Origin of the sequence: Myroides odoratimimus, from assembly GCF_038039805.1 — a bacterium.
In the GTDB taxonomy this organism is placed as follows: Bacteria; Bacteroidota; Bacteroidia; order Flavobacteriales; family Flavobacteriaceae; genus Flavobacterium; species Flavobacterium odoratimimum_B.
This window is the reverse complement of record NZ_JBBPHK010000003.1, coordinates 1-230,686: the sequence shown is the minus strand read 5'-3', so window position 1 is coordinate 230,686 and position 230,686 is coordinate 1. Positions and strand designations below refer to the sequence as shown.

Here is a 230,686-nt window from a genome sequence, read left to right as displayed (position 1 = left end):
TATCGAACAACAAAAAAGTATTGTTACAACAGGTGAACCTAATAAGATTATTCACGTATTAGAAGGTGACCAAAAGTTAGAGCATAATCTAATGCAAGCTTCATCTGTAGAGTCTTTCGGTTATTCTTCTCCAGATGAGCCATTATCTAAGGTTACTACTATAATATCTTCTCCAGAAGAAGCAGTAGAAGAAACAGAAAAAATTACTGTACATCAGTTAGGTGATTTTGAAGATGAAGACCTTGATGAAGGTATCTCTGTAGAGGCAATTAATGAGGATGACGTTCAAGTAAATCAAGTGACAGCAGAAGCTACTGAAAAAGCTAGTGATGCTAATGGATTAGACGTCTTTTTTGAAATCGTAACACCTTCTGAGGAAGTAAAAAAAAATACTAATATTTCAGAAGAGCAAAATTTAGCAAAAACAAAAGATATAAGAGATATAAATGTTGTTGATCCTGAGTTTGTTATTGTAAATGTAGCAAAAAGACCAGAAACACAAGTGTCTCAACAGCCACAAGCAAATGCTCCTATAGTGTATCATTTAGAAGATGATGTGGTAGAAGCAAAAAGCAATATTGCTTATGGTAATGAAGCTAAATCAGTTCAAAATATGACCGCTCCTAAAGAAGAAATCATCATGTTCTCTTTAGAAGATTACACTGATAAAGAAAGTGAGTTAGCATCTGCAAAGCCGGTTAATAAACATCAAGATGCAATAGAGGATGAATTCAGGTTCTCTATTAAGTCTGAAGAATCAACTCCTGCTGTAGAAGCGTCTAATACTGTCGTAGAAGAAGAGCTAGATGAAGTAAATCCTATAGAGATGAGTATAGAGGAATTTACTCTTAAGAGTCGTGCTGCTGAACGTAGAAAAAAGATGAAAGAGTTTAACTATAAGTTTAATAATACGAATAGTCAGTTAACAGAACTAGAGCGTGAGCCAGCTTATAAAAGAAGTGGAGTAGACTTACACGAGTCTGATGAGACAACTAATAAGTCACGCATTACTTTCGGATTAGATAGTAATAACGATGGACAGTTAAGATCTAATAACTCATATTTACACGATAATGTAGACTAAGTTATTATTTAACTAAAGATATAGAGCCCGAAGAACGTTGTTTTTCGGGCTTTTTTATATATTTGCAAAAAATAAAAATATTTGATATGAGTTTACAATCAAAGATAATGGACGCTATAAAAAGTGCGATGAAAGCGAAAGATACAGTAGCTTTAGAAGCATTAAGAGCAGTAAAGTCTGAGTTATTATTAGCTCAAACTCAATCAGGAGCACAAGCAGACCTTACTGAGGAAGAAGAAATTAAAATTCTTCAAAAGTTAGTGAAGCAGAGAAAAGACAGTGCTAATATTTTTTCAGAGCAAGGTAGAAATGATTTAGCTGAGCCAGAAATAGCACAAGCTACAATCATAGAACAATTCTTGCCAGAGCAATTATCAGAAGAAGAAGTTCAAAAAATAATAGGTGAGATAATTACTAATGGTGGTTTCAGTGGCATGTCTTCAATGGGACAAGTAATGGGAATCGCTACTAAAGAATTAGCTGGTAAAGCTGATGGTAAGACCATCTCATCTGCAGTAAAATCTCTATTGTCTAAATAGTAGATTTAATGTCCGTGTAGTTCAACTGGATAGAATATCAGATTTCGGCTCTGAGGGTTGGGGGTTCGAACCCTCCCGCGGACGCAAAATATATACGCTATTGTCTATAATTAGATAATAGCGTTTTTTGTTTTTTTATACTTTACTGTTTTCTATTGTGATGGCCTATGTAGAAAACTATCCCTTAGTTAGAGAAAAGTTTCCTGACAAGTATGTTTTATACTCTGACTATCTCTTTAGTGCATTTATGCTATCAGATATTGACCGTAGTTTGATAGTATAGTGATCGCATAGTTTTCCCCCTTTTTTATGCGATCACTATGCGATCACTATCCGACCACTATGCGATCACTATCCGACCACTATGCGATGACAACTGTTTCTGTCTTAAAATAGCGATACAGTTATTGATTATAATCCTGCTTTTAAATGTACACTTCTGTCTGTTGAATGGAGGTGAGTATTCTTTTTTGTGTTAGGTAGATATTATGCTACCAAGATGTTTTCCTTTTGTTAGAAGTGGAAAATAGTTATAAATACTATGAGAGGTTGCAGTTGGTGTTGTGTTAGAAGAATAAGAAAAATGTGTTTTCGTAAAAAATAAAAGAAAAAACATGGAATCTGATAAATATCATATTTTTAGATATAGTGTTGGGTTACATTTGTCCTAACAAAATAAGTTATGATATGAGACAGAATGTACCAATTTCTAGTATTATGGCTTCAAAACTAGTCAAATTAAATCTAACAGATTCATTGACAAAGGCTGAAAAGTTATTTAAGGAGAACAAGATTAGACACCTTCCTGTGTTATCTGGAGGAAAGTTGGTAGGGATTCTTAGTTATACTGACTTAGTAAGAATTAGTTTGGCTGAGACAGTAGGGGATAATGATGATATTATCGATACTACTATATATAATATGTTCTCTATAGAACAAGTAATGGTTAAGGACGTTGTGACTATACAAGCAGATTGTAGTATAAAGGAAGCAGCCGAAATAATTATCGAAAGAGGATTTAGATCATTGCCTGTTATGGAAGGAGATATATTAATAGGCATGCTTACGAGTACTGACTTGATTAAGTATTTGATAAAGCAATACGAATAAGATATAAAAAGAATTGCTATAAAAAAGATTATTATATTTTGTAGTTTGTGAGTTTGGCTACGAAATTACATATTGTTGTTTGAAAAAAGCATTAGAGGTGAGTTCTAATGCTTTTTTGCTTTTATACCTATTTGTAATTTTTTTGTAATACTTCTATTGATAGAATGAAGTGATTGTTATATTTGTTTTTCTATAAAACCATAAGTAAGATGAATAATTTATATCAAGAGCTTTTAGTGGCAGCTAAGGCAATATTAGAATCTAGTGTATTAGATAGAACAGAGAAACTACAGCAAGTGTGTATTCTTTTAAATGAGAAAATAGCTTACTATGATTGGGTGGGATTCTATTTTGCAGTGCCAGAAGAGAGAGTACTTCATTTAGGTCCTTACAGCGGGCCTGAGACAGACCATACAGTGATTCCTTTCGGTAAAGGGATTTGTGGGCAAGTGGCTGTTAGTAATGAGACTTTTTTAGTAGAAGATGTGACTGCTCAAGATAATTATATTGCATGCAGTATTACTGTTAAGTCTGAGATCGTAGTTCCGTTATTTGTTGATGGAGTTAATATCGGACAGATAGATATTGATTCTAATACGATTAATGCATTTACAGCTGAGGATCAATCGTTTTTAGAATTACTGAATGTAGAAATAGCTAAATTATTTATTTAGCTTCTATTGTAGATAAAGCTTGCGTTTTGTTTGGATTATACTGTTATTAATTGAAGTCTTGGTAATCAATGCACTAGAGGGTAGATAAGAACCTAAAAAAAAGTGTATTATTTATAGTTGTATTTTGAAAAATAAAATTACCTTTGCAAACGTAAATACGGATACACCGTATTTCATGCATAAAAATCATTAAAAATAATATTGGCATGTATTTATCAAAAGAGAAAAAAGCTGAGATCTTCGCACAACACGGTGGAGCTGCAGCTAACACTGGATCTGCTGAAGGACAAATCGCTTTGTTCACATACAGAATCACGCATTTAACTGAGCACTTGAAAAAAAATCGTAAAGATTATAATACAGAGCGTTCATTAGTTCTTTTAGTAGGTAAAAGAAGAAGACTTCTTGACTACTTAAAGAATACAGAAATTAACAGATATCGTGAGATTATCAAAGTATTGGGTATTAGAAAATAATCAATATAGAGAAGAGGTGCCTTTGTGCGCCTCTTTTTCTTTTTAGCCTTTTTGCAGAAAAAGTCTGGTTTTTCATTGGGTTTCATACAACTACACAACAACACACACAACACAACACACAATTATTAATGTCTCTCTTCGGAGAGACAGAAACCCTAAAGTATTAATTTATTATGATTCCTAAGGTAACTAAAGAGATTATCGATTTAGGAGATGGCCGTAGCATCTCGATCGAAACTGGGAAATTAGCGAAACAAGCAGATGGTTCTGTAGTTGTTCGTATGGGAGACTGTATGCTTTTAGCTACAGCTGTATCAGCGAGAACTGCTAACCCTGGTGTAGACTTCCTTCCTTTAACTGTAGATTACAGAGAAAAATTTTCTGCTGCTGGACGTTTTCCAGGAGGCTTTTTTAAACGTGAGGCTCGTCCGAGTGACCAAGAGGTGTTAACAATGCGTTTAGTAGACCGTTGTTTACGTCCATTGTTCCCAGATGACTATCACGCAGAAACACAAGTTATGATTCAATTAATGTCTCATGACGAAAATGTAATGCCTGATGCATTAGCTGGATTAGCTGCTTCTGCAGCATTAGCAGTGTCAGATATTCCATTTTATAATTCTATTTCTGAGGTAAGAGTTGCTCGCGTTGATGGGCAGTTCATCATCAATCCATCTAGAGAACAACTAGACGCATCTGATCTTGATATGATGATCGGTGCATCTAAAGACTCTGTATGTATGGTGGAGGGTGAGATGAAAGAAATCTCAGAACAAGAGATGATTGATGCAATTAAGTTTGCTCATGAAGCGATTAAAGTTCAAATCGAAGCTCAAGAGAAAATGCGTGCTGCATTAGGACTTACTTACCGTGAGTACGAACCAGAAGCAACTGATGCAGAGGTGGAGAAAATCGTACATGATGCAGCGTATGCTAAATTGTATGACATAGCTTCTCACGCTAGTGCTAAAGCTGAGCGTGGAGAGAAATTCGCTGAGGTGTATGAAGAAGTTAAAGCTTTATTCTCTGAGGAAGATTTAGAAGAGAAAGCTGAACTTATCAGTACATACTTTAAGAAAACTCAAAAAGAGGCCGTACGTAACCTTATTTTAGATCAAAACATTCGTCTTGATGGTCGTAAGACTACTGAGATTCGTCCTATCTGGAGTGAAGTAGATTACTTACCTTCAGTGCATGGATCTTCTATCTTTACACGTGGTGAAACGCAAGCGTTAGCTACTGTAACACTAGGTACATCAAGAGATGCGAATATTATCGACTTACCAAGTGAGCAAGGTGAAGAGAAGTTCTACTTACATTATAACTTCCCTCCATTCTCTACAGGTGAGGCAAAACCATTAAGAGGTACTTCTCGTAGAGAGGTAGGTCATGGTAACTTAGCACAACGTGCTTTGAAAAACATGATCCCTGCAGACTGTCCTTATACTATTCGTTTAGTATCTGAGGTATTAGAGTCTAATGGTTCTTCTTCTATGGCTACTGTATGTGCTGGTACTCTAGCATTAATGGATGCAGGTATTCAAATTGAAAAACCAGTTTCAGGTATTGCAATGGGACTTATCTCTGATGCAAAAACTGGACGTTGGGCTGTATTGTCTGATATCTTAGGTGATGAGGATCACTTAGGAGATATGGACTTTAAAGTTACTGGTACTAAAGATGGTATCACTGCATGTCAAATGGATATTAAGATCGAAGGATTAGCTTATGATATCATGGAGCAAGCGTTAAAACAAGCTCTTGATGGTCGTATGCATATCTTAGGATTATTACAAGAGACTATCGCTGTACCTAATCCTACTGTTAAACCTAAAGCTCCTAAGATTGTTACTGTTACAATTCCTAAAGACTTTATTGGTGCAGTTATCGGACCAGGTGGTAAAAACATCCAAGCGCTTCAAGCAGAAACTGGTACTACTATCGTTATTAACGAAGAAGGTGATTATGGTATCATCGAAGTATTAGGTACTGATCAAGCAGGTATGGATAGAGCATTAGCTGCTATTAGCAATACTACTTTCTCTCCAGTAGAAGGTGAGACTTACCATGTGAAAGTGGTTAAGATGCTTGACTTCGGTGCAGTAGTAGAATTTGTACCAGGTAAAGAAACTTTACTTCACGTATCTGAATTAGATTGGAAACGTATTGAGAATGTATCTGATGTTCTTAAAATGGGAGATGAATTAGATGTTAAGTATTTAGGTATAGACCCTAAAACTAAAAAAGCTAAAGTATCTCGTAAAGCTTTAATGCCACGTCCTCCTAGAGAAGAGAAAAAAGACGCGGCTCCAAAACAAGAAAATAAATAAGAGTAATTCTTTTTATTATATAAAGGACATCTAGTAATAGGTGTCCTTTTTTTGTGTTCATTTTTATGAGATAGCTAGTTTGTGGGGGACTATTTTGGATATATGTTAGTATATCTTGTTTCTTCTTTTCATATCTACATTGTAAACTGTTGATTATTGTCATTGTGATAGTTGTGTTTTTTCGGTTAATAATGGTGTTTTTTGGTTAAGTCATTAATTTGTATTATATTAGCAATTAACGTTAATAGGGGGTGGCATGCTTATATATTTCTAGCATGTGTATTCAACTCCTATCCAAATTCAAGTTTGATATACTTGACCTTATTTTCAGCATATAATTATGCTGCCTAATGTACATCGCTTATTAGGTGTATCTATTATAGAATACGAACATGTGGTATTCTATCTCGGCTGAGCAATCAGTGATAATCATTTTATTAATTTCTTCACTTTATAGTGAGGACAAATTCGTTATGTAGTTATGTTAAATTTAAAAGTTGGAATTATTGGTGCTGGTCCGAGTGGATTAGCCATGTTACGTGCGTTCGAGTCAGAACAAAAAAAAGGTAACCCTATTCCAGAGATTAAATGTTATGAAAAGCAAGATAATTGGGGAGGAATGTGGAACTATACTTGGCGTACAGGTGTAGGAAAATATGGAGAGCCAATACACGGGAGTATGTATAAATACTTATGGTCTAATGGACCTAAAGAGTGTTTAGAGTTCTCTGATTATACTTTTATGGAGCACTTTAAACAACCTATATCTTCATACCCACCGAGAGAGGTGTTATTCGATTATATCCAAGGGCGTATTAAGCAGAGTAATGCAAGAGATTTTATCAAGTTTAATACCGTGGCTAGATGGGTAGATTACCTGGAAGACAAGAAGCAGTTTAGAGTCATATTTGATGACTTAGTAAAGAATGAAACCTTTGAGGAATATTTCGATTACTTAGTAGTGGGAACTGGACACTTCTCAACACCAAATATGCCTTATTTTAAAGGAATAGATAGCTTCCCTGGAACAGTGATGCATGCGCACGATTTTAGAGGAGCAGATCAGTTTATAGATAAAGATATTTTATTGATAGGAAGTAGTTATTCTGCTGAGGATATCGGTGTACAGTGTTTTAAACACGGTAGTAGATCAGTTACTATTTCGTATAGAACCAATCCTATAGGGGCTAAATGGCCTAAAGGGATTGAGGAGAAACCAATTGTGACACATTTCGAGGATAATGTGGCTCACTTTAAAGATGGTTCTAAGAAAGAATATGACGCAGTAATTCTGTGTACTGGATACCAACATAAGTTTCCGTTTCTACCAGATAATTTAAGGTTAAAGACAAAGAATAATTTGTATCCAGATAATCTGTATAAAGGAGTGGTGTTCAATGAGAATGAGCGACTAATCTTTTTAGGGATGCAAGATCAGTATTATACGTTCAATATGTTCGATACGCAAGCTTGGTTTGCTAGAGATTATATGTTAGGACGTATTACTTTACCTAACAAAGAAGCAAGGGATAAGGATATCGCTAAATGGGTAGAGCGTGAAAAAAAATCTGTAACAGGAGAAGAGCATGTAGACTTCCAGACTGATTATATCAAAGAATTGATAGAGATGACAGATTATCCTACATTTGATCTAGATAGAGTGGCAGAGATGTTTAAAAGTTGGTTAAATGATAAAGAGACTAATATTCTAAATTATAGAGATAAAGTATATACTTCTGTGATGACAGGTGTTACAGCAGAAGAGCATCATACACCATGGATGAAGGAGTTAGATGATAGCTTAGAAAGGTATCTAGATGAGGTAGAGGTAGATGAGTTAGAATTAAGTAAAGAGAATTACTACTAAGATAAAAGAGTTATAATTTTTATAAAATAAAGTTAGCGCTACAGGATTTTGATTTTGTGGCGCTTTTTTTGTGTAGATAAAGTGAGGTTAAAAAATATTTTTAAAAATGTTGTAACCTTTTAGTAAAAGTATACGTATAACTAATGTGTGAAGAGCACATCATAGCAAAAATAAGGATAGAAATAATATGAGACAACTTAAAATTACCAAGCAGGTAACGAATCGTGAGACCGCTTCTCTAGATAAGTACTTGCAAGAAATTGGTAAAGTAGATTTAATTACTGCGGATGAGGAAGTAGAGTTAGCGCAACGAATCAAAGCAGGGGATCAAAGAGCACTTGAGAAATTAACGAAAGCAAACTTACGTTTCGTAGTATCGGTGGCAAAGCAATATCAAAATCAAGGATTGACATTACCCGATTTAATTAATGAAGGAAACTTAGGTCTGATCAAAGCTGCACAGCGTTTTGATGAGACACGAGGATTTAAATTCATTTCTTATGCAGTATGGTGGATTCGTCAGTCGATTTTATCAGCTTTAGCAGAACAATCTCGTATCGTACGTTTACCATTGAACAAGATCGGTTCTATTAATAAAATTAATAAGATGTATGCTTTATTAGAGCAATCTAATGAACGTCCACCTTCAGCAGAAGAAATCGCTGTTGAACTTGATATGACTGTAAATGATGTAAAAGAGAGTATGAAAAACTCTGGTCGTCATTTATCAATGGATGCTCCGTTAGTAGAAGGAGAAGATTCTAACTTATACGATGTATTGCGTTCAGGCGAGTCTCCTAATCCAGATAGAGAGCTTATTCATGAGTCTCTTAGAACTGAAATCGAGAGAGCATTAGAAACTTTGACTCCTAGAGAAGCTGACGTTGTACGTTTATACTTCGGTTTAGGTGATCAACATCCTATGACATTAGAAGAAATAGGAGAAACATTCGATCTTACAAGAGAGCGTGTTAGACAGATTAAAGAGAAAGCTATTCGTAGATTAAAACATACGTCTAGAAGTAAAATCTTAAAAACTTATTTAGGATAATATAGATTAGAAGCGTTACTATTTAGGTAACGCTTTTTTTTATACCTTAGGTTAGTGTATATTTGTATTGTGAGAAAGTTTTTATTTATAATCATATCTTTATTAGTATTTAGACCAGTAGTGCCTTTGGTAGACTATCTGGTAGACTATGATTATATTGCTACTTTTTTATGTGTGAATCAAGACAAGCCTGAGATGCATTGTAATGGACAGTGTTATCTAATGCAAGAATTAGCTAAAATCGCTAAGGAAGAACAAAAGAAAGATGCTGTTAAGCAGGTATATAATATTGCTTTTGTTTTGATGTATGTTGATTATAAATCTGAACTACCTACACCTAATTTTGATATAAAAGGTGTTCATAAAGTTTACGATAGATATAATAATTTATATTCCTCATTATTTAGTCGTCAGGATTTACGTCCTCCCCTCGTTTAATTATTATTTATAATGTGATTATTTGATCAACTATTTTATAATAGTGTGGTCAATGAGCTTATGTATAATATTAATTAAAGATTCTTATGTCTACTAAGATTATAAAATCCTTTTCTATCAATTATTTTACACAGGATCAGTCTTCATTTTTTATTAAATCAATAAGTGCCTTAGGCAATGCTTATCCTTTATTAAAAGATAGTTTTAGGGCTAACTTTTACATGATTGTCTTTGTGTATAGTGGGAACTATTCTATTAAGATTAATGGAGTTGATTATGATGATTATCAGTCAAGCGTTTACTTTATAAAACCAGGAGATATTGTACAGATGCAATTCAATGGTGAGTGTACTGGTATATTCATAGGTTTTGAAGATTCTTTCTTTTCTCAGCGCTATCATGAGAACATATTGCGTTATTTTGATTTCTTTCAATTGGATAGCGCTTCTCAGCAAATAGTGAGTGAAAGTGTACGTGCTAAGGTAGTGTTGTTGGTGGATATGATGTTGGGAGAGTACAGTACTGATAGAGTATATCGAATGAAGGTTCTGCGTTCTTATTTAAATATATTGTTATGTGAGTTGCAGAGTGTGGATGAAGATGATCAGCATCTTGCGATAGAGTACAATAAGGCTAGTTATAACGATCGTATTCTTGCTTTTATGGATTTAGTCGAAGTTCACTTTAAAGAGGCTAAAACGCCTTCTTTTTACGCTGAGAAGCTCTGTGTGACTCCTAATTACCTCAATAAACTTTGCAAACAGGAACGAGGCATAACAGCAGGACAACTAGTTCGTCAGCGCATTGTGGTAGAAGCAAAGAGACTGTTACAGTTTAGCACATTTAATGTCAATGAGATTGCACAAGAATTGTGCTTTGATAGCACATCTTACTTTGTTACATTCTTTAAAAAACAAGAAGGGATTACACCAGATCATTATCGCAAGTCATTTTCTTGAATAAAATGTAATGACTAGTTAGAGAACATAGATATATATTTTAAGGAGAGCGACTGACTCTTAAATATAGGTATAAAAAAACGAGACTATTAAGTCTCGTTTTTTTATTTCTTAGTGTTGGTACACTACATATTTTGTATCACCTTCAGTTTCTACTTTAGTAAGATTGTGAGAAGCAAGTCCTTTCATTGCTTTATCCCATTTTTTACCACTTAAAGCAGCTTGTTCTTTTAAAGAACCTAATTCTACTTTATTGTCATTGTTTTCTAATATCTGAATAATGATTTTCTCTTCATCTGATAACTCTACTGAAGGAGCTGTTTTTTCTGGTCTCATTTGAGGGAAGAATAATACTTCTTGAATAGATGGATTGTTTGTTAAGAACATAATTAAACGATCCATACCGATACCTAATCCTGATGTAGGAGGCATACCATACTCTAAAGCACGTAAGAAGTCTTGGTCGATAAACATCGCTTCATCATCTCCACGATCAGCTAAAGCCATTTGAGCTTCGAAGCGCTCTCTTTGGTCGATAGGGTCATTCAGCTCAGAGTAAGCATTAGCAATCTCTTTACCACATACCATTAATTCGAAACGCTCTGTCAATTCTGGATTATCTCTATGAGCTTTAGTCAATGGAGACATTTCTTTTGGATAGTCAGTAATGTATGTTGGTTGAATGTAGTTTCCTTCACATTTCTCTCCAAAGATTTCGTCGATAAGCTTTCCTTTACCCATTGTTTCATCTACTGGGATACCCATGCCTAAAGCAGCTTGACGTATCTCATCTTCTGATTTACCAGTGATATCAAATCCTGTAAACTCTTTAATAGAGTCTGCCATCGTGATACGTTTGTAAGGAGCTTTAAAGTCGATTTCGTGTTCTCCGAAAGTAGCTTTAGTCGTTCCGTTAACAGCGATAGCACAGAACTCTAATAAGCGCTCTGTAAACTCCATCATCCAGTTGTAGTCTTTATAAGCTACATAGATTTCCATAGCTGTAAACTCTGGGTTGTGTGTTCTGTCCATTCCTTCGTTACGGAAGTTTTTAGAGAACTCATACACTCCGTCAAAACCACCAACGATAAGACGTTTTAAGTACAATTCATTAGCAATTCTCAAGTATAATGGAATGTCTAATGCATTGTGGTGAGTGATGAATGGACGAGCAGAAGCTCCACCAGGGATAGACTGTAATACAGGAGTCTCTACTTCCATATAACCAGCTTCATTAAAGAACTGACGCATAGCGTTGAATAACTTCGTACGTTTAATGAAGATATCTTTATTTAATGGGTTTACCACTAAATCAACATAACGCATTCTATAACGCAATTCTGGATCTGTAAAAGCGTCAAACGTATTTCCTTCTGCATCCGTTTTTGGTAATGGAAGTGGGCGTAAAGATTTACTTAATAGTTGTAATCCTTGTACACGTACTGTTTTTTCTCCTACTTGTGTAGTGAATAACTCTCCTTCGATACCAATGAAGTCACCTAAGTCAATAAGTTTTTTGTAAATCTCATTGTAAAGAGTTTTGTCCTCTCCTGGGCATAACTCATCACGATTGATATATAACTGAATCTTCCCTTCGCTATCTTGAATAGTTGCAAAAGAAGCTTTTCCTTGTATTCTTGAAGACATTAATCTACCAGCCACGATAACCTTCTTACCTTCTTCAAAATCGTTCTTTATTTCCTTAGATGTATGGTCTACTGGAAATAGATTAGCAGGATAGGGATTCACACCAAGCTCTTGTAACTTGCTCAGCTTTTCTCTTCTGATGATTTCTTGTTCTGAAAGTTGCATAATAACTGTAAATTAATTTAAAAGGCAAATATAGTTAATCTTTGAAAATGCGACAATTAGTATTCGCTATAAAACGACTTAATTTGCAATACTTTGTAATAAAACAAGGTAGGTCTCATCATTTTAACTTCATTAACGAGGGAGTTGACTAAAAAATGCCGAAATTTGTATCAAACAAAATTATTTAGTCATGAGTTTAGGAAGAGTATTATTATCTATTTTTTTGCCACCTTTAGCAGTTTTAGACAAAGGATGTGGATCTATTTTGATTGTAACACTTTTGACTATTGCAGGTTGGGTACCAGGAGTTATTGCGGCATTAGTCATACTTAATAATCCTAAATACAATAAATAACAGACAACACAATGAATAAAAAAGTAAAGCTTATAGATTTAGGCGAGAAAGATTATAAAGAAACGTGGGATTACCAAGAAGAAGTATTTCAATCTATTTTAGATGTCAAAATTAGAAATAGAAGAGAAGAACGTTCAGATGATACAGATAATTATTTATTATTCGTAGAGCATCCACATGTTTATACATTAGGAAAAAGTGGTGATGTACACAATATGCTTTTAAACGATGAACAGTTAAAAGCAAAAGGAGCTACATTCTATAAAATTAATAGAGGAGGAGATATTACTTATCACGGGCCTGGTCAGGTAGTAGGATATCCTATCTTAGACTTGGAGAACTTTTTTACCGATATTCATAAATATCTACGTCTATTAGAAGAGACTATTATTTTAGTTTTAAAAGATTATGGTATAGAGTCTAGTAGGAGTGAGGGCGAGACAGGAGTGTGGTTAGGAGTAGGGACACCTTTCGCGCGTAAGATATGTGCGATGGGCGTAAGAGCTTCTCGCTGGGTGACGATGCATGGTTTCGCTTTAAATGTTAATTCAGATTTAGGTTATTTTGACAATATTATTCCATGTGGTATTCGAGGTAAAGGAGTTACTTCTCTGAATGTTGAATTAGGTGTGGAGCAGGTAGATGAAGATGAGGTAAGAGCTAAAATCATCAAGTATTTCTCAGAATTATTCGAAGTAGAAATTATTAAACAATAAGCAATATACATCCCAAGAGCCTTCGCTGTTGGGATTTTTTTTATCTTTGTACAAACAACACAATTATATGAAAAATACGATTATAGCACCTTCAGTATTAGCGGCAGACTTTGCTAATCTTCAGAGAGATATTGAAATGGTGAATAACAGTCAAGCAGATTGGTTTCACATAGATATTATGGATGGAGTATTTGTACCAAATATCTCTTTTGGGATGCCAGTTTTAGCTGCTATTAATAAGCATGCTAAGAAGACGTTGGACGTTCACTTAATGATAGTAGACCCTGATCGTTATATTAAGACATTTAAGGAGCTAGGAGCAGATATTTTAACTGTGCATTATGAAGCATGTACACACCTACACCGCACAGTACAAGCTATCAAAGCTGAAGGGATGAAAGCTGGTGTAGCTCTTAATCCACATACACCAGTAAGTGTATTAGAAGATATCATACAAGACTTAGATTTAGTACTTGTCATGAGTGTTAATCCTGGCTTTGGAGGACAGAGCTTTATAGAGAATACGTATGAGAAAGTGCGTAAACTAAAGGCAATGATAGATGCTAAGGGAGCAACTGTAATGATAGAAATAGATGGAGGAGTGAACAATAAAAATGCAAAGGCTCTAGTAGATGCTGGAGTAGATGCATTAGTAGCAGGTAACTTTGTGTTCAGTGCTGCAGATCCTATTGCAACTATTGCAGATTTAAAAGAAATTACTTCTAAGTAAGAAGTTTAAATAAGTGATAAAAGAAGGCTTAGTGTATTCAGTACACTAAGCCTTATTTTTTGTTATTATTGGTAAGATAAAAAATAAGAGGCTGTCTTTTGGACAACCTCTTATATAATATTGAAATAAGATAAGGTATTACATCATACCTGGCATACCACCACCCATAGGCATAGCAGCAGCGCTGTCATCTTTAATATCTACTAATGCACACTCAGTGATTAAGATCATACCAGCTACAGAAGCAGCGTTTTCTAAAGCTACTCTAGTTACTTTCTTAGGATCGATTACACCAGCGTTAAGCATATCTACATACTCATTTGTTTTAGCATTGTATCCGAAGTTTTCTTTTCCTTCTAATACTTTAGAAACAACTACAGAACCCTCTAATCCAGCATTCTCCACAATAGTTCTCAATGGAGCTTCTACAGCTTTTGCAATGATAGCGATACCTGTTTCTTCGTCAGCATTCTCAGCATTGATATTAACAAGAGTGTTTTTAGCTCTTAGTAAAGCAACACCTCCACCAGCTACGATACCTTCTTCTACAGCAGCTCTAGTAGCGTGAAGAGCGTCATCTACGCGATCTTTCTTCTCTTTCATCTCTACTTCAGATGGAGCACCTACGTATAATACAGCTACACCACCAGCTAACTTAGCTAAGCGCTCTTGTAACTTCTCTCTGTCATAGTCAGAAGTAGTAGTTTCCATTTGAGCTTTGATTTGGTTGATTCTGTTTTTGATCATATCAGCTTCACCGTCACCACTCACGATAGTAGTATTGTCTTTATCGATGTTAACTCTCTTACAAGTACCTAACATTTCTAAAGTAGTATTTTCTAATGTATATCCTTGCTCTTCAGAGATAACTACACCACCTGTTAAGATAGCGATATCTTCTAACATAGCTTTTCTTCTATCTCCGAATCCAGGAGCTTTAACAGCAGCGATTTTTAATGCTCCTCTTAACTTGTTTACTACTAATGTAGATAACGCTTCTCCATCTACATCTTCAGCGATTATTAATAGAGGTTTTCCTGATTGAGCGATTGGTTCTAATACTGGTAAAAGTTCTTTAAGAGAAGATACTTTCTTGTCGTATAATAAGATATATGGAGTATCTAAATCTACTTCCATTTTTTCTGAGTTTGTAACGAAGTATGGAGATAAGTATCCTCTGTCAAACTGCATTCCTTCTACTACATCTACATAAGTCTCAGTACCTTTAGCTTCTTCTACAGTGATAACACCTTCTTTACCTACCTTTTCGAATGCTTGAGCGATTAACTCACCGATGAAGTCATCGTTATTAGCAGAGATAGACGCTACTTGTTTGATCTTATCCATAGAACCACCTACTTCTTGAGATTGTTTTCTCAAGTCTTCTACGATGATTTCTACCGCTTTATCTATACCGCGTTTTAAGTCCATAGGGTTTGCACCAGCAGCTACGTTCTTAAGACCTTCTTTTACGATAGCTTGAGCTAATACAGTAGCAGTAGTTGTACCGTCACCAGCTAAGTCATTCGTTTTAGAAGCAACCTCTTTCACCATCTGAGCACCCATGTTCTCTAATGTGTTCTCTAACTCAACTTCTTTAGCTACAGACACACCATCTTTAGTTACTGTAGGTGCACCAAATGATTTACCGATGATTACGTTTCTTCCTTTTGGTCCTAATGTTACTTTTACTGCATTTGCTAAAGCGTCCACTCCGCGTTTTAAACCTTCGCGTGCTTCGATGTCGAATTTAATATCTTTTGCCATTTTATTCTTTTGGATTTAGTTGTTAATGATTCAATTTTAAACGATTGCTAAGATGTCGTCTTCTCTCATGATTAGGTAGTCTGTACCTTCTAATTTTAGATCAGTACCAGCATATTTACCGTATAGTACAGTATCTCCTACCTTTACTGTCATTTCATGATCTTTAGTCCCATTTCCTACAGCTACTACAGTACCTCTTTGTGGTTTTTCTTTAGCTGTATCAGGGATGAATAATCCTGAAGCAGTTTTAGTTTCAGCTGGTAATGGTTCGATAAGAACTCTGTCTGCAAGTGGTTTAATATTTACTGCCATAGTTTTATAGTTTATGAAATTGAATTATTATTTTTAATTATTATAGATAATCAAAAGGCATAAAGTGTGCCAAAGCTAAAAAGTGACATTATAGGCAAAAAAAAATGCCAGCTTGACAGCTGGCATCTTGTGTATTGTTTGAAGCTAAAATTATTCAGCTTGATTTTGAGTCTCTTGAGTTGGAGTAGTCTCTTCTGTTGTCACAGGAGCTTCTTGCTTAGCAGGAGCCTCTGGTGTCAGATTTTGAGTAGGTACTACTGCGTTAGGGTCTAATAATTTAGAATCTCCAGCAGCTCCACCACTGAAACTAGTAGATGATAACAGGATTAAGATGATTAATGCTGCACCTAATGTCCAAGTACTTTTATCTAAGAAATCATTTGTATTTTTCACTCCTCCAGCTACAGTAGATCCACCGAAAGATGAGTCTAATCCTCCACCTTTAGGATTCTGTACCATAATTACTACGATTAGTAAAAAACATACAATTGCGATTAAGATTAAAAATATTGTAAATGTGTTCATGGTGTTAACTATTATGTTGTTGTAACGCTTTTATATCTAATATTTGGTTTGCAAAGAAACTACTTTTTTCTGGATATTTCAAAATTAATATTTCATAAGCTTGTATTGCTTTCTGATATTTCTTTTGTTCTAAGTATATTTTTGCCAACGTTTCTGTCATTAAACTACTGTTCTCTTGCACTGAAGTGTCAATGTTTGCAGGGGTTACGGTAGGTTTTTTAGTAGGAACTATCTTTGGATTGGTTTCTATAAATTTATCTATTAATTCTATTTTTTTTTGTTTTTCGATATCTGATTTTTGTTCTAAATCTGTTAAAATAGAATCATTTTCTCTGTCTATCGGCTTTATTCTAGATAATTGTAACCACTCTTGGAAAGACAATTTCTCGTTTTCTGAGAAGTTTAATGGCTTTCCTATTTCTAATTTCTCTTCTAGTTTTTCTATTTCTTGCTGTACAGTCTCTTTTTCTTCTAGTGTAGTTTCGATAGCATCCTCTGTGATAGCCTCTTTAGTCTCAGTAGAGATTTCTATAGGTGCTTCTTTTACAGGGCCTTGTGCTTCGTCCTTATCATCTATCTCATGGAAGGTGATAGACTGTAATAGGCTTTTAATAGCGGTAGAGGTTAGCTTAGGCTCTGGAGCTTCTTGTATTGTTTCTTCTTCTGTAGATACTTCGGTCTCCTCCGCAGCTGTAGACTCTGTCATATCTATGACGATAGGAGTATAGGTAACGAACTCTGGAGAAACAATAAAATCAAAAAGAATATCCCTGTCTAATGTATGCGCTGCAGTCCTCTTTAACTCTAGGTTATACTCTGTACTGTTTTGTACATATAAGCTCTTCAGATAAAGACTTCTCACAGACTGAAAGTATGGATACTTCTCTATGAGTTGTTTTAACTGAGGACTGTCACTCTCTTGAATTTGCTGAGGTTGACGGAGCAATATGTCTAATTCGTTTAGAGTCAAGATATTTATTTTTATATAATTACCACTTAGCTAATGATTCATTGAACACATCCTGTGTGATACGCTCATAGATAGTCTCGATAGCTGTGTTAAGACTAGCTCCTGCTAGCTGTACGTTTGCATCATAGTCATAGTAGAATGAGAATCTCTTTTCGAAGTCGTCATCAGGTTTCTTCTTGTTGAAGAAGCGCACATTCACAGACACATATAGTCTGTTCTGAGCTGCTCTCTGATCAGCTGTAGCTGTCATCGGGCTGATACGATATTCTACGATTTCTCCCTCATATACTAAGTCCGCATCAGCATTAGTAAGACTTAAGCTAGTTTGGTTCTGGATAAGATCTTGTAAGGACATTGTGAAGGTACGCTCTATACCAGGCTCTACTAAAGGAGCATTGTTCTGGAATGAGTTTACCTGAAATGAGCTAGCATCTATCTTACCAGTCCCCGTAAAGTTATAATATTTACAGCTAGTAAAAAATAAAGATATGAATATTAGTGCAAATAATTGTTTGATTCTCATGTCTATAAGTCGTATTGTTTTATTTTTCTATACAATGTTCTCTCCGAGATGTTTAGTTCTTTGGCAGCAGCCTTTCTCTTGCCATTATGTCTCTCTAGTGCCAGTTTGATTAGCTTTATCTCTTGATTTGCTAAGTTTAGAGGTTCATCATCTACGGTCTCTGCTTCTAGGTAGTTAGACGTATCTTCATCGTCATCTACAGTCTCGTGAAAACCTAGATTAGCACTAGGAGATACCGGAGTCTCCATAGCGATGATGTCTAGATTAGTACTAGGAGGAGCCATCAGTTCTGGTAGTTCAGCCTTCTTGGTACCATAGATTTTTTGGATAAGAGATTTGTTGGTTTCGGATACTGTCCCTTTATCGTGTTGCAGTAGCTCTAGTGTCAGCTTCTTTAGATCAGTGAGGTCACTCTTCATGTCGAATAAGACCTTGTACAATATTTCTCGTTCATTGCTGAAGTCAGACTCTGCCTTAGGGCCATTCACGATAGAAGGTAACTGTCTGTCGTGGTTAGGTAAATAACCCTGAAGTACAGGTAGTGAAATATCTCTATTGGTCTCTAATACCGATATCTGCTCTGCCACGTTTCTTAACTGACGGATATTACCATTCCAGCTATAGCGCATAAGGTATGCAGCTGCAGCAGGCTCTAGCTTTATCGGAGGCATCTTATACTTATGTGAGAAGTCAGAAGCAAACTTTCTGAAAAGTAGGTGGATATCTTCACCTCTCTCGCGTAGAGGAGGTAAGGTGATCTCTACTGTACTCAGTCTGTAGTATAGGTCTTCTCTAAACTTGCCTTTATGGATAGCATCCATCATATTGACATTAGTCGCTGCGATGATGCGTATATCTGTTTTTTGGACTTTAGAAGAACCTACTTTTATAAATTCTCCATTCTCTAACACACGCAATAGTCTTACCTGAGTAGTCAGAGGTAGTTCTCCCACTTCATCTAAGAAGATTGTACCACCATTTGCCTCTTCGAAGTAACCTTCACGAGTGCCTATAGCACCCGTAAAAGCTCCTTTTTCGTGTCCGAATAATTCACTGTCTATCGTCCCTTCAGGGATAGCACCACAGTTCACCGCGATGAACTTACCGTGCTTTCGATGAGACATAGAATGTATAATCTTAGGAATACTTTCTTTACCCACACCACTCTCTCCAGTGACTAAGACTGAGATATCAGTAGGAGCTACTTGTATAGCTTTTTCCAATGCACGGTTTAGTTTGACATCGTTACCGATAATTTCGAAGCGTTGTTTTATGACTTGAAGGTTTTCCATTCTTATATTTTAAATATTGCTATTTATTATCCTTGCATAGGAGAGTATCCTACCGCCTTACCGATTAATGTAGCAGAAGTACAGTCAGCGATCTCTACCATCACGAAGTCTCCTACGTTATAGTGCTCCTTAGGGAATACTACTGTAGTGTTCTGAGAGTTACGCCCAGACCACTCGTCTTCATTACGCTTAGACGTTTTTTCGATAAGTACTTCTACCGTTTGACCTACGAAGCGTTTTGTACGCTCAAGGCTGATTTTGTTTTGTACAGCGATGATCTCTGTAAGACGACGTTTTTTAACCTCTTCTGGTACATCATCCTCTAATTTACGAGCAGCTAATGTACCAGGTCTCTCAGAGTAGGCGAACATAAACCCGAAGTCATATCTCACGTGTTCCATTAGTGATAATGTATCCTGGTGATCCTCTTCAGTCTCTGTAGGGAATCCTGTGATCATATCTTGTGATAACGAGATATCAGGTATCAGTGCATAGATCTTATCTACTAGCTCGATGTATTCTTCTCTAGTGTGCTGACGGTTCATCTCCTGTAAGATACGTGTACTTCCAGACTGTACTGGTAGGTGGATATACTTACAGATGTTCTCGTGTCTAGCGATAGCCTCTATCACCTCGATATGCATATCTTGAGGGTTAGAAGTAGAGAAACGGAAACGCATCTTAGGGAATGTAGTAGCACACTGATCTAATAGCTGAGCGAAATCTACAGCTGTCGCTTTCTGCATATCGCTAGCTTTATCGAAGTCTTTTTTAAGACCTCCACCATACCATAGGTAGCTATCTACGTTCTGACCTAGTAACGTGATTTCTTTAAACCCTCTTTGTTGTAAGTCTGTGATTTCTTCTATGATACTCTGTGGATCACGGCTACGCTCACGACCTCTAGTGAATGGTACCACGCAGAATGTACACATATTATCACATCCTCTAGTGATAGATACGAATGCTGTCACCCCATTACTCTGTAGACGCACTGGAGAGATATCACCATAAGTCTCATCTTTAGATAAGATCACGTTGATTGCATCTCTACCTTCTTCTACGTCTTTAAGTAAGTTAGGAAGATCTTTATAAGCATCAGGACCTACTACCATGTCCACGATTTTTTCTTCTTCTAAGAATTTTGCTTTAAGACGCTCAGCCATACACCCTAGAACACCTACCTTCATACCAGGGTTCTTTCTTTTTACTTGGTTGTATTGGTCTAAACGTTTGCGAACAGTTTGTTCTGCTTTATCTCTGATCGAACAAGTGTTTACTAACACTAAGTCCGCTTCTTCTAAGTTGTCTGTTGTATTATACCCTTCGTTAGATAGGATAGATGCTACAATCTCACTGTCAGAGAAATTCATTTGACAACCGTAGCTTTCGATGAATAGCTTCTTCTTGTTGTCTTGTTTTTGTTCTAAATGTAAGCTTGTACCTTGTTTATTTTCGTCAATTACCTTTTCCATAAGATACTTTAAGGATGTTTTACTTTAAGGGACAAAGATACTTTTTTTTGTCTAACTGACAAGATGACAGTGTTAGTTTTAAGGTTTTTTTGTAATCCATTTTATTTAGTACCATAGCACATCTTTTTTGCTCATAATCTTTGAGTTGTAATCCTAAGCCGTTGAGCTGATTATTACAGAATGGATACTAATGAACAGATTTGGCGTTTATGGCTCTATAATCCCTTTTTGACCTCGTTTGCACTTTTGTTTTGGTTTTATTTTGTTGATATTCAGTGTTTAATTGTGTTTTGGTTTATTTTCGTTCGGAAGTTGTTCGGAGATATTCAGTGTTTACTAGAAGTAATGCTCTATTTTGCGAATGATGATAGAGATGTACTCGAAGGAAAGTGTAACTAATCTATTAACCTGAATTTATTTAACTTCGTAATAAATAGAGATAAAGATGAAGCATAAAGAAATAGAAATACCACATGGTAACCCTTTTGAGAATTGTAAATTAAATCGTAAAGCACATGCTGATGTTTTGACAAAGGTTATAGAAAACTATAGTGAAGGTTTCGTTTTGTCAATTAATAATAAATGGGGAGCTGGCAAAACCACTTTTATTAAGATGTGGCAACAAGATTTAGATAATCGAGGTTTTAAAACAATATATTTTAATGCTTGGGAAAATGATTTTGTGGATAATTCGTTGTCTGCTTTACTAGGTGAGTTAAATGGGCTTGTTACTAATGATGGAAATCAAAAGTTTAAAGATTTGCTATCTGTAGGAGCTAAATTAACTAAGAATATAGCACCAGCTTTAGTAAAAGGTTTAGCAGGTAAAATTATTGGAGATGAAGGTGTGAAAGAAGTTATTAAGGGTGTATCGGATACTTTTGTTGATGTGTTTGAAGAAGAAGTAAAAGCTTATGTTAACAAGAAAGAAACAATAAAAGATTTTAGACAAAAATTAAAAGAATTTGTGGCTTCTATAGAAACAGATAAAATATTGGTTTTTATCATTGACGAATTAGATCGCTGTCGTCCTAATTATGCTGTTTCTATACTGGAGCAAATGAAGCACTTTTTCTGTGTTCCTAATATAGTTTTTGTCCTTTCTATTGACAAAGAACAGTTAAAACATGCTATTTGTGGTGTATATGGTTCTGATAAAATAGATACTCAAGAATATTTAAAGAGATTTATAGATTTAGAATATAGTATTCCTGAACCAAAAACAAGTTCTTTTATTCGATATCTAAGTGAATATTATGATATTCCAGAATGTAATGAGGATGGTAATAATAGTTTTCAAGAATTGTGTGTCTTGCTATTTAGAAGTAAGCCATTGCGTTTTCAAGAGAAAGTGTTTAGTTATTTTTCTGTTGTACAAAAAGCGTTTAAAGTATCTAAAAAAGATATTTCATATTTAATGTTGTTGATTTTTATTAGAGAAGAAAGAAGTATGTTTTATCAACAAATGAAAAATGCTAGTTTACATCTTAAAGAAGTACAGCAAGAATTGTTTAATATGTTAGATAGCAATGTGGTTGTTTTAGGGAATAGAGATTCTAATTATAAGGCTGTTGCTGTTGTTTTTGAAGCTTTTTTTCTTGAAAATTACAGATTCTATAAAGATTATAAAACTAAAGAGGGGCTTGAAGAATTATTTGCAAGTGATTATAAGAGATCTTTGTTGTTTGATTCAAAGTGGGATAATACTTCCTTGATTGGTTGTTTGCAGAGTTTAACATATAATCGTACGAATGGCTTAAAGTTTTATTTTGATAAAATTGATTTAGTAGAGAACTTTGATGTTAATTGATAGTGAGACTATGTTTATATACTGTTTTAAGTGTACAAATACTTAATGTTGTTTCGGTTTATTTTCGTTCGGAAGCTGTTCAGAGATAGTCAGTGTTTACTTGGGATGAGAGGTGTTTTCTAAAAGCGTACCCTATCTCTACCCGAACCATCTACTATCAAAATAAAATGAACCATTAGCTAGATTTCGATAGTGATGTAGTGAATAGTGCAATACACTAGTCCAATAAATGAACCAGTGATAGGGTCCACTACTTGTCCCAAAAGTGGGACACTATAGGTGGTCAGGACTTGTCCCACTTTCGGGACAAGTCCTGGACTAGTAGTGGGACACATATATAAAACTATAAACATTAAACAAAAACATATAAATAAAAAGTGATTTTTAAAAAATGGAAATTGTTTGGTTGTTAAACAGAACATTTACTATTGACTTTTTTACTTCTAAAGGTTTAGAAAACTTTAAGCATTGTGCGAAATAAAAGGGGTATAAAAGTATTGATAGAGGTAAAAATTAAAAAATTTAGATAATTGTTATTAAATTGTGTAATTTCTTGATTTTGTTTGTAAAAAAAATCAATATATCGGTTTATTACTAGAATGTTGGTTTATTTTACGAATAACTAGGTAATTATTACAATTTTTATATGCTGGCATATTAGTTAAAAGAAGCATTAATAAGTAGTGGCACGGATATATTCAAAAAAATCATATATTTTTGCTTCACAAAATAATGAAGTATGGCAAAGAATTTAGTGATTGTTGAGTCACCTGCAAAGGCAAAAACCATTGAAAAATTTTTAGGACAGGATTATCAGGTAGAGTCTAGCTATGGACATATAGCGGATCTGCCTTCTAAAGAAATAGGAGTAGATGTAGAGAATAACTTTAAGCCTAAATATGAAGTATCGAGTGATAAGAAGGCGGTAGTTAAGAAGTTAAAGGATCTTGCGAAGAAAGCTGAAATGGTTTGGTTAGCATCCGATGAGGACCGCGAGGGAGAGGCTATTGCATGGCACTTAGCGGAAGAACTAAATTTAAAGAGTGAAAACACAAAGCGTATTGTATTCCACGAGATTACAAAAAATGCTATTTTAAAAGCGATAGATAACCCACGTCAGATAGACTATAATCTAGTGAATGCACAGCAGGCACGTCGTGTACTAGATAGATTAGTAGGGTATGAGCTGTCTCCTGTACTGTGGAAGAAAGTAAAAGGAGGATTATCTGCTGGACGTGTACAGTCTGTGGCTGTGCGTCTTATCGTAGAGAGAGAAAGAGAGATTAATGACTTTAAGGTAGAGTCATCTTACCATATATCAGCAGAGTTTAAGACTGCTGAAGGAAAAACATTAAAAGCTAAACTGCCTAAGAACTTTGCAACTGAGAAAGAAGCAAGAGACTTTTTAGCAGTTAATATCGGAGCGGCATACAGAGTAGCAGATTTAGAGACTAAACCTGCTAAGAAATCACCTGCAGCTCCATTTACCACTTCTACACTACAACAAGAAGCGGCTAGAAAGCTTCACTACTCAGTAGGTCAGACGATGATGTTAGCACAGCGCTTATACGAGAGCGGACTGATCACGTATATGAGAACGGATAGTGTGAACTTATCTAAAGAGGCGATGAGTGCAGCAGCAGCTGAAATCTCGAAGTCTTACGGAGCAGAATATTCTAAACCACGTACTTATACGACTAAGAGCAAGGGAGCCCAAGAGGCACACGAGGCTATCCGTCCGACGAATATGGCGCTACACAGTGCTCCTGTAGATAGAGATCAGGCTCGTCTATATGATCTAATCTGGAAGCGTACTTTGGCATCTCAGATGAGTGATGCTCAGTTAGAGAGAACGAATGTGCGTATAGAAGCAAATAAGTTTAAAGAGTTATTTGTGGCTACGGGTGAGGTATTGCTTTTTGAAGGATTCTTAAAAGTGTACTTAGAAGGGCATGATGATGAGGATGAAGAAGTAGAAGGAATCTTACCAGCATTAAGAATTGGAGAAGGATTAGAACAAAATGCGTTAGTAGCTACTCAACGCTTTACTAAGCCTGCTGCTAGATATACAGAAGCGTCATTAGTGAAGAAACTAGAGGAGCTAGGTATCGGTCGTCCGTCTACTTATGCACCTACTATCTCTACTATTATCGCTAGAACGTATGTGGAAAAAGGGGAGACTGAAGGTAAAGAGCGCAACTATAAGATGATGATGCTTAGAGGTGCTGAGCTAAAAGAGAAGGTGCTTACAGAGAAGACTGGATCTGATAAAGGGAAGCTAGTACCTACAGATATCGGTATGATCGTGAATGACTTTTTAGTGAAGAACTTTAAGACGATCTTAGATTATAACTTCACTGCTAAGGTAGAAGAGGACTTCGATGAGATCGCAGCTGGTAATGAGGATTGGGCTAAGATGATGAGAGAGTTCTACGACCACTTCCACCCAACAGTGAAAGATGTAGAAGAGAATGCAGAGCGCGAGTCTGGAGAACGTATATTAGGTATTGATCCTAAGAGTGGACGTACAGTATTAGTTCGTTTAGCTAAGTTTGGCCCTGTGGCGCAGATCGGTAATCCTGAGGATGAAGAGAAGCAATATGCTAGCCTTACTGCTGAACAGAACATCGGTACGATTACATTAGAAGAAGCATTAGCATTATTCCTATTACCAAAGGTATTAGGAGAATATAAAGGAGAAGAAGTAGAAGTGAACAACGGTAGATTTGGGCCTTATGTAAGAGTAGGTAAGACATTTATCTCTCTGCCTAAAGGAGAAGAGCCTGCTGATGTGACGCTAGATAGAGCATTAGAATTAATCAAAGAGAAAGAGCAAGCAGATGCTCCTATCGCTACATACCAAGGATTGCCTGTACAGAAAGGGGTGGGACGCTTCGGACCATACTTAAAGTGGAATGGCATTTTTATCAATGTGAATAAGAAGTATAACTTCGACAATCTATCTCAAGCGGATATCAACGAACTAATCGAAGATAAGATCCAGAAAGAGAAGGATAAAGTAATTCACGATTGGGCAGAAGAAGGTATCCGAGTAGAGAAAGCAAGATGGGGTCGTTCTGTAATCTTAAAAGGAAAAACGAAGATAGAGCTAGGTAAGGATGTGGATGCGGCAGCGTTATCTCTAGATGAGGTAAAGGCAATGATCGAAGCAATGGCTCCTGCTAAAAAGACAGCTGCTAAGAAAACGACAGCCAAAAAAGCAACTACTACAGCTAAGAAAACAGCAACTAAGAAGACGACTAAAAAATAAGAAAGAATGATCTACGAACTGCTAAGACCGATAAATAACGAATTAATCACTTATATAGATGGTTTACAGAGTCAGTGTATAGGGAAGAAAGTAACGTTCTTCTCTGGAGGTTCTTTTGAGAATGAAGGTCGGTATAATATCGCTATTATCGGAATAGGAGATAATCGAGGTAATGGTGCAGGTGTAAGTATAGTAGATATCACTAAAATAAGAAAGGCTTGGTATTCGTTATATCCAGGTAACTGGGGAGTGAATATTATAGACTTAGGTGATGTAGTGGCTGGAGAGAGACTAGAGGATACATACTATTTAGTGAAGGCTCTAGTAGCAGACTTAGTAAAGCAAGGAGTAATTCCTGTATTCGTAGGGGGATCTCAGGATATGACCTATGCGATGTATAGAGCGTATGATGTATTAGAGCAGTCAGTGAATCTTGTATCTATAGATGCTAAGTTAGACTTATCTAAGACAGAGGGTGATGTAGCGAACAGTTATCTGACGCGTATTATATTAGAAGAACCTACGAATCTGTTTAACTTTTCTAATATCGGATATCAGACTTACTTCAATGCTCAGGAAGAAATAGACTTAATCGCTAGTTTATATTTCGAGGCGTATAGAGTAGGAGAGATATCTGGTAATATAAAATTAGCTGAGCCAGTACTTAGAGATGCAGATATCGTAAGTGTAGATATGACTTCTGTTAAATCTGCTGATTCGGGTAATTTTGACTTCTTTAATCCGAATGGATTTGATGGAAGAGAAATATGTGCCTTAGCTAGATATAGTGGATTGAGTGATAGAGTTTCATCTTTTGGAATATTTAATTATAATAATAATAAAAATGAAACGTTATTAATAGCACAAATGCTTTGGTATTTTGTGGAAGGTGTTAATTACAGATCGAATGAATACCCCTTTGTTAGCAAGGCTAGTTATATGAAGTATATCGTGCCGATAGAGGGATATGACGATTTAATATTCTATAAGAGTGATGTCTCTGAACGCTGGTGGATAGAGGCTTCTATAGAAACGATGGATGCCGAGAGAAAAGTATTGTTGCCATGTAGTTATGAAGATTATGAGTCGGCTATTAGTCAAGTTATACCTGAAAGATGGTGGCGAACAATAAAAAAAAGTGTAGTATGAAAATTAATTTAACAAAAATAAATAATTAAGTTAAATTAATTTTTAGCTTTGTTTTGTGAAATAAAAAGAAAAAAAATTACTTGTAAGTATTTATAGTAGTACATAAAAACCTAAAATTATATGAAGAAGATCATTACGTTAGGAGCAGTTTTAGCTTTGATGACCAGTTGTGGAACTGGAGATCGAGGTGAATTGATGCATGGAGAGGCTGGGAAAAGATGGAGCAGTGAGAAACCACAAGGTATGTCGCTTATCCCAGGAGGTACTTTTACCATGGGTCAAGCCAATGAGGATTTCTTAGGAGCCCAAGATGCGCCAACAAAAACAGTTACTATCGGTTCATTTTATATGGATGAAACTGAAATTTCGAATAACCAATACCGTAAATTCGTAGAATGGGTAAAGGATTCAGTTGTTCGAACTAAATTAGCTATTGCAGCTGATGAAATGGGTGTGGCTAAAGAATCTGGAGGTATCGGTGCGTATGCATTCGTAGATGCTGAAGAGGATTTAGAAAGAATGACTCCATACCAACGATATATGTATGAGAACTATTACAGCCTTCAGGTGAGTGATGATATCTACTCTGGTCGTCGTTTAAATAAAAAAGTTCCTTTAGTGAAAGATACTAAGAAGTATCCAGACGCTAATTACGTGGAAGTAATGGATTCGTTATATATCCCAGCTAGTGAGACATATAATGGAATGACTACTTTCGATAACTCTAAGTTGAAATTTAAATATTCTTATGTAGATGTAGATGCAGCTACTAGAGATAGATCAACAGAGAACAGAGGAAAGAGAAATAGACACTTAAAAACAGAGACACTATTAATCTATCCTGATACAACACGTTGGATTAAAGAATTCCAATATTCTTACAACGAACCAATGCACAACGATTACTTCTGGCACGAAGCTTTCGGTGATTATCCTGTAGTAGGGGTAAACTGGCACCAAGCTAAAGCATTCGCTGCATGGAGATCAATGTATAAAAACATTTATCTGAAAGATAATAAGATGACTCTTGAGATCAACGAATTCCGTTTGCCAATGGAAAGTGAGTGGGAGTACGCTGCTAGAGGTGGTCTAGAAGGAGCTATGTATCCTTGGGGTGGACCTTATGCAACGGATGAGAAAGGATGCTTTATGGCAAACTTTAAACCAACTCGTTTTGACTATGCAGCAGATGGAGCTCTTTATACAGCTAATGTTCGTTCTTACCCTCCTAATGGATATAACTTATACAATATGGCAGGTAACGTAGCAGAGTGGACTAGTTCTACTTATGATGCATCAAGTTACGATCACATGTCAGCTTTAAAGCCTAGAAATAGACCTAGTGAAAGCCCACTAAAAGTAGTAAGAGGTGGTTCTTGGAGAGACCCAGCATATTTCTTACAAGTTGCTACTCGTGATTCTGAGTACGCAGATTCAGCAAGAAGTTACATTGGATTTAGAACAGTACAGTCTGTATCAGGTTCTTTATCACGTGTTAACCAATCAAAAATGGCTCGTTAATAATCAAATAAAAAAATAAAAGAAGAAGAAGGCTATGGCATTATCTAAAAAATTGATGAACTTCTGTTATGGAATGGGAGCTTCAGTAGTAATCATCGGTGCATTATTTAAAATTACGCACATGGAATTTGGACCTTTGAATGGTAACAATATGTTGACTATTGGTCTATTAGTAGAGGCGTTTATTTTTGCAATCTCTGCATTCGAGCCAGTTGATGAGGAATTAGATTGGGCAAAGGTATATCCAGAATTAAAAGATGGGAAAGCTAGAGAAGTAAAAGTGGCTAAGCAAGCTGTTGTAGAGCCTCAAGATACAGAAGGTATGCTTTCTAAAAAATTAGATCAAATGTTGAAAGACGCAAAAATTGACGGAGAGTTAATGAGTAGCTTAGGAAACAGTATTCGCAACTTCGAAGCTGCTTCTAGAGAGATGGGACCTTCTGTGAATTCTGTTGCTTCAACACAAAAATATGCGCAAGAAATGACATTAGCTGCTCAGCAGTTAGAGTCTCTAAATAAAGCTTATAAAGTACAATTAGAAAGCGCAACAGCGAATGCTGAAATCAATAAAGCAGTAGCTGAAAACAATGCTCAATTAAAAGAGCAAATGCAAGCATTAACAAACAATTTAGCGTCATTAAACAACGTTTATGGTGGAATGCTTTCTGCTATGGGTGGTGGAAGAAATGCTAATTAGTTTATAATTTTAAAATTATTATAAGGTAATGGCTAAACAAAAACTGACCCCAAGACAAAAGATGATTAACCTGATGTACCTGGTGTTTATCGCGATGATGGCACTTCAGGTATCTACAGAGGTTTTATCAGCTTTTGGTGTAGTGAACGAGAAGTTCGAGGCAGCTAATGAAGGTGCAAAAGCAAATAATGAAGGTTTGCTAGGGGCTTTAGAGAAGAAAGCTGAGGAGAACCCAGCTCAATTCGCTGACCCTGCTAAAAAAGCAAAGCAAGTAGAGAAAATTACGCAAGAGTTCTATGACTTTGTGGGTAAATATAAAACTCTAATTACTAGTGAATTTGAAGGAGAACGCACAGAGAATGGTAAGCTACCTGCTGAGCGTATGAATAAATCTGATATTATCAATGATGCTTGGTTCACAGGTGATAAATATTCAGCAGAAGGACAGGCTTTTATTGATGGTATTAATAAGTACAAAAAAGCACTTCTTGATATTTTAGAAAAAGACGCTAAGTTCCAACCAATCGTATTAGATATAAATAACAAATTTAATCTAAGCGATGTGAAAGATAGCCAAGGAAAAGATAGAGCTTATTTAAATTATAACTTCTATGGATTCCCAGCTATTGCTTCTTTGACTAAGTTGTCAACAATGCAAAACGATGCGAAGATTGTAGAAGCAGAGATTTATAACAGCTTAATGGGTAATACACTTAGTAAAGCTGCATCTATGAAGAACTATCAGGCTATCGTAGTAGCTGACAAGTCTACTCTTTTTGCTGGTGAAACTTATAAAGGTAGAGTAGTATTAGGTCGTTATGACAAATCAACTGTTCCTACTAAAGTAGTTGTTAATGGTCAAAACATTGATTTGTCTAAATCATTAGTTGATGGACAAGTTAACTTAGGTTTTACTGTTGGTAACGTAGGAGAACACCAAATCGGAGGTAAGTTTACTTTCGTAGAGGACGGTCAGCCAGTAGAGATTGATATTAAGGGAAGTTATGTAGTAGTACCTAAACCAAACTCAGCTAATATATCTGCTGATAAAATGAACGTGGTTTATCGTGGTGTTTCTAACCCTATGACAATTTCGTTTGCTGGTATTGCGAATGATAAAGTACAAGCTTCTGCTCCAGGACTTACAAGTCAAGGAGGTGGTAAATATACATTAAGACCACAAGCAGGAAGAGAAGTAGTTATCAATGTAACAGGAACTTTGCCTGATGGACAAAAAGTATCTGATAGAAAAGTTTTCCGTATTAAAGATATTCCTTCTCCAAGAGGGACAGTACGTGGGGAGTTCAATGCTAAAGGACCTAAGTCTAACTTAGAGATTGTAACTATCGGTGCTAAATTAGAAGACTTTGACTTTGATTTAAATCTTACAGTTACTAGTTTTGTATTGCAAATACCTGGACAACCTAGTATTGTTGTTCCTGGAAATAGAATGAATGAAAGAGCGAAAGCGGCTATCCGTAGAGCTCAGTTAGGTGATGTGGTTGTAATTTCGGATATTAAGGTGCGTTTAGAAGGTGCAGGAGACTATGCTTTGAAAAAAACATCACCATGTACGTTTGAGATTATGTAATTTCACTTAAATTTATAAGAAGAAAATTTTGAAGAATATGAACTGGAAGAATTTTTCACTATATATAGTGTTTACGCTGTTTTCAATAGCATCATTCGCACAGACGAATCTATTGAATGCAAAATCTGCTGCTGATATTGGTATTATGCCAATCTCGGAGATTCTAATCAAAGCAGAAGGACCAATACCTTACGGACACGTTCGTGAGAAAGATATCTTATTTGGTATTAAAGTATGGGAGAATATTTCGTTAGCTGAGAAAGCAAATGAGATGTATCTATATCCTATTGATGAATATTCATCTGAAGGAAAAAAACCTTTGTTCCAAGTTTTAATTGATGGTATTAAATCTGGAGAGATTACTGAAGTTTATGATAATAGTGATTTCAAAAACCAACGTACTTTAAAAGATATTCAAGACTCTTTCGTTAGAATAGATACTACAGATGCTGGTATTGAGTATTACAATGCTGGAGAAGCTATTCCTGAGGAATATATTCAGAAAGTAGAGTTAAGACCTTCTGATGTTAAAGAATATCACATCATGGGTATGTGGTATTTCGATAGAAATGAGGGACAGTTAAAATATAGATTATTAGGTATCGCTCCTGTAGTTGCGGACTTGTATACTAAAGGATCAGCTAATGAAAACTATGTGGAGTTATTCTGGATATTCTTTGCTGATGCTCGTAATACATTGTTCCAAAACTATGCATTCAATGCTAAGAACCCACTTAATCCGATCAACTTCGATCACTTGTTAAATTCAAGAAGATTTAGTGCTACTATTTATAAAGCAGATAACCAATATGGTAATCGTAAAATTGATGATTATATCAAGAGTAATGATTTAAAACGTTTATTTGAGGCAGAAAGAATTAAAGAATTGATTCGAAACCTTGAAGATGATATGTGGAATTACTAATTTTGTAGTTTCTAATTTATTAAGCTCTTATCTATTAGAATAGATAAGAGCTTTTTTAATGGTTTTAAGTATGGTAGATTATATTGTAGTAGGTACTGGTTTGGCAGGAATCTGTTTTACAGAAAAACTAGCTAAGGAAGGTAAGACCTTTGTAGTGATAGACAATGAGAAGCGCTCTTCTTCACTAATGGCAGGAGGTATGTATAACCCTGTTGTATTAAAGCGTTTCACTGATGTATGGAAGGTTGGAGAACAATTAGAGATAGCTTTGCCTTTTTATACTGAATTAGAAAAGAAATTAGGGGAGAAGTTTATCTTTGCTATGCCTTTGTACAGAAGATTATTATCTGTTGAAGAACAGAATAATTGGTTCCATGCGGCTGATAAACCAAATTTAGAGAAGTATCTATCACCTAAGTTAGTTCGTGATGAAATTAATGGAGTGAAGTCTCCTTTTGGTTTTGGAGAGGTGAACTATACAGGATATGTTGAAACTAAAACCTTGATTAAAGCTTATAGAGCTTATTTGAACGAAATCAATAGCTATAGACAAGAGGACTTTGATTACGATAGTTTGAGCTATACAGATGAGCGAATCACTTATAAGGATATAGTGGCTAAGCATATTGTTTTTGCAGAAGGCTTTGGGATGTTACAGAACCCTTTCTTTAAAGATCTGCCTTTAGACGGTACTAAAGGAGAGGTTCTTTTAGTAAGGATACCTAATCTTAATGTTGATGTTATATTGAAAGCAAATGTGTTTTTAATCCCTGTAGGTAATGATTTATATAAAGTAGGCGCTACTTATGATTGGCAAGATAAAACAGATAATACTACAGCAGAGGGCTTAAGTGAGTTATTAGAAGGATTAAGAGATGTTGTTGATTTAGACTTTGAGGTAGTAGCTCATAATGCTGGTGTACGTCCTACTGTAAAAGATCGTCGTCCCTTGTTAGGAAGAAGTAGAGAGTCTGCGAGAATTCATGTGTTGAATGGATTGGGAACTAGAGGGGTGTTATTAGGACCTTTCTTGGCAGATAAATTATATAATAATATAGAAAATGCTATGGAGCTAGAGGAGAATATCTCTATTCATAGATATAAGAAGTTTAAATTTTAGTAGAATCTAAGTATGTTAAATATACACAATCTATCAGTTTCATTTTCGGGTGAATATTTATTTGAGAACGTTACGTTTCGTATAGGTGCAGGAGACCGTGTAGGTCTAGTTGGAAAAAATGGAGCTGGTAAATCGACTATGTTGAAATTATTATCTGGAGATTTAGAACCAGATACAGGAAGCCTTGCTATGGAGAAAGATCTTCGAATTGGCTTCTTGAGACAGGATATTGATTTTATACCTGGTCGTACAGTGTTAGATGAGGCTTATCAAGCTTTTGAAGAAATTAAGAAAGTAGAAGCTGATTTAGATAAAGTAAATAAGGAGCTAGCAGAACGTACAGATTATGAATCTGAAAGTTATAGTGAGCTGATTGAAAAACTGAGTGATTTAACTCATCGTTTTGAAATCATAGGTGGGTATAACTATGTTGGTAATACAGAGCGTGTATTATTAGGTTTAGGTTTTAAGCGTGAGGAGTTTAATAATCAGACTGACACTTTCTCTGGAGGATGGCGTATGCGTATTGAATTAGCTAAGTTGTTATTACAAGATAATGATGTGCTTCTTCTGGATGAGCCTACGAACCACTTGGATATTGAGAGTATCATTTGGTTAGAACAGTTCTTAAAGTCTTATGCTGGTGCTGTAGTGATTATTTCGCACGATAAGATGTTCTTAGACAACGTGACTAATCGTACGATAGAAATATCATTAGGAAAGATATATGACTTTAATAAGCCTTATTCACAATACTTAGTATTGCGTGAAGAACTTCGAGAGATGCAATTAGCTGCTCAGAAGAACCAAGCGAAGAAGATAGAAGAGACGGAGAAACTTATCGAAAAGTTTAGATATAAAGCGACTAAGGCCTCTATGGCGCAATCGCTTATTAAGAAATTGGATAAAGTGGAGCGTATCGAAGTAGATGAAGATGATAATGCTGTAATGAATATCTCTTTTCCTGTTAGTATTGATCCTGGTAAAGTTGTTTTAGAGATTGATAAAGTGACGAAGCGTTTCGGTGATAAAGTGATCTTTAAAGATATTGATCTTTTAATTGAACGTGGAACTAAGGTAGCTTTCGTTGGACAAAATGGTCAAGGTAAATCTACATTGATTAAAGCAATTATCAATGAGTTTGAATACGAAGGTAATATTAAGTTGGGACACAATGTTCAAATCGGTTATTTCGCACAGAACCAAGCAGATTATTTAGACGGAGAGAAGACTATCTTAGATACGATGTTAGACGCTGCTACAGATGGTAATCGCGTGAAAGTGCGTGATATGCTAGGGTCTTTCTTATTTAGAGGTGATGATGTAGAGAAAAAAGTAAAAGTACTTTCAGGAGGTGAGCGAAATAGACTTGCTTTGTGTAAAATGTTACTTTTACCTATTAATGTCTTGCTGATGGATGAGCCGACGAACCACTTAGATATTAAATCTAAGAACGTACTGAAGAAGGCATTAGAGAACTTTAAAGGAACTTTAGTATTAGTGTCTCACGACCGTGACTTCTTACAAGGACTAACACAGTTCGTTTATGAGTTTAAAGATCAGAAGATAAAAGAATACCTAGGGGATATCAATTATTTCTTAGAGGAGAGAAACGCACAAAATATGCGTGAAATCGAAAAGAAAACAGTTGTAGAAGATACTAAAAAAGCTGTAGTAGAAGAGAAGAAAGCACCTGCGTTGTCTTATGAAGAGCAAAAGAAGCAGAAGTCTTTACAAAATAGATTGAGCAAAATCGAGAGCGAAATATCAGAGTTAGAGAAGAAGATCGCTAAGGATGATGAGCGATTAGCTGTAGACTATGAAAAGTTAATGGCTGACGCAAATTTCTTTAGTGAGTATGAGAAGAAGAAGAAAAAGATTGATGGTTTGATGATTGAGTGGGAAGAAATCCACGAACAATTACAATAGATAATAAAAAAGGGATTACATTAAGTAATCCCTTTTTTTATAAAATAGGCGTAATAAAGTTATATTATTTCAAGAAAAAACCACTTCAAGTGATTGAAGTGGCTTTTACTTAGTAGCGGGAACAGGACTCGAACCTGTGACCTTCGGGTTATGAGCCCGACGAGCTGCCTACTGCTCTATCCCGCGCTATTGTGGTACAAATGTACGACCAATATTTGGGTTGACAAAATCAGACAATTGAGTAAAACTGTGTTTATCTATTATAATGTTAAATGTTTTTTACTCTTAGGAGTCTTTTTTACTTAATTATTGTTGATAATATATTTTATAGAAGTAATATTACTAGAAGGTTATATTCTTTTTAAGAAACTTGTTTGATAGGTATGTAACTGTTAATTAAAAAAGAGACGGTTCATTTATTTTGTGAATATTTTAGTATTTTTGACTGTGTTAGTCAGGGTAATAATAGTACTTATTCTGTTTCTGAGACTTATTATGAATTTATACTTCCCTATTATATGAAGAATATTGAGAAAACATTTCAGATTATTAGCTACCTACAATACCCTTTTCTATTAATAGCTTTATTCTATAGCTTTAAACCGATCTATGATAGAATAGCTTTAGGTAATATGGATACTTATTTATCGTGTATGAATAGTGCGTTGATGTTTATAGGAATTGGAGTCAGCTTTTCGGCATTGCAGGATTCGACCAAGACACAGAATAATTTCTCTAAACGTATATGGCAGGACAAGAAGAAAGGTGTAATAGCCTTGTATATTATAACGCTTATGTCTGTGCTTTCTTTTATTGGAGGTGGAGTAGGATACTATTTTGCTGTTTCTAGTGTTTTAGAAGAGATAGCAGTTGGTTTACTTGTATTAGGTATTGGTTTGCTTGGATTGCTAAGTGTTGCTATAAATATGTATAAGTACCAACAAAGTATTATAAAATAAAAAAGCCACTTCGTTAGAAGTGGCTTTTACTTAGTAGCGGGAACAGGACTCGAACCTGTGACCTTCGGGTTATGAGCCCGACGAGCTGCCTACTGCTCTATCCCGCGTTATTGTGGTGCAAATATAGAACGAATATTTGGAACTCACAAATGAGTTCCTAAAATAATTCGCTCTATTTTACTTTTATTTTGATTGTAAGCCTTGTGTGTACTTAGAATGAGCTAATTCTAAAGCCTCAATGTTATTGTTGCATAGGTGTTTAAGCAGATGATTCAATTTTTCTTCTGACCAATCATAAATTTTTAATTCCAGTAACTTTTTTATTGTTTCTTCTGAGAAGCGCTGTTTTATTGGCTTTGCAGGGTTACCAGCTACGATAGTATACGGTTCGACATCCTTTATAACGACAGCACCCGAAGCGATAATAGCCCCTTCTCCTATGGTAATGCCTGGCATTATCATAGATCGCATACCTAACCATGCGCCATCACCTATCGTAGTGTCTCCTTTTGCTTGATATGCTTCTTGTATCACATCTAGATAAGGGTATAAACTAAACCAATCTGTGCGATGCGTATTATTCCCTCCCATTAAGATAACGACTTCCGCTGCTATACAGACATGGGATCCTATGTATAACTGATCTATATGCCATAGTGGTTCCCAAGTTTGTAGACTGTATTCGTCTCCATATAGGTAACGTACTACACTATCTTCAAAGCTACCTGTCCAGGCATTGCTGTAATAACTTGTTGTTCCCTTGATATGTATGTTAGGATTTTTTACTGTCTCGTGTAGGTATTCTACTTTAGACCAATGTTTTTTGTTCTCTTCTATCATTTGTTCTCTTCTATTTTAAGTATATAACCTCAGATAGGCTAATTGTTTATCTATATTTTAAAAGCTAAATATATATAAAGTGTTGTTATAAATTTTATTTAATTTTTCCTATGTCATTGATATAAGCTACCTTTGCTACCGAAAAAATTAAATAATATGACGCATAAAGCTGGTTACGTTAACATTATTGGTAATCCAAATGTAGGTAAATCAACACTAATGAATGCTTTAGTAGGTGAGAGATTGTCTATCATCACTTCTAAGGCACAGACTACTAGACATAGAATATTAGGGATCGTAAATGGAGATGATTATCAGATCGTTTTCTCAGATACGCCTGGTATTATCAAGCCTGCATACGAATTACAAGAATCAATGATGGACTTCGTTAAATCTGCTTTTGAGGATGCGGACGTATTGATTTATATGGTAGAGATAGGCGAGAGAGAATTAAAAGACGAAGCATTTTTCGCTAGAATTAACAACTCTAAAGTACCTGTAATGTTGCTTCTTAATAAGATAGACAAATCTAATCAAGAACAATTAGAAGAACAAGTAACCCTATGGAGTGAGAAGGTTCCTAATGCTGAGATATTCCCTATATCTGCTTTAGAGAAGTTTAATACGCAGGCTGTATATGATCGTATCATCGAGCTATTGCCAGTATCTCCACCGTATTTCCCTAAAGATGCCCTAACAGATAAGTCAGAGCGTTTCTTCGTGAACGAGATTATTCGTGAGAAGATTTTGCTTAACTATGATAAGGAAGTGCCTTATGCTGTAGAGGTAGAGACAGAGGAGTTTAAAGAAGAAGAGAATATCATTCGTATCAAGGCTGTAATTATGGTAGAGCGCGATAGTCAGAAGGGGATTATCATCGGACATAAAGGGGCTGCTTTAAAGAAAGTAGGGATAACTGCTAGAGAAGAAATGGAACAATTCTTTATGAAGAAAGTTCACTTAGAACTATTCGTAAAGGTGAATAAAGATTGGAGATCGAGTGACTATCAATTGCGTCGTTTCGGATATAATCAAAAGAAATAAGGAATAATAAAATAATCATTAAAATATCGCATTGAAATACTAACTTTGCGACATATTTAAAATATTTATGAGTAGTATAGTAGCCATAGTTGGTAGACCAAACGTAGGAAAGTCAACTTTTTTTAATCGATTGATTCAAAGGAGAGATGCCATCGTAGATTCGGTTAGTGGAGTGACACGTGATAGAAACTACGGCAAGTCAGAGTGGAATGGAAGAGAGTTCTCAGTGATTGACACTGGAGGATATATAAAAGGATCTGACGACGTATTTGAAGGAGAGATTAGACGTCAAGTTTCTTTAGCTATTGAAGAGTGTGACGTAGTAATATTTGTAGTAGATGTAGAAGAAGGTATTACACCTATGGATGCTGAAGTAGCTCGTCTATTGCGCAAAGAAACTAAACCTGTCTTTGTCGCTGTGAATAAAGTGGACAGTGCTAAGCGTATGGATGACACATTCGAGTTCTATAACCTTGGTTTAGGGGAGATATATCCTATCGCGGGGATGAGTGGAAGTGGTACTGGAGATCTATTAGATGCTGTAGTAGCTGCATTGCCAGAAGAAGAAGTAAGAGAGACAGAAGAAGAAGAGTTACCACGTTTTTGTGTTGTAGGTCGTCCTAATGCTGGTAAGTCTAGCTTTATCAATGCACTTATTGGTGAAGATCGTTATATTGTTACAGATATTGCTGGTACTACACGTGATGCTATTGATACGCGCTTTACACAGTTTGGCTTTGACTTTAACTTAGTAGATACGGCGGGTATCCGTAGAAAGTCAAAAGTAAAAGAAGATTTAGAGTTTTACTCAGTGATGAGATCTGTGAGAGCTATTGAGCACAGTGATGTATGTATCCTTATGGTAGATGCTACACGTGGGTTCGAAGGACAAGATCAGAATATATTCTGGTTAGCAGAGAAGAATAGAAAAGGAATCGTTATCCTTGTAAACAAATGGGATTTAGTAGAGAAAGATACTATGACTACTAAACAGTTTGAAGATAGAATCCGTGAGGAGATCGCGCCATTTACAGATGTGCCTATTGTCTTTACATCTACAGTGACTAAACAGCGTTTATTAAAAGCGTTAGAGACTGCTGTGGAAGTGTATGAAAATAGAAAAGCGAGAATTTCGACTTCTAAATTTAATGAAGCGATGTTGCCTATCGTAGAGAATACGCCACCTCCTGCAATTAAAGGAAAATATATCAAGATAAAATACTGTATGCAATTGCCTACAGCTACACCTCAATTCGTATTTTTTGCTAACTTGCCACAATATATCAAAGACCCTTACAAACGATATATTGAGAATAAGTTAAGAGAAATGTACAACTTCAGTGGTGTGCCTATCGATATTTATTTCCGTCAGAAATAGTAAGTAATATATTCTATATATAACAGCGGTCTTTGTGTAATAACATTGACCGCTTTTTTTATGAGAAACTTATTGACGTTACTACTATTAATCTCCTGTGTGAATATGTATTCACAGAGTACTGTGAATATTACTGGGACTGTAGTAGATAGTTTAAAACAGCCGATAGAAGCGGTGACGGTATATCTATCGAAAGAGAAAGATTCGACACTAGTGGAGTACACCATGACGGATGTCAAAGGTAACTTTAAGCTAGCCTTCAGTAAGCTATCTGAGCCTTCAGTGCTCAAGCTTTCTATGGTAGGGTACCAAGATTATGCTAAGAAGTTTGAAAATGGGGTACAAGATAATGTTGACCTTAAGACACTTATTCTTAAAGAATATGGCAATCAGCTAGACGAAGTATTGATTGTAGCCGATGCTCCGCCTATTCGTATGAAGAAAGATACCTTAGAGTTTAATGCTGCTTCGTTTAAGGTAAGACCTGATGCTAATCTTGAAGAGCTTTTAAAGAATCTACCAGGGGTGCAGCTAGATGAGAATAAAAAGATCACGGTCAATGGTAAGCCTGTCAATGAAATCTTAGTCAATGGCAAACCTTTCTTTAACGAAGATGGAGCAATAGCACTAGAGAACTTACCTGCTGAGATTATCCAAAAAGTACAGGTAACTGAAAAAAAGACTAAGAAAGAAAAATTCACAGGTGAACGCAGTAGAACAGATGATGCGAGTATCAATATCACAATAGACGAAGATAAGAATAAAGGGCACTTTGGGCGAGTATCAGGAGGATATGGTACTGATGAGCACTATGAAGCAGGAATGTTCTTAAACACCTTTAATAAGCGTAGAAAGATTAGTCTGATAGGATCTGCTAATAATATCAATGCTGTCGGATTCTCTATGGACAAGGTATTTGATAATATGCGTACGGGGCGCTCTAGAGGCGGGCTTACAGAATCGCGTATGTTGGGGCTAAACTTTGTAGAAGATGTATCTGATAAGCTGAAGGTTAATGGTAGTTACGATTATAATTTTGCAGAGACAGAACAAGCTAATAAGTCGTCTAGTACTAAGCTTTTGCCTTCAGGGCAGTTTAGCACAGATTCTAATTCTTCTTCCCTAGGAGGGAATGAAGGGCATAGGGGGAATGTATCTGTAGACTATATGGGAGAGAAAGACGCTTTCTATTTTAGCCCTCATTTTAGTACAGATCACACCTATTCGACTAGTGAGAGCAATCAAGTATCTTATGATGAGCATGGAGAAAAACTGAATAGTAGCAATGCTCACTCATCATCTAGAGGAAACTCAGATAGTTTTAGTTCATCTGCACAGTATACACGCAAGTTTAAAAAAGAGGGACAATATCTAAGTATAGGTTTTAATAATAGTAATAGGAGTGCTACAAATAATGCATTGAGCGAATCTCTGACGCAGTTTTTTCAATCAGAGACAGAAGACGATTGGCGTAGACAGTACAGAAAGAATTATACGACTACGGATAGTTATGGTATATCTGTAGAATTCACACAGCCGATTACAGATTCATTAAGAGTATCTATAGGTGTGGACTGGAGTAGAAATCAGAGCATTAACGATCTGCAAGTGTTTAACTATAATGAGACAGAGCAGGGGTATACTGATGTCAATGTACTAGAGACAAATAGATATACGGATATTGGGAATAAGGTGTCTCCTTATGTAAACTTTGCGTTGAATAAGAATAAGTACAATATTAATATTTCGACGAGGACTCAGATCGTTAAGAATACAGCTACTGCTCTTTATAATGCGAAGTGGTATAGTCTAGATAAACACTACATCGACCCGAATATTAATGCTATGATTAATTATAGACTGACGAAGGATAAGAGTCTATTCGGTATCTATCGATATAATGTCAATTATCAAAGTGCAAGCCAATTACTAGATATCACAGATATCTCTAACCCATTAACGACTACGATCGGTAACCCGGATCTGAAGCCTACTGGGCAGCATAACGTTAATCTTAGCTACCGTTCGTATAACTTTCAGACTCGTGCTGGATATAGTATTTCGGCTAATGCAGGAATATTTGATAATAGTATAGTAGGATCTGTAATCTATGATGAGGATAAGAAGGCTATCTCTACGTATAAGAATATACAAGGGAACTACCAATGGGGAGTTACAGCTGACTGGTTTAAGAATAGTAAGTGGGGTGAGCATGCGCTGAGATACGGTATTATGTTTAGATATAATCAGACCATTAGCAATGGGTACATAGACGGAGAGACTTATACGGCTAGAGGGAATACGATGGGGCCACGTGTGTATCTAACCTATGATTACGGAGAATGGGTGTCTATAAAACCATCGTATAACTATAATTATAATACAACGAGTTATACTAATTTTTCAGTGGATAAGGCTTCTAACTTTACACATAGATTTAATATACAGACTACAACGTATTGGCCGAAGAAGGTTACATTTGGTAACGACTTTGCTTATAATTATAATTCACAGATTGCTAAAGGATTTAAGAAGGATTTCTATATGTGGAATATTAGTCTAGCGTATGATTTCTATAAAGACAAATTCAGTGCTAAGGTGAAAGTGTATGATGTATTAAATCAGAATACAAGTAGTACACGTACTATAGACCCAATGCAGATAGTGGATTCTGAGAGTTTAGTACTGAAGCGATATGTGATGTTCTCATTGACTTATAAGCTTAATGAGTTCGCAGGAACTAAAAAAGGAGGGAATAGAGGAAGAGGAGGAGTTTCTAGACCGATGCGTGTGATGAGGTATTAAAAAAAGGACTTAAGTAAAATACAAGAAAATATAGTAAAGGCAAGTCGAGTATAGCTAGAATAGGAGTTATACTCGACTTGCCTTTTTGACTTGTGCGGTTTGAGTCCGTAGTGAGTCCGTTATGTATCCGTACTGACTCCGTAGTATCAAGAGAAATAACGGAGTCAGTATGGAGGTGTAAAATAGTTGTGTTGTAAAGACAGCGAGCGAGAGTGCATAAAAAAAGCAGGCAATGTAGAAGCGACTAGCACTTACTATATTACCTGCTTATATGTTTAGAATGACGTATGTCTACCAGCTACCGCTAGATCCTCCTCCGGAGAACCCACCGCCGCCAAAGCCTCCACCGAAGCCTCCGCCACCGCCTCCACTTCCGAAACCACCACCGCCACCGAAGCTTCCGCCGCCTCCGCCTCCACGGCCAAGACTGCTTAATACAAGGATGTCTAGTAAGCTACTTCCAAAGTCACGTGAGCGATGATTACCCCCGCCTCTTCCATTGTTATCTTTCTTACCGAATACGATAGTCAGTACGATGATCAGTATAATGATTCCTAAACACGCTAGACCACCGATGCTATTATCACCATCTGTTCTAACGGTCTTGTCTGCCTTATATGTACCAGTCAATAGCTGGAAGATGGCATCTGTCCCTTTGTCTAATCCTGCGTAATAATCATTGCGCTTAAACTCTGGGATAATGATATTACGGATAATCTCTCCTCCTTGTCCGGCTGTGATAAGGTGTTCTACTCCATAACCAGGGTAGATACCGATCTGACGTTCTTTTGCCGCCATAAGGATTACGATACCATTGTCTTTCCCTTTCTGTCCGATGCCCCATTCTTGTCCCCATTTAGGTCCTAGTATACCAATGTTTTCTCCTTTTAGAGATGGAATGGTAATTAGTACTATCTGAGTAGAAGTAGAATCACTATAAGCAATGAGTTTGCGCTCTAGCTGCTTCATTTGATTCGCTTCTAATATGGTAGCATAGTCGTATACAGAAGTTTGGAAAGAGGGTTTCTTAGGGACGTCTAATTGAGCATAAGTTACCTGTGATAATAATAGAATTATAATCAAGGTTATGAAATGATATGCTTTTAGTAATAGCTTGATCATTGATTTATGCTTTTGAAATTTCGTTTGATAATTCGTTTTTATTTTCTTCAAGTGAAGGGAAGTGTACTTTTAGTTGACTTCCTGCTTTTAGGATCCCATAGACTAATCCTTCTTTGAACAGACCTTGTCTGAAGTGATTAATCACTAGTTCTTTGGTTCCTTCCCAGAAGTTATCTGATCTAACTTTATGATCTATTCCCTGATCACCCAGTATCACGAATGCTTTAGAGTTAATACAGATGTAAAACAGCACACCATTTCTAGCAGCTGTCTTATCTATGCCTAATTCAAAGAAGACCTCCTGAGCTCTTTCAAAAGGATCTTTTTTAGAAGTCGTTTCGATATGTACTCTAATCTCTCCAGAAGTATTCTTTTCTGCTTGAGTTATAGCAAGAACAATTTCTTCTTCATCCGTTTTGGTTAAAAACTCTCTTAGTCTATCCATTTTATAGTTTTTTAGAATTTTACTTCAGGTGCTTTCTCTGCTCCAGCTTCTGCTTGGAAGTAAGGTCTTTCTTTATAATCGCTTAAGAAGAACTTATTAGGCATCTTAAGTACATAACTGTTATATACAGCTACAGCGTCATTAAAACGAGTACGTTGAGTTAATATTTGGTTCTCTGTACTAGCTAGTTCATCTTGTAGTTTTAAGAAGTTTTGATTTGTTTTTAAATCAGGGTATTTCTCTACAGTTACTAATAATCTTCCTAATGCACTAGATACACCAGATTGAGCTTGTTGGAACTCTTGAAACTTTTCAGGAGTCATATTACTTGGATCTATGTTTACAGAAGTTGCTTTTGCACGCGCATTTACTACAGCTTCTAATGTTGATTTTTCGAAGTCAGCAGCCCCTTTTACTGTGTTTACTAAGTTTCCGATAAGGTCGTTTCTACGTTGGTAAGCCCCTTGCACATCAGCCCAAGATTTATCTGTAGCCTGTTTGTGTACTAGAGCCGAGTTGTTGTAGTTCATAGATAACATAAAGTATCCTCCGATTAATACTACAAGTACGATGATAATTGGTAAAGCTTTTTTCATTTTGATTTTTTTGTTATTTAGAGTTCATTTTTAATATTCAGTAGCGCTGTTTTGATTCCTTCGAGTTTCTGTATGATTTCGAAGTTATCCATAATGTCTTTTGCATTCTTCTTCATGTGTTCTTTAGCACCGTCTAGTGTGAATCCTCTTTCTTTCACTAAGTGATAGATGAGTTGAAGATTTTGCACATCCTGAGGTGTGAACATTCGATTTCCCTTTGCATTCTTTCTAGGTTTGATAATGTCAAATTCTTTCTCCCAGAATCGCAATAACGAAGCATTTACATCAAATGCCTTGGCAAGTTCGCCAATGCTATAGTATCGTTTATCAGGTAAGTTTAATTCCATTAGTCAAGTGATTGGTTTTCTTGGTTAGCTTCTTGTGATAGAAGTTCAAATTCTTTAGCAGAGATTTCTCCGTAGTAGTAATTCAGTGGATTGACTACGTTCCCTTGGTAGTGTACCTCATAGTGTAAGTGAGGACCAGAGCTACGCCCAGTACTACCTACATATCCTATGATATCTCCACGTTTAACAGACTGTCCAGCGCGTGCTTGATACTTGCTTAAGTGAGCGTACCTAGTTAGGTATCCATATCCGTGATCTATTTCGATTAGGTTACCATACCCAGATAGTTCATTGTTAGCACGGATTACTTTACCGTCTCCAGTAGCGTATATCGGAGTACCTACCTCTGCAGAGAAGTCCATACCGGCGTGGAACTTCTTGATTTTAGTAAAGGGATCACTACGATATCCGTATCCAGATGCCATTCTCTTTAGATCTTCATTCTTCACTGGCTGTATCGCAGGGATAGAGGATAAGAATTCTTCTTTCTTCTTGGCTAGTGCGATGATGTCATCTAAGGATTGGGACTGTATGGCTACTTGTTTCAGTAGTTGATCCATCTTCACATTCGTTTCTGTCAACAGCTTTTCGTTGTTAAGCCCTACGAATGATCTATATCTATTAATACCTCCTAGGCCAGACTTGCGTTGTTCATCAGGGATAGGCGCGGTATTAAAGTAAGCTCTATAAATATCGTTATCTCGCACCTCTAGTTCGTCTAGTACCTCTGTGATCAGGTCAAGCTTCTTGTTTAGAAGAGTATAGTTAGTTTTGAATTCTGCTATTTCTCTAGCTTGTTTCTTTTCTTTAGGAGTTTGTAGGATATCACTATTAATTAAAAAGATTAATCCAAGCACTCCAAAAATAGCTGCTGTTAGTAAAAACAAGAGTATATTACCTATCTGTCTAAACTTTTTAGGGCGTATTTTAAGGAACGCTAATTTTTCAGGGTCGTAATAATATTTTACCTTAGCCATATTTTTAAAAAAACACTATTTTTGCACTATCTTTTTTGTATCTTATAAGAAGTGCTGTCATTGGTTAGCTAACAAATTTAAAAAATGTTTTCGTTATAATGATAGTTTAAGTGCCAAAGAGAATAAAATAAAAGCTAGTTATTCGTTAATTTATAATATGTTTAACAACTAACCGAATAACTTAATAATAAGAATATAAAAGAATAAATTAGTTTCCAAAGGATATGAAATCACAAGAAATTCGTCAGAAGTTTTTAAACTTTTTTGAAGAAAGAGGTCACATGGTAGTGCCTTCTGCTCCGATCGTTCTGAAAGACGATCCAACTTTAATGTTTAATAACTCTGGGATGGCCCAGTTTAAAGAGTATTTCTTAGGAAACGCCAAGCCTAAAAGTAACCGTATCACTGATACACAGAAGTGTCTTCGCGTGTCTGGTAAGCACAATGACTTAGAAGAGGTAGGTATCGATACATACCACCACACGATGTTCGAGATGCTAGGGAACTGGAGTTTCGGAGATTACTTTAAGAAGGAAGCTATCAATTGGGCTTGGGAATTATTGACTGAAGTTTATAACATCCCTAAAGATATTTTATACGTTACTGTATTTGAAGGTAGCGAAGAGGAGAACGTTCCTTTTGACCAAGAAGCTTATGATATCTGGAGTACCCTAATCGGCAAGGATCGTATCCTGATGGGGAATAAGAAAGATAACTTCTGGGAAATGGGAGATCAAGGACCTTGTGGACCATGTACTGAGATACACGTAGATATCCGTAGTGCTGAGGAGAAGGCAAAGATAGCGGGTAGAGAATTAGTGAATGGAGATCATCCACAGGTAGTAGAAATCTGGAATAACGTATTTATGGAGTTTAACCGTAAAGCGGATGGTTCGCTAGAGAAGTTACCTGCTCAGCACGTAGATACAGGTATGGGGTTTGAGCGTCTATGTATGGTGCTTCAAGGAGTACAGTCTAACTATGACACAGATGTATTCTCTCCACTTATCGCTAAAGTATCTGAGCTAACAGGTGGTAAATACACAATGAAAGCAAAAGATGATGAGGAAGAGAAGATTAATATCGCTATCCGCGTTATCGTTGACCACGTAAGAGCAGTTGCCTTTGCTATTGCAGATGGGCAGTTGCCTTCTAACAATGGAGCAGGGTATGTGATCCGTCGTATCTTACGTCGTGCTATTCGCTATGCATTTACGTTCTTAGATAAGAAAGAACCATTCATCTATGAGTTAGTAGAGGTGTTAAGTACACAGATGGGAGCATTCTTCCCAGAAATCACTAGTCAAAAAGAATTAGTGAAAAACGTGATTAAAGAAGAAGAAACTTCTTTCTTAAGAACGTTAGAGCAAGGGTTACATTTATTAGACAATGTAATCAAACAAACAGAAGGTAAAGTAGTATCAGGAGTGAAGGCTTTTGAACTATACGATACTTTTGGTTTCCCTATTGACTTGACAGCGCTTATCCTTAGAGAGAAAGGGTATGAACTAGACGAAGCTGGTTTTGACGCAGCAATGTTAGAACAAAAAACACGTTCTCGTGCGGCTTCAGAAGTATCTACTGATGACTGGACTGTATTAGTGTCAGGAAATGTAGAGCAGTTCGTAGGATATGATCAGTTAGAGAATGAAGTGAAGATCACTCGTTATAGAAAGATTGATAGTAAGAAAGATGGTAAGTTATTCCAAATCGTGTTAGATTCTACTCCATTCTATCCAGAAGGAGGAGGACAGGTAGGAGATACTGGAGTATTAGTATCTGCTAATGACACGATCCAAGTAATCGACACGAAAAAAGAGAATAACTTAATATTACATATCGTAAGAGAGCTTCCTGCTAATGTAGAAGGAACTCTAGTAGCGAAGGTAGATGTAGATGCTCGTAAGCAATCTATGGCTAACCACTCTGCTACTCACTTACTACACCAAGCATTGCGCACTATCTTAGGTACTCACGTAGAACAAAAAGGTTCGTTAGTAGCTCCTACGCACTTGCGCTTTGACTTCTCTCACTTCTCTAAAGTGACAGAAGAAGAGTTAGCACAAGTAGAGGCATTTGTGAATGATAGAATTCACGATCACTTGCCATTAGTAGAGCGCAGAAGTATCCCTATGGCTCAGGCTATCGCTGAGGGTGCTATGGCATTATTCGGTGAAAAATATGGTGATGAGGTACGTGCTATTAAGTTTGGAGAGAGTATGGAGCTATGTGGAGGTACTCACGTAGGGAATACAAGTGATATCTGGCAGTTCAAGATCGTAAGTGAAGGAGCTGTAGCTGCTGGTATTCGTCGTATTGAGGCGATTACGAATAAAGCTGCTCGTCAGTTCTACGCAGAGCAAGAAGATACATTAAAAGAGCTTAAAGCAGTATTGAAGAATCCACAAGATACCTTAAAAGCAGTAGTATCTCTTCAAGATGAGAATGCTAAACTTAAGAAACAAGTAGAGCAATTATTAAAAGAGAAAGCAAAGAACCTAAAAGGAGACTTAAAAGGTCAAATCCAAGAGGTAAACGGTATCTCTTTCTTAGCTGTAGAAGTGGACTTAGATGCTGCTGGAGCAAAGGACCTTGCGTATGAGTTAGGTAATGAGTTCTCTAATCTATATATACTGCTTGGTAGTGTAGCGAATGATAAGCCAATGCTGACTTGTTATGTATCTAAAGACATAGTAGAGAGCAAAGGCCTTAATGCAGGTACTATCGTACGTGAGTTAGGTAAACACATCCAAGGTGGTGGTGGTGGACAAGCGTTCTTCGCTACAGCAGGAGGTAAGAATCCAGCTGGTATGGCAGACGCTATCGCTCACGCAAAAGATTATTTGAAATAGTATTATATTTGTAATTATAATAGAAAAAAAAGATTCTCATATGAGAATCTTTTTTTTGTTCAAGAGTTCATCAGATTATGAAGTTTAGTACAGTAGTGCCTACTAAGGTAGCAAAAGATAGAATTAAATACGAGCATAAGATCTTATCTATGGGATCTTGTTTTGCTGTGAATATAAGTGATAAGCTAAAAGAGTATCAGTTCCAAAGTGTGGTGAATCCATTCGGTATTCTGTTTCACCCTATCGCGATAGAGCGCATATTAGAGTATGCGGTGAAAGGGCATGAATTTACAAGTGCAGATGTGTTCTGTCATAACGAGGTGTGGAGTAGCTTTATCGCACATTCTGATTTGAATGAATTAGAAGAAGAAGATATCGTGACGAAGCTGAATGTAAAGTTGTTTGACTTACAGGTAGCTTTAAAAGAGAGCTCGTTTATGTATATCACTTTAGGAACAGCTTGGGTATATGAGCATATCGAGAGTGGAATGGTTGTTGCCAATTGTCATAAGGTAGCGCAGAGTAATTTCAAAAAGAGATTATTAAGTACTGAAGAAGTGAAGGTTAGCTTGTCTAAAATTATTACATTAGTACAAGCTATTAATCCGGATATACAGATTGTTTTTACAGTGTCTCCAGTGAGACATTTTAAAGATGGTATCGTAGAGAATCAGAGAAGTAAGTCAGTATTATTTACTGCCTTACACGATGTGTTAGATCAGCAAAGTGGAGATAAAATTAGTTACTTCCCTTCTTATGAGATTGTAATGGATGAGCTAAGAGATTATCGTTTTTATAAAGCTGATATGTTACATCCAAATGAGTTTGCGATAGACTATATCTGGGAGCGCTTTGTGACGACTTGGGTTCATCCTGATATGTATCCGATTATGCATAAAGTAGATGAGGTGCAAAAAGGACTGAACCATAGACCCTTTAACCCTACTGCAGAGCAACACTTAGCTTTCTTAGATACATTGGTAGCCAAGATAGATTACTTATTAGAGAAATATCCATTTATGAACTTTAGATAGTTATGAGAAAGTTATTGCGCGTACTCTTCGGTATATTTATAGTGCTCTTCTTTATGTTTGCAGGAGTTGTTTTGTATAACAGCTTTGTGAAGGGGGATAAAGATGATATGCAATACAATACAGCTCTAATCCAAGAGCAGTTAAAAAACGTGAGTAAATTAGTGGTGACAGAAGCTACTTTCTCACAAGTAATGACGTATAAGGATCAGCAGAAATACTTTTTAAATATGCTTTCTTTTGATAAAAAGGCTGTGGTTATTATTAATGCAAAGGCTACAGTGTCTTATGATTTGAGTCAACTGCAATATCAGATCGATGAGAAGAATAAGGTAGTGCAATTAATATATATACCAGAAGCAGAAGTAAATATCTATCCTGACTATAAAATACTAGATGTAGAACAGAGTACTTTCAACCCTTTTAAAGGAGATGACTACAATAAGATTAATGCAAAAGTGAAGAAAGACTTAGAAGATAAAATAGAAAAGTCCACTTTAAAATCGAATGCGGAGAATCGACTTATAAGTGAACTTTCTAAAATATTAATAGTTACCAATACTCTAGGTTGGAAACTAGAGTATCAAGGTAACGTTATTCAAAGTGATAAAGACTTGGTATTAGATATGGCTTTATAAGCTTTTTAGAATAATATCTATACCGTCTTTGATTAAATGAGCTACTTCAGGTCTGTTTGTTTGAACAGATTTAAGGTGGCTCATTGCTTTTTCAGCTAATACTGTATTTGAAGCTTTGTTAGCTAATTCCAGTATTTCTACTGTAAGTAACCAATCAGAAGGGTATTCATTGGTTAGAACATCTAGTACGTTGTTTAAATCAGTTGTTTTATTCTCTTCTCTCATGGCTCTAACTTCTTGGTAGAAGTTTTCAAGCTTTATTTTACTCTCGTCTCTTTTTGCTTTTATTGTTTGGCTAGAAGGAACATGATTGATTAGATCAAAACTGTGGTAGTCAGCAGGCCCTGAGAAAGCAGAGATCACATGAGCACCAACAGCCATATCATAAGTCCCCCATTCTGGTTGGAATAGTACTTCATCATTGTGCTTCACTGTACAGTCACTAAAACTAATCAGAATAATCTTACCATGTATATTGCGAATACCCGTGATATTAGTTCCAGATACAGTGATCCCTCCTTCGAACTCTAGAGTTACTGGCTTGCCTTCATATAAGTTATAAGCTTTTAGATCTCTAGGGCTCATATCTTCTATAGCAAGGTTGATTCCCTTTAAACGACCTAATGCAGTACCAAAACCATGTGGATGAGTCTCTGTGCCGTGCCCTACTAATTCTTTCTCTCTATAGGCTAAAGCTGTTTTGCCTGTTGTCTGTACATAAGCAGGTTTGCCTTCGTGTTCGATTACACGTGTAAATACACCTGATATCTGTAGACCTGTATTCAGTTCTATCGTACCTAAGGCTTTAGAGTCTATTAGTTTGTTTATTCCCATTAAGCCTCCTTTTCTTAAAGCCATCTTATTTGCAAACTCTTCTAATACTTCACTTAGATAAGCAAAGTCAGGAGTTACATATAACTGAGGTTGAGGCTTAGTGATATCAAAGCCTTGGTATGCAGCTTCTATGCTGTAAGGAAGTTTTTTTACATTATCAGTCATACACCATGCACTCTCTCCGATAGAAGATAGTAAGCCTGCTCCGTATATCTTAGGGTTATCCGTAGTACCGATTAATCCGTACTCTACTGTCCACCAGTGAAGATTACGGATAAGTGCCATTTCAGAAGGTTCTTCTGTTATACCTTGTAAATAATCTACCTGCTCTTCTGCCTTTTTGATTTCTTCAGGTTCTACACCCTCAGCCTCTTTTAAGATAGACAGTAAGCGGATAGCTTCATATATCTCATAGTCTCTGCCAGAAGAAATAGCCTTACAGCCTATCTCTCCGAAGCGTCTCAGATACTCAGCATACTCAGGGTTAGCGATAATAGGAGCATGTCCTGCCCCTTCGTGTATAATGTCTGGTGCAGGTGTGTATTCTATATTCTCTAATTGTCTAATATCTGATGCAATAACAAGTACTTTATACGCCTGAAACTCCATAAAGGCATTCGGTGGTATAAAGCCATCTACTGCTACAGCAGCCCAACCTATTTCTTTTAGTATTCTATTCATCCCATACATACTAGGGATGCTTTCTATAGAAATACCTGTTTTAGCTAGACCGTCAAGATATGATTCGTGAGCAACTTTAGATAGATAATCAACATTTTTACGCATAACGTATCGCCACACAGCTTGATTAATAGGTGTATAATCCTGATAACTCTGTGGTTTGATAAATTGTTTTAAATGCTGTGGCAATCTTTCGATCAAGTCGTTACTTTCATATTCTTGTGTTTTCATAAATGAAATTTGTTATTGTTTGTCGTAAATATAATAAAAACAATGGACGATAGGCACTCAGAATACCTTATTGTTGTGTTTTTAATCGAATCATTAAGAGAATTCTTTAGAAAAGTATAAAAGAATAGAGGCTCTCCTGTAAGGGAAAGCCTCTGTGTATATCATCTATAGGAAGAATTATTTCTTCTCTAGCGTAGGAGGGAACTTAGATAATATCTTTTCGATAAACTCATGTATTCTCTCTTCTTTTTTCTCTGGAGTAGGTGCATTGTCTAGGTATCCTGTTCCTATTCCTTGCCAGATTAAGGCTTTTTTCTTTGTGTCTAGAACGTCTATATAAAGTGTCCCCTCTATAGAAGTAGACACTGTCGTATTATTAGGTCCCCAATATGGTCCCCATCCCCAACCGTAGTATCCGTAAGGAGAATAGAAGTTGTTATGGGTAGTCACATTGACTTGTTTTGACGCTTTAGTGAAAATATTAATAACAAAATCAGGATTGCTACTAGCTTTTGTAAAACCTTTTGCTGTAAGATTACTATCAATAGCAGTTAGAATTCTCTTCTTGTCTAAGTCATTAATCGTTGCTTGATCAATACCTTCTTTAAAGAAAGCATACGTTTTGTATTGTTCGAAGTCCACAGCTTTATCATAATCTGCTGTTACTTTAACGCTACTACATGATGCTATAAATAACATCAATAGAGCTAGTGGTAATAATTTAATAGCTTTCATGAGTGAAATTGTTTTAATTGTTATTTCAATAAGTTTTCATCTACTATATTTGGAATAGTTACTTTTAGAAGTGGTTCTACTTCCATCGCTCTTTTTATTGCAAAAATAGCTTCGTCATTTCTAGCCCAGCTTCTTCTAGCGATTCCATTATTAACATCCCAGAATAGCATTGATTCTAATCTTTTTTGTGCTTCAATAGTACCATCAAGTAACATACCAAAACCACCATTGATTACTTCTCCCCATCCTACACCACCACCATTGTGGATAGATACCCAAGTAGCTCCTCTGAAGCTGTCTCCGATAACGTTATGGATAGCCATATCGGCTGTGAATTTAGAGCCATCATAGATATTAGACGTTTCTCTGTATGGTGAGTCTGTACCTGATACATCATGGTGATCTCTTCCTAATACTACAGGGCCTATCTTACCTGCTTTAATAGCGTCGTTAAATGCTCTGGCGATATTAATTCGTCCTTCTGCATCCGCATATAAGATACGAGCTTGTGACCCTACTACTAGTTTATTCTCTTGTGCACCTTTTATCCAACGGATATTATCAGCCATCTGTTGTTGTATTTCTACAGGCGAGTTTTTAATCATCTCTTCTAATACCTCACAAGCGATCTCATCTGTTTTGGCTAGATCTTTTGGATTTCCAGATGTACATACCCATCTAAATGGTCCAAATCCGTAGTCAAAACACATTGGCCCCATAATATCCTGTACATAACTAGGGTATTTAAAGTCGATATTATTAGCTGCCATAACATCAGCTCCTGCTCTAGAAGCTTCTAATAAGAAAGCATTCCCATAGTCAAAGAAATAAGTTCCTTTAGCTGTGTGTTTATTAATAGCGGCAGCTTGTCGTCTTAGAGACTCTTGTACTAGTTCTTTAAACTTAGCTGGGTTATTAGCCATTAAGTCATTTGCTTCTTCAAAAGCAACGCCTACTGGGTAGTATCCTCCTGCCCAAGGGTTGTGAAGAGAGGTCTGATCAGAACCTAAGTCTATGTATAAATCTTGTTTGTCAAATTCTTCCCATATATCCACTACGTTACCTTGGTATGCGATAGATACGATTTCTTTATCCTCTTGTGCTTTTTTAACGCGAACGACTAGGGCGTTGATATCAGTTATTACTTCATCTACCCATCCTTGAGAATGTCTAGTATGTACTGCTTTAGGGTTTACCTCTGCACATACCGTAATACATCCTGCAATATTTCCAGCTTTTGGTTGAGCACCACTCATTCCTCCTAATCCTGAAGTCACAAACAGCTTACCTGCTAATCCTTCTCCGTTTTTAGCTATTTTTCTACCGCCGTTTAGCACTGTGATTGTTGTCCCATGTACGATACCTTGAGGACCTATATACATATAGCTACCTGCAGTCATCTGACCGTACTGTGTCACACCTAACGCATTGAACTTTTCCCAATCATCCGGTTTCGAGTAGTTAGGGATCATCATACCATTAGTCACTACTACACGAGGTGCGTTTTTATGAGAAGGGAATAGTCCCATAGGATGACCAGAATACATTACTAATGTCTGCTCGTCAGTCATCTCTCCTAAATACTTCATCGTCAGTAAGTATTGAGCCCAGTTAGAGAACACAGCTCCATTACCTCCGTAAGTAATTAACTCATGTGGATGTTGAGCTACAGCATAGTCAAGGTTGTTTTGGATCATTAGCATGATTGCCTTCGCTTGTAGACATTGTCCAGGATATTCATCTATCGGTCTAGCATACATCTTGTAGTCCGGGCGTAGACGGTACATATAGATTCTTCCGTACTTTTCAAGTTCTTCTTTGAACTCAGGGATAAGTGTGCTGTGGTTCTCACTTGGGAAATAGCGTAGCGCATTCTTAAGGGCTAATACTTTCTCATCATCAGATAAGATTTCTTTTCTCTTAGGAGCGTGGTTGATAGATAAATCATACTCTTTCTTAGGAGGTAACACAGTCGGTATCCCTTGTAAAATATGTTCTTGAAAAGTCATTTTTATAATTTTTTGTTTGTTATTAATTTTTATTTAAATACTAGTGAATTAGCCAAATCATTAACTATTTTTGCTACGTTGACGCTTTATTACACTAGCTGTAGTAAAACTGATGGGAAGATAGTAATAAACTTGGATAAAATTAATATCTCGATTATTAAAAAGTTCTAAAAAAAGAGAGTGGTAATTGTTTGTAAATATTTAGTTCCTAAAGGATATCAGGGAATAACATTGTTTCCCTTTATTATTTTAAGATCAGCAGAATCTAAAGGAGATTGTTATTTACTAAATCATGAACGCATCCATCTAAGGCAACAAATAGAACTGTTGATTGTGTTATTTTATCTTTGGTATGTTTTAGATTTTGTGTGGCGTTATTTTCAAACTAAGGATGTGAAAAAGGCATATCGTAAGAACCTGTTTGAGAGAGAAGCGTATCAATATGAACACAATCTTGACTATTTAAAAACGAGAAGACTTTATTCATTCTTAAGAAATAATACTAATGTTTGAGAGCGAGAATGTATATAATGAACAATTAAAAGTAGAATTGCCTAGAGGGATTACTATTTTTGTCAAGAGAGAAGATTTATTACATGAAGAAGTATCAGGTAATAAGTTTAGAAAATTAAAGTACAATATTTTAAAGGCGCAAGAGTTAGGATATAGTAAGCTTTTGACATTCGGTGGGGCATATTCTAACCATATAGCCGCTACTGCCGCGGCAGGACGTATCTGTGGAGTAGAGACGATAGGTATCATTAGAGGTGAAGAGCTAGAAAATAACTACGCAGGCAATCCAACACTAACGAAGGCAGTAGAGGATGGAATGACGCTTGGTTTTATGACGCGCACAGAGTATAGAAGTAAAGGAGAGGTAGAGATCATCGATAGACTAAAAACTAGGTATGGAGATTTTTATTTAGTACCAGAAGGAGGAACGAATGCAGAGGCAATAAAGGGAACAGAAGAAATATTAAAAGAAGGTGATGAGGCCTTTGATTATATCTGTACAGCTGTAGGAACAGGAGGGACGATAGCGGGTATTATTAATAGTTCTCATCAGAATCAAACTATATTAGGCTTTCCTGCCCTTAAAGGGAGCTTTTTATATGAGGATATTCGTAAGTTTGCTACTAATGACAATTGGGACTTAGTCTTAGACTATCACTTCGGAGGATATGCTAAGTACAATGAGGAATTGCTGTCATTTCTAAGAGAACTCTATAGACTGACAGGTGTTTTGTTTGATCCTATTTATAATGGTAAGATGATATATGGGGTGTTAGAAGAGATTAAGAAAGGAAGATTTAAGGATAATAGTAAAATACTTGTAATACACACTGGTGGCTTGCAAGGTTGGAATGAAAAGATAAATATTTAGCAATAGTAATGTATGTATAGAAGAATCATTTTTTTTATTTGTATGGTCTTTCTTGTTGGGTGTGCTAGCAAGAAAACTCCAATGCCTAAGAGTAAGGCTCTAACTACGAAGAGATATCCTGCTCCTACTGGAAAAAAAGTAAAAGAAAAAGAACTCGTGTCTAAGTCTGAGTATAGAGATAAACTTCAGAAAAATGAAGTGGATAGAAAAAAAGAAGAGAAGAAGAGAAGCTCTAGTGAGGTCTTAGAAGCTACCTCTAGACTAAGTGTGACGACTGATATGATACGCGACTATATACTTACATATAAAGATGTTGCAAAAGATAATATGACGACATACGGGATCCCTGCTAGTATTAAATTAGCTCAAGGGGTGTTAGAATCTGGCTCAGGACAAGGGACACTGAGTAGAAATGCGAATAACCACTTCGGTATTAAGTGTCATCAAGGATGGGACGGTGAGTCTGTACGCCATACAGATGATGCACCAGACGAATGCTTTAGAAAATATAGCAATCCTAACGAATCTTATACAGACCACTCTCTGTTCTTAACGAATAGAGGGCGTTATAGCAGTCTGTTTTTATTAGAAAAGGATGATTATGAAGGATGGGCAGTAGGACTAAAGAGTGCGGGGTATGCTACTGACCCTAGATATGCTGAGAAGTTGATCAGTCTTATCGAACGATATGAACTGTATAAATACGATGCTGAGGTGCTAAATAAGACTGTGACAGGGCCTAGACCTAGAACAATAGCTACAACGACTGATAAACCTAGTGCAGTAACAGAAACTAAATCTACATCGAAGTCTTCTCAGTCTAGTGCTAAAAGTAAAGGGACGGTACATGTAGTGAAAAAAGGTGATACATTATACTCTATCTCTAAGAGATATAATACGACTGTAGCACAAGTACAGAAAATGAATAAATTAACAGGAACAAACCTTTCAATAGGTCAAACTTTAAAAATAAAATAATATGTTATACCAAAGAAGTAGTAAGCTTTTTGCAGAAGCTGAGAAAGTGATACCAGGAGGAGTTAACTCTCCAGTACGTGCTTTTAAATCTGTCGGAGGAACTCCTATCTTCGTTAAAGAGGCTAAAGGAGCATATTTATACGATGAGGATGGTAATAAACTTATAGATTATATTAACTCTTGGGGACCTATGATCTTAGGACATGCTTATGAGCCAGTAGTTAATGCTGTAGTCGAAAAAGCAAAACTAGGGACTTCTTTTGGGATGCCTACAGAGATAGAGACACAGATAGCTGAGCTAGCTGTATCTATGGTACCTAATATTGATAAAATTCGCTTTGTGAATTCTGGTACAGAAGCCTGTATGAGTGCTATTAGATTAGCTAGAGGGTATACAGATAGAGAGAAGATTATCAAATTTAAAGGTTGTTATCACGGGCACTCAGATTCATTCTTGATTTCTGCAGGAAGTGGAGCTGTTACTTTTGGTTCACCTAACAGTCCTGGTGTAACTGCAGGTACAGCAAAAGATACTTTATTAGCAGATTATAATAATCTGAGTAATGTAGAGTCTATCCTAGAAGCAAACAAAGGAGAAGTAGCTGCGATCATCATCGAGCCTGTAGCGGGGAATATGGGATGTGTACCTCCTGCAAAAGGATTCTTAGAGGGATTAAGAGCGTTATGTGATAAGCATGGTACATTATTAATCTTTGATGAGGTGATGACAGGCTTCCGTCTAGCGAAAGGTGGAGCGCAAGAATTATTTGGTGTGAATGCCGACATCGTTACTTTTGGTAAAGTGATTGGTGGAGGATTGCCAGTAGGAGCTTTTGCTTCTCGTAACGAGATTATGAATTACCTTGCACCAGTAGGACCTGTATACCAAGCAGGAACACTATCTGGTAATCCATTAGCGATGGCAGCTGGTCTTACGATGTTACAAGAAATTAATAAAGATGCTGATCTATTTAAACGCCTTGAAGAAAAGACAGCATATTTAGAAAAAGGAATGCGCAAGGTGTTAACAGATAATAAAGTAGCTTATACGATTAACCGTGTGGGATCTATGATCTCTGTATTCTTTGACGAAAGAGAAGTAGTTGATTTCGAAACAGCAGGATATGGTAATAACGATACGTTTAAGAAATTCTTCCATGGATTATTAGCTGAAGGGGTATATATCGCTCCATCATCTTATGAAACTTGGTTTATTACTGACGCATTGACTTATGAAGATTTAGATTACACGATTAATGCAGTAAATAAAATTTTCTCTTAAGCGAATTATTGCAATTTCAAAATACAGATCAATAACCTATTCTTTCCATAGAATAGGTTATTTTTTTATCTGCTATTTTGGGAGTTATCGCATAGTGGTCGCATAGTGATGGGATAGTGGTCGCATATTTTTGCCTGTTTTTAATGCGATCACTATGCGATAAGTGTCTTATCATTATGTTATGATAGGTATCTATGAGGACTAAATGAGATATTGTGTAGACTGTAGTGAGATGTTGTTAATAAAAAAGCACACCGAAGTGTGCTTGTAATCTATAGTGTTTAAGCTATTATAAGTCTAGTTTTAATTGATCAGGTAGAAGTTTAAAAGACATTCTATGGTACTTGCAAGGGCCATATTTTGCAATAGCTTCTCTGTGTTCTTTAGTAGGGTATCCTTTGTTTTTCTTCCAATTGTACATTGGGAATTCCTCGTGGATTTGATCCATATAATCATCTCGATACGTCTTCGCTAATATTGACGCTGCCGCTAAGCTTAGGTATTTCATATCTCCTTTGACAATACACTGATGAGGTAAATCTGGGATAGGAGTGAACTTATTTCCATCTATAATGAGAAACTCTGGTTTAGGGTTTAAGTCAAGTACAGAAAGAGTCATAGCCTTAATAGAAGCGTGTAAGATGTTTAGTTCTTCGATTGCGTCTTCGTGAAGATGAGTCACTTTATAAGTTAATGCCTGATCTTCTATGATATCTCGGAGTTTGTATCGTATCTTAGAGGTGATTTTTTTAGAATCGTTTATTTCTTCATTGATAAAGTCTAGTGGGAGTATTACAGCTGCAGCCGTTACAGGGCCAGCGATGCATCCTCTACCAGCTTCGTCAGTACCAGCTTCTAAGCTAAACTCGGAGAAATTTTTTAGTAACATCTAAAGTCTCGTTTTTAATTACTGCAAATGTAAATAATATTAGCTGGATAGTTAGAGAGAATCTTATGATAAATTTTATAGTTCTTAGTTCAATGTTTTGTTAAAAAACGATGAGTTTTTTAGTGATTTATTTTTGGTGATAAGGCGTATTTAGTGGTATTGGAAGATTTAAGTGTTAAAAAAAATAAGTCAGTTTTGTTTTTTTTAGCATTGAGTTAAAAAAACAATTGTTTTGATGTTTAGGTATTGTTGTTTTATTTGATTGTATGTATTTTTTAATTGTTAATATTTTAAATATTAATTAATGTATTGTGAATGTAATTGGTTAGTATTGTTAATAATGGGTATTCTAGTTAGGTTATCTAATTACTTTTTTAGATTTGTGAACTAACTAATTCAATTTAATAATGATTTCTAAGTTAAGATGGACTTTAGCTCTGGCAGCAGGGCTAGCTGTGCAAACTTCTTTTGCACAAGAAAAGACTCTATCTGGAGTAGTATCAGAAGGAGGACTTCCATTACCAGGTGTAAGCGTGGTAATCAAGGGGACTAACGAGGGTACTCAAACAGATCTAGATGGAAACTACTCTCTTAAGGTAAAACCTGGAGATGTATTGGTATATTCTTTCATCGGAATGAACGATAAAGAATATAAAGTGTCTACAGCTTCTAAGTATGACGTAGTTATGGCTGCAGAAGAAGAGATGCTTGATGAGGTTGTTGTGACTGCTTATGGTACGCAAAGTAAAACATCTATTGCTGGTTCTGTAGCAGTAGTTGATAGCAAACAAGTTAGAGATGTTGCAACAGCTGACGTTACACAAGGTTTAGTAGGTAAGGTTGCAGGGGTTCAGATTTCTAATAACAGTGGGGCGCCTGGTGACGGGGCTACTATTCGTTTTAGAGGGGTAGGATCTATTTCTGCGAGTTCAGAACCATTAATCGTATTAGATGGAGTTCCATTTAATGGTTCTTTAACTTCTATAAATAATGCTGATATTGAATCTATTTCGTTCTTAAAAGATGCTTCTGCGGCAGCTTTGTATGGAAATAGAGGGGCAAATGGAGTTATTATCGTAACAACTAAGAAAGGACAGTCTGGACAAACTAAAGTATCTATTGATACTAAAGTTGGTATAGCTAGTGCTAATTTCCAAGATTATGATAAGATGACTAATCCTGCTAAGTATTATGAGTCTTACTATGGTGCTTTAAGAAATAGTTATATGAATCCTAAAGATTCTAAATTAACTATGAATTTCGCCGATGCTTCTAATGCTGCAAGTAATGATTTAATAGGTAGCTTAGGGTATAATATTTATAATGTTCCTAATAATCAGTTAATAGATCCTACGACAGGACGTATTAATCCTAATGCTCAGTTGATGTATCACGAGCTTTATGATGATTACTTATTCAGAGACGGGCTATTCACTCAAAATAATATTAGTGTTTCTGGAGGTACTGATAATACTACATTCTTATTGTCATTAGGTCATGATAGAAATGAAGGTATCGTTGCTACAAATAACTATGAGAAAACTACAGGAAGATTAAATGTTAATACTCGTATCAACGAAACTTTCAAGTTAGGAGCAAGTGTTAACTATGCTCATATCGAAAATAAGAATCCATTAGGAGGAGATTATATTAGAGGTAATAATACGGCTTTTGCAAACCCATTCTTCTGGTCGTCAAAAATTGCTCCTATTTATCCAGTACATGCTTATGATGCTAATGGAAACATTATGAGAGATGTAGATGGAGGTGCTATTTATGATGATGGTTCAGGTAAATTCGCACCTAATATTAGACCATTTGGAGCTAACTCTAACCCTTATGCACAAGGATTAAATGATTACAGAAAAACTGTTTCTGATCAGTTATTTGCTTCTACTTATTTAGATGTTAAATTAGCTGCAGGATTATCATTTAAATATGTAATTTCTGCTGATTATCAAAATGACGTTTTACGTTATACTATGAATCCTACTTATGGATCAGGTGTTGGTGTAAAAGGACGTGTTAATCAACAAGATAATAAAATGTTCGCAGTGACTAACCAACAGTTATTAAACTATAACAAATGGTTTGGACAACATTCTGTTGACATCTTATTAGGTCACGAGACTATGCATCGTACTAAGGATAACTTATATGTACAACGTACTAATATGATGTTCCCTGATAGCCCATTTATTAACCATGGAGGTGTTATTAAAGCAGCTGATGGAGGACAAGATAAATATGTATTAGAAGGATATTTCGCTAAGCTTAACTACGGATATAATAATAAATATTTCGTGAATGCTAGTATTAGACGTGATGCTTCTTCATACTTCCATCCAGATAATAAATGGGGAACTTTCTTTGGTGTAGGTGCGGCTTATGCAATATCTTCTGAAGATTTTATGAAAGATATTACTTGGATCGATAACTTAAAACTTAAGGCTAGTTACGGAGAGCAAGGTAATGATAACTTAATGAGAGTTAACCCTTATCAAGACCAGTGGGCACTTTTCCCTAGTGGAGATGGAGATGCGCCAAGTTCTGTAGAGTTAATTAACAAAGGAAATAAAGATATCACTTGGGAGAAAAACAAAAACTTTAACGTAGGTTTTGAAGGATCTTTCTTTAATGGTATTTTTAGTATAGATGCTGAATTCTTTGAAAGAAAAGTTGATGATATGTTGTTCTTTGTTCCACAGTCGTCTACAACAGGAGTGTTAACTCAACCTTATAATGCTGGTAACATGAAAAATACTGGTTTTGAGGTAGGAGTTAATGTAGCAATTATTAGAACAGAAGATTTTAAATTAAACTTCAACGCTAATGCTACACATTATAAAAACAAAATTACTTCATTACCTGACGGACAGAAAGATATCGTATCTGGACAATTTATCCGTAGAGAAGGTGGTTCTATCTATAACTATTATTTAAAAGAGTATGTAGGTGTGAATCAAGAAAATGGTAATGCTCAGTTTATCGCAATTGATGATGAAACAGGAGAGCGTACTATTACAGAGAACTGGAATGAAGCGACATACCAAGACTTAAATAAATCTGCTTTACCATCTGTATATGGTGGATTTGGTTTAAATGCTGAGTATAAAGGATTTGATTTAGGTGCTAACTTTGCTTACCAATTAGGTGGATATGGTTATGATACTAAGTATACTGGTTTCTTTGGTGTTAAGCCAGGATACAATCTTCATAATGACTTTAGCAAAACATGGGATCCTGTTACAAAACAAGGAAGTTTACCTAGAGTAGATGTATCAGATTGGAAAAATGCTTATAGTGGTTCAACTTTAGCATTAATCAAATCAGATTATTTAAGTTTACAAAATGTTACTTTAGGATATACTTTCACTAAAGAAGTAACTTCAAAATTAGGTGTAGATCGTTTACGTATTTATGGAGTGGTTGATAACGTAGCTTTATGGTCAAAACGTCAAGGTTATGACCCACGTGTTAACTTAACAGGTCTTTCAGGGACTGGTTATCCATTGTATAGAACATTTGCATTTGGAGTTAATTTAAACTTTTAATTCGTAGGTAAAAATGAAAAAAATTATATATAGCTCTTTAGTTTTAGGAGCAATTTTAATGACTTCTTGTTCTAAGGAGTTTACTGAAACTCAACAAGGGAATTATTTCTCTACTGAGCAAATAGAAGGGATGTTAGCCAAACCTGAGTCTGCTACAGTTATTGTAAATGCTTTAGAGCGTGGTGAAGAAAGATCACGTGCTATGTCTGGATTTGCAGAAGTGGGAAGCCACGAAGATTTCGGACAAAAAGCTGTAGATATTTATATGGATGCTATGAGTAATGACATGGTATTCCCTAGAAATGATTGGTTTGCTTACGCTTATACTTATCAGGATCGTGTAGAGACAGGTAATACTGCTACGATTTATAATTATTATACAAAGTCTATTGCACTAAGTGATAATGCTATTCAAATGTTGATGAAAGGAGATAAGAACTATGCATCAACACCTATATATGCACGTTTATTGGCAGTTAGAGCTTATTCATATTTATACCTTACTCAGTTATATAGCCATGATGGAAAAAGTGTTCCTTATAGCTATGTAGATAATACAGGTGAGCGTCATAGAACTGAAGGTAGAATCCCAGAAACAGTAATGTTAGAGAATATTGAGAAGGATTTGGTTAGCGCGTACGGTATTTTTGATAAAAGTACTGATTATGTACGTCGTGATAAATCTTATATCGATAAAAACGTAGTTTCAGGAATATTATCTCGTTTTTACTTATATACTAAGAAATGGGATAAAGCAGCTGAATTTGCTCAAAAAGCTATGGGTGAAGTAGCTGTTAATAGTTTCGATGTTGTAAATGCGGGAACATTTAGTGAGTTGAATAACGCTGATGTGATGTGGGGATATCCTATCGATAATATGAATTCAGGTTTCTTCGCTTCTTATTTCTCTCATATGGATGTGTTTAATCAAGGATATGGTAGAGCAGCAGCTACACCAAAATCTATTGATAGACGTTTATACGATGGAATGAGCAACTCAGATGTTCGTAAAGTACAATGGTTTGCTGATGGTAAAAAAGAATATGAAGGAGGTAATTGGAAAGGTAAGAGAGTGCTGAAGAAATATAACAATACAAAGTTTGTTGATAAAACTAACTTTGTAGGGGATTATATCTATATGAGAAAAACAGAGATGTTCTTCAATTATATGGAAGCTTTAGCTAATAGTAAACAAGATGCTCTTGCTCAACAATTACTTGAAGATTACATGAAAACTCGTGATGCAAAATACGATTTTGCAAATAGAGATAAATCTGGAAAAGATTTTGGTCTTTCTCGTGAGACATTAATCGATGAAATTCGTTTTCAAAAACGTGTTGAGTTCTGGGGAGAAGGTTTCGGATTACTTGATATGAAACGTTGGGGACTTGAATTAAAACGTGTTTATGGTGAAGCAGGTAAAGATGATGAAGGAAATGCAACTGAAGGAACTTTATCTAACCATAAATATAATTCAGGATTATTTGATTTACCAGTAGGTTCAAATAGTTTTATATTGCAATTCCCATTAAATGAGATTAACGTTTATAAAGGCGCTTTAGAGCAAAACCCTTATAAATAGTTGTGATAAATAAAAAAAGGTTGTTGAAAAACAACCTTTTTTTATTCGATAAATTGAATTATTTTGCAGCAGTTAAAACCAAATATTATGAAAAAAGTAAAAATAGCTTTGTTTGCTGTGATTATGGGAGCTATAGGCGTATCGTGTAGCTCTAGTGATAATGAGCCTTACAAACCAGACCCAAATAAAGGAGACTTCGTTAAAGTCGCTCGTATGACAGTAAGCAATGATGATAATGAAAATATAGTAGAAGTTAGATATGATATTGAGTACAATAGTTTCTTGAAATTAAGAAAGATATCTGAGTATAAGAACTATAATGAATTAGAGATACCTTCTAAACCATTGTTAAAGTATGAATTTGATTATTTGAAGAATAATGCTTTAAATTCAATCGTTATAACAACAGATGAAGGAGTTGAGTATGATAAATTAATAGCTTCTTATAAAAATGATTATTTGAATGATTTGACAGGTAAGAAGAGTTCTTTTGTGTATGAATATTCAAGCGGTAATGTAGTTAAGGCATCAAGTAGTGATAAAGTTTATACTTATGACTATGATAACCGTGGTAATCTGACTTCAGTATCGGACCATACAGGTGAATTATTTACCTATACTTATGGTGCAGGATATAATCCATTTGTACACAGTGAGTATAATTTGACATTTGACTATTTTCCCGGTGGTGATCTAATCCGTTTTGTTCAAAGTTCTAAGAACAATATAGAGACAGCTACTAATAAAAAGACAGGAGAGATATATACATTTAAAACGACTGCCTCTCATGAATTTGGGTATCCTACTAATATAGAAGTTAAAGGAAAAGATACTTCTAAATTGTTTAAGTTTGATTATGTTATAATTAGAGAGCCAGAGAAATAATCTAATGTAGTATCCAAAATAAAAAAACCTATAAGAATTTCTTATAGGTTTTTTTATGAAAAAAATTAAGATATAATTATTCGTATTTTATAATGAATTTATAAGTTTGAAATATTTATAAGTTTATTTTTTTGTTAATTATATAAGTTATGTTTTTATTTTTTGTGTTTTAGTTATCTATTGTTTTTTATTATAAATATGTTTTATTACTATTTCTTAAAGTTGTTATAAAATAATTCAAATATTTTGTTAGATTTGTTTCACTAACTAATCAATGTTATTAATGAAGAAATCTAGACTTAATTGGTTTTATGCTAGTTTGCTATTACTTTCGGTAAGCGCAGGTTATGCACAAGACAAGAAACTTACGGGAGTTGTAAGTGAGGGAGGATTACCACTTCCAGGAGTGACAGTAATGATCAAAGGATCAGATAAAGGTACTCAAACAGACTTAAATGGTAATTATAGTTTAAATGTACAAAAAGGAGATGTTTTAGTATTCTCTTTTGTTGGGATGAATGATGTGACTCACAAGGTGGGTGATGCTCCTGTTTATAATGTCTCTATGACAGGGGATTCTAGTAATGAATTAGATGCTATTGTGGTAACTGCTTATGGTACACAAAGTAAAGCGTCAGTAGCAGGATCTATTGCTACAGTAGAATCTAAATCAATAGAAGCAGTTGTTTCAACGAATGTGACTCAAGGCTTAGTAGGGAAGGTTGCAGGAGTTCAGATATTTAATAGTTCGGGAGCTCCAGGACAATCATCAGTTATACGTTTTAGAGGTATAGGTAGTATAAATGGAAGTTCGGCACCTTTGATTGTTTTAGATGGAGTACCTTTTAATGGAACAATGAATTCTATTAATAATGCCGATATTGAAAGTGTTTCTTTTTTAAAGGATGCTTCAGCTGCAGCTTTGTATGGTAATCGTGGAGCAAACGGAGTACTTATTATTACAACGAAGAAAGGTAAAGAAGGAGGGGTTAAAGTTACTGTTGATTCTAAGTTTGGTATAGCTAATAAAAATTATCGTGAGTATGATAGAATTACTGATCCTGGAATGTACTATGAGGCTTATCATCAAGCTTTGGCAGGGAGTTACTATCGTGCTGGTCAAAGCTCTAATAGAACTTGGGAGGAGTCGTTACAGTTGGCATCAAATAATTTAATTGGAAACAATGGGTCTTTAACTACTCTAGGTAATGGATTAGGGCATAATATTTATAATGTTGCTAATAATGAAGTTGTGCTGGCTAATGGAAAATTGAATCCTAATGCAAGTGTAAGATATCATGAAAATTATGAGGATTTTATTTTTAGAAATGGTTTTGTGAGCAATAATAATATTAGTTTAGCAGGGGGAAGTGAGAATTTGAAGTATTATATGTCAGTTGGACATGAAAGTAATGATGGTATTGTAAAGACTCAAACTTTTGAAAAAACGACAGTAAGGTTAAATTTAGATTCTAAGTTGAATAAGATATTCTCAATGGGAGGGAATTTAAGTTACGCAAATATTGTTCAGAAGGATCCTATGGGAGGAGGTTATGCTACTGGTGCAAACTCAAGTTATGTTAACCCTTTCTTTTGGAACAATACGATTGCTCCTATTTATCCAGTGCACGCTTATGGATTAGATGGGAAAATCATGAAAGATGATTTAGGCAATAATCTATTTGATGACGGTTCTGGGACAATATCTCCTTACTTAAGACCATTTGGAGGAAATTCAAATGCGTATGCTGAGGGGATTAATAATGTGCGTAAAAATCAGATTCATCAATTGTTTGGGACAGTTTTTTTGAATGCGGAATTATTTGATGGCTTCTCTTTTAAATATGTGCTTTCAGGAGATATGTATAGTTCTCTTCTGCGTCAAACACAGAATCCACTTTATGGTAGTGGTACTGGAGTTAAAGGTAGAATTTATCAAACTGATGATATGATGTTTGCAGTGACTCATCAACAATTATTAAATTATAGTAAAGGATTCGGTAATCACTCTATAGATGTTTTATTAGGACATGAAACTATGTCTCGTTCTAAAGATGATTTGTATGTTCAACGTACTAATATGGTCTTTCCAGATAGCCCTTATATAAATCATGCATCTGCTATTAATTCTGCAGAAGGAGGAGGAAATGATTATAAATTAGAAGGGTATTTTGCTAGATTAAATTATGGTTATGCAAATAAATATTTTGTTAATACAAGTATAAGACGTGATGCTTCTTCGTATTTTCATCCAGATCATAAATGGGGGACTTTCTTTGGAGTTGGTGGAGCATGGGTAATTAGTAGAGAGGGTTTCTTGGAAAATGTATCATGGTTAGACAATTTAAAATTAAAAGCTAGTTATGGTGAACAGGGGAATGATAATTTAGGAATTATTAATCCTTATCAAGATAAATGGATCGTTGCTCCAACCTTTGATGCTGATGCGGCTGTTATTATTAATCAAACTTTTCAAGGTACAAAAGATATTTCTTGGGAGAAAAATAAAAACTTTAATATTGGATTTGAAGGATCAATTTTAAACGGGCGTTTAAATGTTGAGTTCGAATACTTTCAGCGCCGAGTTAATGATATGTTATTTTTAGTTCCTATGCCTGTTGTTTCTGGAGTTGCTTCTAAACCATTGAATGCAGGAGATATGAAGAATACTGGTTTTGAATTATCTTTAAATGGAGATATTATTCGTCAAGATGATTTTAGATTAGGATTTAATTTTAATGCAACTCATTATAAAAACAGAATTACTAGGTTACCAGAAGGTCAAGATAGAATTGTTGATGGACAGTTTATTCGTGAAGTAGGTGGGTCTGTATATGATTTTTATTTAAAAGAATACGTTGGAGTTAATAAAGAGAACGGTAATGCTCAATTCGTAAGAATTGATCCAGAGACAGGAGTACGTTCTATTGTAGAGGATAGTAATTTAGCTACTAATCAACGAATTGATAAAAGCTCTCTTCCAAAGGTTTATGGAGGATTTGGCTTAGACGTTGAATATAAAGGTTTTGATTTGAGTGCTAATTTTGCGTATCAATTAGGAGGATATGGATTAGATTCTAAGTATTATGGATTCTTTGATGTTAGACCAGGGCAAAATATGCATAAGGATTATTCGAATGCTTGGTCGCCAACCAATACTAATGGAAGTACTCCTATGTTGTATATTCAAGATGCTCAAGGAGCATATTCAAGGTCAACTGCACAATTAGTCAAAACGGATTATTTGTCTCTTCAAAATGTAACTTTGGGCTATAACTTTACTCCTTCAGTAACTAAAAAAATAGGTTTAGATAAATTAAGAGTTTACTCTATTGTCGACAACCCTTTGTTATTTAGTAAAAGAAAAGGTTATGATCCTCGTTTGCATTTGACAGGTACTTCAGGTACAGGGTATAGTTTATATACTACGGTAATGTTTGGGGTTAACTTACAATTTTAATAGTAAAAATTATGAGAAAAATATATTATAGTATATTCCTTTTAGGAATTATGTTTACTGCAAGCTGTTCTAAGGATTTTGCGGAAGCAGAACAAAGAGATGCAATTTCTGATACTAAAATTAGTAAACTTGCTGCATTTCCAGAGTCAGCAATGAACCTGATAGAAAGCTTGGAAGCTGGTAATTATGCAAATACAGCAAAATCTGCGATAGGAGGTACTACTACGCATGAAGATTTTGGTATTAAATCAATAGATATTGCACTTGATGCAATGGGAGAAGATTTAGTATTTGCTGCGATGTCTCATTTTGGTTTTCACTATCAACATTTGTTTCGTTATGAGGATTATAGAGGATCGGGAATGTTGTATAATAACTATGCAAAATTAGCTCATAATGCTAATTTAGTTATGCAGTTTGTGTATAAATCAAAACCAACTTCATACAAGACGGATTATGCTTATGGAAGAGCTTTGGCTTTGAGAGCCTATGCTAATTTTAATCTTTTAAGATATTTTGGATATAATGGCTTAAGCCATGGTTATGAATATCTAGATGAGAGCACTGGAAATCTTGTTATATTTTATGAACGTGCCCCTATTGATGATATGAAGGCATTCATAGAAAAAGATCTAACAGAAAGTTTAGATATATTAAGCAATTATAGTTCAGTGTCAAAAGAAATATTATCAAAACAAGCAGTTGCAGGAATTGCTAGTAGATATTATTTGTATACCAATGATTGGGCTAAGGCACAAGCTTTTTCTCTTCAGGCTTTGAATAATTCTTTAAGTGCTGTTAATTTTAAAGATTTGAATGATGGTTTCTCGAATATACAGAATCCAGATGTTCTTTGGGGATTTGATATTAGTGCAGCTAATGCTACTGGTTATGCCTCTTTCTTTTCACATATGGATAGTTTTAATAGAGGTTATGGAGGTACAATTGGTGCTTATAAGATGATTGATAATAGTCTTTACATCCAGATTGATGATAAAGATTTACGTAAACAATGGTTCAATAATCAAAAGGACACTCTAGTTAGTCCAAGTGTTGGGGATGTAATTTTGCCTGGTGGTAAGGGAAGAATCCCATTACTAGCTAATTTAAAATTCTATGATAAGTCTACTAGTTTTACTGGAGATTATATTTATATGCGTAAGTCTGAGATGCTTTTGAACTTTGCTGAAGCCGCATTTGAGGGCGGGGCAACTGATAAGGCTATAGAGGCGTTAGAAATACTTATGGAATCTAGACAAAAAGATTATAAAGCCTCTAGTTTAAGTGGAAATGATTTAAGAGATGAAATACGTAAACAGCGTAGAATAGAATTATGGGGAGAAGGGTTTAATTTTTCTGATTTGAAAAGATGGAATATGGGTATTGATAGAAAGAAAAAGAATAGTAGCCATGTTTATGTTCCTGGAGCAGATGTTAAATTTGAAGCAGGAAGTGAAATGTTGCTTTTCCAATTTCCGATAGGAGAAATAAATGCTAACTCAAAATTGAGACCACAGAATCCATAAGACTTTTAAATATTAAGCCCATCCAAATTTTGGATGGGCTTTTTTATTTGAATTCTATTACAAATACTTTATAGTTCTTTGTTTATGTTAATTTATTGTTAACTACTGTGTTTAGATTTGTCATACTAACTAATCAATGTTTTTATGAAGAAATTTAGACTTAATTGGTTTTATGCTAGTTTACTATTACTTTCAGTAAGTGTAGGGCACGCACAAAACAAGACACTTACAGGGAAAGTGAGTGATGGAGGAACGCCTCTTCCAGGTGTTTCGGTTACTATAAAAGGAACAAGTCAGGGGGCTCAAACAGATTTAAATGGTAATTATTCTTTAAATGTTAAAGCAGGAGATGTACTTGTGTTCAGTTTTATCGGTATGAAGGATGTTACTTATAAGGTAGGGGGAGCATCTACTTATGATGTAGAATTATTGTCAGATGAACATATTTTAGATGAAGTTATTGTTGTAGGGTATGGGACTTCAACTAAAGAATCTTTTTCTGGTTCAGCATCGCAAATTAGTGCAAAGAGTATAGAAAGTAAAAGTGTTTCTAATGCGCTTGTAGCACTGTCAGGTGAAGCAGCTGGTGTTCGAATTATAAATGCTACTGGACAACCAGGTTCGGAACCTACTATTCGTATTCGTGGATTTGGCTCGATTAATGGTAATAGGAGTCCTTTAATTATACTAGATGGAGTGCCTTATAACTCAAATTTCTCCTCTATAAACCCTGCTGACATTGGTTCTTTGACTGTTTTGAAAGATGCGACAGCAACAGCTATTTATGGATCTCGTGGTGCAAATGGAGTTATTATTGTCAATACAAAGAATGGAAAAGGTGTAAAGTCTTATATAGAAGTAGAAGCTAAGACGGGAGTTAACTGGCGAGCTTTACCAGAATATGATATTATTACTTCTCCAGAACTTTATATGGAGTATTCATTTGAAGCGTTGAAAAATTTCGGAAAAATTAGAGGAAAGTTTACAGATGAGCAAGCACTTCTTTGGGCAGGTAAGAATCTTTTTAATCCACAATATGGTATTTCTTCTCATTACAATATGTGGAATGTAAAAGACGGTACAGAATTAATAGACCCTAGTACTGGTCAAGTTTATGCTGGAGTAAGTAGAAAGTACAATCCTGAGAATTGGAAGGATTATGCTTTTAGAAGTGGAAAACGTACAGAGGTGAACCTCAATATGGGAGGATCTAGCGATAAGTCTTCTTATTATTCTTCCATAGGTTACTTAAGTGATGAGGGATATTCTATTAAATCTGACTTCGAACGTCTAACAGCAAGACTTAATCTACAGCATAAACCTAAAGATTGGTTGGATGCGAAAATGAATATTGGTTATTCACATTCAGAAAGTAATAATAGTGGACAGAGTAGTGATTCAGGCAGTCTGTTTTGGTTTACTCAGAATATCCCATCTATTTATCCTCTTTATTTAAGAGATGCAGATGGAGGTTTTTTAAAAGACGTATATGGAGGTTATGAGTATGATTACGGTAGAGGTAGAGGATTTGGTTCTCAAACTAACGCTATAGCTGACGCTACTTATGGAAAAAATAAAGGAATGCGAGATGAAATAAATGCTAATGCTTCATTTAATGTTAAGTTATATGATGGATTAACGTTTGAAACTACTGTAGGAGGACAGTATTATAATAATACCAGAGATATTTTGGGTAGTATGTTTTATGGACCATCAGTGCCAAGCAAAGGGTCTATCTACAAAAGTAAAAGTGAAGTGTTTACTTATAATTGGCTTAAGTTATTTCGCTATAAAAAAGCTTTTGGAGGGCATGGTATTGAAGCGCTCGTTGCGCACGAAAATAGTTCTTATGAATATCGTTTGAACTCAATGGGTAAGAAAGATTTAGGAAACCCACATGGAACAGAGATGAATAATGGTAGTGTAACATTACCAACTAGCGGTTATAAAGATGTTTATACCATAGAAAGTTTTTTTGGACAATTAAATTATGATTTTGCTAATAAATATTTCTTAACAGGATCTGTTAGAAGAGATGGTTCATCAAGGTTTAAAAATGAAAAATGGGGAACATTTAGTTCATTGGGAGCCTCGTGGGTTATGTCGCGTGAAAATTTCATGAATGATCAAAAGCTATTTAGTAATTTAAAATGGAAGATTAGTTATGGTGTAATGGGAGATCAGAGTGTAGGGACATATTATGCAGGTGAAAACTATTGGGATATAGGGACTTATGGTGGAGATCTTGCTATATATGAAGGAAGGATTGGTAATGCTGAGTTGACGTGGGAAAAAGCTAAAATGTTCCAAGTCGGTACAGAATTTAGTTTAAAACAGTTTTTAGATGTTAGTATAGACTATTATATTAAGAATACAGATGATTTAATTTTTAATAGGGGAATAGGACCTTCTGTTGGGTTCCAATCCATAACTGTTAATGATGGGAGACTTAGAAATCAGGGACTTGAGTTTAATCTTGTGGGGCATATCTTAAAATCAAAAGATGCTTATATAGATTTGTCTATTAATGGAGAGTACCTTAGAAATAAGTTGAAAAGAATGCCTAATGACCCTTCTACTGGTGAAGAGAAGACAATTGATGTATCTGGGGTTTATGGTAGGTCTTCAGGACATTCTCTAGCAGATTTTTATATAAGGGAATGGGCTGGGGTTAATTCGGAAACAGGTCAAGCTCAATGGTATACTTATACTTACATAGGGGAAGATGGCCAGAAGCGACATGTGGAGTCATTAGTAGATTTTTTAGCAAAAAATCCTGAGATGGGAGGAAAATTGACAAAAGAAACAACAACAAGTTATGCAGAAGGTACTCTGAATTATGTAGGCAAATCTGCTATTCCAAAGTTAAGAGGAGGTATTAATTTAAATGCTGGTTACAAAGGTTGGGAATTAGGTATTCAAATGCTTTATAGCCTTGGAGGATATGCTTACGATAGCGCCTATGCAGGACTTATGGGGAATAGTAAAATAGGTAGTAATAACTGGCATAAAGATATTGGAAACCGTTGGCAAAAACCTGGAGATTTAACTGATGTGCCTAGGTTGTCAAGTAATGCTGATACTAATGTTAATGGAGTGTCAACTAGATTTTTGACTAAAAGTGATTTTTTGAGTATTAATAATGTTCGCTTAGGTTATCGATTGCCGTCAGCTTATGTAAAACAACTAGGTTTAGCAGAGTTAAGTTTTTATGTATCTGGTGATAATTTGTTATTGTTTACAAAACGAAAAGGATTTAACCCAACAGGATCAGAGTTTGGACAATCATCAACCTACCAGTATTCCCCTCTATCTACTATTACTGGTGGCGTAAAAGTGAAGTTTTAATTTAATAAATATTGACATGAAAAAAGGATTTATTATAATAATAGGATTGATATTATGTGGTTGTTCAAATGATTTTTTAGAAACACAGCCAACTAGTTCTCTGTCTAAGTCGGATATTGATGAAATTTCTAAGATTACGCCCCATCTAGGAGAGGCTACATTGAATGGTTTATATGCATATAACTTGAAAGCGGGATCTGGCGGTAGTGCAGGACATGATGATTTTGGACAAAAGGGATTCGATATTTATACAGATATGTTATCTGGTGATATGAATTTAAATGAATTAAAGTATGGCTGGTATAGAAGTATTAGTAACCATGATGGTACTATGAATTTTACATCAATAGAAAATTATAAAGGATGGCGTTTCTTTTATTATATGATTAGAGGAGCTAATAGTATAATATCTGGTTTTGAAGGAAAAGAACTAAACGGTTCACAAATGAAGGTATTGGCTGAGGCTAAGGCTTTGCGCGCATATATGTATTATAATTTAATGATGATGTATACTCAAGGTTATGATGCAGATGAGAAAATCTTACCTATTTATACCTCTCCTATTGCTAAGAATGCTCCTGCAAAGAAAACTAAAGAAGTTTTTGAATTAATGATTACAGATTTAACTGAGGCAATAGGGCTTTATGAGAAGTCGGGTAATATAGGTAAAGGAGCTAATGTTAACTATTTTGTAACAAAAGGGTTCTTGTCTTATGTTTATGCAGCTAAAGGTACTCAAGATGCATTAGCAGAAGCAGCGAAATTGACAGAGGATATTATCACTCAAGGTGCGTATCCAGTAGCGACAAAAGATGTTCTATTAGGTGGTTTTAATAAAGCTGCAAAGAATCCTAATTGGATGTGGTATGCTCAGATTACTTTAGAAAATAAGCTAAATTTAGCATCTTGGTATGGACAAGTAGATGTTTTCACGTATGGTTATCCTTCTGCAGGAGATACTAAGGGTTTAACCCCAGAGTTTTATGCAAAAATACCATCAAATGATATTAGAAAAGAACAGTTTGTAGTTGGTGTTGTAGTTGATGATCGTGGAGGTAGATATGATTTTGGTAGTTATGCTATTATACCAGTAAATAAGTTTTATGCTGCAGGACCAAAAGTTGTTGATGGAGCGCGTCAAGTGGAATCTGATTATGTGTTTATGAGAATTGAAGAAATGTATTTATTAAATGCGGAAGTAAATGCACGCATTGGCAATGAAGGGCAAGCTAAGAATATGTTAAAGCAATTACTAAGTCTTCGAATACCAGACAGTTCATATATTGATGCTCTTAATGGTAGAGTGTTGCTTGATGAGATAATTTTTCAAACTAGATTAGAGCTTTGGGGAGAAGGTAAGGCGTATGCTACTATAAAGAGAAATAAAAGAGTGTTTACTTATGGATCTAACCATTTAAATTTTCCTAACAGTATCTATGAATACAACGATCCACGTTTAACTTTTAAGGTTCCCCAGATGGAATTATTAAATAATACTGTTTATTACGACTAATAAACAATAGAAATGTATAAGAGATGAGTAACAGTTTTCTGTTACTCATTTTTTATTAACAAAATGTAAGGGTGTTTAATAAGTTTCGTTCTTATTTTTGATTTTTATTTATTATTTGGAGTGTTTTTTTGATAAAAAATATAAGTTTGAATGATTTAATAATGTAGGGTGTAATTTTTTTATTTAAAAATAATTAAAGAAAACTTAACATGTTTAAAATCTTTTGTTAGATTTGTGATACTAACTAATCAATAATTAAAATGAAATCAAAGTTTAAATGGATCTTAGTAGGGTCTCTTGCTTTTTTGGTGCAAGTAGGTTTTGCTCAGGAAAAGACTTTTAATGGGATTGTAAGCGAAGGTGGGCTTCCTCTTCCTGGTGTTTCCGTTACGATTTCTGGTACTTCAGAAGGTACTCAGACTGACCTTGACGGAAAGTATTCATTAAAAGTTAAAAAGGGAGATGTCATTATTTTCTCTTTTGTAGGAATGAAAGACATTAAACACACTGTAGGTGGTGAAGCTGTTTACAATGTGACTATGGCGAGCGATGAAGAAATGCTTGACGAAGTGGTAGTAACAGCTTTAGGTATTAAGCGTGACAAGAAAAAGTTAGGTTATTCTTCACAAGAAGTTAAGGGAGATAATTTATCTGGATCAGGTCAGACAAATGCTGTTAATGCACTTTCAGGAAATGTTGCTGGTCTTCAAGTAACATCACCTTCTTCTATGGGTGGTTCTGCGCGTATCGTATTGCGTGGAGTGAAGTCTGTTACGGGGAATAATCAACCGTTAATTGTTGTGGATGGAGTGCCATTGGATAATAGTAACTTTGCTGATAGCAATATGCAACGTGGAGCTGGAGGTCGTGATTACGGAGATACTTCTGCTGACATTAATCCAGATGATATTGAATCTGTAACAGTATTAAAAGGAGGGCCTGCTTCTGCACTTTATGGTAATAGAGGAGGTAATGGTGTAATTATCTATACTACTAAGTCTGCTAAAAATGGACGTACTGATATCGAGTTTAATACTGGATTGAGTTTTGAGAGCATTAATATTATGCCGAAACTTCAGACCTTGTATGGAGGGGGGTCTGCTAGTAAATTACCTACTGCTGTTATAGGTGGTAAAACGTATAACATTGCGGAGTATAAAGTAGATGAAAGTTGGGGACCTAAATTTGATGGTACACCATATTTACCATGGTATGCGTTCGATCCTGAGTTTGCTGATGATTATATGAAAGAAGTGCCTTGGCAAAAAGCCAAAAATGACGTTAAATCATTCTTCGATACTGGAATTACACATAGTCAATCTGTTTCTGTTGGAAAATCGTTTAAAGAGAGTAATGTAAGGATGTCTTTTAGTAACAATGTTACAGAAGGAGTAGTTCCAAACTCTAAATTGCAACGTAACAATTTTTCGGTTAATGCTTCTACGCAGTTGACAGATAAATTAAAGGCAGAGACTAACTTTAATTACGTTTATACAAAAGGATTTAATCGCCCTGAGGTAGGATATGGTGATAATTCTGTTGCACAAAAGTTCTTCCAATGGGGACAACGTCAAGTTGATTTTAAGAAATTAAAAGATTATAAACTTGCTAATGGAGATCAACGTTCTTGGAATAGAAATGCTTGGGATGATGGTACTCCTGCTTATTCTGATAATCCTTATTGGGTTGTTAATGAAAATACATCTCAAGATGTTCGTAATAGAATGTATGGGAACGTGAAGTTAACATATAATATTACAGATAAAATTTATGCTGTAGGTACTGTATATGGTGATCGTTATAGTTTTACAGTGGAGGAGCGTGTTGCTAAAGGATCCCAAGCTACGTCTAAGTATAGTATTATGAAACGTGATGTGTCAGAGTACAATTACGAAGGGCGTGTGCATTATGATGATCACTTTGGAGATTTTGGACTTAACGCTTTTGTAGGTGTTAATAGAAGTGAAAAGCGCAGAGACTATGTTTATGGTACTACTGTTGGTGGGTTAGACTTACCTAATCTTTATAACTTAAGTAATAGTGTTTCTGATGCGAAAGCAAGTAATGAGAAATTTCATTCAAGAACGAATAGTATTTTTGGGTCTGTTAGTTTGAATTATAAGGAATTTTTATTCTTAGAGGGAACTATGCGTACGGATTGGTTTTCAACTGTTAAAAAATCAGTTACGTATCCTTCTGTAACAGGAACATTTATTTTCTCACAATTATTGCCAGAAGTTGACTGGTTATCATTTGGTAAAGTTCGTTTAGGATGGGCGCAAGTTGGAAATGATACAGAAGCTTATAGAACAGCAGATTATTATAATTTAGATGGACCATTTAACGGAAGTCCTACTTATTCATTAAGTGCAACTGCAAATAATCCTGATTTAAAACCAGAGATGATGACTACTAAAGAAATTGGATTAGAAGCTGGTTTCTTAAATAATAGAGTAGGGTTTGAGGTTTCATATTATCAAATTGACACAAAGGATTTGATTACTCGTGTTCAGTATGATGCAGCTAGTGGATTTGCTTATCAATGGCAGAATGCTGGAGATATGAAAAACAAAGGTATTGAAGCTACAGTGAATTTAGCGCCTGTACGTACTGATGACTTCTCATGGGATATTACTTGGAACTTCTCTAAGAATAAAAATGAGTTGACTCGTTTAGCGGATGGTGTTAAATCTGTAGAAATCACACGTGCTCCATTCCAAGTTTCATTACAAGGACAAGTGGGAGAAACTTATGGTCAAATTTATGGAACTGATTTTGTCTATGATGATCATGGAAATAAAGTTGTAGGTGCAGATGGTCTGTATCAAAAAACAGGTATTCAGGCATTAGGTTCTTATTTACCAGACTATAATATGGGACTTAGAAATAGTTTTAAGTATAAAAACTTTAGCTTAGGCGTGTTAATCGATATGCAAAAAGGAGGTAAATACTTCTCTACTTCACATATGTTTGGTATGTATACTGGTATGTTAGACAAGTCTGCAGAAAATGGTGTACGTGAAAATGGAATTATTCTTGATGGGGTTAAAGAAGATGGGACTAAAAATGATAAAGTAGTTTCTGGGCAGAAGTGGGCACAAAGCCACTATGGCGGTGTTGATGCACAAAACGTTTTTAACTCTGATTATATAAAATTACGCGAGATTTCTTTAGGATATGATTTGCCTACTAAATGGATAGGACCTTTCAAAGGGATTACTATCTCAGCTTATGGGCGTAACTTGTTTACATGGAACTTAGACTGGAAAGGAATGGATCCAGAAATGGCTTCTTACGGAAGTGGAAATATTCAAGCTATTGAAGGGGCTTCATTGCCTTCTACAAGAACTTATGGTATGAATGTTAAATTTAAATTCTAGAAACTCACATGAAAAAATATATGTATAAGATATCTCTTTTAGCTTGCGTTATAGCTTTTGTGAGCTGTGATAAAGACTTAGAAGATATCAATGTTAACCCTAATAAACCTTTGGAGGTACCAACGGGAGGGTTGTTTAATAAAGCGAATAAAGATTTAATGACTAATACACGAGGGGTATTCCCTTCAGGGCGTATGTCGTTACCTTGGGTTCAGTATTCAGCTCAAAGAAATTATACTGATGAGGATTTATATTTATTCCGTACAGGAGTGAATAATAGTTTATACACGGATATTTTTTTAGCAGCAAAAAACTATAAAGAAATAATAGATATTGTTACTAATGAGAATAATCAGATAAAAGTTCAAACTTATGGACATCCTGGAAATATGCTATCTGCGGCTCGTATAATGATCGTATATGCTCAGTTACAAGCTTTAGAGACGTATGGTGATATACCTTATTATTCATATGGTAGTGATGATCCTGATTTTGAAGCAATGACTGTGGGTACTGCAAATGCAAAACCAACACCTAAATTTGCTCCTCAGGAGAAAATTTATAAAGATATGTTGAAGGAATTGAAGGAAGCAGCAGAAAATATAGAATTGGATGCAAAGATTTTTAATGCTGGAGATTTTCTTTTTCAAAGTCCTCTTAAGATGCAAAGATTTGCAAATTCACTTAGATTGAAAATTGCAAATCGTGTTAAAAGTGTTATTCCTGAAGCTCAGGCACATATTGATGATGCTGTTAAGGGAGGTGTTATGCAGTCTAATGACGATACAGTTGGATTAAAATTTCAGAATGATAAAGTTAATCCAGCACCTTTTTATAGAGGAGCTTTTATAGATAATCGTAATGACTTCGCTCCTACAAATACGTTTGTGGAGCTATTAAAAGGAGAGGAAAAAATGACAGGTAAAAAGAATCCTTTTAAAGGTATTGTGGATCCGCGTTTATTTAAAATGGTGGCTCCTAAGACACAATATCTTCCTGTGAAGCAAGATGATGGTTCAGTAAAAATGGAAGAGGTTACTGTGCGTTTTAGAGCAACTGATGATATTCCTAGTATTGAAGGAATGAACTATATAGATCGCCCTGTTGAATTTTATGTTGGATTGCCTATAGGGATTGAAGGTGCTTTTACTGGCTCACAGATAGGAAGTGTATCTCAATTTGGTGGTGCTATTTATAAAGCCGATAAGGTAGAGGTGCTAATGGAGTATTCAGAAGTAGAGTTTATTCTATCAGAAGTAAATAAATGGAATGATACTAATTATAAAAATGGAATTAGAGCATCTATGCTTAGTTGGGGAATCGATCAGACAGAGATTGATAAGTATCTGAAAAGTGTGCCAGCGGCAAATGAAGAGAACGTTATGACACAAAAGTATATTGCTCTTTATATGCAGCCTTATGAAGCATGGTCAGAATACAGAAGAACTAAATTCCCTAAAACATTCCTTTTACCTGGTGAAACAAGAGATCTTGTTGCACCTGGACCAAATGGAGAAACTCAGTATACATTTGTGCCAAAAGTAGATCTGAAAGATTTACCTGAAAGAATTACATATCCTTCTGATATGGAACTTGTAAATAAGGCAAATAAAGATGCTGCAGCTGCTCGTATGGGTGGTGACAAAATGGATACAAAACTTATCTGGGCTAAGAAATAATTAGCTTATTAAGTATAAAATAGAAAGCCATCTTCGGATGGCTTTTTTTATTTAATTCAAAAATAAATTTACCTTTGTCCAAATTATATTTTTATGAGAAAGTACCTAGGTGTTTTTCTATTGTTTTTTTGTTGTATGACTATCCATGCACAGTTTCAAACTTTAGATATGCAAGGAAGTTATAGACCTGATGGAGACCAAGATAAAAAAGAGAAGAAAGAAATAGGAAGCCTTAGACAGAAGGTAAAGAAAGACTCTGTGGCACCTATCAGTGACTATAAGATAATCTCGATTAAGAATGATACGATAGCTGTTGATACAGCTCTATCTGTAAAGAAGCACTATGAGTTTAATTACCTAAGAAAGGATCCTTTTGGGTTACTACAGTTTGCTAATGAAGGCCAGACCTATAACGTATTAAAATATAATTATAAAGCAAATCATGTTTTACCAGGTTTTGGTTTCGAAGCAAAACAATTTGCATACTTAAACGTAGAAGATATTAAGTATTATTCTGCACCTACACCTTATACTGATTTATACTATAGATCTGTAATGAAACAAGGACAAAATCTAGATGCTTTTATTACCTTAAATACAAGTAAGAACTTAAATTTCTTTGTAGGATATAAAGGATTGCGTTCTCTTGGGAAATACATTAATCAACTGTCTTCAACAGGAAATTTTAGAATAGGATCTAGTTATCAATCAGAAAATAAAAAATATTTGATGAGAGCTCACTTTACAGCTCAAGACATCATGAACAAAGAAAATGGAGGAATACGTGACTTAGATCTTTTCGAAAGTAGTGTTAAGCCATATAATAAACGTGAACGTCTTAATGTGTATTATCGAGATGTTGAAACGATGTTGAAAGGAAAGCGTTTATACTTAAATCATCAATATCAATTAAATAATTCTTTTAAGAATGGTATTCTACTGACTCATGAGTTTACCTATGAAGATAAGTTTTTTGAGTATCAACAAGCTGATATTAATAATCAATTTACTGATAAGACACACTTTGGAGAAGCATTTAATAGTAGTATAAATAATAAAACTAGATATTACAATGTATTTAATAGAGTAGGAGCAGCGTATCAATCAGATGTGGCAGGACGCTTTGAAGGATTTGTTGATTTCTATAAATATAGATACCATTATAAGAGCATAGCACATATTGGCGGTGGTCTAATACCTGATCAGTTAGAGAAGAATATAACAATGTTAGGTGGTAGATATATTTATCATAAAGAGAATTGGAAAGCAAATGTTTTAGCGAGCACATCTTTAGGTAATGACGAAACAAGGAATTTTGAAGCTAATTTAGATTATAAGTACTCAGAAGACATTGCATTTCAATTAGGCTATCAAAATCTAAATAGAATGGGGAATTTAAGCTATTATTTATATCAAAGTGATTATGTTAATTACAATTGGTATAATGAGTTTAAGAACGAAAAGATTAATCAATTCGACGCTTCTGTGACTACACCATGGGTAAAGCTGTCAGGGACATATTCAGTATTAAAAGATAAATTATATTTTTCAAACGACGCTACTGAGTTTGATAAGTTTGGCATACCACAGCAAGTATTAGTTACACCTAAACAATATGGAGGTACAATAAACTATCTATCTATTCAAGCTGAGAAAGACTTTAGATTTGGTAAGTTTGGATTAGATAATACATTCTTGTATCAGAAGGTTGATCAAAAAGATAATATCTTAAATGTACCAGAGTTTGTGACACGCAATACTTTATATTTCACAGATGCATTCTTTGATAAGGCTTTAAAGTTTCAGACAGGTATCACCTTGAGTTATTTTACGAAGTACTATGGAAATGACTATAATCCATTGATAGGAGACTTCTTTGTACAAGATAAAGTAGAAATAGGGAATTATCCAGTATTCGATTTCTTTATTAATATGAAGATTAGAACAGCTAGAATATATTTAATGTTAGAGCACTTTAACTCTAGTATGACAGGATACAAGTATTATTCAGCACCTAATAACCCATATAAGGATTTTACCTTTAGATTTGGGATAACTTGGAACTTCTTTACATAAGAATTTATAAATAAAAAAAGCGCAGTTTTACTCTTTGTAAAACTGCGCTTTTTTTATTCTCCAAAGAGAACACCTGATACATTCCAATAACTAAAGCTATTACCTTCTCTTCTTCCTTGCGGTATTTTGACTTCTAATGTATGTGTACCTTTCTTTATATCTCCTAAAGGAACCCAAATAGGTGGTGTGACAGTGCCCGGACACCAGTTAGAACGACTGAGGTCAGATGAAGATAATCCAGTCTCAAAATTACCAGAAGCTGGATTGTATTCTCTATAAGAGCCACAGTCTTGCCTCCATGGGAAGTAGTCTAACACTTTAGTAGAATCTAAGGTAATTGTATTTAGTTTAGGGTTAAATTCATCTCCATTCTCCCATCCACCATGTCCCGTAGTGATATACCTTAATCTAGCATTTTTGATATCAGTAGTTGTCGTAAAGGTTATTTTTAAACCTGTTGGAGATGCAAACATAATCGGATAGTTCTGACCTGCCATTTCCATTAGATTAGTAGTGTTAAAGATAGGCATCATCGTTGTCGTTTTATTAGCATTGCTCAGTCCGTCAGGATGGATAGTAATATCAGCACTTATCTTATGGCCACCTTTATCATAATTGCCTATATATACCCCTACATACCATTCACTATTACTTAGTAGAGGTTGAAACTCAGAAATCTCTTGTCTATAATACACCTTCTCTTGCCATTTATAATCAAGTACATCTATATGATTAAAGCCTTTGACACCAAATGGAGTGAAGAAGCGCATTAACTCTATAGGAGGAGTATAGTTTTGAGTAGCGATAACACCTTGAAATTTCTCTGTAGAATCTTGATTTTGATAGATCGGGAGTACCTCTATACCTTGTTCTAAAGCATCCATAAAAGAAATTTCGTGATAATGAGGTATTAAGAACACACTACCTGTTCTATCATATGCATCACCATTAGACTGTTCTGTTAAGTTGACAAATATCTGATCAGTCGGTTTTATAGCAGGTATTTTTACTTTCGTAACAATCACTGTTCCTTTAGCGAAGCGCATTAGATTTGGCTTATTAATAACAGAGTCAGAGAAATTGACCAAATCATCTTCGAATAGCTTAATTGTAGTAAACCTGCTTTTCCATAGTTCAGCTTTATAAGTTTTAGTATCTACCTCATGACTATCCTCTAGCTGTATATAGTCTTTTATATTCAGCTTTAAATCTTTGTTTATTTTATTAGCTATTGTTTTGTAAGTACCATTGCGATCTATTTCTAACACTAGACCGAGATTAGCACCTAATGACATAGGACTTCCTTTAATCTTTAGGTCATTAGTATACCATAAGGTGATTTTATTAGAATTAATTGTTATAGTCGCTTTATTACATTTATAGCCTTGTATTGTTTTGGTCTCTTTATGATGTGTGAAGGATTGGTCGGTGTTTGGAAGTACCATCTTTATTTTATTCTTCTTAGTTAGATGAGCCACACTGTATTGAATATTGTTTTTATAGTCGATATAAGTCTGTTCATAAGGATATTTCTCTAGTCCTACGTCGAGTTGTTTTTTCTTAGCTATAAAAGCATTATCCTCATTTGCTATCAGAATTATGGGGTCTTCTACATTGATTATTTTATTGTTGGAGTAAGTATAGTATTCTATAAGTGTATTTTGGTTAGGTTTTTGTGCGTATATAATACTAGAAGACAAGGTCATAGTAATGCTGATGATGTAGAATAGTATTCTCATAAGATTGGTTGGTGTGATTATAGTTTTTATAAAAATAGAGAAAACGAATTGAATATAACTAATATGCGAATATATTTATGAAAGAAGCTTTCCTACATTATGTTTGGGCAAATCAATTGTTCAATTCTAAAGACCTATATACTACATCTAACGAATCTCTCAGTATACTTTCTACGGGGACTTTTACTGGTCTAGATGGACCTGACTTTTTTAATGCAAGAATATGCATTGGAGATCAGGAATGGGCGGGTAATATTGAGATACATATTAAGGCTTCTGATTGGTATGCACATCATCATGAGCGAGATCAGCGTTATGATAGTGTGATATTACATGTGGTATGGGAGTATGACATTCCAGTTTTTAGATTGGATGGTAGTGAGATAACTGTTTTCGTTTTGAAGAACTATGTAGATCAACAAGTAGTAGAGAAATGTACTCAACTCTTTTTGCGTAAAAATCACCTAAACTGTGAAGATAGCATAGGAACAGTTGATCCATGTATCTGGACATTTTGGAAAGAGAAGTTGTTTCTAGAGCGGTTGATAGAAAAAACCATACCAATGGAACAATTGCTTTCAGAAACAAATAATCATTGGGAACATGTACTCTTTTGTTTTCTAGCTAAGAGCTTTGGCTTAAACGCGAATGGCGAAGCATTCTATGATGCAGTAAGACATTTACCGATACAATCTATTTATAAACAATCCCATTCCTTGTTGCAGATAGAAGCTCTATTATTTGGAGTAACTGGTCTGTTAGAAGAAGAACAAGAACTAGAGGATGACTATATAAAAGAGATAAAAAGAGAGTGGGCTTTCTTAAAGAGTAAGTATAATATCGTTGTATCTACCACATCATCTATAAGATTCTTTCAGCTTAGACCACCTAATTTCCCTACCATTAGGTTAGCACAGTTGAGTAGTTGGTTATATCATCATCAGATTCCTGTTGTAAAGATGTTGACAACAACAGATTTAAATTACTTCTATAAATTATTTGACATAAAAGTAAGTTCGTATTGGGAGACGCATTATGTATTTAATAAAGTAAGTAAGAAGCAAGCTAAGAAACTGACTAAAGACTTTATTGATTTAGTAATTATCAATGTCATCTTACCTATGCAGATTATTTATCAGAAGTCCGTATCACATGAAGATTTTGATATTAGTGATATTATAGCACTAGCCGAAAGCGTAAGAGCAGAGAAGAACAGTATCGTAAGCTTATTCTCTAATTATAATGTAACAGCGATTAATGCTGTAGATAGCCAAGCTCTAGTTCATCTAAAGAAGAAATACTGTGATAGTAATCGATGTATAGAGTGTGCTATAGGGAAAGAATTTCTCAAAAAAAGCTAATCATACACCATAGTTCACTTTGCTGTGATGGATATTGTTTATCTTTGTATAGTTAATATGATATAAGTATGGTTACTAGTTTAAGACACTATTTTGAGAAAAGAGGATTCAGAGTATCTAGCCGTCTAGGAGACAGACTAGGGATGCGCGCTACTAGTGTACGTCTGTTCTTTATTTATTTATCATTCTTTACCTTAGGATTAGCTTTTGCTTTATACCTTACTTTAGCTTTTTTAGCTCGTATTAAAGACTTAATCTATACAAAGAGAACATCAGTATTCGACCTATAAATCTCTTTGAATACTATATGTGAGTTGGCTAGTAATCTTGTAATTTTCCTGTAAAAAGAGGAGATGCTATCTAATTACAAAAAAAGATTTTACTACTACACGAAGTCACAGAAGCGAGGCCTTTTCTTTTTAGTACTCTTTGTGATTGCCATTCAGTTGTATATCTATTACCCTAGGTCATCTGATCAGCATATAGTTGATCAGTATTCCACCCTTTTTAACGATGAGTATCAGAAGCAGATTAGTTTATTAGATAGTATTAATACTATTGCCATAGCTAAGCGAGATACGATTTACCCTTTTAACCCCAACTTTATTACAGATTATCGTGGCTTTGTTTTAGGTATGTCTACAGCAGAGATAGATCGGTTATTGTCATTTCGAAAGGAGAATAAGTATGTCAATTCTGCTAAAGAATTTCAACAAGTTACTCAAGTATCTGACGAATGGCTAAAGACCTATAGTGCTTATTTTAAGTTCCCAGATTGGGTGAATACCCCTAAGGTGAAGCGAGAATATGTTGATTATAGCAAGCCTAAAGTAGAAGTTCCCATAGTAGCAATATGTATAAATAGTGCAACTTTAGATGACTTACAGAAAGTCAGAGGAATAGGGCCGTATTATGCCGATAAGATTATGAAAGAAAGGGAGAAGTACGGTGGTTTTGTGTCTATACAGCAGTTGAAGTTTGTTTATGGACTTTCAGAAGAAGTTGTAAATGAATTATATAGGCATTTTAAAGTGATGAATGCACCAACTGTCACAACATTAAATATCAATGAAGCATCTATAAATCAATTGAAAGAATTACCCTATATGAATTACTATATCGCAAGAGAAGTAGTTAAGCATAGGAGTATGAATGGAGATTTTGTTAATAAAGAAGGATTACTACAAATTGAGAAATTCCCTATTGACAAAATTGATATAATTAGTTTATATTTGAGATTTACGAATTAAAACTATCAACCATGAATTTTGAATACAATGAAACTCAAGCAATGATTGCTCAATCTATAAGAGACTTTGCAGAACAACATATTCGTCCACATATTATGGAATGGGACGAAGCTCAAATCTTTCCTGTAGATTTATTTAAAAAACTAGGAGAGATGGGATATATGGGAGTTTTAGTTCCTGAAGAGTACGGAGGATCTGGACTAGGCTACCACGAATATATCACTATCGTAGAAGAAATTTCTAAAGTAGACTCATCTATTGGTTTATCAGTAGCAGCACATAATTCACTATGTACTAATCATATTTTATCATTTGCGAATGAAGAGCAAAAGAAAAGATGGTTACCTAAGCTAGCGACAGCGGAGTGGATCGGTGCATGGGGATTGACAGAGCACAACACTGGATCTGATGCAGGAGGTATGAGTACTACAGCTGTGAAAGATGGTGATCACTGGATCTTAAATGGAGCGAAGAACTTTATCACTCACGCTATCTCTGGTAACGTTGCAGTTGTTATCGTTCGTACAGGAGAGAAAGGTGATTCTCACGGGATGACAGCCTTCGTAGTAGAGAAAGGTACACCAGGATTCTCTAGTGGTAAGAAAGAAAATAAATTAGGAATGCGTGCATCTGAGACTGCAGAACTTATCTTTGATAACTGTCGCGTACCTGATGCTAACCGTTTAGGAGAAGTAGGAGAAGGGTTTATTCAGGCGATGAAAGTATTAGATGGAGGGCGTATCTCTATTGGTGCATTATCATTAGGTATTGCTAAAGGAGCTTATGAAGCAGCATTAAAATACTCAAAAGAGAGAGTTCAATTCGGAAAACCAATTAGCCAATTCCAAGCTATCGGTTTTAAATTAGCGGATATGGCTACAGAGATTGAATGTTCTGAGTTATTATTACACAAAGCAGCTTTCTTAAAAAACAATAACAAACCGATGACTAAGATCGGAGCTATGGCGAAGATGTATGCGTCTGAAGTATGTGTGAAAGTATCTACAGAAGCGATCCAGATCCACGGAGGATATGGATATACTAAGGACTTCCCAGTAGAGAAGTTCTTCCGTGATTCGAAGTTGTGTACGATCGGAGAAGGAACTACAGAGATTCAAAAATTAGTTATCTCTCGTAATATTTTAAAAGACTAATCAGATTAGATGATATAGAAGAAAGGGAAGCTACTGAGCTTCCCTTTTTTGTTGTCGTTCATGAAAGGCTGTCGCCATAAGACTTAAGGCGCCATCCCCCACTATATTACACGCAGTACCAAAACTGTCTTGTAGTGCGAATATGGTTAATACTAATGCTATCCCAGTATCATCGAAGCCTAGCATAGAGGTTATTAATCCTAAGGATGCCATTAGTGCTCCTCCAGGTACACCAGGTGCTCCTAAGGCAAATATACCTAGTAAAAGCACAAAGAGAATCAATGTGCTAACATCAGGTAAATGCCCATAAAGGACTAAGGATACGGTCATCACAAAGAAGGTCTCTGTAACCATAGCACCACATAAATGTACATTCGAGAAGAACGGAATAGTGAAGTTCGTAATCTCTGGCTTTAGTACCTTGCTCTTATGTGCTGATTGTAGTGCTACACCTAAGCTAGCCGCTGAAGACATCGTTCCTAACGCTGTTAGATAGGTCGGTCCATAATGTCTGAGTACTTCCCATGGGTTCTTTTTAGCATACAGACCTGCGATCGTGTATAAGATGGTGATCCATACGATATGAGCTAAGATCACGATGATAATCACGATTAAGAAGATAGGTAATTGTGACTGTATGCTACCTACATAACTAAGCAAAGCAAAATTACAGGCAATGTATAAGGGTAATAGGGGAACTAGTACTCTATTGACTAAGAGTAACACGATCTCTCTAAAGTGATCGAAGGCTACTTCTAATGGTTTAGACTGTGTCCATAGAATACCTAAACCTATCATGAGTGCAAGTACTAAGGAAGTCATCACATCGAATATAGGTGGAATGTCTAGTTTAAAGAGCATCTCAGGTAATGCTCTTCCCGTAGCAGCAGTAGAGGGTATATCTAGCCAAGGTAATATAGTGTATCCTAATGAACCACTGAATAGCCCTGCTCCGACACTCGATACATAGGCTATAGCTAGGGAGAACCCTATAATCACAGAGGACTTCTGATCTAGTTTAGCAATAGACGATACGATAAATCCTAAGATGATTAAAGGAACTAAAAATAAGATGAGTTGTCCTAAAATATGTTTCGTAGATAAGATGACTTGAAGTAGAATATCATTTAGATAAGGCCCTACTAATAGACCGATGATTACTCCTGATAGTAGTCTAACGATAGTATTGTTTACTAATTTCTTTAGCATAGCGTAGAAGGTATAAAAAAGGGAAAGCATAGGCCTTCCCTCATTATCTTTATTTATCACTGTATTTTGTTACCATAAGGCTAAGTGCTCCATCTCCTGTAATATTACATGCGGTACCGAAGCTATCTTGTAATGCAAATATCGTTAAGGTTAATGCGATACCAGCATCGTCAAAACCTAGTACGGAAGCGATGATACCTAATGAGGCCATTACAGTACCTCCAGGTACACCAGGTGCTCCGATAGCGAAGATACCTAGCAGTAGTACGAATAAGATCATCGTACCCATAGTTGGCAATCCGCCATATAATACTTGAGATACGGTCATCACGAAGAATACTTCTGTCAATACTGATCCACATAAGTGTATATTAGAGAAGAACGGTATAGTGAAGTTCGTGATCTCAGGCTTCAGTACTTTACTCTTGTGTGCAGACTGTAGAGCTACACCTAGAGAAGCTGCTGAAGACATCGTACCTACTGCTGTTAGATAAGCAGGAGGATAGTGTTTAATTACTTCCCATGGATTCTTCCCAGAGTATATACCCGCTATCGTATACAACACACCTAACCAAATGAAGTGTGCCACTATCACGATAAGAATCACAGTTAAGAACACAGGTAGCTGTGACTGTATAGACCCTTCATAACTAAGTAATGCAAAGTTCGCCATAATATAGAATGGCAATACTGGTACTAATACTCTATTCACTAACAACAATACAATATCTTTAAAAGAATCAAATGCACGCTCTAGTGGTTTAGACTCTGTCCATAAAATACCGATACCGATCATTAAGGCAAGTGTCAGAGAAGTCATCACTCCGAATACAGGAGGTATATCTAGCTTAAATAACATCGCTGGAAGCTCCTTAAGAGTCTCCACATTTTTCTCTATCTGTAAGTGAGGGATAATGTTAAACCCTAGTGTACTACTAAAGAACCCTGCTCCGATACTAGATAAGTAAGCAATAATAATAGAGAAACCGATTATGCTAGTCTTTCCCTTGTCTAGTTTAGCGATAGACGATACTACGAATCCTAGAATGATCAGCGGTACTAAGAATAGAATGATCTGACCTAGTATATGTCTCGTAGATAAGATGATTTGTAGTAAGCTGTCTGTAAGATATGGTCCTATGACTAGACCAACTATCACCCCTAGTAAAAGTTTTACTATTGTATTACTAAAGAATTTCTTCATGTTCTGATACCTATATTTTTGATTAAAGTACTAAATTATTCAAAGCAAAGATATTTATAAACCTTGTTTTTTATTAGTCATTTTCAGAATATACCATATATATGGTAGTGGAGGGGACGAGGTATAATATAGGATGTTAGTAATGTTGTGTTTTTGTGGATATAGTTTGGTTCGGAGACAAATTTAGTATCGTTCGCAAAAGGGATCTTTATCCTACTAAATACCGATGTTTTTCCGAACAGCTTCCGAACAAAGTGCTTAGTAAGGCGTAATAGATTTCTTATAAGCCTTGTCAATAAAGAGATGATAAGGATTATCGCTTTTTCATAAATACCTATTTTAACCAAATCAGATCATTTACTCCAAAGTAGGTCAACTGTAAAATGAATAGGATGTTTATAAGGAGTTTATGAATTGTTACTTCATTAAATATTCGTAATATTAACCTATTAGAAATATGACTAGGCATGAAGAGCGTTTTAGAAACAGATCGATTAGTACTAAGAGAATTAACTACTGCAGATGCTGAACACTTTTATCAGTTAAATCTTAATCCTAATGTGATGCGTTATACAGGAGATGATGCTTTTGAGAGTGTGGATGATGCGTATATTTTCTTAGCTAATTATAGCGATTATGAGAGAAACGGATATGGACGATGGGCAGTCATTCGAAAAGAAGATAATGCATTCTTAGGATGGTGTGGACTGAAGTACAATACTGATATAGACAAGACCGATATAGGCTTTCGCTTCTTTGAGGAGTATTGGAATAGGGGGTATGCTACAGATAGCGCAAAGGCTTGTTTAGACTATGGGATTACAACTTTAGGACTACGCTGTATTATCGGTAGAGCGATGAAAGAGAATATTGCATCAATTAAAGTATTAGAGAAGATAGGACTAGTCTATCAGAACGATTTTGACTTCAATGGGCATATAGGTGTATTGTATGTAATAACACAGTAAAGGTGGCAATACTTTTTGACTAAATAGTATAAAAATAGAACTGAAATGGATAAAGAAATAAAAGAATATACAAAGCAAGAATTAGGGATATCAGCTATGTCTATTGGCCAATTAAAACGGATAAGAGTATTAGCAAAAGCGTTATTAATCTTGATTTTATCACAGGTATTGTTAGTAATATTATTTGATCTTTTTTTAAGTGATACACTTCAACCTTTAATGAGTCAATTTTTCCTTATCATAATAGCGGGTTTTATAGATGGTAAATTGTTTGGTTTAGGATTGTGTTTCTTATTAGCCTTCTTAATATTTGTGTATATATGTTATCTTCTATATAGATTTAGTACATCTTTAAAAATAGCTTTAGAGATGAAGAACAGTAATAAATTAGAATATAGTTTAGGTAGTCTTAGTAGGATAACTATACTTATCACTAGTTCTGTTTTAGTAGGTATTATTACTGCATTTATAATTTTTTTCTCAGTTATTAAGTCATGAATAATCAAGTAAATCAACATAGTGAAGATAGCAATCAAAAGTTAGTTCTAACAGAACAATCACTACTCTACTTAAAACGTATTAGTAAGTGGGTTATACCTTTAATTGTTGTATGTGGAGTCATTAGTTTAATCAGTTTTTTTGAACTATTTGTGAGGTTATCAAAACAAGAATATCTGCCTGTTTTAATGAATCTGTTAAGTTTTGTATTAAGTAGTTATTCATGTATGCATTTGTTCTTTTTAATTAGACGAATCAGAAAGACCATTATTCATAATTCTGAAGAATTTTTAGAAGAAACTTTCAGTACTATTCGAAAGTTATTGTTTGTTTTCTGTTTATTCTTTGTAATTAATTTAGTTATGACAGTTATTATAGGATTCATAAGATAGAGAAGTAGGAGGATGATTTTGATTTCGATGGTCATAATAGGCGTATTGTATGTAATAGCACAGTAGAGGGACAATACTTTTTGACTAACATAATACAGTTTTAATATTGACTCTTGTTTGATGTAAGATACTAATGAGTCGTTTCTCATAAGCTTTTTTTAAAAGGATAAGCTCTATCTGTCTAGTATGTCATTCCGACGAAGGAGGAATCTCATATTATAAGACATGCTGTATATGATACAAAGTGTTATGTTTCAAACCTACTCTATTCAATATAGCATTCTTTATCGGAGTAAGTATAAAAAAACGGTTAATAGTTTTTAACTATTAACCGTTTTTTTATGGCTATAAGTCAACAAGAATAAATAAAGACCTTAATGTACTAGAGTTTATCCACATTACTAAAACTGTTAACCAATCCCCCATTCGCGCAGTAAATACTCCCATTCACGCACTCATTTTTTCAGAAGTTGTGTTGTCAGATTACGTTTGTGATAGAATTAATCAAGAAGAAAGATGAGAACACTACTATGTTTGTTATTAACCTTATGTGTAGGTGCTGTGCAGGCACAACAGATTCTGCTATCGGGTACAGTGGTAAACGATAAGAATAAACCAATCGAGAATGTGAATGTGTACCTTGAAGATAGCTTCGAGGGAGCATTGACTGATGCGAAAGGGTATTTCAGTTTTATAGTTACAGATACAGTAGTGAGTGGCGTGCTGAAGTTAATGCATGCACAGTATGGCAATCTCGATGTAGAAATCAATACAAAGGAGAATTATAATGAACATTTTGTGTTAAGTAGTCAAGATGAGGTGATGGGAGAAATCCTTATCATCGCGAATAGCAAGAATAAAAGAGAACGCGCAGAGAGTATTGGGTTAAATGCAATGGATGTAGTGAGTACTGCAGGGAGTCCCGGTAATATTATGGGAGTATTAAGTACCATGCCAGGGGCGCAGACGAATGGAGAGGATGGGAGACTACTGATACGTGGAGGTAGAGCAGAGGAGAGTGGTATATTCGTCAATGGTGTAAGGGTGTTTCAGCCTTATACCTCTTCGGTGGGTAATGTACCTGTGCGCTCTAAGTTTAATCCGTTTCTGTTTAAGGGAATATCTTTCTCAGCAGGGGGGTATAGTGCAGAGTTTGGAGATGCGTTATCAGGAGTATTACAGTTAGATACTTCGGATGAGATAGATCCTTCACGTAGAGACTACTCTATCTCTACTGTAGGAGGGAGCTTTGCACAGACACATCAATGGGGCAAAAACTCGCTGTCATATAGTCTAAACTATCTAAACTTAGGAGTCTATACTACAGTGGTAAAACAGCGATATAATACTAAAAAGCCTTTCTCTACAGCTTCTGGAGAGATGATGTATAAGCGCGAGATTAAAGATGGAGGATATAAACTATATACTGCTGTAGACTTCTCTACTATCAAGTATGAGCAAGAGATACAGCCAAGTAATCGAGTAGATACACTAGGCTTTAAGTCGAGTAATGTGTATATGAATAGTGTGTTCTTTAAGAAGCTTACTCCTTATATGCGACTTGATATTGGTACAGGGTTAGGGTATATGGATTATACAGGAGATAGCAATGATCTGAGCTTAAAGAAGATTAGTTGGGATGTGAATCAGAAGGTGAAGTTTTCTTATCAGTGGAATGGGCAGTTTCAGTCTTTTGTAGGGGTAGATGTACAGGCTTCTAAATTAGATTTGACGAGAAGTGAAGGGAGTAGAGCAGAAGACTTAGGTACAGATACTAATAGATGGGCACTGTTTTTTGAGAACAATTGGAAGATAACGTCAGACTTGTCATTGAGGGCAGGTTTGAGAACGAGTAAGTATTCAGAAATATCAGATTGGACAGTAGAGCCACGTGCGATGTTGACTTATCAGATGACACCTAAGCATCAGATGTCTTTTTCGTATGGGGTGTTTAATCAGGCTGTGAACTTAGAGCAGTCATTAGCAGTGAAACAAGAAGACTGGATGCAGGCTAACCATTATATACTGAACTATACTTATGAGTTTAGAAAGCGTCTATTGAGAGCAGAGATGTTCTATAAAGATTATAGTAAGTTGCTCTTAACGCCATTAGGTAAGCCAAGTGAGTATGCACAGTTAGGAGAGGGATATGCAAAGGGATTTGACTTGTTTTGGAAAGATAATATCACGTTTAAGAATTTTAGCTATTGGGTAACTTATACTTATATAGACTCTCAACGCAAAGAGATGTATTGGAACGAATGGATACAGCCGTCTTATGTAGTAAAGCACAACTTCTCTGTGGTGACGAAGTACTGGATAGATCAATGGAAATCTCAGGTGAGTATGACGTATAACTACAGTAGTCCACGTCACTTCCACGATATAAATACTACTAATAAAACTACTTATGAGAGTAGTCCGATACACAATGTGAGTATGAGTTGGGCTTATCTATTCAGTGGGCAAAAGATAGTGTACTTATCAGTAGATAATTTGTTAGGTAGAAATCCTGTATACGCTTATCAGTTTAATCAACGTGGAGGACAACCTGATATCACGAATGCTACTGCGAAGCGATTTATATATGTAGGGTTTATGTGGACAATAAGTGCTGATAAGAAGAAAAACCAATTAGAGAATTTGTAAAACAACTTAAACATTAGAAACAACAGTTCGCGCAGTTCGTTTTTTTAAGGTTTGATAGTCAGCGTAGATTTGTTGTGTAATTAAATAATTAGAAAGATGAAAAAGTTATTGATTTTATTATTTGGTGTATTTAGTGTAATGAGTTTCGGACAATCTAAATACGAGGTAGGAATGCAAAAAGCGATGCAACAATGGCAAAGTGGACAATCGAAAGAGGCAGTGGCTATGCTAGACCGTATAGCGATGTCTGATAAAGAGAATTGGATACCGGTGTACTACAAGGTGCTTATTAGTATTACAGGAGGGTTTAGTAATCCACAGGCTGATGCCGTAGAAGAGATCGTGATGGCTAATCGCGTACTAATAGACCAATGGTTAGAAACGGGGGGAAGCGAGTGGTATGTATTAAAAGGGATGAATGAGACACTAGAGTTAATTACTGATCCGATGAATAAGGGGATGGTGCAGACTCCAATTATCAATAAAGCGTATGATAAGGCGATAGAGTTAGGTCCTACTAATCCGAGAGCAGTGTATTCTGTAGCAAGTTTTCAGATTAATAGTGCTAAGTTTATGAAGGTAGATATGGATTATTACTGTAAGATGCTAGAGAAGTCGATAGAGTTATTCGATAAACAGGAGAGTGATGTGCCATTCTATCCATCATGGGGAAAAGATTGGGCATTAAAAACACAAGAAATGTGTAAAGTGAAGTAAATTAGATGAGTTTGTAGTAAATTAGTATATGAAAAAAGTAGAAATGAATATTAATTGGCGTAGACATATTGTATTGGCCTGTAGTATATCGGTACTGATCAGTTTGGTTATTTCGTATTTTACTTTTCGTAATAGCGAGTTAAGCTTGGGTGAGCTATTGGTAAATTATCGTTTTTTGAAAAATACGTTTTTGTCTTTTGTATTGTCGATGTTGATTTACGCAGCTAATGTATTAACGAGTGCATGGGTGTGTAAGGTAATGGATAAACGAGATGCTAAAAATGAAATAGCTATGAGTAAGATTACTCGTAACGCTGTTTTTTTTTGTCAATGGCATTATGACATCTATAGTTTCTTATTACTTATTCTTGGCGCTACTTTTGAATTTATTTTATAGCTTGTCTTTTAAAGCTTTCTTTCTTGGGCAGCATTTAAGTTTTGGCAATTTTTTAGGTGCATTGTTATTAAGTACTTTTATTTTGCTTATTGTGTTTACGTTTGCCTATCACGATGAACTTAGGTTGTTAGAATTAAAGAATAGAGAGATGGAGATAGAGCTACAAAAAAGTCAAATAGAAGGGATGAAAGAACAACTGTCTCCCCATTTCTTGTTTAACAATATGAATGTACTCATCAGTACAATCCAAGAAGATCCAGTAAAGGCAGAACAGTTTGCCCGTTCGTTCTCTAAGATATATAGATATGTATTAGAGAAGTTAGACTATCCCTTGTGTAACTTATCTGACGAAGTATCTTTTATAAGAGATTATGTCTATTTACTCAATGTGAGATATGACAATGCAATAGCATTTAGCATTAGTGAAGAGGTGATGAAGTATGATGATGTAGAAGTGCCTACCTTGAGTTTGCAACTATTGATTGAGAATGTAGTAAAGCACAATGTAATTCCTTCAGAGGGAAGTATTAGAGTAGAATTGCGCATAGAAGAAGGAGGGTTAGTACTGTGGAATGAAAAATATGCTAAGCCCAAAGAAGTGTATTCATCTGGACTGGGATTACAGAATTTGTCTAAGCGCAACAAGTTGATGTTGAAGCAAGATATTGAGATAAATGATTTGGAAGATAGTTTTAGTGTTAGAATTCCTTTAGTTAGAATAGAGAGTTGATGAAAATAGTAATTATAGAAGATGAGAAACCTGCAGCGAGACTGCTGACAAGAGAGCTGGAGAAGCTAGGATTCGAGGTACAGCAGATATTGTATTCTGTAGGAGAGGCTATACCTTGGTTGATGCAACATGAGCATCCAGATTTGATATTTGCTGATATACAGTTAGCAGATGGATTATCTTTAGAGATATTCGAGCAAGTAGAGGTTAGGAGCGCTATTATCTTTGTCACAAGTTTTGATCATTATGCGATTAAGGCATTTAAGCTAAATAGCATTGATTATTTATTAAAACCGATAGAGCCAATAGAGTTGTTAGGTGCTATTAATAAATACAAGGCACAACAACGCAGTACAACACAGACGGTAGAGAGCCTCAGACACAGTATAGGGGGGAGTAACTATGCAAAACGGCTGATGATAAAAGTGGGGATGCAGATAAAGATGGTGTTGGTGGATGAGGTAGTATGTTTTTATAGAGAGGATAGAGGGGTGTACATCTCGACAGTGGAAGGTAAGACTCATCTGTTAGATGAGGAGTCTCTAGAGGCTGTTATTAAAACGGTTAGTCCGAAGAAGTTCTTTAGGGTGAATAGATCTCAAGTAGTGAGCATCGATTATATAGAGCAGATTATACAATTATCTACTTCTCGGTTAAAACTAACGATGAAGAATTATACAGCTGAGGTGATTGTGAGTAGAGAAAGAGTGAGTGAATTTAAGAGCTGGTTAGCGGAGAATTAATTTGATAGAATTAAAGAGAAGGTCAATAGAGAAGGTGATTTTCTCTTTTTTAATTGTGCTATATCCTAAGTAGAGATTGATTAGTTCGTAGTTAATATTAAATTTAATTAGTATTCTTTTGATTAAATAAAAAAAGTTGTTTTTTTATTGTCATGAATTAAAAAAGTTTTACTTTTGCACCACTAATGAGAGGAGGTGTATGAAAACATGTTAATCATTCCAATTAAAGACGGAGAAAATATCGATAGAGCACTTAAGCGCTACAAAAGAAAATTTGACAGAACAGGAACTTTACGTCAGTTAAGATCTCGTCAGGCATTCTTAAAACCGTCTGTACTTAAAAGAGACAAAATGCAAAAAGCTGCATACGTTCAACACTTGAGAGATTCAGTAGAAATCTAATAAGTATTGAATATTAAAAAATAACCGTTGTAATAAAGTATTAACTTTGTTGCAACGGTTTTTTTATGTTTGAAAATTTAGAAAAGTTTATTGAGTATATACAGAAAGAAAGAAAGTATTCTGACAAGACAGTTATAGCTTATCAGAACGATATTGGAGATTATGTTTCTTTCTTAGAGCAACTGTCTTTAGATTATCTAAGGGTGGGGTATGATGGTGTGCGTCTGTGGATAGTGAAGTTGTCTGAAGAAGGCTTGACTAATCGATCAATCAACAGGAAGACAAGTGCACTTAGTTCTTTTTATAAGTTTTTACTGAAGATAGGTGAGGTGGAGACTAATCCGCTGTACCTTCATCGATCATTAAAGGTAGAAAAGAAATTACAATTGCCTTTTTCGGTAAAAGAGATAGATACAGTGCGTGCCATGTTTGAAGGAAAAGAAGATTTTAATTCTTTGAGAGATTTGTTGATTGTAGAGATGTTGTATTGTCTTGGACTTCGTAGAGCGGAGTTAGTTGCTTTAGAAGTAGAAGATGTTGATTTTTATTTACATCAAGTTCGCGTTTCAGGAAAAGGATCAAAACAGCGTATAGTACCATTATTAGGAAGTGTAGAAATGTTATTAAAAAAATATCTCGAAGCAAGGAGTTTGGTCTTGGGTTCTGTGGAGGGGATTAAGATACTTTTAGTGACAGAATTGGGTAAGAAAGTTGATGAAATGTTTGTTTATCGAGTAATAAATTCATACTTTAGTAATGCAACAACGAAGGAGAAGAAAAGCCCTCACATGTTGCGTCACTCTTTTGCTACGCATCTTCTGGAAGGAGGAGCGGATATTAACTCGATTAAAGAGCTAATGGGGCATGAAAGCTTATCAACTACACAAGGATATGCACAGATTAATCTAAGTGAGTTGAAGAAAGTGTATCAAAACTCGCATCCAAGAGGGAAGAATAAAGAAAAATAACCTTTTAAAACCGTTAATTATGAAAGTAAACATTCAAGCTATTAATTTCAATGTGGATCGTAAGTTGGTAGATTTTGCAAACGAGCGTTTGTCAAAAATCGAAAAATATTATGATAAGATAGTTTCAGTAGATGTTTTTTTTAAATTAGAGAACACAAATGAAAAAGAAAATAAGATTACGGAAATAAAAGTATTGGTTCCGGGTGATGAGATGATTGTTAAAAAAACGTGTAAAACTTTCGAAGAAGGTGTGGATGCTGGAGCAGATGCACTAGAGCGATTAGTGGTAAAACACAAAGAGAAAATCAAAGCTCATTAATTTAAAAAAATAAGTAAATTGTTTTTTTTAATCAATAAAATATATACATTTGCAGTCCGTTAGAAATAGCGGACTTTTTCTATTGAGTCATTTGCCGGTGTAGCTCAGCTGGCTAGAGCAGCTGATTTGTAATCAGCAGGTCGTGGGTTCGAGTCCCTCCATCGGCTCAAAGAAAAGTAATATCAAACATGGTTTGAGGGGAGATACTCAAGCGGCCAACGAGGACGGACTGTAAATCCGTTGGGAAACCTTCGCAGGTTCGAATCCTGCTCTCCCCACAGAGAATAAGAAGCATCAAGCCGGTGTAGCTCAGGGGTAGAGTGCTTCCTTGGTAAGGAAGAGGTCACGGGTTCAAATCCCGTCATTGGCTCAGGTTTTTTTATTATATTTGAACACTAATTATATAACTAAGATTAAATTATTAAATCATGGCAAAGGAAACTTTTGATCGTTCGAAACCGCACTTAAACATCGGTACTATCGGACACGTTGACCACGGTAAAACTACTACTACTGCTGCTATTACTAAAGTATTAGCTGACGCAGGATTCTCAGAAGCTCGTTCATTTGATTCAATTGATAATGCTCCAGAAGAAAAAGAGCGTGGTATTACAATTAATACTTCTCACGTAGAGTACCAAACAAAAAACCGTCACTATGCACACGTTGACTGTCCAGGTCACGCGGATTACGTGAAAAACATGGTTACTGGTGCTGCTCAAATGGATGGTGCTATCTTAGTAGTTGCTGCTACTGATGGACCAATGCCACAAACTCGTGAGCACATCCTTTTAGGACGTCAGGTAGGTATTCCAAGAATCGTTGTATTCTTAAACAAAGTTGACTTAGTTGATGATGCTGAGTTATTAGAGCTTGTTGAGATGGAAGTAAGAGATTTATTATCTTTCTACCAATATGATGGTGATAATGGACCAGTAGTTCAAGGTTCTGCTTTAGGAGCATTAAACGGAGAGCAAAAATGGGTTGATGCATTATTACATTTAATGGAAGAAGTTGACAACTGGATCGAAGAGCCAGTACGTGACAACGAGAAACCATTCTTAATGCCAGTAGAAGACGTATTTACAATTACAGGACGTGGAACTGTTGCTACAGGACGTATCGAAACTGGAGTTGCTAATACAGGAGATGCTGTTGAAATCATCGGTATGGGAGCTGACAAATTAACTTCTACAATTACAGGAGTTGAGATGTTCCGTAAAATCTTAGACCGTGGAGAAGCTGGAGATAACGTAGGTTTATTATTGAGAGGTATTGACAAAACTGATATCCGTCGTGGTATGGTTATTTGTAAACCAGGTTCAGTAAAACCACACGCTAAATTCAAAGCTGAGGTTTATATCTTGAAAAAAGAAGAAGGTGGACGTCACACTCCATTCCATAACAACTACCGTCCACAGTTCTACGTACGTACAACTGACGTAACTGGAACAATCCAATTACCAGAAGGTACTGAGATGGTTATGCCTGGAGATAACTTAACTATCACTGTTGAGTTATTAAGCCCAATCGCTTTATCAGTAGGTTTACGTTTCGCTATCCGTGAAGGAGGTAGAACAGTAGGTGCTGGTCAGGTAACTGAAATTATTGACTAATTATTTAGTATAAATAAATTTCAAAAGTCAGTGGTTACGGCCACTGACTTTTATTAACAAACGGGTGTAGTTCAAGGGTAGAATAGCGGTCTCCAAAACCGTTGATGGGGGTTCGAATCCCTCCACCCGTGCAAAAACAATATTAACATGGCAAAGGTTTTTAATTACATATCTGATGCTTTCACAGAGTTAAAAAGTAATGTTACTTGGTCTCCGTGGTCAGAAGTTCAACGATACACTATAATAGTTGCTATTTTTGCAATTTTGTTTTCTTTAGCAACGTGGGGTGTAGACACTGCGTTTGGAAGAGTTTTAGGAGTATTTTATAATTGGGCTACTGCATAGAGAAAATTAAAGAAAGATTATGGCTGATACAAGTGTCAAAAAATGGTATGTGGTTCGTGCGGTAAGTGGACAGGAGAATAAGGTTAAGAATTATATCGAAACTGAAATTGCTCGTTTAGGTTTATCAGATTACTTATCACAGGTGTTGGTTCCTACTGAAAAAGTAGTAACTGTAAAGGATGGTAAAAAGAAAACTACTGAACGTGTTTACTTTCCAGGTTATGTTATGATTGAAGCTAACTTAACAGGAGAAGTTCCTCACGCTATTAAATCGATAACAGGGGTTATTGGTTTCTTAGGTGGAGAAAGAGGAGGAGATCCTCTTCCTTTACGTGAGTCAGAAGTAAATAGAATGTTAGGTAGAGTTGATGAACTAGCTGTAAAAGTAGAGACAGGATCTATTCCTTATGAGATAGGAGAGTCAGTAAAAGTTATCGACGGACCATTTAATGGATTCGATGGAACAATCGAAAACATTAATGAAGAGAAACGTAAACTAGAAGTAATGGTTAAGATTTTCGGAAGAAAGACACCATTAGAACTAAGTTTTACACAAGTAGAAAAATTATAATGTTACAATAGTCACATCTTGGCTTCCAAATGAGATGTGCCAAATTTTTTTAAGAAATGGCAAAAGAAATTAGTAAAGTAGTTAAACTACAAGTTAAGGGAGGTGCTGCGAACCCATCGCCACCGGTTGGACCTGCTTTGGGGGCTGCTGGAGTTAACATCATGGAGTTCTGTAAGCAATTTAATGCTAGAACACAAGATAAACCAGGCAAAGTTTTACCAGTACAAATTACTGTTTACAAAGACAAATCATTTGACTTTGTTGTTAAAACGCCACCTGCTGCTGTTCAATTATTAGAGGCTGCGAAAGTGAAATCTGGATCTGGTGAGCCTAATAGAAAAAAAGTAGCTAGCGTAACTTGGGAACAAGTTCGTGCTATTGCGGAAGACAAAATGCCTGATTTAAATGCATTTACTGTTGAGGCAGCTATGAGTATGATAGCTGGTACTGCAAGATCTATGGGAATATCAGTAACAGGAACAGCTCCTTTTTAATTGTAAAAGAAAGAAGAAATGGCAAAATTAACGAAAAAGCAAAAAGAGGCTGCTGCTAAAATTGAAAAGAATAGATTATATTCTTTGAAAGATGCATCTGCATTGATTAAAGAAGTTGCTTCTGCAAAATTTGACGAGTCTGTAGATATCGCTGTACGTTTAGGAGTTGATCCACGTAAAGCAAATCAAATGGTTCGTGGTGTGGTTACGTTACCTCACGGAACAGGTAAAGATGTAAGAGTGTTAGCATTGGTTACTCCTGATAAAGAAGCTGAAGCTACAGCTGCTGGGGCTGACTATGTTGGACTAGATGAGTACTTACAAAAGATCAAAGACGGTTGGACAGATGTTGATGTAATCATCACTATGCCTGCTGTTATGGGTAAATTAGGTCCTTTAGGTCGTATTTTAGGACCAAGAGGTTTAATGCCAAACCCTAAAACAGGAACTGTTACTATGGACGTAGCGAAAGCTGTTCAAGAAGTGAAAGCTGGTAAAATCGATTTTAAAGTTGATAAAACTGGTATTGTTCACGCATCTATCGGTAAAGTTTCTTTCGAAGCTGATAAAATTACTGAGAATGCAGCTGAATTAATCCAAACATTAATCAAATTGAAACCAACTGCAGCTAAAGGTACTTATATCAAGTCTATTAATATATCTAGTACTATGAGCCCTGCTATTGCTTTAGATCCTAAAGCAGTATAATTGGTAAATAAAAAATTATTCGTATGACTAGAGAACAGAAAGCAGTAGCGATAGAAGAATTAAAAGCTAAGTTAGCTGACGCTAATATCTTCTATATCGCTGATATATCAGGATTGAATGCTGAAGTTACTTCAAACTTAAGAAGAGCTTGTAACAAAGCTGGAATTAAAATTGAAGTAGTTAAAAATACATTGCTTGCAAAAGCGATGGAAGCTTCAGATAGAAATTATGAAGAGCTACCTTCTACTTTAAAAGGGAACAGTGCTGTTTTATTTGCAGATGTTGCAAATGGACCTGCTAAAATTATCAAAGACTTTAGAAAAAAATCTGATATTCCAGCTTTAAAAGGAGCTTATATCAATGAGGAAATCTACATCGGAGATAACAATTTAGATGCATTAGTTGCTATTAAATCTAAAGAAGAAGTTATTGGAGAAATCATTGGATTACTTCAATCACCAGCTCAAAGAGTTATTTCAGCTCTTAAAAACCAATTTAAAGACGAAGAGTAGTCAACGACTAAATCTAGTTTTTAAAGTTCATTAGAACGCACATTAATAAATTATATTTTTACAAATCATTAAAAGATAGAAAAATGGCAGATTTGAAACAATTCGCAGAACAATTAGTTAGCTTAACTGTAAAAGAAGTTAACGAATTAGCAACTATATTAAAAGATGAGTACGGAATCGAACCAGCTGCTGCTGCTGTAGTAGTTGCAGGAGGTGCTGCAGGTGATGCTGCTGAAGAGCAAACTGAATTCACTGTAGTATTAAAAGAAGCTGGAGCTTCTAAATTAGCTGTAGTTAAAGCTGTTAAAGAATTAACAGGTTTAGGATTAAAAGAAGCTAAAGATATCGTAGATTCTACACCAGCTAACATCAAAGAAGGAGTTTCTAAAGATGAGGCTGAAGGTCTTAAAAAAGCATTAGAAGAAGCTGGAGCTGTAGTAGAGCTTAAATAGTTTTTTTCTAAAAAATATTTTAGGTTTAGGTCTTGGGAAGCTTCCCACAGGCCTAAACCATTTTGCGTATAAAGAGATTTTGCGTAAAAACAATTCAAATTCTAATCAAAATTTTTTGTCCATTGATGATCACAAATCAGACTGAAAGATTAAATTTTGCCTCTACAAAGAACATACCTGCGTATCCAGATTTCTTGGATATTCAAGTTAAGTCTTTTAAAGATTTCTTTCAATTAGAAACGAAATCTGAAGAGAGAGGTAAGGAAGGTTTATACAATACCTTCATGGAGAACTTCCCGATCACTGATACAAGAAACCAGTTCGTATTGGAGTTCCTTGATTACTTTGTTGATCCTCCTCGTTATTCAATCGAAGAGTGTATTGATAGAGGATTGACTTATAGTGTTCCGCTAAAAGCGCGCTTAAAATTGTACTGTACTGATCCTGAACACGAAGATTTTGAAACAATAGTTCAAGATGTTTATTTAGGAACAATTCCGTATATGGCGCCAAGTGGTACTTTCGTAATCAATGGAGCAGAACGTGTTGTGGTTTCACAATTACACCGTTCACCTGGTGTTTTCTTTGGACAGTCATTCCATGCAAATGGAACTAAGTTATATTCGGCGAGAGTAATTCCTTTTAAGGGATCATGGATTGAGTTTGCTACCGATATCAATAGTGTAATGTACGCTTATATCGATAGAAAAAAGAAGTTACCTGTTACAACATTATTCCGTGCTATAGGATTCGAAAGAGACAAGGATATCCTAGAGATTTTCGACCTAGCAGAGGAAGTTAAAGTATCAAAAACAGGACTAAAAAAATATAGCGGAAGACGTCTTGCTGCACGTGTGTTAAACACTTGGCATGAGGATTTCGTAGATGAGGATACAGGAGAGGTTGTTTCTATTGAGAGAAATGAGATTATCTTAGACCGTGATACAGTCCTAGATAAAGATAATATCGAAGAAATCATTGAGGCTAACGTCAAAACGATCCTTTTACATAAAGAAGATAATAATCAGGCAGATTATGCCATCATACATAATACATTACAGAAGGACCCTACTAACTCTGAAAAAGAGGCAGTAGAGCACATCTACCGTCAGTTGCGTAATGCAGAACCGCCAGATGAGGAAACTGCACGTGGTATTATTGATAAATTGTTCTTCTCAGATCAACGTTACAATCTAGGTGAAGTTGGTCGTTATAGAATGAACAAAAAACTTAATCTTGATACTCCAATTGACAAACAAGTTTTAACAAAAGAGGATATTATCACTATTGTTAAATACTTGATTGAATTAATTAACTCAAAAGCTGAGATTGATGATATTGACCACTTATCTAACCGTCGCGTTAGAACTGTAGGTGAGCAATTATCTGCTCAGTTTGGTGTTGGTTTAGCTCGTATGGCGAGAACAATTCGTGAACGTATGAACGTACGTGATAACGAGGTGTTTACTCCAATCGACTTAATTAATGCTAAGACTTTGTCGTCAGTTATTAATTCATTCTTCGGAACGAACCAGTTATCTCAATTTATGGATCAAACGAATCCATTAGCAGAGATTACACACAAACGTCGTTTATCAGCTTTAGGACCTGGAGGTTTATCTAGAGAAAGAGCTGGTTTCGAGGTACGTGACGTTCACTATACTCATTACGGACGTTTATGTCCTATTGAGACACCTGAGGGACCAAACATTGGTTTGATTTCTTCTTTAGCAGTATATGCTAAGGTAAATAATATGGGATTCATCGAAACTCCTTACCGTCCAGTTGTTGAAGGGCAAGTAGATATCGTTAATGATCCTATTTATTTAAGTGCAGAAGAGGAAGAAGGTATGTTAATCGCTCAAGCGAACATTCCTGTTGATGAAAAAGGATTCATCACTGAGCAAAAAGTAGTAGTAAAAGAAGAGGGTGACTTCCCTGTAGTTGAGCCAAAAGATGTTCACTATACTGACGTTGCACCGAACCAGATTGCTTCTATTTCTGCTTCGTTAATTCCTTTCTTAGAGCACGATGATGCCAACCGTGCGTTGATGGGATCGAACATGATGCGTCAAGCAGTTCCTTTATTACGTCCAGAATCTCCAATCGTGGGTACTGGATTAGAAAGACAAGTAGCTTCAGATTCTCGTGTTTTAATTAATGCTGAAGGAGAAGGTACTGTTGAGTATGTGGATGCTCAGAAGATTATCATTAAGTATGATCGTACGGATGAAGAGCGTTTAATTAGCTTTGATCCAGATGAGAAAACATATAACTTAATTAAGTTTAGAAAAACAAATCAAAGTACAAGTATCAACTTAAAACCAATCGTAAGAAAAGGTGATAGAGTTACTAAAGGTCAAGTACTTTGTGAAGGATATGCTACTCAACAAGGAGAGCTTGCTCTAGGTCGTAATATGAAAGTGGCATTTATGCCATGGAAGGGTTACAACTTTGAGGATGCTATCGTAATTAGTGAAAGAGTAGTACGTGAAGATATCTTTACATCTATCCACATTGATGACTATACTTTAGAAGTTAGAGATACTAAATTAGGTAACGAAGAGTTAACTAATGATATTCCTAACGTTTCTGAAGAGGCAACAAAAGATTTAGATGAAAACGGTATGATCCGTATTGGTGCTGAAGTTAAGCCTGGTGATATTCTGATCGGTAAGATCACTCCAAAAGGAGAGTCTGATCCTACTCCAGAAGAGAAATTACTTAGAGCTATCTTTGGTGACAAAGCGGGAGATGTTAAAGATGCTTCATTAAAAGCTTCTCCATCATTAAGAGGAGTTGTTTTAGATAAAAAATTGTTCGCAAGAGCAGTAAAAGATAAACGTAAACGTTCTAAAGATAAAGACGAATTGGCTTTATTAGAAACTAGATTTGAAGTTAAATTCAATGAGTTGAAAGAGCGTTTAGTTGAAAAATTATTCTTCATCGTGAATGGTAAAACATCTCAAGGTGTATTGAATGATTTAGGAGAAGAGATTTTACCAAAAGGTAAGAAATTTACTCAAAAAATGTTATTTGCAGTAGATGATTTTGCTCACTTAACTAAAGGACAATGGACAACTGATGAGGAGACAAACGGTATGATTACTGATTTGATCCACAACTACAAAATTAAATTAAACGATCTTCAAGGAGTTCTAAGAAGAGAGAAATTTATGATTACTGTAGGGGATGAGTTACCATCTGGAATTTTGAAATTAGCGAAAGTATATATTGCTAAGAAACGTAAATTACGTGTAGGAGATAAGATGGCTGGACGTCACGGTAACAAAGGTATTGTAGCTCGTATCGTTAGAGATGAGGATATGCCTTTCTTAGAAGATGGAACACCAGTAGATATCGTATTGAACCCATTAGGGGTACCTTCTCGTATGAACATTGGACAGATTTATGAAACAGTATTAGGATGGGCTGGTCAAAAACTTGGTAAAAAGTATGCGACTCCAATCTTCGATGGTGCTGAATTAGATCAAATCAATGCTCTTACAGATGAGGCAGGTATACCACGTTTTGGACACACTTACTTATATGATGGAGGAACAGGAGAGAGATTCCACCAACGTGCAACTGTTGGGGTTATCTATATGCTGAAACTTGGTCACATGGTAGATGATAAGATGCACGCGCGTTCTATAGGTCCTTACTCATTGATTACGCAACAACCATTAGGAGGTAAAGCTCAGTTTGGTGGTCAACGTTTCGGAGAGATGGAGGTTTGGGCATTAGAGGCTTATGGAGCATCTAGTACATTACGTGAAATCTTGACGGTAAAATCGGATGACGTTATTGGTAGAGCTAAAACTTACGAAGCAATCGTTAAAGGAGAGACTATGCCAGAACCAGGATTACCAGAATCATTCAATGTATTAATGCATGAATTAAAAGGTCTTGGACTAGACATCAGATTAGAAGAATAAACTAAGATTATAGGGTAAGCAGTGTTGCACTGCTTACTCTTTATCATACACTTTAACAAGTAAGTTTACCATGAATAAAAATAAAGAGAAAAATACCGTAAAAAGGTTTAATAAAATCTCAATAGGTTTAGCATCGCCAGAGTCTATTCTTGCAGAATCGAGAGGTGAGGTTTTAAAACCTGAAACAATCAACTATCGTACTCATAAACCAGAACGTGATGGTCTTTTCTGTGAGCGTATTTTCGGACCTGTAAAGGATTACGAATGTGCGTGTGGTAAGTATAAGAGAATCCGTTATAAAGGAATAGTGTGCGACCGTTGTGGTGTTGAAGTTACTGAGAAGAAAGTACGTAGAGATAGAGTTGGTCACATCAATTTAGTTGTGCCAATTGCGCATATCTGGTACTTCCGTTCATTGCCAAACAAAATTGGTTATATCTTAGGTCTTCCTTCTAAGAAATTAGATATGATTATTTACTATGAGCGTTATGTGGTAATCCAAGCTGGTATTGCTAAAAACGTTGATGGTGAACCTATCAATAGATTAGATTTCTTAACTGAAGAAGAGTACTTAAACATTTGTGATACTCTTCCGATGGAAAATCAATATTTAGATGATACAGATCCAAATAAATTCATCGCTAAAATGGGTGCTGAGTGTATTATGGATTTATTAGCAACTACAGACTTAGATCAGTTATCTTATACTCTACGTCACGCTGCTAATAACGAAACATCTAAACAAAGAAAAACAGAGGCGTTAAAACGTCTTCAAGTAGTTGAGTCTTTCCGTGATTCTAATTTGAATCGTGAGAATAGACCAGAGTGGATGATCTTGAAAGTTATTCCTGTTATTCCACCAGAATTACGTCCATTAGTTCCACTAGATGGAGGTCGTTTTGCTACATCTGATTTAAATGACTTATATCGTCGTGTAATTATCAGAAATAATCGTCTGAAACGTTTAATGGAAATTAAAGCTCCTGAAGTAATCTTACGTAATGAGAAACGTATGCTTCAAGAAGCTGTTGATTCATTGTTCGATAACACTAGAAAATCTTCTGCTGTTAAAACAGAATCAAACCGTCCATTAAAATCTCTTTCTGATTCATTAAAGGGTAAACAAGGACGTTTCCGTCAAAACTTACTTGGTAAACGTGTTGATTATTCAGCTCGTTCGGTAATTGTTGTTGGACCAGAATTAAAATTATTCGAGTGTGGATTGCCAAAAGATATGGCAGCTGAGCTTTATAAACCATTCGTTATTCGTAAGTTAATCGAAAGAGGAATTGTTAAGACAGTAAAATCTGCTAAGAAGATTATAGATAAAAAAGAACCTGTTGTTTGGGATATCTTAGAAAACGTAATTAAAGGACACCCAGTTTTACTTAACCGTGCTCCTACGTTACACAGATTGGGTATTCAAGCGTTCCAACCTAAGTTAATCGAGGGTAAAGCGATTCAATTACACCCATTAGTGTGTACGGCATTCAACGCCGATTTCGATGGTGACCAGATGGCAGTTCACTTACCTCTAGGACCAGAGGCAATCTTAGAAGCTCAATTATTAATGTTGGCTTCTCACAACATCTTAAACCCTGCAAATGGTGCTCCTATTACTGTACCATCTCAGGACATGGTACTGGGGTTATACTACATGACTAAGTCACGTAAATCAACTCCAGAGCACATCATCAAAGGTGAAGGATTGACTTTCTACTCTGTAGAGGAAGTACATATTGCATTAAATGAAGGTAAACTTGATCTTAACGCTAACGTTAAAGTTAGAGCTAAAGATTATAATGCTGAAGGAGAATTAGTATATCAAATTATTGAGACTTCTGCAGGTAGAATTTTATTTAATGAAGTAGTACCTGAAGTTGCAGGATATATCAATGAAGTATTAACTAAGAAATCATTAAGAGATATTATTGGTCGTATTTTAAGTATTACTGATGTACCTACTACTGCTGCATTCTTAGATGATATTAAAAACATGGGATACGGTTACGCATTCCGTGGTGGATTATCTTTCAGTTTAGGGGATATTATGATTCCTGAGCGTAAACAGGAATTAATTGATGATGCGAACCAACAAGTAGATCATATTACTATGAACTATAACATGGGACTTATCACAAATAATGAGCGTTACAACCAAGTTATTGACGTTTGGACTTCTACAAATGCTATGTTAACTGAGTTAGCAATGAAAAACATTCGTGAAGACAAGCAAGGATTTAACTCAGTATATATGATGCTTGACTCTGGAGCCCGTGGTTCTAAAGAGCAGATTCGTCAGTTAACTGGTATGCGTGGTTTGATGGCTAAGCCTAAGAAATCTACAGCTGGTGGTGGAGAGATTATCGAAAACCCAATTCTTTCTAACTTTAAGGAAGGACTTTCGATTTTAGAGTATTTCATCTCTACTCACGGTGCTCGTAAAGGTCTTGCGGATACAGCGTTAAAAACAGCGGATGCTGGATACTTAACTCGTCGTCTACATGATGTAGCTCAAGATGTTATCGTTAACTCTGTTGACTGTGGTACATTGAGAGGTATTGAAGTTAAACCACTTAAGAAGAATGAGGAAGTTATCGAATCATTAGGAGAAAGAGTCTTAGGACGTGTTGCTCTTAATGCTGTGATTAACCCGCTTAACTCTGATGTATTAGTTGGAGCTGGAGAAGAAATTACTGAAGCTATCGCTAAATCAATCAATGCGGCACCAATTGAATCAATTGAGGTTCGTTCGCCATTGACTTGTGAGGCTAAAGTTGGTATATGTGCTAAATGTTACGGACGTAACTTAGCTACTGCTAGAATGGTTCAAAAAGGTGAAGCTGTAGGTGTTATTGCTGCTCAATCTATTGGGGAGCCTGGTACACAGTTAACATTGAGAACATTCCACGTGGGAGGTACTGCTGGTAATATCTCTGAAACATCTAGTATTACTGCTAAATTTAATGGTCGTTTAGAAATAGAAGATCTTAAAACAGTAAAAGGAGAGGATAATGAAGGTAATGCTATCGATATCGTTATTTCACGTTCTACTGAAGCTAAATTATTTGATACTAATACTGGTATCCTATTAACAACAAATAACATTCCTTATGGTTCTACTATTTATGTGAATGACGGAGATGTTGTTGAGGAAGGTGCTACGTTATTTAAATGGGACCCTTATAATGGTGTAATTGTTTCTGAGTTTACTGGTAAAGTTGCTTATGAAGATATCGAACAAGGACAGACGTTCATGGTTGAGATTGATGAGCAAACAGGATTCCAAGAAAAAGTTATTACTGAGTCTAGAAATAAAAAGTTAATTCCTACTTTATTAATTTATGGTAAAGATGGTGAGTTAATTCGTTCATACAACTTACCTGTAGGTTCTCACTTAATGGTAAATGATGGTGATAAAATTAAGGCTGGTAAAGTTTTAGTTAAGATTCCTCGTCATACATCTAAAGCTGGGGATATTACTGGAGGTCTTCCAAGAATTACTGAGTTGTTAGAAGCTCGTAATCCTTCGAACCCTGCGGTAGTTTCAGAAATTGATGGTGTTGTATCGTTCGGTAAAGTTAAGAGAGGTAACAGAGAGATCGTTGTTGAGTCTAAAACTGGAGATGTTAGAAAGTACTTAGTTAAGTTATCTAATCAAATTTTAGTTCAAGAGAATGACTACGTGAAAGCTGGTATGCCACTTTCTGATGGAGCTATCACTCCAGACGATATCTTAAGAATCCAAGGACCTTCTGCTGTTCAACAGTATTTAGTAAATGAGATTCAAGAGGTATACCGTCTACAAGGGGTTAAGATTAGTGATAAACACTTTGAGGTAGTTATCCGTCAAATGATGCGTAAAGTAAAAATCGAAGATCCAGGAGATACTTTATTCTTAGAAGATCAATTAGCACACGCTGCTGACTTCATTGCTGAGAATGATAGATTATATGGAATGAAGGTTGTAGTTGATGCTGGAGAGTCTGATAATTTGAAAGAAGGACAGATTATTACTATGCGTGAATTACGTGACGAGAATTCATTATTGAAACGTGAGGATAAGAACTTAGTAGTTAGTCGTGATGTTATGCCTGCTACTGGTACTCCAATGTTACAAGGTATTACTCGTGCGTCTTTACAAACGAAATCATTTATTTCTGCTGCGTCGTTCCAGGAAACAACGAAAGTGTTAAACGAAGCTGCTGTTGCAGGTAAAGTAGATGGATTAAACGGATTAAAAGAAAACGTTATTGTAGGTCACAGAATCCCTGCAGGTACAGGTATGAGAGAGTACGAAAGTATCCTTGTTAGTACTTCAGATGACGAAGGGTTTGCAAATAAAGAAACAGATTTAAATTTCTAGTATTATGGAAAAAGAACAAGATCAATTTAGCCTTGAATTAGACGAGGCAACAGCAGAAGGAGTGTATTCTAATTTAGCGATTATCAATCATTCTAATACTGAATTTGTGGTTGATTTTGTTACCATAATGCCTGGAATGCCAAAAGGTAAAGTAAAGTCTAGAATTATTTTGACGCCTCAACACGCGAAAAGATTAATGACTGCTTTACAAGAGAATATCCAGCGCTATGAAGGTAGTAATGGAAGTATAGTTGATGTTGAAGCTACTAGTGAATTGTCAGCTATAAAGTTTGGTACGAAAGGAGAAGCATAAATCTGATAGAATAGTTGATTTAATATCAACAAAATGAAAAAGGTCTACATTTAATGTAGACCTTTTTTGTTTAAAAAGAGTTTTTTATTCTTATTGTTTTAGAATTATGGCTTTACTAATTAATGGAATAATCTCTTTTAGTTTTAAATATTATTAAGCTTTAGCTTGAAGTTAGCTAGTGTAATGGACATTTCATGATCATTGTTTATTAGCTCTTTGACATTGTCAATATAACTGTTAAGCTTAGAGACTAGTTTTTTGTACTTGTCAGTCTCTTGTTCTTTTCTATATAAGGTGACTAACCTAATAGATGTATCTATGTATTGTAGATAGAGTTTGGGACCTGTTTTTAGATACGCGTTATATGAAGCGCACAATACTTCTAGTCGACTTATGGCTTCGATATAATAGTTAATTGCTAAACTATTGTTCCCTTTTTGGAGCTGCTCGTTAGCAAGATCTTGCTTTAGTTGACAGCTTTTCTCTATGTGCATAATACATTCTATACTCATTTTACTAAATTTTTATTGACAAATTCCCAGTTGATTGCATTCCAAAATAGTTGGATAAAGCTTGGCCTTGCATTTCTGTGGTCTATATAATACGCATGTTCCCATACATCTATAGTTAGTAGAGGCGTGTTCCCATAAACTAAGGGAGTGTCAGCATCCTTTAGACTCATAAGTTCCAGCTTATTTTCTGGAGTTAGTACTAACCATACCCATCCACTTCCAAATAATTTAGTCGCTTTGTCAATGAATTGAGTTTTTAGTTCATCTAGTGATCCGAAGTATTTTCCTATCATGTCTAGTAGTTCTTCACTAGGCTGACCACCTTGGTTAGGAGTTATGGATTTCCAGAAAAAAGAATGATTATAATGCTGTGCAGCGTTGTTAAATATGGCTACTTCTCCTTCTGCTTGAGTACCTGTGATAATATTCTCTAAACATTCATCTTCCCATTTTGTGTTTGTTATTAAATGGTTAAGGTTGTTTACATACGTTTGATGATGTTTTCCATAGTGATAATCGAATCCTTCAGATGATATAAAAGAATTGAAAGCATTTTTATCATATGGCAAATCAGGAAGTTTGAATTTCATTACTTATAGTTTTATTTTTATTAGACATAGTTAAATTAATAATTTAGATTAGACTAAAAAATAATTTAGGTATTTTTTTGTTTACAATTATATAACAGTCATTAACTGTTTAGTAATGATTAAACGTTGTGCCGACTAATGGCATTTCATTCTTTTGTGACTGTATTAAGTGAGGTATTTAATACAACCAACAACAACACAATTTTAAGTAATGAAAAAAGTTAGACGTAATTGTCATCAAATTTGTTTGATTATAGGAAGTGTTTTATTACTACAATCAAATTCATTATTCGCTTCTAATGTTTCAACTGATGCGTTAGATAGTATTATCACTAAATCTTCTTCTGAGCAAAGTAGTGGCTCGATCGTAAAAGGAAAAGTAATTGATAACCTTGGATTGACTCTACCTGGTGCAGTAGTTCAGCTGTCAGGATCTAAGCACATCACATCGACAGATCTAGATGGTAACTTCACATTAGCTGTGCCTGATACTTTCTTAAAAGGTGAAATCATCATTTCTTTTATGGGATTTGAAGAGAAGAAAATGATTGTTAGTAAAGGTGATTTTGTGAATGTGAGCTTAGTAGAGTCTAGTAGCATGCTTAATGAAGTTGTAGTAACGGCTTTAGGTATTAAGAGAGAAGAGAAACAATTAGGATTTTCTCAACAGACTTTGAACAGTGAACAACTTGATAATACTCGTTCTAATACTTGGTCAGATGCATTAAAAGGTAAAGTAGCTGGTATGACTATGACATCTGCTAGTTCTGGTCCAATGAATTCGACACAAATTAAGTTACGTGGAGATCGGTCATTGAATGCTGATGCCAATGGAGCATTAGTGGTAGTAGATGGTGTGATTGTCAATAGTACTTTGTGGAGCAGTGGAGCAGGTGATTCTTATATAGGTACTGATGCTCCTGTAGATTATGGAAATGGGATAGCTGATATAAATCCGGATGACATAGAAAGTATCTCTGTGCTTAAAGGGCCTGGTGCAGCTGCATTATATGGTTCTAGAGCTAGTAATGGGGTATTAATGATAACTACTAAATCTGGAAAAAAAGATAAAGGATTAGGTATCTCATTTAACTCTAATGTTAGTTTTGATGTAATTCAGAGGTGGCCAAAGTATCAATACGAATATGGCCAAGGTAGTGGAAATAGCTTTGATAAAGAAGGTAATCCGTATTATTCTTACGGTTTATCAGATGATGGTGCGAATACAGGAAGTACTAGTAGTGCATTCGGACCTAAGTTTGAAGGACAATATTACTATCAATACGATCCTACAACAGAGTCTCAAGGTGCAGAAAGAACTTTATGGAAACCTTATAAGAATAATATAAAAGACTTCTGGCGTACTGGTATTACTACAACTAATACTTTAGGTCTATCAGGAGGAAGTGATAAAGGAGATATTAGAACGACGATAACGCACTCTAAGAATGAATGGATAATGCCTAATACAGGATTTGATAGAACTACACTATCTACGAAGGCTAAGTATAATATCTCTGATGCAGTTACTTTAAACGCGAATGTTAGTTATACGAACAGAAAGAGTGATAACCTACCAGGTACAGGATATGGTAACCATACGATAGGATATTTTATGATCTTTCAGAATCCTAATGTTGACTTAGAATGGTATAGACCTATCTGGCAGAAAGATTACTATCAAACACAACAGATTCATCCGTTTAGCTCATACATAGAAAATCCTTATCTAATCGCTTATGAGACAACCAATCCAGTAAATACAAACACTATAACAGGAAGCCTATCGACTGATATTACTCTTGCACCTAAATTAAAATTAATGTTACGTGCCTCACTTAACTCGCGTAATGATAAACGTGAGCAGCGCAGACCTTATAGCACCACTAAGTTTGGTAAAGGATATTTTAGAACACAACAGATAAACTTCCAAGAGATTAATACTGATGTCTTATTAACTTATACTGATAATGACTCAGATATATTTACATATAGTGGGTCTATAGGAGGGAATATGCTTGATTCTAAATATCACAGCGTTACATCTTATGTAGATGGACTAGTTACGCCTGGTGTATATATGTTAGCGAATGGTATCAATAATCCTATCACTAATGTTCTAGATGATGACTATAAAGTGAACTCTGTCTATGGGATGGCTTCGGTAGGGTATAAGAATATGGTATTCTTAGATGGAACTATTCGAAATGACTGGTCGAGTACATTGCCTAAAATGAATTGGTCATTTTTATATTCTTCATTAAACGCAAGTTTTGTGTTGAATGATATTTTTAGAATGCCTGCGAGTATTGATTATTCAAAACTGAGAGTGTCTATAGCAAAAGTAGGTAATGGTACTAAACCATATCAAACATTGAAATATTATTCTAATAGTGCCTTTGCTAGCTCTGCTACGTCTGCTACCACTTTACATAATGGTGAATTAAAACCAGAAGGTACTAATTCATTTGAGATTGGATATGAGCATAAGATGTTTGGCAACAGATTGGGCTTTGATGTGACAGTCTATGAAACCAATACAAAAAATCAAATTATTACCGTACCATTAAATTATGTAACAGGATATAATAAGGCTGTAATTAATGGTGGAGATGTACGCAATAGAGGTATTGAGCTAATGTTAAGTGGTACACCTATTAAGACAAAAGATTTCTCTTGGAATACTTCAGTGAACTGGGCTAAGAATAAGAATAAAATCTTAAGCCTAGCAGAAGAGTTCGAAGGAGGAGATCAGCAAGTATTAGCTACATCGGGTACGGCATCTATTATCGCTAAAGTAGGAGGAACTACAGGAGACTTATATGGATATAAATTTGTGAGAGATGATCAAGGACAAATCGTATATACAGATAAAGGACTTCCTGAACAATCTAAAGAAATAGAGTATATCGGTAGTGCTTATGCAGACTGGACGATGGGATGGACTAATACATTTAAGTATAAAGGATTTAAGTTCAGCTTTACGATAGATGGGCAGTATGGTGGTAATGTGTACTCACAGTCTCATCATAAGATGAGTGAGCAAGGTAAACTAGAACATACCTTATACGGTAGAGAACAAGGATATATCATCGGAGATGGAGTAGTGAGAAATGGAGATGGTACATTCTCACCTAATACGACTAAGGTAGACCCAGCAAGCTACTATAAAGAATACTATAGAAGAGCTAATCTAGAGTCTAATACATTCGATGCTTCTTATATCAAATTGAGAGAAGTGAGTTTTGAATACAATTTCTCTAAGCAAATATTAAATAAGTTACGCCTGAAGAAACTAAGCGTATCTGTATATGGACGTAACCTAGCGATGTTGTCTAACTTCCCGTTATTTGACCCAGAGACAGCAGCCTTAAATGGAGGTTCTATGATGCCAGGAGTAGAGATGGGGCAGATGCCATCACCTGCTACTTATGGTTTTAGTATTAAACTAGATATCTAATATTAAGAAAACGACAGATGAAAATCAAAAATATATTTTTAGGATTATCAGCAACAGTATTGCTGACTGTGAGTTGTACTTCTGATTTTGAAGAGAAGAATATTGATCCTAACCGTTTACAACAGATTAGCCCAGCAACGTTATTAAACCCTATCATCTACGAGATGGCTAGTCATAATATGTATCGCAGTTGGTCTCATAATAATCATTTAATGCAAGATATTGTGGTTTATCCTAGTGATGTACCTGGTATGCAACGATATGACCTAAGTGATGATGTAGGAGCGTCATCGTGGAATGCTTATTACAGATGGTTAAAGAATGCTAGAGATATGGAGTATGAGGCTGTGAAGGTAGCCGATCCTAACTATGAAGCGATGGCTCTAACTCTAAAAGCGTGGATCACTTCTAACTTAACTGATTTATTCGGGGATGTACCTTATTTTGAGGCGTCTAAGGGAGAAGAAAAAGTTCTTTATCCAGAATTTGATTCACAAGAGAAGATATATGATAGTATTTTAGCGGATTTGGAACGAGCAAATAGCTTATATGACCTAAATAGAAAGTTATTATATAATCCGGATATTTTATACATAGATTCAAAAACATACTGGGATGATTGGCAGAAGTTTACGAATAGTTTGCATTTGCGTTTACTGTTGAGAATATCAAATAAAGAGAATAAGAATGCATATCAACGTATGCTGACTATACTTAACGATCCAGATAAATATCCTATTATTAATGACGTGAAGTCACAGGCTAATCTAAAGATAACAGGGGTGACACCTAATATCTCTCCATGGAGTCGTATTCAAGATTTTACATTGAGTCGTAAGATGGCTTCTTTCTTTATAGATAATTTAAATGATTTTAATGACCCAAGACTTCCACTATATGCAACAGAAGCCTATAGAGTAGAAGGAAAGAATAAAGTATATATAGGGTATAAAGGAATACCTAGTGCCTTTGATGGTTCGGATTCACAGTTTGATTACGAAGCATCGACATTGAATAATGTTATGGCGGCTAATCCTACAGAAGCACCTATACTAACGTATGCTGAAGTATTATTTATAAAGGCGGAGTTAGCTCAGAAGGGATACTTATCAGATGCAAAGAGCTATTATGAGCAGGCGGTGAAAGAGGCTATTACCTCTAAGGGATTAGAGATGCCAACTAATTATTTTACTTTAGAAAGTACTAGGTATAATGGTACATTAGAGCGCATTATGTTACAGAAGTATTATGCATTGTATATGAACGATTATCAACAGTGGTTCGAATATAAGCGTACAGGATATCCTAAGCTACCTAAGACAGAGTCAATGCTAAACGATGGGAATATGCCTAATAGATTCCCATACCCAATCAATATACGTACTCAGAACAAAGGTAATTATGAGAAAAAAGTAGCAGAGATGGGTGGCGATAATATTAATTATAAGATGTGGTGGCAAAATTAGTTCTGTCTAGAACTACTGAGTTTATCCACTATTATAGCTTATTAAGCTAGAGAGTGTTTATAGTGTATTATATATTTTATAATGTAGGAGAGAGTCTGTGAAAACAGACTCTCTCCTTTTTTAGATATTTCATGTAGACTTATTTGGGTGTGATGTTAAACTGATGCGAGTTGAGTCTGTTATGCGTCCGTTATGCGTCTGTAGTGAGTCCGTTAATACAAGGATAGAAACGGACTTAGTATGGAGGTGAGGTAGAAGTACTATTAACTTATGTGTACTAAGAGGCGATGAACAGTTAAGGCTAATAGAAGGCAGATAACAACATTAGTATACAGTGAATACTATAAAAGAGCTTTAATAGGAGTTTCTAGGTGATTTTACAGACTAGTTATCCTTTATTGGATAGATGGCATAATTTATGTGTCTTTAAATAAGGATGTTATTAGTAATATTAAGGTTGTTATAATAAAATTAAAAAAGTATATACGGGATTTTTAGGTTTAAGTTTTAAAAAATAGAAATGTAACTAAACGATCTAATTATAAGGTATTGTTAAATTAATTGTCTAAAATATTATCAAATCTAAAATACTTCAAATAAATTTTTCAGTCTAGTGTAGATATATTATTTTTGCTTCTCCACAGTAGTGTGGTTAAACGAGAAAGTCTGTATTTTAAACGGGAGACCGTTTATGAAAAGTAAAGTCATATGAGAGAAATTACAAAAGAAGTTTATCTAAAGTGGTATGAAGACATGCTATTTTGGAGAAAGTTTGAAGATAAGCTTGCTGCTTTATATATTCAACAAAAAGTGAGAGGATTCTTGCATTTATATAATGGGCAGGAAGCAGTATTGGCTGGAGCTTTACATGCAATGGACATGTCTAAAGACAAGATGATTACAGCATATAGAAATCACGTTCAGCCAATCGGATTAGGAGTAGATCCTAAGAGAATTATGGCTGAGTTATTAGGAAAAGGTACTGGTACATCACAAGGATTAGGTGGATCTATGCACATCTTTTCTAAAGAACACCGTTTCTATGGTGGTCATGGTATCGTAGGGGGACAAATTCCTCTAGGAGCAGGATTAGCATTCGCTGATAAATATTTCGATAGACAAGCTGTTACAATGTGTTACTTCGGTGATGGTGCAGCACGTCAAGGGTCTTTACACGAGACATTTAATATGGCTATGAACTGGAAATTGCCAGTAGTATTCATCATTGAAAACAATGGATATGCTATGGGTACTTCAGTAGAGCGTACAGCTAACCATAGTGATATTTGGAAATTAGGTTTAGGATACGAAATGCCTAGTGGACCAGTAGACGGTATGAACCCTGTAAAAGTAGCTGAAGCTATGTACGAGGCTATCGAAAGAGCACGTCGTGGAGATGGACCTACTTTATTAGAAATGAAAACGTATAGATATAGAGGTCACTCTATGTCAGATGCTCAACACTACCGTACTAAAGAGGAAGTAGAAGAGTACAAAAAAATAGATCCAATTACACAAGTATTAGATGTAATTAGAGAAAAAGGATATGCTACTGAAGCTGAGATCGAGGCAATGGATCAAAGAGTAAAAGATTACGTGACTGAGTGTGAGAAATTCGCTGAAGAATCTCCGTTCCCAGAGAAAAACGTAATGTATGACGTAGTATACGAACAAGAGAATTACCCTTTTATACCTCACAGATTATAATAAAAAGAACATGGCAGAAGTAATTACAATGCCACGCTTAAGCGACACGATGACAGAAGGTGTTGTTGCAGCATGGTTAAAAAAAGTTGGAGATAAGATTTCTGAAGGAGATATCCTTGCAGAAATTGAAACAGACAAAGCAACAATGGAGTTTGAATCATTTAATTCAGGGACATTGTTATATATTGGATTACAAGAAGGTGAATCTGCTCCTGTAGATTCGTTACTTGCTATTATAGGAAATGAAGGTGAAGATATTTCTGCTTTAATCAGTGGTGCGGGTAATGCTGCTCCAGCTGCTGAGGCTGCTGCTCCTGTAGCAGAAGCTAAAGTTGAAACACCAGCTCCTGCTGCGGCTGCTATGCCTGCTGGAGTTAAAATCATTACTATGCCTCGTCTTAGTGATACTATGACTGATGGTACAGTAGCTACTTGGATTAAAAAAGTAGGTGATAAGGTTCAGGAAGGTGATATCCTTGCAGAAATCGAAACTGATAAAGCTACTATGGAGTTCGAAGCTTTTGAGGCTGGAACTTTATTATATGTTGGTATTAACGAAGGTGAGTCTGCTCCTGTTGATAGCGTATTAGCAATCTTAGGACCAGAAGGAACTGACGTATCAGCTGTAGTTGCATCTGCTCAAAACGGTGGTGCTATCGCTGCTGAGGCTCCTGCTACGGAGGCTCCTAAAGCTGAAGAACCAAAAACTGTAAGCGTGGAGGCTACTACTTCTACTAATGGGAGAGTATTCATTTCTCCATTGGCTAAGAAAATTGCTGAAGATAAAGGAATAAATATTACTGAGGTGAAAGGTTCTGGTGAGAATGGACGTATCATCAAACGCGATATTGAAAACTATACACCTGCTGCTAAAACTGCTGCTCCTGTAGCTGCAGCTACTGCGGCTGTACCTGCTGTTAAGGCATTCGTACCAGCTGGAGAAGTAAGTGTAGAGGAAGTGAAAAACTCACAAATGCGTAAGACGATTGCTCGTCGTTTAGCTGAGTCTAAGTTTACTGCTCCTCATTACTATTTAACTATCGAGTTAGATATGGATAATGCTATCGAGTCTCGTAAGATTATCAATAACTTACCTGATACGAAAGTATCATTTAACGATATGGTAGTGAAAGCATGTGCTATGGCACTTCGCAAGCATCCTCAGGTGAATACACAATGGACTGATAATGCAACTATCTATAACAACCACATCAATATCGGTGTAGCTGTAGCTGTAGAGGATGGATTAGTAGTACCAGTATTGCCATTCACAGATCAAATGTCTTTAACTCATATTGGTGGTAAAGTAAAAGAATTAGCTGGTAAAGCTAAAACTAAAAAACTTACTCCTGCTGAGATGGAAGGAAGTACATTCACTGTGTCTAACTTAGGTATGTTTGGTATTCAGTCATTTACTTCTATTATCAACCAACCAAACTCTGCAATTCTATCAGTAGGTGCTATTATAGAAAAACCAGTAGTGAAGAATGGTCAGATCGTAGTAGGTAATACAATGACAGTAACTCTAGCATGTGACCACAGAACTGTGGACGGTGCTACAGGTGCTCAGTTCTTACAAACATTTAAAGATTATGTAGAGAACCCAGTGACTATGTTGGCGTAATCTAAATAATAATATACTTAAGCCCTTATTCTTTTGAATAAGGGCTTTTTTATTGATAATAATTTATTGTATATGCTACATATACAGTAGAAATTATTTTCTATAGTTAATTACCTTTTTGTATTTTTGATAAAAATATTTATAAATGAGAATTTTAAGCCTATTGGCAGCAGTCTTATTAGTTGGATGTGCTACTACTAAGACACCATCTGTTGTTAAAGCTAATGCTGAACAAAAGAATATTAAAGAAACATTATATTATTTAGCTTCTGATGAGTTACTAGGTAGAGATACTGGTACAGAAGGAGGTAAGATGGCTGGTGAGTACTTAGCTAAACGATTAGCGGAGTATATGATTAAGCCTTATTATAGTTCTTATAACGATACGTTACAGAATGTAGCAGATGCTTGGAATATCGTAGGAGTTATACCAGGTAGTGATGAGACTTTAAAAAACGAGGTAGTGGTATTAGGTGCTCATTATGACCATATCGGAATAGAAAAGCCTGTAGATGGAGATTCTATTGCTAATGGAGCGAATGACAATGCAGCTGGTACAGCTATCCTGTTAGAATTAGCACGTAACTTAAAGTTACAGAATAATAAGCGTACAGTACTTGTGGCGTTCTTCACAGGAGAAGAAAAGGGATTATGGGGATCTAAACATTTAGCAGAGCGTCTTAAAGAAGAGAATGTGAATGTAGTGTCTATGCTTAATTTCGAAATGCTAGGACTACCTATGAAGAGAGATTATATGACTTATCTAACGGGATACGATCTGTCTACTATGGCAAGTAAGTTAAATGAATTAGCAGGGAAGCCTATTGTAGGTAAATTAGAAAAGGCTGAAGAGTTTAATTTGTTTAAGCGTTCTGATAATTATCCTTTTTACCAAATGTTTAAAGTACCATGTCAAACGTTTAGTTCTTTTGACTTTGAAAATTATGAATATTACCACCATGTAAAGGATGAAGCTCATTTAATGGATTTAAATTTTATGACTTCTTTTACACAAGATATAATACCGGTTGTGAACAAACTTGTTAATTTAGCTCCGGGAGAAATAAGAATGTATTAAGATGAAAAATGTAATTGTTACAGGGACAAGTAGAGGTATTGGACTAGAGTGTGTGCAATGGTTGTCAAAATTAGGTCATAATGTATTGGCAGTGTCTAGAAAAATATCAGATAAACTTATTGATTTAGATAATGTCACTTGTTTAGCTGTTGATATAACTAAAGAAGAAGACCTTCAGAAGGTAGTTGATTATGTACAGGACAATTGGGAGCATGTAGATATCCTGATTAATAACGCTGGAGCTATTGTGAACAAACCTTTTGAGGAGATTACACAAGAAGATTTTCAGTATGTATATAATGTAAATGTATTCGGTGCAGCTCGCCTAATGCAAGTTACTATACCATTTATGAAAGTGAATAGTCATGTGGTATCTGTAAGTAGTATGGGAGGAGTACAAGGAGTGTTAAAGTTCGGAGGATTAGCTGCATATAGTTCTAGTAAAGGAGCTATCACTATCTTAAGTGAGTTGTTAGCTGAAGAATATAAGGATAAGGGAATATTCTTTAATGTAGTAGCTTTAGGAGCAGTACAGACAGAGATGTTAGAAGAGGCATTCCCAGGATATCAAGCTCCACTTATGCCAGATGAAATGGCTGAGTATATCGTGAACTTTGCGATACATGGGAATAGATTTTTTAATGGGAAGGTATTGCAAGTGTCTACTACTACCCCTTAAATTAAAATGTAATTGATAGAGAAGCTTAAGCCATATTTACCAGAACAAGCAGTTGAACCTGTATTTGAATTGATAAAACACTATCATGTGCATCTAAAGATTGTACACGAGAGAGTTACACGTCATGGAGATTATACTCGTAATCACGATGGGAAGCATATTATAACGATAAATTCTAATCTGAATCCTTACCGTTTTTTGATGACCTTGATTCATGAGATAGCTCACTTAGTGGCTTATCAAAAGTACAAAGGGGGAATAAAGCCACATGGAGTAGAGTGGAAAAGTACTTTTCAATTATTAATGTTGCCCTTTTTAAGAGAAGAAATATTTCCTAGTGCATTATTACCTTTGTTAGCAAATCACTTTAGAAACCCTTCTGCTAGTAGCGATACTGATGAGAAGTTATCTATAGCGATGAGAAGGTACGATGTCCAGGATATAAATAATAACAATTGTTTTATATATGAAATCCCTTTAGGGAGTCATTTTAAAACTTATAACGGAAAGATATTTAAGCGCGGACCTATTAGGGTAAAGCGTTTCGAGTGTTTAGAAGTTTCAACGGGAAGAATATACACTTTTAAAGCAAATGCTGAAGTAGAGTTGTTGACCCATTATGTTGTAAATAGATAAAGATATATGAGTTCAAATTATTATGCTGTGATTATGGCAGGTGGAGTAGGGTCACGTTTTTGGCCTGTGAGTACACCTGAGTTTCCAAAACAGTTTCACGATATGTTAGGATCAGGAGATACCTTGATACAAAAGACTTTTAAACGTCTGTCTCAGGTAGTGCCTAAAGAGAATATTCTGATTTTAACGCATGAAAACTATCGCGAGATAGTAAAGGAACAATTGCCATCTGTAGAGTTAAATAATATCATATTAGAGCCAGATATGCGTAATACAGCACCATGTATACTATATGCGGCGATGAAGATTAAGAAGATGAATCCAGAGGCAGTAATGGTGGTAGCGCCTAGCGATCACTGGATAGAAGATGAGTTACAGTTCGTATCTAACTTACAACGCACCTTTGATGTATGTGAGCGTGATAAGGTATTAATGACTTTAGGAATTTTGCCTACTTTCCCTAATACAGGGTATGGATATATTGAGTTTAATAAACTAGATTCTCGTCCTATTAAGAAAGTAGTACAATTTAGAGAGAAGCCTGATTACGTTACAGCACGTAAGTTTGTACAGAGCCGACATTTTTTATGGAATTCAGGAATCTTTATATGGAGTGTAAGCTCTATTTTGGATGCTTTCTCAGAGTTTCAACCAGCTATGACAGAATTGTTTGATCAAGGGTATGATTATCTAAATACAGAAGATGAGAAGTCTTTTATAGATGAGAACTATTCTAAAGCTGAAAACATCTCTATAGACTATGCTGTAATGGAGAAGGCTAATAATGTATATGTATTACCAGCTACATTTGATTGGAATGATTTAGGTACATGGGGGTCTTTATACGATAAGCTTCCTAAAGATGATAATGACAATGCGGTAGTAAATGCAACTGCTTTTTTTAATAATGCTACAAATAATATTATAAGAACAGCTAAAGGGAAAGTGGTAGTAGTAGATGGTTTGAATGACTATATCATCGTGGACAAGGATGATATTTTATTATTATATCCTAAGAAAAAAGAACAAGAAATTAAGGTTGTGAGTCAGCAAGTGACGGATAAACTTAAGTAAGAATACAAGAAAAGAAAAAGGAGTAATGTTATCAGCATTACTCCTTTTTTATATTATTTCTTTTCATTTCCGATTTGTCTCATAGCTTGACGTACCATTCTGAATAATTCTGATGAGTACACAAAGTCAACTACATCTTCATTGTCTGTCTGAATGATCTCTTTATGATTACCAGACCAAGCTAGTACCCCATTCTTTAAGAATACGATGTGCTCACCTATTTCTAATACAGAGTTCATATCGTGCGTATTGATTACTGTAGTGATACCGTACTCATGAGTAATCTCTTGGATAAGATTATCAATAACGATAGCTGTCTTAGGATCAAGCCCTGAGTTAGGCTCATCACAGAATAAGTATTTTGGGTTATTAACTATTGCTCTGGCAATAGCTACTCTCTTTTGCATACCTCCTGATATCTCAGAAGGCTTTTTTGTGTTAGCATTGATTAGATTCACACGATCTATAACTTCATTCACACGATGTGCTATTTCTGCATCAGATTTATTAGTAAACATTCGAAGCGGGAAAGCAATGTTTTCCTCTACAGTCATAGAGTCAAATAAGGCACTTCCTTGGAATACCATTCCTATTTCTGTTCTTAGCTCTCTTTTTTCAGTATTTGTAAGGTCTGTGTATATTCTACCATCAAAACTAATAGTTCCTTCATCTGGAGTGTGAATACCTAGAAGAGTTTTAAGCATTACTGTCTTACCAGATCCACTTTGTCCAATAATAAGATTAGTTTTACCTGTTTCGAAAGTAGTTGTAATTCCTTTCAGTACTTGAGTACCATTGAACGATTTTTGTATATTTTTTACTTCGATCATTTCTTAGTTGCTTAAAAGTAGAGAGGTTAATATATAATTTGTCAAGATAATGGCTACACTTGTCCATACGAATGAAGTAGTACTAGCTTTACCTACTTCTAGGGCTCCACCTTTCATATAATAACCAAAGTAAGAAGGTATAGTAGCTAGTAAGAATCCAAAGAGGAAAGTTTTAATAAACGCATAAGTAACATGGAATGGAGTAAACGAATCTTGTAATCCAATTATGAATTGTTCTGATGAAACAAAGTTCCCCATAACACCTCCAAACCATCCTCCGACAATTCCTAAGAACATACTAATACCTATGACAAATGGATATAATAATACGGCAATTAGCTTAGGGAAAACAAGGTAGTTTAATGAACTAACTCCCATAACCTCTAAAGCGTCAATTTGTTCTGTAACACGCATTGTACCGATACTAGATGTAATAAAAGAACCCATTTTTCCAGCCATAATGATAGAGATAAATGTTGGTGCAAACTCTAGTATTACAGATTGTCTAGTAGCAAATCCAATAAGGTATTTAGGTATAAGTGGGTTTGTTAAGTTTAAGGCAGTTTGGATAGCAACTACTCCTCCAACGAAGAAAGATAGGAAACTTACAATACCTAAAGAACCAATGATTAGATCATCTATTTCTTTGAATATTAGTACTTTCATCACTTTCCATTTAGTCATTTTGCTAAACATTTCTTTTAGCATTATAAAGTACTGTCCTATATGTGTTAATCCAGATTTTATCATAAAAATTAAAATATCGGCTAAATTACCAATTACAAATGAGTTTTAAGTTTATTAAAGCAAAAAAGTGATTAGAGTAATTTTGATTTTATCTTACTCCAACGGTACTTACGTATAAAAATGCCCTGCTCTTCAGTGACTAGATACGGTTGTTTTTCCCTTTTTGCTTTATAATAGCCACTGATGTAATCTATGAATAAGAAAGGTTTTTTCTTTTTCAATGCTAGTTTTAAAGAAGCGATAGATGTAATTATTATTCCGTAGTGAAGTCTATAGAAGGCTTCTCCTTGTTTATACCTAGCCGCTTTATTATACATTGCACCAGTAGGCTTGAGATGCTTCACTTTTAGAGTATCTATTGTAACGATCTTCCAATTGTAGAACTTACACAAGAGTTCATCTGCTGTGTCCCATCCCATCGAAGGCTTAAGGCCTCCAATCTGTTTAAAACAGTCTAGTTTATAAGCTTTAAATGCCCCTCTAATATGATCTTTGTCTGTTAGGCTTTCGATTACCCATTCCTTGTTTTTTTCTATATAGGCAAAGCCTCCTACCATACCTATAGCTTGGTCTTGTGCAAAAGTACTTGCGATAGTAGCGAAGTAATTATTAGGTAGAATAAGATCTGCATCTAGCTTAACGATAAAATCGTATTGATCTAGATTATCTACTTGTTCTAAACCATAATTAAAAGCTTTTACAACTTTACTACCAGGTAGATGTATAGCTTCAGATGCTTTGTTAATTAGTGTGATATAAGGAAGATGAGCATAGTTGTTCATAATGATATCAGCTGTGTCATCTGTGGAATTATCGTTTACAACTATTACATCAGTTGGTAACAACGTTTGAGAAATTATACTGTCTAGAGTATGACCGATAAAAGCCGACTCATTATAAGCAGGCATGATAACAAGGTATTTCATGTAATAGTATTTGTGCAAATAAGCTTTCTTTTATAAGTTGGTTTATTCACATAAGAATTACAAATTTAAAAAAAATAGTAGTTAAGGACTTATTAGCAAGTATATTTGTAAGTGATTAACAGATTTAGGTATCCTCATGCAAGATAAAATATCTACGAAACAGGCATTTCTTTTTACTCTTATCAATTATATAGGTGTATTGATAGGAGTAGTGTCTACTGTGTTAATCTATCCTCAAGATAAAGAACTGTTAGGTATTATTCGTTTTGTAGATGCCTGTGCACAGATTATATTTCCGATTATTGTTTTAGGAAGTACACATGCATTGATTAACTTTTACCCCAAACTAAGTGAACGTTTGCAAGGTAAACTCTTTAGTTATAGTATGCTCTCTATGATTAAACTCACTATAGGAGTAGGAATAGTATTGTTACTAGGATCCTATGTCTATGATGGAGCAGAGATGAGATATGTGGTTATGGGGTTTGTACTAGCTATTTCGATGGCTTATATAGAGCTATTTAGGCGACAAGCAACTAATCTACAACGCCTTTCTTTTCCTACCTTTTTTGAAAAGATAATCCCTAAAATAGCTTTGCCAACAGTGTTCTTAATAGTAGTGTATGGCAGCTTTTCAATAGATAACGCAGTGTGGTATTATATAGTGTCTTATTACGTTATTGCCATAGTAATAGGTACTTATATATATAGACATTTTAAGTTTAATTGGCATTGGAAATACGACGACTTATTTACTCATGTAGGAAAGAAAGAGTATTACGCATATAGTTTATTCGCCTTTGCAGGAAGTTTTGGTTCTTTCTTTGCGTTTAGAGTAGACTCTCTGATGATTCCTTATTTTATTTCTTATGAAGCGAATGGTACATATAATATAGGGGTGACATTAGCCTCTACACTTGCCATACCTGCTACGGGAGTTTTTGCACTATATGCGCCTATTATATCAGATCTAATCAAGAGAGCAGAACTCCGTACATTGAATATGAAATATAAAGAAGTAGCACGTAATCTTTTCTTTATTGGTATGCTTCTTTTTAGCTGTGTTGTAGTTGGTATAGAACCTCTATTTCAATTGTTACCTACTTATGACAAGTTAGCTCCTTCATTACCTATTATCTATTTACTAGGTATTAATGTAGTGATTAATATGTCTACAGGATTTAATACAGAGATTATTTCTTATTCTAAGTATTACCGTTTTAATCTAGTTTCTATCTTAAGTTTGATGGTTCTTAATGTTGTTTTGAACTATGTATTATTAGCCTATACAGACTTAGGAATATTCGGTGTGGGGCTAGCATCACTATTATCTCTAACATTGTTTAATATAGTTAAGACCTACTATATTTATCAAAAGATGAAGTTATGGCCATTTGATATAAACTTCTTTAAGCTAATGTTATTTATGCTAGCTTTTGTTGTTATAATATTTCTCATCCCTAATAACTCTCATCCTCTATTAGTCTTAGTTTTAAAAGTAGGATTAGTGATTATCTTAAACTTCATTGTTCTATTAAAGACGAATTGGGTTATAGGAGTAAAGTCAATGTTAGATAAGCTATTTCGCAAACTAGGTTTATAACCTTATAAAAACAACAACGCGATATACCTTACAGGGATATACCGCGTTGCTTATAAAAAAATGGATATTCTCGTTGTTTAATTTTCAGGAATAACTTTCTTCTTGATTTTAGTCAATAGGAATATAGTTGTTATAATACAAAGACTTCCTATATAATCCATCAATTCAAAGTTTACCCCAAAATATACCACAGCTATTAAAGTAGCAGACAGAGGTTCTGCACAAGCTAATAAACTAGCTCTTTGTGGTCCAATATTCTTTATCGCCATTAAGAAGATATAGAACGGTATCAATGTACCTAAGAAGATAATGAATAATACTGCCAAATAGGTATCTGTATCCCATATGCCTTCTAGCTTATGTGGAGGATGTATAATACTCATCGCTATACCTGCGATAAGCATGCTCCAACCTATAATAGCGATAGGACTATATCTATTCAATAAATGCACAGGCATCAGTGTATATACGGCTAATGCTATAGCTGACGCTATACCCCATACTAATGCTGTAGGGGTGATATTCAGTGTGTTAATATCTCCATGTGTTACCAATAAGAATGTACCTAACATCGCCATTCCTATAGCTAAGAACTCAATAGGCTTAGGCCATTTGCGTAGTCTTAATGCTAGATAGATAGCGATGAACACAGGGCCGGTGTACTGTATTACTGTTGCTGTTGCCGCATTAGAGTGAAGTATAGTCACAAAGTAAGTGTACTGTACTGTCAGCATTCCAAGTATACTGAAAAGAATCAATTGGACTGCATCCTTCTTGTCCTTCCAGATATTTACGACATCAGGATTCTTTCTGACAATACCAAATAATAACATTAATACTCCTGAGATAAGAAGACGAACGGTAACTAACCATTCAGCGTTAAATTCTTTTTCTCTAAAAAGGAACTGAGCAAAAGCTCCAGATACTCCCCATAACATCGCTGCAAAGATTGCGGATGTAAAGCCTAAAAACTTATTGTTTAATTGCATTTTTAAAAACGTACATCTAAGTACATTATTAGTTGAATATAGTGTGATAAAAAGGAATCTTTTTACCTAAAGACTAACGCAAAATTACTGATAAATATGACTGTAAAATAGTAAAAATTACTACAGTATACGAATTGTTTACTCTGTATAAAATAGCTAGCTTTAAGAGAAGTTTAATAAGTATTAATCATTAAATAATGCATATTTGATAAGTTATTTTTAGTTTTATAATTACAGCGATGTTCTGTTCTATCGTGTATTATATAGAAATATGTATAGGTTAGTTATTTTTCTTCTAGTTTATTGTTTTTCTCTATTGTATAGCTTGATTATATAAAGTATAGCTAGTAATAATGCTACAGCTGTAATGAGGTATCTTACTCCTAATGCAGTGGGAGTGGTAATAGCTCCTGTAGACGAGATTATTAACGTGACAAAAGAGGTAAGTACATACACCAATCCGCCCATTAGACCGCCTGCTGTACCTGCATTATTAGGGAACTGTAACATGGTTGTGGTAAAGAAATTATTAAATAGCGTTCCAGAACAGATATGTATAAGAAATAGAAAACCTATTAATAATGGTAGACTCTCTATCCAGATAGTAGTAATTAATAGAACTGCTATTAGCGATAGTTGAACTAATGAAGGTTTAAGAGCTTTAGGTTTTAAGTCTAAGTGCATTCTTTTCTTGCCTATTATACCACCGAGCATCCATGAGAATCCAAGTACTAATGTACAGTAACCAATAACTACAGACCCATAGCCAAATGTGTTTTCGATTAGAAAAGGTCCTGCTATATTAAAGATCATTACGATAGAGTAGCTAAGCCCTAATATTAGAGTACCGATCATAAATCTTTTTTCACTAAGCATCATTTTATATAAACTTAATGTATCTGATAAGTTAAACCTCTTCTTCTCAGGTATACTCTCTCCACTGATACACAGATCTAAGATTAACAATACTCCTGCATAGATAGCTAAGAAATAGAAGTTGGCATGCCAGTTAAATAGCTTTTCTAAGTATCCACCTAAGAATGGTGCTAATATAGGACCACATGACCATACGATCGTAAAGTAGCTTAAGTAATACTGTCTTTTCGTCTCATCATAAATGTCTATGAAGATAGCACGTGTAGCAACTACTAACGTAGAGATAGCCATTCCTTGTATAATTCTCATAATGCAGATGTAGAAGACACTATCCATCTGTGTGATACTGATATTGGTAATAATTAATATCAGTAAAGCGACTAAGCGCGGTTTGTACCTTCCTATATTATCTAAAAGACTACCTACGAATATTTGTGATATACCATAGCTTAATAGATAGCAGGTAAGGGTAAGCTGTATGTCTTGTTCTGATACAGCTAATCCTTTAGCCATAGAAGGGAATGACGGTAAATATATATCGGTCACAAAACCAGAAAGGGGTATAGAACAAAAGGCTAGTATTGTAGCTAGTCTTTTTCTTTGTTCACTTGCTTCTCTTAGCATAGATTATAATTGTTGTTTGAGAAGCAAAATTAAGTAGCCAATCATTATCTTGAATTAAATATCTCAAAGGTATAATTGCAAAAATCAAAGATTGATTATATAGGTTTTTTATATTTTAATGGTGTTACTCCAGCATTCTTTTTAAAGAAATTATTAAAATGAGATGGTTGATCGAAGCCTAGTGTATATCCAACTTCTGCTATATCCCAACTCGTATTCTTCAATAGGTTTTTAGCCTCCTCGAATAACCTTTCTTTTATCAACTGAGTGGTTGTCTTATTCGTTGCAGACTTAATAGAAGCATTTAGATGGTTGACATGTACGTTTAGGGCAGTAGCGTAGTCAGATGCTGTCTTTAGGTTTAGAGGGTAAGCAGGCGAGTCTAGTGGGAACTGTTTGTTTAGCAGTTCATCAAATAGTCTGTATAATCTAGTGCTACTAGGTGTTTCTTCTAGCTTTAGGTCTTCTACTTTTAACTGTAACGCTTGATGTAGTAATAAAGCAAGTAAGTTACGGATAATCTCAAACTTTAAAGGGTAATCACTCTGAGCCATGGCATACATCTGTTTAAAGTAGGTAGAAGCCAGCTCTAATTGATCTTCATCTAAAAATATAAAGGGCTTACTCCATTCCTTAAAAAGAGAAGTCTTTTTGAAGAACTCTATTGTACTATGTTCTACTAAAAACTCTTGGTTGAAAAGGCAGAAATACCCTTCTTGTTGATTGCTTAGACACTCCCATTCATATGGTATCGTAGGGCATGGAAGAAATAAAGCTGGCCTGTCTATTATCAATGTATGCTCACCATATTTAAATACACCTTCTCCTATAATTAAGCATACTTTGTAATAATCTCGTCTGTTATATGGCGTATTGAAATTACAGTATTTACGAATATTAATATTGAAATGTGATTTACCACATTGGTAGTCAGATGCATCGAAGGCATAATGGCTAATGGTGTTCTCTCTATAGTGATCACTGATTGTTTCTAGATTTTGACTCATAGTATTAAGAGAATAAGAAAATTAAGTCAAAGTTACTAAAATCAAATAAATATAGCTTGGCTGTTTAATTGTTTATAAGAGGATGAAAATGACTGTGTAATTCTCTTTTGTTTTAAGAGGTATTGGTTGAGTTAGAGTATTGTTATAAGAAAATAAGAATTATTTTTATTCTAATAAAGTATAAGAAGAATGAATAAAAATAGAAGTTAGCCTCTTTTATTATTGATTTTAGTTTAAATATTTTTAGTAAAAGGTCTATTTAATTAAAATGACTATATGTGAAGTTGTGTTTATGACCAATAATTTTTGAGAAATTGGCATTACTATTGATAATTATTTTATAGAATTTTTAGTGTGTTTTAGGGATATAGCTAGACACAATAGAGGAAGTTATATAATAGAAAGTATAGTCACGTGAATAGTTTAGACCGGATTTTAAAGTTTATAATAGCAGTAGCTACTTTGTTATTAATTGTTGATTTGTTTGATTTTTTTAGTAATAATGTAGTCAGTTATCTATGTTACAGTGCATTAGGTGTGTGTACTGCTATTCTCGTTTACATAAGTAAGACTTGTGAAAAAGAGAAGAAAGAGAATAAATAATAGAGATATCACTATAGCCTTTTTATAAAAAAAGAGAGCTTAGTGCTCTCTTTATATTTCATGTCTTATACTTGATAAGTAAAGGCATTTATGTTCATACCAGCCCCTACAGAAGCAAAGAGGATTATATCTCCTTTTTCTAACTGGTGTGGATCTAGTTGTTTGTTGATAATCATATCATATAAGGTAGGTAATGTCGCTACGCTACTATTCCCTAGTTTTTGGATATTCATAGGCATGATATGCTCTGGCATTTCCATCTCGTATAATTCGAAGAAACGTTTTACGATGGCTTCATCCATTTTTTCATTGGCCTGATGTATCATCACCTTTTTGATTTTGCTGATATCTATTCCACTTTTATCTACACAGCTCTTCATCGCTAATGGTACATTAGTTAGTGCAAATTCATAAATCTTTCGCCCAAACATCTTGATGTACTTAGTGTTCTCATCTAAGTCAGGATTGTATGATTTGCCATAGTGAATGAAGAAAGCCTCGTCTAGTGTATAACTAGCAGACTCTACAGATAGTATTCCTCCTTCTTCATTAGTTAGTTCTAATATAGTAGCTCCTGCACCATCAGCATAGATCATAGAGTCTCTATCGTGTAAGTCTATCACACGTGATAGTGTCTCTGCTCCGATGACTAGACATCTCTTAGCCATACCTACTTTCATAAATGCATAAGCTTGTATCACACCTTGTAACCAACCTGGACACCCAAAAAGAACATCAAATGCTACACATGATGGATTAGCGATTTTCAGATTATGTTTTACTCTAGAGGCTAAGCTAGGTACAATATCAGACTGTAAAGTACCGTGTTTTACATCTCCGAAGTTATGCGCAAAAATAATGTAGTCTAATGTCTCAGGATCTATACCTGCATTTTTGATAGCATGCTCAGAAGCGATAGTACCGATGTCACTAGTAGTTAATCGATTTTCTACATATCTCCTTTCTTCGATACCTGTTATCTGTTGTAGTTTATAAGCTGTACGTTGGTTAGTATCCTTTAATGGTTGACCGTGTTCGTCTCTGAAGTCAAATTGATCAAAGGTGGTATTATCTATTACTTTAGTTGGGATGTAGCATCCTGAACTTATTATTTTAATATTCATCATATCGTTTTTGGGTTAATTGTAAGGTAAACTTAGAACTTTATATTTATTAATGATAAGTTTTTCTTGATTTTTTTGAAGTATTCTAATGTAGCATTTTGATTTCGTATTATTTCTTGAGTAGGTATATAATAATAATGCCAATATGTAATATTTATTGTGTGATATTACATATTGGCATTAAGAGAAGCGGTATGTGATCTTACCGTATTATTTTTTATAAAGTGTATTCTTGTACTTAGTGAGCTGATCTACTGTTTTAGTATCCTCAGTAGAGGAGAAGTATTTAATGACTGTGTCTAAGAATTTCTCAGTCGGTTTAAAATCATAATGCATCTGCTTATTCAGAGCTTCGAAAGTTTCCTGTAGTAGAGTAGGGTTGTTTTTTAGTTCTTTAAAGTTGATTCGATATCCGTCAAATATGTATCTCAGACCATCTAGGTTTCCTTTTAGTGGTATACTACCGTGGTCTTCTCCTTCATAGGCTACATATTTATAGCTCAGTGTAGCAGGAGTGTATTTACTTAATAATGTATCAAATTCTTTAATTGCGCTATAGTGATCAGTTAGATGCCCTTTGTTTTCGCTTTCACCTACTTGCGTTAAGAATAGTCGTCTGTGTTTAAAGTCTTGGTTTATCCCATCCGTATATTCTCTCAGTATAACCTTATTGTCCCACCATATACTAGGATCGTGTACGATATAAGCGTTAAACATATCAGTATAATTCAGTAGATTATTTAAAGCTGTAATCCCTCCAAACGAGTGACCGATTAGTATTTTATAATCAAGGGTTCTATAGTTCGTGTCTATATAACTAAATACTTCTTCTTTTAAGAAACGGAAGAAGGCATCGTTGCCCCCGTTTTCTCCTTTTATTTTTTTAGATTGTTCAGTAGACATGCTCTCACTAGTTACTTTAGTAGGAGTCAGGTCTCTTGTTCTATTGGTATTGACCACTCCTACTATGATCATCTCTGGGATAGAAGGGTATGGATATCTACTTAGCTTATCTAGATAGGCTGTTAGATAATTAAAGTTGCTTTCACCATCTAGTAAGTATATGACAGGATACTTCTGATCGGGATATTGTGTATCGTTATAAGCAGGAGGGAGGTAGACCTGTATCTTTCTATCTTCGTTTAGCACTTTAGATTGGATTGTATATGTTTTTCCTATTTCTATCGCTTCTTGAGCAGTGATGGTATGTGCAAATAATAGTGATAGAGATAGTAATAATGTGTAGAATAATTTCTTCATGATATGAGTAATGATTGTTTTGTGTTTGGATACAAATATAAGTTCTTATTTATAATTGTTCTAATTTGTGAAATTATAATTCCTTTTAGAGAACAAATAATCTGTAGTTATTATCTTGTGTGGATTAAAGAGACGGTTGAAAATGAATAGATTAATTATTGTTTTTGTTGCACTTATTAGTGCATTTTGCGCTTTTGGCCAAAGCGCAAAAAAACCAATAGAGGTAAAGGTATTAGACTCCACTGTGAAGGATAATAGCCTAGCTACTATTGTAGTAATGAATAACTCTAATGATACGTATTGGTTCCCTTGGGATACTTCAGAGTTAGCTTATGGAGCTAGTGTAGGTAGTACATACGAGAATCAAGTATATGTATTAAAACAAAGAGTGTATAATAAGGCAAGTCATATCGATGAGCCTATGCTGATGAGTGGGGATTATGATTCGGATAGTCTATTAGCCAAGTGGCAAGAAAAGCTGAAAAATAAGAAGGTAACAGACTATGTGATCATAAAGCCGAAAAGCTTCGTACAGCTAAGGTTGCCTTTTAAGTCAGAACTATCTGTAGCTCCGACATGGTATGCATGTAAGGATAATGTAAGTGATGGCGGATATAAGTACTATGTATCCTATGTATATAATACTAAGGCAATGGAACAAGTACTAAGCCCTAAGCTACTAGAAGATGTGAAGAAATTAGGATATAAAATTTATAAGGCTCCACTAGAGTCTAACAAGGTTCCTATCGCGAAATAATAAAAAGAGAAGTATATCCCATATACTTCTCTTTTCGTCTAAAAAACAGCTGTATAAAAACTTTATACGAATTATTGGCATTGGTAAAAGTACTTATATCTAAATGGATATTATATGATAGTTATCAGTTTGTCTAAAAACTATATTATTGTAGAGAAGTTTACTTTTACTTCATACACATAGTGATTATTAGGGAGTAGCCTAGGTAAGGAGATTGTTTATAGATGAGATGTGTTATTCTTAGCTAAAGTGTATGAGGAGGCAGAGATTCCTCTGTGCATCCAGATAACTTTTAGTCTTATAGCAGTTATGTTGCTATTGATTCTATATAAGAAGAGAGATATTTTCATCTTCAGTCCGTTGTTTTGTTTAAAATAACGGAGTCGGTACAGACTCATAACGGACTCATAACGGACTCAGATCAAGGAAGACTGAATGAAATGTGATAGGATACTGAAGTGGACTTAGTAGAAAATAGAGGGGTACAGAAGATTGTACTTTTTGACTATATAAACAGATGTTTTACTTAGTAATAAAGGATTTCAGTAAAGAAATCTATTTATAGGATAAAGATACATTATCTTATGTTGTAATAAGAGGTGATGCAGCTAAATATTTGATTTATTGATGTATTAGTTGTTTTTGCTTTGAATAGTGAATGGTTTTATTGGATATTGTAATTTAAATTTGCTTGAGAGGTTACAATTATAGTTCACAAGTTATTTAAAGTTTTTAAAGAAGAATTGTCTTAGTTAATAGGACAATTCTTTTTTTATGTAGAGGTGGGATATTTTACTAACTGTAAAATCTAGATTATCTTTGACATTTAAATTGGATACTGCACATGCTTGATAATAAATATACTTCCTTATACTTTACCTCATTAGTAGATATTATCAATAATACTGACTTGACTACTCGTGCTAAGTATCGCTTGCTTAGAAATCTACTGGAGAAAATATGTAAGTATGTAGTGAAGGATGAGGTGATCAGTCTTTCTAATCTATTCTCTCGTTTATCCTTTATATGTAATAAGTATAATGCGAGCCGTGTCATTCACAGTTTTAGGATGATTAGTAATGACTTGACTAAGTATGATTCGGCAGAGTTAGAGTTATATCTAGCGACCTACTGGATGGATGTAAATGATTTTATCTCCTATGTATTTCAGGTGCCTGTACCTGATGTGAACAGGTCATACTACCCATTTCCTATTCAGAGATTAGCCTTGAAGCATAATGAGTTTGAGCAGATCATTGATAAGTTGAGGGTTAATGTCTTGAGTATAAAGGATAATTTACTTTTATGTGATGTAGAGAGTGCTGAAGATGGACTGCCTATACGAGTACAGATTAATGAAGAAGGAGTGAATGCTACGTTTAGCTCAATAGAGAAAATATGGAAGGGAGCTACTCTACATTTGATTAATGTAGGGGTAGATGATCAGCAGATATATCATCCGAAGATATTTATTCTAGAGCCAGATTATCTAATAGATGTGTCTGCTATAGCAGAGTGTTTTCAAGACTATGGGACTTCTTCATTGAGCTTTATAAAATCGAAGTTCGATGAGATACCTAATAATAAGTATCTACTCATCGGTAACTTTGCTAATGCTGTCATGGATGAATTAGTAGGAGCAGAGGATGCACATACAGTAGACTTTGATACAGTCTTTGTTCATCACTTTGAGAATTATCCTTTTGAGCATACGGCTTGTTCAGATATCTTAGATGTAGAACAGTTTAAGCAATATCGATATGACTGTGAAACTCATTTTAATACGATCAAGAGAGTATACCTAGAAGAGTTCGTACACTATGGTATTACGAATGAGGGAGACATTAATTTAGAGCCAAGTTTTCTATGTAATATTTATGGGGTACAAGGGCGTTTAGACCTTCTTCACAGTATAAAGAAAGATAATCTAAAGACAACTATCGTAGAGCTGAAGTCTGGTGGGACGGTCTATCCTGATGATGGGGTAGGGGTGAAACCTAATCACACTGTACAGCTATATTTATATCACCTCATGCTATCTGTGGTATATGATATACCCTATCGAGAGATAGGAAACGAGAAGTATCTGAGTGGCTTTATTTTTTATAGCAAACCAAGAACTAATAATCTTCGTAAAGATCAGATCAACCTTCGTCGAGTGCAGGCGATATGTGAATTGAGAAATAGAATAGTACTGAATGAACATATCTTAAAGTCAGATGATCAAGATAAAGTGGCGCTGTTACTCCACTATGTAAAAGGGGAGAATATAGTGCGTAACCCTAATCTGAATACCAAGTTTAAGGACATGCTCCATAAGCAGATAGATGTGTTTACGTCTGTGCTAGAGAAGTGTTCAGAGTTAGAGCGTACTTATTTCTATTCTTTTGTCAGCTTTATCGCAAGAGAACAATACATTAGTAAGTTAGGAGCCAGTGATTATGAAGGGAGTCACGGGTTGGCAAGCTTATGGATAGACAGTGCTGAGGTCAAAAAAGATAAGTATAGTATCTTATATGATCTAGAGATTAAAGAGAATAAAATCTTCGAAGAAGAGAAGCAGATTACCTTTAGGCGTACATTAGTAGATGACTTTGTCAACTTTAGAAAGGGAGATGTCTGTGTGTTATATCCTCGAGATCATGATACTGATACAGCTGTGAAGCATCAGATATTTAAATGTACGATACAGAGCATTACCAAAGAAGCGGTGACAGTAGTGTTTCGACATAAGCAGAGAGGGATTAACTATTTTAGTCAATATCGCTTATGGGCGCTAGAACGCGACTCTATGGATTCTTCTTTTACAAGTATGTATAAGAGTTTATTTGCGTTTATGAATGCACCTAAGAATAAGAGAGAAGTAATCCTCAATGTGCTACCTCCGAGACAAGGGATAAATTATGGATACTATAAGCCTACTCTTTCTGTAGAACAGAATAGGATATTAAACAATGCGTTGTCAGCAGAAGATTACTTTGTACTAAATGGACCTCCTGGTACTGGTAAGACTTCTCATATTATTAAGGAGCTCGTAGAAGAATTATATACCAATACCAATCAGAATATACTACTTCTAGCCTATACTAATAAGGCTGTGGATGAGCTATGTGGTGCGGTGACGGATGCGCTGGAGCATGTATCTGCCATAGATAAGTTTGTGCGTATAGGTAGCCCGTTATCTAGTAGTCAGAAATATGCTGATCATCTAGTCAGCACGATTATTAAGCGAGAGAGTGAGGCGTTAGAGAAATCGGGTAGGCGATTTACTAGAAATGTTCTGTCTAATATTATACGTAATAATAGAGTGTTTCTGTCTACAGTAGCTACTATGTCTAGTAAGAATGATGTGTTCAAGCTAAAGAAATTTGATACAGTTATCATAGATGAGGCTTCTCAGATATTAGAACCTCAGATTATAGGGTTATTGCCTAAGTGTAAAAGGTTTATTATGATCGGTGATCACAAACAGCTTCCGGCGATAGTGGTACAGAGTGATACATTGTCTAAGACTAATAATCCTCTGCTAGAACAGATCGGGTTAGCAGATAGGCGCAATTCATTATTCGAACGATTATATAACTTCTGTGAGCTGAATAAATTAGATTATGCACATGACACTCTTACTTATCAAGGGCGTATGCATAGAGACATCGCTGCGTTTCCTAATGTAGCGTTCTATGAAGGCAAACTAAAAGAAGCTTATACGTTAGAGAACTTAACTACAGTAGCTAAAAGTAATCTAGAGAGACAAGTAACCCCGTTAGACTTAAAGCCTGTAGCTAGTGATCCACTAAGTGCAATATTGGCACAGAGGAGAGTGATCTTTGTCAATGTGGAAGAACACCATGCAGGACAACAGAAGAAAACGAGTGAGAAAGAAGCTGATTTTGTTGTCTGTCTATTACAGAAGATTGAGCAACTTAATCTACTAAACGGTGATAGTACAGACTTGACAAAACGCGTGGGAATTATAGCTCCGTTTAAGAATCAGATAGCACTGATTAAAAATAAGCTAGAAGGAAGTGATATACTAAATGCAGAGGATATAGTAGTAGATACAGTAGAGCGCTTTCAGGGAGGGCAGAGAGATATTATTATTTATTCGTTTACGATTAATGAAGTACTTCAGTTAGATGGGGTAGTGAGTCTTAATGATGATCAGTCAGTAGACCGTAAGTTAAATGTGGCTCTGACTCGTGCAAAAGAGCAAATGATTATTTTAGGCAATGCTGAGGTGCTTAGTTATAATAGTATATATAAAGAGCTGATCACTCATATTAAAGAGCAAGGTGGTTACTTCGAATACGATAGTTTATAGTTAACAACATTGTTAGTAACTATGTTGATAACCCTGTTGATAAGAGTTGTTTAGTTATTGAAAATGTTGATAACTATAGAAAATGATTATTCCTTATAATTGCTATTTGTTTTATAACTTATTGTATTAGTGTAGTTTGATTGTTTTTTTAAGTTGAGGTTATGACTGTATATAATGTGGATAAGATGAATTATAGTTATTAACATTATTGTTGATAACTATAGAAGTACGACATAGTAACTTGGGTGAAAAAGGACATAGTAGAGCATAAAAAAACGCCATCGTAATGATGGCGTTTTCTGTATAGATAAATCAGTTAAGATTAGTTCTCCATATAAACTTCGATAGGAGCACAAGAACAAATTAAGTTTCTGTCACCGTAAGCATCGTCAATACGACGTACAGTAGGCCATAATTTGTTTTCAGCTACATAAGGAAGTGGGTAAGCAGCTTTCTGTCTTGAGTATGGAAGATCCCAGTTATCAGCAGTTAATAATGCTAATGTGTGAGGAGCATTCTTAAGCTCGTTCACAGGATTTTCGATAGTTGCATTCTCAATTTCTTGACGGATAGAAGCCATAGCATCACAGAATCTGTCAAGCTCTTCTTTGCTCTCACTTTCTGTTGGTTCGATCATTAATGTACCAGCTACTGGGAAAGAAACTGTAGGAGCGTGGAAACCGTAGTCGATAAGACGTTTAGCGATATCTGTTACCTCGATACCTTTTTCTTTAAACTCACGTACGTCTACGATCATCTCGTGTGCAGCACGTCCTTTCTCACCTGTATAAAGGATAGCGTAGTGCTCCTCTAAACGAGATTTCATGTAGTTAGCATTTAAGATCGCTTGTTGTGTTACTTTCTTCAGTCCTTCAGTTCCTAACATAGCGATGTAACCGTAAGAGATTAAACACACTAATGCAGATCCGTAAGGAGCAGCAGAGATAGCAGTGATTCCTTTCTCTCCACCTACCTTAACGATAGGGTTAGTAGGTAAGAATGGTACTAAGTGCTCAGCCACACAGATAGGTCCTACACCAGGCCCACCACCTCCGTGAGGAATAGCGAAAGTCTTGTGTAAGTTTAAGTGACATACATCAGCCCCGATATTAGCAGGGTTAGTGATAGCTACCTGTGCATTCATATTAGCACCATCCATATATACTTGTCCTCCGTTATCGTGGATGATTTGAGTAATCTCCATGATAGCAGACTCATATACACCATGTGTAGATGGGTAAGTCACCATAAGACAAGATAAGTTATCTTTATATTGTTCAGCTTTAGCTTTTAAGTCAGCCACGTCGATATTCCCTTCAGGAGTAGTTTTAGTTACGACTACTTTCATACCAGCCATAGCAGCAGAAGCAGGGTTAGTACCGTGTGCAGAAGCAGGGATAAGAGCGATATCGCGTTGGAAGTCACCTCTTGAGTGGTGGTATGCACGGATAGCCATAAGACCAGCGTACTCTCCTTGAGCTCCAGAGTTTGGTTGTAATGTAGTACCAGCAAAACCAGTAATCACATTTAACTTCTCTTCTAATCCGTGTAGCATCTCTAAGTATCCTTGTGCTTGATCAGCAGGTACGAATGGGTGAACGTTGTTCCACTGTGCATTACTCAATGGTAACATCTCAGCAGCAGCATTCAATTTCATTGTACAAGACCCCAAAGAGATCATAGAGTGGTTAAGAGCTAAGTCTTTACGCTCTAATTTTTTGATATAACGCATTAACTCAGTTTCAGAGTGGTAGCTGTTAAATGCAGCGTGCTCTAAGAACTTAGAAGTACGTTTTAGTTTATCTTGGTATTTAATTTCAGTGCTTAATGCAGTTACCTCAGTAGCTGTCTTACCAGTAGCTTGAGCGAATACATTAACAATAGCATTGATATCAGCTAATTCTACAGTCTCGTTTAATGAAATAGAGATAGTGTTAGCATCGATATAGTTAAAGTTAATAGAATTAGCTTCAGCGATAGGTTTCACTTTAGCAGCATCCGCTTTCACTAAGATTGTATCGAAGAAGTTAGCGTTAAGTTGTTCAATACCTAATTTACCTAATTCAGTAGCTACAGTTACTGCTTTTGCATGGATTAAAGAAGCGATGTTAGTCAATCCTTTTGGTCCGTGGTAAACAGCGTAGAAACTAGCCATAACAGCTAATAATACTTGAGCAGTACAGATATTAGAAGTAGCCTTCTCACGTTTGATGTGTTGCTCACGAGTTTGTAGAGCCATACGTAGAGCGAAGTTACCATCAGCATCTTTAGATACTCCGATGATACGACCTGGCATACTACGCTTATATTCTTCTTTAGTAGCGAAGAAGGCAGCGTGAGGACCTCCGAATCCTAATGGAATACCAAAACGTTGAGTAGTACCTACTACTACGTCAGCACCCATTTCTCCTGGAGGCGTTAATAATACTAAAGACATGATATCAGCAGCTACAGCTACTTTAATGTCTTTTGCTTTTGCTTGGTTGATAAAGTCAGCATAGTCAGCTACGATACCGTGTTTACCAGGGTATTGTAAGATAGCACCGAAGAATTCTTCTGAGAAGTCAAATTCTTCGTGGTTACCTACTACTAACTCTACACCAAATGGAGTAGCACGAGTCTGTAATACTGATAAAGTCTGTGGTAAGATTTCTTCAGAAACGAAGAACTTCACTACGTTATTTTTCTTTTGATCTCTTGTTCTTACGTCGAATAATAAGATCATAGCTTCAGCAGCTGCAGTTGATTCATCTAATAGAGAAGCATTTGCAATCTCCATACCAGAAAGCTCGATAACAGTAGTTTGGAAGTTTAATAAAGCTTCTAAACGACCTTGAGCTACTTCAGCTTGGTAAGGAGTATAAGCTGTATACCATCCTGGGTTTTCAAATACGTTACGGATAATAGCAGCAGGAACTACTGCCTCATTATATCCTAAACCAATGAAAGAACGGAATATTTTATTTTTGTTTCCTAATGCTTGAATGTGAGATAAGTACTCATACTCAGTCATTGCAGGAGCAAGGTTTAAGTCTTCTTTAAGACGGATTGCGTCTGGAAAAGTTTCGTTGATTAATTGTTCAATGCTATCAGCTTTCACTGTTTTAAGCATCTCTGCCATATCCTCAGGACGAGGACCAATGTGTCTTAATGCAAATGCGTTTGTTTTCATTTGGACAATAAATAAAAGTTGTGTTTAATCACACAAAAATAACCATTAATCTGACAATTGTATCTTTATATCGATTAATTTTGAAAAGTGATTACGCATTGCGCTTGTTAGATTGATAATTAATATGGATTTGTTAAAAAACAGAATAGTTGCTCTTTATTTAAACGGAAGTGTTCACGTTTCCTTAGCAGTATTTGCTTTGGTACAAATGACATTTTATTTCTGTCACCTTCCATTTGATGCAGCTGTGTCTGTTTTGGCTTTTACAGGAACACTTTTTTCTTATAATTTCATTAAGTATGCAGAGGTAGTCTATAGACATAAAACTCCATTTACGCTTCGGTTAAAGGTCATTATAGGGATAAGTATTATCGCGTTACTTATAGGTACTATGGCTTTCTTTATGTTGAATTGGAAGGCACAGTTGGTGACTTTGAGCTTATTGGTGTTGTCAGTTTTATACGCTATACCTATTAGTAGCAATAGAAGTAATCTGCGCAACCTGGCAGGGCTTAAAGTATATATCGTATGTCTGTGTTGGGCAACTGTGACGCTTATAGTACCGGTGATGAATGCGGATATACCGGTCAGTTGGGATATTGTAGTTAAGTTTATACAGCGTTTTATTTTAGTGTTTATTCTAATCGGGATATTCGAAGTTGTTGATTTACAATATGACGACAAGTATTTAAAGACCTTACCTCAGATGCTTGGAATAGCTAATACCAAGTGGTTGTTGGGATTGTTACTAATTCCTTTTTATGTTATCGAATTTTTTAAGGTAGGCTATCAGCCTATACAAGCGTGGAATAACTTATTGATCGTTCTTCTTACGCTGTTCTTTATTTATTATGCATCTCCTAAACGCACCAAATTCTTTACGCTATTTTGGGTAGAGAGTGTGCCTATTGTTTGGTGGTTAATTGTTGTGGTTCAGGGAAATGCTAGTTTATAAGAGTAAAAAAGACCAAGCAGTGCTCAGTCTTCATTTACATATTCTAGTATATCAGCTGGTTGACAATCTAACTCTTTACAGATTGCCTCCAATGTACTAAAGCGTATGGCTTTCGCCTTATTGGTCTTGAGTATGGATAGATTACTCACAGTGATACCTACACGCTCAGCCAACTCATTAAGCGATATCTTTCGCTTAGCCATCATGACATCAAGGTTTACTATTATTGGCATATCGTGGGGTTATATGGTTAGATCTGCATCTTCTTTTAGACGCAAATGTTGTTTCAATACTTCTACAATCATCAGCAAAATTAAGGGAATAAAGAACATTGTGAAATTAAAATCACCTTTTACAGCTTCTAGGTTATATAGAGATGCTATTCTTGATGCTTCGTAAGTAGATAGATATTCGAGTATATTCTCATAAATAGCAAGACCTAAAAGTATAGAAGCTAGTACTTTTATACGTTTAATTTGAAAACGAGTAGCAGTCTCTCCTTTGTACAAAAACTTTAGAATAATAAAGCTATTGTATAAGCCATAGATTATAAAGCCTACAAAAATAAATGAACTCATTATCATAACAGTTCTAAGAAATGAATAACTAAAAGGAACGTCATCTACACGAATTCTACTTGTTGAATCAGTTACTATTATTTTAGATGAGTTATGATTAGTAGTTAGTTTTGCATTGTATTCTGTACTGTTTTTTATTGTTATATAGTAGGGATTTGTCAAAGTAGTGCTCCCGCTGTCATATCCTTCATTAAAACCTCTTTTCATATCCTTAAAATGGTTGTTAAAGGAAAATAAATAAGCAATGATTAATAATATGGTTAGAAATTTTAGTTTCATAAAATCAAGTTATATGGTTAGTTCAGCACTTTCTTTTAAAGTTAAATGTTGCTTTAATACTTCAACAATTAATAACAGAATTAAAGGAATAATAAATAATGAAAAATCATAGTCATACTTAACTAAGTCGAGATTATAAATATTAGCTACTTCTTGTTGTTCTTTGTTTGAATAAAAAATATAAATATTCCCTAATACAGGTAGAATCAGGTGAAAATAAGCTAGGAGTTGTAGTCGTCTTATTTGACTATTAGATGCTATATTACCATTATATAAGTTTTTAAAGAATTTTATAAATACAATAATGATAACTGGGAAAAGGAGTATAGTAAGGATACCTAACAAACCTATGAAGAAATTACTAATCCCGTTCGAATATTGTTTAGGAACTTCTACTTCTATAGTCTCTTTTATTTCACGTATTTGTATATCAGTAGTTTTTTTATCTGTTAGAGATAAATGAAGGTCAGAGGTATCACTAGGAATCTGTTTAACGACCAAAGTAGTATACACTTTATCATCATGACATTCTGGAGCATTATTATACCCTTGTTGAAAATCTCTAAAGTGTACACAAATATTGGCTATATATAGTACAATAAATATAACTGTAAGTAATTTCAGCTTCATAATCTAGGTTTAAAATAATACATTTATTAATCGTTCGCATAACGCTATTAAAAGCATAGCCCAATGGATTAGTAATTTTATCATCGTTAGTAATTTAGTTGGTTAATTGTGATTCAAAAGTATATTTAATTCTTTATAAAACAAATAAAATTTATTGTTATTCGATAAATAGTTATCTAAAAACGTAAAATATATCTTTTTTGGATACTTAGAGATTATAGCAGAGTTTTAAGAAAAGCTCTTTTTTAGTTGCGTCTAAAAATGTTATATTTGCAGTAATATAAAAAGACAAAGATGATACAACTAGTAAATAACATGAAAGAAAACGGGAACGTTGTTTTCGTTTTAAGTAGTGAGAACAAAGGAATTGTTGAGGTTCCTGCATTCTTAAATGATTTCGTAAAAGCATTCGAAGAAGGAAAAAAAGAAGAAGACTTTGCTAAAGTGGGAAGTCAGTATTTCTTTTTCGTAAAAGAGAATGAGAACTTAGAAAAAATGCGTTTAGCTGGTAATAGCGTTCGCAAACAATTAGATAAAAAAGCTGACAACCTTACTATCGTAGGTAATGGAGTTTCTACATTAGCTTTAGTAGAAGGATTTATGTTGTCAAACTACCAATTCTTAAAATACTTCAAAGAAGCAGAAGAAATGAAGTTCGCTTTGAGTAATGTTGAGGTAAAAGGAGATTTTACAGCTAAACAAATCAGTGATTTAAACAACACTGTAAAAGCAGTGTATTGGGCTCGTACAATGGTAAACGAACCTGTAAACTTCTTAAATGCTACTCAACTAGCAACTGAAATAGAAGCTTTAGGTAAAGAGGCTAACTTCTCAGTGAAAGTATTAGGTCGCAAAGAGATTGAAGACTTGAAGATGGGTGGTTTATTAGCTGTTAATAAAGGATCTATCGATCAACCTACTTTTACTATAATGGAGTACAAACCAGCTAATCCAATCAATAAAAAACCTATCGTATTAGTAGGTAAAGGAGTAGTGTACGATACAGGAGGTTTAAGCTTAAAACCAACTGCAGGTTCTATGGACTCTATGAAGAGTGATATGGGAGGTGCAGCATGTATGGCAGGTACTATCTATGCAGCAGCTTTAAATGAAGTGAATGTTCACGTTATCGGATTAGTTCCTGCTACAGATAACCGTCCTGGAGGAAATGCTTATGCTCCTGGTGATGTAATCACTATGTATGATGGTACGACTATCGAGGTGCTAAACACAGATGCAGAAGGACGTATGATCTTAGCAGATGCTATTGCTTATGCTACTCAGTATGACCCAGAGGTTATTATTGATGCAGCTACACTTACAGGTGCAGCTTTAGTAGTAGCTGGAGATATGGCATCTTGTATTATGGGGAATGATGAGCAGACTATCGATGCTATCATCGCATCAGGATACAACGTACACGAGCGTTTAGCTAAGTTACCTTTCTGGGATGACTATAAAGACTTGTTGAAATCTAACGTAGCAGATATGAAGAATATCGGAGGGCGTTTTGCAGGTACTATCACAGCAGGTAAGTTCTTAGAGCACTTCGCTAAAGCACCTTATGTACACATGGATATCGCAGGTCCAGCTTGGATGGATGCTCCTAGAGATTATAAAGGTAATGGTGGTACAGGAAGTGGAGTACGTACTTTGGTTGACTTCTTGACTAACTACAAAGGATAATATCTAATCAGGATATAAAGAGTGAGAACGAGAGTAGTATAACTACTCTCGTTTTTTTATAGTTGTATTTAAGTTTTATCATATTTTTGTCATCTTATAAAAAATTATAACAATGAATAACTTAGCAGAAACAACCACTTTTATACCTGTAGATAAACATAATATGCACCTAATTCTTCCTTTAGCAGAGAAGATTTGGGAGGATACTTACCTTCATATTATCGGGCAAGAACAGATAGATTATATGCTACCGATGATGTATAGTGACGAGCGTATATTAGGTGAACTAAAAGAAGGGTACCAATGGGAACTGTTAATGCAAGGGGATGAGTTATTAGGCTATACGAACTATAAGCTTATGGAGGATAATCGTGTGTTTCTTTCTAAATTGTATACCAATGTGTATAAACAGGTAAAAGGCTTGGGGCATTTTATGTTTCAGCATGTAGTAGACTATGCTAAACGAGAGGGAGCTACTGCTGTATATCTTACTGTGAATAAAAATAACCAACGTGCTATAGACTTCTATATCCGCAATAATATGAAGTGTATAGAGTCTAAGACTTTTGATATTGGTGGTGGGTATGTAATGGATGATTATATCTATCAGTTAGATTTATAATAACAAAGAAGGTTAGCCAATGGCTAACCTTCTTTGTTATAACATCAGTTCTATTATTCTATAAGTAAACTCATATTCATAAATACTCGGTTGCTCATTAGGCATAGACTTGACTACTGTTTTTACCTTAGCAGTCAGAGGTAGATCTTGAGCATTATAAGTGTACTCTATCGTAGTTAGAAGATCATCACCTTCTATTTTAACGATATTGTTTTGTTGGTTATAATTAGTATACATCAGTTCATTAGCACTAAGGTAGTTTGACACATTATAAGCATAAGGCAAATAAGCAAATGGGTAGTTTTTTTGGTCATAAGTATAGATTGTCTTATAGCTATCTAGGTTGATTAACTTTAGATTGTTATTAGGATCATAGATAAAGTCAGTTACTTCAGGATCAGAATACTGTGGCTTAGAAGATATCTCTATAGAACCAGGCAAGTCTAGTCTATTATAGACTATCTTACTTACTCTAGACTCGTCATAGTATAAATCCTTAAACTCTGTGTACTGCAGTATCTTATTGTCATATACTAGGTCTAAGCTCATTTTATTCTCTCCATAGATGACCTTGCGCAGTAGATTATTCTCATCTAACTCCATTGTAGCAGTGAAGGAACTAGTAGGTGTTCCATTCTCTACGAAGTAAGATTCTACGGAAGTTAATTGACCTAAATCATTATAGTTAAAGTCATATTTAGTGATAGATACTTCTGTACTAGAAGTAATTCCATCTACTACATTCACATTATCGATAAGGGTTGAGCTATCTACTGGGACATAGTTCTTCTCAACAACTTGGCTCACTACAATCAGCTTCTTTATTTGTGCGTTTGGACTTACCTTTTCTGTAGAGTAACTATTCATACTTCCAAGAAGGAATAATAATGACATTAATAGTAGATTTCTTCTCATTTCTTTTCAGGGTTATTAATTACTGAGATATAGGGTTTAAGTATACTCTTCTAGAAGAACCCAAAATCAAAAAGCCAAGCACTATCGTATAAACCTCTTTATAGTACTAATCGTTTTGGACTAGTAGAGGCCACTCTTTTTGGTTGAGTATATCTATCTATACTTTTAGATAAAGTTAATGTTTTAACATATAACTACATCAATTTTCTAATTCTAATTTTAGTATAGCTAGTTTTATCGCGTTATAATATGGTTAGATAGCTAGTATTAATAAGCTATTAGTCTATTTTCTTTTCTTGTTTTTTAGACGGGTTACCTCTAGTTCTTTATAATAAAATTCATATTCACATGTCACTCTACTATCTTGAGCATTTGTTTTGGATGTTTTTTTAACTCTAGCTGTGATCGGTAGGTTCTCTGTATTATAGGTATAGTCTATCGTAGTGATGTGTTCATCATCTTCGAACTCCACAATGTTGTTTTTAGGAGCATATGTAGTGAAGGTCAGCCAATCTATAGACATATAATAGAACGGATTATAGTAATAAGGTTGTCCTGCTAGCATATACTGCTTATCATCATAGCTAAAAGAGAATAGCTCTAGCGGATTCTTATAGGTATGTACATTCTGATTAAGGTCATATGTGAAGTCAAGATCGATGACTTCATTAGGTTTGCTTTCATTACCTAATCGAGCATGTACAGGCAACTGATGCTTATCATACGTAAATGTATTAACGACTAGCTCTTTAAACTCTGGTTCATAATGTGTGATTTGATGAAGGATATTGTCTTTATAAACAGTTTTTAACTTATCAGTATCTTCATCTAGTGATATGGTCGTCAATTGTTTTTTATCATTTAGTACTACTCCTAAGTTAGAGGGATTAGTTGTTTTTCCATTGATGATATTACTAGAATACGTATTGACTAGTTGACCATATTCATCATAGGTAAATAAGAAGTTGCGTACTTCTGTCTCTGTATTCTCTTTATCTTTATTTACGGTATTTGATTTTCCATCTGCATAAGTTTCTGTGATTAGTAAGTAACTTTTTTCTACAGCATGGTCTAATACTGTTGTTTTAAATGTTTTCCCTTTTCGCTTTGTAGTAGAATTAAAACTACCGCAATTCATTAATAGTAATAATAGTGGTGCTATTAAAAGTGTTCTCTTCATTGTTGTCTTGACTAGGCGATAAAAATACAATTATTTTTATACACATGCTTCTATGGGGTTTATTTAAACCTAGTACGTATAGTTGGTGTATTTATTTGTGTCTTTATGGTATAATGTTGTTAAAGCTACTTTCTTATTCTTATTTAGTTTAAATAATTTATTATCTTCGCTTCATTAAAATTTATAAGAGATGAGTACAGATACAATAAACCCAAATTTCGATCAGCATAAAGTAAAGCCTAAAGCTCCTAAAATCGAAGAATTAATCAATGAGTGTAAGTCAGTAATGATGGCTACTATCAGCGAGGACGGAACACCATTAGTAAGTACAGCTCCTTATTCTAGAGTAGGAAATGAGTTTCAGATATTAGTTTCTTTTATGGCAAAACATACAAAGAACTTACGTGACCGCAAGCAAGTATCATTCATGTTTGTAGAAGATGAGAGCGTATCTAAACAATTATATGCTAGACACCGTTTAACTTTAGATACTCAAGCAGAGTTAATCGAGAAAGAAAATCCATTATACGAGAAAGCAATCGCTGACTTAAGAGAAAGACATGGTAAGGTAGTAGAAGTATTAGATAACTTAGAAGACTTCATCATGTTTAACTTTAAGCCAGTTAAAGGTTCTTATGTGAACGGATTCGGTAGTGCATACTTCGTAGATGAGAATCTAGAAGTGATGGAACACAGAAGAGGTGCTCATGGACAACATAACGTAGATCAAAAGTAATAACTATATTTTTATTAACGGAAGAAGCCTTTATTTCCTTATTGGAGTAAAGGCTTTTTTTATTGTACTATAAAATAGTAGTTTTGAAGACAGAAGATTATTTTGATTTATGACTAAAGGACAAGTACATATTCGCTGTTCTAAATGCGGAACATTTAATGTAGATACAGATAACTGTATATCATGTGGACATGCATTGAATATGGTACAGCAACGTGAAGAAGAACGCAAGCACCTAGAACGCGAACGCATCGCTAAGGCATTAGCTGAAGAGCCTTCTGCTATAGAGAAGTTTTTACTCCGTATGACGAAGCACCCATGGCTGCTAGTACGTTTATTTTTTAAGCTAGTCTATGGCGTTTGGTTTACTGTGATGGCAGTGACTATGTTTATAGCTTGGCTAATCGGGATGATAGTAGCATGAGTATATTGAAGCATTGGACTTTTATCACTATGCTAGTAGTGGGGGGAGCTATCTATACAGCACAGCGTCTGGAGGTAGCGTTACCATCCTTTATTAATAATTATGTCAACGATATCCTATCTATTCCCCTTACGATGGCAGTGATATTAATTATTCTACGCCTGTGGAAAGGGAGCACCTATCAGTTATCTCCTCTGATGATCGCTAGTGTAGTTTTATATTATGCTTTTTACTTTGAATATTACCTTCCTCAGCACACCTCTCGTTATACAGCAGATCTATATGATATAGGCTGTTATATCACAGGAGGTATCCTCTTTTATCTCTTACAACAGTATGTGTGGAGCGCGCATAACTCCCTTAAGAAGAAAGTATCAGGTAAATAAATAGCTGTACTTTTTTTGTTTTTATCTATTTAAGAGCTGTTTTTTCTCTATTTTTAGCAGTTTTGAACTGTTTTTTTTAAGCACATCCCTTTTTTTGACGTTTTTAGGTAATTAATAGAAAAAAGCTGTATATATTTTTTGATTAGTGTTTTTTGTTAATAAACTGATATTTAGCTATTTATTTGTTTTAAGTATGATTTGGCTATTGTTCTATATCTAGCTTAAAGCCAGTATTCATGGGGTTTTATCGTAGATTGTTCGAAAATAGTGGGACAATACACCGAGAATGGTGGAGCTAAGAGATTGTTTGTCGAAGAAATATCCTTTTATACTCCACGTATTCTTCATGTATTGGCTCTTTACACGGTGATGAGTTATTTTGAAGATTTGAGTTTTAATTACGGAGAAGATTCAGGAGGATAAGGCAAAAAATGAAAAAAACGATACCTTTGTACTTCCACTGAGATAGCGTTGTCTAGAAGGTGTTATAACAATTAAAGCGCAGTATGATTACAGTATTTTATACAGATTATTATGAGAATCTATCTGAAGAGAATCTAGAGCTAACACTAGAAGAATGTATCGAGATATTCTCAGAGACGATAGATTTAGTGGATAACTTCGTCGGTATTACAGTAGGTGCACACACGATGCAGTTTCACTGTGATGAAGACCGTATCTTAGTAGAGGTGTTAAATCCTCCTACATTAGTCAACCCGCAGATGTATGCTGACAAAACACAATGTCTAGCCATCATTAAAGATATTTATGCAAAACAGCAACTGTTCGTCTATCCGCAGATGAAGCTAGTAGATGTACGCAAAGAGAGTCTTGATGATGTATTAGAAAGAGAAGCTTAATAGACAAGAATAGAAAAGCCTGCTAGACAACCTAGCAGGCTTTTTTTGTGAAATCTTTTTTTTGTGAAGGTGTGAAATCGTTTAGTCTTATTATATCAATACATTATGCCTATAGGGCAAGACTGTTAACCGTAAACCGATAACTGTAAACCAATTACTATTTCTTCTGATTAGCGATAATAACTAAGGTTACAGCACCCAATACGAATACTAGACCTATAGCAGACATCCAATCGAAGTGCTCTGCAAAGAATAAGGTACCTACTAGTACTGCTACTACTGGCTCCATAGATCCTAAGATAGAGGTGACAGTACTACCTGCGTGCTTCACTGCTAGTACTAGACATAGGTCAGAAATGAAGGTAGCGAATACTCCTAATAGAATAAGATTAATCCAGTCACTCGTAAGAGTTACAGTCTGTATTCCTGTTGTGAAAAGACAGTAGAATAAGAAGATTAAACACCCCATTAATAATACATAGAAGGTCAATGAATCAAAGTTCATCTCTGATATTCTAGATTTATTTAAGCCTACGATATACAGTCCATAGGTGAATATTGTCAAGGCAGAGAGTACTAATCCTGTGATCAGTGAAGGTGAAGCCTCACCGTGTATACACATCATACCCACTCCCACTAGTGATAGAATAGACGCTACTAAGAGTGCGATAGACTTCTTCTCTTTATAGAACATAATCATGACAATACTGACGAATATAGGGTATAAGAAGTGTACAGTAGTGGCTAGACCACTATCTATATACTCATACGCATCGACTAAGAATTTGGCTGTTGCGGCATACAATAACGCCAAGAAAAAGACGACTGCTAGATCTTTAATTGAAATTTTTAAGCTTGTTTTTTTGTACAAACATACTGCGCCCATAGTCACAGATGAAAATAAGAATCGATAAAATAGAATGGTCGGTATGCCTATAGCAGCCACTCCTTCTGGTCGCAGGTTCGGCAGTATCAATGGTAAGGAGAACAAAGGCACCAAACCAAATGTACCCGAAGAAATCAATGCGAATAGAATTCCTTTAAGGTTTTTCATTGTTTTAAAAATCTTTTAATTAAAAATCTGCGCAAAGGTACATTTTCAAGTCGGGGTATAGAAGTAGGTGGTATATTATTGCTAATCTCTTGTTTTACCTAGGATAGGACTGTTTATTTTGATAAGAGATTTGGTAGAGAAAAATTAAGATGATAACGTTTTTCGTAATAATTTTAGAATAAGATAATGAAGGAATAGCGTATCTTTAACATAAAATTCGATATGAAAAGATGTGTGCTATTGATTTTGATAATATTGTCTTTACAGGCGTGTGATAAGGGGGTGGACGTTACCCCACCTACGGATTGGCGATTAGAGAATCTAAATGGACAAGTTAAATCTCGTACTATTTCGAGGTACAAACCAGGCTCTGATGAGGTAGAGGTAACAGTAATTACTTATAGTAAGGAAGGGTATTGTTTAGAGAGTGTGAATCGTACTTTTACTTCTAATGATAATAAAGTTAATTCTATATCAACTCAAGAGAATATAATAGTATATAAGGAATATATAGGAAATAAAAGAGAAGTTAATAAGCTTAATAAAGATCGTAAGTACATCTTTAAAGGTAGTATAACATGGGAGGCAGAAGATAGGTATATACATGAACGAACTTATCTTGGATACACCCCTATCTATGGAACACTAATAGTTAAACTTAATAAGGAAGGCAAAGTAGAATCTTTAAAATATAAGAGTCATAAGGAAGGTGAGTTTAGTCCTCATAGTAACTATAATGTAGTGTATAGCTATGGTGATAAGAATGAGCCTATTAGTTATGTGTTTAATGATATTGCCAATTCAGAAAAAAAAGAATTTTATTTAGTAGAAACAGGTTATGATGACAAAGGGAATATCTTAAAGTTAGAGTGTATTGACCGATCTGGGGAGTTAAATAATTATAAGGTCTATACGTATGAATATTACGATTAATAAAAAATAGTGAAAGGATAAAGAAATGATGAAGCAGTTAATGTTGGTGCTAGCAGTGATGCTAGTAGGGTGTAAGTCAGAGGGGAGTACTACACCATATAGTGATGCCAAGTTAGAGGGAATTAGAGGAAGGGTAAAGACTGTAACAGAGGTCATACGTCTGTCTGATTCTAATGTTGTGTCACAGAGAATAAGTCTGTATGATGAGAACGGATATAAGATATCGATGGAGTCTCTAGACAATGAGTTAGATACTGAGTTGTTAGAATTTAGTAGTAATGGTATTCTTAAATATGAACCATATAATGGACAACAGCGCGTATTAAAAGGATATGACTACGAAGGAGCTGTGATAAGTGAAGCGATACAGAAGTGGTCTTCTCCTGCAGCCTATACCGTAGTTACATCTTATAGTAATACTCCTTCTATGAGTAATACTATAAAAGGGGCAGTAGATAAAGAAGGAAAGGTAAGCTCTATGCAGATGATAGCAAAGAATGGAGAGAGTGTACAGATAAACTCATTGACGAAGTTTATGTATGATAATAGTGGATATCAGAACGGGTATATACAGAAAGACGTATTAACCTCTACGGATGCTAAATATACTGTAATGAATAAGGGATACGATAGTTTTGGGAATATTACGAAGCAGGAAGTATATGTAGAACGGGATGTGCTAGTAAGTGAGAAGGAGATTACGTATGAATATTATGATTAGTGTAGCTCTAATTATGTAAAGAAAAGTGATTAAAATTATGTGATGAGTATTTATAGAAGCTAATTATTGTGAATTTTATTGTATAATCTAGTGTTTATGGTGAAATAGGCGATTAATAGTCTTGGAAGTATGGTTAAAATGTGTAATTTGCCCATCTTAAACTAAACACTAACCAATATGAAAATCACAAACGTAATCAGTAAGACGATTGCACATAGTGTACTAGGGGTGACCTTACTGTCTAGTGCGCTAGTATTAGCACAAAAACAAGATCCTATAGTAGAGGCTATCGTAAAAGAAGGAACTACTAACTCTCAGTTAAAGAAGTATGCATTTGAACTAATGGATGTCATCGGACCTCGCTTAGTAGGGACACCACAGATGATGCAAGCACATAATTGGGTGAAGGATCAGTACACTTCTATGGGCTTCGAGGCGCGTAATGAAGAGTATGGAACATGGAAGGCATGGGAGCGTGGTACTACACAGATCACGATGACTTCACCTCGTACTAAGTCATTAGAGGGAATGCAACTGGCATGGAGTCCTGCTTCTAAAAAAGGAGGAGTAGACGGAGAAGTAGTGATATTAGCTGATGTGGCTTCTCAGGCTGACTTTAATGCATGGTTACCTTCTGTAAAAGGGAAGTATGTCATGATCTCTATGCACCAACCTACAGGAAGACCAGACTACCAATGGCAAACTTTTGCTACTGAAGAGTCTTATACTAAAATGAAAGAAGAGAAAGCTGCAGCTGAGAAAGCGTGGGCTACTCGTATCAAAAATACAGGATATACAGCTAAGGAATTGCCTAAAGTATTAGAAGATGCAGGAGCTGCTGGTGTGCTAATGTCATACTGGACAGGTATTATGGGGTCTAATAGAATCTTTGGGGCAGAGACTAAAAAAGTACCTACTATAGATATCGCATTAGAAGATTATGGTATGCTATATCGATTAGCAGAGAATGGTAAGAAACCTCATATCCATGTGAATGCACAGTCAAAAGACCTTGGTACTACGAAGACATATAATACAATAGCTGAGCTTAAAGGTGGAGAGAAAGGAGATGAGTATGTAATCTTATCTGCACACTTAGATAGCTGGGATGGTGGTACAGGTGCTACGGATAACGGTACAGGTATCATCACGATGATGGAGGCTGCTCGTATCTTAAAAGCGGTATTGCCTAATCCTAAACGTACTATCCTAATCGGTAACTGGGGAAGTGAAGAGCAAGGATTAAATGGGTCTCGTGCTTTCGTAGCAGATCACCCAGAACTACACAATAAGATACAAGTAGTATTCAACCAAGATAACGGTACAGGACGTGTGGCTAATATCTCTGGACAAGGGTTCTTAAACTCTTATCAATATATTACAGACTGGTTATACGCAGTGCCTGAGAAATATAAGAAAGACATTAAGACTCACTTCCCTGGATCGCCTTCAGGAGGTGGTTCAGATCACGTATCATTTGTAAGTAAAGATATACCTGGGTTTATGATGAGTTCATTGAGCTGGGGATATGGTAATTATACTTGGCATACAAACAGAGATACAGCTGACAAGATCGTTTATGACGATGTACAGAACAACGCTATTCTGATCGCTATCATGGCTTATAAAGCAAGTGAGGAGAAAGAGTTGGTATCTAGAGAAAAGATTGTTCTTCCATTAGACAGTAAAGGAGAACGTCAAGAGTGGCCAGAGTCAAAAGGACCTAAACGCACAAGTAACTAGATGATATAAATAAAGAGCATTGCTGAGGTAATGCTCTTTTTTTGTTGTTAAAAGTTGCATAGAGTTGTTTAATTTTGGAGATATAAATATATAGATATGATCAAGTTGTTTTACTATGACGCTCTTACTGATCAAGGTCAAGAAGGAGAAGAATCTAAGGTGGCTACAGAGCTAGAAGTAATCACGTGTTTTAAAAAGTTGTCGACAGAAGAAGGTACTTTTATTGGAATATTTAAGGGAGAGGACGATACTTTACAGTTCGGTTGGTTACGAGATGATATATGGATTATAGATATTCCGATAGTGAGTAAACAGGGATCTTATCAGAAGGAAGGGACTAGAGAAGAGTGTATAGAATTAATCAAGGAGCAATATAAGAACTTTGATTTGAGCTTCAGTCATAGTTATACATTTGAAGAATGGTAGTGAGTTTTATAGTAGTGTAAACTAGTTTTTATATTTAGTTTCTTGTATTGGTATCTGCTTTTTAATGACTATTTTAATAAACTATATTTTTTAATCTTAATTTTAGTGTTTTCTGTTTTGTATTTACGTTAAATAATATTTTTTTGATATAAACTTTTGTTGTTTTTATTTTACTTTGACGCCCTAAAATAATAATAACATGAAAAATATAAGTTTGGTTATCATGATGTTAGTCATGGTTTTTGTTACTGGATGTTCAAAAGAAGATTTAGAAGTAAACAATAAAGATGTCAGTATTCAATACAAGGGTACATCTGTAGAAACTAGGAAAGCCAAGCAGTACACTAACTTTTACTTTACTATTAGGTCTACAGTGCGTACACCTATGCAAGGGTATGTAGAAGTAGTTACTATAAATAATGAGAAGATAAAATCGGATAGATTTTCTCTTAATATGGGAGAACACATAGAAGTTCTAGTGAAGAAAGAAGGAGTAGTAGTTGAAAGAGATTATGTAAAGGGCTATAAAGTGTATGCTACCCCAATCAACTTTGATGCATTTCCAAATCGCGGGATGCCTACAAGAGATTTCTTAACCCCACCGATGTATAAATTTCCAAAGGCAGGATAGATTGTCTCCACACCCTATACTGATGTGATACTTTTTGGATTAATTATGTTAAAAATAGATTATTATATTTATTTTTTCATATAATATGTTTTTACTTTGCAGTAAAAATTATGGTTATGAGAAGTATAGGTTTGTTTTTAACATTGGCAATGTCTGTGTTTTTATTTAGTTGTTCATCAAGTGATGATGGTATGAAAAGCAACGAAAGAGATGTAATAGTAGAACTGGTAAATACGAATGTAGTTGTCAGGTCTTCAGTAGAATATACTAGCTTTAATTATAATGTTAAGTCTAGTGCAAATATTCCATTAGATGGACGAGTAGAAGTGACAACTATAAAAGATGAAAAGTATCAATCGGATTATTTTACTATATCTCCTAATGGTACTGTAAAAACTTCTGTATTAGTAAAAGGGAAAGTAGAGGTTAATTATGTGAAATCACATAAAGCATATACTAGAACTGCTAAAGGCAATGTGAATCCTGCATTTTAAAAATTATAGATTATTACTTATTACAAATGTAAAAGAGGGGTGTCTTCATGAAGATACCCCTCTTTATGTGTTAAGTCACATGTTTTATTTAAATATGTCTTTTATCACTTTACCTTTACTGTAGTCTAATTTTATTCCTAGTAGTTCAGCCATTGTATTCGCTACATCTATCTGCTCATAATTACCGGTGCTTATTGTCGTATTTTGTTTGAAGTCTGGTCCCATAGCGAAGAATTCGATATGACGGCATCCTAGACAATTATCTCCATGGTTGACAAAAGAATCTTTGACTCCATCTAAGTGACGTCCATGGTCATTTGATACCATTAGGGTTGTTTTGTCTTTATAATCTGGTTGAGATTGTAAGAAGTCCCAAATGTCTTTAATGCTTTGATCAGTTGTTTTGATAGCTTGGATGTATTCATTCCATTTGTTAGCATGTCCATAGCTATCTACATCTTTTAAGTTAATAACAACTACATTAGGTTTGTCAGTTGTGATTACTTTTTTAAAGTTTTCGATAGTTACTTTATCTGCTCTATACCCTGTTCCATTACCAGCTACTCCTGCATCTGCTTTAGGCATATACTTATTATTCCAATCAGGGTTTTTAGTGTTATTTAGTACTTCTAATTTATCTTTAGATACTACCACCCAAGCTTTGCTGTTATCTTTCTTCGTTTGTTTTAACCACTGTTGTAATACAGAAGGATTAGTAGGAAGTTCTTTACCGTTATTCTTAATGCTGTCATATACACCTGTGATAAGGGCAGTGTGTCCTGCATTTGTATTGGTTAGTCCATTGTTTCTAAAATTGCTGATAAAAACTCCTTCTTTTAATAGAGCGATGCGGTTAGGGATATGTGCTTGTGTAGTTTCTTGCCAAGTCTCTGTCATTCTAGGTCCGTCGATAACTAGTAAAACGACATTTTCTGTTTGATACTTTTTGCTTTCTGGTTGTGCTGCTTTATTGTCATCACTAGAACATGATACTAGTGACACACATAAGATAAGGCTTAGAATAATTCTTTTCATAATGATGTTTTTGTATGTTACAAAGTAACTTCGATTAAGCTGTATTATACAAGTTATTCGCATTATGCATTTGTGAAGTATAAGTTACATAAACGTTCATGAAAAGGTGAACTCTAGGTGTTATTTAATGAAAGGATAATGACTATTTTACATCATTTACTGTACAAGTTTTTAGAAGTAATTTATAAAAACTCTATCTTTAAGGATTCAATTATAAAACTATGAAGAAGTTAGGTTTGTATCTTATGATTCTTGCTCCGATAATCGGCTTTGGACAAAGTTCGAATGGGAGAATACAGGAGTTGTGGAACATTATTCAGAAACAAGAAGAGAATGCTGAGGTAAAGAGCATGTTGCCCAATATACAGGAAGTGAAGAAGTTGTCTAAAAGGCATAATGACTATCCTAGTATGATAAAAGCGATGTTCTATGAGGCAAGAGTAAACATCTTAGTAAGTGAAGATGATAAGTATGATATCAATATCATTATTAAGCAATTCGCTGAAGAAAGAAGAAATGCAAAAGGTGCTACAAAGGCTATTATAGATACCTATATAGCTGAGATATTTAAGCTGTATTACTCTGCTAATAGATATAAACTTAGGAATAGAACAACATTAGAACAAAGTACTGCTTCTGGTATAGCCTATTGGACAGCTGATGAGTTTAAAAAAGAAATAGAAAAGTATTATCAAAGTGGTCTTTCTCTAGCTGCTAAAGAGCAAGGAGAGTCTATCGATAACTGGGGAGATATGTTTAGCTCTAATGCTTCTAAGTTAGGTGCTAGTAGAGCTAAACTTACAGTTTATGATGCATTGCGTTTAAATTACTTAGATAATCTACAGTATAATTCATTTGATTTGTCAGATGAAGAACGTAGAGCGCTAGAACAAAAAAAGCAAGAGTTAAAAGCGGCTATCCTAAAAGATATAAAAGCTAAGAATGATGCTACGCTCTATGTGTATATAGAGATGTATCTAGCGGCTACTATAGAATCTAGTGAGCATCGCAAAGAGAAGTTTGAAAACCTATTAGCAGCGTATCCTAATGAGCCTCTTGTGTATGAGGGGTATGCTAATTATCTAAATGGAGTAGAACTAGTAGCTCTAATAGATAAGGCTTTAAAGTTATTTCCTAATACAAAGACGGCAGAGAACCTAAGTGCACTGAAGAAGTATACAGAACGCAAACAATACACTTATAATATCAATAAGTATGTATTAGATAATCAGGCTATACCTCTGAGTATAGGTCATCAGAATGGCGACAAGATCTATGTACGTGTGTATAAGAACAATAGTTCTAAGAGAAGTAACAATATACCTTTCCACAATGGAGTAGAAGGATACAATAGATTAAATAAAGAATATACTGCTATAGATACTTATACAGTTCAGTTGAGCACATTTAATGATTATGAAATGCACAAAACTGTGGTAGCGTTAAATGCGCTAGATACAGGTAGGTATTTTATAGCATTCTCTAATGTTCCTTTTGATCAGATTAAAGAAGGGGAGTCTGATGTACAAGTAACCCTTGTCAATGTGACTCCTAATGTTGTAGAAATTAACGAAGGAAAATTACGTGCTTATAATAGAAGAACAGGTAAGCCATTAAGCAATATCAGTATTCACATCGCTAATGAAGATGAGAAGAGAGTAAATAGTAATTATTGGGAAACGGTGATAACGACAGACTCTAATGGAGAGGCTAATCTTGATTTTGCTAAATCTGATAGATATCTCTATGCTAATATAAAGGGAGAAGAGGTATATTATTCTTCTTATGTGTATAGTCGTTATAAACAAGAAGAAATAGAAGATAATGTACAGTATAAAGCGACTGTACTAACAGATAGAGGTATCTATAGACCAGGACAAGTCCTGTATTTTAAATCTATAGTTTCTAAAAAGAGTAAGCTGAGTGAACAGGTAGTTGCTAAGGCACAAGTATCTATAAAGCTATATGACCCTAATGGGAAGGAATTGACCACACAACAATTAGTTACAAATGAGTTTGGTTCTGTCAATGGACAGTTTGTATTACCATCAGTAGGTAGATTAGGTAACTATAGTGTGGAGGTTATACTAGGAGAGGAGACTGTAGGATGGAGTCATCTGTCAGTAGAAGAGTATAAACGTCCGAAATTTGAAGTAGAGTTCGAAAAACCTAAAGAGATCTATAAACTAAACGAGAATGTAACTGTAGAAGGAAGTGCAAAGGCTTTCTTAGGAGCTAATATAGATAAGGCAAAAGTAGTTTATAGAGTAGAGAGACAAGAGATATGGCCTTATTGGATATGTGGACCTTATTATCCAAGTAGATATCTGAATCCTGAGACAATGATTCAGGGAGAGACAATAACGGATGAGAAAGGAAAGTTTACTATCAGCTTTAAGGCGTTGCCTAAAGAAGAAAAAGAAAGTACCCTGCCTCGTACATTTACTTATTATATCTATGCGGATGTAATAGACCAGAATGGAGAAACACATAGCAGTAGTGTAGATGTAGTAGTAGGAGAGAAGAATATAGAGCTAGCTGTTAATCTTCCTTTTATTTCTACAGTAAAGGATTTGAGTAAGTTTACGATTAGTACGAAGAACCTAAATGGGATAGACTATGCTTCTCAAGGAGAGTTAAGCATATTCCCTCTATTAGCTCCTAATCCTGAGCGTATTTCTGATAATTTTGGTTTAGATAAAGGAGATTATAAGTTGTATGATTACAATGAGTTTATCTCTCTATTCCCTCATTTAGATTACGGAGATGAGAAAGATACAGCGCAGTGGGGAATAGGTAATTCTGTGTTTAGTACATCATTTAATACAGCAGATACAAAAGAGGTAGTATTTAAGGGGGCTAAACAATTATCTTCAGGTGCTTATATTGTCAAAGGATATGTATATGAGAATGGTGAGAAGAATGAGATAGAGAAACGCTTTACATTAAGAAATGAGGAGTCAAAAGAGTCTTCAAAGGTCTTAGTAGAATTAAAAGCAGAGGACAAAGTATACAGAGTAGGAGAGAAAGCTAGTGTAGAGATACGCAGTGCTGAGAATAATACGTATGCATTCGTAGAAGTAAAAGCAAATGGTAAACAGGTTTATCAAAAAGTGATGAAGATCAATAAGAGAGGTTCGTCAATAGATATTCCTATTAAACAGGGTTATAAGGTAGTAGATGTTTATGCATTAGCATTAAAGCATAATATAGCAGCACAAGATGCGGCTAGCATTACTCTAAAAGGAGAAGAGAGTAAGCTGTCTTTAGTTATAGAGTCTTTTAGAGACAAGGTAGAGCCTGGGGCTAAAGAAAAATGGTCTTTAAAAGTAAAAGGGAAAGAGAAGGAGCAAGTGGTATCTGAAATATTAGCTACTATGTATGATGCTTCTTTAGATCAGTTCGTATCACATAGTCTAAATACGACTCTTAAAGTTCCTGTACATTATTACAACAGACCTTCGTTTAGTATGTATGATTTTAGTAATATCAAGGGAATAAGTTACTTTAATTCATTAGCAAGTGAGACAGTAGATTATACTGATTTTATAATAGATAGACCAATCGTATTTAATACTTACGGATTAAACTTCCAACCTAAAGTAAGAATTGGTTCTGGGACGATGCGAGTGAGAGGGATGAGTATGGTGAGTGCTACGAGTGGAGATGCAATGGCTAAAAATATAGTAGCTCCTACTGTTGCGTTTAAGGAAGAGTTAAAAGAAAATGCTATTATAAATGAGTCTAAGGATGTAAGTACTGGTGGTAGCAGTGTAGAAAAAACAGATGCTCCTGCACCGACTATTCGTAAAAACTTACAAGAGACAGCTTTCTTTTACCCTACGCTAAAGACAGATGAGAATGGTGATGTGAAGTTCGAGTTCACAATGCCTGAAGCTTTGACTAAATGGAAGTTTATGGCTTTTGCTCATACTAAGGATTTGCGTAGTGACTATGCAGAAAAAGAAGTAGTAACTCAAAAAGAGTTAATGGTAGTTCCTAACTTACCTCGTTTCTTACGACAAGGAGATAAATTAACTTTATCTACAAAAGTAGTTAATCTATCTGATGCTAATAGAAAAGGTAAAGCTACTCTTCAACTGTTTAATGCTTATACGAATGAGTTGTTAGTAGAGAAAACAGGAGAGTTCTCTGTCAATAAAGAAGAGTCAAGTGCTGTAAGTTGGGATATAGAAGTTCCGAATAGCGTAGATGTAGTCTCTTGTAGAATAATAGCTGTGTCAGATAATTATAGTGATGGAGAAGAGTCTGTGCTACCGGTATTGACTAATAGAATGCTAGTAACAGAGACGATGCCTATCTATATCAAAGAAGGACAGAATAAGATATTCAAGTTTAAGGAGTATGAAGCGAATAGAAGTAATACTCTACAGAATCATAAATTGACATTAGAGTTAACGACTAATCCAATTTGGAATGCTGTGTTTGCTTTACCATATTTACAAGAATATCCTTATGATAGTTCTGAGCAAGTGTTTAGTAAAGTGTTTGCTAATGCTGTTGCAACGAAAATATTAAATGACAATCCTAAGATTAAGACTGTTTTCGATCAATGGAATGTAAAAGGAGAAATGTCTTCTAAGTTAGAACAGAATCAAGAGCTGAAGAGCGTGCTGTTAGCTGAGTCGCCATGGGTGAGAGAAGCAATAAGTGAGGCTGAGCAAATGAAGCGTATGGCAGTCTTGTTTGATTTGAATAAAATGCAATATGACCTTCAGTCAGATATCGATAAGTTAATCGAGCAACAAAACGAAGATGGAGGATTCTCTTGGTTTAAAGGAGGAAAATCAGATAACTATATTACACAAACTATTGTAGAAGGTTTTGGTAATCTGAAACGCATAGGTGCAATGAATGCTCCTTGGGCAAGTGATGTGAATTATATTTCGATGCTAAAGAGAGCAATAGAGTATATGGATCAAGCACAATATAGAGAGTATGAAGAGCAAGTGAAGTTTGGTGTAAAAGGGAAAGTTCCTAGTTTAGGTACGCACTATTTATACGCACGTAGTTATTTTATAGGGGATTTCGGTATCAATGAGAAATACTCTCCTATGATAACTGCTATTCGTCAAAGTATCGAGAGTGAGAAACCTGCTAATAATCTTTATCAAGAGGCTATACGAGCTGTGATAGCAAAGAGATTTGGTTCTGATAAAAAGGCAGAGAGTATTGTTAAGGGGATTATGGAGACAGCAGTAGAGTCTGATGAGATGGGAATGTATTGGAAGAATAATACTGCAGGATGGTTATGGTATCAGGCTCCTATCGAAACTCAAGTGGCAATTCTAGAAGCTACCAACGAGGTAAATAAAGAGAAATACGCTAATGCGATAGAACAGATGAAAGTTTGGTTACTAAAGAATAAACAAACTACTGGATGGAGATCTACTAAAGCAACTACAAAGGCTGTATATGCCTTATTAAATACGGGTAGGTCTTGGCTAGATGCAGAGCAAGGTATTGAAGTAAAAGTAGGAGGATATCCTATAGACACAGAAGCAAATGCTCAGGCGGGTAGTGGTTATATCAAACAGAGTTGGACTAAAGCAGAGTTGACAGCTAAAAAAGGTATTGTAGAAGTAAGTAAGACCTCTCCTGGTATTGCTTATGGTGCGATGTACTGGCAGTACTTCGAAGATTTAGATGCTATTAATACAGCAGCGACAGGTATTAAGTTAACTAAAAAGCTTTATATAAAAGCGAATACAGAGCAAGGTCAAGTACTGCGTGAGATCACTAAAGAGTCTCCGATTAAAGTAGGTGATGTAGTGACAGTACGTTTAGAGATAAGTGCAGATAGGGATATGGATTATGTTCACTTAAAAGATATGCGTGCTAGTGGCTTTGAACCTACGAATGTACTATCAGGGTATAGATGGAAAGGAGAGTTCGGATATTATGAAGAGACAAGAGATGCTTCTACGAACTTCTTTATATCGAGATTGAGAAAAGGAAGCTATGTATTCGAGTATGAGTTAAGAGCTAATGTAAGTGGTCAATTCTCGAATGGTATTACAACTATGCAGAGTATGTACGCACCAGAGATGAGTGCTCATAGCGAAGGCATCAGAGTAGAAATTAAGAACTAGTGTAACTAGATAAATAAACAGAAGGAGGTTTGCTGAGGTAAACCTCCTTTTTTATGAGGTATACTTCTTGTTGTAGGTTAAGTGTTTAAAGGTTGATGTGGTTGTAAATTTGTAATACAAAAAACAAAGAGATATGAAAACAAGAAATATTAAACAAGTAGTAAAACCACAACCAGCACACTTTGTAGGAGATGGTTTTAGAGTGCACAACTTTATTCCAAGTATGCCTAATATGAATATGCAACAGATGGATCCGTTTATCATGTTTGACTATAATTCTAAATACACATTTGGGCCTTCAGAAATCCCAAGAGGTGTAGGAGTACACCCACATAAAGGATTTGAGACTGTTACAATAGCATATAAAGGACGTGTAGAACATGGAGATAGTAGTGGAGGAGGAGGTATCATAGGAGAAGGTGATGTACAATGGATGACTGCAGCGTCAGGAGTTTTACACAAAGAGTTTCATGAAACAGAATGGAGTAAAACAGGTGGTGAGTTTCAAATGGTACAGTTATGGGTGAACTTAAAGAGAGAAGATAAAAAAGGTCCTGCTAAATATCAAGCTATAGAACATGATAAAATGGCAAAATATACATTGCCTAATGGAGAAGGAGTAATTGAAGTAATAGCAGGAGACTATAATGGAACTAAAGGAACAGCTTCTACATTCTCACCAATTCACATGTACAATTTAAAAGCTAAAGCAGGTACAAATACTGGTTTTAGTTTTCCTTCAGGGTATACTACTTTATTGTTAGTATTAGAGGGTGAAGTAAAAGTAAATGGAACAGTAGTAGCTACAGATCATGTGGCTCATATGGAGAGAGAAGGAGAAGAGTTTACTGTAGAAGTTACTAAAGATGCTGTAGTCTTAGTAATCTCAGGAGAACCTTTAAATGAACCAATAGCACATTATGGACCATTCGTAATGAATACAACAGATGAGTTGGTACAAGCAGTAGATGACTTTAACTCTGGGAAGTTTGGAGATCTAGCATAATAATAAATTTCATAATAAGTAAGGAGACTATATTTTTATAGTGGTTTTGTTTTGGTGAAAGGAGAGGTATTGATTATCTCTCTTTTCTTTTTTGGAGTGTAAAATAGCTGTTTATAGCTATTGCATATTTACTAGGTATATTTTTACATTTGTCGTATTAATCAGTAGGTATGAAAAAAGTAGGAATTACATTATTTGCACTAGCACTTTTAACAGTTAGTTGCAAGGATAAAGAGGTGAAAACTGAAGTAGTAGAAGAGACTCAAATCGTGACTCCTCAAGTACAGCCAGAGACAGCTGACTTAAAGTTAGCCGCAGACAATATGGATGCCTACATGGAGTCAGAAGATAAGATGATGGTAACTTTAGGAGATGCAGATCAATTGCGTCTTCAAAAGGCAATACAAATCATCGGAAATATGAATGTCATCTATACTGATGATGATGGAATAGATCATGATAAGACAGATGCAGCTTTCTTAAAAGAGGTAGGGGGTAAAACTTTTAAAGAAGTATGTAAAGTAGCAGAAGGATATCTTAAAGCTGATCAACAACGCGAGTTAGACCGTATCAATGGAATATTAGGGAGTATAAAGGATCCTAAAGCAGATGCTGATGTAGAGCGTTATAATGAGGCACAACACGATCTTAAAGAAGCTAATAAAATACCTATTACACTAGATGCTTATACCTATAGCGAAGAGTGTTTTTTGTAGAGACGGCAATAAATTGCGTCTACCACATACTAACCAGACTATTGATAATCTTCTATATTAAACAACTAAGCCCATTGCATTGCAATGGGCTTAGTTGTTTAATGGTCTACAGCTAAACGGTCTACAGCTGTTAACTGTAAACCGTCCACCGTTAACCTATAACAATCCCGCTCTTTTTAATAAAGCATCAGGAGTAGGTTCTTGACCTCTGAATTTCTTGTATAATGTCATTGGGTGATCAGTTCCCCCTTGAGATAAAACATAATCTTTAAACTTAGTAGCTACTTCTTTATTGAAGATGCCATTAGCCTTAAAGTATGCGAATGCATCAGCATCTAATACCTCTGCCCATTTATAGCTGTAGTATCCAGATGAGTAACCACCTTGAAAGATATGAGAAAATGAAGTACTCATCGCATTCTCTTTTACATCAGGATATTGTTGTGTAGAAGCAAATTGTTTTGTTTCGAAGTCTTTTAGACTTGTGATAGCCGTAGGGTCTTGACCATGCCATCCCATATCTAATAAACCGAAGCTCAACTGACGTACTGTAGCTATCCCCTCTAAGAAGCTCGCACTCTCTTTGATCTTTGCTACTAATTCCATAGGGATAGTTTCACCAGTTTGGTAATGTTTAGCGAATAGCTCTAAAGCTTCTTTTTCGTAACACCAGTTCTCCATCACTTGACTTGGCAATTCTACGAAGTCCCAATATACATTAGTTCCAGATAACGATGGATAAGTCGTGTTTGCTAACATGCCGTGTAATGCATGTCCAAACTCGTGGAATAGCGTTGTCACTTCGTTAAATGTAAGCAATGAAGGCTTAGTAGCAGTTGACTTAGTGAAGTTACACACGATAGAGATATGTGGTCTTTCATTGATACCGTCTTTGACATATTGGTTTTTGAATGAAGTCATCCATGCACCGTTTCTCTTTCCTTTACGTGGGAAGAAGTCTGTGTAGAATACAGCTATAAAATCTCCTTGCTCATTCGTTACCTCGAATGTACGCACATCTGCGTGGTACTTCTCTATAGTCTGTACTTCTGTAAACACTAATTCGTATAACTTATTGGCTACTTGGTAAGCACCGTCTAATACATTCTCTAATTGAAAGTATGGTTTAAGTAATTCGTCATCTAAGCTAAAGCGCTCTTGTTTTAACTTCTCAGAGTAGTATGAACCATCCCATTTTTGCAATACATCAATGTTGTCTACCTTCTTTGCAAAAGCAGTTAATTCAGCAAACTCTTTATCAGCAGCTGGCTTAGCTTTTGCTAATAACTCCTCTAAGAAAGCATTTACCTTATCAGGACTCTGTGCCATACGCTCTTCTAATACGAAGTGAGCATGTGTAGCATATCCCAGTAGATTAGCTCTCTCATGACGTAGGTTTACAATCTTTAAGACATTAGCTTCATTGTTGTGTTCGTTGTCTTGGAAGGCTTTCTTACCAGCAGCAATAGCCATCTCCTTGCGCAATTCACGATTATCAGCATAGGTCATAAAAGGGATATAACTAGGATAATCTAATGTGAATACCCATCCCTCTTTACCTTCTTGTTCAGCTAAAGCTCTTGCTTCTTCTACAGCACCTTCAGGAAGACCAGCTAAGTCTTTTTCCTCTGTGATGTGCAGTTGGAATTTATGTGTTTCTGCTAATACGTTTTCTCCAAACTTCAACGCAGTTGTAGATAACTCTGCATCTATTGCTCTTAATCTTTCTTTTTTATCTTCTGATAACAATGCACCATTGCGGACAAAGCTTTTATAATTCTTTGTCAATAAGGTTTCTTGTTCTATAGTAAGGTTCAGTGTCTCTTTTTGTTCATAAACTGCTTTTACGCGTTTAAATAACTCTTCGTTTAAGGAGATGTCATTGCTTAGTGCTGATAGCATTGGAGCTACTTCTTGTGCTATTTTCTGCATCTCATCATTTGTCTCAGCTGAGTTCAGGTTAAAGAAGATATTAGACAATACATCTAATTCCATCCCTGAGTAAGCTAATGCTTCTAGTGTATTCTCAAAGGTAGGTGTTGTAGCGTTAGCAGTAATAGCGTCTATCTCTGCTTTTGTATCTTGTATTGCTTTTTGGAAAGCAGGTATATAGTCTTCCGTTTTAATTTGAGTAAATGGTGCTGTACCATGTACGGTGTTAAATGGATTGTTCAATGCCGACATATTTTCTAATTTATTTTTATACTATAAAAGTAAGTTTTTTTTAAATAATGGCTTGTTAATAATATTGGAATGTTTTTTGCACTAGGTGTGAATAATCACATATTAATCAATTTTTAAATTAATATGTTTGTTGTAATAGATAATTAATCAATATGTTATGATGGAAATATCAGCAAAGGATTTAGATATTCTTAGAAGTGAAGTAAATGAAGCTATTAGATTAGGTACATTAACGGATAAGCAATTACAAGTTATCTATGATAATAAGTTGTTTAATATGTTTGTGCCTGCATATTTAGGTGGGTTAGGAGTAAGTCTGATTGAAGCTTTGCAAGTAGAGGAGCAGTTGGCTAGAATAGATGGAAGTCTCGGATGGACTGTGACGATGTGCGCTGGAGCCAATATGTTTGTTGGTTATTTAGAGAGCTTTCTTGCTAAAATGATTTTCCAAGATCCGAAAGTATGTTTTGGAGGCAGTGGGCAGATAGATGGTGTTGCTAGGGTATATAGAGATGGTTACATCGTAAATGGAACCTGGGATTATATCGTAGGATTACCTCACTGTACTGTATTAACCTTGAACTGTCATATAGAAGAAAAGGGAGAATTGCTTTATAAGAAAGATGGTTCGCCTTATTTTAAAACGTTTTTCTTCTTCCCGAAAGAGGTGACTATTATTGAAGATTGGCAGTCTATTGGACTTAAGGCTACTGCTAGTCATAGTGTTAGTATTAAGGAGTTTAGGGTGAATGTAAATAGAGCCTTTGAGATAGATAGTAATCATCCTATAATTAATGAACAGACCTATCACTATCCTTTTATGTCCTTTGCATTGTTAACTTTGACAGCAAATCATTTGGGAATGCAAGAACATTTTATGGATGAATTAAAGAAGTATTTTACAGGAGAATTGTATAATAAATATTTCGAGTTTAAAGATGAATTGTTCTATCAGTATGAAGAGAAATTCCTTGAGAGAAGAGCAGCCTTTTATCGCTTAGCTAAGTCATCTAGTGATGAAATAGCACTAAATGGCAAGTTAACAGAGCAGACTACTGCTGATATTGAGAAAATGTGTAAAGGTCTTGTCTATAAAGGACGTAATGCTGTTTTGAAGGTTGTACCTTATTTAGGAATGGGAGCGATGGACTATACTACAGAGATGAACCGTATTATAGGAGATATTCTTACCGCGAGTCAGTTTAGTTTATTGTTACCTGATAGTTTAGAATAGAGAAAAATAGGTCAATAGAAGAGATCTCATCAGTATTACTGATGAGGTCTTTTTTGTTTAAAGTGTTTTAATGCGGTAGCTTTGTTGTTGACAAAACAACATATTATGAAACAGTATCTAAGTGATGCCGATGTGCAAATACTTAAAGACAATATAAATACAGCAGAACAAATAGGTCATCTAACAACAGAACAACTAGAAGTACTGTATAGAAACAACTTATTTAACCTATTTGTGCCTAAACAATATAATGGCTTAGAACTAGACTTTATCGATGCCCTAAGAGTAGAAGAGCAGTTAGCTACTATAGATGGGAGTATAGGATGGACAGTTACACTGTGCGCAGGTGCTAATATGTTTGTAGGTTTCTTAGATTCTACTGAAAGTAATAAAATCTTTCAGGATACAGAAGTGTGTTTTGGAGGTAGTGGTAAGGTTAGTGGAGTAGCAAGAGAAGAAGGAGAGTATTATCTTATCAATGGGACTTGGGATATTGTAACAGGCTTACGCCATTGCACAGTTTTTACAGCGAATTGCCATCTCGAAGTTAATGGGGAATTGCAGTATGATGTAGAGGGTAGACCTGTATATAAGTCATTTTTCTTTTTGCCTTCTGAAGTAACAACTAAGAACAGTTGGGATACTTTAGGACTAATAGCTACAGGGAGTCATTCTATTGTAGTAAAAGAATTACGCGTACATAAATCACGAAGTTTTAGTATCACAAGTGAGGCGTGTACTATCGACACCCCACTTTATAAGTTTCCATTTTATCCGTTTGCGAAGTTTACATTAGCTGTGAATCAGTTGGGAATGCAATACCACTTTCTACAAGAGGTAGTGGTGTATTTTAATAAAATCAAAGGAGGTGCTTATGAGCAGTTCCAAACAGAATTGTTAGTAAAACTACAGACAGCCTATCACACGCGTAGAGAGGCTTTTTATGATTTAGCATCTACTACATGGCATAAAGTACAAGAAGGTATTGAGCTAACAGAAGCAGAGTGTAATGCTATAGATAAACTGTGTAAAGAAGTGGTGTATCAAGGGAGAGATGAGGTGATACAGAACTTACCTTATTTAGGTATGTACGGAGTGAATAATAGCTCTCCTATAAGTAGAATCATCAGAGATATATTAACCGCATGTCAACACAGCTTGTTTCTTTAATTACGATTTTCAAATTACGAATTAAAAATTAAGAAAGTTTAAATACCTATTTATTCTGTGTAACTCTTTCTTTATTTTGTATAGTAATTCTGATACTACCAATGATTTTTAGAATCTCATCTAAATCCTGAAGTAAGCTGTTTTTCTCACGAATAGTCAAAAAGTCTGTGTCTGCTAATAATCTAATCCAATAATGAGTTTCACGAGCTTCTTTATAAGCAATAGATAATTTAGCGTAGAAGTCTTTTTCTGTCTGTCCACCAAGGGCTTCTTCAACATTAGCACCTATAGAAGTGCCAGAGCGAAGAAGTTGTTTACTTAGTACATATTCTTTTTTAGTCGCAGATAGATGTTTATATAGGCGGATGGTTCTTACAGCAAAATCATAGGTTTTAGTCTGTATTATATTTTCTTGCTTCATAAAGTAACAAGGTAGTTATAGGTTTTAAAGTAATAATAACCGAAATATGAAGTAATATACTTACTCCATATTTCGGTTATATTTAAGTTGCTGAGTCATCCCTCACCCGTAGGGTGATGATTCTTAATTTTTAATTTATAATTCTTAATTTAAATAAAAGGTCTAAAGACCTTTTATTTCGGTTGCTGCTTTAAGCACCGCTTCTCTTAATCCATTTTTATATTCTACCATCTTATTTCGAAGGTCTTCATTTTGACTACCTAATATCTGTATCGCTAGAAGACCTGCATTTTTTGCACCATTAAGGGCTACTGTAGCTACAGGTACACCACCAGGCATCTGTAAGATAGATAGTACACTGTCCCATCCATCGATAGAGTTGCTAGATTTAACAGGTACTCCGATCACTGGAAGTGGAGACATTGAAGCTACCATACCAGGTAAGTGTGCTGCTCCTCCTGCTCCTGCGATGATCACATGGATACCGCGCTTATGAGCATTAGAAGAAAAGTCTACAAGTTTCTCAGGTGTTCTATGAGCAGATACGATATCCACTTCTACTTCTACACCGAATTCTTTAATAATATTGATTGCATCTTGCATGACAGGCATATCCGATACGCTGCCCATTACTACTGCTATTTTCATAAGATTTATTTGCTGATTACTTTAATAGTTTCTTTTACTTGCTGAGCTATTTCTCTCGCTTTAACCATATCGCTATTCACGATCGTTACATGTCCCATTTTTCTAAAAGGACGAGTCTCGCGTTTGCCATAGATATGAGGAGTCACACCCTCTATCGCTAAGATATCTTCCATTCCTTCATAGTACACTTGTCCAGTATAGCCTTCAGTACCTACTAAGTTTACCATGATACCAGCCACTTTGCTATCTGTATTCCCTAAAGGTAAATCTAGAATAGCACGGATGTGTTGTTCGAACTGAGAAGTATAGCTCGCCTCTATAGAGTAGTGTCCAGAGTTATGAGGACGAGGAGCTACTTCATTCACTAGTACATCGTCATCTTGCGTTTGGAACATCTCCACAGCTAATAAACCTACATGATTAAATCTCTCAGAAACTTGTAGCGCAATAGCTCTTGCCTTATCCGCTACAGCGCAATCGATACGGGCAGGACAGATCACATATTCTACTTGGTTAGCCTCTGGGTGGAACTCCATTTCTACTACAGGGTATGTTTTGATTTCTCCAGAAGCAGAACGAGCTACGATTACAGCTAATTCGTTTTTAAAAGGAACCATCACTTCTGCGATACACTCTACATTAGGTAGTGCATCTAAGTCAGTAATCGTACGAACTACTTTTACTCCATTACCATCATACCCAAACTGAGCTGACTTCCATACGAATGGCATCGTTACTTCATTAGCTGTAGCTGCTGTTTTTAGAGCTTCTATATCAGAGAATCTCTTATAAGGAGCAGTTGGGATATTATGAGTAGTATAGAAATCTTTTTGATTTCCTTTGTTTTGGATTAATCGAAGTGTCTTAGGAGAAGGGAATACTTTAAGCCCTTCTTCTTCTAACTTATCAAGTGCGTCTAAGTTGACATTTTCTATTTCGATCGTTAAGACATCCACTGTTTTACCAAAGCGATAAACAGTTTCAAAATCCATTAAATCCCCTTGGAAGAACTGATGTGCTCCATACTGAGAAGGGGCATCTTTACTAGGATCTAGTACATTGGTAGCGATGTCAAATTTACGAGTGTCATATAGGAGCATTTTACCTAATTGACCTCCTCCTAATATTCCCAAACGGAAATCAGTAGAAAAGTAATTCATTGTGTAGTTGTATTGTTATTAAGGCAAAGATAATTTAAAAATATCTAAAATGAAGCATATTGCTACCTGTCTTGTGTTGCTTAATGTATTTATAATTTCTTTGACAAGAGACATAAATTAAGAGTAGATGATTTTTGAGATAAGTAAAATACAAATAGGTTGTGTTTGTTAAAAAAAGAGTATTTATTTTTAATAAATAAAAAAGTATATTTAGGTATTAATGTGTTGTATAGTAGTTTTTTGTGATAGGAGTGCTATTCTTGAGTATATGCTGTAGTTCCAGTATATATAACCCTTTTGAGCGAATGCTTCAACACTTCTTCAACATTGCCCCAAGAATGCTCTACTAGAGAGGGTGTTTGTTGAAGGAATGTTGACGGGATATTGAGGAGGTGTTGAAGAAGAAAGAAAGTAGTGTAGTGATAAATAAGTCTATATTCTCATTCTGTTTAGGATTGATTGACTTATTATTAGAAGTAAAAAAGATGGTTTGTACTCAAGATAACGGTGTGATAAGAAGTTTTTTTAGGAGAAATTATACCTCGATTATGTTATAATAAATGAAAGTCTATATTATTTATCTTATTGATTATATGAATTAACTAATTTAATATGATAATTAAATGATTTTATTATTGAATTTTACTTATTATTAAATTATAACGTTTTATTAAATAAATATTTTTTAGTTAAAAAAATTAACTTATATTTGGTAGGTTATGAGTTGTGAATTGGCTCATTAAAATTGAAATTACGTTTTAAGTAGTGAAAATAATCTCAACGATAGAACTATAAACTTTGGTTTTAGAGTTAGATTGAATTAGTTTGTTTTAGACGTAGCGTGTAATAGCGCTACGTTTTTTGTTTTTAAAAACAAAAGGCTAAAAAGTAAATTATTGGGGTTTATTTTTTGGTTATTTAGGTTAAATCCTTTGCATAGAAACGAATAAACCTGTATTCTTTTTGTATATTTGCAAATTACGAACAACTTCGACACAATGGAAATACAAGTATTGGATAAAGTGTTTGTTCCTTTTATTTCAAGGGAGCAGATTGATACTAGATTGCGTGAAATCGCAGAACAAATAGAAAAGGATATGAACGGAGACGTTCCTGTATTTATAGGGGTTCTTAACGGTTCGTTTATGGTTATTTCTGATTTGGTGAAGCATTATAAAGGCTCATGTGAAATGAGTTTCGTTAAAATGGCTTCATATATAGGAACTCAATCAACTAATCAGGTTAATCAATTATTAGGACTTGATATAGATGTTACTGATAGAAGAGTAGTTATTATAGAAGACATTGTAGATACTGGGAATACACTAGTAGCGTTAAAGAAATTATTTGATCAACATAAACCTAGTGAAGTACGTATATGTACGCTATGTTTAAAACCAGAGGCGTATACGAAAGATATTCATTTAGATTATGTAGCTTTTGAGATTGAGAATAAGTTTATCGTAGGATATGGAATGGACTATGATAAATACGGTAGAAATATACCAGAGATATACCAAATTAAAGAATAAAGATTAGACTAACAGAATAAACAATAAATAATGATTGCAATAGTTTTATTTGGAAAACCAGGTGCTGGGAAAGGTACACAGGCTGAGTTTTTAAAAGAAAAGTATAATTTAACACATATCTCTACAGGGGATGTATTTCGTTTTAACTTGAAAAATGATACTGAGCTAGGTAAACAAGCTAAAGTATATATGGATCAAGGAGAACTAGTTCCGGACAGTGTTACAATTAATATGTTGGCAGAAGAGGTGAGCAAAAATATGGATAAATCAGGATTCTTATTCGATGGTTTTCCTCGTACGATCGCTCAAGCTGAAGCACTAGAAAAACTATTGAATGAGAAAGGAATCACTTTTGCAGGAACTGTAGGTTTAGAGGCTGATGATGATGTATTAGTAGCGCGTATTCTAGAGAGAGGTAAGACTAGTGGTAGAGCTGATGACCAAGATGAGGCTAAGATTCGTACACGTTATACAGAGTATAATGAGAAGACAGCTCCTCTTATCGCGTTCTACGAAGCAAAAAATAAATTCTACGCTGTAGATGGAATAGGTTCTATCGAAGAAATTACAGGACGTTTAAGCAAAGTTATAGATACTTTAATATAAGGTACTTTATAACATTCACTAAAAAATATTACCTTTGCCGCCCAATTCCTATTGTATGGTGCAATAAGGACGAAAAAAATTAAAGGAAATGACTGAAGGGAATTTTGTCGATTACGTAAAGATATATGTAGCTTCTGGTAAGGGAGGTAGAGGATCTACACACTTACACAGAGAAAAATTTATTGAAAAAGGTGGGCCTGATGGTGGAGACGGAGGTCGCGGAGGACACGTATATATAGTCGGAAATGAAGGTTTATGGACTTTATTTCACCTTAAATTTGCACGTCATATTAAAGCAGGTCATGGGGGTGATGGAGGAAGTTCTAGAAGTACAGGGTCAGATGGTGAAGATAGAATTATCGAGGTGCCATTAGGAACTGTAGTGAAGGACAAAGAGACAGGTGAAGTATTATTCGAAATTACTGAACACGGCGAAAAGAGAATCGTAGCTGAGGGAGGTAAAGGAGGATTAGGTAACTGGCATTTTAGATCATCTACTAACCAGACTCCTAGATATGCACAACCTGGAATGCCTAGTGAAGAGCTAGATATTATATTAGAATTAAAAGTATTAGCTGATGTCGGATTAGTAGGATTCCCGAATGCGGGTAAATCTACATTACTGTCTGTACTTACTTCGGCTAAACCAAAGATTGCGGATTATCCGTTTACGACACTGAAGCCTAATTTAGGTATTGTGTCATATAGAGATTTTAAATCTTTTGTGATTGCAGATATTCCGGGTATTATCGAAGGAGCTGCAGAAGGTAAAGGTTTAGGTCATTACTTCTTAAGACATATAGAGAGAAACTCTACTTTATTATTCATGGTGCCTGCGGATGCTGATGATATTAAAAAAGAGTATGATATCTTAATAGATGAGCTAAGAAGATATAATCCAGAAATGCTGGATAAAGATCGTCTTTTAGTAGTTACTAAGTGTGATATGCTAGATGATGAGCTACAATCAGAGTTAAAAGAACAGCTAGATGCTGAACTAGACGGAGTACCATACATGTTTATTTCTTCAGTGGCTCAACAAGGGCTAGTGGAGTTGAAGGATAAATTATGGGAAATGTTGAATAAATAAGATTAAATTAAGGGAATTACCTTTAATCCCCTATTGGTAAGATAAAGGTGAGGAAAATGTTTGTGTTATTTGTTGTTATACGGCAAGTTATAAGTTAAAATTTATTTTTTTTGTATATATTTACATCAAACTGAAAATATATATTTAGAGAATTAAACAAAATATGCTAACATTAATTTTTCTCACTTTTGTACTTGCTTTTGGAGTATTATTTCTAAAAAAGTTTGTACAGACTAAATTTGTAGCATTAATATCCCTACTTCCATTTTCAATTTTTTTATATCTATTATCTTTTTTACGTTCTGTAAAAGACGGATTTAATAGTGTCCTATTTAGCACTGAATGGATTCCTACGTTAGGTATCAATTTAGACTTTAAAATAGACGGTCTATCACTTTTGTTTGGATTATTGATTTCTGGAATTGGAACATTGGTATATTTATATGCTTCTTCTTATTTAAGAGGGCATCCTCTGTTACACCGTTTTATTTGCTACCTGACTGTTTTTATGGGAGCAATGTTGGGAGTGGTTACTTCTGACAATTTAATCACCTTGTTTATTTTTTGGGAGCTAACGAGCATAAGTTCCTTCTTCTTGATTGGTTTTAATAATGAAGAAGAAGAATCTAGAGCGAGTGCGTTGTGGGCCTTAGCCATTACAGGATTAGGAGGGTTCTTTTTACTGTCCTTTGGTGTAATCGTAGGAACTATATCCGGAACATATTCTATCCACGAGTTATTGGGACAGAGTGATGTGTTAAGGGAGAGTCCTTTCTACTTATTAATTATTATTTTCTTATTCATAGCAGCTTTTACTAAGTCTGCACAGTTTCCTTTTCACTTTTGGTTACCAGGAGCGATGAAAGCTCCTACACCAGTATCAGCTTATCTACACTCTGCTACTATGGTGAAGGCTGGGGTATACTTAGTAGCTAGATTCACTCCGATACTCGGTGGTAAGATGGAGTGGAACACGATCTTACTGGTAGTAGGTGGCGTGACCATGTTATTCGGTGCTTTTCACAGTGTATTTAGAAAAGATATGAAAGGGATATTAGCTTACTCTACTATATCTGCCTTAGGACTATTAATGTTCTTGTTAGGAATAGGTACTCAGATAGCACTGTATGCTATGGCAGTATTCGTATTAGCACATGCATTGTATAAAGCAGCTTTTTTCTTGATAACAGGTATTATAGATCATGCATTACATACTCGTGATATTAATGAGTTAGGAGGGCTACGTAAGTACTTTCCACTGTTAAGTGTGGCAGCCGTTGTTGCCGCATTATCATGTGCGGGTATTCCTTTGACTTTCGGATTTATTGGGAAAGAGTTAATCTATGAAAGTGGACTTCATTATATGAATGAGACTTTAGCAATTATATTAGTAGGCGCTTTATTCTTCACTAATGCATTTTTGACTGGATCAGGTTTCTTAATAGGTATAAAACCATTCTTTGGCAAAGCAACTAAGAACGTTTGTATATCTCATCAACCTGATTGGGCACTAATAGCTCCACCTGTAGTATTAGGGTTCTTCACCTTATTACTTGGAGTGTTACCCGCTATTGCTTATCATGAAATTATCTTGGCGACCTTTAGTGCTATTTATGGCTCTGTAGTAGAGATGCCTCTAGCGATATGGCATGGTGTGAATACTAGTCTATTATTAAGTGGATGCACGATAGTGCTAGGTACGATAGTGTACATTATCTTTAAGAGATGGAAGAACCCACTATGTGTGGTGGAGAACTTCGAGAAAGTATCACCTAAGAATATATTCTCTATCATCGTAGAGTTCTTTAGAGTACTAGCATATCGTTATACTTGGATCTTCCATAATGGATATCTGAGATCTTATCTAGCAGTAATTATTGTTTTCTTTGTAGGCTTAGTTGGGTATAAGTTATTTGCAGATGTTCCACTGCGTGTGAACACTACGGGACTGTCTGAGTTTAGAGCTTATGAGTTAGTTGTATTCTTAATTGCAGTTGTGGCAATTGTCTTTGCGATTAATACATCATCTAGATTAACGGCAATCGCTGCGACAGGTGTGGTAGGGTATTGTATCTGTTTAATATTTGTATTCTATGGAGCACCAGATTTAGGAATGACTCAGTTCGCTATTGATACATTGACTACAGTTTTATTTATTTTAGTGTTGTTTAAATTACCTCCATTCTTAAAGTTAGGAAATAGAAAGATACAGTTTAGGGACGCAGTGATTTCTATAGCGTTCGGTGTTCTGATCTCTATTATTACTCTACAAGCTCTAGTCTCTCCTGCTGATAAAGATATCAGTAGATATTATGCAGAGAACGTATATGTGCTTGCTAAAGGTAAGAATGTGGTGAATGTTATTTTAGTTGACTTTAGAGGCTTTGATACCATGATAGAGACTATAGTGTTATCTATTGCGGCATTAGGAGTATTCAGTATGTTAAAATATAGAGAAGATGAAGAATAAGACTAAGTACGATATAAAGAAGATGGACTCAACGATATTGAGGACAGCGACTAATTATTTATTACCTCTACTGCTATTATTCTCTCTTTTCGTATTGTTAAGAGGACATTATTTATCAGGAGGAGGTTTTGTAGGAGGGTTGATAGCATCTATAGCATTTGTATTGCATGCTTTTGCATATACAACTAGAAGAACATTGAGACTGTTCCAGATTCCCCCACGTATGTTGATACCTATAGGATTGACAATTTCTTTTATAAGTGGTTTTTTGCCAGTGTTATTAGGTAGACCATTTATGACTGGGGTATGGTTTGCAGATAATGTAGCGGTTATAGGTTCTGTGGGAACTGCTTTATTTTTTGATATTGGAGTTTATTTAGTGGTAGTTGGTGTCGTGCTAACTATATTATTAACTATTTCAGAAAGTGAATAAAAGAGATAAGTATGGAATTACTATTAGTATTATTAGTTGGAATCTTATATTCTGCAGGGATATACTTGATCTTGCGTAGAAGTATGGTTAAGTTACTTTTAGGGTTTATGATGCTAGGTAATGGCGCCAATATATTAATCTTCTTGATGGGGGAACTAACCAAAGGGAAAGCACCTATTATTAATGGAGAGAGTAAACATTTTACAGATGTATATGCAGATCCAGTGCCTCAAGCATTAATCTTGACAGCCATAGTTATCAGTTTTGGATTGACAGCTTTTGCAATTATTTTATTGAAAAAAGTACATGAAACAACAGGAACTGATGATTTAGATTCACTTAATATCCAAGATTTAGATATATGATTTCGAACTTTATATTAGCTCCTATATTAGCACATATGTTGACGGCTATTGTCCTGTTGTTCTTCTGGAAGAATGTACAGGCACAGAAGACCGTAAGTGTGATAGGTAATATAATCGGCTTCTTTGTAAGCTTAAGATTGTTTACCTTAATATGGGAAAATGGAAATATGACCTTACAGATGGGAGGCTGGGAAGCACCATTTGGAATTACTTTCGTAGGTGACATGTTGAGCGCTACGATGGTGATGCTTACTGCTATTGTTTCATTAGCTGTAGGTATATACTCAACAGCTGCGACTAACATTAGTCGCATACGATATGGGCACTTCTTTATCTATCACTTCCTGATCATGGGATTGATGGGAGCCTTTTTGACAGGAGATATATTTAATCTTTATGTATGGTTTGAAGTAGTGATTATTTCTTCTTTTGTTTTATTGACATTAGGAGGAAAAAAGAGACAAATGGAAGGTGCTGTGAAGTATGTAACCATGAATATGCTTGCATCCGTAATCTTCTTAACAGCCATCGGGATTCTATATGGGATAACAGGTAGTTTGAATATTGCAGACCTACCTGAACATGTAGCAGCAGTGGAGAATAGAGGATTAGTAACAGTGACCGCATTGTTGTTCTTTGTTGGATTTGGTATTAAGTCAGCAGTATTCCCGATGTACTTTTGGTTGCCATCATCTTACCATACACCGCCATCGGCTATCGGTGCTGTGTTTGGTGGATTGTTGACTAAGATGGGGGTGTATTCTATGATAAGAGTGTTCACAGTAGTGTTCGAACCTGATGATTTCGTATTACAAGTATTTATAGTTATTGCTATTCTTACGATGATAAGTGGCGCATTAGGAGTAATCAATAAAAGAAATATTAGAAGAATATTATCTTACTTTATTGTTTGTCATATAGGATATCTGATAGCAGGTATTGGTATTTATACAGAGCTAGCTTTTGTAGGAGTAGTGTTTTATCTAATCCACGATGTCATTGTGAAGAGTAACTTCTTTATGATGAGTGGTCTGATACAAAAGATACGTGTAACGCAAGATATTTATCGACTAGGAGGATTCTATAAGGACTATCCAAAGCTGTCGATTGTTTTTGCGATTATCTTATTCTCTCTAGCAGGTATACCACCGTTGTCTGGGTTCTGGCCAAAGATACTTTTGTTCCAGGAGGCCTTTAAGCAGGAGAGTTATGTGTTATTAGGGACCTTGATATTTGCGAGCTTTATTACTTTATTTATTGTAGCTCGTATTTGGTCAGAAGTGTTTTGGAAAGATTTGCCAAAGCCAAATGCGGAAGAGGTAGACTATTTTGCACCGTTCCATACTAGAGGTAAAGTAGCTTTAGTATTACCAGTTATAGGATTAGCTGTAGTGTCACTGTTGATAGGGTTTAATGCTTCTTTTGTATTTAAAGTAGCAGAACGAGTAGCGTACGAATTAATGAACCCATCAATTTATATAGAATCAGTAATGCATCATTTAAAATAAACAGATTATGTTGAAGTACTTTTTACTTAATTTATTATTGACATTTGTCTGGGTTGCTTTAACAGGACAGTTAAATTATTCTAACTTCATCTTTGGAGGTGCGGCAGGATTCTTTATTTTATGGATGCTAACGAGAAGATCTAAGCAAGCAGATAAAGAATATTTCTATCGTGTACCGAAGATTATGATTTTTATCCTCTATTTTCTTTATGATATGATGGAGGCTAACTTACGTGTAGCGATAGATGTAATGACCCCTAATTATCATACAACACCTGGTATCATTAAGTATAACCTAGATGCTAAGACAGATTTTGAGATTACGATGTTGACCAATATTATCGCTTTGACTCCGGGTACTATGGTGATCGATATAGCAGATGATAAAAGTTATGTACATATACATACTATGTATTTAAGAGATAAACACAAGTTTATTAAGAATATGAAAGAGAGAACAGAAACTAAACTATTAGAGATATTGCGATGACAGTAGAAGATTATTTAATATATGTAATTATGCCTATCATCAGCTTGTCTTTAATCTTCATATTTATAAGATTTCTAAAGGGGCCAAGCGTATCAGATAGAGTAGTTGCTCTAGATTTACTGATTACAGTAGGAGTAGGGGTTATTGGAGTGTTTAGCTTGATTGCTAATGACCCGATATTTTTAGACGTAGCAATGATATTAGCATTAATAGCATTCTTGAGTACAGTGGCTTTTGCCTATTATTTATTAAAAAGGAATAGAGATGATTGATATTGTGATAATGATATTAAGTACTGTAGGAGCGGTTTTTGTATTGATAGCTTCTATTGGGATAGTGCGTATGCCTGATTTCTATACAAGACTGTCTATTACTATTAAGGCAGCTACTTTAGGTATTGGCTGTATTCTTACAGCAGCAGCTATCCATTTTGCGGAGTTTTCGACAACGACAAAGGTGTTAGCAATTATATTTTTCTTGTTTATCACCTCACCTGTGGCAGCATTTTTAATTGCAAGAACAGCTTATATAACAGGTATAAAACTATGGGATAAGTCTGTGGTAGATGAACTACAGAATCGATATGACAACCATAATAACATTCCTTTAGATGCCTGTAGTGATGAAAAAGTAACCACTAAGGAGCAATCAGATAAAGAATAATTACTAGAATTGAGGATGATTTATAGAATTAAATTTATCTTCGCATTTCTAACATACTAATTAATATGAAAAAAATCGTTTTATTTTTAACTGCATTCATATTAGCGATACCTACTACGGTAAAAGCTGATGAAGGGATGTGGTTCTTAATGTTCATAGAGCGTTTAAACCAACGTGATATGGAGAAGATGGGACTACAGTTGACATCTGAAGAGATATATAGTATCAATAATCATTCGTTGAAAGATGCTATTATACAATTTGATGGTGGATGTACAGCAGAAATTATATCTAACCAAGGTTTGGTATTGACTAACCACCACTGTGGATATGATAAAATCGCTAAATTATCTACACCAGAAGATGATATCTTAACTAATGGATTCTGGGCAAAAGACAAAGCTAGTGAAAGAGCGGCTAAAGGTCTTTCTGTTCGTTTCTTTGTGAGAATGGACAATGTAACAAAGCGTATCTTAAGTGTTGTTAATGATAAGATGTCTGAGGTTGAAAGAGAGAAAGCAATCAACCAAGAGATCGCTAAGGTTCAAAAAGAAAATGATGGAGATGGTAAATACACTGTTTCTGTAAAATCATTCTTTCAAGGTAATGAATTCTATTATTTCGTATACCAAGATTACAATGATGTTCGTTTAGTAGGAACTCCTCCTAATAGTATTGGTAAATATGGAGGGGATACTGATAACTGGGAATGGCCACGTCATACAGGTGACTTCTCTTTATTCCGTGTGTACACTGATAAAGATGGTAACCCTGCAGAGTACTCTGCTGATAATGTACCAATGGTTCCTAAACACCATTTACCAGTATCTATCACAGGTATTAAAGAAGGTGATTTCTCTATGATATTAGGATATCCAGGACGTACAAATAGATGGATGCCTGCACAAGGAGTAGAGCAAAATATTAAGTTCGCTTATCCAGCTTGGGTTGAAGGATCTAAGTTAGGGATGGATGTAATGAAGAAATATATGGCTACAAACGATGCAGTACGTCTTAACTATGCCTCTAAATATGCAGGTGTAGCAAACTACTGGAAGAACCGTCAAGGTATGATTGATGCATTGACTCAACATCAGACTGTAGCAACTAAAACAAAAGCGGAAAAAGATTTCCATAAATGGGCGTCTAAAAAAGAGAACGCTGCTAAATACGGAAATGTAATAGCTGATATTAACGCATGGTACAAAGCGACTAATGAAAAGTCTCGTCATGATAATTACTTAATGACAATGTTACGTACTTCTAATTTAGTAGCTGCGCCATATCGTTTAGCTGGTGGTATGGAAGCGTATGCTGCTGGTGATGATAAGAAACGTGCTGAGATGTTACCTGAGTTTAAAGAGTACATTAAGAGTATCTATGGTAGTACTTATGAGCCATTAGAAAGAGAAATGTTAGCTAAGCAATTAGCTCTTTATGCAACTAAGTCTACAGGATATGCAATTGCTCCTTATGTAGCAGAAATCAACAAAGAGTACAATGGTGATTTTGAAAAGTATGTAGATGAAATCTTTGAAAAAAGTGTATTTGCTAATCAAGAAGCTATCGATGCGTTCTTAGCAGATCCTAAAGGAGTTACTATTTCTCGTGATCCAATGTTGAAGTTATCTGTAGCTATTATGGATTACTATAGAGCTATGCCTGATAATGTAAGTGCATTAGAAGATAAGTTCCAAAAGGCATATCGATTATTTGTAGATGGAGTACAAAAAAGTAATCCTACAGGTAAATACTATCCAGATGCAAACTCTACTTTGCGTTTAACTTATGGTACTGTAAAAGATCTACCAAGAGGAAATAAAGTAAATGATGCTGCAGAGAACTGGTTTACTACTTTAAAAGGTACAGTTGCTAAACATAAAGTAGGTGACGAAGAGTTCGAAGCACCACAAAAACTAATCGACTTATATAATAAGAAAGATTATGGGGTGTATGCTGATAAAGCTGGACACATGCCTGTAAACTTCTTGACTAATCATGATATCACAGGAGGTAACTCAGGTTCTCCAGTATTAAATGGAAAAGGAGAGTTGATCGGACTTGCTTTTGATGGTAATATCGAAGCGATGGCAGGAGACGTTATTTATGACCCTAAATTACAACGTACAATTAACGTAGATATTCGTTACGTACTATTCATTATAGATAAGTTCGCTGACGCTAAACATATTGTAGACGAGATGACTATTGTAAAATAGTTCATTTAGTTAAAGTTCACAAAACGCCTAAATTATTTAGGCGTTTTTTTTGTGCATAAATGTTTCGTGAATTAAGTTTACATCATGAAAAAGTATGTGTTATTTATCTGTTTAATATTATTGGTCGGCTGTGGCTCTAAAGGAGATAAGGACTTGCAGACGAAGTTGTCTTTTTACTATTGGAGAACTAACTTTCAGTTAGACTCACTAGAAAGAACTACGCTTAAAGAGTTAGAAGTGGACAAGCTTTATATTCGCTATTTTGATATTGGACTACAAGGTAATTCTCCTATACCTATACGACCTATACTGTTTAAAGATTCTATTCCTAATCTAGAGATTGTTCCAGTTGTATATATAAAGAATGAAGTCTTAGTGAATACTAAGGTAGATAGAGAATTGTCAAAAAAGATAATAGACTATATCAATCAAATTAATAAGCACAACCATATACAGATAAGTGAGATACAGCTAGACTGTGATTGGAGCTTGAAGAGTAAGGATTCTTTTTTTGAGTTAATAGAGTCGATTAAGAAAGAAAGCAAGTGGAAGGTGTCATCTACGATTAGACTGCACCAAGTGAAATACGCTGCTAAGACAGGAATCCCAAAGGTGGACTATGGCGTACTGATGTATTATAATATGGGGACTATCTCAGCAGATTCGTTGAACTCTATTTATGACCGCAATATTGGAAGCAAATATATAGGCGCATTAGCTGATTATCCTTTAGAGCTGAAGTATGCTTTTCCTATCTATTCATGGGTAGTACATACTAGAGCTAATAAAGTTGTTCGCTTAATCAGTAGAGTTCGTACAGATGAAGTGGATAAAATAAGTGCTTTTAAAAGAATAGATGAGACTAGATATAGTGTGACAAAAGAAGGAATGTATTTTGGACAGTTGTTTTTAGTCGGCGATCAGATAAAAGTAGAAACGACTACTAGCGAGCAGCTGTTAGAGATGAAAAAAGACTTAGAGAAGGCAAGTGGGAAGTGCCCCTCTGAAATTATACTATATGATTTAAATTCAAGAAATATCCCTTATTATGAAAAAGAAGTTTGGAAAAAGATTGTTGTATGCGAGTAGCTTATCACTGCTGTTAGGAGCAGGTGTATACTCATACGGATGTGCTGATGGGTGGTGGAGTTATTCCTCTGTTTCAAGTTTTACACCAGAAGCATTTGTAGATAATTCATACAAGCCTTTGTTTTTTGCACCTTATGAGAAGTTCTATGATGGTGCATATATGTATAACGTTGGTATGTATAATGAGGATATTGTTAAAGAATGGACACAATATTTAGGCAATGCTGTACCAGCTGATGTGGTGAAGGAGTGTTTAGTGTCTAATGAGTTTGAGATGGACACGATGTATACTATACATAGCGAACTGAGAAAAGGGAAAAAAAGAAGTAGTATCTATGACTTAGACTTAAAGAATAAGAAAGTAGAGAACTTTATTAACTTTCTAAACTTTGCGAAAACTGTAGAACAATATTCAGCTCAAGAGTTTGAGTATTGGAACTATGAACAGCAAGTAAAAGAACAATTGCCTACAGAGTACGCTAATAAAGTGCAGAGCTTCTATGAGAAGATGGATAAGAAGGATACTTTTTTTGCGAATAGAATGTGGTTTCAAGCGATGAAAGCTAAGTTCTACTCAGCAGATAAGAGTAGTGTGATTGCTTATTTTGAATCTACAGCGAGTAGTCAACCTCAGAATACACTGTATTATAGAGCGATGTCTTATGTAGCAGGAGCATATTATGAACAAGCTAATTTTGCGAAGTCAAACCTATTATACGCTACTGTTTTTGATAGAGAACCTTCTATGCGTCAAGTAGCTTTGTATAACTTTAAGCCTCTTGATAAAGCTGCTATTACAAAAATAGTAGAGAATACAGACGATAGAGATGTGAAAGCAGCTATATGGTCTATCATGGGATACTATGATGACCTAGGTGAATCCATGAAACGCGCTTATGAGGTCAACTCTAAGAGCCCTCATATAGACTATATCTTGACGAGATGGGTGAATATGCAAGAACAAGAAGTCAATGTATTTGCAGAAAGTAGTTTTAAGTCTCGTGATGAGTATTTCAAGGCGATTAAGAAGAAGATAGATCAGAATACACTGAAGTGGATAAAGTCTGTAGCAGATAAACCACAAGAAGTAGCTAATCCTGTACTGTGGAAGTTAGCTGCAGGATATATGGATATCTTCCAAGGAGAATATAAGAACGCCACTAAACAGATAGAAGAAGCTAGTAGTTACTCTAAAAAGGAAGACAAATTATTGGCAGAACAAATCAGATTGTTTGCTTTGATTAATACAGTATCTCAAGTCAAAAAGTTAGATAAGAATACAGAAGAAAAACTATTGCCAGAACTAAAATGGGTATATACAGAGCTAGTGAAGAATGACTATAGTGATCCTTTTAGATATGAGTATGCGGCAAGTTGGATTAGACAGTTTTTATCAGCTACTTATAAAGAGCAAGGCAATGCTATCATGGCAGAGATATTAAACTCTCAAGGTGTAGCTTTTTATAAAGAAAAGAAACAGTCTAATGCTATGGAGAGCTTCTTGCTAAAAACGAATCATTCAGAGATAGAGCAGCTATTCACTTCTTTGTATCAATATAATCTAAGTGATATCTATGAGAGTAGAGCGATTCATTTATTCTATGAAGATAAGATAGATGAGGCTATTGTAGAAATGAAGAAGGCTGTGCCTATCAAGAAGAAGAACACTTATAACGATGAGTACACCGTGTTGATGTATAATACAGCTACACTTTTAGGTAATCCATTTAACGGAAAGATCAAGGACTGTAACGATTGTGATCATGCAGCTAAGCAGACTACCATTTATACGAAGCTATCCTTCTTAGAGAAGCTAAGAGATATGAAATCAAATATTGCTAATGGTACAGATGTATTTAGCAATGCACTCTTAGTGGGTAACGCTTATTATAATGCTACATATTTTGGTAATGCACGTGTATTGTATTATAATAGTATTTGGGATGAGTATGGAAGTAATAGTATTGGCATGGAGAATAAATCTAGTATCTTGAATATGAACAACGCTAGAAAATACTATACCATAGCTAAGCAACATGCGACTACAAAAGAAGAAAAAGCAAAGTTAGCTTATTTCGATGCTAAGCTTGAGCGAAATGAATTCTATGTACAGACTTATCATAACAAGGATTATTATATGGGAGCATGGGGAGATGATATCATGTTTAAGAAGTGGAATGGCTTCTCAGAGTTAGCTGCTAACTATAGTGATACGAAATATTATCAGGAAGTGATTAAAGAATGTGGTTACTTTAGAAAGTATTTAGGACTGAATTATTAAGAATGAAAAAAGCTCAAGGTCACTTGAGCTTTTTATATTTATAAAGTATCTATTTATTGATATAGATGAGTAGTACAGATGTAATACCTATAGAAATTACCAGTGGAAATAATGATATAATAATAGCAATTAAGGGCATAGTAGTACTGACAAAAGCCTTTTTAGCTCTTCGATAGGATGCGATGCCAAAGGCAAGACCTATAAGACTAAAAAAGCTAGAGATAAAATTGATAAAAGGAATCCAACAAATAATGAATGCAATAACAGAGCATACAAAAGAGATAATGTAATAAACAAGACTCGTATCTCTGTGGTTATTTATTTCATAATAGGATTTATCAGGTTGCATGACTTATTAGCTAAAAATTGAATGTAATATAAAGAAAAAGAATTTCATATTGTTATTTAAATTGTAATTTTACAACTAATAGAATTGATAGAAAAAAACTTATATAATGCGTATACATTTTATCGCAATCGGAGGAAGTGCAATGCACAATTTGGCATTAGCCTTACATGCAAAAGGAGATATTGTAACAGGTAGTGATGACACTATATTTGAACCTTCTAAATCTAGATTAGAAGCTAAGGGATTATTACCAAAAGAAGAAGGGTGGTTCCCAGAGAAGATAACAGAAGAGATAGACGTTATTATTCTAGGGATGCATGCTAAGGGGGATAACCCAGAATTGCTAAAAGCAAAAGAATTAGGACTGACTATTTATTCTTACCCTGAGTTTATCTACGAACATTCTAAGAATAAAACACGTGTTGTAATAGGTGGGTCTCACGGTAAGACTACTATTACTTCTATGATATTACACGTGATGCATTATCATAACGTAGAAGTAGATTATCTAGTAGGAGCACAGTTAGAAGGTTTCGATAGAATGGTGAACCTAACTTCTGATAATGAATTTATGCTAATAGAAGGAGATGAGTACCTATCATCAGCATTAGATCTTCGTCCTAAATTTCATATCTATCAGCCGAATATCGCTTTGTTAAGTGGTATAGCATGGGATCATATTAATGTATTCCCAACTTTCGAAAACTATGTAGAGCAGTTTAAGATTTTTATAGGCAAGTTAGTCAATGGTGGAATCTTAGTCTATAACGAAGAAGACGCTGTGGTAAACCAACTAGTAGAAGAAGCTACTAATCCGATTAGAAAGATACCTTATACTACACCATCATATACTATCGAGAATGAGCAGACTTATTTAGATACGAATGACGGACCTATGCCATTAGAAGTATTTGGTAAGCATAACCTTAGTAATATAAGTGGAGCGAAGTGGATCTGTCAGAATATGGGGATAGATGAAGAAGATTTCTACGAAGCTATCGCATCATTTAAAGGAGCTTCTAAGAGATTAGAGAAGTTAGTAGAGACAGACCAGACAGTAATCTATAAAGACTTTGCACATTCGCCGAGTAAAGTGATCGCTACAACAGAAGCAGTGAAGGCACAGTATCCTAATAAGAAAGTAATTGCTTGTCTAGAATTACATACCTATAGTAGTCTTAACTCTGCCTTCTTATCACAGTATGAAGGTGCGTTAGCTAAGGCAGACGAGGCAGTGGTATTCTACTCTTTAGATGCCCTAAAGATTAAGAATATGCCAGAGATCTCTCAAGAGCAAATGCAGACTGCATTTAATAGACCTGGGTTAGCTACTTATACTAACGCTACTGATTTTAAACAATATCTAGAGCAGTTAGACTTAAATAATGCGGTATTGTTATTCATGAGTTCTGGTAACTATGGAGGTTTGGACATGCAAGCGTTTAGTGAAAAAGTGAAGAATAAATAGAGCGTATACACTATCCTTATTATACTATTAAAGAGGTTATCAAATACAACAGTACTTGATAACCTCTTTTTATTTGAATACTGATTGCATTTTAATATACACTTAATATAGAAGATTTTTCTTAGGTTTAGTTTTTGTGAGATAGATAAGTATAAATCAATGACTATGGAACACCAGAAAATAACGATCAAACAATGGGCAGAAGATGATAGACCTAGAGAAAAATTAATGTTGAAAGGCAAGTCCTCTTTAAGCGATGCCGAGCTATTAGCTATACTCATAGGATCAGGACATAGAGAGGAGTCTGCTGTAGAGCTGTGTAAACGTATATTAGCGATGTATAATAATAACCTAAGTGTATTAGCTAGACAGAGCATTGCAAGACTTACTGCGTTTAAGGGAATAGGAGAAGCGAAGGCTATTGCGATTATTGCAGCTTTAGAGATAGGGCAGAGAAGGAGGCTAAGTGAGCGTGTAGAAGACCCTATTATAAGTTCTAGCAGTGATGTCTTTGAATTGATTAATCCAATTATAGGCGATCTAGAGCATGAAGAGTTTTGGGTGCTTTACCTGAATAATTCTAATAAAGTAAAGTTTAAATCCCCGTTGAGCAAAGGTGGGATGACAGGCACTGTAGTAGATGTGAGACTTTTATTTCAGATAGCGTTAGAGCAGAAGGCAGTCGGGATAATCTTGACTCATAACCATCCTAGCGGTAAAGTCAAGCCAAGTGATGCGGATATTCAGATTACTAAAAAGATTAAAGAAGCAGGACGTATTATGGACATCCAGTTACTAGATCATTTGATCATTACAGAGTATAGTTACTACAGCTTTGCAGATGAAGGAATTTTATAAGTAGTTTTAGTTCTAAAATACCTACTTTTGTAAGTCCAACAAAAGATTATAAAAAATGGGAGTAAAAAGCTTAACGAGTAAGACAGATATCTTTTTTGATCTAGACCATACCTTATGGGACTTTGAGAAGAACTCTGCTTTAGCTTTTAATGATGTTATTGAAGAATTAAAATTACCTTTTAGTACAGAGGCTTTTCTAAACCATTATGTTGCGATTAACAACGAATATTGGGATAAGTATAGTTTAAATCAGGTAACTAAAGAGGAGCTTAGAATTGGGAGAATCAGAGATACCTTTGCTAAGCTAGGATATCAGTCTACTACAGAAGAGATGTTGCTATTAGGAGATAATTATCTAAAGGCTATGCCTAATCATAACTATCTATTCGATGGTGCTATAGAAGTATTAGATTACTTACAAGACAAATATAAGCTTCATATTATCACCAACGGTTTTAATGAAGTACAAGGCAAAAAGTTAGACCGATCAGGGATATCAGGCTACTTTCAGACAGTGACTAACTCTGAGATGGCTGGGGTGAGTAAGCCTAATCCAGAGATATTTAATTATGCATTAGATAAAGCTAAGGTAGGAGTGAAAGACTCTGTGATGATAGGAGATAACTTCTTAGCTGATATAGAAGGAGCGCTAGGAGTAGGAATGGATGCGATATATTACAGTCAATCAAAAGAAAGAGTAACACCTCAGATCTATCACGTACAGAAATTAATAGAACTAAAAGACCTGCTATAAGCAGGTCTTTCTATTTAGTAGTTGTATTTAAATTTCCATCTGTTTCGCAAGAATTCTCGAGTACTATTCTCTCTATTGTTCACACCAGGTTCATAGAGTACAGTGCCTTCTAGTTCATCTGGTAGAAACTCTTGTTCTACGAAGTTATTTGTATAGTCATGAGAGTATAAGTACTCTTGGCCATACCCTAATTCTTTCATTAGTTTAGTAGGTGCATTTCTTAAGTGTATAGGTACAGATAAGTCACCTGTTTGTTTGACGAGTTGCTGTGCTTTACCTATTGCTAGATAGGTAGAGTTACTCTTAGGCGAGGTAGCTAGATAGATAGCGCACTGGCTAAGTAGTATTCTACTCTCAGGATACCCTATGACAGATACAGCCTGGAAGGTATTGTTAGCCATAATGAGCGCAGTCGGATTAGCATTACCGATATCTTCCGATGCAGCTATAAGTAATCTTCGCGCGATGAACTTCACATCTTCACCCCCCTCTATCATTCTCGCCAGCCAATATACAGCCCCATTAGGGTCGCTACCTCTGATAGATTTGATAAAAGCAGATACGATATCATAGTGCTGCTCACCAGTCTTATCATATAGTACAGTGTTCTTTTGTACTATTTGCATTACGCGTTCATTGGTGATCTCGATCTCGTCATCATGAGTAGCGTTGATGATAAGCTCAAAGGTGTTTAATAGCTTACGACCATCTCCACCTGATATTCTAAAGAGAGCTTCTGTCTCTGTCAGGGTTATCTTTTTCTTTTTTAAGAAGAGATCTTTACTCATAGCACGCTCTAAGAGGTGTTGTAAGTCTTCTTTTGTAAACGCATTAAGGGTGTAGACCTGACATCTAGAGAGCAGAGCAGGGATAACTTCGAAGCTCGGATTCTCTGTTGTAGCCCCGATAAGAGTAACCCAGCCACGCTCTACAGCTGCTAATAGAGAGTCTTGTTGAGATTTACTAAAGCGGTGTATCTCATCGATGAATAGAATAGGGTTCCTAGCAGTGAATAGACCACTGTTAGACTTGGCCTTTTCGATTACTTCTCTGATATCTTTAACCCCTGAGTTAATTGCGCTCAATACATAGAATGGTCTTTCGCTCTCTTTTGCGATAATTTCTGCCAGGGTAGTTTTGCCTGTACCTGGAGGTCCCCAAAAGATTAAGGATGGGATAAACCCAACTTTTAACTGATTCGTTAAGATACCATTCTCTCCCACGAGGTGTTCTTGACTGACATATTCACTCAGTGTATGTGGGCGTACTCGTTCTGCTAAAGGTGCTTCCATTATCGTAATTAAATCTCTTATCACAAAAATACAATCTCTTTTTTAGATAACGATGTTTTTCCATAATGGAATATGCAAGGTCTAGTAGTTATAGGTTAGAGTGTGAATATTTGGACATAAGCTAATGTTAATGTAAATTCTTACTTAAAGGAGAATACGTGGAGTATAAAAGAAGTATTCATGGACAGAGCACTTCTCTTGCTCAGTATTTATTGCCTATTGTCCTACTATTGTCGAAGGAGTTTGCATCAATGCCCTATTTTACTAGGGTAATGGTATATTTTAAATATTATGTTTTTTAAGGTTTTTGTGTAATTGATTGATATTTAAGTTATTATTTGTTATGTTGAATAAAAAAAATGACTGCTTTTTTCTTTGATTTAGGGATTATTGGCTTGTTTTGGACACTTTTTTCAAAAAAAACAGGTAGTGATATTGTTCATTGCTCTCTTTTAGACCAAAATAAGGCAGTATAAATTAAAAAGTGACTTGCTTTTTTTAGAAGAAGGTTACAGTATAGAGATACTTTTAAAGAGGATGATAGTCGTCTCTATGCTAAAATGATGTGAAGCAAAAAACAATCCGTTATAAAATGAGTTATATTTAACCTATATAAAATTTGAGTGCATTGTATAATAGCCTTTCATAACAAGAAGTGTTTTTGAATAGGACTTGTATAGGGAGTAAATATGAACCTTATATAATAAGATGTACTTAGGGAGAAAGGAAATAATATATGAGTAAAGAGAAATTACCTCCATTATCTATTAATCTAATTTTACTCCCCTTATTCGTCGTTGTACTGATATGGGGAGTGTATTGGATGGATTGGAATAATTTTTATGAGTTACACGAGTATGGCGTATTGCCCAGAACGATAGAGGGGTTGAGGGGAATTGTGTTTAGTCCTTTTATACACGGTGGGATAAAGCATTTGTATAATAATTCTATAGCCCTCTTCGTACTGCTATTAATGTTGCAGTATTTTTATAAGAGACAAGCCTTGGTGGTACTGGTTTTAGGTATTCTGCTATCAGGTTTCGGTACCTGGCTGATAGGTAGAGATAGTTATCATATCGGGGCTAGTGGATTAGTCTATGTGTTAGTGAGTTTTATGTTCTTTAAGGGGGTACAAACACGATATTATAGGCTGATGGCATTATCACTGGTGATCGTAGTGCTATATGGTGGGATGGTCTGGTATATGTTTCCTCATGTAGAGAATGGTATTTCGTGGGAAGGTCATCTGAGTGGCTTTTTGACAGGATTAGTACTTAGTTTTTTAGTTTCTTCTCCTGAGCATATAGAGCAGGGGTATAAGTATGAGTGGCAAGACCCTAACTTTGATCCTCAGTCAGATCCTTTTATGAGGTGCTTCGATGAGCAAGGTAACTTTATTATTATACCGAAGCAGAAGGTAAGTAAGGATCCTTATAGGAAGACACTACCAGTGCTGATCTCTCAGTACAGAATCAGTGAACAGTATAAACTATAAAAGCACCTTAGAAGGTGCTTTTATAGTTTTTGACTACGAAGTCTATTGCTGTTTCGAGTATCTCTCCCATATTGTTACAATATTTAAAAGACTTCTCGTGAGTTAGTTTGTGTAAGGACATTTTTAACTCTTCTACATTCTCTGGAGTAGAGACGGTATCTTGTATCATCACGTGTATCAGTTCGTCTAATCTCTCCTTATTGCTCAGTACTCTTCTTACGATCACAGATCTCACTTCTCGTCTATACTGCTCTATCGAGGTATGTTTTAGTTTTTCTAATACCATCTTCACGATAGTGTAGTTCTCTTTAAAGAACTGAGGAAGGTAGAACTTGAGGTTGCCTTCATAGTTCTGCTGATCGAAGTCGATAGCTCTGATTCTATAGACCACCTGATCGAAGTCATGAGTAGGTATGATGACGAAGTTATACGATCTCATATCACCTAGTAAACCGATCATACAGCGTTCATTAAATTTGACAAACTCTTTAGCGATCTGAGATTTTTCACTTTCAGTACATTTCGGCAAGTGATCTGTGATGAATACATCAGCAGGTATACCTAATATGTGTTCTTCGATTAAGGTATCATTGTGTACGAGATAGTTCATCGTATTCGGTGATAGCATCTCTTCTAGTTCTAGCCCATATATACGAGAGGCGTCGGCTCTCTTTACATAGAAGTTGGTGATATTGTCATTAAGTATATTACGTACTTTCACTCTGAATGGCTTAGAATTTCCAAACGAACAAAAGTCAATATGATCAATAGTTAGATACTGTAGTGTCTCGATGTCACCATCAGAGTGAAGTAAGGTATATATCTTAGTAAGGCTAGCTTCTATCTCTTTATACTCGAACTCTGGATAATATACACGTAACCACAGTGTATCGTTACCGTTGCTGTCCTCGATATTGATATAACCACTGAAGCGCAATAAGTCATCATAGATCACACTAGTCTTAGTAGTGCGTTTATACTTGGTCAAGTATTCCATGAACTCATCGCTAACAGGGTAGTTAGGCTTCTTTAATAATACCTTTACGTCTTTCAAATCTTATCTTCTTTGTCTAATTGTTTCGTATAAAAATGCTCCACACGCTACAGATACGTTTAGTGAATCTATTGTGCTAAACATTGGTAATTTTGCTTTCTCATCTATGATTTTAAGTACAGATGGGTTGATACCTTTATCTTCACTTCCCATAATGATCGCTAGAGGTACATTTAGATCTACATCATAGATTTCTTTTTCTGCTTTCTCTGTTGCGCCTAGTGTTACTACACCAGATCCTTGTAGATAGAATACTGCATCCTTAATGTGGTCTACTTTACAGATAGGAATATTAAATACAGCACCAGCAGATGTTTTTACTGTATCTCCGTTTACTGGAGCAGCTCCATTCTTAGATATGATGATACCATCTGCACCACAGCATACAGCAGTACGTATAATAGCACCGAAGTTACGAGCATCTGATATCTGATCTAGGATGACGAAAAGAGGTTTCTCTTTTTTCTCTAATACACCTTCTACTAATGTTTCTAGTGAAGTAAAAGAGATAGGAGAGATGTTAGCTACAGCTCCTTGATGATTTTTATTAGTTAGTTTATTTAGTTTTTCGATAGGTACATAAGAGAAGTTTACGTTATTCTTCTTTAAAGTCTTAAGAAGAGAACTCATTAACTCTCCAGAAGCTTCTTTCTGAATGAATACCTTATCTATATCTTTTCCTGCTTCTATGGCTTCGATGATTGCACGAATACCAAATATCTGATTGTCCTGTTCCATGGGGCAAAGTTACTTATAATATAATTTAAAAAACGTGCAAAGATAGATTTTAAGTATTTGACTTTAGTGCTATTTATAAAAATATTAGATAGTATATACTATAATCTATAGTAGAGGGTATAATATGGTATCCTAATGAAATAAAACAGAATATTTTTTGTGAGAGATAAGAGGAGAGAAGAGAGAGCGGGTTTGTTTTTAGAATACTCTTAGGGGATACAAGAGAGGTATTTAAGCAAATGCTAGATTGCTAAAAAGAAATCGGAATAGTGTTGATAACTTTTGAATAAGTATTGCATAAAGAGAAAAAAAGAGGTAAAAGGAGAATTGTTGATAAAAAAAATTAATTATGTTGAAAATTAATGCTTTGAGGTTTGAATAAATAAAAAATAGTTATACATTTGCAACCCCGTATATAGTGCGGAATAATATATTGTAGAAATTATTAATAAACATTATGCCAACAATTCAACAATTAGTAAGAACAGGGAGAACCCAATTGACTAAGAAGAGTAAATCGGTTGCTTTGGATTCTTGTCCTCAAAGAAGAGGAGTTTGTACGCGTGTTTATACTACTACACCTAAAAAACCAAACTCTGCAATGCGTAAAGTTGCAAGGGTACGTTTAACAAATGGTAATGAAGTAAACGCATACATCCCAGGAGAAGGACACAATTTACAAGAGCACTCGATAGTATTAGTTAGAGGTGGAAGGGTAAAAGATTTGCCAGGTGTTAGATACCACATCGTACGTGGAGCTTTGGATACTGCTGGAGTAAACGGTAGAACACAAAGAAGATCTAAATACGGAGCAAAACGTCCTAAAGACAAAAAATAATCGTTTAAACGTTTAAGAAGAAGACATGAGAAAAAGACAGGCGAAAAAGAGACCTCTTTTACCAGATCCAAAATTTAATGATCAATTAGTTACGCGTTTTGTAAACAACTTAATGTGGGACGGTAAGAAATCAACAGCTTTTAAAGTATTCTATGATGCTTTAGAGATCGTTGAGGAGAAAAAACAAGATGAAGAAAAATCTTCATTAGAAATTTGGAAAGATGCGTTAACTAACGTTATGCCACACGTAGAAGTTCGTTCTCGTCGTGTAGGTGGAGCTACATTCCAAATTCCAATGCAAATTCGTCCAGATAGAAAAATTTCTATGGCGATGAAATGGATGATTTTGTATGCGAGAAAAAGAAATGAGAAATCTATGGCTGGAAAATTAGCATCTGAAATCTTAGCTGCTGCTAAAGAAGAAGGAGCTGCTGTTAAAAAGAGAATGGATACTCATAAAATGGCTGAAGCTAATAAAGCATTCTCTCACTTTAGATTTTAATCCATACAGAAACTATATACAATGGCAAGAGATTTAAAATATACAAGAAACATTGGTATCGCTGCACACATCGATGCTGGTAAGACAACAACTACAGAGCGTATTTTGTTCTATACAGGTAAAAACCACAAAATGGGAGAGACTCACGAAGGATCTTCTACAATGGACTGGATGGAGCAAGAGGCTGAAAGAGGTATTACTATTACATCGGCAGCTACTACATGTACTTGGAATTTCCCAACAGTTCAAGGTGCTAAAATACCTGAATCTATGGAGTACCACTTCAATATTATTGATACTCCTGGACACGTTGACTTTACTGTAGAGGTAAACCGTTCTTTACGTGTATTAGATGGATTAGTATTCTTGTTTAGTGCAGTTGATGGTGTTGAGCCTCAGTCTGAAACTAACTGGAGATTAGCTGATAATTATAAAGTTCCACGTATGGGGTTCGTTAATAAAATGGACCGTCAAGGAGCTAACTTCTTAGCAGTATGTCAACAAGTTAAAGATATGTTGAAATCTAACGCTGTGCCAATCGTTTTACCTATTGGTGATGAGGCTGATTTCAAAGGTATCGTTGACTTAGTTAAAAACCGTGCAATCGTATGGCATGATGAGAATCATGGTTCTACTTTTGACGTTGTTGATATCCCTGCGGATATGGTTGATGATGTAAAACAATACAGAGGTCAATTAATCGAGGAGATTGCTGCTTATGATGAAAATCTTCTTGAGAAATTTATGGAAGATGAGAACTCAATCACAGAGGACGAAATCCACGTAGCTTTACGTGCTGCTACTCTTGATATGAGCATCATCCCTATGACTTGTGGATCTTCATTCAAAAATAAAGGTGTTCAGTTCATGTTAGATGCTGTATGTCGTTACTTACCTTCTCCAATGGATAAGGAAGCTATCGAAGGTACAGATCCTGATACTGAAGAACCAATCGTACGTAAGCCATCGGTTACTGAGCCGTTCGCTGCATTAGCATTTAAAATTGCTACTGACCCATTCGTAGGTCGTTTAGCATTCTTTAGAGCTTATTCAGGACACTTAGACGCTGGATCTTATGTATTGAATACTCGTTCTGGAAACAAAGAGCGTATTTCTCGTATCTACCAAATGCACGCTAACAAACAAAACCCAGTTGAATATATTGAGGCTGGAGATATTGGAGCTGCTGTAGGATTTAAAGATATCAAAACTGGAGATACTTTATGTGATGAGAAAAAACCTATCGTATTAGAAAGTATGATATTCCCAGACCCTGTAATCGGTATCGCTATTGAACCAAAAACAAAAGCGGATATGGATAAAATGGGTACTGCTTTAGCTAAATTAGCTGAGGAAGATCCAACTTTTACAGTTAAAACTGACCAAGCGTCTGGACAAACTGTAATCTCTGGTATGGGTGAGTTACACTTAGACGTATTGATCGACCGTATGAGACGTGAGTTCAAAGTTGAAGTTAATCAAGGAGAGCCACAAGTTGAGTACAAAGAAGCTCTTACACGTGAAGCACAACATAGAGAAGCTTATAAAAAGCAATCTGGTGGACGTGGTAAGTTTGCTGATATCGTATTCAAAATGGGACCTGCTGATGACGTTGATGGAAAACCATTCGTTGGATTACAGTTCGTGAATGAAGTTAAAGGTGGTAACGTTCCTAAAGAATATATCCCTTCTGTAGAGAAAGGATTTAGAGAGGCGATGAAACAAGGACCTTTAGCTGGATTCGAAATGGATTCTATGAAAGTAACTTTAACTGACGGTTCTTACCACGCGGTTGACTCGGATGCATTATCGTTCGAATTAGCTGCTAAAATGGGATACAAAGCTGCTGCTAAAGCTGCAGGTGCGATCATCTTAGAGCCTATCATGAAGTTAGAAGTATTGACTCCTGAAGAAAACATGGGTGATATCGTTGGAGATTTGAACCGTCGTCGTGGACAAATCAACAGCATGGATGATAGAGCTGGATCAAAAGTTGTTAAAGCTTCTGTTCCATTATCAGAAATGTTCGGATATGTAACTACATTAAGAACATTATCATCTGGTAGAGCAACTTCTACAATGGAGTTCTCTCACTACTCTGAAACACCATCAAACATTTCAGAGGCAGTAATCACTAAAGCAAAAGGTAACGCTTAATTTTAGAGTAAAATGAGTCAAAAAATCAGAATAAAATTAAAATCTTACGATCATATGTTGGTTGATAAATCAGCAGAGAAAATCGTAAAAACTGTAAAAAGTACAGGAGCAGTAGTAACTGGACCTATTCCATTACCTACTCATAAAAAAATCTTTACTGTTCTTCGTTCTCCTCACGTGAACAAAAAAGCAAGAGAGCAGTTTGAGTTAAGTTCATACAAAAGATTGTTAGATATCTATTCTTCATCTTCTAAAACGATTGATGCTTTAATGAAATTAGAGTTACCAAGCGGTGTTGAAGTTGAAATCAAAGTGTGATAAATAACAAGATTCAATAAGAATATCAGAGGCTAAGTATTGGTGTTATAGTCACCAATACTTAGTTCTTTTAGAAAATAAAATAAAATTTTATAATTAATAATTAATATTTATGTCTGGGTTAATTGGTAAAAAAATCGGCATGACTAGTATTTTCGATGAGAATGGAAAAAACATTCCATGTACAGTAATCGAAATGGGTCCTAATGTCGTTACCCAAGTCAGAACCATTGAGGTTGACGGGTATGAAGCGTTACAACTTGGTTTCGATGACAAGACAGATAAACATGCTACTAAAGCTGAGTTAGGTCACTTTAAAAAAGCTGGAACATCTGCTAAGAGAAAAGTCGTTGAGATCAAAGATTTTGCTGGAGAGTATAAATTAGGTGATGTAATCACTGCAGATTTATTCTTAGAAGGAGAATTCGTAGATGTACAAGGTGTATCTAAAGGAAAAGGATTCCAAGGGGTTGTAAAACGTCATGGTTTTGGTGGAGTTGGTCAGGTAACTCACGGTCAAAAGAACCGTTTAAGAGCGCCAGGATCTATTGGAGCTTCTTCTTACCCATCAAGAGTATTCAAAGGAATGCGTATGGCAGGAAGAACTGGAGGAGTAAATGTAACAGTACAAAACCTTAGAGTTTTAAAAGTAGTAGCTGATAAAAATCTACTTGTGGTTAAGGGAGCAATTCCAGGACACAAAAACTCTTATGTAATCGTTCAGAAGTAATGGAAGTAAAAGTTTTAGATATCACAGGAAAAGATACTGGTAGAAAAGTTGAGCTTTTAGATTCAGTATTCGGTATAGAACCAAATAATCACGCAGTATATCTTGATGTTAAACAATATTTAGCAAATCAAAGACAAGGTACTCACAAAGCTAAAGAAAGAGCTGAGATCTCTGGAAGTACGCGTAAGATTAAGAAGCAAAAAGGAACTGGTACTGCAAGAGCAGGAAGTATTAAATCACCAGTTTTCCGTGGAGGAGGAAGAATCTTCGGGCCAAGACCAAGAAGCTACTCTTTCAAATTAAACAAAAGTTTAAAACGTTTAGCGAGAAAATCTGCTTTCTCTATCAAAGTGAAAGAATCAAATTTAATCGTAGTTGAGAACTTTAATTTCGAGGCTCCAAGTACTAAAAATTTCATCAACGTATTGAAAGGTTTAGGATTGGAAAATAAAAAATCTCTATTTGTGTTTGGTGAATCAAATAAAAATGTATATTTGTCATCACGCAATTTAGGGAAGGCTGCTGTTGTAACTAACTCTGAATTAAGTACTTACAGTATTTTAAATGCTGGAAGTTTAGTGTTAACTGAGGGTTCTGTAGCAGGAATTGTAGAAAATTTAAGTAAATAATAGGAACATGAGTGTTTTAATTAAGCCTATAATTACAGAAAAAATAACTAAAGACGGCGAAACTTTTGGCCGTTTTGGGTTTGTTGTTGATAGAAAAGCGAACAAAATTGAAATTAAAAAAGCAGTTGAGGCTGCTTATGGAGTTTCTGTTGTTAACGTGAATACTATGAACTATGCTGCAAAGCGTTCTGTTAAGTACACGAAAAGTGGAATGATCAACGCTAAAACTAATGCATACAAGAAAGCAATAGTTGAATTGAAAGAAGGAGATAGTATAGACTTTTATTCAAATATCTAATAAATAATGTCAGTTAGAAAATTAAAACCTATTACCCCAGGTCAGCGTTTTAGAGTTGTAAATAGTTTTGACGCTATAACAACTGATAAGCCGGAGCGTAGTTTACTAGCACCGAAAAAAAAATCTGGAGGTAGAAATAGTCAAGGAAAAATGACCATGCGCTACATGGGTGGTGGTCATAAACAAAGATACCGTATAGTTGATTTTAAAAGAACTAAAGTTGGTATCCCAGCTACTGTTAAGTCAATTGAGTATGATCCAAACCGTACAGCATTCATCGCTTTGATTGCTTATGTAGATGGAGCTAAATCATACGTTATTGCACAAAGCGGTATGAAAGTTGGACAAACTGTAGTTTCAGGAGCAGAAGCATCACCAGAAGTTGGTAATGCAATGCCTTTAAGCAAAATTCCTTTAGGAACTGTTATATCTTGTATCGAATTACGTCCTGGACAAGGAGCAGTTATCGCTCGTTCAGCAGGTACTTTCGCTCAGTTAGTTGCTAGAGATGGTAAATATGCTACTATTAAAATGCCTTCTGGAGAGATCCGTTTGATTTTATTAGAATGTATGGCTACTATCGGAGCAGTGTCTAACCACGATCACCAATTAATCGTTTCTGGTAAAGCAGGTAGATCAAGATGGTTAGGTAGAAGACCTAGAACTAGACCAGTAGCAATGAACCCAGTAGATCACCCAATGGGAGGTGGAGAAGGTCGTTCGTCAGGAGGACACCCACGTTCTAGAAACGGGATGCCTGCTAAAGGGTACAGAACTCGTTCTAAAGTTAAGTCGAGTAATAAGTATATCGTTGAACGTAGAAAGAAATAAAAGATTAAGACATGGCACGTTCGTTAAAAAAAGGACCTTATGTTCACTATAAATTAGAGAAGAAAGTTCAAGTAAACATAGAAAGTGGAAAAAATGGAGTTATCAAGACTTGGTCAAGAGCTTCAATGATTACACCTGATTTTGTTGGACAAACTATCGCAGTACATAATGGTCGTCAGTTTGTTCCTGTTTATGTAACAGAGAACATGGTAGGACATAAATTAGGGGAATTTTCACCAACAAGATCGTTTAGAGGTCACGCTGGTGCAAAGAATAAAGGTAAAAAATAATAAGAAGCTATGGGAGTTCGTAAAAGAGAAAGAGCTGAGCAAATTAAAGAAGCTAACAAGCAAGTTGCTTTTGCAAAGCTAAACAATTGCCCTACTTCTCCTAGAAAAATGCGTTTAGTAGCGGATTTAGTAAGAGGACAGAAAGTAGAAAAAGCTCTAAATATATTAAAATTCAGTTCAAAAGATGCTTCTCGTAATTTAGAGAAATTACTTTTGTCTGCAATTGCTAACTGGCAAGCGAAAAACAGCGACGCTAATATAGAAGAAGCTGGATTGATCGTTAAAGAAATCAGAGTAGATGGAGGAATGATGTTAAAAAGACTTCGTCCTGCACCTCAAGGTAGAGCACACAGAATCAGAAAACGTTCTAATCACGTAACAATCGTATTAGGATCTAATAATAACACACAAAGCAATTAATAAGCAGTATGGGACAAAAGACTAATCCAATCGGGAATCGCCTTGGTATTATCAGAGGATGGGACTCAAACTGGTATGGTGGAAATGACTACGGTGACAAAATCGCTGAAGATCACAAGATCAGAAAGTATATCCATGCTCGTTTATCAAAAGCTAGTGTATCTAAAGTAATCATCGAAAGAACTTTAAAACTTGTAACCGTTACTATCACTACTGCTAGACCTGGTATCATTATCGGAAAAGGTGGACAAGAGGTAGACAAGTTAAAAGAGGAATTGAAAAAGATTACTGATAAGGAAGTTCAAATCAATATCTTTGAAATCAAACGTCCTGAATTAGACGGATACTTAGTGGCTGCTAGTATCGCTCGTCAAATCGAAAGCAGAATTTCTTACCGTAGAGCTATCCGTATGGCTATGGCTGCAGCGATGAGAATGAATGCTGAAGGAATCAAAGTAATGATTTCTGGTCGTTTAAACGGTGCTGAAATGGCTCGTTCTGAGACTTTCAAAGAAGGAAGAATTCCGTTGTCAACTTTCAGAGCAGACATCGATTATGCACTTGCTGAAGCTCACACTACTTATGGTAGAATGGGAATTAAAGTGTGGATCATGAAAGGTGAGGTTTACGGTAAGAGAGATCTTTCTCCGTTAGCTGGAATGGATAAAAAACAATCTAAATCAGCAGGATCTCCAAAAGGTAAATCTAACCCACGCAAAAGAAAGTAATTTTTAAACTGAAGAAAAATGTTACAGCCTAAAAGAACAAAATACCGTAAGGTACAGAAAGGTAAAATGAAAGGGATTTCTCAAAGAGGGCATGAACTTTCAAATGGTATGTTTGGAATCAAATCTATGGACTCTGCATTTATCACTTCACGTCAAATCGAGGCAGCGCGTATCGCTGCTACTCGTTTCATGAAACGTGAAGGGCAGTTATGGATTAAAATTTTCCCAGACAAACCTATTACTAAAAAGCCTCTAGAGGTACGTATGGGTAAAGGAAAAGGTGCAGTAGAATACTGGGTTGCTGTGGTAAAACCAGGAAAAATTATGTTCGAAGTTGGTGGAGTGCCAATTTCAGTAGCAAAAGAAGCATTACGCTTAGCTGCTCAAAAACTTCCTGTAAAAACTAAATTTGTAATTGCTAGAGATTTCGAAGCATAATAAAATTTTTATCATGAAACAATCAGAAATAGTAAATCTATCTGTAGCTGAATTACAAGAGCAACTGGTACAGTTGACTAGCACATATAATAACTTAAGATCTGCTCACGCAATCTCTCCAATCGAGAATCCATTACAGTTGAGAAACGTAAGAAGAAGTATTGCAAGAGTGAATACAGAGTTAAGTAAAAGAGAGTTACAATAATTGTATTCTGCCGAAAGATGGAAAATAGAAAATTAAGAAAAGAGAGAATAGGTGTTGTTACTAGCAATAAAATGGAGAAATCTATTGTTGTGTCTGAAGTAAAGAGAGTAAAACACCCATTATATGGTAAGTTCGTGTTGAAAACGAAAAAATACGTTGCACACGACGAAACAAATGATTGCAACATTGGTGATACTGTAAAGATTATGGAGACACGTCCATTATCTAAGTCAAAATGTTGGAGATTAGTTGAAATCATTGAAAGAGCGAAATAATTATGGTACAACAAGAATCTAGACTTAAAGTAGCAGATAATACGGGTGCAAAAGAAGTTTTGACTATCCGTGTTTTAGGAGGAACGAAACGTCGTTATGCCTCTGTAGGTGATAAAATTGTAGTTTCAATTAAAGAAGCAACTCCAAACGGAAGCGTGAAAAAAGGTAGCGTTTCAACTGCAGTTGTAGTTCGTACTAAAAAAGAGGTGAGAAGAGCTGACGGATCTTACATCAGATTTGACGATAACGCATGTGTATTGTTAAATGCTGCTGGAGAGATGAAAGGAACTCGTGTTTTTGGTCCGGTTGCGAGAGAACTTCGTGAAAAACAATTCATGAAAATTGTATCATTAGCACCAGAGGTGTTATAATTCGTTCTAAACATGATTAAGCTAAAGATAAAAACAGGAGATACTGTACGCGTTATCGCAGGTGACCATAAAGGTACTGAAGGTAAAGTTGTACGTGTATTACGTGAAAAGAACAAAGCTATTGTTGAAGGGGTGAATATTATTTCAAAACACGTGAAGCCAAGTGCTTCTAACCCTCAAGGTGGAATTGTTAAAAAAGAGGCTCCAATCCAAATCTCAAACTTAGCGATCGTAGATCCTAAGACGAACGAAGTTACAAAAGTAGCTATCGTGAAAAACGAGAACGGAAAAAATGTAAGAGTTTCTAAAAAATCAAATCAAGTATTATAGTTATGGCTTATATACCAAGACTTAAAGAAGAATATAAAAGCAGAGTTATCTCTGCTCTTACTGAGGAATTCGGTTATAAAAACGTAATGCAAGTTCCAAAACTTGAGAAAATCGTTGTTAGCCGTGGAGTTGGTGCTGCTGTTTCTGATAAAAAATTAGTTGATTACGCTGTTGAGGAGTTAACTAAAATTACAGGACAAAAAGCAGTAGCTACTATCTCTAAGAAAGACGTTGCTACTTTTAAATTAAGAAAAGGAATGCCAATCGGGGCAAAAGTAACGTTACGTGGAGAGAGAATGTATGAATTTTTAGATCGTTTAGTAACTTCAGCTTTACCACGTGTAAGAGACTTTTCAGGTATTAAATCTGATGGTTTTGACGGAAGAGGAAATTATAACTTAGGTGTTACTGAGCAAATCATTTTCCCTGAAATCAATATCGATAAAGTTAACAAAATCGCTGGTTTTGATATCACTTTCGTTACATCTGCTCAAACAGATAAAGAAGCGAAATCTTTACTTGCTGAATTAGGATTACCTTTTAAAAAGAATTAAGTATGGCTAAAGAATCAATGAAAGCCCGTGAGGTTAAAAGACAAGCATTAGTAGATAAATATGCTGCTAAGAGAACAGCTCTTTTAGAAGCTGGTGACTATGAAGGATTACAAAAGTTACCTAAAAATGCTTCTCCAGTTCGTTTACACAACAGATGTAAGTTAACAGGAAGACCAAGAGGGTATATGCGTCAATTCGGTATTTCTCGTGTTACATTCCGTGAAATGGCAAATAATGGATTGATACCTGGAGTAAAAAAGGCAAGTTGGTAATTAAGATTTAAAGGTAAAAACATGTATACAGATCCAATAGCAGATTTCCTTACAAGAGTTAGAAACGCTGTGAGAGCTAACCACAAAGTGGTTGAAATTCCAGCTTCAAACTTCAAAAAAGAAATCACGAAAATATTATTCGATCAAGGATATATCTTAAGCTATAAATTTGATGATAGTTCAGTTCAAGGAACAATCAAAATAGCTTTGAAATATGATAAAGACACAAAAGAGTCTGTAATTAGAGATATCCAAAGAATTAGTAAACCAGGTTTGCGTAAATACGCTTCTGCAGCAGATCTTCCTAGAATCCTTAATGGATTAGGAATCGCTATCGTTTCAACATCAAAAGGATTGATGACTGGAAAGCAAGCGAAACAATTGAATGTTGGTGGAGAAGTTGTTTGTTACGTATACTAATTTAAAAAGACTAAGAGATGTCAAGAATAGGTAAAAGTCCAATAGCGATCCCTGCTGGAGTAACGGTTGACGTTAAAGAAGGAGAGATTGTTGTAAAAGGTAAATTAGGAGAGCTTTCTCAAAAGTTTGATACAGTTAGTATTAAAGTTGAAGAAGACCAAGTAATCGTTGAGCGTTCTTCTGATGATAAGATTGAAAGAGCTAAACACGGATTATACCGTAGTTTAATCAACAATATGGTTAAAGGAGTTTCAGAAGGATTTACTATCAGTTTGGAATTGGTTGGGGTAGGATACCGTGCTGCTAATCAAGGACAAAAGTTAGATTTAGCTTTAGGTTTCTCTCATAATATCGTAATGGATATTGCAAAAGAAGTTACAGTGGAAACTATATCTGAAAAAGGTAAAAATCCAATCGTTAAATTAACTTCATTTGACAAACAACTAGTTGGTCAAGTAGCAGCAAAAATCCGTTCATTCCGTAAACCAGAACCTTACAAAGGAAAAGGTATCAAGTTTGTGGGTGAAGAGTTAAGAAGAAAAGCAGGTAAATCAGCTTAAAAATTAAGACTATGTCATTAACAAAATCTGAAAGAAGACAACGTATTAAATTCAGAATTAGAAAGATTGTTAGCGGTACTGCTGCTAAGCCAAGACTTTCTGTATTCAGAAGTAATAAAGAAATCTATGCGCAAATCATAGATGACGTGAATGGAGTAACTCTAGCTGCAGCATCTTCAAGAGAAGCTGGGATAACAAGAGGAACCAATATTGAAACTGCTGCATCGGTTGGGAAACTAATTGCAGAGAAAGCTTTGAAAGCTGGTGTAGAAACTGTATCTTTCGATAGAGGAGGTTATTTATACCACGGTCGTGTTAAATCATTAGCTGAAGGCGCTAGAGAAGCTGGATTAAAATTCTAATTAGTTATGTATCAAAATTATAAAAACGTAGAATTTGTAAAACCAACAGGTCTTGATCTTAAAGATCGTTTGGTTAGTGTAAACCGTGTTACTAAAGTTACTAAAGGGGGAAGAGCTTTTGGATTCTCAGCTGTAGTAGTAGTAGGTGACGAGAACGGTGTAGTGGGTCATGGTTTGGGTAAATCAAAAGACGTTTCTGAAGCAATCGCTAAAGCAGTAGAGGATGCAAAGAAAAACTTAGTTAGAGTTCCTTTAAATGGTCATACTATTCCTCACGAACAAAAAGGAAAATTCAGTGGAGCTAGAGTATTATTGATGCCTGCATCTTTGGGTACTGGAGTTATCGCTGGAGGTTCTGTGAGATCGGTTGTAGAGTCTGTAGGGATTAAAGATTTATTATCTAAATCTCAAGGATCTTCAAATCCTCACAACGTGGTGAAGGCTACTTTTGACGCTTTATTACGTTTAAGAAGTGCTTCTACAGTTGCAAAACAAAGAGGAATTTCTTTAGAAAAAGTATTTAAAGGTTAATTTGAGAGAGTTATGTCAAAAATTAAAGTAAAACAAGTAAGAAGCCAAATTAATTGTCCTCTTGTACAAAAGAGAACATTAGAGGCTTTAGGACTTCGTAAGATTGGTCAAGTTGTAGAACATGATGCTACATCTGCAATCTTAGGAATGGTAAGTAAAGTTCAACACTTAGTTTCTGTAGAGGAGGCTAAATAATATTGTAGAGTATGAATTTAAGTAATTTACAACCAGCAAAAGGTTCAGTACACAACCAAAACAAACGTGTTGGTCGTGGTGAAGGGTCTGGTAAAGGAGGAACTTCTACAAAAGGACACAAAGGTGCTAAATCACGTTCAGGATATTCAAGAAAGATCGGATTTGAAGGAGGACAAATGCCACTTCAAAGACGTGTTCCTAAATTTGGTTTTAAAAACATCAATAGAGTAGAGTATGATGTTATTAACTTAGAAAAATTACAATCTTTAGTTGATAGCGGAGTAGTAAAAGACACTGTTGATTTTGCTCTTTTAGTTGAGTTAGGATTAACTTCTAAAAATAGTTTAGTTAAGGTTTTAGGGCGTGGAGAGATAAAAGCAAAATTAAAAGTTTCTGCACACAAGTTTTCAGCATCTGCTAAAGAGGCAATCGAAGCAGCTGGTGGAGAAATTGTAACGTTATAAAATCTTAATAAACAAGATGAAGAAGTTTTTTGAAACATTAGCCAGTATTTGGAAAATTGAAGAGTTAAAGAACAAAATCTTGATAACTTTAGGGTTATTGCTTGTGTACCGTTTTGGTACACAAGTTACCCTTCCAGGTATTGACGCAACGAAATTGCAAGCTTTAACTGATCAAACTGATCAAGGTATCGGTTGGTTAATAAATGTTTTTACAGGTGGTGCATTTGCGCAAGCATCTGTATTTGCATTAGGTATTATGCCTTATATTTCTGCTTCCATAGTAGTTCAGTTAATGGGAATCGCGGTTCCTTATCTACAAAAACTACAAAATGATGGAGAAAGCGGTAGAAAGAAGATGAACCAAATAACAAGATGGTTGACAATCGGTATTACTTTATTACAAGGGCCTAGTTACATCTATAACTTGTATGTGCAATTACCACCGGATGCATTTTTGTTAGGTTTCAATTCTTTCTCATTCTTGTTTTCTTCAGTAATTATACTAGTGACCGGAACTGTTTTTGCAATGTGGTTAGGTGAAAAAATTACTGATAAAGGTATTGGAAATGGGATTTCATTATTGATTATGGTTGGTATTATTGCGAGACTTCCAATGTCTTTCATCCAAGAATTCCAATCGAGAATTACTGAAAATAATGGAGGACCTATGTTGGTGGTTATAGAAGTAATTTTATGGTTGTTAATCATTGTTGCTTGTATCTATTTAACTCTTGCTGTGAGACGTATACCGGTTCAATATGCAAGAAGAAGTGCTTCAGGAACTTATGATCAATCTATGTTAGGCGGTAATCGTCAGTGGATTCCATTAAAGTTAAATGCATCAGGAGTTATGCCAATCATTTTTGCTCAGGCGATCATGTTTGTGCCAGCTGCAGTAGCAGGTTTGTCAACTTCAGATACTGCTAAATCAATCAGTACAACATTTCATAATGTGTTTGGTTGGGAGTATAATGCACTTTTTGCTTTATTAATCATAATTTTTACGTACTTTTACACCGCAATTACAGTACCAACTAATAAGATGGCTGATGATCTAAAGAGAAGTGGTGGTTTTATACCAGGTGTTAAACCAGGTAGTGAGACAGGCGATTTCTTAGATAGAATCATGTCTTTAATAACATTCCCTGGTTCTCTTTACTTAGCATTAATCGCAGTTTTCCCTGCTATTGTGGTAAGTTTATTAGGAGTTCAACAAGGTTGGGCAATGTTTTATGGAGGAACATCGTTATTGATTATGGTAAGTGTTGTAATCGATACAATTCAACAAGTCAATGCTTATTTACTGAACAAACAGTATGATAGCATGATGACAAGTGGTAAAAATAGAAGAGCAACAGCTTAGTTTTTATGGCAAAACAATCAGCAATAGAACAAGACGGAGCAATTATTGAAGCATTATCAAATGCTATGTTCCGTGTGGAATTAGAAAATGGACACGTAGTAATCGCCCATATCTCAGGTAAGATGCGTATGCATTATATCAAATTATTACCTGGTGACAGAGTAAAATTAGAGATGAGCCCTTACGATTTGACCAAAGCAAGAATTACTTATAGATATTAAAGAGGCTATTAAAATGAAAGTAAGAGCATCAGTTAAAAAAAGAAGTGCCGAGTGCATTATAGTACGTAGAAAAGGTAGACTTTACGTTATTAATAAAAAGAATCCTAGATTTAAACAAAGACAAGGATAATTATGGCAAGAATCGCAGGGGTAGATATACCTAAACACAAAAGAGGAATCATTGCTTTAACTTATATTTTTGGAATTGGTTCAAGTAGAGCTAAAGAAATTCTAGAAAGAGCTAAAGTTGACGAAAATAAAAAAGTTCAAGATTGGAATGACGATGAGATCGGAGCTATCCGTGAAGCAGTAGGTCAATTCACAATTGAAGGAGAATTACGTTCAGAGATTTCATTAAACATCAAACGTTTAATGGATATCGGATGCTACAGAGGTATCCGTCATAGAGCTGGTCTTCCATTAAGAGGACAAAGAACTAAGAATAACTCTAGAACAAGAAAAGGTAAAAGAAAAACTGTTGCTAACAAGAAAAAAGCAACTAAATAATAAGTAGTAATATGGCTAAAGCGAATACAAAAAAACGTAAAGTACTTGTTGAGTCAACAGGTGAAGCTCATATTAATGCGACGTTTAACAATATCATCATTTCATTAACTAACAAAAAAGGTGAAGTGATTTCTTGGTCATCAGCAGGTAAAATGGGATTCAGAGGTTCTAAAAAGAACACTCCTTACGCTGCTCAAATGGCTGCAGAAGATTGCGGTAAAGTTGCACTTGAGGCAGGATTGAAAAAAGTAAAAGTTTATGTAAAAGGACCTGGAAACGGAAGAGAATCTGCAATCAGATCTTTACATAATGGTGGAATCGAAGTAACAGAGATTATCGATATTACTCCAATGCCACACAACGGATGTCGTCCTCCAAAGAGAAGAAGAGTTTAATTTATAGTATAACCAAAGGTAGGAATAGATTATCGGAGGAAAGTGACCTGAATTCATAATCCCTACCTTTTTTCAATTTTATTAAGAAATGGCAAGATATACTGGTCCACAAACAAAAATCGCACGTAGGTTCGGTGAAGCAATTTTCGGAGATGATAAATCTTTAGAAAAAAGAAATTACCCTCCAGGACAACATGGTTTAGCAAGAAAAAGAGGTAAGAAATCTGAATATGCTATCCAGTTATTGGAAAAACAAAAAGCTAAATATACTTACGGTATTTTAGAAAAACAATTCAGAAACTTATACAAAAAAGCTGCTGCAGCTCGTGGAGTTACTGGTGAGGTATTAATTCAATTATGTGAATCAAGATTAGATAACGTAGTTTACAGAATGGGAATTGCTCCATCTCGTAGAGCTGCACGTCAAATCGTTTCTCATAGACATATTACTGTAAATGGGGAGTTAGTAAATATTCCTTCATACCAATTGAAACCTGGTGATAAAGTTGCTGTTCGTGAAAAATCAAGATCTCTAGAGACTATCGAACGTTCATTATCTAATTCTAGCGCTGTTTACGAATGGATTACTTGGAATCCTGAAACGTTAGAAGGAACATTTGTTTCTGTACCTCAAAGACTTCAAGTTCCTGAAAACATCAAAGAACAGTTAATCGTAGAGTTGTACAACAAATAATAATTGACATTCAGTCGAAACAAATATGGCAATATTTAATTTTCAAAAGCCCGATAAAGTTATCATGATTGATTCGACCGATTTTAAAGGCAAATTCGAATTTAGACCTTTAGAACCGGGATATGGATTGACAATAGGTAATGCATTAAGAAGAGTTCTTCTTTCTTCTCTTGAAGGATATGCAATTACTTCAGTTCGTATTGAAGGAGTAGATCATGAGTTTTCTACTATCGCTGGTGTAGTTGAGGATGTTACTGAAATCATTCTTAACCTAAAACAAGTTCGTTTTAAACGTCAAATTGAAGATGTTGATAATGAAACTGTTAGTATCTCTTTCTCTGGTAAAGAACAGTTGACTGCAGGTGATTTCCAGAAATTCATTTCTAGTTTCCAGATTCTGAATCCAGAATTAGTTATCTGTAATATGGATAGTAATGTAACTATTAATATGGATCTTACTATTGAGAAGGGAAGAGGTTATGTACCAGCTGAAGAGAATAGAAAACCTAATGCTCCTATTGGTACTATCTTTACTGACTCAATTTATACTCCAGTTAAGAACGTTAAGTATGCTATCGAAAACTATCGTGTTGAGCAAAAAACTGACTATGAGAAGTTAGTTTTTGATATCATTACCGATGGTTCTATTCATCCAAAAGATGCGTTAACTGAAGCTGCAAAAACATTAATACACCACTTTATGTTATTCTCAGATGAGAGAATTACATTAGAGGCAGATGAGATTGCACAAACTGAATCTTATGATGAGGAATCTCTTCATATGAGACAGCTTCTAAAAACTAAACTAGTTGATTTAGATCTTTCAGTTAGAGCATTGAATTGTTTGAAAGCGGCTGAAGTAGATACATTAGGAGACTTAGTGTCATTTAACAAAAACGACTTGATGAAATTTAGAAACTTCGGTAAGAAGTCTTTATCTGAATTAGAAGAGTTAGTGGCTGTTAAGGGACTTAATTTCGGGATGGATCTATCAAAATACAAATTAGATAAAGAATAAACTAGACTGTAAAGTCTAAATTCTAGTAAGAAATGAGACACGGAAAGAAAATAAATCACTTAGGTAGAAAAGCAGGACATAGAAATTCTATGCTTGCTAATATGGCTTGTTCTTTAATTGAGCACAAGCGTATCAATACTACTGTAGCTAAAGCTAAAGCTTTAAAGCAGTTTATTGAGCCATTAGTAACTAAAGCTAAAACTGACGATACTCATAACCGTCGTGTTGTTTTCTCTTATTTGAGAGACAAAGACGCAGTTACTGAACTATTTAGAGAAGTAGCTCAAAAAGTAGGAGATCGTCCAGGTGGATATACTCGTATTATTAAATTAGGTAATCGTTTAGGAGATAACGCTGATATGGCTATGATTGAGTTCGTTGATTTCAACGAATTATACAATGTTGCTAAAAAAGAGGCTAAAAAATCTTCAACTCGTAGAGGTAAAAAGAAAGCTGCTGAAGCTCCTGCGACTGAGGCAACTTCTAATGAAGCTGAAACTAATGAATAGTATCAACAAAATTTATTTTTGTTATTTATAATATTAAGGACATTCTTTATAAGGATGTCCTTTTTTTTTTATTTTTGCTAAAAATTAATACAACACAACAATACAATGGAATATTCAGAAAGAAAGAAGGCAGTTTTGGTTTTAAAAGATGGAACTGTTTTTTTTGGTAAGTCGGTTGGTGTAGAAGGTACAGCATACGGAGAGATTTGTTTTAACACTGGAATGACAGGTTATCAAGAAATCTTTACAGATCCTTCTTACTTTGGTCAAATCATGTTGTCAACAACAGCTCATATAGGTAATTATGGGGTTAATGTTGATGAAGTTGATTCTGATGGAATTAAGATTTCTGGTTTAGTTTGTAAAAACTTTAGTTATTATCATTCGCGTCCAAATTCAGAATCAGATTTATTGACTTATTTAGAAAAGGCTAACCTTATAGCTATTTCTGATGTTGATACACGTGCTCTTACTGCTCATATTAGAGATAATGGTGCTATGAATGCTATTATTTCAACAGACGGTAAATCAATTGAGGAGTTAAAAGTGATGTTAGAGAGTGTTCCTTCTATGGAAGGACTTGAGTTGTCTTCTAAAGTATCTACTAAAGAGGCTTACTACTTTGGTAATTCTAATGCATCTCATAAGATTGCGGCAATTGATTTTGGTATTAAAACTAATATATTACGTTGTTTCGAAGAGAGAGATTGTTATGTTAAGGTATTTCCATACAATGTTTCTTATGATGAGTTAGTTGCATTTAGTGCTGATGGATATTTTCTATCTAACGGACCTGGTGATCCACAAGCTTTAGCAAAATTAGGAGTTCTTGACACAGTTAATAAAGTTATAGATTCTGGACTTCCAGTTTTTGGTATTTGTTTAGGACATCAGTTGATTGGATTATCTCAAGGTGTGAGTACTTTCAAGATGTTTAGTGGACATCGTGGCGTAAATCATCCTGTTATGAATTTAAAATCTACTCAAGGTGAGATTACTTCACAGAATCATGGATTTGCGATTAATAAAGAAGAGTTGAGTAAACATCCTAATCTTGAACTGACACATTTACATTTAAATGATGGTACGGTAGCTGGTATGAAGATGAAAAATAAGAATGTTTTTTCTGTACAATACCATCCTGAATCTAGTCCTGGACCTCATGATTCAAGATATTTATTTGATGAATTTGTTGAGAATATAAAAAATAATAAAGGAGCTACTGTGTAGTTCCTTTCGTTATATATAAACTTTATTTCTTATCTGTATTAAGTAAGTTCAATTAAAGTTGTAAATTTGTTTATACTAAATTTTAAGACACAATTTATGAGTACAATTATTAGTGTGCATGCACGTCAGATATTAGATTCTAGAGGGAATCCTACAGTAGAAGTAGATGTTATTACTGAAAGTGGTATGTTAGGCCGAGCTGCAGTTCCATCTGGAGCTTCTACAGGTGAGCACGAAGCAGTAGAATTACGCGATGGCGGTAAAGCTTTTTTAGGAAAAGGGGTATTAAAAGCTGTTGATAACGTAAATAACATAATTGCTGAGCACATCGTAGGTGTTAGTGTTTTCGAACAGAATACTATTGACCAATTGATGATTGAATTAGATGGTACTAGTAATAAAGGAAATTTAGGAGCCAATGCTATTTTAGGTGTTTCTTTAGCTGTAGCTAAAGCGGCAGCAAATGAGTTAAGAATGCCATTATATCGTTATGTAGGTGGTGTTTCTGCAAATACGCTACCTGTTCCAATGATGAATATTATTAATGGAGGGTCTCACTCTGATGCTCCTATTGCATTTCAAGAGTTTATGATCATGCCTGTAAAAGCAATAACTTTTACGCATGCTATGCAAATGGGAACTGAGATATTCCATCATTTGAAAAAAGTTTTACATGAGAGAGGATTAAGTACGGCAGTAGGTGATGAAGGTGGATTTGCTCCTACATTAAAAGGTACTGAAGATGCTCTTGATTCTATTAAGTTAGCAGTTGAGAATGCAGGTTATAGATTTGGTGATGAGATTATGATTGCTTTAGACTGTGCTGCTTCTGAGTTTTATGTAGATGGTAAATATGATTACACTAAGTTCGAAGGAGAATTAGGTAAAGTACGTAGCTCTCAAGAGCAAGCGGATTACTTAGCTGAGTTAGTGGAGAAATACCCAATAATTTCTATTGAAGATGGTATGTATGAAGATGATTGGGATGGTTGGAAGTATTTAACTGATAAGATAGGTGATAAAGTTCAGTTAGTAGGTGATGATTTATTTGTTACTAATGTAGCTAGACTAGAGCGTGGTGTTAATGAAGGTATAGGTAACTCTATTTTGATTAAAGTAAATCAAATAGGAACACTTACAGAGACAATAGCTGCTGTTAATATGGCTAAAAATGCTGGATTTACGTCTGTTATGTCTCACCGTTCTGGTGAAACTGAAGATAGTACAATTGCTGATTTAGCTGTAGCATTGAATTGTGGACAAATTAAAACTGGTTCTGCATCAAGATCTGATCGTATGGCTAAGTATAATCAGTTGTTAAGAATAGAGGAAGAATTAGGTGATATAGCTTACTACCCTCAAGGGAATGCTTTTAAAGTTAAAAGATAGTTCTTTTATAAGTAAAAAAGCGGTAGATATACTTACATATCTACCGCTTTTTTGTTTTTTGGTATAGTTATAGTGGAGTTGAACTATATTCTTAAATTAATGTATTGTGAATAATTCTTTTTTTTAACTATTATGATGTGTTTATGATTATTTAGAGTATCTTATTTTTTCATTCGTTTTGATAGTCTCTAAAATGAGGTTTTTTGTTCATTTTTAATGATTAGTTTATGAATATGACTTGTATGTATGCATAATAATTCCTATCTTTCCTACTGAAAAATTACTAGAATATGTATGCTAGTAGTGAGTAAAACTTGTAAAAAAAATAAAATAATAACAATATGTCTAAAACAGCTTATATAGAGGTTGACGGTAAAAGACATGAGTTTCCTGTATTAGTTGGTACTGAGAATGAAGTAGCAATTGATGTGTTGAAATTACGTGCTTTAACTGGAGCTATTACTTATGACCCAGGTTATAAAAATTCTGGTGCATGCAAGAGTGCAATTACATTCTTAGATGGAGAAGAAGGAATCTTGAGATATAGAGGATATTCTATTGAAGAATTAGCAGAATATTCTAACTTCTTAGAAGTTTCTTATTTGATTATCTTCGGAGAACTACCAACTCAAGAGCAAATTGAGAAATTTGAGAATGATATTAGAAAGTATTCATTAGTAAATGAAGAAATGAAAAATATCATTGACGGTTTTCCTAAGACTGCACACCCTATGGGAGTGTTAGCTTCTTTGACTAGTGCTTTAACTGCATTTAATCCAAAAGTAGTAGATGCTGATTGTTCAAAGTCATTGTATGAGGCTGTATGTAAGACAATGAGTAAGTTCTTAGTAATAGCAACTTGGACATATAGAAAAGCTAAGGGATATCCTTTAAATTATTACGATAACACTAAGAGTTATGTGGATAACTTCTTAAGATTAATGTTTGCTTTGCCAACCGAACCTTATGAAATCGATCCAATCATTAAAAATGCAATTGATAAGTTATTTATTTTACATGCTGATCATGAACAAAACTGTTCTACATCTACAGTACGTATGGTAGGTTCTTCTCATGCTGGATTGTTTGCATCTGTTTCTGCTGGTGTTTCTGCTTTATGGGGGCCACTTCATGGTGGAGCTAATCAAGCTGTATTAGAAATGCTTGAAGCAATTCAAAATGACGGTGGTGATGTAGAGAAATATCTAAATAAAGCTAAAGATAAAGATGACTCATTCCGTCTAATGGGATTCGGACATAGAGTTTATAAAAACTTTGACCCAAGAGCTAGAATCATTAAAAAAGCAGCTGATGAAGTATTAGGAAAACTAGGTGTTGATGATCCTGTTTTAGATATTGCTAAAAAATTAGAAGAAGCAGCGCTTAAAGATCCTTATTTCGTAGAAAGACATTTGTACCCTAATGTTGATTTCTACTCAGGAATTATTTACAGAGCTTTAGGTATTCCTACAGAAATGTTTACAGTGATGTTTGCTATTGGACGTCTGCCAGGATGGATTGCACAGTGGAAAGAAATGAGAATTAATAAAGAACCAATCGGAAGACCTAGACAGTTATATGTTGGTGAAGCTTTAAGAACATTTGTTCCTATGAAAGATAGAAAATAATATTTTTTTATATGTTTAAAAGGCACCCTTAATTAGGGTGCCTTTTTTGTTTTCTAAAGAATTAAGTAGAGAGTATTTTGTTATATTTGTGGAAAATCAATATTTATGCTTAAGTTAAACGTTAAGAATGAAACCTCGAGATTGCGGGCCGTGGTCCTAGGTACTGCTAATAGTATCGGACCCACACCTACAGTAGAAGAAGCTTACGATCCTAAGTCGTTAGAACATATAAAAGCAGGTACTTACCCTGTAGAATCAGATATGATTCAAGAGATGGATGCTTTTAATAAAGTATTCGAGAAGTATGATGTTAAGGTCTATAGACCTGAAATCATAGAAGATTACAATCAAATTTTTACTCGTGATATTGGATTTGTTATTGAAGATAAATTCATTAAAGCGAATATCCTTCCAGATAGAGATCGTGAATTACATGCAATACAGTATGTGTTAGATCAGATTGATCCTGCATCTATAATCTCTGCTCCAGAAGAAGTACACTTTGAAGGAGGAGATGTAATGCCTTGGAATGATTATATTTTTATAGGTAGCTATAAGCGTCCAGATTATAAAAATTATATTACCGCAAGAACAAATCAACTAGGAGTTGATTTTATAAAAGAATTATTCCCAAATAAAACAGTTTTGTCTTTTGATTTGGTTAAGTCTAAGACTGAGCCACGCGATAATGCATTACATTTGGATTGTTGTTTTCAACCAATCGGAAATGATAAAGGGATAATTTATAAAGGTGGTTTTTATGATGAAAAAGAGTACTATCAATTAGTAGAAATTTTCGGTAAAGACAACTTATTTCACATAGAAAGAGAAGAAATGTATCATATGTTTTCGAATGTATTTTCGATTAGTCCTGAAGTTATTGTCTCTGAACGTAATTTTACAAGATTAAATAATTGGTTAAGAGAAAATAACTTTGTTGTAGAAGAAATACCTTATGCAGAGATTGCTAAACAAGAGGGATTATTAAGATGTTCTACATTACCTTTGATACGTGATTAATATATTAGATATGAACCAAACTACGAATACAATTTTGATGATTCGCCCTGTGGCGTTTCGCATGAATGAACAAACGGCTGTAAATAATTACTACCAAAAAGTTCTTGATAATACCACTCCTGAGACGGTTAATGCTAAAGCACAACAAGAGTTCGATGCCTTTGTAGAAAAGCTAAGAGCTGTGGGTGTTGATGTTATTGTAGTAGAAGATACTGTAGATCCGGATACTCCTGATAGTATTTTTCCAAATAACTGGATTTCTTTTCACGAAAGTGGAGAAGTTGTTCTTTATCCGATGTTTGCGGAGAATCGCAGATTAGAAAGAAGAGAAGATATTTTAGATTTATTAGAAGATAAAGGGTTTGAAATTACTGATATCTGGGATTATACTTCCGCAGAAGAAGACGAGTTATTTTTAGAAGGTACAGGTAGTTTGTTACTTGATAGAACTAATGAAAAAACATACTGTGCTTTATCGCCTCGTGCCGATGAAGGACTAGTTATTGAGTTTTGTGAAGAATTTGAAAATGATCCTGTTATATTTGAAGCTTTTCAGACTGTAGATGGAGAGAGAAAGCATATTTATCATACTAATGTAATGATGTGTTTAGCTGAAACTTTTGCTGTTATTTGTGCTGATTGTATCGATGATAAACAAGAGAAAAAAAGTGTACTTAATAGTTTGAAAAGTTCTGGAAAAGAGGTGATTACTATTACGGAAGAACAGGTCAATAACTTTGCTGGTAATATGCTTCAAGTAAGAGGAAAAGATGATCAGCGTTATTTAGTGATGTCAACGCAAGCTTATAATAGTTTAGATGCTAATCAAATAAAAGCAATAGAAAAGCATTGTCCAATCCTACACAGTAGTTTAGATACTATTGAAGCTTGTGGTGGAGGAAGTGCTCGCTGTATGATGGCAGAGGTATTTTTACCTAAGAAGTAGACAGATGTTTATTGTGATATACTGAAAACGAAGCAATAGCTTCGTTTTTTTATTTATAAAATAATTATTTAAAATGAATTTAAATAAGATATTTTTCTATCTTTGCAATCAAGAAATCATCTAAATAAAAAATAAAACGAATAAATGAAGCGTAATACCATATTTGTACTGAGTGCTTTTTGTGCGATTCCAGCATTTACTTTTGCTCAAGTACAAGATACTATAACGCCACCCAATGCTAATCTTGGAGAAATTGTTATCTCTGGACAATATAGTCCACAATCTATAAATAAAGCTGTTAATAATGTAACAGTTCTGAATAGACAACGTTTAGAAAATTTAGGGGCAGTAACTTTAGCTGACGCATTAAATCAAGTAATGAATATATCTATATTACCCAATGCAGGTACAGGTAGATCTACTGTGAAGATGTTTGGTTTAGATGCTCAGTATTTTACAATATTAATCGATAATGTACCTATGATTTCTGATGAGGGATTTGGTAATAATACCGATCTAACTCAGATTAACTTAGATGATATTGAACAAGTAGAAATTGTAGAGGGAGCGATGGGGGTTGACTATGGTGCCAATGCAGTAACAGGAATTATAAATATCATTACTAAGAAAAATAATATTCATGATTGGAATGTGAATTTCTTTACACAAGAAGAGACTGTTGGTGATGAATATAATTTAAAGAATAAAGGAAAGCATATTCAAGGGTTAACGATAGGACATAATATAAATGACAATTTATATGCAAGTGTTAGTTATACTCATAATGATTTTAAAGGATGGTTTAATAAGAGAGAAGGTTTTACTTATTATGGTGATGAAGATAAGAGAGGACATGAATGGCTACCAAAGAATCAAAATAATGTAAAGGCTCTTTTAAACTATCATCATAAGTCTTATCGTGTATTTTATAAGTTTGAATACTTTGATGAGAGAATGAAGGATTACAATAAGACTTTTGAAATAAATGAAGATCCTGTTTTCGAAACGATTGATCCTATTGCAAAAGATCGTATTACAAATACAAAAAGATGGTCTAACGTTCTAAATACTTCAGGAAATTTTCAGAATCTTTTTCGTTTCGATTTGTCATTTACTTATCAAAAACAGGAAAGGGAGATTGATTTCTATAGATATAGAATAAAGTATGATGAGAAGTTTGATAGAAATTCCTACAAAAGCGAGAGTAGAGAGGTTTTCTTTTCTAGAGGAACTTTTAGTGATTTTATTAAATGGGAGAGAGCTAGATTCCAAGTTGGATATGAAGTAGCTAATAGCAAGGGATATTCATTAATGAGTGAATCGTTAGGTGAATCTCCTCAAAGTAAATCTTTAGGAAGTTATGATTTTTATGCGTCATCAGAGATTGATGTTTTGTCTAACTTCATGATTCGCCCTGGATATCGCTTAATGACATCAAATACTTTTGATAGTCAACATGCTATGAGCTTAATGCTTAAATATGTATTACCAAATGATTATGAAATTCGTGCGACTGTTGGGACATCGCCTCGTTTGCCTAATTATGAAGAGTTGTATACATATTTTGTAGATGTGAATCATGACTTACAAGGTAATCCAAATTTGAGCCCTGAGAAAGGGAAGACGTTCTTTCTGAATATAAAAAAAACAGCTGAGTTTAGTGATGATATTGAATTTAGTAGTAGTTTGACTGGACGTTTTTTGAATGTACAAGATAAAATAGATGTTATACAGATTGTTGATCCATCAGGTCTTAAATATAAGTATCACAATGTTAATCGTTATAGAAATATAGGGGTAACATTTTTGAATCAATTGCGTTGGAAAACATTAGATGTAGGTCTTGGTTTTACCTATTCAGGAGCTGCTCAGCAAATATATGGTGCGCCTAGTGATACGGATAAGTTCTTATATACTCCTGAAGTGACAGCTAATGTTAGTTATAAATTGCCAACTACAGGAACGATGTTTTCTTTATACTATAAATTTAATGGAGAAGAGTATCGTTATAAGATGGAGTCAGATCTTTTTGGTGAGTATTATATAAAAGGAAAACAAGAAAGTTATTCTTGGATGGATTTCAGTGTGCGCCAGCCTTTCTTTAAGAATATGTTATTTGCTACATTAGGAGTGAGAAATATATTTGACGTTAAAGATTTAACATCAACTACTAGTTCTGGTACTGCACATAGCTCTTCTTCTCCTTCACAACCGTTAGGGTATGGAAGAAGTTTCTTTGTGAAATTACAATATAAATTAGGTTTTTAATGATGATGAGACGTTTATTACATATTAGCATATTTATTGTATCTTTTTTTATGATGATTTCATGTGAAAAGGATTCTAAGAATGGTAATAATGACACAAGAGATTTTATTGTAGCTTATGAAGAACAATCAATTAGTTACGGAGAGATTATAGATAAAAAAGAACTTAGTGTGGTTTTTTCAGAACCTGCAGCTGAAGCGGGTAGTATAGAAATGAGGGTTTCTGAAGTAAATGCTAGATATGATATAGATTACAACACCATTCCAAGCGCTAAAGCTGGTGTGTTAACTATTCCTTTTGCTAAAGGTGATCGAAAAGTAAATTTTGTATTCAATAATCTAATCTATCCTTATGATCGATCTGACAAAACAGTTCAATTTGATATCATAAAGGTTAATTATTCAGTTAAAGAACCTAAGATACAAGGATATAATGTAATGGTGGTTAGTTTTGATACTGCGATAGGAGGGCTTTTAATGCCAGCTATTGGTGGACCTAGTCAACCAAAACAAGTATATGTAGATTTAGGGGGAAAAGCAATGTATCCAGTGCAACGTGATTCTTGGGATTTAGCTTTTTATTCTGATAAAGAATTTAGAGTAAAGTTAAACGGTTCGATATATATGGCCACAAGTGCTTTATCAAGTATAGATATTGATAAGGTGAGAGAAAGTGATGTAACGAGCCTAAAAACTCAAGTACAGATTGGGACATTTGATCCAGCGAATGTAGCTTATATTGATGCTCCTATAGGGGATTTAAATGCTACTGCAATAAAGGAAATTAAGCTTAATGCTGATGAAAATAAAGTTTATTTAGTAAATTTAGGTTTTAAGCCTGGTACTACTAATGTGGCTGCAGGTTCTGTAAATGTGACAGGTGATAGTAGAGGGTGGCAAAAGATTAGAATCTTAAGAAAAGAGCAAGGGTATCTATTACAATATGCAGATTTAAACGATAGTACGCATAGAGAGGTTTATATAGAAAAGAACTTAGCTTATAACTTTGTTTTCTTTAGTTTTGACACTAATAAGATTGTTAATGTTGAACCGACTAAACAAAAGTGGGATTTAAACTTCACTGTATTTACAAATACGGTTGATCAAAACGGAGATCCTAAAGGTTCTTATGGTTATTCTGATTTTATTGTGAATAACAGATATGCTGGTGTTACTGCTTATAAAGTTACAATACCTGAGAAAGATAAAACAATGTATAAGAATTTCTCTTTAGCTGATGTAGATAAAGGAGCACTGTCTTTAGACTTACGTACTATAGGGGGTACGTGGAGAGATGTAGCGAATGATAAAAAATTATTCACTAATATCTTTTACGTAATTAAAGATTCAAAAGGCAACTATTATAAGATGCGTGTATTGAGCTTTATGAACGAAAAAGGAGAACGTGGATACCCAAGATTTGAATATAGCCTATTAAGGTAATTTAAAATATTACATAACTATTTGTTGTCGCAGGTTATGTATGTGATTCAATGTAATCATACAGTACTTCAAGTATTTGTTGTTTATTGAGTTGTTAGTTTATTTTTGTTAGAAAACCCCAAGATTGTCGCTCTTGGGGTTTTTTTATTACTTTTAAGTTTTTAATCTGTTCATTATGCCTTTAGTTACACAGTCTAATAAGATTCTACATCCTCTTTTCTTACTATGCTTAGCCTTGCTTCTGTGTAATGATTTTTGGATGAAAGAACAGTTTTCTAATGTGATAACGGGCAAACTATCAGATTTTACAGGACTATTTATCTTCCCATTTTTTTGGTCTGCCTTTTTACCAAAATACACTAGAGGTATTCATATTAGTACAGTGTTAATTTTTATATGGTTTAAAAGTTCATTATCTACCCCTGTCTTATCGTGGCTTAATGGTGTTGGATTATCTATAGGACGAGTAGTTGATTATACTGATTATGTGGCTTTAGTCAGTGTATTGTTATCTTATTATGTATTTAATAAGATAACTATCCATAGGTCATATCGCGGTGTTAAAGCAGGAGTGATTTATCTTTCTATCTTTTCTTTTATGGCAACTTCTCAGATTCCAAAAGTATCTACTTTTTATCCGATTCAAAATGAGAAGTATTATTTTAAAGGTACGAAGAGAGAACTGATTCAAAAATTGAATGAAGTTCAAGTAGAAAAAGTACAGGAGTGGAATAAGAAAATTACTCCTGTCCAAAGGGCTATTGTAATTGACTCGGTTAATAATTTGATACATTATGAACTAAATGATCAATATATACTCGGTAAATTACTAGATATGGGAGATGTGAATAAAGATAGTGTTTATTATGACTCTGATTTAATTAAGTTCGTGATCACACAAGAAGATGGAAGAGCTAAAATAACTCTCCTTGAGATTATGGTTAAAGCTCATGGCGTAAGAGATATTGATATAACTAAGCTACCATACCCTAAAAAGGAGATTAGAGCTTTTAAAAAGAATTTAATAAGACCTTTGAAAAATAAATTCTAAGTATTCCTGTATTTAGCAGGTGTAGTTTGGTACATACGTTTAAATGCAGAAGTGAAGTGTTGTACATACTCATATCCACAATAGTGTGCTATTTCCTTAATAGGTATTGTTGTGTTGCGCAATAATTTATGAGCGTATTCCATTCTTAATTGATATACATAACCAAATACTGTAGTATTGTAGATCTCTCTAAATCCTTTTTTGAGTTTATAGTCATTTAATCCTACTTCAAGCGCAAGTTGTGATAAACTTAGAGGATCTTGATAGTTTTGTTCAATGAGTTTTTTAGCTTCTTCAAGTTTTTGCTTATCTGTTATAGATATTTTAGTTAATCCTTTATTGGAATTTGAATGTATGTATTGCTCGAATTGTAACAGGAGTAATTCTTTACATTTTATATCTAGGTATAATTGTTTCATAACACCTGTTCTATTTGTATTATAGATTTCAGTAAGAATTGTTTTTATCTCTGTAGTTACTAAAGCATTATTTTGGAATAATTGCTTCTTGGTTTTATGGATAGGAGGTACTAGACCTTCATATTCTTTGATTATAGAGTTGACATGATCTTGAGTGAACAGCACTTCAAGGTATTCATTACTATTTTCATTTTGTTTAAAAGTACCTTGTAGTTCTTTTTGTAGATATAGGTTGTGTTGATTTCTATTAAATTTTACATGATTATAAGCGGAGTTAAAATCAGATCTTCCGTTTAGACAAAAGTGCATTTCATAGAAAGGTTCATCTGTATACATCTCTATAGAGATATCCTTTTTTATATTCATCACCCCAAAGCATAAAATAGAATTCTGATTATAATATTCAGTTACTTTACTTTCTACTATGTCATTTTGTACATGTATTGTTTTACACTTCTCTAGATTACCCATATTTGAGTATAAAGAGCGATATCTTTTCTCTAGTAAGATTTGTTTTGTACTAATGTCCTTAATGATCATTTCCATAATAATCCGTTTTGCGTAAAGTTTACTCCTTTTAAGGTAACAACTATTTTAATTAGATGAATGAAATTTGCACAAATATAATTATTAAGATTAATTCTAAATAGTTATATTTGGTCAAAATTTATAGTATATGGAGCCAATGGATAATATTGAATTAGCAAAACAGCTTAGATGTCCTAGTGGAGATGATGGAGTAAGAGTTGGAAATAGGATGTATGCTTCCAATAGCAATATGATTTATAAAACTATTGACCGCTTAAACATTAAAGCAGGGATGCATATTCTAGAATTAGGATTTGGCAATGGTCGTCATGTACCATATCTATTCTCTAGAGAAAAGAACTTGAGTTATGAAGGCATTGAGCTGTCTGATGTGATGCTAAGTGAAGCAACAGAATTCAATAAAGAATTGATAAAAGAAGATAAAGTCAAGTTATCTTTAGGAAACGATGCTGGGAGAATGGATTTTGAAGACAAATCTTTTGACATTTTCTTTTCTATCAACACTATTTATTTTTGGGAAGAGCCAAATAAATACTTTCAAGAGATATATCGTATTTTACGTTCAGAAGGACAATTGACGTTATCATATATTCAGAAGGACTTTGCTCTAAAACAAACTTTCGCCACAGAAGAAGTTTTTCATTTTCATAAGACAGAGTGGCTTATTCGTTTATTAACTAATATTGGATTCTATAATATAGAGCAATGGCAGTATATGGAGAATACAACTAATAAATTGGGACAATCTGTTGTGCGTCCATTTGTTATTTTAAAAGCAACTAAGCTGTAAAGAGAATACTTCTTTTATCCCTGTTTGTAATGTTTATTAAGTAAGAATTATTAAATCATTCACTTATAAATATGGATAAACAGAAACAATTGATTTTAAAAGGCAGCTTGCCTAATGTGATGTGGCAGATGTCTTGGCCAGCTATTATAGCGATGGTCTTGTTTGGGCTAAATAACTTTTTAGACGGTGTCTTTGTAGGGCACCTGATTAATGATACAGCATTGGCAGCTGTAGGGATAGCTTTTCCATTAGCACAGATAGGGCAGGCTATCGGTAGTCTTATAGGTACGGGTGCAGGTGCCGCTATTAGTATTTGGATTGGAGCAGATGATCAGAGTAATTTGGCTAGATGTTTAGGCTCAGTTAATTTTCTTAGTATTTTATTCTCTGTAGTTTTTATGTTTCCAGCCTATATTTTTGCGGATGAGCTTATCTATTTAATGGGAGGTAGAGGTGAGATAGCTATTTTAGCTTCTCAGTATTATAAGGTTATTCTATTAGGTACTTTCTTTTGGGTACATGGTTTAGCGTTGAATATGATGATTCGAGCAGAAGGAAAGATGAAGGTTGCGGCTCTGATGATAGCGATTGGATTAATAATTGATATTGCACTTAAGCCTATTTTTATTTCTACATTAGGGGGAGGGGTCGTTGGCGCAGCTTGGGCTACTAATGTATCTATGATTGTTTACACTATTTTAGGTATTGGCTATTATCATTTTTCTAAATCATCTTTTAAGACTAATATTTGGTCAATTTTTAATGATAAAGTAATTACTCAGCTTATTATTAAGTTAGGAATGCCTGCTATGATTATGATGGTGATGGTTGTTATTCAGAATATTGTTATTTTTAATGCCTTGTCTAAGTATGGCACAGATAGTGATATTACCTTTTTTACAGCTGTCAATCGTTTTTACTTATTATTATGTACTCCTATGTTTGGACTGATGCGTGCACTTCAGCCAGTAGCAGGGATGAATTATGGTGTCCAGAATTATGTTCGTACTAAGCGATCGTATGTGTTATTTACTTGGACTGGAGTAGGGCTATTATTACCCTTCTGGTGTTTAGTAATGTTTTTTCCTCAGGATGTTTTATCCTTAATGATACCGAATCAATTATTCTCAATAGACCAATTGATAAATTTTCGTGTCTATATGAGTGTTTTGTTGGTGTTGCCAGCTATATTTATGGGCATGGTTTGGTTTCCATCTGTAGAGAATGCGAAGCCAGCTAGTTTGGTTGCGCTTTTTAGACAGCTAGTTTTGTATGTTCCTATTATGTTAGTTGTGCCCCGTATTTTTGGGATTAATGGTATTTATTGGGCAAGTGCTTTGATTGACTGGGCTATTTTTATTGTTGTGATTTTTGTGTTAAGACGTAGTTTTAAGACGATGGTGTAAACTAATATAAGAATAGAAGCTGTTTTTTTTAGCTTGAGTAAAGAATTTAAGGGAACTAGGATAGGGATAAAAGGATTATGCGTAAATTCGCTTGCAATTTTCAAAGGAAGTTAGTCGTCCTTTTCATTTTATAATTATACAACACAACATATATGGAATTATTAAGAGAGAGAATTTTGCAAGATGGAAGATGTTTTGAAGGAGGTATTTTAAAAGTAGACAGTTTTATCAATCATCAGATGGATCCTGTACTAATGAAATCTATTGGAGTAGAATTCGTAAGAAGATTTGCAGGAACTAATGTGAATAAAATTATGACTATTGAGGCTAGTGGGATTGCTCCAGCTATTATGACAGGATATTTGTTAAACCTTCCTGTGGTATTTGCTAAGAAGAAAAAACCTAGCACAATGGAGAATATGTTACATACACAGATACACTCTTTTACTAAGGATAGAACGTATGATGTAGTTATCAGTAATGATTTTCTTCAGCCTACAGACAATGTTTTATTTGTAGATGACTTTTTAGCGTATGGTAATGCCGCTTTAGGAGTACTAGATTTAATAAAACAGTCTGGTGCTAATTTAGTAGGAATGGGATTCATTATAGAAAAAGCATTTCAAGACGGACGCAAGTTAATAGAAGATCAAGGAGTAAGAGTAGAATCTTTAGCAATAATAGAAGATCTGTCTAACTGCACGATTACAATTAGATAAAAGTTTAGAATAGTTTTATATTCATCTACAGCCCTGGCTTATACAGTCTAGGGCTTTTTTGTTGCTGTACTTTAATTAGTCTTGTTCAAGAGTGCTACAATATCTGTTCAATATTGCTTCAATAAACAGGTGCTCAGGTAGAGTAATCTTGTAGAAATGTTGAAGAGGTGTTGAAGAAAAGGGTGTGAACAGAGATTATCTAAGGGGTAGGGAAGAGTTGGTTATTTAGGTAGAAAATAGTAGTAATATTTGTTAGTGGTTGATAAACAGTTGATTACTGTGTTTTTTACTCAAAGTGAGAATAAAAAAACTACATCTATTTTTCTTTAAAACAAGGTAATAGCTACTTTATAGCGGTGTTTTCTTTAAAAAAACAGGACTCTATACGTATAGATATTATAAAAAGGAAGATATAACACCTCTATATAAGGTAGTATAGTATGTATAAATCGCTAGAAAGGTCATAACAAGGGATATTCTCAATATTTACTCCTATATATAATAGAGTACAATATTAAATACATTTCACTATCCAGCCTTACGTATATATAGTATAGGGATGCCATAGCGCAATAACTTTTAAAAAAAGATAAAAAAACTTTTACTTGTAAAAGGTGATATAATAGATAGTTAAGAAATAGTTTTTAAAAACCTTGAAAATAATTCAAAGATAAGTTTGGAAGTAAAGGAAAAGATACTACTTTTGCATCCGCATTAGAGAAGTGATAGCGACTCTAGAGGCAGACGATCATACACAAAAAGAGAAGCAAGAATTACTTGAAATAAACTTTAAAAAATTTACGAAAATAAATTTGGATAAGTAAAAAATAAGGTAGTATCTTTGCGGTCCGCTTCAGTAAAGACGGGGCTTAGTGAAAAAATAAGAAAAAATATTTTCTAAAAAAGTTTTGCTAATTCGAAATAAGTTTTTACTTTTGCACTCGCTTTGAAA

At 35.1% G+C, this 230,686-nt stretch carries 204 protein-coding genes and 7 tRNA genes (1 of these 211 cut by a window edge); 162 read left to right on the top strand and 49 right to left on the bottom strand.

All coding sequences use genetic code 11. The annotated features are described in order from the left end of the window. The 11 genes from ftsZ to AABL85_RS04610 form a co-directional block, all read left to right on the top strand. Positions 1-1,084, top strand: the 3' portion of a protein-coding gene (ftsZ, locus tag AABL85_RS04660; protein ID WP_286414276.1) for a cell division protein FtsZ. It extends 974 nt beyond the left edge of the window; the window shows 1,084 of its 2,058 coding nt (coding positions 975-2,058); its start codon lies beyond the left edge, outside the window; its stop codon occupies positions 1,082-1,084. An 86-nt stretch (positions 1,085-1,170) separates the two neighbouring features. Next, entirely contained in the window at positions 1,171-1,623 is a 453-nt protein-coding gene (locus tag AABL85_RS04655; RefSeq protein ID WP_341309333.1) for a GatB/YqeY domain-containing protein, read from the top strand. A gap of 10 nt (positions 1,624-1,633) precedes the next feature. Next, positions 1,634-1,707 (top strand) — tRNA-Arg (locus tag AABL85_RS04650). Positions 1,708-2,310: 603 nt separating this feature from the next. Continuing rightward, positions 2,311-2,733, top strand: a complete 423-nt coding sequence (locus AABL85_RS04645) for a CBS domain-containing protein (RefSeq protein ID WP_225581482.1) — start codon at positions 2,311-2,313, stop codon at positions 2,731-2,733. A 209-nt stretch (positions 2,734-2,942) separates the two neighbouring features. After that, a complete protein-coding gene (locus tag AABL85_RS04640) occupies positions 2,943-3,407 on the top strand; it encodes a GAF domain-containing protein (protein ID WP_341309332.1) in 465 nt (154 codons plus the stop codon). A 206-nt stretch (positions 3,408-3,613) separates the two neighbouring features. Next, positions 3,614-3,883 (top strand): 30S ribosomal protein S15, encoded by a 270-nt coding sequence (rpsO, locus tag AABL85_RS04635; RefSeq protein WP_006259669.1) that lies wholly within the window; start codon positions 3,614-3,616, stop codon positions 3,881-3,883. Between the two features lie 173 nt (positions 3,884-4,056). Continuing rightward, a complete protein-coding gene (locus AABL85_RS04630) occupies positions 4,057-6,213 on the top strand; it encodes a polyribonucleotide nucleotidyltransferase (RefSeq protein WP_286414279.1) in 2,157 nt (718 codons plus the stop codon). 481 nt (positions 6,214-6,694) lie between these two features. Further along, on the top strand, positions 6,695-8,080 hold the full coding sequence (locus tag AABL85_RS04625; protein ID WP_286414280.1) for an NAD(P)-binding domain-containing protein: 1,386 nt from the start codon (positions 6,695-6,697) through the stop codon (positions 8,078-8,080). A 187-nt stretch (positions 8,081-8,267) separates the two neighbouring features. Next, a complete protein-coding gene (locus tag AABL85_RS04620) occupies positions 8,268-9,131 on the top strand; it encodes a sigma-70 family RNA polymerase sigma factor (protein ID WP_002987652.1) in 864 nt (287 codons plus the stop codon). Between the two features lie 69 nt (positions 9,132-9,200). Beyond that, positions 9,201-9,569: a hypothetical protein gene (locus AABL85_RS04615; protein ID WP_225581486.1), complete on the top strand. Its 369-nt coding sequence runs from the start codon at positions 9,201-9,203 to the stop codon at positions 9,567-9,569. An 86-nt stretch (positions 9,570-9,655) separates the two neighbouring features. Next, positions 9,656-10,528 carry a helix-turn-helix domain-containing protein gene (locus tag AABL85_RS04610; protein WP_341309331.1) on the top strand — a complete coding sequence of 291 codons (873 nt, stop codon included), beginning with the start codon at positions 9,656-9,658 and terminating at the stop codon, positions 10,526-10,528. Positions 10,529-10,639: 111 nt separating this feature from the next. Here the strand turns inward: AABL85_RS04610 and lysS are convergent, their stop codons facing one another. Then, positions 10,640-12,340 (bottom strand): lysine--tRNA ligase, encoded by a 1,701-nt coding sequence (lysS, locus tag AABL85_RS04605; RefSeq protein ID WP_341309330.1) that lies wholly within the window; start codon positions 12,338-12,340, stop codon positions 10,640-10,642. 190 nt (positions 12,341-12,530) lie between these two features. Here lysS and AABL85_RS04600 point away from each other — a divergent pair, with 190 nt between their 5' ends. The 3 genes from AABL85_RS04600 (at position 12,531) to rpe (ending at position 14,141) form a co-directional block, all read left to right on the top strand. Continuing rightward, positions 12,531-12,695: a YqaE/Pmp3 family membrane protein gene (locus tag AABL85_RS04600; RefSeq protein ID WP_006259663.1), complete on the top strand. Its 165-nt coding sequence runs from the start codon at positions 12,531-12,533 to the stop codon at positions 12,693-12,695. 11 nt (positions 12,696-12,706) lie between these two features. Next, positions 12,707-13,411, top strand: coding sequence for a lipoyl(octanoyl) transferase LipB (gene lipB / locus AABL85_RS04595; protein ID WP_286414284.1), 705 nt, complete (start codon positions 12,707-12,709; stop codon positions 13,409-13,411). Positions 13,412-13,478: 67 nt separating this feature from the next. Then, positions 13,479-14,141, top strand: a complete 663-nt coding sequence (gene rpe, locus AABL85_RS04590) for a ribulose-phosphate 3-epimerase (protein WP_286414286.1) — start codon at positions 13,479-13,481, stop codon at positions 14,139-14,141. Between the two features lie 138 nt (positions 14,142-14,279). On the opposite strand, the gene groL is transcribed toward rpe, so the two are convergent. From groL to miaB, 7 genes are all read right to left on the bottom strand, one after another. Further along, the gene (gene groL / locus AABL85_RS04585) at positions 14,280-15,908 is read right to left on the bottom strand and encodes a chaperonin GroEL (protein WP_341309329.1); all 1,629 of its coding nucleotides are present in this window, start codon (positions 15,906-15,908) and stop codon (positions 14,280-14,282) included. A 36-nt stretch (positions 15,909-15,944) separates the two neighbouring features. Beyond that, positions 15,945-16,220, bottom strand: a complete 276-nt coding sequence (locus AABL85_RS04580) for a co-chaperone GroES (protein WP_006266878.1) — start codon at positions 16,218-16,220, stop codon at positions 15,945-15,947. A gap of 150 nt (positions 16,221-16,370) precedes the next feature. Further along, positions 16,371-16,745, bottom strand: coding sequence for a preprotein translocase subunit SecG (secG, locus tag AABL85_RS04575; protein WP_131540279.1), 375 nt, complete (start codon positions 16,743-16,745; stop codon positions 16,371-16,373). A gap of 4 nt (positions 16,746-16,749) precedes the next feature. Then, positions 16,750-17,715 carry a tetratricopeptide repeat protein gene (locus AABL85_RS04570; RefSeq protein WP_341309328.1) on the bottom strand — a complete coding sequence of 322 codons (966 nt, stop codon included), beginning with the start codon at positions 17,713-17,715 and terminating at the stop codon, positions 16,750-16,752. A gap of 19 nt (positions 17,716-17,734) precedes the next feature. After that, positions 17,735-18,238, bottom strand: a complete 504-nt coding sequence (locus tag AABL85_RS04565; RefSeq protein ID WP_006259656.1) for an LptE family protein — start codon at positions 18,236-18,238, stop codon at positions 17,735-17,737. 2 nt (positions 18,239-18,240) lie between these two features. Next, a complete protein-coding gene (locus tag AABL85_RS04560; RefSeq protein ID WP_341309327.1) occupies positions 18,241-19,530 on the bottom strand; it encodes a sigma-54 dependent transcriptional regulator in 1,290 nt (429 codons plus the stop codon). 26 nt (positions 19,531-19,556) lie between these two features. Further along, entirely contained in the window at positions 19,557-21,005 is a 1,449-nt protein-coding gene (miaB, locus tag AABL85_RS04555; RefSeq protein WP_286414290.1) for a tRNA (N6-isopentenyl adenosine(37)-C2)-methylthiotransferase MiaB, read from the bottom strand. 445 nt (positions 21,006-21,450) lie between these two features. Between miaB and AABL85_RS04550 the strand changes: the two genes are divergently transcribed. From AABL85_RS04550 to AABL85_RS04510, 9 genes are all read left to right on the top strand, one after another. Continuing rightward, positions 21,451-22,815, top strand: a complete 1,365-nt coding sequence (locus AABL85_RS04550; protein ID WP_341309326.1) for a KAP family P-loop NTPase fold protein — start codon at positions 21,451-21,453, stop codon at positions 22,813-22,815. Between the two features lie 739 nt (positions 22,816-23,554). Then, complete coding sequence (topA, locus tag AABL85_RS04545) at positions 23,555-26,086, top strand: type I DNA topoisomerase (RefSeq protein WP_341309325.1); 2,532 nt, start codon at positions 23,555-23,557, stop codon at positions 26,084-26,086. Between the two features lie 6 nt (positions 26,087-26,092). Next, on the top strand, positions 26,093-27,235 hold the full coding sequence (locus AABL85_RS04540; RefSeq protein ID WP_341309324.1) for a formimidoylglutamase: 1,143 nt from the start codon (positions 26,093-26,095) through the stop codon (positions 27,233-27,235). 120 nt (positions 27,236-27,355) lie between these two features. Continuing rightward, on the top strand, positions 27,356-28,756 hold the full coding sequence (gene gldK, locus AABL85_RS04535) for a gliding motility lipoprotein GldK (protein ID WP_286398696.1): 1,401 nt from the start codon (positions 27,356-27,358) through the stop codon (positions 28,754-28,756). 34 nt (positions 28,757-28,790) lie between these two features. After that, a complete protein-coding gene (gene gldL / locus AABL85_RS04530) occupies positions 28,791-29,453 on the top strand; it encodes a gliding motility protein GldL (RefSeq protein ID WP_131540272.1) in 663 nt (220 codons plus the stop codon). Between the two features lie 28 nt (positions 29,454-29,481). Next, positions 29,482-31,044, top strand: coding sequence for a gliding motility protein GldM (gene gldM / locus AABL85_RS04525; RefSeq protein WP_131540271.1), 1,563 nt, complete (start codon positions 29,482-29,484; stop codon positions 31,042-31,044). 37 nt (positions 31,045-31,081) lie between these two features. Further along, entirely contained in the window at positions 31,082-31,969 is an 888-nt protein-coding gene (gldN, locus tag AABL85_RS04520; RefSeq protein ID WP_131540270.1) for a gliding motility protein GldN, read from the top strand. Between the two features lie 58 nt (positions 31,970-32,027). Further along, entirely contained in the window at positions 32,028-33,089 is a 1,062-nt protein-coding gene (locus AABL85_RS04515) for an NAD(P)/FAD-dependent oxidoreductase (RefSeq protein WP_341309323.1), read from the top strand. Between the two features lie 12 nt (positions 33,090-33,101). Then, the gene (locus AABL85_RS04510; protein ID WP_341309322.1) at positions 33,102-35,018 is read left to right on the top strand and encodes an ABC-F family ATP-binding cassette domain-containing protein; all 1,917 of its coding nucleotides are present in this window, start codon (positions 33,102-33,104) and stop codon (positions 35,016-35,018) included. A gap of 113 nt (positions 35,019-35,131) precedes the next feature. Here AABL85_RS04510 and AABL85_RS04505 read toward each other — a convergent pair. Next, a tRNA-Met gene (locus AABL85_RS04505) sits at positions 35,132-35,204 on the bottom strand. A gap of 332 nt (positions 35,205-35,536) precedes the next feature. On the opposite strand from AABL85_RS04505, the gene AABL85_RS04500 reads away from it, so the two are divergent. Further along, positions 35,537-35,977 (top strand): hypothetical protein, encoded by a 441-nt coding sequence (locus AABL85_RS04500; RefSeq protein WP_341309321.1) that lies wholly within the window; start codon positions 35,537-35,539, stop codon positions 35,975-35,977. A 34-nt stretch (positions 35,978-36,011) separates the two neighbouring features. Here the strand turns inward: AABL85_RS04500 and AABL85_RS04495 are convergent. Next, positions 36,012-36,084 (bottom strand) — tRNA-Met (locus AABL85_RS04495). 76 nt (positions 36,085-36,160) lie between these two features. Continuing rightward, the gene (locus AABL85_RS04490) at positions 36,161-36,817 is read right to left on the bottom strand and encodes a CatB-related O-acetyltransferase (RefSeq protein ID WP_131540266.1); all 657 of its coding nucleotides are present in this window, start codon (positions 36,815-36,817) and stop codon (positions 36,161-36,163) included. A 156-nt stretch (positions 36,818-36,973) separates the two neighbouring features. On the opposite strand from AABL85_RS04490, the gene era reads away from it, so the two are divergent. The 3 genes from era to AABL85_RS04475 all read left to right on the top strand — a co-directional run bounded on the left by era (position 36,974) and on the right by AABL85_RS04475 (position 42,044). After that, positions 36,974-37,861, top strand: a complete 888-nt coding sequence (era, locus tag AABL85_RS04485) for a GTPase Era (RefSeq protein ID WP_006259644.1) — start codon at positions 36,974-36,976, stop codon at positions 37,859-37,861. Between the two features lie 67 nt (positions 37,862-37,928). Then, positions 37,929-39,239 (top strand): ribosome biogenesis GTPase Der, encoded by a 1,311-nt coding sequence (der, locus tag AABL85_RS04480; protein WP_131540265.1) that lies wholly within the window; start codon positions 37,929-37,931, stop codon positions 39,237-39,239. Positions 39,240-39,344: 105 nt separating this feature from the next. Further along, a complete protein-coding gene (locus AABL85_RS04475; protein WP_341309354.1) occupies positions 39,345-42,044 on the top strand; it encodes an outer membrane beta-barrel protein in 2,700 nt (899 codons plus the stop codon). A gap of 291 nt (positions 42,045-42,335) precedes the next feature. Here the strand turns inward: AABL85_RS04475 and AABL85_RS04470 are convergent, their stop codons facing one another. Genes AABL85_RS04470 through AABL85_RS04450 form a run of 5 tightly spaced genes read right to left on the bottom strand, consistent with a single transcriptional unit; the run spans position 42,336 to position 45,531 of the window. Beyond that, positions 42,336-43,166, bottom strand: a complete 831-nt coding sequence (locus AABL85_RS04470) for a TPM domain-containing protein (protein ID WP_006259641.1) — start codon at positions 43,164-43,166, stop codon at positions 42,336-42,338. 4 nt (positions 43,167-43,170) lie between these two features. Further along, a complete protein-coding gene (locus AABL85_RS04465) occupies positions 43,171-43,611 on the bottom strand; it encodes a TPM domain-containing protein (protein ID WP_006259640.1) in 441 nt (146 codons plus the stop codon). An 11-nt stretch (positions 43,612-43,622) separates the two neighbouring features. Beyond that, positions 43,623-44,207, bottom strand: a complete 585-nt coding sequence (locus AABL85_RS04460) for a LemA family protein (protein ID WP_131540264.1) — start codon at positions 44,205-44,207, stop codon at positions 43,623-43,625. A 17-nt stretch (positions 44,208-44,224) separates the two neighbouring features. Beyond that, positions 44,225-44,554: a MerR family transcriptional regulator gene (locus tag AABL85_RS04455; protein ID WP_006259638.1), complete on the bottom strand. Its 330-nt coding sequence runs from the start codon at positions 44,552-44,554 to the stop codon at positions 44,225-44,227. Then, positions 44,554-45,531 (bottom strand): M23 family metallopeptidase, encoded by a 978-nt coding sequence (locus AABL85_RS04450; protein WP_006259637.1) that lies wholly within the window; start codon positions 45,529-45,531, stop codon positions 44,554-44,556. Before AABL85_RS04450 ends, AABL85_RS04455 begins: the two co-directional genes overlap by 1 nt. 224 nt (positions 45,532-45,755) lie before the next feature. Here AABL85_RS04450 and alaS point away from each other — a divergent pair, with 224 nt between their 5' ends. The 3 genes from alaS (at position 45,756) to AABL85_RS04435 (ending at position 50,052) form a co-directional block, all read left to right on the top strand. Continuing rightward, the gene (gene alaS / locus AABL85_RS04445) at positions 45,756-48,383 is read left to right on the top strand and encodes an alanine--tRNA ligase (RefSeq protein ID WP_341309320.1); all 2,628 of its coding nucleotides are present in this window, start codon (positions 45,756-45,758) and stop codon (positions 48,381-48,383) included. 77 nt (positions 48,384-48,460) lie between these two features. Then, positions 48,461-49,417: a GSCFA domain-containing protein gene (locus AABL85_RS04440; protein WP_341309319.1), complete on the top strand. Its 957-nt coding sequence runs from the start codon at positions 48,461-48,463 to the stop codon at positions 49,415-49,417. A 2-nt stretch (positions 49,418-49,419) separates the two neighbouring features. Beyond that, on the top strand, positions 49,420-50,052 hold the full coding sequence (locus AABL85_RS04435) for a DUF4230 domain-containing protein (RefSeq protein WP_283840453.1): 633 nt from the start codon (positions 49,420-49,422) through the stop codon (positions 50,050-50,052). On the opposite strand, the gene AABL85_RS04430 is transcribed toward AABL85_RS04435, so the two are convergent. From AABL85_RS04430 to AABL85_RS04420, 3 genes are all read right to left on the bottom strand, one after another. Beyond that, entirely contained in the window at positions 50,047-51,798 is a 1,752-nt protein-coding gene (locus AABL85_RS04430; RefSeq protein ID WP_341309318.1) for an aromatic amino acid hydroxylase, read from the bottom strand. The genes AABL85_RS04435 and AABL85_RS04430 overlap by 6 nt on opposite strands. 177 nt (positions 51,799-51,975) lie before the next feature. Then, positions 51,976-52,533: a DUF4136 domain-containing protein gene (locus tag AABL85_RS04425; RefSeq protein WP_131540259.1), complete on the bottom strand. Its 558-nt coding sequence runs from the start codon at positions 52,531-52,533 to the stop codon at positions 51,976-51,978. A gap of 20 nt (positions 52,534-52,553) precedes the next feature. Next, positions 52,554-54,542, bottom strand: coding sequence for a urocanate hydratase (locus AABL85_RS04420; RefSeq protein WP_341309317.1), 1,989 nt, complete (start codon positions 54,540-54,542; stop codon positions 52,554-52,556). A 180-nt stretch (positions 54,543-54,722) separates the two neighbouring features. On the opposite strand from AABL85_RS04420, the gene AABL85_RS04415 reads away from it, so the two are divergent. The 4 genes from AABL85_RS04415 to hemL all read left to right on the top strand — a co-directional run bounded on the left by AABL85_RS04415 (position 54,723) and on the right by hemL (position 58,186). Then, positions 54,723-55,055 (top strand): hypothetical protein, encoded by a 333-nt coding sequence (locus AABL85_RS04415; protein ID WP_341309316.1) that lies wholly within the window; start codon positions 54,723-54,725, stop codon positions 55,053-55,055. Then, positions 55,048-55,926 (top strand): 1-aminocyclopropane-1-carboxylate deaminase/D-cysteine desulfhydrase, encoded by an 879-nt coding sequence (locus AABL85_RS04410; RefSeq protein ID WP_131540256.1) that lies wholly within the window; start codon positions 55,048-55,050, stop codon positions 55,924-55,926. The genes AABL85_RS04415 and AABL85_RS04410 overlap by 8 nt, the downstream gene beginning before the upstream one ends. Before the next feature lie 81 nt (positions 55,927-56,007). After that, positions 56,008-56,904, top strand: a complete 897-nt coding sequence (locus AABL85_RS04405) for a glucosaminidase domain-containing protein (protein ID WP_131540255.1) — start codon at positions 56,008-56,010, stop codon at positions 56,902-56,904. A 1-nt stretch (position 56,905) separates the two neighbouring features. Beyond that, positions 56,906-58,186: a glutamate-1-semialdehyde 2,1-aminomutase gene (gene hemL, locus AABL85_RS04400; protein WP_286414303.1), complete on the top strand. Its 1,281-nt coding sequence runs from the start codon at positions 56,906-56,908 to the stop codon at positions 58,184-58,186. 289 nt (positions 58,187-58,475) lie between these two features. On the opposite strand, the gene AABL85_RS04395 is transcribed toward hemL, so the two are convergent. Further along, complete coding sequence (locus tag AABL85_RS04395) at positions 58,476-59,075, bottom strand: ribonuclease HII (RefSeq protein WP_341309315.1); 600 nt, start codon at positions 59,073-59,075, stop codon at positions 58,476-58,478. A gap of 407 nt (positions 59,076-59,482) precedes the next feature. Between AABL85_RS04395 and AABL85_RS04390 the strand changes: the two genes are divergently transcribed. The 10 genes from AABL85_RS04390 (at position 59,483) to AABL85_RS04345 (ending at position 82,078) form a co-directional block, all read left to right on the top strand. Further along, a complete protein-coding gene (locus AABL85_RS04390; RefSeq protein ID WP_341309314.1) occupies positions 59,483-62,629 on the top strand; it encodes a TonB-dependent receptor in 3,147 nt (1,048 codons plus the stop codon). Positions 62,630-62,642: 13 nt separating this feature from the next. Continuing rightward, positions 62,643-64,211: a RagB/SusD family nutrient uptake outer membrane protein gene (locus AABL85_RS04385; protein ID WP_341309313.1), complete on the top strand. Its 1,569-nt coding sequence runs from the start codon at positions 62,643-62,645 to the stop codon at positions 64,209-64,211. A gap of 87 nt (positions 64,212-64,298) precedes the next feature. Beyond that, a complete protein-coding gene (locus AABL85_RS04380) occupies positions 64,299-65,096 on the top strand; it encodes a hypothetical protein (RefSeq protein ID WP_341309312.1) in 798 nt (265 codons plus the stop codon). 283 nt (positions 65,097-65,379) lie between these two features. Further along, on the top strand, positions 65,380-68,556 hold the full coding sequence (locus tag AABL85_RS04375) for a TonB-dependent receptor (protein ID WP_341309311.1): 3,177 nt from the start codon (positions 65,380-65,382) through the stop codon (positions 68,554-68,556). Positions 68,557-68,567: 11 nt separating this feature from the next. Then, a complete protein-coding gene (locus AABL85_RS04370; RefSeq protein WP_341309310.1) occupies positions 68,568-70,082 on the top strand; it encodes a RagB/SusD family nutrient uptake outer membrane protein in 1,515 nt (504 codons plus the stop codon). 144 nt (positions 70,083-70,226) lie between these two features. Continuing rightward, positions 70,227-73,430: a SusC/RagA family TonB-linked outer membrane protein gene (locus AABL85_RS04365; protein WP_341309309.1), complete on the top strand. Its 3,204-nt coding sequence runs from the start codon at positions 70,227-70,229 to the stop codon at positions 73,428-73,430. A gap of 16 nt (positions 73,431-73,446) precedes the next feature. Then, positions 73,447-74,943 carry a RagB/SusD family nutrient uptake outer membrane protein gene (locus AABL85_RS04360; RefSeq protein ID WP_341309308.1) on the top strand — a complete coding sequence of 499 codons (1,497 nt, stop codon included), beginning with the start codon at positions 73,447-73,449 and terminating at the stop codon, positions 74,941-74,943. A gap of 260 nt (positions 74,944-75,203) precedes the next feature. Next, the gene (locus AABL85_RS04355; RefSeq protein ID WP_131540248.1) at positions 75,204-78,323 is read left to right on the top strand and encodes a SusC/RagA family TonB-linked outer membrane protein; all 3,120 of its coding nucleotides are present in this window, start codon (positions 75,204-75,206) and stop codon (positions 78,321-78,323) included. 8 nt (positions 78,324-78,331) lie between these two features. After that, positions 78,332-80,002, top strand: coding sequence for a SusD/RagB family nutrient-binding outer membrane lipoprotein (locus tag AABL85_RS04350; protein WP_341309307.1), 1,671 nt, complete (start codon positions 78,332-78,334; stop codon positions 80,000-80,002). 93 nt (positions 80,003-80,095) lie between these two features. Beyond that, positions 80,096-82,078, top strand: coding sequence for a putative porin (locus tag AABL85_RS04345; RefSeq protein WP_341309306.1), 1,983 nt, complete (start codon positions 80,096-80,098; stop codon positions 82,076-82,078). Positions 82,079-82,131: 53 nt separating this feature from the next. Here AABL85_RS04345 and AABL85_RS04340 read toward each other — a convergent pair whose 3' ends face one another. Next, a complete protein-coding gene (locus AABL85_RS04340; RefSeq protein WP_341309305.1) occupies positions 82,132-83,817 on the bottom strand; it encodes a PNGase F N-terminal domain-containing protein in 1,686 nt (561 codons plus the stop codon). A 77-nt stretch (positions 83,818-83,894) separates the two neighbouring features. On the opposite strand from AABL85_RS04340, the gene AABL85_RS04335 reads away from it, so the two are divergent. The 4 genes from AABL85_RS04335 to AABL85_RS04320 all read left to right on the top strand — a co-directional run bounded on the left by AABL85_RS04335 (position 83,895) and on the right by AABL85_RS04320 (position 87,582). Then, entirely contained in the window at positions 83,895-85,178 is a 1,284-nt protein-coding gene (locus AABL85_RS04335) for a DUF2851 family protein (RefSeq protein WP_341309304.1), read from the top strand. Positions 85,179-85,246: 68 nt separating this feature from the next. Continuing rightward, positions 85,247-85,468 (top strand): hypothetical protein, encoded by a 222-nt coding sequence (locus AABL85_RS04330; RefSeq protein WP_006259613.1) that lies wholly within the window; start codon positions 85,247-85,249, stop codon positions 85,466-85,468. 63 nt (positions 85,469-85,531) lie between these two features. After that, on the top strand, positions 85,532-86,428 hold the full coding sequence (locus AABL85_RS04325) for a helix-hairpin-helix domain-containing protein (RefSeq protein ID WP_341309303.1): 897 nt from the start codon (positions 85,532-85,534) through the stop codon (positions 86,426-86,428). A gap of 11 nt (positions 86,429-86,439) precedes the next feature. Beyond that, the gene (locus tag AABL85_RS04320) at positions 86,440-87,582 is read left to right on the top strand and encodes an acyl-CoA dehydrogenase family protein (RefSeq protein ID WP_006259611.1); all 1,143 of its coding nucleotides are present in this window, start codon (positions 86,440-86,442) and stop codon (positions 87,580-87,582) included. A gap of 30 nt (positions 87,583-87,612) precedes the next feature. Here AABL85_RS04320 and AABL85_RS04315 read toward each other — a convergent pair whose 3' ends face one another. Together AABL85_RS04315 and AABL85_RS04310 are read right to left on the bottom strand one after the other, a co-directional pair. Next, positions 87,613-88,791 carry a cation:dicarboxylate symporter family transporter gene (locus tag AABL85_RS04315; RefSeq protein WP_341309302.1) on the bottom strand — a complete coding sequence of 393 codons (1,179 nt, stop codon included), beginning with the start codon at positions 88,789-88,791 and terminating at the stop codon, positions 87,613-87,615. A 49-nt stretch (positions 88,792-88,840) separates the two neighbouring features. Then, positions 88,841-89,995 (bottom strand): dicarboxylate/amino acid:cation symporter, encoded by a 1,155-nt coding sequence (locus tag AABL85_RS04310; protein ID WP_131540241.1) that lies wholly within the window; start codon positions 89,993-89,995, stop codon positions 88,841-88,843. A 467-nt stretch (positions 89,996-90,462) separates the two neighbouring features. Between AABL85_RS04310 and AABL85_RS04305 the strand changes: the two genes are divergently transcribed. The 24 genes from AABL85_RS04305 to AABL85_RS04190 all read left to right on the top strand — a co-directional run bounded on the left by AABL85_RS04305 (position 90,463) and on the right by AABL85_RS04190 (position 112,093). Beyond that, entirely contained in the window at positions 90,463-90,963 is a 501-nt protein-coding gene (locus tag AABL85_RS04305; RefSeq protein ID WP_341309301.1) for a GNAT family N-acetyltransferase, read from the top strand. Between the two features lie 45 nt (positions 90,964-91,008). Continuing rightward, the gene (locus tag AABL85_RS04300) at positions 91,009-91,461 is read left to right on the top strand and encodes a hypothetical protein (RefSeq protein ID WP_341309300.1); all 453 of its coding nucleotides are present in this window, start codon (positions 91,009-91,011) and stop codon (positions 91,459-91,461) included. A 908-nt stretch (positions 91,462-92,369) separates the two neighbouring features. Beyond that, complete coding sequence (locus AABL85_RS04295; protein WP_341309299.1) at positions 92,370-94,502, top strand: TonB-dependent receptor; 2,133 nt, start codon at positions 92,370-92,372, stop codon at positions 94,500-94,502. Positions 94,503-94,598: 96 nt separating this feature from the next. Continuing rightward, complete coding sequence (locus AABL85_RS04290) at positions 94,599-95,219, top strand: hypothetical protein (RefSeq protein ID WP_341309298.1); 621 nt, start codon at positions 94,599-94,601, stop codon at positions 95,217-95,219. Between the two features lie 43 nt (positions 95,220-95,262). Further along, positions 95,263-95,616, top strand: a complete 354-nt coding sequence (locus tag AABL85_RS04285; RefSeq protein WP_341309297.1) for a hypothetical protein — start codon at positions 95,263-95,265, stop codon at positions 95,614-95,616. A gap of 91 nt (positions 95,617-95,707) precedes the next feature. Next, complete coding sequence (locus AABL85_RS04280) at positions 95,708-96,346, top strand: sensor histidine kinase (protein WP_341309353.1); 639 nt, start codon at positions 95,708-95,710, stop codon at positions 96,344-96,346. After that, a complete protein-coding gene (locus AABL85_RS04275; protein WP_286435336.1) occupies positions 96,346-97,089 on the top strand; it encodes a LytR/AlgR family response regulator transcription factor in 744 nt (247 codons plus the stop codon). The genes AABL85_RS04280 and AABL85_RS04275 overlap by 1 nt, the downstream gene beginning before the upstream one ends. A 207-nt stretch (positions 97,090-97,296) precedes the next feature. Then, positions 97,297-97,491 carry a 30S ribosomal protein S21 gene (rpsU, locus tag AABL85_RS04270; protein WP_038987509.1) on the top strand — a complete coding sequence of 65 codons (195 nt, stop codon included), beginning with the start codon at positions 97,297-97,299 and terminating at the stop codon, positions 97,489-97,491. A 65-nt stretch (positions 97,492-97,556) separates the two neighbouring features. Further along, on the top strand, positions 97,557-98,459 hold the full coding sequence (locus tag AABL85_RS04265) for a tyrosine-type recombinase/integrase (protein WP_341309296.1): 903 nt from the start codon (positions 97,557-97,559) through the stop codon (positions 98,457-98,459). 19 nt (positions 98,460-98,478) lie between these two features. Beyond that, positions 98,479-98,778 carry a ribosome hibernation-promoting factor, HPF/YfiA family gene (hpf, locus tag AABL85_RS04260; RefSeq protein ID WP_006262106.1) on the top strand — a complete coding sequence of 100 codons (300 nt, stop codon included), beginning with the start codon at positions 98,479-98,481 and terminating at the stop codon, positions 98,776-98,778. Positions 98,779-98,871: 93 nt separating this feature from the next. Next, positions 98,872-98,945: transfer RNA gene (locus AABL85_RS04255), tRNA-Thr, on the top strand. A gap of 30 nt (positions 98,946-98,975) precedes the next feature. Beyond that, a tRNA-Tyr gene (locus tag AABL85_RS04250) sits at positions 98,976-99,056 on the top strand. A 20-nt stretch (positions 99,057-99,076) separates the two neighbouring features. After that, a tRNA-Thr gene (locus tag AABL85_RS04245) sits at positions 99,077-99,148 on the top strand. 58 nt (positions 99,149-99,206) lie between these two features. Beyond that, positions 99,207-100,394 carry an elongation factor Tu gene (tuf, locus tag AABL85_RS04240; RefSeq protein WP_131540232.1) on the top strand — a complete coding sequence of 396 codons (1,188 nt, stop codon included), beginning with the start codon at positions 99,207-99,209 and terminating at the stop codon, positions 100,392-100,394. Between the two features lie 60 nt (positions 100,395-100,454). Next, positions 100,455-100,525: transfer RNA gene (locus AABL85_RS04235), tRNA-Trp, on the top strand. A gap of 16 nt (positions 100,526-100,541) precedes the next feature. Beyond that, entirely contained in the window at positions 100,542-100,739 is a 198-nt protein-coding gene (gene secE / locus AABL85_RS04230; RefSeq protein ID WP_006259595.1) for a preprotein translocase subunit SecE, read from the top strand. Between the two features lie 19 nt (positions 100,740-100,758). Beyond that, positions 100,759-101,310 (top strand): transcription termination/antitermination protein NusG, encoded by a 552-nt coding sequence (gene nusG / locus AABL85_RS04225; RefSeq protein WP_131540231.1) that lies wholly within the window; start codon positions 100,759-100,761, stop codon positions 101,308-101,310. A 56-nt stretch (positions 101,311-101,366) separates the two neighbouring features. After that, positions 101,367-101,804, top strand: coding sequence for a 50S ribosomal protein L11 (gene rplK, locus AABL85_RS04220; protein WP_006259593.1), 438 nt, complete (start codon positions 101,367-101,369; stop codon positions 101,802-101,804). An 18-nt stretch (positions 101,805-101,822) separates the two neighbouring features. Continuing rightward, entirely contained in the window at positions 101,823-102,512 is a 690-nt protein-coding gene (rplA, locus tag AABL85_RS04215) for a 50S ribosomal protein L1 (RefSeq protein WP_006259591.1), read from the top strand. Positions 102,513-102,535: 23 nt separating this feature from the next. Then, the gene (gene rplJ, locus AABL85_RS04210; protein WP_006259590.1) at positions 102,536-103,024 is read left to right on the top strand and encodes a 50S ribosomal protein L10; all 489 of its coding nucleotides are present in this window, start codon (positions 102,536-102,538) and stop codon (positions 103,022-103,024) included. 83 nt (positions 103,025-103,107) lie between these two features. Then, on the top strand, positions 103,108-103,476 hold the full coding sequence (rplL, locus tag AABL85_RS04205; RefSeq protein WP_131540230.1) for a 50S ribosomal protein L7/L12: 369 nt from the start codon (positions 103,108-103,110) through the stop codon (positions 103,474-103,476). A gap of 125 nt (positions 103,477-103,601) precedes the next feature. Further along, entirely contained in the window at positions 103,602-107,414 is a 3,813-nt protein-coding gene (gene rpoB / locus AABL85_RS04200) for a DNA-directed RNA polymerase subunit beta (RefSeq protein WP_131540229.1), read from the top strand. 70 nt (positions 107,415-107,484) lie between these two features. After that, positions 107,485-111,780: a DNA-directed RNA polymerase subunit beta' gene (gene rpoC, locus AABL85_RS04195; RefSeq protein WP_131540228.1), complete on the top strand. Its 4,296-nt coding sequence runs from the start codon at positions 107,485-107,487 to the stop codon at positions 111,778-111,780. A 4-nt stretch (positions 111,781-111,784) separates the two neighbouring features. Continuing rightward, positions 111,785-112,093, top strand: coding sequence for a DUF3467 domain-containing protein (locus AABL85_RS04190; RefSeq protein ID WP_006264687.1), 309 nt, complete (start codon positions 111,785-111,787; stop codon positions 112,091-112,093). A gap of 143 nt (positions 112,094-112,236) precedes the next feature. On the opposite strand, the gene AABL85_RS04185 is transcribed toward AABL85_RS04190, so the two are convergent. Both AABL85_RS04185 and AABL85_RS04180 read right to left on the bottom strand, forming a co-directional pair. Then, positions 112,237-112,605, bottom strand: a complete 369-nt coding sequence (locus AABL85_RS04185) for a hypothetical protein (protein ID WP_131540226.1) — start codon at positions 112,603-112,605, stop codon at positions 112,237-112,239. Continuing rightward, positions 112,602-113,195 (bottom strand): superoxide dismutase, encoded by a 594-nt coding sequence (locus tag AABL85_RS04180; RefSeq protein ID WP_341309295.1) that lies wholly within the window; start codon positions 113,193-113,195, stop codon positions 112,602-112,604. The genes AABL85_RS04185 and AABL85_RS04180 overlap by 4 nt, the downstream gene beginning before the upstream one ends. Before the next feature lie 211 nt (positions 113,196-113,406). Here AABL85_RS04180 and AABL85_RS04175 point away from each other — a divergent pair, with 211 nt between their 5' ends. From AABL85_RS04175 to AABL85_RS04140, 8 genes are all read left to right on the top strand, one after another. After that, positions 113,407-116,655 (top strand): SusC/RagA family TonB-linked outer membrane protein, encoded by a 3,249-nt coding sequence (locus AABL85_RS04175; protein ID WP_341309294.1) that lies wholly within the window; start codon positions 113,407-113,409, stop codon positions 116,653-116,655. A 17-nt stretch (positions 116,656-116,672) separates the two neighbouring features. Continuing rightward, positions 116,673-118,121, top strand: a complete 1,449-nt coding sequence (locus AABL85_RS04170; protein ID WP_131540223.1) for a SusD/RagB family nutrient-binding outer membrane lipoprotein — start codon at positions 116,673-116,675, stop codon at positions 118,119-118,121. Positions 118,122-118,829: 708 nt separating this feature from the next. After that, complete coding sequence (pdhA, locus tag AABL85_RS04165; protein WP_131540222.1) at positions 118,830-119,828, top strand: pyruvate dehydrogenase (acetyl-transferring) E1 component subunit alpha; 999 nt, start codon at positions 118,830-118,832, stop codon at positions 119,826-119,828. 10 nt (positions 119,829-119,838) lie between these two features. Beyond that, complete coding sequence (locus AABL85_RS04160) at positions 119,839-121,452, top strand: 2-oxo acid dehydrogenase subunit E2 (protein WP_341309293.1); 1,614 nt, start codon at positions 119,839-119,841, stop codon at positions 121,450-121,452. A 145-nt stretch (positions 121,453-121,597) separates the two neighbouring features. Then, a complete protein-coding gene (locus AABL85_RS04155; RefSeq protein ID WP_341309292.1) occupies positions 121,598-122,530 on the top strand; it encodes a M20/M25/M40 family metallo-hydrolase in 933 nt (310 codons plus the stop codon). Between the two features lies 1 nt (position 122,531). Further along, positions 122,532-123,209 (top strand): SDR family NAD(P)-dependent oxidoreductase, encoded by a 678-nt coding sequence (locus AABL85_RS04150; RefSeq protein ID WP_131540219.1) that lies wholly within the window; start codon positions 122,532-122,534, stop codon positions 123,207-123,209. A 12-nt stretch (positions 123,210-123,221) separates the two neighbouring features. Beyond that, complete coding sequence (locus AABL85_RS04145) at positions 123,222-123,845, top strand: SprT-like domain-containing protein (RefSeq protein WP_131540218.1); 624 nt, start codon at positions 123,222-123,224, stop codon at positions 123,843-123,845. A gap of 6 nt (positions 123,846-123,851) precedes the next feature. Beyond that, on the top strand, positions 123,852-124,919 hold the full coding sequence (locus AABL85_RS04140; RefSeq protein WP_286416972.1) for a mannose-1-phosphate guanylyltransferase: 1,068 nt from the start codon (positions 123,852-123,854) through the stop codon (positions 124,917-124,919). A gap of 53 nt (positions 124,920-124,972) precedes the next feature. Here the strand turns inward: AABL85_RS04140 and AABL85_RS04135 are convergent, their stop codons facing one another. From AABL85_RS04135 to AABL85_RS04125, 3 genes are all read right to left on the bottom strand, one after another. Then, positions 124,973-125,749 (bottom strand): ABC transporter ATP-binding protein, encoded by a 777-nt coding sequence (locus AABL85_RS04135; protein ID WP_006259574.1) that lies wholly within the window; start codon positions 125,747-125,749, stop codon positions 124,973-124,975. Between the two features lie 3 nt (positions 125,750-125,752). Then, positions 125,753-126,499, bottom strand: coding sequence for an MlaE family ABC transporter permease (locus AABL85_RS04130; RefSeq protein WP_006264692.1), 747 nt, complete (start codon positions 126,497-126,499; stop codon positions 125,753-125,755). Positions 126,500-126,567: 68 nt separating this feature from the next. Beyond that, the gene (locus AABL85_RS04125; RefSeq protein WP_341309291.1) at positions 126,568-127,422 is read right to left on the bottom strand and encodes a glycosyltransferase family A protein; all 855 of its coding nucleotides are present in this window, start codon (positions 127,420-127,422) and stop codon (positions 126,568-126,570) included. Positions 127,423-127,558: 136 nt separating this feature from the next. Here AABL85_RS04125 and AABL85_RS04120 point away from each other — a divergent pair, with 136 nt between their 5' ends. Further along, positions 127,559-129,025 (top strand): lipopolysaccharide biosynthesis protein, encoded by a 1,467-nt coding sequence (locus tag AABL85_RS04120; RefSeq protein WP_131540216.1) that lies wholly within the window; start codon positions 127,559-127,561, stop codon positions 129,023-129,025. Positions 129,026-129,102: 77 nt separating this feature from the next. Here the strand turns inward: AABL85_RS04120 and AABL85_RS04115 are convergent, their stop codons facing one another. From AABL85_RS04115 to AABL85_RS04095, 5 genes are all read right to left on the bottom strand, one after another. Then, a complete protein-coding gene (locus AABL85_RS04115; RefSeq protein ID WP_131540215.1) occupies positions 129,103-130,014 on the bottom strand; it encodes a DMT family transporter in 912 nt (303 codons plus the stop codon). 300 nt (positions 130,015-130,314) lie between these two features. Beyond that, on the bottom strand, positions 130,315-131,514 hold the full coding sequence (locus tag AABL85_RS04110) for an MFS transporter (RefSeq protein ID WP_341309290.1): 1,200 nt from the start codon (positions 131,512-131,514) through the stop codon (positions 130,315-130,317). A gap of 95 nt (positions 131,515-131,609) precedes the next feature. Further along, positions 131,610-132,521, bottom strand: a complete 912-nt coding sequence (locus AABL85_RS04105) for a helix-turn-helix domain-containing protein (RefSeq protein WP_131540213.1) — start codon at positions 132,519-132,521, stop codon at positions 131,610-131,612. Between the two features lie 668 nt (positions 132,522-133,189). Continuing rightward, a complete protein-coding gene (locus tag AABL85_RS04100) occupies positions 133,190-134,248 on the bottom strand; it encodes a 3-oxoacyl-ACP synthase III family protein (RefSeq protein WP_131541071.1) in 1,059 nt (352 codons plus the stop codon). 210 nt (positions 134,249-134,458) lie between these two features. Beyond that, complete coding sequence (locus AABL85_RS04095) at positions 134,459-135,508, bottom strand: alpha/beta hydrolase (protein WP_341309289.1); 1,050 nt, start codon at positions 135,506-135,508, stop codon at positions 134,459-134,461. Positions 135,509-135,650: 142 nt separating this feature from the next. Here AABL85_RS04095 and AABL85_RS04090 point away from each other — a divergent pair, with 142 nt between their 5' ends. Both AABL85_RS04090 and AABL85_RS04085 read left to right on the top strand, forming a co-directional pair. Beyond that, positions 135,651-136,265, top strand: a complete 615-nt coding sequence (locus tag AABL85_RS04090; RefSeq protein WP_341309288.1) for a hypothetical protein — start codon at positions 135,651-135,653, stop codon at positions 136,263-136,265. Between the two features lie 844 nt (positions 136,266-137,109). Next, positions 137,110-140,586: an AAA domain-containing protein gene (locus AABL85_RS04085; RefSeq protein ID WP_341309287.1), complete on the top strand. Its 3,477-nt coding sequence runs from the start codon at positions 137,110-137,112 to the stop codon at positions 140,584-140,586. Between the two features lie 322 nt (positions 140,587-140,908). On the opposite strand, the gene gcvP is transcribed toward AABL85_RS04085, so the two are convergent. Further along, on the bottom strand, positions 140,909-143,758 hold the full coding sequence (gene gcvP, locus AABL85_RS04080) for an aminomethyl-transferring glycine dehydrogenase (RefSeq protein WP_341309286.1): 2,850 nt from the start codon (positions 143,756-143,758) through the stop codon (positions 140,909-140,911). Positions 143,759-143,882: 124 nt separating this feature from the next. On the opposite strand from gcvP, the gene AABL85_RS04075 reads away from it, so the two are divergent. Continuing rightward, positions 143,883-144,713, top strand: a complete 831-nt coding sequence (locus AABL85_RS04075) for a hypothetical protein (RefSeq protein ID WP_131540208.1) — start codon at positions 143,883-143,885, stop codon at positions 144,711-144,713. A 23-nt stretch (positions 144,714-144,736) separates the two neighbouring features. Here AABL85_RS04075 and AABL85_RS04070 read toward each other — a convergent pair whose 3' ends face one another. From AABL85_RS04070 to AABL85_RS04060, 3 genes are read right to left on the bottom strand one after another with little or no spacing between them, the layout of a single operon-like run. Beyond that, positions 144,737-144,946, bottom strand: coding sequence for a helix-turn-helix domain-containing protein (locus AABL85_RS04070; RefSeq protein WP_006259555.1), 210 nt, complete (start codon positions 144,944-144,946; stop codon positions 144,737-144,739). A gap of 9 nt (positions 144,947-144,955) precedes the next feature. Further along, on the bottom strand, positions 144,956-145,570 hold the full coding sequence (locus tag AABL85_RS04065) for a DUF2975 domain-containing protein (protein ID WP_341309285.1): 615 nt from the start codon (positions 145,568-145,570) through the stop codon (positions 144,956-144,958). Between the two features lie 9 nt (positions 145,571-145,579). Then, complete coding sequence (locus tag AABL85_RS04060) at positions 145,580-146,200, bottom strand: DUF2975 domain-containing protein (RefSeq protein ID WP_341309284.1); 621 nt, start codon at positions 146,198-146,200, stop codon at positions 145,580-145,582. A 294-nt stretch (positions 146,201-146,494) separates the two neighbouring features. Here AABL85_RS04060 and AABL85_RS04055 point away from each other — a divergent pair, with 294 nt between their 5' ends. Further along, positions 146,495-147,886 carry a leucyl aminopeptidase gene (locus AABL85_RS04055; RefSeq protein ID WP_341309283.1) on the top strand — a complete coding sequence of 464 codons (1,392 nt, stop codon included), beginning with the start codon at positions 146,495-146,497 and terminating at the stop codon, positions 147,884-147,886. Between the two features lie 112 nt (positions 147,887-147,998). Beyond that, complete coding sequence (locus AABL85_RS04050; RefSeq protein WP_341309282.1) at positions 147,999-148,508, top strand: GNAT family N-acetyltransferase; 510 nt, start codon at positions 147,999-148,001, stop codon at positions 148,506-148,508. Positions 148,509-148,544: 36 nt separating this feature from the next. Here the strand turns inward: AABL85_RS04050 and AABL85_RS04045 are convergent, their stop codons facing one another. After that, positions 148,545-149,423 carry a hypothetical protein gene (locus AABL85_RS04045; RefSeq protein ID WP_341309281.1) on the bottom strand — a complete coding sequence of 293 codons (879 nt, stop codon included), beginning with the start codon at positions 149,421-149,423 and terminating at the stop codon, positions 148,545-148,547. A 283-nt stretch (positions 149,424-149,706) separates the two neighbouring features. Beyond that, positions 149,707-150,603, bottom strand: a complete 897-nt coding sequence (locus AABL85_RS04040; RefSeq protein WP_341309280.1) for a hypothetical protein — start codon at positions 150,601-150,603, stop codon at positions 149,707-149,709. A gap of 190 nt (positions 150,604-150,793) precedes the next feature. Here AABL85_RS04040 and AABL85_RS04035 point away from each other — a divergent pair, with 190 nt between their 5' ends. The 5 genes from AABL85_RS04035 to AABL85_RS04015 all read left to right on the top strand — a co-directional run bounded on the left by AABL85_RS04035 (position 150,794) and on the right by AABL85_RS04015 (position 153,009). After that, positions 150,794-151,339, top strand: coding sequence for a HugZ family protein (locus tag AABL85_RS04035; protein WP_006259546.1), 546 nt, complete (start codon positions 150,794-150,796; stop codon positions 151,337-151,339). Between the two features lie 109 nt (positions 151,340-151,448). Further along, positions 151,449-151,763, top strand: coding sequence for a hypothetical protein (locus AABL85_RS04030; RefSeq protein WP_006259545.1), 315 nt, complete (start codon positions 151,449-151,451; stop codon positions 151,761-151,763). Then, complete coding sequence (locus AABL85_RS04025; RefSeq protein ID WP_341309279.1) at positions 151,760-152,149, top strand: hypothetical protein; 390 nt, start codon at positions 151,760-151,762, stop codon at positions 152,147-152,149. The genes AABL85_RS04030 and AABL85_RS04025 overlap by 4 nt, the downstream gene beginning before the upstream one ends. Positions 152,150-152,416: 267 nt before the next feature. Continuing rightward, complete coding sequence (locus AABL85_RS04020) at positions 152,417-152,572, top strand: hypothetical protein (protein ID WP_341309278.1); 156 nt, start codon at positions 152,417-152,419, stop codon at positions 152,570-152,572. Positions 152,573-152,655: 83 nt separating this feature from the next. After that, positions 152,656-153,009 (top strand): hypothetical protein, encoded by a 354-nt coding sequence (locus AABL85_RS04015; RefSeq protein ID WP_006264713.1) that lies wholly within the window; start codon positions 152,656-152,658, stop codon positions 153,007-153,009. Positions 153,010-153,166: 157 nt separating this feature from the next. Here the strand turns inward: AABL85_RS04015 and AABL85_RS04010 are convergent, their stop codons facing one another. Then, entirely contained in the window at positions 153,167-154,063 is an 897-nt protein-coding gene (locus AABL85_RS04010; protein WP_131540200.1) for a DMT family transporter, read from the bottom strand. Positions 154,064-154,285: 222 nt separating this feature from the next. Between AABL85_RS04010 and AABL85_RS04005 the strand changes: the two genes are divergently transcribed. The 6 genes from AABL85_RS04005 to AABL85_RS03980 all read left to right on the top strand — a co-directional run bounded on the left by AABL85_RS04005 (position 154,286) and on the right by AABL85_RS03980 (position 159,011). Beyond that, complete coding sequence (locus tag AABL85_RS04005) at positions 154,286-154,996, top strand: hypothetical protein (protein ID WP_341309277.1); 711 nt, start codon at positions 154,286-154,288, stop codon at positions 154,994-154,996. 25 nt (positions 154,997-155,021) lie between these two features. Beyond that, positions 155,022-155,717 carry a hypothetical protein gene (locus AABL85_RS04000; protein ID WP_341309276.1) on the top strand — a complete coding sequence of 232 codons (696 nt, stop codon included), beginning with the start codon at positions 155,022-155,024 and terminating at the stop codon, positions 155,715-155,717. A 177-nt stretch (positions 155,718-155,894) separates the two neighbouring features. Then, positions 155,895-157,460 (top strand): M20/M25/M40 family metallo-hydrolase, encoded by a 1,566-nt coding sequence (locus AABL85_RS03995; RefSeq protein ID WP_341309275.1) that lies wholly within the window; start codon positions 155,895-155,897, stop codon positions 157,458-157,460. A 96-nt stretch (positions 157,461-157,556) separates the two neighbouring features. Then, positions 157,557-157,886, top strand: coding sequence for a hypothetical protein (locus AABL85_RS03990; RefSeq protein WP_286415793.1), 330 nt, complete (start codon positions 157,557-157,559; stop codon positions 157,884-157,886). Positions 157,887-158,085: 199 nt separating this feature from the next. Next, positions 158,086-158,517 carry a hypothetical protein gene (locus AABL85_RS03985; protein WP_341309274.1) on the top strand — a complete coding sequence of 144 codons (432 nt, stop codon included), beginning with the start codon at positions 158,086-158,088 and terminating at the stop codon, positions 158,515-158,517. Between the two features lie 116 nt (positions 158,518-158,633). Further along, entirely contained in the window at positions 158,634-159,011 is a 378-nt protein-coding gene (locus tag AABL85_RS03980) for a hypothetical protein (RefSeq protein WP_131540195.1), read from the top strand. A gap of 84 nt (positions 159,012-159,095) precedes the next feature. Here AABL85_RS03980 and AABL85_RS03975 read toward each other — a convergent pair whose 3' ends face one another. Then, a complete protein-coding gene (locus AABL85_RS03975; RefSeq protein WP_341309273.1) occupies positions 159,096-160,046 on the bottom strand; it encodes an alkaline phosphatase family protein in 951 nt (316 codons plus the stop codon). A gap of 221 nt (positions 160,047-160,267) precedes the next feature. Between AABL85_RS03975 and AABL85_RS03970 the strand changes: the two genes are divergently transcribed. The 3 genes from AABL85_RS03970 (at position 160,268) to AABL85_RS03960 (ending at position 167,881) form a co-directional block, all read left to right on the top strand. After that, the gene (locus AABL85_RS03970) at positions 160,268-166,159 is read left to right on the top strand and encodes an alpha-2-macroglobulin family protein (RefSeq protein ID WP_341309272.1); all 5,892 of its coding nucleotides are present in this window, start codon (positions 160,268-160,270) and stop codon (positions 166,157-166,159) included. Positions 166,160-166,292: 133 nt separating this feature from the next. Beyond that, complete coding sequence (locus AABL85_RS03965) at positions 166,293-167,165, top strand: pirin family protein (RefSeq protein ID WP_341309271.1); 873 nt, start codon at positions 166,293-166,295, stop codon at positions 167,163-167,165. A gap of 170 nt (positions 167,166-167,335) precedes the next feature. Continuing rightward, entirely contained in the window at positions 167,336-167,881 is a 546-nt protein-coding gene (locus AABL85_RS03960) for a hypothetical protein (RefSeq protein WP_341309270.1), read from the top strand. Positions 167,882-168,037: 156 nt separating this feature from the next. Here AABL85_RS03960 and AABL85_RS03955 read toward each other — a convergent pair whose 3' ends face one another. Then, positions 168,038-170,065, bottom strand: a complete 2,028-nt coding sequence (locus tag AABL85_RS03955) for a M3 family metallopeptidase (protein WP_341309269.1) — start codon at positions 170,063-170,065, stop codon at positions 168,038-168,040. Positions 170,066-170,222: 157 nt separating this feature from the next. Here AABL85_RS03955 and AABL85_RS03950 point away from each other — a divergent pair, with 157 nt between their 5' ends. Both AABL85_RS03950 and AABL85_RS03945 read left to right on the top strand, forming a co-directional pair. Further along, positions 170,223-171,299: a hydroxylase gene (locus tag AABL85_RS03950; protein WP_341309268.1), complete on the top strand. Its 1,077-nt coding sequence runs from the start codon at positions 170,223-170,225 to the stop codon at positions 171,297-171,299. Positions 171,300-171,404: 105 nt separating this feature from the next. Beyond that, positions 171,405-172,469, top strand: a complete 1,065-nt coding sequence (locus AABL85_RS03945) for a hydroxylase (RefSeq protein ID WP_341309267.1) — start codon at positions 171,405-171,407, stop codon at positions 172,467-172,469. A 46-nt stretch (positions 172,470-172,515) separates the two neighbouring features. Here AABL85_RS03945 and AABL85_RS03940 read toward each other — a convergent pair whose 3' ends face one another. The 3 genes from AABL85_RS03940 to AABL85_RS03930 form a co-directional block, all read right to left on the bottom strand. Next, positions 172,516-172,890: a four helix bundle protein gene (locus AABL85_RS03940; protein ID WP_286415801.1), complete on the bottom strand. Its 375-nt coding sequence runs from the start codon at positions 172,888-172,890 to the stop codon at positions 172,516-172,518. Positions 172,891-173,052: 162 nt separating this feature from the next. After that, positions 173,053-173,538: a 5-(carboxyamino)imidazole ribonucleotide mutase gene (gene purE, locus AABL85_RS03935; protein WP_341309266.1), complete on the bottom strand. Its 486-nt coding sequence runs from the start codon at positions 173,536-173,538 to the stop codon at positions 173,053-173,055. 5 nt (positions 173,539-173,543) lie between these two features. Next, positions 173,544-174,698, bottom strand: coding sequence for a 5-(carboxyamino)imidazole ribonucleotide synthase (locus tag AABL85_RS03930; protein ID WP_341309265.1), 1,155 nt, complete (start codon positions 174,696-174,698; stop codon positions 173,544-173,546). Between the two features lie 998 nt (positions 174,699-175,696). Here AABL85_RS03930 and hpt point away from each other — a divergent pair. The 16 genes from hpt to AABL85_RS03850 all read left to right on the top strand — a co-directional run bounded on the left by hpt (position 175,697) and on the right by AABL85_RS03850 (position 192,873). Next, positions 175,697-176,230 carry a hypoxanthine phosphoribosyltransferase gene (hpt, locus tag AABL85_RS03925; RefSeq protein ID WP_286415804.1) on the top strand — a complete coding sequence of 178 codons (534 nt, stop codon included), beginning with the start codon at positions 175,697-175,699 and terminating at the stop codon, positions 176,228-176,230. A 30-nt stretch (positions 176,231-176,260) separates the two neighbouring features. Continuing rightward, a complete protein-coding gene (locus AABL85_RS03920) occupies positions 176,261-176,836 on the top strand; it encodes an adenylate kinase (protein ID WP_006259519.1) in 576 nt (191 codons plus the stop codon). Positions 176,837-176,924: 88 nt separating this feature from the next. After that, positions 176,925-177,926: a GTPase ObgE gene (obgE, locus tag AABL85_RS03915; protein WP_341309264.1), complete on the top strand. Its 1,002-nt coding sequence runs from the start codon at positions 176,925-176,927 to the stop codon at positions 177,924-177,926. Between the two features lie 163 nt (positions 177,927-178,089). Further along, on the top strand, positions 178,090-180,396 hold the full coding sequence (mbhE, locus tag AABL85_RS03910) for a hydrogen gas-evolving membrane-bound hydrogenase subunit E (protein WP_341309263.1): 2,307 nt from the start codon (positions 178,090-178,092) through the stop codon (positions 180,394-180,396). Beyond that, positions 180,386-180,829, top strand: a complete 444-nt coding sequence (locus AABL85_RS03905; protein WP_286415808.1) for a Na+/H+ antiporter subunit B — start codon at positions 180,386-180,388, stop codon at positions 180,827-180,829. The genes mbhE and AABL85_RS03905 overlap by 11 nt, the downstream gene beginning before the upstream one ends. Before the next feature lie 11 nt (positions 180,830-180,840). After that, the gene (locus tag AABL85_RS03900) at positions 180,841-181,194 is read left to right on the top strand and encodes a Na+/H+ antiporter subunit C (RefSeq protein ID WP_006259515.1); all 354 of its coding nucleotides are present in this window, start codon (positions 180,841-180,843) and stop codon (positions 181,192-181,194) included. Continuing rightward, positions 181,191-182,702 carry a proton-conducting transporter membrane subunit gene (locus AABL85_RS03895; RefSeq protein WP_286415809.1) on the top strand — a complete coding sequence of 504 codons (1,512 nt, stop codon included), beginning with the start codon at positions 181,191-181,193 and terminating at the stop codon, positions 182,700-182,702. Before AABL85_RS03900 ends, AABL85_RS03895 begins: the two co-directional genes overlap by 4 nt. 7 nt (positions 182,703-182,709) lie before the next feature. Then, the gene (locus tag AABL85_RS03890) at positions 182,710-183,192 is read left to right on the top strand and encodes a Na+/H+ antiporter subunit E (protein WP_341309262.1); all 483 of its coding nucleotides are present in this window, start codon (positions 182,710-182,712) and stop codon (positions 183,190-183,192) included. Then, positions 183,189-183,464 carry a cation:proton antiporter gene (locus AABL85_RS03885; RefSeq protein ID WP_006259512.1) on the top strand — a complete coding sequence of 92 codons (276 nt, stop codon included), beginning with the start codon at positions 183,189-183,191 and terminating at the stop codon, positions 183,462-183,464. Before AABL85_RS03890 ends, AABL85_RS03885 begins: the two co-directional genes overlap by 4 nt. Beyond that, a complete protein-coding gene (gene mnhG / locus AABL85_RS03880; protein ID WP_286415810.1) occupies positions 183,457-183,855 on the top strand; it encodes a monovalent cation/H(+) antiporter subunit G in 399 nt (132 codons plus the stop codon). Before AABL85_RS03885 ends, mnhG begins: the two co-directional genes overlap by 8 nt. A gap of 65 nt (positions 183,856-183,920) precedes the next feature. Beyond that, a complete protein-coding gene (locus AABL85_RS03875) occupies positions 183,921-186,074 on the top strand; it encodes a S46 family peptidase (RefSeq protein ID WP_286415811.1) in 2,154 nt (717 codons plus the stop codon). 84 nt (positions 186,075-186,158) lie between these two features. After that, positions 186,159-187,163: a hypothetical protein gene (locus AABL85_RS03870; protein WP_341309261.1), complete on the top strand. Its 1,005-nt coding sequence runs from the start codon at positions 186,159-186,161 to the stop codon at positions 187,161-187,163. Beyond that, entirely contained in the window at positions 187,123-189,444 is a 2,322-nt protein-coding gene (locus AABL85_RS03865; protein ID WP_341309260.1) for a hypothetical protein, read from the top strand. Before AABL85_RS03870 ends, AABL85_RS03865 begins: the two co-directional genes overlap by 41 nt. Positions 189,445-189,899: 455 nt before the next feature. Next, positions 189,900-191,261, top strand: coding sequence for a UDP-N-acetylmuramate--L-alanine ligase (locus AABL85_RS03860; protein WP_286415814.1), 1,362 nt, complete (start codon positions 189,900-189,902; stop codon positions 191,259-191,261). A 165-nt stretch (positions 191,262-191,426) separates the two neighbouring features. Next, positions 191,427-192,119: a RadC family protein gene (gene radC, locus AABL85_RS03855; protein ID WP_286415815.1), complete on the top strand. Its 693-nt coding sequence runs from the start codon at positions 191,427-191,429 to the stop codon at positions 192,117-192,119. 55 nt (positions 192,120-192,174) lie between these two features. Further along, positions 192,175-192,873, top strand: coding sequence for a YjjG family noncanonical pyrimidine nucleotidase (locus AABL85_RS03850; protein ID WP_286415816.1), 699 nt, complete (start codon positions 192,175-192,177; stop codon positions 192,871-192,873). A gap of 14 nt (positions 192,874-192,887) precedes the next feature. Here the strand turns inward: AABL85_RS03850 and AABL85_RS03845 are convergent, their stop codons facing one another. After that, positions 192,888-194,165 carry a replication-associated recombination protein A gene (locus AABL85_RS03845; RefSeq protein WP_341309352.1) on the bottom strand — a complete coding sequence of 426 codons (1,278 nt, stop codon included), beginning with the start codon at positions 194,163-194,165 and terminating at the stop codon, positions 192,888-192,890. Between the two features lie 736 nt (positions 194,166-194,901). Here AABL85_RS03845 and AABL85_RS03840 point away from each other — a divergent pair. Beyond that, positions 194,902-195,660, top strand: a complete 759-nt coding sequence (locus AABL85_RS03840) for a rhomboid family intramembrane serine protease (RefSeq protein WP_341309259.1) — start codon at positions 194,902-194,904, stop codon at positions 195,658-195,660. A 7-nt stretch (positions 195,661-195,667) separates the two neighbouring features. Here AABL85_RS03840 and AABL85_RS03835 read toward each other — a convergent pair whose 3' ends face one another. After that, positions 195,668-196,714 (bottom strand): hypothetical protein, encoded by a 1,047-nt coding sequence (locus AABL85_RS03835; protein ID WP_041894044.1) that lies wholly within the window; start codon positions 196,712-196,714, stop codon positions 195,668-195,670. A gap of 3 nt (positions 196,715-196,717) precedes the next feature. After that, complete coding sequence (rlmB, locus tag AABL85_RS03830; protein WP_341309258.1) at positions 196,718-197,452, bottom strand: 23S rRNA (guanosine(2251)-2'-O)-methyltransferase RlmB; 735 nt, start codon at positions 197,450-197,452, stop codon at positions 196,718-196,720. 457 nt (positions 197,453-197,909) lie between these two features. Between rlmB and rpsL the strand changes: the two genes are divergently transcribed. The 40 genes from rpsL (at position 197,910) to AABL85_RS03630 (ending at position 225,851) form a co-directional block, all read left to right on the top strand. Further along, complete coding sequence (gene rpsL, locus AABL85_RS03825) at positions 197,910-198,290, top strand: 30S ribosomal protein S12 (RefSeq protein ID WP_002987523.1); 381 nt, start codon at positions 197,910-197,912, stop codon at positions 198,288-198,290. A 25-nt stretch (positions 198,291-198,315) separates the two neighbouring features. Next, positions 198,316-198,792 (top strand): 30S ribosomal protein S7, encoded by a 477-nt coding sequence (gene rpsG / locus AABL85_RS03820; protein ID WP_006259499.1) that lies wholly within the window; start codon positions 198,316-198,318, stop codon positions 198,790-198,792. 21 nt (positions 198,793-198,813) lie between these two features. Then, complete coding sequence (gene fusA, locus AABL85_RS03815) at positions 198,814-200,949, top strand: elongation factor G (protein WP_286415820.1); 2,136 nt, start codon at positions 198,814-198,816, stop codon at positions 200,947-200,949. Positions 200,950-200,961: 12 nt separating this feature from the next. After that, positions 200,962-201,267: a 30S ribosomal protein S10 gene (gene rpsJ, locus AABL85_RS03810; RefSeq protein ID WP_006259497.1), complete on the top strand. Its 306-nt coding sequence runs from the start codon at positions 200,962-200,964 to the stop codon at positions 201,265-201,267. Between the two features lie 112 nt (positions 201,268-201,379). Continuing rightward, positions 201,380-201,997, top strand: a complete 618-nt coding sequence (rplC, locus tag AABL85_RS03805; RefSeq protein WP_286415821.1) for a 50S ribosomal protein L3 — start codon at positions 201,380-201,382, stop codon at positions 201,995-201,997. Continuing rightward, positions 201,997-202,626 carry a 50S ribosomal protein L4 gene (gene rplD / locus AABL85_RS03800; RefSeq protein WP_006259495.1) on the top strand — a complete coding sequence of 210 codons (630 nt, stop codon included), beginning with the start codon at positions 201,997-201,999 and terminating at the stop codon, positions 202,624-202,626. The genes rplC and rplD overlap by 1 nt, the downstream gene beginning before the upstream one ends. A gap of 7 nt (positions 202,627-202,633) precedes the next feature. Further along, positions 202,634-202,924 carry a 50S ribosomal protein L23 gene (gene rplW, locus AABL85_RS03795; protein ID WP_006259494.1) on the top strand — a complete coding sequence of 97 codons (291 nt, stop codon included), beginning with the start codon at positions 202,634-202,636 and terminating at the stop codon, positions 202,922-202,924. A 6-nt stretch (positions 202,925-202,930) separates the two neighbouring features. After that, positions 202,931-203,755, top strand: a complete 825-nt coding sequence (rplB, locus tag AABL85_RS03790; protein ID WP_286415822.1) for a 50S ribosomal protein L2 — start codon at positions 202,931-202,933, stop codon at positions 203,753-203,755. An 11-nt stretch (positions 203,756-203,766) separates the two neighbouring features. Next, complete coding sequence (rpsS, locus tag AABL85_RS03785) at positions 203,767-204,045, top strand: 30S ribosomal protein S19 (protein WP_286415823.1); 279 nt, start codon at positions 203,767-203,769, stop codon at positions 204,043-204,045. Between the two features lie 9 nt (positions 204,046-204,054). Continuing rightward, positions 204,055-204,465 (top strand): 50S ribosomal protein L22, encoded by a 411-nt coding sequence (gene rplV / locus AABL85_RS03780; protein WP_006259491.1) that lies wholly within the window; start codon positions 204,055-204,057, stop codon positions 204,463-204,465. Positions 204,466-204,473: 8 nt separating this feature from the next. Further along, a complete protein-coding gene (gene rpsC / locus AABL85_RS03775) occupies positions 204,474-205,193 on the top strand; it encodes a 30S ribosomal protein S3 (RefSeq protein WP_006259490.1) in 720 nt (239 codons plus the stop codon). 18 nt (positions 205,194-205,211) lie between these two features. Beyond that, the gene (rplP, locus tag AABL85_RS03770) at positions 205,212-205,631 is read left to right on the top strand and encodes a 50S ribosomal protein L16 (protein WP_006259489.1); all 420 of its coding nucleotides are present in this window, start codon (positions 205,212-205,214) and stop codon (positions 205,629-205,631) included. 13 nt (positions 205,632-205,644) lie between these two features. Next, on the top strand, positions 205,645-205,836 hold the full coding sequence (rpmC, locus tag AABL85_RS03765) for a 50S ribosomal protein L29 (RefSeq protein ID WP_006259488.1): 192 nt from the start codon (positions 205,645-205,647) through the stop codon (positions 205,834-205,836). Between the two features lie 17 nt (positions 205,837-205,853). Further along, complete coding sequence (rpsQ, locus tag AABL85_RS03760) at positions 205,854-206,111, top strand: 30S ribosomal protein S17 (RefSeq protein ID WP_006259487.1); 258 nt, start codon at positions 205,854-205,856, stop codon at positions 206,109-206,111. 2 nt (positions 206,112-206,113) lie between these two features. Then, positions 206,114-206,482 (top strand): 50S ribosomal protein L14, encoded by a 369-nt coding sequence (gene rplN, locus AABL85_RS03755; RefSeq protein ID WP_006259486.1) that lies wholly within the window; start codon positions 206,114-206,116, stop codon positions 206,480-206,482. Between the two features lie 12 nt (positions 206,483-206,494). Beyond that, positions 206,495-206,812, top strand: a complete 318-nt coding sequence (rplX, locus tag AABL85_RS03750; protein WP_286415824.1) for a 50S ribosomal protein L24 — start codon at positions 206,495-206,497, stop codon at positions 206,810-206,812. A gap of 2 nt (positions 206,813-206,814) precedes the next feature. After that, positions 206,815-207,366 (top strand): 50S ribosomal protein L5, encoded by a 552-nt coding sequence (gene rplE, locus AABL85_RS03745; RefSeq protein ID WP_006259484.1) that lies wholly within the window; start codon positions 206,815-206,817, stop codon positions 207,364-207,366. A 2-nt stretch (positions 207,367-207,368) separates the two neighbouring features. Beyond that, positions 207,369-207,638 (top strand): 30S ribosomal protein S14, encoded by a 270-nt coding sequence (rpsN, locus tag AABL85_RS03740; RefSeq protein WP_006259483.1) that lies wholly within the window; start codon positions 207,369-207,371, stop codon positions 207,636-207,638. Between the two features lie 21 nt (positions 207,639-207,659). Continuing rightward, positions 207,660-208,058, top strand: a complete 399-nt coding sequence (gene rpsH / locus AABL85_RS03735) for a 30S ribosomal protein S8 (protein ID WP_006259482.1) — start codon at positions 207,660-207,662, stop codon at positions 208,056-208,058. A 17-nt stretch (positions 208,059-208,075) separates the two neighbouring features. Further along, positions 208,076-208,618, top strand: coding sequence for a 50S ribosomal protein L6 (gene rplF, locus AABL85_RS03730; protein ID WP_006259481.1), 543 nt, complete (start codon positions 208,076-208,078; stop codon positions 208,616-208,618). Positions 208,619-208,629: 11 nt separating this feature from the next. Continuing rightward, positions 208,630-208,980: a 50S ribosomal protein L18 gene (rplR, locus tag AABL85_RS03725; RefSeq protein WP_006259480.1), complete on the top strand. Its 351-nt coding sequence runs from the start codon at positions 208,630-208,632 to the stop codon at positions 208,978-208,980. Between the two features lie 6 nt (positions 208,981-208,986). After that, the gene (gene rpsE / locus AABL85_RS03720) at positions 208,987-209,511 is read left to right on the top strand and encodes a 30S ribosomal protein S5 (RefSeq protein ID WP_006259479.1); all 525 of its coding nucleotides are present in this window, start codon (positions 208,987-208,989) and stop codon (positions 209,509-209,511) included. A gap of 12 nt (positions 209,512-209,523) precedes the next feature. After that, entirely contained in the window at positions 209,524-209,706 is a 183-nt protein-coding gene (gene rpmD, locus AABL85_RS03715; protein ID WP_006259478.1) for a 50S ribosomal protein L30, read from the top strand. Positions 209,707-209,717: 11 nt separating this feature from the next. Then, positions 209,718-210,170: a 50S ribosomal protein L15 gene (gene rplO, locus AABL85_RS03710; RefSeq protein ID WP_041894027.1), complete on the top strand. Its 453-nt coding sequence runs from the start codon at positions 209,718-209,720 to the stop codon at positions 210,168-210,170. Between the two features lie 16 nt (positions 210,171-210,186). Further along, positions 210,187-211,533, top strand: coding sequence for a preprotein translocase subunit SecY (secY, locus tag AABL85_RS03705; protein ID WP_006259476.1), 1,347 nt, complete (start codon positions 210,187-210,189; stop codon positions 211,531-211,533). Between the two features lie 5 nt (positions 211,534-211,538). Then, entirely contained in the window at positions 211,539-211,754 is a 216-nt protein-coding gene (gene infA, locus AABL85_RS03700) for a translation initiation factor IF-1 (RefSeq protein ID WP_002987492.1), read from the top strand. Between the two features lie 13 nt (positions 211,755-211,767). Further along, positions 211,768-211,884 (top strand): type B 50S ribosomal protein L36, encoded by a 117-nt coding sequence (gene ykgO, locus AABL85_RS03695; RefSeq protein ID WP_002987490.1) that lies wholly within the window; start codon positions 211,768-211,770, stop codon positions 211,882-211,884. 2 nt (positions 211,885-211,886) lie between these two features. Continuing rightward, positions 211,887-212,261: a 30S ribosomal protein S13 gene (rpsM, locus tag AABL85_RS03690; protein ID WP_006259474.1), complete on the top strand. Its 375-nt coding sequence runs from the start codon at positions 211,887-211,889 to the stop codon at positions 212,259-212,261. Between the two features lie 11 nt (positions 212,262-212,272). Continuing rightward, complete coding sequence (gene rpsK, locus AABL85_RS03685; protein ID WP_006259473.1) at positions 212,273-212,656, top strand: 30S ribosomal protein S11; 384 nt, start codon at positions 212,273-212,275, stop codon at positions 212,654-212,656. Positions 212,657-212,744: 88 nt separating this feature from the next. Then, the gene (gene rpsD, locus AABL85_RS03680; RefSeq protein ID WP_253113371.1) at positions 212,745-213,350 is read left to right on the top strand and encodes a 30S ribosomal protein S4; all 606 of its coding nucleotides are present in this window, start codon (positions 212,745-212,747) and stop codon (positions 213,348-213,350) included. Between the two features lie 25 nt (positions 213,351-213,375). After that, positions 213,376-214,368 (top strand): DNA-directed RNA polymerase subunit alpha, encoded by a 993-nt coding sequence (locus AABL85_RS03675; protein ID WP_006259471.1) that lies wholly within the window; start codon positions 213,376-213,378, stop codon positions 214,366-214,368. 32 nt (positions 214,369-214,400) lie between these two features. Further along, the gene (gene rplQ / locus AABL85_RS03670) at positions 214,401-214,877 is read left to right on the top strand and encodes a 50S ribosomal protein L17 (RefSeq protein WP_006259470.1); all 477 of its coding nucleotides are present in this window, start codon (positions 214,401-214,403) and stop codon (positions 214,875-214,877) included. Between the two features lie 105 nt (positions 214,878-214,982). After that, positions 214,983-216,107: a glutamine-hydrolyzing carbamoyl-phosphate synthase small subunit gene (gene carA / locus AABL85_RS03665; RefSeq protein WP_341309257.1), complete on the top strand. Its 1,125-nt coding sequence runs from the start codon at positions 214,983-214,985 to the stop codon at positions 216,105-216,107. Between the two features lie 96 nt (positions 216,108-216,203). Beyond that, on the top strand, positions 216,204-217,496 hold the full coding sequence (gene eno, locus AABL85_RS03660; RefSeq protein WP_286415826.1) for a phosphopyruvate hydratase: 1,293 nt from the start codon (positions 216,204-216,206) through the stop codon (positions 217,494-217,496). A gap of 341 nt (positions 217,497-217,837) precedes the next feature. Further along, entirely contained in the window at positions 217,838-219,124 is a 1,287-nt protein-coding gene (locus tag AABL85_RS03655) for a citrate synthase (protein WP_006259467.1), read from the top strand. 105 nt (positions 219,125-219,229) lie between these two features. Then, entirely contained in the window at positions 219,230-220,144 is a 915-nt protein-coding gene (locus AABL85_RS03650; protein WP_286415828.1) for a dimethylarginine dimethylaminohydrolase family protein, read from the top strand. Positions 220,145-220,154: 10 nt separating this feature from the next. Beyond that, on the top strand, positions 220,155-221,090 hold the full coding sequence (gene ctlX, locus AABL85_RS03645) for a citrulline utilization hydrolase CtlX (protein WP_341309256.1): 936 nt from the start codon (positions 220,155-220,157) through the stop codon (positions 221,088-221,090). 144 nt (positions 221,091-221,234) lie between these two features. Then, positions 221,235-223,358 (top strand): TonB-dependent receptor plug domain-containing protein, encoded by a 2,124-nt coding sequence (locus AABL85_RS03640; RefSeq protein WP_341309255.1) that lies wholly within the window; start codon positions 221,235-221,237, stop codon positions 223,356-223,358. Between the two features lie 50 nt (positions 223,359-223,408). Beyond that, positions 223,409-224,800, top strand: a complete 1,392-nt coding sequence (locus AABL85_RS03635) for an HmuY family protein (protein WP_341309254.1) — start codon at positions 223,409-223,411, stop codon at positions 224,798-224,800. Positions 224,801-224,975: 175 nt separating this feature from the next. Further along, on the top strand, positions 224,976-225,851 hold the full coding sequence (locus AABL85_RS03630; protein WP_341309253.1) for a hypothetical protein: 876 nt from the start codon (positions 224,976-224,978) through the stop codon (positions 225,849-225,851). Here the strand turns inward: AABL85_RS03630 and AABL85_RS03625 are convergent. Next, a complete protein-coding gene (locus tag AABL85_RS03625) occupies positions 225,848-226,816 on the bottom strand; it encodes an AraC family transcriptional regulator (protein WP_341309252.1) in 969 nt (322 codons plus the stop codon). The genes AABL85_RS03630 and AABL85_RS03625 overlap by 4 nt on opposite strands. 130 nt (positions 226,817-226,946) lie before the next feature. On the opposite strand from AABL85_RS03625, the gene AABL85_RS03620 reads away from it, so the two are divergent. The 3 genes from AABL85_RS03620 (at position 226,947) to xpt (ending at position 229,734) form a co-directional block, all read left to right on the top strand. Beyond that, positions 226,947-227,609, top strand: a complete 663-nt coding sequence (locus tag AABL85_RS03620; RefSeq protein WP_341309251.1) for a class I SAM-dependent methyltransferase — start codon at positions 226,947-226,949, stop codon at positions 227,607-227,609. A gap of 71 nt (positions 227,610-227,680) precedes the next feature. Then, positions 227,681-229,015, top strand: a complete 1,335-nt coding sequence (locus AABL85_RS03615) for an MATE family efflux transporter (protein ID WP_341309250.1) — start codon at positions 227,681-227,683, stop codon at positions 229,013-229,015. Between the two features lie 152 nt (positions 229,016-229,167). Further along, positions 229,168-229,734: a xanthine phosphoribosyltransferase gene (gene xpt / locus AABL85_RS03610; RefSeq protein WP_286417764.1), complete on the top strand. Its 567-nt coding sequence runs from the start codon at positions 229,168-229,170 to the stop codon at positions 229,732-229,734. Positions 229,735-230,686 lie beyond the last annotated feature (952 nt).

Bases quoted from the DNA above. Each gene is read 5' to 3' on its own strand.
- AABL85_RS04630 (WP_286414279.1), top strand. From the start codon at position 4,057: ATGATTCCTAAGGTAACTAAAGAGATTATCGATTTAGGAGATGGCCGT.
- AABL85_RS04125 (WP_341309291.1), bottom strand. From the start codon at position 127,422: ATGAAATACCTTGTTATCATGCCTGCTTATAATGAGTCGGCTTTTATC.
- alaS (WP_341309320.1), top strand. From the start codon at position 45,756: ATGAAATCACAAGAAATTCGTCAGAAGTTTTTAAACTTTTTTGAAGAA.
- AABL85_RS04625 (WP_286414280.1), top strand. From the start codon at position 6,695: ATGTTAAATTTAAAAGTTGGAATTATTGGTGCTGGTCCGAGTGGATTA.
- AABL85_RS03920 (WP_006259519.1), top strand. From the start codon at position 176,261: ATGATTGCAATAGTTTTATTTGGAAAACCAGGTGCTGGGAAAGGTACA.
- AABL85_RS04090 (WP_341309288.1), top strand. From the start codon at position 135,651: ATGAATAGATTAATTATTGTTTTTGTTGCACTTATTAGTGCATTTTGC.
- der (WP_131540265.1), top strand. From the start codon at position 37,929: ATGAGTAGTATAGTAGCCATAGTTGGTAGACCAAACGTAGGAAAGTCA.
- AABL85_RS03650 (WP_286415828.1), top strand. From the start codon at position 219,230: ATGCTTAAGTTAAACGTTAAGAATGAAACCTCGAGATTGCGGGCCGTG.
- carA (WP_341309257.1), top strand. From the start codon at position 214,983: ATGGAATATTCAGAAAGAAAGAAGGCAGTTTTGGTTTTAAAAGATGGA.
- infA (WP_002987492.1), top strand. From the start codon at position 211,539: ATGGCAAAACAATCAGCAATAGAACAAGACGGAGCAATTATTGAAGCA.
- rplF (WP_006259481.1), top strand. From the start codon at position 208,076: ATGTCAAGAATAGGTAAAAGTCCAATAGCGATCCCTGCTGGAGTAACG.
- gldM (WP_131540271.1), top strand. From the start codon at position 29,482: ATGGCTAAACAAAAACTGACCCCAAGACAAAAGATGATTAACCTGATG.
- AABL85_RS03635 (WP_341309254.1), top strand. From the start codon at position 223,409: ATGATGATTTCATGTGAAAAGGATTCTAAGAATGGTAATAATGACACA.
- AABL85_RS03980 (WP_131540195.1), top strand. From the start codon at position 158,634: ATGAGAAGTATAGGTTTGTTTTTAACATTGGCAATGTCTGTGTTTTTA.
- tuf (WP_131540232.1), top strand. From the start codon at position 99,207: ATGGCAAAGGAAACTTTTGATCGTTCGAAACCGCACTTAAACATCGGT.
- AABL85_RS04600 (WP_006259663.1), top strand. From the start codon at position 12,531: ATGAGTTTAGGAAGAGTATTATTATCTATTTTTTTGCCACCTTTAGCA.
- AABL85_RS03870 (WP_341309261.1), top strand. From the start codon at position 186,159: ATGAAAAAGTATGTGTTATTTATCTGTTTAATATTATTGGTCGGCTGT.
- rplP (WP_006259489.1), top strand. From the start codon at position 205,212: ATGTTACAGCCTAAAAGAACAAAATACCGTAAGGTACAGAAAGGTAAA.
- groL (WP_341309329.1), bottom strand. From the start codon at position 15,908: ATGGCAAAAGATATTAAATTCGACATCGAAGCACGCGAAGGTTTAAAA.
- AABL85_RS03625 (WP_341309252.1), bottom strand. From the start codon at position 226,816: ATGGAAATGATCATTAAGGACATTAGTACAAAACAAATCTTACTAGAG.
- AABL85_RS04035 (WP_006259546.1), top strand. From the start codon at position 150,794: ATGAGTACAGATACAATAAACCCAAATTTCGATCAGCATAAAGTAAAG.
- rpsK (WP_006259473.1), top strand. From the start codon at position 212,273: ATGGCTAAAGCGAATACAAAAAAACGTAAAGTACTTGTTGAGTCAACA.
- AABL85_RS04450 (WP_006259637.1), bottom strand. From the start codon at position 45,531: ATGGCTAAGGTAAAATATTATTACGACCCTGAAAAATTAGCGTTCCTT.
- AABL85_RS03990 (WP_286415793.1), top strand. From the start codon at position 157,557: ATGATCAAGTTGTTTTACTATGACGCTCTTACTGATCAAGGTCAAGAA.
- rplC (WP_286415821.1), top strand. From the start codon at position 201,380: ATGTCTGGGTTAATTGGTAAAAAAATCGGCATGACTAGTATTTTCGAT.
- AABL85_RS04150 (WP_131540219.1), top strand. From the start codon at position 122,532: ATGAAAAATGTAATTGTTACAGGGACAAGTAGAGGTATTGGACTAGAG.
- AABL85_RS04085 (WP_341309287.1), top strand. From the start codon at position 137,110: ATGCTTGATAATAAATATACTTCCTTATACTTTACCTCATTAGTAGAT.
- rplB (WP_286415822.1), top strand. From the start codon at position 202,931: ATGTCAGTTAGAAAATTAAAACCTATTACCCCAGGTCAGCGTTTTAGA.
- topA (WP_341309325.1), top strand. From the start codon at position 23,555: ATGGCAAAGAATTTAGTGATTGTTGAGTCACCTGCAAAGGCAAAAACC.
- AABL85_RS03860 (WP_286415814.1), top strand. From the start codon at position 189,900: ATGCGTATACATTTTATCGCAATCGGAGGAAGTGCAATGCACAATTTG.
- AABL85_RS04490 (WP_131540266.1), bottom strand. From the start codon at position 36,817: ATGATAGAAGAGAACAAAAAACATTGGTCTAAAGTAGAATACCTACAC.
- AABL85_RS04005 (WP_341309277.1), top strand. From the start codon at position 154,286: ATGAAAAGATGTGTGCTATTGATTTTGATAATATTGTCTTTACAGGCG.
- AABL85_RS04140 (WP_286416972.1), top strand. From the start codon at position 123,852: ATGAGTTCAAATTATTATGCTGTGATTATGGCAGGTGGAGTAGGGTCA.
- AABL85_RS04385 (WP_341309313.1), top strand. From the start codon at position 62,643: ATGAAAAAAATTATATATAGCTCTTTAGTTTTAGGAGCAATTTTAATG.
- rpsQ (WP_006259487.1), top strand. From the start codon at position 205,854: ATGGAAAATAGAAAATTAAGAAAAGAGAGAATAGGTGTTGTTACTAGC.
- AABL85_RS04355 (WP_131540248.1), top strand. From the start codon at position 75,204: ATGAAATCAAAGTTTAAATGGATCTTAGTAGGGTCTCTTGCTTTTTTG.
- rpsU (WP_038987509.1), top strand. From the start codon at position 97,297: ATGTTAATCATTCCAATTAAAGACGGAGAAAATATCGATAGAGCACTT.
- AABL85_RS03970 (WP_341309272.1), top strand. From the start codon at position 160,268: ATGAAGAAGTTAGGTTTGTATCTTATGATTCTTGCTCCGATAATCGGC.
- AABL85_RS04065 (WP_341309285.1), bottom strand. From the start codon at position 145,570: ATGAAACTAAAATTTCTAACCATATTATTAATCATTGCTTATTTATTT.
- obgE (WP_341309264.1), top strand. From the start codon at position 176,925: ATGACTGAAGGGAATTTTGTCGATTACGTAAAGATATATGTAGCTTCT.
- AABL85_RS04180 (WP_341309295.1), bottom strand. From the start codon at position 113,195: ATGAAATTCAAACTTCCTGATTTGCCATATGATAAAAATGCTTTCAAT.
- secE (WP_006259595.1), top strand. From the start codon at position 100,542: ATGGCAAAGGTTTTTAATTACATATCTGATGCTTTCACAGAGTTAAAA.
- eno (WP_286415826.1), top strand. From the start codon at position 216,204: ATGAGTACAATTATTAGTGTGCATGCACGTCAGATATTAGATTCTAGA.
- AABL85_RS03875 (WP_286415811.1), top strand. From the start codon at position 183,921: ATGAAAAAAATCGTTTTATTTTTAACTGCATTCATATTAGCGATACCT.
- AABL85_RS04330 (WP_006259613.1), top strand. From the start codon at position 85,247: ATGGTTACTAGTTTAAGACACTATTTTGAGAAAAGAGGATTCAGAGTA.
- gldK (WP_286398696.1), top strand. From the start codon at position 27,356: ATGAAGAAGATCATTACGTTAGGAGCAGTTTTAGCTTTGATGACCAGT.
- xpt (WP_286417764.1), top strand. From the start codon at position 229,168: ATGGAATTATTAAGAGAGAGAATTTTGCAAGATGGAAGATGTTTTGAA.
- AABL85_RS04060 (WP_341309284.1), bottom strand. From the start codon at position 146,200: ATGAAGCTGAAATTACTTACAGTTATATTTATTGTACTATATATAGCC.
- rpoC (WP_131540228.1), top strand. From the start codon at position 107,485: ATGAATAAAAATAAAGAGAAAAATACCGTAAAAAGGTTTAATAAAATC.
- rplX (WP_286415824.1), top strand. From the start codon at position 206,495: ATGATTAAGCTAAAGATAAAAACAGGAGATACTGTACGCGTTATCGCA.
- secG (WP_131540279.1), bottom strand. From the start codon at position 16,745: ATGAACACATTTACAATATTTTTAATCTTAATCGCAATTGTATGTTTT.
- rpmC (WP_006259488.1), top strand. From the start codon at position 205,645: ATGAAACAATCAGAAATAGTAAATCTATCTGTAGCTGAATTACAAGAG.
- AABL85_RS04115 (WP_131540215.1), bottom strand. From the start codon at position 130,014: ATGCAATTAAACAATAAGTTTTTAGGCTTTACATCCGCAATCTTTGCA.
- rplJ (WP_006259590.1), top strand. From the start codon at position 102,536: ATGACTAGAGAACAGAAAGCAGTAGCGATAGAAGAATTAAAAGCTAAG.
- AABL85_RS04430 (WP_341309318.1), bottom strand. From the start codon at position 51,798: ATGAAAACACAAGAATATGAAAGTAACGACTTGATCGAAAGATTGCCA.
- AABL85_RS04365 (WP_341309309.1), top strand. From the start codon at position 70,227: ATGAAGAAATTTAGACTTAATTGGTTTTATGCTAGTTTACTATTACTT.
- AABL85_RS04120 (WP_131540216.1), top strand. From the start codon at position 127,559: ATGCAAGATAAAATATCTACGAAACAGGCATTTCTTTTTACTCTTATC.
- AABL85_RS04510 (WP_341309322.1), top strand. From the start codon at position 33,102: ATGTTAAATATACACAATCTATCAGTTTCATTTTCGGGTGAATATTTA.
- AABL85_RS03655 (WP_006259467.1), top strand. From the start codon at position 217,838: ATGTCTAAAACAGCTTATATAGAGGTTGACGGTAAAAGACATGAGTTT.
- AABL85_RS04100 (WP_131541071.1), bottom strand. From the start codon at position 134,248: ATGAATATTAAAATAATAAGTTCAGGATGCTACATCCCAACTAAAGTA.
- AABL85_RS03905 (WP_286415808.1), top strand. From the start codon at position 180,386: ATGAAGAATAAGACTAAGTACGATATAAAGAAGATGGACTCAACGATA.
- rplK (WP_006259593.1), top strand. From the start codon at position 101,367: ATGGCAAAAGAAATTAGTAAAGTAGTTAAACTACAAGTTAAGGGAGGT.
- AABL85_RS04185 (WP_131540226.1), bottom strand. From the start codon at position 112,605: ATGAGTATAGAATGTATTATGCACATAGAGAAAAGCTGTCAACTAAAG.
- rpsD (WP_253113371.1), top strand. From the start codon at position 212,745: ATGGCAAGATATACTGGTCCACAAACAAAAATCGCACGTAGGTTCGGT.
- purE (WP_341309266.1), bottom strand. From the start codon at position 173,538: ATGAAAATAGCAGTAGTAATGGGCAGCGTATCGGATATGCCTGTCATG.
- AABL85_RS04160 (WP_341309293.1), top strand. From the start codon at position 119,839: ATGGCAGAAGTAATTACAATGCCACGCTTAAGCGACACGATGACAGAA.
- AABL85_RS04440 (WP_341309319.1), top strand. From the start codon at position 48,461: ATGAAGTTTAGTACAGTAGTGCCTACTAAGGTAGCAAAAGATAGAATT.
- AABL85_RS04565 (WP_006259656.1), bottom strand. From the start codon at position 18,238: ATGAGAATCAAACAATTATTTGCACTAATATTCATATCTTTATTTTTT.
- rpsH (WP_006259482.1), top strand. From the start codon at position 207,660: ATGTATACAGATCCAATAGCAGATTTCCTTACAAGAGTTAGAAACGCT.
- AABL85_RS03900 (WP_006259515.1), top strand. From the start codon at position 180,841: ATGGAATTACTATTAGTATTATTAGTTGGAATCTTATATTCTGCAGGG.
- AABL85_RS04335 (WP_341309304.1), top strand. From the start codon at position 83,895: ATGAAAGAAGCTTTCCTACATTATGTTTGGGCAAATCAATTGTTCAAT.
- nusG (WP_131540231.1), top strand. From the start codon at position 100,759: ATGGCTGATACAAGTGTCAAAAAATGGTATGTGGTTCGTGCGGTAAGT.
- AABL85_RS04455 (WP_006259638.1), bottom strand. From the start codon at position 44,554: ATGGAATTAAACTTACCTGATAAACGATACTATAGCATTGGCGAACTT.
- AABL85_RS03840 (WP_341309259.1), top strand. From the start codon at position 194,902: ATGAGTAAAGAGAAATTACCTCCATTATCTATTAATCTAATTTTACTC.
- AABL85_RS04135 (WP_006259574.1), bottom strand. From the start codon at position 125,749: ATGATCGAAGTAAAAAATATACAAAAATCGTTCAATGGTACTCAAGTA.
- AABL85_RS03865 (WP_341309260.1), top strand. From the start codon at position 187,123: ATGAAAAAGAAGTTTGGAAAAAGATTGTTGTATGCGAGTAGCTTATCA.
- AABL85_RS04025 (WP_341309279.1), top strand. From the start codon at position 151,760: ATGAGTATATTGAAGCATTGGACTTTTATCACTATGCTAGTAGTGGGG.
- gldL (WP_131540272.1), top strand. From the start codon at position 28,791: ATGGCATTATCTAAAAAATTGATGAACTTCTGTTATGGAATGGGAGCT.
- AABL85_RS03850 (WP_286415816.1), top strand. From the start codon at position 192,175: ATGGGAGTAAAAAGCTTAACGAGTAAGACAGATATCTTTTTTGATCTA.
- AABL85_RS03890 (WP_341309262.1), top strand. From the start codon at position 182,710: ATGTTGAAGTACTTTTTACTTAATTTATTATTGACATTTGTCTGGGTT.
- AABL85_RS04410 (WP_131540256.1), top strand. From the start codon at position 55,048: ATGTTTGAGAGCGAGAATGTATATAATGAACAATTAAAAGTAGAATTG.
- miaB (WP_286414290.1), bottom strand. From the start codon at position 21,005: ATGGAAAAGGTAATTGACGAAAATAAACAAGGTACAAGCTTACATTTA.
- AABL85_RS04345 (WP_341309306.1), top strand. From the start codon at position 80,096: ATGAGAAAGTACCTAGGTGTTTTTCTATTGTTTTTTTGTTGTATGACT.
- rplQ (WP_006259470.1), top strand. From the start codon at position 214,401: ATGAGACACGGAAAGAAAATAAATCACTTAGGTAGAAAAGCAGGACAT.
- AABL85_RS04285 (WP_341309297.1), top strand. From the start codon at position 95,263: ATGAATATTAATTGGCGTAGACATATTGTATTGGCCTGTAGTATATCG.
- AABL85_RS04320 (WP_006259611.1), top strand. From the start codon at position 86,440: ATGAATTTTGAATACAATGAAACTCAAGCAATGATTGCTCAATCTATA.
- AABL85_RS04420 (WP_341309317.1), bottom strand. From the start codon at position 54,542: ATGACTTTTCAAGAACATATTTTACAAGGGATACCGACTGTGTTACCT.
- AABL85_RS04515 (WP_341309323.1), top strand. From the start codon at position 32,028: ATGGTTTTAAGTATGGTAGATTATATTGTAGTAGGTACTGGTTTGGCA.
- rplA (WP_006259591.1), top strand. From the start codon at position 101,823: ATGGCAAAATTAACGAAAAAGCAAAAAGAGGCTGCTGCTAAAATTGAA.
- AABL85_RS03965 (WP_341309271.1), top strand. From the start codon at position 166,293: ATGAAAACAAGAAATATTAAACAAGTAGTAAAACCACAACCAGCACAC.
- AABL85_RS03975 (WP_341309273.1), bottom strand. From the start codon at position 160,046: ATGAAAAGAATTATTCTAAGCCTTATCTTATGTGTGTCACTAGTATCA.
- AABL85_RS04370 (WP_341309310.1), top strand. From the start codon at position 68,568: ATGAGAAAAATATATTATAGTATATTCCTTTTAGGAATTATGTTTACT.
- AABL85_RS04315 (WP_341309302.1), bottom strand. From the start codon at position 88,791: ATGCTAAAGAAATTAGTAAACAATACTATCGTTAGACTACTATCAGGA.
- AABL85_RS04350 (WP_341309307.1), top strand. From the start codon at position 78,332: ATGAAAAAATATATGTATAAGATATCTCTTTTAGCTTGCGTTATAGCT.
- rplD (WP_006259495.1), top strand. From the start codon at position 201,997: ATGGAAGTAAAAGTTTTAGATATCACAGGAAAAGATACTGGTAGAAAA.
- AABL85_RS04275 (WP_286435336.1), top strand. From the start codon at position 96,346: ATGAAAATAGTAATTATAGAAGATGAGAAACCTGCAGCGAGACTGCTG.
- AABL85_RS04095 (WP_341309289.1), bottom strand. From the start codon at position 135,508: ATGAAGAAATTATTCTACACATTATTACTATCTCTATCACTATTATTT.
- hpt (WP_286415804.1), top strand. From the start codon at position 175,697: ATGGAAATACAAGTATTGGATAAAGTGTTTGTTCCTTTTATTTCAAGG.
- AABL85_RS04435 (WP_283840453.1), top strand. From the start codon at position 49,420: ATGAGAAAGTTATTGCGCGTACTCTTCGGTATATTTATAGTGCTCTTC.
- AABL85_RS04130 (WP_006264692.1), bottom strand. From the start codon at position 126,499: ATGATAAAATCTGGATTAACACATATAGGACAGTACTTTATAATGCTA.
- rplW (WP_006259494.1), top strand. From the start codon at position 202,634: ATGAGTGTTTTAATTAAGCCTATAATTACAGAAAAAATAACTAAAGAC.
- AABL85_RS04030 (WP_006259545.1), top strand. From the start codon at position 151,449: ATGACTAAAGGACAAGTACATATTCGCTGTTCTAAATGCGGAACATTT.
- AABL85_RS04175 (WP_341309294.1), top strand. From the start codon at position 113,407: ATGAAAAAAGTTAGACGTAATTGTCATCAAATTTGTTTGATTATAGGA.
- AABL85_RS04550 (WP_341309326.1), top strand. From the start codon at position 21,451: ATGAAGCATAAAGAAATAGAAATACCACATGGTAACCCTTTTGAGAAT.
- rlmB (WP_341309258.1), bottom strand. From the start codon at position 197,452: ATGGAACAGGACAATCAGATATTTGGTATTCGTGCAATCATCGAAGCC.
- rpmD (WP_006259478.1), top strand. From the start codon at position 209,524: ATGTCAAAAATTAAAGTAAAACAAGTAAGAAGCCAAATTAATTGTCCT.
- mnhG (WP_286415810.1), top strand. From the start codon at position 183,457: ATGATTGATATTGTGATAATGATATTAAGTACTGTAGGAGCGGTTTTT.
- rplL (WP_131540230.1), top strand. From the start codon at position 103,108: ATGGCAGATTTGAAACAATTCGCAGAACAATTAGTTAGCTTAACTGTA.
- rplN (WP_006259486.1), top strand. From the start codon at position 206,114: ATGGTACAACAAGAATCTAGACTTAAAGTAGCAGATAATACGGGTGCA.
- AABL85_RS04040 (WP_341309280.1), bottom strand. From the start codon at position 150,603: ATGAAGAGAACACTTTTAATAGCACCACTATTATTACTATTAATGAAT.
- AABL85_RS04645 (WP_225581482.1), top strand. From the start codon at position 2,311: ATGAGACAGAATGTACCAATTTCTAGTATTATGGCTTCAAAACTAGTC.
- secY (WP_006259476.1), top strand. From the start codon at position 210,187: ATGAAGAAGTTTTTTGAAACATTAGCCAGTATTTGGAAAATTGAAGAG.
- ykgO (WP_002987490.1), top strand. From the start codon at position 211,768: ATGAAAGTAAGAGCATCAGTTAAAAAAAGAAGTGCCGAGTGCATTATA.
- AABL85_RS03895 (WP_286415809.1), top strand. From the start codon at position 181,191: ATGATTTCGAACTTTATATTAGCTCCTATATTAGCACATATGTTGACG.
- AABL85_RS04380 (WP_341309312.1), top strand. From the start codon at position 64,299: ATGAAAAAAGTAAAAATAGCTTTGTTTGCTGTGATTATGGGAGCTATA.
- AABL85_RS04500 (WP_341309321.1), top strand. From the start codon at position 35,537: ATGAAGAATATTGAGAAAACATTTCAGATTATTAGCTACCTACAATAC.
- AABL85_RS04110 (WP_341309290.1), bottom strand. From the start codon at position 131,514: ATGCTAAGAGAAGCAAGTGAACAAAGAAAAAGACTAGCTACAATACTA.
- AABL85_RS03950 (WP_341309268.1), top strand. From the start codon at position 170,223: ATGATGGAAATATCAGCAAAGGATTTAGATATTCTTAGAAGTGAAGTA.
- AABL85_RS04340 (WP_341309305.1), bottom strand. From the start codon at position 83,817: ATGAGAATACTATTCTACATCATCAGCATTACTATGACCTTGTCTTCT.
- AABL85_RS03960 (WP_341309270.1), top strand. From the start codon at position 167,336: ATGAAAAAAGTAGGAATTACATTATTTGCACTAGCACTTTTAACAGTT.
- AABL85_RS03885 (WP_006259512.1), top strand. From the start codon at position 183,189: ATGACAGTAGAAGATTATTTAATATATGTAATTATGCCTATCATCAGC.
- rplR (WP_006259480.1), top strand. From the start codon at position 208,630: ATGTCATTAACAAAATCTGAAAGAAGACAACGTATTAAATTCAGAATT.
- AABL85_RS04425 (WP_131540259.1), bottom strand. From the start codon at position 52,533: ATGAAAGCTATTAAATTATTACCACTAGCTCTATTGATGTTATTTATA.
- hemL (WP_286414303.1), top strand. From the start codon at position 56,906: ATGTTATACCAAAGAAGTAGTAAGCTTTTTGCAGAAGCTGAGAAAGTG.
- rpsE (WP_006259479.1), top strand. From the start codon at position 208,987: ATGTATCAAAATTATAAAAACGTAGAATTTGTAAAACCAACAGGTCTT.
- AABL85_RS04000 (WP_341309276.1), top strand. From the start codon at position 155,022: ATGATGAAGCAGTTAATGTTGGTGCTAGCAGTGATGCTAGTAGGGTGT.
- AABL85_RS04295 (WP_341309299.1), top strand. From the start codon at position 92,370: ATGAGAACACTACTATGTTTGTTATTAACCTTATGTGTAGGTGCTGTG.
- era (WP_006259644.1), top strand. From the start codon at position 36,974: ATGACGCATAAAGCTGGTTACGTTAACATTATTGGTAATCCAAATGTA.
- lysS (WP_341309330.1), bottom strand. From the start codon at position 12,340: ATGCAACTTTCAGAACAAGAAATCATCAGAAGAGAAAAGCTGAGCAAG.
- pdhA (WP_131540222.1), top strand. From the start codon at position 118,830: ATGAGAGAAATTACAAAAGAAGTTTATCTAAAGTGGTATGAAGACATG.
- rpsO (WP_006259669.1), top strand. From the start codon at position 3,614: ATGTATTTATCAAAAGAGAAAAAAGCTGAGATCTTCGCACAACACGGT.
- radC (WP_286415815.1), top strand. From the start codon at position 191,427: ATGGAACACCAGAAAATAACGATCAAACAATGGGCAGAAGATGATAGA.
- AABL85_RS04190 (WP_006264687.1), top strand. From the start codon at position 111,785: ATGGAAAAAGAACAAGATCAATTTAGCCTTGAATTAGACGAGGCAACA.
- AABL85_RS04540 (WP_341309324.1), top strand. From the start codon at position 26,093: ATGATCTACGAACTGCTAAGACCGATAAATAACGAATTAATCACTTAT.
- AABL85_RS04070 (WP_006259555.1), bottom strand. From the start codon at position 144,946: ATGCCAATAATAGTAAACCTTGATGTCATGATGGCTAAGCGAAAGATA.
- fusA (WP_286415820.1), top strand. From the start codon at position 198,814: ATGGCAAGAGATTTAAAATATACAAGAAACATTGGTATCGCTGCACAC.
- rpoB (WP_131540229.1), top strand. From the start codon at position 103,602: ATGATCACAAATCAGACTGAAAGATTAAATTTTGCCTCTACAAAGAAC.
- AABL85_RS04610 (WP_341309331.1), top strand. From the start codon at position 9,656: ATGTCTACTAAGATTATAAAATCCTTTTCTATCAATTATTTTACACAG.
- rpsJ (WP_006259497.1), top strand. From the start codon at position 200,962: ATGAGTCAAAAAATCAGAATAAAATTAAAATCTTACGATCATATGTTG.
- AABL85_RS04405 (WP_131540255.1), top strand. From the start codon at position 56,008: ATGCCTAAGAGTAAGGCTCTAACTACGAAGAGATATCCTGCTCCTACT.
- rplO (WP_041894027.1), top strand. From the start codon at position 209,718: ATGAATTTAAGTAATTTACAACCAGCAAAAGGTTCAGTACACAACCAA.
- AABL85_RS04010 (WP_131540200.1), bottom strand. From the start codon at position 154,063: ATGAAAAACCTTAAAGGAATTCTATTCGCATTGATTTCTTCGGGTACA.
- AABL85_RS04310 (WP_131540241.1), bottom strand. From the start codon at position 89,995: ATGAAGAAATTCTTTAGTAATACAATAGTAAAACTTTTACTAGGGGTG.
- gcvP (WP_341309286.1), bottom strand. From the start codon at position 143,758: ATGAAAACAAACGCATTTGCATTAAGACACATTGGTCCTCGTCCTGAG.
- rplV (WP_006259491.1), top strand. From the start codon at position 204,055: ATGGGAGTTCGTAAAAGAGAAAGAGCTGAGCAAATTAAAGAAGCTAAC.
- AABL85_RS04390 (WP_341309314.1), top strand. From the start codon at position 59,483: ATGATTTCTAAGTTAAGATGGACTTTAGCTCTGGCAGCAGGGCTAGCT.
- AABL85_RS04620 (WP_002987652.1), top strand. From the start codon at position 8,268: ATGAGACAACTTAAAATTACCAAGCAGGTAACGAATCGTGAGACCGCT.
- AABL85_RS04055 (WP_341309283.1), top strand. From the start codon at position 146,495: ATGATACAACTAGTAAATAACATGAAAGAAAACGGGAACGTTGTTTTC.
- AABL85_RS04640 (WP_341309332.1), top strand. From the start codon at position 2,943: ATGAATAATTTATATCAAGAGCTTTTAGTGGCAGCTAAGGCAATATTA.
- AABL85_RS04045 (WP_341309281.1), bottom strand. From the start codon at position 149,423: ATGAGAAGAAATCTACTATTAATGTCATTATTATTCCTTCTTGGAAGT.
- AABL85_RS04300 (WP_341309300.1), top strand. From the start codon at position 91,009: ATGGATAAAGAAATAAAAGAATATACAAAGCAAGAATTAGGGATATCA.
- rplE (WP_006259484.1), top strand. From the start codon at position 206,815: ATGGCTTATATACCAAGACTTAAAGAAGAATATAAAAGCAGAGTTATC.
- AABL85_RS03945 (WP_341309267.1), top strand. From the start codon at position 171,405: ATGAAACAGTATCTAAGTGATGCCGATGTGCAAATACTTAAAGACAAT.
- AABL85_RS04465 (WP_006259640.1), bottom strand. From the start codon at position 43,611: ATGGATAGACTAAGAGAGTTTTTAACCAAAACGGATGAAGAAGAAATT.
- AABL85_RS04015 (WP_006264713.1), top strand. From the start codon at position 152,656: ATGATTACAGTATTTTATACAGATTATTATGAGAATCTATCTGAAGAG.
- AABL85_RS04155 (WP_341309292.1), top strand. From the start codon at position 121,598: ATGAGAATTTTAAGCCTATTGGCAGCAGTCTTATTAGTTGGATGTGCT.
- AABL85_RS04050 (WP_341309282.1), top strand. From the start codon at position 147,999: ATGAATAACTTAGCAGAAACAACCACTTTTATACCTGTAGATAAACAT.
- rpsL (WP_002987523.1), top strand. From the start codon at position 197,910: ATGCCAACAATTCAACAATTAGTAAGAACAGGGAGAACCCAATTGACT.
- AABL85_RS04460 (WP_131540264.1), bottom strand. From the start codon at position 44,207: ATGAAAAAAGCTTTACCAATTATCATCGTACTTGTAGTATTAATCGGA.
- AABL85_RS04470 (WP_006259641.1), bottom strand. From the start codon at position 43,166: ATGATCAAGCTATTACTAAAAGCATATCATTTCATAACCTTGATTATA.
- AABL85_RS03930 (WP_341309265.1), bottom strand. From the start codon at position 174,698: ATGAATTACTTTTCTACTGATTTCCGTTTGGGAATATTAGGAGGAGGT.
- AABL85_RS04105 (WP_131540213.1), bottom strand. From the start codon at position 132,521: ATGAGTCAAAATCTAGAAACAATCAGTGATCACTATAGAGAGAACACC.
- AABL85_RS04475 (WP_341309354.1), top strand. From the start codon at position 39,345: ATGTATTCACAGAGTACTGTGAATATTACTGGGACTGTAGTAGATAGT.
- AABL85_RS03955 (WP_341309269.1), bottom strand. From the start codon at position 170,065: ATGTCGGCATTGAACAATCCATTTAACACCGTACATGGTACAGCACCA.
- rpsS (WP_286415823.1), top strand. From the start codon at position 203,767: ATGGCACGTTCGTTAAAAAAAGGACCTTATGTTCACTATAAATTAGAG.
- AABL85_RS03845 (WP_341309352.1), bottom strand. From the start codon at position 194,165: ATGGAAGCACCTTTAGCAGAACGAGTACGCCCACATACACTGAGTGAA.
- AABL85_RS04580 (WP_006266878.1), bottom strand. From the start codon at position 16,220: ATGGCAGTAAATATTAAACCACTTGCAGACAGAGTTCTTATCGAACCA.
- AABL85_RS03675 (WP_006259471.1), top strand. From the start codon at position 213,376: ATGGCAATATTTAATTTTCAAAAGCCCGATAAAGTTATCATGATTGAT.
- rpsN (WP_006259483.1), top strand. From the start codon at position 207,369: ATGGCTAAAGAATCAATGAAAGCCCGTGAGGTTAAAAGACAAGCATTA.
- AABL85_RS04305 (WP_341309301.1), top strand. From the start codon at position 90,463: ATGAAGAGCGTTTTAGAAACAGATCGATTAGTACTAAGAGAATTAACT.
- lipB (WP_286414284.1), top strand. From the start codon at position 12,707: ATGAATAAAAAAGTAAAGCTTATAGATTTAGGCGAGAAAGATTATAAA.
- AABL85_RS04360 (WP_341309308.1), top strand. From the start codon at position 73,447: ATGAAAAAAGGATTTATTATAATAATAGGATTGATATTATGTGGTTGT.
- AABL85_RS04265 (WP_341309296.1), top strand. From the start codon at position 97,557: ATGTTTGAAAATTTAGAAAAGTTTATTGAGTATATACAGAAAGAAAGA.
- AABL85_RS03985 (WP_341309274.1), top strand. From the start codon at position 158,086: ATGAAAAATATAAGTTTGGTTATCATGATGTTAGTCATGGTTTTTGTT.
- mbhE (WP_341309263.1), top strand. From the start codon at position 178,090: ATGCTAACATTAATTTTTCTCACTTTTGTACTTGCTTTTGGAGTATTA.
- AABL85_RS03615 (WP_341309250.1), top strand. From the start codon at position 227,681: ATGGATAAACAGAAACAATTGATTTTAAAAGGCAGCTTGCCTAATGTG.
- AABL85_RS03640 (WP_341309255.1), top strand. From the start codon at position 221,235: ATGAAGCGTAATACCATATTTGTACTGAGTGCTTTTTGTGCGATTCCA.
- rpe (WP_286414286.1), top strand. From the start codon at position 13,479: ATGAAAAATACGATTATAGCACCTTCAGTATTAGCGGCAGACTTTGCT.
- AABL85_RS03620 (WP_341309251.1), top strand. From the start codon at position 226,947: ATGGAGCCAATGGATAATATTGAATTAGCAAAACAGCTTAGATGTCCT.
- AABL85_RS04655 (WP_341309333.1), top strand. From the start codon at position 1,171: ATGAGTTTACAATCAAAGATAATGGACGCTATAAAAAGTGCGATGAAA.
- rpsC (WP_006259490.1), top strand. From the start codon at position 204,474: ATGGGACAAAAGACTAATCCAATCGGGAATCGCCTTGGTATTATCAGA.
- rpsG (WP_006259499.1), top strand. From the start codon at position 198,316: ATGAGAAAAAGACAGGCGAAAAAGAGACCTCTTTTACCAGATCCAAAA.
- AABL85_RS04290 (WP_341309298.1), top strand. From the start codon at position 94,599: ATGAAAAAGTTATTGATTTTATTATTTGGTGTATTTAGTGTAATGAGT.
- AABL85_RS04395 (WP_341309315.1), bottom strand. From the start codon at position 59,075: ATGTTACTAAAAAATTTCTCCGAGTTTAGCTTAGAAGCTGGTACTGAC.
- AABL85_RS03940 (WP_286415801.1), bottom strand. From the start codon at position 172,890: ATGAAGCAAGAAAATATAATACAGACTAAAACCTATGATTTTGCTGTA.
- hpf (WP_006262106.1), top strand. From the start codon at position 98,479: ATGAAAGTAAACATTCAAGCTATTAATTTCAATGTGGATCGTAAGTTG.
- AABL85_RS03630 (WP_341309253.1), top strand. From the start codon at position 224,976: ATGCCTTTAGTTACACAGTCTAATAAGATTCTACATCCTCTTTTCTTA.
- ctlX (WP_341309256.1), top strand. From the start codon at position 220,155: ATGAACCAAACTACGAATACAATTTTGATGATTCGCCCTGTGGCGTTT.
- AABL85_RS04325 (WP_341309303.1), top strand. From the start codon at position 85,532: ATGCTATCTAATTACAAAAAAAGATTTTACTACTACACGAAGTCACAG.
- gldN (WP_131540270.1), top strand. From the start codon at position 31,082: ATGAACTGGAAGAATTTTTCACTATATATAGTGTTTACGCTGTTTTCA.
- AABL85_RS03995 (WP_341309275.1), top strand. From the start codon at position 155,895: ATGAAAATCACAAACGTAATCAGTAAGACGATTGCACATAGTGTACTA.
- AABL85_RS04375 (WP_341309311.1), top strand. From the start codon at position 65,380: ATGAAGAAATCTAGACTTAATTGGTTTTATGCTAGTTTGCTATTACTT.
- AABL85_RS04075 (WP_131540208.1), top strand. From the start codon at position 143,883: ATGGATTTGTTAAAAAACAGAATAGTTGCTCTTTATTTAAACGGAAGT.
- AABL85_RS04170 (WP_131540223.1), top strand. From the start codon at position 116,673: ATGAAAATCAAAAATATATTTTTAGGATTATCAGCAACAGTATTGCTG.
- rpsM (WP_006259474.1), top strand. From the start codon at position 211,887: ATGGCAAGAATCGCAGGGGTAGATATACCTAAACACAAAAGAGGAATC.
- AABL85_RS04560 (WP_341309327.1), bottom strand. From the start codon at position 19,530: ATGGAAAACCTTCAAGTCATAAAACAACGCTTCGAAATTATCGGTAAC.